Annotated in this window: 199 protein-coding genes, 1 pseudogene and 2 riboswitches (1 of these 202 cut by a window edge); of the genes and pseudogenes, 119 read left to right on the top strand and 81 right to left on the bottom strand. The window is 74.3% G+C overall.

Annotated elements, in window-relative coordinates; translation table 11 throughout:
- Positions 1 to 585: 585 nt before the first annotated feature.
- The 3 genes from ACIP9D_RS02090 (at position 586) to fxsT (ending at position 8,581) form a co-directional block, all read left to right on the top strand.
- Positions 586 to 3,222, top strand: coding sequence for a discoidin domain-containing protein (locus ACIP9D_RS02090; protein ID WP_350870034.1), 2,637 nt, complete (start codon positions 586 to 588; stop codon positions 3,220 to 3,222).
- A 196-nt stretch (positions 3,223 to 3,418) separates the two neighbouring features.
- On the top strand, positions 3,419 to 4,657 hold the full coding sequence (locus ACIP9D_RS02085; protein WP_350870031.1) for a TIR-like protein FxsC: 1,239 nt from the start codon (positions 3,419 to 3,421) through the stop codon (positions 4,655 to 4,657).
- Between the two features lie 12 nt (positions 4,658 to 4,669).
- Positions 4,670 to 8,581: an FxSxx-COOH system tetratricopeptide repeat protein gene (gene fxsT / locus ACIP9D_RS02080; RefSeq protein WP_350870028.1), complete on the top strand. Its 3,912-nt coding sequence runs from the start codon at positions 4,670 to 4,672 to the stop codon at positions 8,579 to 8,581.
- Between the two features lie 28 nt (positions 8,582 to 8,609).
- On the opposite strand, the gene ACIP9D_RS02075 is transcribed toward fxsT, so the two are convergent.
- From ACIP9D_RS02075 to fxsA, 3 genes are read right to left on the bottom strand one after another with little or no spacing between them, the layout of a single operon-like run.
- Positions 8,610 to 10,349 (bottom strand): aKG-HExxH-type peptide beta-hydroxylase, encoded by a 1,740-nt coding sequence (locus tag ACIP9D_RS02075; protein ID WP_350870025.1) that lies wholly within the window; start codon positions 10,347 to 10,349, stop codon positions 8,610 to 8,612.
- Positions 10,350 to 10,352: 3 nt separating this feature from the next.
- Entirely contained in the window at positions 10,353 to 11,741 is a 1,389-nt protein-coding gene (locus ACIP9D_RS02070; RefSeq protein ID WP_350870023.1) for an FxsB family cyclophane-forming radical SAM/SPASM peptide maturase, read from the bottom strand.
- Between the two features lie 2 nt (positions 11,742 to 11,743).
- On the bottom strand, positions 11,744 to 11,950 hold the full coding sequence (gene fxsA, locus ACIP9D_RS02065) for an FxSxx-COOH cyclophane-containing RiPP peptide (protein WP_350870020.1): 207 nt from the start codon (positions 11,948 to 11,950) through the stop codon (positions 11,744 to 11,746).
- A gap of 263 nt (positions 11,951 to 12,213) precedes the next feature.
- On the opposite strand from fxsA, the gene ACIP9D_RS02060 reads away from it, so the two are divergent.
- From ACIP9D_RS02060 to ACIP9D_RS02050, 3 genes are all read left to right on the top strand, one after another.
- A complete protein-coding gene (locus ACIP9D_RS02060; protein WP_350870018.1) occupies positions 12,214 to 12,558 on the top strand; it encodes a YciI family protein in 345 nt (114 codons plus the stop codon).
- Positions 12,559 to 12,561: 3 nt separating this feature from the next.
- A complete protein-coding gene (locus ACIP9D_RS02055) occupies positions 12,562 to 13,779 on the top strand; it encodes a sigma-70 family RNA polymerase sigma factor (RefSeq protein WP_350870015.1) in 1,218 nt (405 codons plus the stop codon).
- 111 nt (positions 13,780 to 13,890) lie between these two features.
- Positions 13,891 to 15,021 carry a glutamate--cysteine ligase gene (locus tag ACIP9D_RS02050; protein ID WP_350870013.1) on the top strand — a complete coding sequence of 377 codons (1,131 nt, stop codon included), beginning with the start codon at positions 13,891 to 13,893 and terminating at the stop codon, positions 15,019 to 15,021.
- A gap of 28 nt (positions 15,022 to 15,049) precedes the next feature.
- On the opposite strand, the gene ACIP9D_RS02045 is transcribed toward ACIP9D_RS02050, so the two are convergent.
- The gene (locus ACIP9D_RS02045) at positions 15,050 to 16,834 is read right to left on the bottom strand and encodes an N-acetylglutaminylglutamine amidotransferase (protein ID WP_350870011.1); all 1,785 of its coding nucleotides are present in this window, start codon (positions 16,832 to 16,834) and stop codon (positions 15,050 to 15,052) included.
- A gap of 152 nt (positions 16,835 to 16,986) precedes the next feature.
- Positions 16,987 to 17,409: a MarR family transcriptional regulator gene (locus tag ACIP9D_RS02040; protein ID WP_350870009.1), complete on the bottom strand. Its 423-nt coding sequence runs from the start codon at positions 17,407 to 17,409 to the stop codon at positions 16,987 to 16,989.
- A gap of 84 nt (positions 17,410 to 17,493) precedes the next feature.
- Here ACIP9D_RS02040 and ACIP9D_RS02035 point away from each other — a divergent pair, with 84 nt between their 5' ends.
- Positions 17,494 to 19,287, top strand: coding sequence for an ABC transporter ATP-binding protein (locus ACIP9D_RS02035; RefSeq protein ID WP_350870008.1), 1,794 nt, complete (start codon positions 17,494 to 17,496; stop codon positions 19,285 to 19,287).
- A 93-nt stretch (positions 19,288 to 19,380) separates the two neighbouring features.
- Here the strand turns inward: ACIP9D_RS02035 and ACIP9D_RS02030 are convergent, their stop codons facing one another.
- Positions 19,381 to 19,941 carry an NAD(P)H-dependent oxidoreductase gene (locus ACIP9D_RS02030; RefSeq protein WP_350870007.1) on the bottom strand — a complete coding sequence of 187 codons (561 nt, stop codon included), beginning with the start codon at positions 19,939 to 19,941 and terminating at the stop codon, positions 19,381 to 19,383.
- Positions 19,942 to 20,071: 130 nt separating this feature from the next.
- Here ACIP9D_RS02030 and ACIP9D_RS02025 point away from each other — a divergent pair, with 130 nt between their 5' ends.
- A complete protein-coding gene (locus tag ACIP9D_RS02025) occupies positions 20,072 to 20,536 on the top strand; it encodes a MarR family winged helix-turn-helix transcriptional regulator (protein WP_350870006.1) in 465 nt (154 codons plus the stop codon).
- 118 nt (positions 20,537 to 20,654) lie between these two features.
- On the opposite strand, the gene ACIP9D_RS02020 is transcribed toward ACIP9D_RS02025, so the two are convergent.
- On the bottom strand, positions 20,655 to 21,410 hold the full coding sequence (locus ACIP9D_RS02020) for a TetR family transcriptional regulator (protein ID WP_350870004.1): 756 nt from the start codon (positions 21,408 to 21,410) through the stop codon (positions 20,655 to 20,657).
- A gap of 112 nt (positions 21,411 to 21,522) precedes the next feature.
- On the opposite strand from ACIP9D_RS02020, the gene ACIP9D_RS02015 reads away from it, so the two are divergent.
- Together ACIP9D_RS02015 and ACIP9D_RS02010 are read left to right on the top strand one after the other, a co-directional pair.
- A complete protein-coding gene (locus ACIP9D_RS02015; RefSeq protein WP_350870002.1) occupies positions 21,523 to 22,476 on the top strand; it encodes an ABC transporter ATP-binding protein in 954 nt (317 codons plus the stop codon).
- On the top strand, positions 22,473 to 24,098 hold the full coding sequence (locus ACIP9D_RS02010; protein ID WP_350870000.1) for an anibiotic ABC transporter: 1,626 nt from the start codon (positions 22,473 to 22,475) through the stop codon (positions 24,096 to 24,098). Before ACIP9D_RS02015 ends, ACIP9D_RS02010 begins: the two co-directional genes overlap by 4 nt.
- Positions 24,099 to 24,211: 113 nt before the next feature.
- On the opposite strand, the gene ACIP9D_RS02005 is transcribed toward ACIP9D_RS02010, so the two are convergent.
- Positions 24,212 to 25,288: a hypothetical protein gene (locus tag ACIP9D_RS02005; RefSeq protein ID WP_350869997.1), complete on the bottom strand. Its 1,077-nt coding sequence runs from the start codon at positions 25,286 to 25,288 to the stop codon at positions 24,212 to 24,214.
- 598 nt (positions 25,289 to 25,886) lie between these two features.
- On the opposite strand from ACIP9D_RS02005, the gene ACIP9D_RS02000 reads away from it, so the two are divergent.
- From ACIP9D_RS02000 to ACIP9D_RS01985, 4 genes are all read left to right on the top strand, one after another.
- Entirely contained in the window at positions 25,887 to 26,153 is a 267-nt protein-coding gene (locus ACIP9D_RS02000) for a hypothetical protein (protein ID WP_350869994.1), read from the top strand.
- 32 nt (positions 26,154 to 26,185) lie between these two features.
- Positions 26,186 to 26,896 (top strand): hypothetical protein, encoded by a 711-nt coding sequence (locus tag ACIP9D_RS01995; protein ID WP_350869992.1) that lies wholly within the window; start codon positions 26,186 to 26,188, stop codon positions 26,894 to 26,896.
- 40 nt (positions 26,897 to 26,936) lie between these two features.
- Positions 26,937 to 29,498 (top strand): hypothetical protein, encoded by a 2,562-nt coding sequence (locus ACIP9D_RS01990; protein ID WP_350869989.1) that lies wholly within the window; start codon positions 26,937 to 26,939, stop codon positions 29,496 to 29,498.
- A gap of 678 nt (positions 29,499 to 30,176) precedes the next feature.
- The gene (locus tag ACIP9D_RS01985) at positions 30,177 to 30,842 is read left to right on the top strand and encodes a C39 family peptidase (protein ID WP_400449163.1); all 666 of its coding nucleotides are present in this window, start codon (positions 30,177 to 30,179) and stop codon (positions 30,840 to 30,842) included.
- A 209-nt stretch (positions 30,843 to 31,051) separates the two neighbouring features.
- Here ACIP9D_RS01985 and ACIP9D_RS01980 read toward each other — a convergent pair whose 3' ends face one another.
- Positions 31,052 to 31,924 (bottom strand): hypothetical protein, encoded by an 873-nt coding sequence (locus ACIP9D_RS01980; protein WP_350876471.1) that lies wholly within the window; start codon positions 31,922 to 31,924, stop codon positions 31,052 to 31,054.
- A 191-nt stretch (positions 31,925 to 32,115) separates the two neighbouring features.
- Here ACIP9D_RS01980 and mptB point away from each other — a divergent pair, with 191 nt between their 5' ends.
- From mptB to ACIP9D_RS01960, 4 genes are read left to right on the top strand one after another with little or no spacing between them, the layout of a single operon-like run.
- Positions 32,116 to 33,546: a polyprenol phosphomannose-dependent alpha 1,6 mannosyltransferase MptB gene (gene mptB, locus ACIP9D_RS01975; RefSeq protein ID WP_350876469.1), complete on the top strand. Its 1,431-nt coding sequence runs from the start codon at positions 32,116 to 32,118 to the stop codon at positions 33,544 to 33,546.
- Positions 33,543 to 34,910, top strand: coding sequence for a glycosyltransferase 87 family protein (locus tag ACIP9D_RS01970; RefSeq protein ID WP_350876467.1), 1,368 nt, complete (start codon positions 33,543 to 33,545; stop codon positions 34,908 to 34,910). Before mptB ends, ACIP9D_RS01970 begins: the two co-directional genes overlap by 4 nt.
- On the top strand, positions 34,871 to 35,320 hold the full coding sequence (locus tag ACIP9D_RS01965; protein WP_350876465.1) for a ribonuclease domain-containing protein: 450 nt from the start codon (positions 34,871 to 34,873) through the stop codon (positions 35,318 to 35,320). The genes ACIP9D_RS01970 and ACIP9D_RS01965 overlap by 40 nt, the downstream gene beginning before the upstream one ends.
- Positions 35,321 to 35,343: 23 nt before the next feature.
- Positions 35,344 to 35,751 (top strand): barstar family protein, encoded by a 408-nt coding sequence (locus tag ACIP9D_RS01960; protein ID WP_350876463.1) that lies wholly within the window; start codon positions 35,344 to 35,346, stop codon positions 35,749 to 35,751.
- Between the two features lie 291 nt (positions 35,752 to 36,042).
- Here ACIP9D_RS01960 and ACIP9D_RS01955 read toward each other — a convergent pair whose 3' ends face one another.
- From ACIP9D_RS01955 to ACIP9D_RS01925, 7 genes are all read right to left on the bottom strand, one after another.
- On the bottom strand, positions 36,043 to 36,768 hold the full coding sequence (locus ACIP9D_RS01955; RefSeq protein ID WP_350876461.1) for an HD domain-containing protein: 726 nt from the start codon (positions 36,766 to 36,768) through the stop codon (positions 36,043 to 36,045).
- 83 nt (positions 36,769 to 36,851) lie between these two features.
- Entirely contained in the window at positions 36,852 to 38,351 is a 1,500-nt protein-coding gene (locus ACIP9D_RS01950; RefSeq protein ID WP_350876459.1) for a pectate lyase, read from the bottom strand.
- A 200-nt stretch (positions 38,352 to 38,551) separates the two neighbouring features.
- Positions 38,552 to 39,727, bottom strand: a complete 1,176-nt coding sequence (locus ACIP9D_RS01945; RefSeq protein ID WP_350876457.1) for a Gfo/Idh/MocA family oxidoreductase — start codon at positions 39,725 to 39,727, stop codon at positions 38,552 to 38,554.
- Entirely contained in the window at positions 39,724 to 41,217 is a 1,494-nt protein-coding gene (locus ACIP9D_RS01940; RefSeq protein ID WP_350876455.1) for a mannitol dehydrogenase family protein, read from the bottom strand. Before ACIP9D_RS01940 ends, ACIP9D_RS01945 begins: the two co-directional genes overlap by 4 nt.
- The gene (locus ACIP9D_RS01935; protein ID WP_350876453.1) at positions 41,208 to 42,512 is read right to left on the bottom strand and encodes an enolase C-terminal domain-like protein; all 1,305 of its coding nucleotides are present in this window, start codon (positions 42,510 to 42,512) and stop codon (positions 41,208 to 41,210) included. The genes ACIP9D_RS01940 and ACIP9D_RS01935 overlap by 10 nt, the downstream gene beginning before the upstream one ends.
- Positions 42,513 to 42,567: 55 nt before the next feature.
- Positions 42,568 to 43,998 (bottom strand): glucuronate isomerase, encoded by a 1,431-nt coding sequence (gene uxaC, locus ACIP9D_RS01930; protein WP_350876451.1) that lies wholly within the window; start codon positions 43,996 to 43,998, stop codon positions 42,568 to 42,570.
- Between the two features lie 18 nt (positions 43,999 to 44,016).
- Positions 44,017 to 45,345, bottom strand: coding sequence for a Gfo/Idh/MocA family oxidoreductase (locus ACIP9D_RS01925; RefSeq protein WP_350876449.1), 1,329 nt, complete (start codon positions 45,343 to 45,345; stop codon positions 44,017 to 44,019).
- Positions 45,346 to 45,586: 241 nt separating this feature from the next.
- Here ACIP9D_RS01925 and ACIP9D_RS01920 point away from each other — a divergent pair, with 241 nt between their 5' ends.
- The 6 genes from ACIP9D_RS01920 to ACIP9D_RS01895 all read left to right on the top strand — a co-directional run bounded on the left by ACIP9D_RS01920 (position 45,587) and on the right by ACIP9D_RS01895 (position 51,448).
- Positions 45,587 to 46,729, top strand: coding sequence for a LacI family DNA-binding transcriptional regulator (locus ACIP9D_RS01920; RefSeq protein WP_350876447.1), 1,143 nt, complete (start codon positions 45,587 to 45,589; stop codon positions 46,727 to 46,729).
- A 6-nt stretch (positions 46,730 to 46,735) separates the two neighbouring features.
- Positions 46,736 to 48,079: an extracellular solute-binding protein gene (locus tag ACIP9D_RS01915; RefSeq protein WP_350876445.1), complete on the top strand. Its 1,344-nt coding sequence runs from the start codon at positions 46,736 to 46,738 to the stop codon at positions 48,077 to 48,079.
- Positions 48,080 to 48,107: 28 nt separating this feature from the next.
- On the top strand, positions 48,108 to 49,091 hold the full coding sequence (locus ACIP9D_RS01910; RefSeq protein ID WP_350876443.1) for a sugar ABC transporter permease: 984 nt from the start codon (positions 48,108 to 48,110) through the stop codon (positions 49,089 to 49,091).
- Between the two features lie 125 nt (positions 49,092 to 49,216).
- Complete coding sequence (locus ACIP9D_RS01905; protein WP_350876496.1) at positions 49,217 to 49,978, top strand: carbohydrate ABC transporter permease; 762 nt, start codon at positions 49,217 to 49,219, stop codon at positions 49,976 to 49,978.
- On the top strand, positions 49,962 to 50,612 hold the full coding sequence (locus ACIP9D_RS01900; RefSeq protein ID WP_350876440.1) for a hypothetical protein: 651 nt from the start codon (positions 49,962 to 49,964) through the stop codon (positions 50,610 to 50,612). The genes ACIP9D_RS01905 and ACIP9D_RS01900 overlap by 17 nt, the downstream gene beginning before the upstream one ends.
- Entirely contained in the window at positions 50,609 to 51,448 is an 840-nt protein-coding gene (locus ACIP9D_RS01895; protein ID WP_350876438.1) for a DUF6807 family protein, read from the top strand. The genes ACIP9D_RS01900 and ACIP9D_RS01895 overlap by 4 nt, the downstream gene beginning before the upstream one ends.
- Positions 51,449 to 51,497: 49 nt before the next feature.
- Here the strand turns inward: ACIP9D_RS01895 and ACIP9D_RS01890 are convergent, their stop codons facing one another.
- The 16 genes from ACIP9D_RS01890 to ACIP9D_RS01815 all read right to left on the bottom strand — a co-directional run bounded on the left by ACIP9D_RS01890 (position 51,498) and on the right by ACIP9D_RS01815 (position 65,937).
- Positions 51,498 to 52,271, bottom strand: a complete 774-nt coding sequence (locus ACIP9D_RS01890) for a hypothetical protein (protein WP_350876436.1) — start codon at positions 52,269 to 52,271, stop codon at positions 51,498 to 51,500.
- Positions 52,272 to 52,289: 18 nt separating this feature from the next.
- Complete coding sequence (locus ACIP9D_RS01885; protein WP_350876434.1) at positions 52,290 to 52,751, bottom strand: hypothetical protein; 462 nt, start codon at positions 52,749 to 52,751, stop codon at positions 52,290 to 52,292.
- Positions 52,748 to 53,674: a hypothetical protein gene (locus ACIP9D_RS01880; protein WP_350876432.1), complete on the bottom strand. Its 927-nt coding sequence runs from the start codon at positions 53,672 to 53,674 to the stop codon at positions 52,748 to 52,750. The genes ACIP9D_RS01885 and ACIP9D_RS01880 overlap by 4 nt, the downstream gene beginning before the upstream one ends.
- Positions 53,671 to 54,186 (bottom strand): phage tail protein, encoded by a 516-nt coding sequence (locus ACIP9D_RS01875; protein ID WP_350876430.1) that lies wholly within the window; start codon positions 54,184 to 54,186, stop codon positions 53,671 to 53,673. The genes ACIP9D_RS01880 and ACIP9D_RS01875 overlap by 4 nt, the downstream gene beginning before the upstream one ends.
- Positions 54,167 to 56,893, bottom strand: coding sequence for a putative baseplate assembly protein (locus ACIP9D_RS01870; protein WP_350876428.1), 2,727 nt, complete (start codon positions 56,891 to 56,893; stop codon positions 54,167 to 54,169). Before ACIP9D_RS01870 ends, ACIP9D_RS01875 begins: the two co-directional genes overlap by 20 nt.
- On the bottom strand, positions 56,893 to 57,336 hold the full coding sequence (locus ACIP9D_RS01865; protein WP_350876426.1) for a GPW/gp25 family protein: 444 nt from the start codon (positions 57,334 to 57,336) through the stop codon (positions 56,893 to 56,895). Before ACIP9D_RS01865 ends, ACIP9D_RS01870 begins: the two co-directional genes overlap by 1 nt.
- Complete coding sequence (locus ACIP9D_RS01860) at positions 57,333 to 57,671, bottom strand: hypothetical protein (protein WP_350876424.1); 339 nt, start codon at positions 57,669 to 57,671, stop codon at positions 57,333 to 57,335. Before ACIP9D_RS01860 ends, ACIP9D_RS01865 begins: the two co-directional genes overlap by 4 nt.
- Positions 57,671 to 59,266 carry a phage baseplate assembly protein V gene (locus tag ACIP9D_RS01855; RefSeq protein ID WP_350876422.1) on the bottom strand — a complete coding sequence of 532 codons (1,596 nt, stop codon included), beginning with the start codon at positions 59,264 to 59,266 and terminating at the stop codon, positions 57,671 to 57,673. Before ACIP9D_RS01855 ends, ACIP9D_RS01860 begins: the two co-directional genes overlap by 1 nt.
- Entirely contained in the window at positions 59,263 to 60,066 is an 804-nt protein-coding gene (locus tag ACIP9D_RS01850; RefSeq protein ID WP_350876420.1) for a hypothetical protein, read from the bottom strand. The genes ACIP9D_RS01855 and ACIP9D_RS01850 overlap by 4 nt, the downstream gene beginning before the upstream one ends.
- Positions 60,066 to 60,332 carry a hypothetical protein gene (locus ACIP9D_RS01845; protein ID WP_350876418.1) on the bottom strand — a complete coding sequence of 89 codons (267 nt, stop codon included), beginning with the start codon at positions 60,330 to 60,332 and terminating at the stop codon, positions 60,066 to 60,068. The genes ACIP9D_RS01850 and ACIP9D_RS01845 overlap by 1 nt, the downstream gene beginning before the upstream one ends.
- A gap of 1,255 nt (positions 60,333 to 61,587) precedes the next feature.
- A complete protein-coding gene (locus ACIP9D_RS01840) occupies positions 61,588 to 62,070 on the bottom strand; it encodes a phage tail protein (protein ID WP_350876417.1) in 483 nt (160 codons plus the stop codon).
- Position 62,071: 1 nt separating this feature from the next.
- Positions 62,072 to 63,295, bottom strand: coding sequence for a phage tail sheath subtilisin-like domain-containing protein (locus tag ACIP9D_RS01835; protein ID WP_350876415.1), 1,224 nt, complete (start codon positions 63,293 to 63,295; stop codon positions 62,072 to 62,074).
- 23 nt (positions 63,296 to 63,318) lie between these two features.
- On the bottom strand, positions 63,319 to 64,017 hold the full coding sequence (locus ACIP9D_RS01830; protein ID WP_350876413.1) for a carboxypeptidase-like regulatory domain-containing protein: 699 nt from the start codon (positions 64,015 to 64,017) through the stop codon (positions 63,319 to 63,321).
- Positions 64,014 to 64,622, bottom strand: coding sequence for a glycine zipper family protein (locus ACIP9D_RS01825; RefSeq protein ID WP_350876412.1), 609 nt, complete (start codon positions 64,620 to 64,622; stop codon positions 64,014 to 64,016). The genes ACIP9D_RS01830 and ACIP9D_RS01825 overlap by 4 nt, the downstream gene beginning before the upstream one ends.
- Before the next feature lie 12 nt (positions 64,623 to 64,634).
- Entirely contained in the window at positions 64,635 to 64,979 is a 345-nt protein-coding gene (locus ACIP9D_RS01820; protein ID WP_350876410.1) for a hypothetical protein, read from the bottom strand.
- 127 nt (positions 64,980 to 65,106) lie between these two features.
- The gene (locus ACIP9D_RS01815; protein ID WP_400449156.1) at positions 65,107 to 65,937 is read right to left on the bottom strand and encodes an LppM family (lipo)protein; all 831 of its coding nucleotides are present in this window, start codon (positions 65,935 to 65,937) and stop codon (positions 65,107 to 65,109) included.
- Between the two features lie 193 nt (positions 65,938 to 66,130).
- On the opposite strand from ACIP9D_RS01815, the gene ACIP9D_RS01810 reads away from it, so the two are divergent.
- Positions 66,131 to 66,559, top strand: a complete 429-nt coding sequence (locus ACIP9D_RS01810) for an NUDIX domain-containing protein (RefSeq protein WP_350876407.1) — start codon at positions 66,131 to 66,133, stop codon at positions 66,557 to 66,559.
- 15 nt (positions 66,560 to 66,574) lie between these two features.
- On the opposite strand, the gene ACIP9D_RS01805 is transcribed toward ACIP9D_RS01810, so the two are convergent.
- Entirely contained in the window at positions 66,575 to 67,747 is a 1,173-nt protein-coding gene (locus tag ACIP9D_RS01805) for an FAD-dependent monooxygenase (protein WP_350876405.1), read from the bottom strand.
- Between the two features lie 66 nt (positions 67,748 to 67,813).
- Here ACIP9D_RS01805 and ACIP9D_RS01800 point away from each other — a divergent pair, with 66 nt between their 5' ends.
- Positions 67,814 to 68,443 carry a TetR/AcrR family transcriptional regulator gene (locus ACIP9D_RS01800; protein WP_350876403.1) on the top strand — a complete coding sequence of 210 codons (630 nt, stop codon included), beginning with the start codon at positions 67,814 to 67,816 and terminating at the stop codon, positions 68,441 to 68,443.
- 42 nt (positions 68,444 to 68,485) lie between these two features.
- Positions 68,486 to 69,610: an FUSC family protein gene (locus ACIP9D_RS01795; RefSeq protein WP_350876401.1), complete on the top strand. Its 1,125-nt coding sequence runs from the start codon at positions 68,486 to 68,488 to the stop codon at positions 69,608 to 69,610.
- Between the two features lie 19 nt (positions 69,611 to 69,629).
- Here the strand turns inward: ACIP9D_RS01795 and ACIP9D_RS01790 are convergent, their stop codons facing one another.
- Together ACIP9D_RS01790 and ACIP9D_RS01785 are read right to left on the bottom strand one after the other, a co-directional pair.
- Entirely contained in the window at positions 69,630 to 70,334 is a 705-nt protein-coding gene (locus tag ACIP9D_RS01790) for a phospholipase (protein ID WP_350876399.1), read from the bottom strand.
- 207 nt (positions 70,335 to 70,541) lie between these two features.
- Positions 70,542 to 71,531: a LacI family DNA-binding transcriptional regulator gene (locus ACIP9D_RS01785; protein ID WP_350876397.1), complete on the bottom strand. Its 990-nt coding sequence runs from the start codon at positions 71,529 to 71,531 to the stop codon at positions 70,542 to 70,544.
- Positions 71,532 to 71,680: 149 nt separating this feature from the next.
- Between ACIP9D_RS01785 and ACIP9D_RS01780 the strand changes: the two genes are divergently transcribed.
- Together ACIP9D_RS01780 and ACIP9D_RS01775 are read left to right on the top strand one after the other, a co-directional pair.
- A complete protein-coding gene (locus ACIP9D_RS01780; protein ID WP_350876394.1) occupies positions 71,681 to 72,913 on the top strand; it encodes an MFS transporter in 1,233 nt (410 codons plus the stop codon).
- A gap of 73 nt (positions 72,914 to 72,986) precedes the next feature.
- The gene (locus ACIP9D_RS01775) at positions 72,987 to 73,883 is read left to right on the top strand and encodes an aldo/keto reductase (protein WP_350876392.1); all 897 of its coding nucleotides are present in this window, start codon (positions 72,987 to 72,989) and stop codon (positions 73,881 to 73,883) included.
- 85 nt (positions 73,884 to 73,968) lie between these two features.
- Here the strand turns inward: ACIP9D_RS01775 and ACIP9D_RS01770 are convergent, their stop codons facing one another.
- On the bottom strand, positions 73,969 to 74,631 hold the full coding sequence (locus ACIP9D_RS01770; protein ID WP_350876390.1) for a hypothetical protein: 663 nt from the start codon (positions 74,629 to 74,631) through the stop codon (positions 73,969 to 73,971).
- 170 nt (positions 74,632 to 74,801) lie between these two features.
- Between ACIP9D_RS01770 and ACIP9D_RS01765 the strand changes: the two genes are divergently transcribed.
- Positions 74,802 to 75,137 (top strand): hypothetical protein, encoded by a 336-nt coding sequence (locus ACIP9D_RS01765; protein WP_350876388.1) that lies wholly within the window; start codon positions 74,802 to 74,804, stop codon positions 75,135 to 75,137.
- A gap of 19 nt (positions 75,138 to 75,156) precedes the next feature.
- Here the strand turns inward: ACIP9D_RS01765 and ACIP9D_RS01760 are convergent, their stop codons facing one another.
- Complete coding sequence (locus ACIP9D_RS01760) at positions 75,157 to 75,882, bottom strand: MBL fold metallo-hydrolase (protein ID WP_350876386.1); 726 nt, start codon at positions 75,880 to 75,882, stop codon at positions 75,157 to 75,159.
- Between the two features lie 321 nt (positions 75,883 to 76,203).
- A riboswitch (cobalamin riboswitch) is annotated at positions 76,204 to 76,333 on the top strand.
- Between the two features lie 47 nt (positions 76,334 to 76,380).
- On the opposite strand from ACIP9D_RS01760, the gene ACIP9D_RS01755 reads away from it, so the two are divergent.
- The 14 genes and pseudogenes from ACIP9D_RS01755 (at position 76,381) to cobA (ending at position 94,055) form a co-directional block, all read left to right on the top strand.
- Positions 76,381 to 76,542, top strand: coding sequence for a hypothetical protein (locus tag ACIP9D_RS01755; protein ID WP_350876384.1), 162 nt, complete (start codon positions 76,381 to 76,383; stop codon positions 76,540 to 76,542).
- A 140-nt stretch (positions 76,543 to 76,682) separates the two neighbouring features.
- Entirely contained in the window at positions 76,683 to 80,360 is a 3,678-nt protein-coding gene (gene cobN, locus ACIP9D_RS01750) for a cobaltochelatase subunit CobN (protein ID WP_350876382.1), read from the top strand.
- Positions 80,357 to 82,567: a putative cobaltochelatase gene (locus ACIP9D_RS01745; protein ID WP_350876379.1), complete on the top strand. Its 2,211-nt coding sequence runs from the start codon at positions 80,357 to 80,359 to the stop codon at positions 82,565 to 82,567. The genes cobN and ACIP9D_RS01745 overlap by 4 nt, the downstream gene beginning before the upstream one ends.
- A complete protein-coding gene (gene cobO, locus ACIP9D_RS01740) occupies positions 82,567 to 83,178 on the top strand; it encodes a cob(I)yrinic acid a,c-diamide adenosyltransferase (protein WP_350876377.1) in 612 nt (203 codons plus the stop codon). Before ACIP9D_RS01745 ends, cobO begins: the two co-directional genes overlap by 1 nt.
- Positions 83,172 to 84,527, top strand: coding sequence for a cobyrinate a,c-diamide synthase (locus ACIP9D_RS01735; RefSeq protein ID WP_350876375.1), 1,356 nt, complete (start codon positions 83,172 to 83,174; stop codon positions 84,525 to 84,527). The genes cobO and ACIP9D_RS01735 overlap by 7 nt, the downstream gene beginning before the upstream one ends.
- A gap of 74 nt (positions 84,528 to 84,601) precedes the next feature.
- Positions 84,602 to 85,351 (top strand): precorrin-2 C(20)-methyltransferase, encoded by a 750-nt coding sequence (cobI, locus tag ACIP9D_RS01730; protein WP_350876494.1) that lies wholly within the window; start codon positions 84,602 to 84,604, stop codon positions 85,349 to 85,351.
- Complete coding sequence (gene cobM, locus ACIP9D_RS01725) at positions 85,348 to 86,205, top strand: precorrin-4 C(11)-methyltransferase (RefSeq protein ID WP_350876373.1); 858 nt, start codon at positions 85,348 to 85,350, stop codon at positions 86,203 to 86,205. The genes cobI and cobM overlap by 4 nt, the downstream gene beginning before the upstream one ends.
- Entirely contained in the window at positions 86,202 to 87,353 is a 1,152-nt protein-coding gene (locus ACIP9D_RS01720) for a cobalt-precorrin-5B (C(1))-methyltransferase (RefSeq protein WP_350876371.1), read from the top strand. Before cobM ends, ACIP9D_RS01720 begins: the two co-directional genes overlap by 4 nt.
- Complete coding sequence (gene cbiE / locus ACIP9D_RS01715; RefSeq protein WP_350876369.1) at positions 87,350 to 88,639, top strand: precorrin-6y C5,15-methyltransferase (decarboxylating) subunit CbiE; 1,290 nt, start codon at positions 87,350 to 87,352, stop codon at positions 88,637 to 88,639. The genes ACIP9D_RS01720 and cbiE overlap by 4 nt, the downstream gene beginning before the upstream one ends.
- A gap of 98 nt (positions 88,640 to 88,737) precedes the next feature.
- A complete protein-coding gene (gene cobJ, locus ACIP9D_RS01710) occupies positions 88,738 to 90,432 on the top strand; it encodes a precorrin-3B C(17)-methyltransferase (protein WP_350876492.1) in 1,695 nt (564 codons plus the stop codon).
- Positions 90,420 to 90,643: pseudogene (locus ACIP9D_RS01705) on the top strand (DUF362 domain-containing protein); the annotation flags it as partial. The gene cobJ and the pseudogene ACIP9D_RS01705, both read left to right, overlap by 13 nt.
- Positions 90,629 to 91,786, top strand: a complete 1,158-nt coding sequence (locus ACIP9D_RS01700; protein WP_400449323.1) for a HoxN/HupN/NixA family nickel/cobalt transporter — start codon at positions 90,629 to 90,631, stop codon at positions 91,784 to 91,786. The pseudogene ACIP9D_RS01705 and the gene ACIP9D_RS01700, both read left to right, overlap by 15 nt.
- A complete protein-coding gene (locus ACIP9D_RS01695; RefSeq protein WP_350876364.1) occupies positions 91,783 to 92,373 on the top strand; it encodes a precorrin-8X methylmutase in 591 nt (196 codons plus the stop codon). Before ACIP9D_RS01700 ends, ACIP9D_RS01695 begins: the two co-directional genes overlap by 4 nt.
- Positions 92,370 to 94,055, top strand: coding sequence for a uroporphyrinogen-III C-methyltransferase (gene cobA / locus ACIP9D_RS01690; RefSeq protein ID WP_350876362.1), 1,686 nt, complete (start codon positions 92,370 to 92,372; stop codon positions 94,053 to 94,055). The genes ACIP9D_RS01695 and cobA overlap by 4 nt, the downstream gene beginning before the upstream one ends.
- Positions 94,056 to 94,083: 28 nt before the next feature.
- On the opposite strand, the gene crcB is transcribed toward cobA, so the two are convergent.
- The 4 genes from crcB to ACIP9D_RS01670 form a co-directional block, all read right to left on the bottom strand.
- The gene (crcB, locus tag ACIP9D_RS01685) at positions 94,084 to 94,446 is read right to left on the bottom strand and encodes a fluoride efflux transporter CrcB (protein ID WP_350876361.1); all 363 of its coding nucleotides are present in this window, start codon (positions 94,444 to 94,446) and stop codon (positions 94,084 to 94,086) included.
- A complete protein-coding gene (locus tag ACIP9D_RS01680; RefSeq protein WP_350876490.1) occupies positions 94,443 to 94,928 on the bottom strand; it encodes a CrcB family protein in 486 nt (161 codons plus the stop codon). The genes crcB and ACIP9D_RS01680 overlap by 4 nt, the downstream gene beginning before the upstream one ends.
- Positions 94,929 to 95,073: 145 nt before the next feature.
- A complete protein-coding gene (locus tag ACIP9D_RS01675) occupies positions 95,074 to 95,832 on the bottom strand; it encodes a class I SAM-dependent methyltransferase (RefSeq protein ID WP_350876359.1) in 759 nt (252 codons plus the stop codon).
- Positions 95,833 to 95,968: 136 nt separating this feature from the next.
- Positions 95,969 to 97,192, bottom strand: a complete 1,224-nt coding sequence (locus tag ACIP9D_RS01670; protein ID WP_350876357.1) for an MFS transporter — start codon at positions 97,190 to 97,192, stop codon at positions 95,969 to 95,971.
- Between the two features lie 135 nt (positions 97,193 to 97,327).
- Between ACIP9D_RS01670 and ACIP9D_RS01665 the strand changes: the two genes are divergently transcribed.
- From ACIP9D_RS01665 to ACIP9D_RS01640, 6 genes are all read left to right on the top strand, one after another.
- Positions 97,328 to 97,777: a MarR family transcriptional regulator gene (locus ACIP9D_RS01665; protein ID WP_350876355.1), complete on the top strand. Its 450-nt coding sequence runs from the start codon at positions 97,328 to 97,330 to the stop codon at positions 97,775 to 97,777.
- Between the two features lie 102 nt (positions 97,778 to 97,879).
- The gene (locus ACIP9D_RS01660) at positions 97,880 to 98,845 is read left to right on the top strand and encodes a zinc-binding dehydrogenase (protein WP_350876353.1); all 966 of its coding nucleotides are present in this window, start codon (positions 97,880 to 97,882) and stop codon (positions 98,843 to 98,845) included.
- 238 nt (positions 98,846 to 99,083) lie between these two features.
- Positions 99,084 to 100,391 carry a phenylacetate--CoA ligase PaaK gene (gene paaK / locus ACIP9D_RS01655; RefSeq protein WP_350876351.1) on the top strand — a complete coding sequence of 436 codons (1,308 nt, stop codon included), beginning with the start codon at positions 99,084 to 99,086 and terminating at the stop codon, positions 100,389 to 100,391.
- 31 nt (positions 100,392 to 100,422) lie between these two features.
- The gene (paaI, locus tag ACIP9D_RS01650) at positions 100,423 to 100,836 is read left to right on the top strand and encodes a hydroxyphenylacetyl-CoA thioesterase PaaI (RefSeq protein WP_350876488.1); all 414 of its coding nucleotides are present in this window, start codon (positions 100,423 to 100,425) and stop codon (positions 100,834 to 100,836) included.
- Between the two features lie 53 nt (positions 100,837 to 100,889).
- Positions 100,890 to 101,999, top strand: a complete 1,110-nt coding sequence (locus ACIP9D_RS01645) for a nucleotide disphospho-sugar-binding domain-containing protein (protein WP_350876349.1) — start codon at positions 100,890 to 100,892, stop codon at positions 101,997 to 101,999.
- Between the two features lie 98 nt (positions 102,000 to 102,097).
- Positions 102,098 to 102,664: a dienelactone hydrolase family protein gene (locus ACIP9D_RS01640; RefSeq protein ID WP_350876348.1), complete on the top strand. Its 567-nt coding sequence runs from the start codon at positions 102,098 to 102,100 to the stop codon at positions 102,662 to 102,664.
- Positions 102,665 to 102,677: 13 nt separating this feature from the next.
- Here the strand turns inward: ACIP9D_RS01640 and ACIP9D_RS01635 are convergent, their stop codons facing one another.
- On the bottom strand, positions 102,678 to 105,161 hold the full coding sequence (locus ACIP9D_RS01635) for an AAA family ATPase (RefSeq protein WP_350876347.1): 2,484 nt from the start codon (positions 105,159 to 105,161) through the stop codon (positions 102,678 to 102,680).
- Positions 105,162 to 105,354: 193 nt separating this feature from the next.
- On the opposite strand from ACIP9D_RS01635, the gene ACIP9D_RS01630 reads away from it, so the two are divergent.
- The 5 genes from ACIP9D_RS01630 (at position 105,355) to ACIP9D_RS01610 (ending at position 113,894) form a co-directional block, all read left to right on the top strand.
- On the top strand, positions 105,355 to 108,258 hold the full coding sequence (locus ACIP9D_RS01630) for a BREX system ATP-binding domain-containing protein (protein ID WP_350876346.1): 2,904 nt from the start codon (positions 105,355 to 105,357) through the stop codon (positions 108,256 to 108,258).
- 113 nt (positions 108,259 to 108,371) lie between these two features.
- Positions 108,372 to 109,142 (top strand): DUF5995 family protein, encoded by a 771-nt coding sequence (locus tag ACIP9D_RS01625; RefSeq protein ID WP_350876345.1) that lies wholly within the window; start codon positions 108,372 to 108,374, stop codon positions 109,140 to 109,142.
- Between the two features lie 364 nt (positions 109,143 to 109,506).
- Positions 109,507 to 109,908 (top strand): hypothetical protein, encoded by a 402-nt coding sequence (locus tag ACIP9D_RS01620; protein ID WP_350876343.1) that lies wholly within the window; start codon positions 109,507 to 109,509, stop codon positions 109,906 to 109,908.
- Positions 109,909 to 109,997: 89 nt separating this feature from the next.
- On the top strand, positions 109,998 to 112,088 hold the full coding sequence (locus tag ACIP9D_RS01615; RefSeq protein WP_350876341.1) for an amino acid transporter: 2,091 nt from the start codon (positions 109,998 to 110,000) through the stop codon (positions 112,086 to 112,088).
- Between the two features lie 216 nt (positions 112,089 to 112,304).
- Positions 112,305 to 113,894: a hypothetical protein gene (locus ACIP9D_RS01610; RefSeq protein WP_350876339.1), complete on the top strand. Its 1,590-nt coding sequence runs from the start codon at positions 112,305 to 112,307 to the stop codon at positions 113,892 to 113,894.
- Positions 113,895 to 113,966: 72 nt separating this feature from the next.
- On the opposite strand, the gene ACIP9D_RS01605 is transcribed toward ACIP9D_RS01610, so the two are convergent.
- Together ACIP9D_RS01605 and ACIP9D_RS01600 are read right to left on the bottom strand one after the other, a co-directional pair.
- The gene (locus tag ACIP9D_RS01605) at positions 113,967 to 114,926 is read right to left on the bottom strand and encodes a TIGR03557 family F420-dependent LLM class oxidoreductase (protein ID WP_350876337.1); all 960 of its coding nucleotides are present in this window, start codon (positions 114,924 to 114,926) and stop codon (positions 113,967 to 113,969) included.
- Between the two features lie 268 nt (positions 114,927 to 115,194).
- Positions 115,195 to 115,401 (bottom strand): hypothetical protein, encoded by a 207-nt coding sequence (locus tag ACIP9D_RS01600; RefSeq protein ID WP_350876335.1) that lies wholly within the window; start codon positions 115,399 to 115,401, stop codon positions 115,195 to 115,197.
- A 251-nt stretch (positions 115,402 to 115,652) separates the two neighbouring features.
- Between ACIP9D_RS01600 and ACIP9D_RS01595 the strand changes: the two genes are divergently transcribed.
- Positions 115,653 to 116,480 (top strand): hypothetical protein, encoded by an 828-nt coding sequence (locus ACIP9D_RS01595; RefSeq protein WP_350876334.1) that lies wholly within the window; start codon positions 115,653 to 115,655, stop codon positions 116,478 to 116,480.
- A complete protein-coding gene (locus ACIP9D_RS01590; protein ID WP_350876332.1) occupies positions 116,477 to 117,229 on the top strand; it encodes an Asp/Glu racemase in 753 nt (250 codons plus the stop codon). Before ACIP9D_RS01595 ends, ACIP9D_RS01590 begins: the two co-directional genes overlap by 4 nt.
- Positions 117,230 to 117,285: 56 nt before the next feature.
- On the opposite strand, the gene ACIP9D_RS01585 is transcribed toward ACIP9D_RS01590, so the two are convergent.
- The 5 genes from ACIP9D_RS01585 to ACIP9D_RS01565 all read right to left on the bottom strand — a co-directional run bounded on the left by ACIP9D_RS01585 (position 117,286) and on the right by ACIP9D_RS01565 (position 122,600).
- On the bottom strand, positions 117,286 to 118,491 hold the full coding sequence (locus tag ACIP9D_RS01585; protein WP_350876330.1) for a low temperature requirement protein A: 1,206 nt from the start codon (positions 118,489 to 118,491) through the stop codon (positions 117,286 to 117,288).
- Positions 118,492 to 118,709: 218 nt separating this feature from the next.
- Positions 118,710 to 119,735: a hypothetical protein gene (locus ACIP9D_RS01580; RefSeq protein ID WP_350876328.1), complete on the bottom strand. Its 1,026-nt coding sequence runs from the start codon at positions 119,733 to 119,735 to the stop codon at positions 118,710 to 118,712.
- A 224-nt stretch (positions 119,736 to 119,959) separates the two neighbouring features.
- Positions 119,960 to 121,309: an NAD(P)/FAD-dependent oxidoreductase gene (locus tag ACIP9D_RS01575; RefSeq protein ID WP_350876325.1), complete on the bottom strand. Its 1,350-nt coding sequence runs from the start codon at positions 121,307 to 121,309 to the stop codon at positions 119,960 to 119,962.
- 9 nt (positions 121,310 to 121,318) lie between these two features.
- Positions 121,319 to 121,666, bottom strand: coding sequence for a TcmI family type II polyketide cyclase (locus ACIP9D_RS01570; protein WP_350876323.1), 348 nt, complete (start codon positions 121,664 to 121,666; stop codon positions 121,319 to 121,321).
- 85 nt (positions 121,667 to 121,751) lie between these two features.
- Positions 121,752 to 122,600, bottom strand: coding sequence for a BTAD domain-containing putative transcriptional regulator (locus ACIP9D_RS01565; protein ID WP_350876321.1), 849 nt, complete (start codon positions 122,598 to 122,600; stop codon positions 121,752 to 121,754).
- 428 nt (positions 122,601 to 123,028) lie between these two features.
- Here ACIP9D_RS01565 and ACIP9D_RS01560 point away from each other — a divergent pair, with 428 nt between their 5' ends.
- Genes ACIP9D_RS01560 through ACIP9D_RS01520 form a run of 9 tightly spaced genes read left to right on the top strand, consistent with a single transcriptional unit; the run spans position 123,029 to position 131,073 of the window.
- Positions 123,029 to 123,370: a TcmI family type II polyketide cyclase gene (locus ACIP9D_RS01560; protein WP_350876319.1), complete on the top strand. Its 342-nt coding sequence runs from the start codon at positions 123,029 to 123,031 to the stop codon at positions 123,368 to 123,370.
- Positions 123,367 to 125,103, top strand: coding sequence for an acetyl-CoA carboxylase carboxyltransferase subunit alpha (locus ACIP9D_RS01555; RefSeq protein ID WP_350876317.1), 1,737 nt, complete (start codon positions 123,367 to 123,369; stop codon positions 125,101 to 125,103). Before ACIP9D_RS01560 ends, ACIP9D_RS01555 begins: the two co-directional genes overlap by 4 nt.
- Entirely contained in the window at positions 125,100 to 125,627 is a 528-nt protein-coding gene (gene accB, locus ACIP9D_RS01550; RefSeq protein WP_400449145.1) for an acetyl-CoA carboxylase biotin carboxyl carrier protein, read from the top strand. Before ACIP9D_RS01555 ends, accB begins: the two co-directional genes overlap by 4 nt.
- Before the next feature lie 11 nt (positions 125,628 to 125,638).
- Positions 125,639 to 127,108, top strand: coding sequence for an acetyl-CoA carboxylase biotin carboxylase subunit (locus ACIP9D_RS01545; RefSeq protein WP_350876315.1), 1,470 nt, complete (start codon positions 125,639 to 125,641; stop codon positions 127,106 to 127,108).
- Positions 127,105 to 127,848, top strand: a complete 744-nt coding sequence (locus tag ACIP9D_RS01540; RefSeq protein ID WP_350876313.1) for an SRPBCC family protein — start codon at positions 127,105 to 127,107, stop codon at positions 127,846 to 127,848. Before ACIP9D_RS01545 ends, ACIP9D_RS01540 begins: the two co-directional genes overlap by 4 nt.
- Positions 127,841 to 128,242 carry a cupin domain-containing protein gene (locus ACIP9D_RS01535; RefSeq protein WP_350876311.1) on the top strand — a complete coding sequence of 134 codons (402 nt, stop codon included), beginning with the start codon at positions 127,841 to 127,843 and terminating at the stop codon, positions 128,240 to 128,242. The genes ACIP9D_RS01540 and ACIP9D_RS01535 overlap by 8 nt, the downstream gene beginning before the upstream one ends.
- Positions 128,239 to 129,513 (top strand): beta-ketoacyl-[acyl-carrier-protein] synthase family protein, encoded by a 1,275-nt coding sequence (locus ACIP9D_RS01530; RefSeq protein ID WP_350876309.1) that lies wholly within the window; start codon positions 128,239 to 128,241, stop codon positions 129,511 to 129,513. The genes ACIP9D_RS01535 and ACIP9D_RS01530 overlap by 4 nt, the downstream gene beginning before the upstream one ends.
- The gene (locus ACIP9D_RS01525) at positions 129,510 to 130,760 is read left to right on the top strand and encodes a beta-ketoacyl synthase N-terminal-like domain-containing protein (protein ID WP_350876307.1); all 1,251 of its coding nucleotides are present in this window, start codon (positions 129,510 to 129,512) and stop codon (positions 130,758 to 130,760) included. Before ACIP9D_RS01530 ends, ACIP9D_RS01525 begins: the two co-directional genes overlap by 4 nt.
- On the top strand, positions 130,753 to 131,073 hold the full coding sequence (locus ACIP9D_RS01520; protein ID WP_350876305.1) for an antibiotic biosynthesis monooxygenase family protein: 321 nt from the start codon (positions 130,753 to 130,755) through the stop codon (positions 131,071 to 131,073). The genes ACIP9D_RS01525 and ACIP9D_RS01520 overlap by 8 nt, the downstream gene beginning before the upstream one ends.
- Positions 131,074 to 131,100: 27 nt before the next feature.
- Here the strand turns inward: ACIP9D_RS01520 and ACIP9D_RS01515 are convergent, their stop codons facing one another.
- From ACIP9D_RS01515 to ACIP9D_RS01505, 3 genes are all read right to left on the bottom strand, one after another.
- A complete protein-coding gene (locus ACIP9D_RS01515; protein WP_350876303.1) occupies positions 131,101 to 132,042 on the bottom strand; it encodes a sialidase family protein in 942 nt (313 codons plus the stop codon).
- 239 nt (positions 132,043 to 132,281) lie between these two features.
- A complete protein-coding gene (locus ACIP9D_RS01510; RefSeq protein WP_350876301.1) occupies positions 132,282 to 132,686 on the bottom strand; it encodes an MmcQ/YjbR family DNA-binding protein in 405 nt (134 codons plus the stop codon).
- A gap of 25 nt (positions 132,687 to 132,711) precedes the next feature.
- Positions 132,712 to 133,629, bottom strand: coding sequence for an aminoglycoside phosphotransferase family protein (locus ACIP9D_RS01505; protein WP_350876299.1), 918 nt, complete (start codon positions 133,627 to 133,629; stop codon positions 132,712 to 132,714).
- Positions 133,630 to 133,773: 144 nt separating this feature from the next.
- Between ACIP9D_RS01505 and ACIP9D_RS01500 the strand changes: the two genes are divergently transcribed.
- The 3 genes from ACIP9D_RS01500 (at position 133,774) to ACIP9D_RS01490 (ending at position 137,060) form a co-directional block, all read left to right on the top strand.
- Positions 133,774 to 134,874, top strand: a complete 1,101-nt coding sequence (locus ACIP9D_RS01500) for an alpha-hydroxy acid oxidase (protein WP_350876484.1) — start codon at positions 133,774 to 133,776, stop codon at positions 134,872 to 134,874.
- Between the two features lie 96 nt (positions 134,875 to 134,970).
- Positions 134,971 to 135,231 carry a hypothetical protein gene (locus ACIP9D_RS01495; protein WP_350876297.1) on the top strand — a complete coding sequence of 87 codons (261 nt, stop codon included), beginning with the start codon at positions 134,971 to 134,973 and terminating at the stop codon, positions 135,229 to 135,231.
- A gap of 161 nt (positions 135,232 to 135,392) precedes the next feature.
- Positions 135,393 to 137,060 carry a ribulokinase gene (locus ACIP9D_RS01490; protein ID WP_350876295.1) on the top strand — a complete coding sequence of 556 codons (1,668 nt, stop codon included), beginning with the start codon at positions 135,393 to 135,395 and terminating at the stop codon, positions 137,058 to 137,060.
- Positions 137,061 to 137,166: 106 nt separating this feature from the next.
- On the opposite strand, the gene ACIP9D_RS01485 is transcribed toward ACIP9D_RS01490, so the two are convergent.
- Positions 137,167 to 138,606 carry a glycine hydroxymethyltransferase gene (locus tag ACIP9D_RS01485; RefSeq protein ID WP_350876293.1) on the bottom strand — a complete coding sequence of 480 codons (1,440 nt, stop codon included), beginning with the start codon at positions 138,604 to 138,606 and terminating at the stop codon, positions 137,167 to 137,169.
- Positions 138,607 to 138,624: 18 nt separating this feature from the next.
- A riboswitch (ZMP/ZTP riboswitch) is annotated at positions 138,625 to 138,714 on the bottom strand.
- Between the two features lie 153 nt (positions 138,715 to 138,867).
- Here ACIP9D_RS01485 and ACIP9D_RS01480 point away from each other — a divergent pair.
- Positions 138,868 to 139,674 carry an SDR family NAD(P)-dependent oxidoreductase gene (locus ACIP9D_RS01480; protein WP_350876291.1) on the top strand — a complete coding sequence of 269 codons (807 nt, stop codon included), beginning with the start codon at positions 138,868 to 138,870 and terminating at the stop codon, positions 139,672 to 139,674.
- 60 nt (positions 139,675 to 139,734) lie between these two features.
- Here ACIP9D_RS01480 and ACIP9D_RS01475 read toward each other — a convergent pair whose 3' ends face one another.
- The 5 genes from ACIP9D_RS01475 to ACIP9D_RS01455 form a co-directional block, all read right to left on the bottom strand.
- Positions 139,735 to 140,235, bottom strand: coding sequence for a hemerythrin domain-containing protein (locus tag ACIP9D_RS01475; RefSeq protein WP_350876289.1), 501 nt, complete (start codon positions 140,233 to 140,235; stop codon positions 139,735 to 139,737).
- Between the two features lie 131 nt (positions 140,236 to 140,366).
- Complete coding sequence (locus tag ACIP9D_RS01470) at positions 140,367 to 141,830, bottom strand: S8 family serine peptidase (RefSeq protein ID WP_350876287.1); 1,464 nt, start codon at positions 141,828 to 141,830, stop codon at positions 140,367 to 140,369.
- Positions 141,831 to 141,976: 146 nt separating this feature from the next.
- Entirely contained in the window at positions 141,977 to 142,846 is an 870-nt protein-coding gene (locus ACIP9D_RS01465; RefSeq protein WP_350876285.1) for an NAD(P)H-hydrate dehydratase, read from the bottom strand.
- Positions 142,830 to 143,561, bottom strand: coding sequence for a histidine phosphatase family protein (locus ACIP9D_RS01460; protein ID WP_350876284.1), 732 nt, complete (start codon positions 143,559 to 143,561; stop codon positions 142,830 to 142,832). The genes ACIP9D_RS01465 and ACIP9D_RS01460 overlap by 17 nt, the downstream gene beginning before the upstream one ends.
- A 31-nt stretch (positions 143,562 to 143,592) precedes the next feature.
- The gene (locus ACIP9D_RS01455; protein ID WP_350876282.1) at positions 143,593 to 143,961 is read right to left on the bottom strand and encodes an alpha/beta hydrolase; all 369 of its coding nucleotides are present in this window, start codon (positions 143,959 to 143,961) and stop codon (positions 143,593 to 143,595) included.
- Between the two features lie 110 nt (positions 143,962 to 144,071).
- Between ACIP9D_RS01455 and ACIP9D_RS01450 the strand changes: the two genes are divergently transcribed.
- Together ACIP9D_RS01450 and ACIP9D_RS01445 are read left to right on the top strand one after the other, a co-directional pair.
- Positions 144,072 to 144,302 carry a hypothetical protein gene (locus ACIP9D_RS01450; protein ID WP_350876280.1) on the top strand — a complete coding sequence of 77 codons (231 nt, stop codon included), beginning with the start codon at positions 144,072 to 144,074 and terminating at the stop codon, positions 144,300 to 144,302.
- A 110-nt stretch (positions 144,303 to 144,412) separates the two neighbouring features.
- Positions 144,413 to 145,384 carry a DNA primase small subunit domain-containing protein gene (locus tag ACIP9D_RS01445; RefSeq protein ID WP_350876278.1) on the top strand — a complete coding sequence of 324 codons (972 nt, stop codon included), beginning with the start codon at positions 144,413 to 144,415 and terminating at the stop codon, positions 145,382 to 145,384.
- A gap of 13 nt (positions 145,385 to 145,397) precedes the next feature.
- On the opposite strand, the gene ACIP9D_RS01440 is transcribed toward ACIP9D_RS01445, so the two are convergent.
- Positions 145,398 to 145,904, bottom strand: a complete 507-nt coding sequence (locus ACIP9D_RS01440; protein ID WP_350876276.1) for an Lrp/AsnC family transcriptional regulator — start codon at positions 145,902 to 145,904, stop codon at positions 145,398 to 145,400.
- A 72-nt stretch (positions 145,905 to 145,976) separates the two neighbouring features.
- Between ACIP9D_RS01440 and pdhA the strand changes: the two genes are divergently transcribed.
- From pdhA to ACIP9D_RS01425, 3 genes are read left to right on the top strand one after another with little or no spacing between them, the layout of a single operon-like run.
- Positions 145,977 to 147,173, top strand: a complete 1,197-nt coding sequence (gene pdhA, locus ACIP9D_RS01435) for a pyruvate dehydrogenase (acetyl-transferring) E1 component subunit alpha (protein ID WP_350876482.1) — start codon at positions 145,977 to 145,979, stop codon at positions 147,171 to 147,173.
- Complete coding sequence (locus tag ACIP9D_RS01430) at positions 147,170 to 148,192, top strand: alpha-ketoacid dehydrogenase subunit beta (protein WP_350876480.1); 1,023 nt, start codon at positions 147,170 to 147,172, stop codon at positions 148,190 to 148,192. Before pdhA ends, ACIP9D_RS01430 begins: the two co-directional genes overlap by 4 nt.
- Positions 148,189 to 149,562, top strand: coding sequence for a dihydrolipoamide acetyltransferase family protein (locus tag ACIP9D_RS01425; protein ID WP_350876274.1), 1,374 nt, complete (start codon positions 148,189 to 148,191; stop codon positions 149,560 to 149,562). Before ACIP9D_RS01430 ends, ACIP9D_RS01425 begins: the two co-directional genes overlap by 4 nt.
- 172 nt (positions 149,563 to 149,734) lie before the next feature.
- Here the strand turns inward: ACIP9D_RS01425 and ACIP9D_RS01420 are convergent, their stop codons facing one another.
- On the bottom strand, positions 149,735 to 151,834 hold the full coding sequence (locus ACIP9D_RS01420; protein WP_350876272.1) for a PQQ-dependent sugar dehydrogenase: 2,100 nt from the start codon (positions 151,832 to 151,834) through the stop codon (positions 149,735 to 149,737).
- Between the two features lie 23 nt (positions 151,835 to 151,857).
- The gene (locus ACIP9D_RS01415) at positions 151,858 to 152,811 is read right to left on the bottom strand and encodes a sugar phosphate isomerase/epimerase (RefSeq protein WP_350876270.1); all 954 of its coding nucleotides are present in this window, start codon (positions 152,809 to 152,811) and stop codon (positions 151,858 to 151,860) included.
- A 697-nt stretch (positions 152,812 to 153,508) separates the two neighbouring features.
- On the opposite strand from ACIP9D_RS01415, the gene ACIP9D_RS01410 reads away from it, so the two are divergent.
- On the top strand, positions 153,509 to 154,774 hold the full coding sequence (locus ACIP9D_RS01410; RefSeq protein ID WP_350876268.1) for an Ig-like domain-containing protein: 1,266 nt from the start codon (positions 153,509 to 153,511) through the stop codon (positions 154,772 to 154,774).
- A 131-nt stretch (positions 154,775 to 154,905) separates the two neighbouring features.
- Here the strand turns inward: ACIP9D_RS01410 and ACIP9D_RS01405 are convergent, their stop codons facing one another.
- Positions 154,906 to 155,928 carry an SMP-30/gluconolactonase/LRE family protein gene (locus tag ACIP9D_RS01405; protein WP_350876266.1) on the bottom strand — a complete coding sequence of 341 codons (1,023 nt, stop codon included), beginning with the start codon at positions 155,926 to 155,928 and terminating at the stop codon, positions 154,906 to 154,908.
- A gap of 242 nt (positions 155,929 to 156,170) precedes the next feature.
- On the opposite strand from ACIP9D_RS01405, the gene ACIP9D_RS01400 reads away from it, so the two are divergent.
- Positions 156,171 to 156,536: an STAS domain-containing protein gene (locus ACIP9D_RS01400; protein WP_350876264.1), complete on the top strand. Its 366-nt coding sequence runs from the start codon at positions 156,171 to 156,173 to the stop codon at positions 156,534 to 156,536.
- Positions 156,537 to 156,578: 42 nt separating this feature from the next.
- On the opposite strand, the gene ACIP9D_RS01395 is transcribed toward ACIP9D_RS01400, so the two are convergent.
- Together ACIP9D_RS01395 and ACIP9D_RS01390 are read right to left on the bottom strand one after the other, a co-directional pair.
- Positions 156,579 to 156,965 carry an FKBP-type peptidyl-prolyl cis-trans isomerase gene (locus ACIP9D_RS01395; protein WP_350876262.1) on the bottom strand — a complete coding sequence of 129 codons (387 nt, stop codon included), beginning with the start codon at positions 156,963 to 156,965 and terminating at the stop codon, positions 156,579 to 156,581.
- A 161-nt stretch (positions 156,966 to 157,126) separates the two neighbouring features.
- Positions 157,127 to 157,684, bottom strand: a complete 558-nt coding sequence (locus ACIP9D_RS01390; protein ID WP_350876260.1) for a hypothetical protein — start codon at positions 157,682 to 157,684, stop codon at positions 157,127 to 157,129.
- Positions 157,685 to 157,899: 215 nt separating this feature from the next.
- Between ACIP9D_RS01390 and ACIP9D_RS01385 the strand changes: the two genes are divergently transcribed.
- Both ACIP9D_RS01385 and ACIP9D_RS01380 read left to right on the top strand, forming a co-directional pair.
- Positions 157,900 to 158,592 carry a CBS domain-containing protein gene (locus ACIP9D_RS01385; protein ID WP_350876258.1) on the top strand — a complete coding sequence of 231 codons (693 nt, stop codon included), beginning with the start codon at positions 157,900 to 157,902 and terminating at the stop codon, positions 158,590 to 158,592.
- 325 nt (positions 158,593 to 158,917) lie between these two features.
- Positions 158,918 to 159,880 carry a TerC family protein gene (locus ACIP9D_RS01380; RefSeq protein ID WP_350876477.1) on the top strand — a complete coding sequence of 321 codons (963 nt, stop codon included), beginning with the start codon at positions 158,918 to 158,920 and terminating at the stop codon, positions 159,878 to 159,880.
- Positions 159,881 to 159,907: 27 nt separating this feature from the next.
- Here ACIP9D_RS01380 and ACIP9D_RS01375 read toward each other — a convergent pair whose 3' ends face one another.
- From ACIP9D_RS01375 to ACIP9D_RS01355, 5 genes are read right to left on the bottom strand one after another with little or no spacing between them, the layout of a single operon-like run.
- Positions 159,908 to 160,648 carry a helical backbone metal receptor gene (locus ACIP9D_RS01375; protein ID WP_350876256.1) on the bottom strand — a complete coding sequence of 247 codons (741 nt, stop codon included), beginning with the start codon at positions 160,646 to 160,648 and terminating at the stop codon, positions 159,908 to 159,910.
- Positions 160,649 to 160,693: 45 nt separating this feature from the next.
- The gene (locus tag ACIP9D_RS01370; protein ID WP_350876255.1) at positions 160,694 to 161,254 is read right to left on the bottom strand and encodes a hypothetical protein; all 561 of its coding nucleotides are present in this window, start codon (positions 161,252 to 161,254) and stop codon (positions 160,694 to 160,696) included.
- Positions 161,251 to 161,769 carry a DUF6286 domain-containing protein gene (locus ACIP9D_RS01365; RefSeq protein ID WP_350876253.1) on the bottom strand — a complete coding sequence of 173 codons (519 nt, stop codon included), beginning with the start codon at positions 161,767 to 161,769 and terminating at the stop codon, positions 161,251 to 161,253. Before ACIP9D_RS01365 ends, ACIP9D_RS01370 begins: the two co-directional genes overlap by 4 nt.
- A 36-nt stretch (positions 161,770 to 161,805) precedes the next feature.
- Complete coding sequence (locus ACIP9D_RS01360; RefSeq protein ID WP_350876251.1) at positions 161,806 to 162,141, bottom strand: Asp23/Gls24 family envelope stress response protein; 336 nt, start codon at positions 162,139 to 162,141, stop codon at positions 161,806 to 161,808.
- A gap of 20 nt (positions 162,142 to 162,161) precedes the next feature.
- Positions 162,162 to 162,350, bottom strand: a complete 189-nt coding sequence (locus ACIP9D_RS01355) for a hypothetical protein (protein WP_350876249.1) — start codon at positions 162,348 to 162,350, stop codon at positions 162,162 to 162,164.
- Positions 162,351 to 162,559: 209 nt separating this feature from the next.
- Between ACIP9D_RS01355 and ACIP9D_RS01350 the strand changes: the two genes are divergently transcribed.
- A complete protein-coding gene (locus ACIP9D_RS01350; protein WP_350876247.1) occupies positions 162,560 to 163,453 on the top strand; it encodes a DUF2726 domain-containing protein in 894 nt (297 codons plus the stop codon).
- Positions 163,454 to 163,722: 269 nt separating this feature from the next.
- A complete protein-coding gene (locus ACIP9D_RS01345) occupies positions 163,723 to 164,997 on the top strand; it encodes a hypothetical protein (protein ID WP_350876245.1) in 1,275 nt (424 codons plus the stop codon).
- A gap of 258 nt (positions 164,998 to 165,255) precedes the next feature.
- Here ACIP9D_RS01345 and ACIP9D_RS01340 read toward each other — a convergent pair whose 3' ends face one another.
- Positions 165,256 to 165,603, bottom strand: a complete 348-nt coding sequence (locus ACIP9D_RS01340) for an Lsr2 family protein (protein ID WP_350876244.1) — start codon at positions 165,601 to 165,603, stop codon at positions 165,256 to 165,258.
- Positions 165,604 to 165,753: 150 nt separating this feature from the next.
- Positions 165,754 to 166,392, bottom strand: coding sequence for a response regulator transcription factor (locus ACIP9D_RS01335; RefSeq protein WP_350876242.1), 639 nt, complete (start codon positions 166,390 to 166,392; stop codon positions 165,754 to 165,756).
- A 67-nt stretch (positions 166,393 to 166,459) separates the two neighbouring features.
- Here ACIP9D_RS01335 and ACIP9D_RS01330 point away from each other — a divergent pair, with 67 nt between their 5' ends.
- From ACIP9D_RS01330 to lon, 5 genes are all read left to right on the top strand, one after another.
- Positions 166,460 to 167,191 (top strand): HAMP domain-containing sensor histidine kinase, encoded by a 732-nt coding sequence (locus ACIP9D_RS01330; RefSeq protein WP_350876240.1) that lies wholly within the window; start codon positions 166,460 to 166,462, stop codon positions 167,189 to 167,191.
- An 89-nt stretch (positions 167,192 to 167,280) separates the two neighbouring features.
- A complete protein-coding gene (locus ACIP9D_RS01325) occupies positions 167,281 to 168,015 on the top strand; it encodes a manganese catalase family protein (RefSeq protein WP_350876238.1) in 735 nt (244 codons plus the stop codon).
- 43 nt (positions 168,016 to 168,058) lie between these two features.
- Positions 168,059 to 169,213 (top strand): putative manganese transporter, encoded by a 1,155-nt coding sequence (locus tag ACIP9D_RS01320; RefSeq protein ID WP_350876236.1) that lies wholly within the window; start codon positions 168,059 to 168,061, stop codon positions 169,211 to 169,213.
- Positions 169,214 to 169,234: 21 nt separating this feature from the next.
- The gene (locus tag ACIP9D_RS01315; RefSeq protein ID WP_350876234.1) at positions 169,235 to 169,498 is read left to right on the top strand and encodes a hypothetical protein; all 264 of its coding nucleotides are present in this window, start codon (positions 169,235 to 169,237) and stop codon (positions 169,496 to 169,498) included.
- Between the two features lie 38 nt (positions 169,499 to 169,536).
- The gene (gene lon, locus ACIP9D_RS01310) at positions 169,537 to 171,873 is read left to right on the top strand and encodes an endopeptidase La (RefSeq protein WP_350876232.1); all 2,337 of its coding nucleotides are present in this window, start codon (positions 169,537 to 169,539) and stop codon (positions 171,871 to 171,873) included.
- A gap of 126 nt (positions 171,874 to 171,999) precedes the next feature.
- Here lon and ACIP9D_RS01305 read toward each other — a convergent pair whose 3' ends face one another.
- Positions 172,000 to 173,790 carry a DEAD/DEAH box helicase gene (locus ACIP9D_RS01305; RefSeq protein WP_350876231.1) on the bottom strand — a complete coding sequence of 597 codons (1,791 nt, stop codon included), beginning with the start codon at positions 173,788 to 173,790 and terminating at the stop codon, positions 172,000 to 172,002.
- A gap of 178 nt (positions 173,791 to 173,968) precedes the next feature.
- Positions 173,969 to 174,829, bottom strand: coding sequence for a hypothetical protein (locus ACIP9D_RS01300; protein ID WP_350876229.1), 861 nt, complete (start codon positions 174,827 to 174,829; stop codon positions 173,969 to 173,971).
- Positions 174,830 to 174,960: 131 nt separating this feature from the next.
- Between ACIP9D_RS01300 and ACIP9D_RS01295 the strand changes: the two genes are divergently transcribed.
- Genes ACIP9D_RS01295 through ACIP9D_RS01285 form a run of 3 tightly spaced genes read left to right on the top strand, consistent with a single transcriptional unit; the run spans position 174,961 to position 177,284 of the window.
- Positions 174,961 to 176,115, top strand: a complete 1,155-nt coding sequence (locus tag ACIP9D_RS01295) for a histidine kinase (RefSeq protein WP_350876227.1) — start codon at positions 174,961 to 174,963, stop codon at positions 176,113 to 176,115.
- Positions 176,112 to 176,717, top strand: coding sequence for a response regulator transcription factor (locus tag ACIP9D_RS01290; RefSeq protein ID WP_350876225.1), 606 nt, complete (start codon positions 176,112 to 176,114; stop codon positions 176,715 to 176,717). Before ACIP9D_RS01295 ends, ACIP9D_RS01290 begins: the two co-directional genes overlap by 4 nt.
- A gap of 36 nt (positions 176,718 to 176,753) precedes the next feature.
- A complete protein-coding gene (locus tag ACIP9D_RS01285) occupies positions 176,754 to 177,284 on the top strand; it encodes a 2'-5' RNA ligase family protein (protein ID WP_350876223.1) in 531 nt (176 codons plus the stop codon).
- Positions 177,285 to 177,308: 24 nt separating this feature from the next.
- On the opposite strand, the gene ACIP9D_RS01280 is transcribed toward ACIP9D_RS01285, so the two are convergent.
- Positions 177,309 to 179,531: a family 43 glycosylhydrolase gene (locus ACIP9D_RS01280; RefSeq protein ID WP_350876221.1), complete on the bottom strand. Its 2,223-nt coding sequence runs from the start codon at positions 179,529 to 179,531 to the stop codon at positions 177,309 to 177,311.
- A 121-nt stretch (positions 179,532 to 179,652) separates the two neighbouring features.
- Between ACIP9D_RS01280 and ACIP9D_RS01275 the strand changes: the two genes are divergently transcribed.
- From ACIP9D_RS01275 to ACIP9D_RS01240, 8 genes are all read left to right on the top strand, one after another.
- Positions 179,653 to 180,399, top strand: a complete 747-nt coding sequence (locus ACIP9D_RS01275; protein ID WP_350876219.1) for a helix-turn-helix domain-containing protein — start codon at positions 179,653 to 179,655, stop codon at positions 180,397 to 180,399.
- Between the two features lie 214 nt (positions 180,400 to 180,613).
- A complete protein-coding gene (locus tag ACIP9D_RS01270; RefSeq protein WP_350876217.1) occupies positions 180,614 to 181,654 on the top strand; it encodes a cytochrome P450 in 1,041 nt (346 codons plus the stop codon).
- Positions 181,651 to 182,460, top strand: a complete 810-nt coding sequence (locus ACIP9D_RS01265) for an isocitrate lyase/phosphoenolpyruvate mutase family protein (RefSeq protein ID WP_350876215.1) — start codon at positions 181,651 to 181,653, stop codon at positions 182,458 to 182,460. The genes ACIP9D_RS01270 and ACIP9D_RS01265 overlap by 4 nt, the downstream gene beginning before the upstream one ends.
- Positions 182,461 to 182,631: 171 nt before the next feature.
- Positions 182,632 to 183,594 (top strand): DUF5715 family protein, encoded by a 963-nt coding sequence (locus ACIP9D_RS01260; RefSeq protein ID WP_350876213.1) that lies wholly within the window; start codon positions 182,632 to 182,634, stop codon positions 183,592 to 183,594.
- 4 nt (positions 183,595 to 183,598) lie between these two features.
- Positions 183,599 to 185,209 carry an asparagine synthase-related protein gene (locus tag ACIP9D_RS01255; protein ID WP_350876211.1) on the top strand — a complete coding sequence of 537 codons (1,611 nt, stop codon included), beginning with the start codon at positions 183,599 to 183,601 and terminating at the stop codon, positions 185,207 to 185,209.
- A gap of 243 nt (positions 185,210 to 185,452) precedes the next feature.
- Positions 185,453 to 185,884, top strand: a complete 432-nt coding sequence (locus tag ACIP9D_RS01250; protein ID WP_350876475.1) for a YciI family protein — start codon at positions 185,453 to 185,455, stop codon at positions 185,882 to 185,884.
- A 27-nt stretch (positions 185,885 to 185,911) separates the two neighbouring features.
- Complete coding sequence (locus ACIP9D_RS01245) at positions 185,912 to 187,159, top strand: sigma-70 family RNA polymerase sigma factor (protein ID WP_350876209.1); 1,248 nt, start codon at positions 185,912 to 185,914, stop codon at positions 187,157 to 187,159.
- Positions 187,160 to 187,270: 111 nt separating this feature from the next.
- The gene (locus ACIP9D_RS01240; protein WP_350876207.1) at positions 187,271 to 187,744 is read left to right on the top strand and encodes a DUF1203 domain-containing protein; all 474 of its coding nucleotides are present in this window, start codon (positions 187,271 to 187,273) and stop codon (positions 187,742 to 187,744) included.
- 18 nt (positions 187,745 to 187,762) lie between these two features.
- Here ACIP9D_RS01240 and ACIP9D_RS01235 read toward each other — a convergent pair whose 3' ends face one another.
- Complete coding sequence (locus ACIP9D_RS01235) at positions 187,763 to 188,992, bottom strand: SLC13 family permease (RefSeq protein WP_350876205.1); 1,230 nt, start codon at positions 188,990 to 188,992, stop codon at positions 187,763 to 187,765.
- Positions 188,993 to 189,143: 151 nt separating this feature from the next.
- On the opposite strand from ACIP9D_RS01235, the gene ACIP9D_RS01230 reads away from it, so the two are divergent.
- Positions 189,144 to 190,148 carry a linear amide C-N hydrolase gene (locus ACIP9D_RS01230; RefSeq protein ID WP_350876203.1) on the top strand — a complete coding sequence of 335 codons (1,005 nt, stop codon included), beginning with the start codon at positions 189,144 to 189,146 and terminating at the stop codon, positions 190,146 to 190,148.
- A 78-nt stretch (positions 190,149 to 190,226) separates the two neighbouring features.
- Here the strand turns inward: ACIP9D_RS01230 and ACIP9D_RS01225 are convergent, their stop codons facing one another.
- Positions 190,227 to 191,678 carry a hypothetical protein gene (locus ACIP9D_RS01225; protein ID WP_350876201.1) on the bottom strand — a complete coding sequence of 484 codons (1,452 nt, stop codon included), beginning with the start codon at positions 191,676 to 191,678 and terminating at the stop codon, positions 190,227 to 190,229.
- Positions 191,679 to 191,817: 139 nt separating this feature from the next.
- Here ACIP9D_RS01225 and ACIP9D_RS01220 point away from each other — a divergent pair, with 139 nt between their 5' ends.
- The 4 genes from ACIP9D_RS01220 to ACIP9D_RS01205 all read left to right on the top strand — a co-directional run bounded on the left by ACIP9D_RS01220 (position 191,818) and on the right by ACIP9D_RS01205 (position 197,139).
- The gene (locus tag ACIP9D_RS01220; RefSeq protein WP_350876199.1) at positions 191,818 to 192,519 is read left to right on the top strand and encodes a DUF305 domain-containing protein; all 702 of its coding nucleotides are present in this window, start codon (positions 191,818 to 191,820) and stop codon (positions 192,517 to 192,519) included.
- Positions 192,520 to 192,570: 51 nt separating this feature from the next.
- Entirely contained in the window at positions 192,571 to 193,815 is a 1,245-nt protein-coding gene (locus ACIP9D_RS01215; RefSeq protein ID WP_350876197.1) for a histidine kinase, read from the top strand.
- Positions 193,812 to 194,477, top strand: coding sequence for a response regulator transcription factor (locus ACIP9D_RS01210; RefSeq protein ID WP_350876195.1), 666 nt, complete (start codon positions 193,812 to 193,814; stop codon positions 194,475 to 194,477). Before ACIP9D_RS01215 ends, ACIP9D_RS01210 begins: the two co-directional genes overlap by 4 nt.
- A 184-nt stretch (positions 194,478 to 194,661) precedes the next feature.
- Positions 194,662 to 197,139: an ABC transporter permease gene (locus ACIP9D_RS01205; protein WP_350876473.1), complete on the top strand. Its 2,478-nt coding sequence runs from the start codon at positions 194,662 to 194,664 to the stop codon at positions 197,137 to 197,139.
- 73 nt (positions 197,140 to 197,212) lie between these two features.
- On the opposite strand, the gene ACIP9D_RS01200 is transcribed toward ACIP9D_RS01205, so the two are convergent.
- Positions 197,213 to 198,475 (bottom strand): nucleotide sugar dehydrogenase, encoded by a 1,263-nt coding sequence (locus ACIP9D_RS01200; protein WP_350876193.1) that lies wholly within the window; start codon positions 198,473 to 198,475, stop codon positions 197,213 to 197,215.
- 196 nt (positions 198,476 to 198,671) lie between these two features.
- Positions 198,672 to 200,036 (bottom strand): protein kinase domain-containing protein, encoded by a 1,365-nt coding sequence (locus ACIP9D_RS01195; protein ID WP_350876191.1) that lies wholly within the window; start codon positions 200,034 to 200,036, stop codon positions 198,672 to 198,674.
- A 536-nt stretch (positions 200,037 to 200,572) separates the two neighbouring features.
- On the opposite strand from ACIP9D_RS01195, the gene ACIP9D_RS01190 reads away from it, so the two are divergent.
- The 10 genes from ACIP9D_RS01190 (at position 200,573) to ACIP9D_RS01145 (ending at position 208,538) form a co-directional block, all read left to right on the top strand.
- On the top strand, positions 200,573 to 201,292 hold the full coding sequence (locus tag ACIP9D_RS01190; RefSeq protein WP_350876189.1) for an RNA polymerase sigma factor: 720 nt from the start codon (positions 200,573 to 200,575) through the stop codon (positions 201,290 to 201,292).
- A 16-nt stretch (positions 201,293 to 201,308) separates the two neighbouring features.
- Complete coding sequence (locus ACIP9D_RS01185; protein ID WP_350876187.1) at positions 201,309 to 202,217, top strand: hypothetical protein; 909 nt, start codon at positions 201,309 to 201,311, stop codon at positions 202,215 to 202,217.
- A gap of 183 nt (positions 202,218 to 202,400) precedes the next feature.
- Entirely contained in the window at positions 202,401 to 203,636 is a 1,236-nt protein-coding gene (gene egtA / locus ACIP9D_RS01180; protein WP_350876185.1) for an ergothioneine biosynthesis glutamate--cysteine ligase EgtA, read from the top strand.
- A complete protein-coding gene (gene egtB / locus ACIP9D_RS01175; protein WP_350876183.1) occupies positions 203,633 to 204,967 on the top strand; it encodes an ergothioneine biosynthesis protein EgtB in 1,335 nt (444 codons plus the stop codon). Before egtA ends, egtB begins: the two co-directional genes overlap by 4 nt.
- Positions 204,968 to 205,013: 46 nt before the next feature.
- The gene (gene egtC / locus ACIP9D_RS01170) at positions 205,014 to 205,760 is read left to right on the top strand and encodes an ergothioneine biosynthesis protein EgtC (RefSeq protein ID WP_350876181.1); all 747 of its coding nucleotides are present in this window, start codon (positions 205,014 to 205,016) and stop codon (positions 205,758 to 205,760) included.
- A gap of 54 nt (positions 205,761 to 205,814) precedes the next feature.
- Positions 205,815 to 206,786: an L-histidine N(alpha)-methyltransferase gene (egtD, locus tag ACIP9D_RS01165; protein WP_350876179.1), complete on the top strand. Its 972-nt coding sequence runs from the start codon at positions 205,815 to 205,817 to the stop codon at positions 206,784 to 206,786.
- Positions 206,787 to 207,025: 239 nt separating this feature from the next.
- On the top strand, positions 207,026 to 207,613 hold the full coding sequence (locus ACIP9D_RS01160) for a TMEM165/GDT1 family protein (protein WP_350876177.1): 588 nt from the start codon (positions 207,026 to 207,028) through the stop codon (positions 207,611 to 207,613).
- Positions 207,614 to 207,652: 39 nt separating this feature from the next.
- Entirely contained in the window at positions 207,653 to 208,015 is a 363-nt protein-coding gene (locus tag ACIP9D_RS01155) for a DUF1622 domain-containing protein (RefSeq protein ID WP_350876175.1), read from the top strand.
- Positions 208,012 to 208,344, top strand: coding sequence for a hypothetical protein (locus tag ACIP9D_RS01150; RefSeq protein WP_350876173.1), 333 nt, complete (start codon positions 208,012 to 208,014; stop codon positions 208,342 to 208,344). Before ACIP9D_RS01155 ends, ACIP9D_RS01150 begins: the two co-directional genes overlap by 4 nt.
- Entirely contained in the window at positions 208,341 to 208,538 is a 198-nt protein-coding gene (locus ACIP9D_RS01145; RefSeq protein WP_350876171.1) for a hypothetical protein, read from the top strand. The genes ACIP9D_RS01150 and ACIP9D_RS01145 overlap by 4 nt, the downstream gene beginning before the upstream one ends.
- 35 nt (positions 208,539 to 208,573) lie before the next feature.
- Here the strand turns inward: ACIP9D_RS01145 and nhaA are convergent, their stop codons facing one another.
- Complete coding sequence (nhaA, locus tag ACIP9D_RS01140) at positions 208,574 to 209,890, bottom strand: Na+/H+ antiporter NhaA (protein ID WP_350876169.1); 1,317 nt, start codon at positions 209,888 to 209,890, stop codon at positions 208,574 to 208,576.
- A 337-nt stretch (positions 209,891 to 210,227) separates the two neighbouring features.
- Here nhaA and ACIP9D_RS01135 point away from each other — a divergent pair, with 337 nt between their 5' ends.
- Positions 210,228 to 211,688: a polysaccharide biosynthesis tyrosine autokinase gene (locus tag ACIP9D_RS01135; protein WP_350876167.1), complete on the top strand. Its 1,461-nt coding sequence runs from the start codon at positions 210,228 to 210,230 to the stop codon at positions 211,686 to 211,688.
- Here ACIP9D_RS01135 and ACIP9D_RS01130 read toward each other — a convergent pair.
- Positions 211,669 to 212,223, bottom strand: a complete 555-nt coding sequence (locus ACIP9D_RS01130) for a low molecular weight phosphatase family protein (protein WP_350876165.1) — start codon at positions 212,221 to 212,223, stop codon at positions 211,669 to 211,671. The two genes, ACIP9D_RS01135 and ACIP9D_RS01130, sit on opposite strands and share 20 nt — an antisense overlap.
- Before the next feature lie 162 nt (positions 212,224 to 212,385).
- Between ACIP9D_RS01130 and ACIP9D_RS01125 the strand changes: the two genes are divergently transcribed.
- The 3 genes from ACIP9D_RS01125 to ACIP9D_RS01115 all read left to right on the top strand — a co-directional run bounded on the left by ACIP9D_RS01125 (position 212,386) and on the right by ACIP9D_RS01115 (position 216,155).
- Positions 212,386 to 213,603 (top strand): glycosyltransferase family 4 protein, encoded by a 1,218-nt coding sequence (locus tag ACIP9D_RS01125; RefSeq protein ID WP_350876163.1) that lies wholly within the window; start codon positions 212,386 to 212,388, stop codon positions 213,601 to 213,603.
- Positions 213,604 to 213,727: 124 nt separating this feature from the next.
- Complete coding sequence (locus ACIP9D_RS01120) at positions 213,728 to 215,515, top strand: DUF4012 domain-containing protein (protein ID WP_350876161.1); 1,788 nt, start codon at positions 213,728 to 213,730, stop codon at positions 215,513 to 215,515.
- A 13-nt stretch (positions 215,516 to 215,528) separates the two neighbouring features.
- On the top strand, positions 215,529 to 216,155 hold the full coding sequence (locus tag ACIP9D_RS01115) for a hypothetical protein (RefSeq protein WP_350876159.1): 627 nt from the start codon (positions 215,529 to 215,531) through the stop codon (positions 216,153 to 216,155).
- A 143-nt stretch (positions 216,156 to 216,298) separates the two neighbouring features.
- Here the strand turns inward: ACIP9D_RS01115 and ACIP9D_RS01110 are convergent, their stop codons facing one another.
- Positions 216,299 to 217,666 carry a DUF6351 family protein gene (locus ACIP9D_RS01110; RefSeq protein WP_350876157.1) on the bottom strand — a complete coding sequence of 456 codons (1,368 nt, stop codon included), beginning with the start codon at positions 217,664 to 217,666 and terminating at the stop codon, positions 216,299 to 216,301.
- A gap of 209 nt (positions 217,667 to 217,875) precedes the next feature.
- Here ACIP9D_RS01110 and ACIP9D_RS01105 point away from each other — a divergent pair, with 209 nt between their 5' ends.
- The 3 genes from ACIP9D_RS01105 to ACIP9D_RS01095 form a co-directional block, all read left to right on the top strand.
- Positions 217,876 to 218,244: a MazG-like family protein gene (locus tag ACIP9D_RS01105; RefSeq protein WP_350876155.1), complete on the top strand. Its 369-nt coding sequence runs from the start codon at positions 217,876 to 217,878 to the stop codon at positions 218,242 to 218,244.
- A gap of 1,294 nt (positions 218,245 to 219,538) precedes the next feature.
- The gene (locus ACIP9D_RS01100; RefSeq protein ID WP_400449089.1) at positions 219,539 to 220,138 is read left to right on the top strand and encodes a hypothetical protein; all 600 of its coding nucleotides are present in this window, start codon (positions 219,539 to 219,541) and stop codon (positions 220,136 to 220,138) included.
- A 594-nt stretch (positions 220,139 to 220,732) separates the two neighbouring features.
- A protein-coding gene (locus ACIP9D_RS01095; RefSeq protein WP_350876717.1) for a pirin family protein crosses the window boundary here: on the top strand, positions 220,733 to 220,745 show its start. Its footprint extends 959 nt past the window's final position; the window shows 13 of its 972 coding nt (coding positions 1–13); its start codon is at positions 220,733 to 220,735; the stop codon falls past the right edge of the window.

The following is a 220,745-nucleotide window of genomic DNA, read 5'->3' as shown; positions in this document are numbered from 1 at the left end:
CGCGGGGGTGGGGCAGGAAGCGGTCAGCGGGGCGAGCAACGGGGGTGGGCCGCGGGGGTGGGGCAGGAAGCGGTCAGCGGGGCGAGCAACGGGGGTGGGCCGCGGGGGTGGGGCAGGAAGCGGTCAGCGGGGCGAGCAACGGGGGGCGGGCCGCGGCGGTGGGGCAGGAAGCGGGCAGGGGCAGTGGGGGTGGGGCAGGAAGCGGGCAGCCGGAGCGGGAGTGGGCGGCGGGAGCGGGGAGGGGAAGCGGCAGCGGGGAGCGGAGCCGTGAGCGGGCAGGGGGAGCGGGTGGTTCATATCTGGAGCAGTTCGACAGCTCCGGTGACCCCGTGGTCCCCCGAGGTCGTCGGGCGGTGGTCGCGCGCGAGCGGACGGGACGGATCGTCCATGACCGACCTTCGGGATAAATAACAGTGTTATAGATCGATGTCTTGACGGCGTCGCAACCGCGCCGTAACACTCCTACGAGAGCGCTCTCCGACCCGCGGCGTCGCCCCCGGCGGCACCACCCGGCGCCCCGTGGTCGTGCTCGAACCCCTTCCCGTCGCGCCCGGCGTCCGCAGCCCCCTATCGACAGGCAAAGTCATGACATCACGCGCAATATCCGTACGCTCGGCAAGGCGCCGGCGACCCGCGGTCCGGCGCCTGCTCATCGGGTTGACCGTGGCCCTGGTCGCGGCGCTCAGCCCGGCCGTCGCGGCGCCGGCACAGGCCGCCCCGACGCTGCTGTCGCAGGGCCGCCCGGCCACCGCGTCGTCCACCGAGAGCGCCGGCACCCCGGCCGCCGCCGCGGTGGACGGCAACACCGGCACCCGCTGGTCCAGTGCGTTCAGTGACCCGCAGTGGCTCCAGGTCGACCTGGGCGCCCGGGCCACCCTCAGCCAGGTGACCCTGGTCTGGGAGGGCGCCTACGCCCGCGCGTTCCAGCTGCAGACCTCCGACGACGGGGCCAGCTGGACCACCATCTGGTCGACCACCACCGGCGTCGGCGGCACCCAGAACATCAACGTCACCGGCGCCGGCCGCTACGTGCGGATGAACGGCACCGCCCGGGGCAGCGCCTACGGCTACTCGCTCTGGGAGTTCCAGGTCTACGGCGAGACCGGCGGCACCACACCGACCTGCGGCAGCACCAACGCCGCCCAGGGCCGGCCGGCCACCGCGTCCTCCACCGAGAGCGCCGCGCTGGCGGCCTCGGCCGCGGTGGACGGCAACACCGGCACCCGCTGGGCCAGCGTGGCCAGCGACCCGCAGTGGATCCGGGTCGATCTGGGCAGCACCCAGTCGATCTGCCGGGTGGTGCTGAACTGGGAGGCCGCCTACGCCCGCGCGTTCCAGGTGCAGACCTCCGCCGACGGCTCCGCCTGGACGACGATCTACAGCACCACCACCGGCACCGGCGGCACACAGACCCTCGACGTCACCGGCAGCGGCCGGTACATCCGGATGAACGGCACGGCGCGGGGCACCGCGTACGGCTACTCGCTCTGGGAGTTCCAGGTGAACACCACCGGCGGCGGGACCGTGGACCCGGTGCCACCGACCGACCCGCGCAACCCGAACCTCGGGCCGAACACCTTCGTCTTCGACCCGAGCACCCCGACGTCGACCATCCAGAGCCGGCTGAACACCCTCTTCGCCCAGCAGGAGCAGAACCAGTTCGGCCCGCAGCGCTACGCGGTGCTCTTCAAGCCGGGCACCTACACCGCCGACGTCAACCTCGGCTTCTTCACCCAGGTCGCGGGGCTCGGCATGAGCCCGGACGACGTGAACCTCAACGGGCACGTCCGGGTCGAGGCGTTCTGGATGGGCGGCAACGCCACCCAGAACTTCTGGCGCTCCGCCGAGAACCTGTCGGTCACCCTGCCCGCCGGGGTGAGCGTGGAGCGGTGGGCGGTGTCGCAGGCCGCGCCGTACCGCCGGATGCACCTGCGCGGTGCGCAGAACCAGATCCAGCTCTGGAACGGCGGCGACGGCTGGTCCAGCGGCGGCCTGATGGCCGACACCCGCATCGACGGCCTGGTCGTCTCCGGCTCGCAGCAGCAGTGGTACTCGCGCAACAGCGAGTTCGGCAACGGCTGGACCGGCTCGGTGTGGAACATGGTCTTCCAGGGCGTGACCGGTGCGCCGCCGCCGAACTTCCCGAACCCGTCGCACACCGTCATCGCGCAGACCCCGCAGGTGCGGGAGAAGCCGTTCCTCTACGTCGACGGCACCGGTGAGTACCGGGTCTTCGTGCCCGCGCTGCGCACCAACTCCACCGGCACCAGCTGGTACGGCAAGACCCCGGCCGGCTCGTCCATCTCGCTGTCACAGTTCTACGTGGTGCAGCAGGGCACCAGCGCGGCCACCATCAACGCCGCACTGGCCCAGGGCAAGCACCTGCTCTTCACCCCCGGCGTGCACCGCGTCACCGAGCCGATCCAGGTCAACCGCCCCGACACGGTGATCCTCGGCCTCGGCCTGGCCACCATCCAGGCCGACAACGGCAGCGTGGGCATGCGGGTGGCCGACGTGGACGGAGTAAAGGTGGCCGGCATCATGTTCGAAGCCGGCACGACGAACTCGCCGGTGCTGATGGAGGTCGGCCCGGCCGGGTCGGCCGCGAGCCACGCCGCGAACCCGACCTCGCTGCACGACGTGTTCTTCCGCATCGGCGGGCCGCACGTCGGCAAGGCCACCAATACGCTGACCGTCAACAGCGACAACGTGATCGGCGACCACATGTGGCTGTGGCGGGCCGACCACGCCGCCGCCGGCGTACCCACCGGGTGGACGCTGAACACCGCCGACACCGGCCTGACCGTCAACGGCGACAACGTGACCATGTACGGCCTCTTCGTCGAGCACTACCAGAAGTACCAGACCGTCTGGAACGGCAACGGCGGCCGGACGTACTTCTACCAGAACGAGATGCCGTACGACCCGCCGAACCAGGCGGCCTGGATGAACGGCGCGACCCGGGGCTACGCCGCGTACAAGGTGGCCGACGGGGTGACCAGTCACCAGGCATGGGGCACCGGTAGCTACTGCTACTTCAACGTCAACCCCGCGGTGGTCGCCGACCGGGCCTTCGAGGTGCCGAACAATCCGAACGTGCGGTTCACCAACATGGTGACCGTGTCGCTCGGCGGTGTCGGCACCATCAACCGGGTGATCAACAACACCGGCGGGACGGCGAACGCCGCCAACCAGCAGGTGTATCTGACCACCTACCCGTAACCAGCGCAGCGAACCGACGGGCCCGGCCGGGCATTGTGGCCGGGCCCGTCGGCCTGCGCCCGCCGCGCCGCACGGCCGGCAACCGTCGGGTACGCGACTGCGCCGGTGCGCCGACGATGATCGCCAGGCAGGTGTGCGGGCATCGACGGTCCTATACTGGGCGTACCGGTCGTGGAACCCGTGAGCGGAGGCGGGCGTGCCACTCTTCTTCCTGAGCTACGCCCAAGACGACAACCGCAACGGTCACGTGCAGGACTTCTTCAACCACCTCCGCGACGCCGTCGCCGGCCTGGCCGGCGTCGGTTGGGACGAGGCCGGGTTCATCGACGGTCAGATGCCGCTCGGCACCACCTGGTCGCAGGAGCTGGCCGACGCGCTCTCCAGCAGCGCCTGCCTGATCGCGCTCACCTCACCGCACTACGTGGTCAGCGACTACTGTGGACGGGAGTTCCGGGTCTTCGCCGACCGCATCGACGAGCACGAGCGGCAGTTCGAGGTACGCCCACCGGCGCTGGTGCCGATCCGCTGGATCCCCTGTGACCGCCTGCCGCGGGTGATCACCGGCTTCCAGTACCGCAACTTCCTGGCCGACTCCGTCTACGCCGAGGACGGCCTGCTCACCCTCAAGCAGCGCCACCGTCACCACGACAAATACCACGACTTCGTCGACGCGCTGGCCAAGCACATCGTGCGTACCGCCAAGGCGCACACCCTGCACCGTCCGGCGCAGCGACCGGTGCTGGCGAAGGTGACCAGCGCCTTCGACGAGCCGGCGCAGCCCCGGGCGGAGGCCGGGCCGCTCCCGGCCAGCCACACCCCGCGGGCGACCAGCGTCCGGCACGTCTACTTCGTGCTCGCCGCCGGCAGCTCGGCGGAGCTGGTCGGCACCCGTCCCGGCGCGGAGGACCGCTACGGCGCGGTGGCCCGGGACTGGCGGCCCTACCAACCGGAGCTGCCGGTGCCGATCGGCAGCTGGGCCGGCGCCATCGCCACCACCAAGCGTTACGGCTGGACGGTCGAGGACGCCACCGACCTGGCCGCGGTGCGGGAGTGGGCCCGCGAGCACAACCAGATCGTGGTGCTGGTGGTCGACGTCTGGTCCGCCGACCTGCCCCGCTACCAGCTCACCCTGATGAGCCACGACCGCGAGGTCGACTCGGTCGCGCCGGTGCTGGTGCCCTGGACGGCGGCCGACGACGCCGCCGCCGGCGGCAACCGGCGGATGTGGGACACCCTGGCCCGGATCCTGCCGCACCACGTGCTGCGCAACGACCGGGAGGTGTGGCGCACGGAGATCCCCAGCTCGGCGCGGTTCCAGGAGGAGCTGGAGGACGTGCTGGTGGTGGCGCAGGGCCGGATCTACCGCACGGGCACGGTCTACCAGGAGCCGCCCTCCGACGGCCCCGGGCAACGCCCGATCCTCGAAGGTCCCTAGGGGAGGCAGGCCATGGCGGGAAACGAGGCGGCACGCGGCCAGATCGTCACGTTCTACTCGTACAAGGGTGGCACCGGGCGGACGATGGCGCTGGCCAACATGGCCTGGATCCTGGCCAGTCAGGGCCTGCAGGTGCTGGTGGTCGACTGGGATCTCGAGTCACCCGGTCTGCACCGCTACTTCCACCCGTTCCTGCGGGACAAGGAGCTGCGGGCCACCCCCGGCGTGATCGAGATGATCTGGGACTACTCGGTCGCCACCATGCAGCGCAACCGGGACGAGGACTCCCAGGAGCTGCTCGCCGGACACGCCAAGATCCAGCGGCGGGCGGTCTCGCTGAACTGGGAGTTCAGCCACGGAGGCGTGATCGACTTCGTGGCCGCCGGCCAGCAGGACTCGGCGTACTCGCGGCTGGTGAGCACCTTCGACTGGGCCAACTTCTACGAGCGGCAGGGCGGCGCGGCCTTCATCGACGCCGTCCGCGCCCAGATGCGCGCCGAGTACGACGTCGTCCTGGTCGACAGCCGCACCGGCCTGAGCGACGTGGCCGGCATCTGCACCGTGCAGCTGCCCGACATCGTGGTCAACTGCTTCACCATGTCCACCCAGAGCATCCGCGGCGCGGCGGCGGTGGCCCGCTCGATCCGGTCGCAACGGCCGGAGGATCCGCCGCTGCTGCTGCCGGTGCCGATGCGGGTGGAGGACGCCGAGCTGCGCAAGCTGGAGACCGGGCGTGACCTGCTCCGGGCCGAGTTCGCGTCGTTCCTCGACCACCTCTCCGACGCCGCCGCCGCACGCTACTGGAACACCATCGAGGTGCCCTACCGGACCTTCTACGCCTACGAGGAGATCCTCGCCGCGTTCGGTGACCGCCCCGAGCAGGGCGGCACCCTGCTCGCCGCGTACGAGCAGCTCACCTCGGTGGTCACCGGCGGGCGGGTGACCCGGCTGGAGCCGATGCCGGAGGAGGACCGGCGCCGCCTGCTGGCCGAGTTCGAGCGCTCCCGGCTCAGCGCCGAGCAGAGCGTGCTGGTCGCCTACGCCGCGGCCGACCGGCTCTGGGCGGAGTGGATCGGTGACCAGTTGGAGGAGGCCGGGCTGCGGGTCGACCGGCGCGCGCTGGACGTGCCGCTGGGCGCCGGTGGGCGGGCCGAGCTGGACCGCGCGGTCGGCGCCGCCAGTCGCGTGCTCGCCGTGCTCACCCGGCACTTCGCCGCCACCCCACTCGCCGCCGACACCTGGAAACTCGCCGCCAGCCGGGATCAGATCACCGGTGGCGGGGTGCTGGTGCCGCTGCGGGTGGACGAGGCGCGGCTGGCCGCCCCGTACAGCGATCGGGCGCCGGTCGACCTGACCGACGTGGACCCCGCGACGGCGCGGGCCCGGCTGCTGGAGGTGGCCGGCGCGCCGGTGGTCGCCGGCGGCGGTCGTCCGGTCGGGCGCTTCCCGGTGGTGTTCCCCCCGGTGTGGAACGTCCGCCAGCACGGCACCCCGTTCGTCGGCCGGTCCGGGCAGCTCGAGGCGCTGCGCGACCGGCTGACCGCGTCGCCCGACGCCGGCATGCAGGTCATCCACGGTCTGGGCGGAGTCGGCAAGACCCAGCTCGCCGCCGAGTACGCGCTGCGCTTCGCCCGCGACTACGACCTGGTCTGGTGGATCCCGGCCGACAGCGAGGAGCGGATCCGTGGCGGCCTGGCCGACCTCGCCGAGGCGATGGGCCTGGGCGTGGGCGGTGGGGGCGAGGCGGTCCGGCGGGTGCTCGACGCGCTGCGTCGCGGCGGCGCCGACCGGCGCTGGCTGATCGTGCTCGACAATGCCGACGAGCCGACCCGGGCCACCCGCGCGCTGATCCCGCAGGGCCCGGGGCACGTGCTGCTCACCACCCGCGACCAGAGTTGGAGCGAGCACGCCACCGCGACCGAGCTGACCGTCTTCGACCGGGCGGAGAGCGTGCAGCTGCTGCGCGACCGGGTACGCGGCCTCACCGACGACGAGGCCACCCAGGTGGCCGAGAAGCTCGGCGACCTGCCGCTCGCGGTCGAGCAGGGCGCGGCGTACCTGCGGGCCACCGCGCTGCCGGTCGAGCAGTACCTCGCCTCGCTGGACACCCCCGGCCTGCTGCGCATCCTGGAGGGGCGGCAGTCCGCCGGTTACTCCAAGGCGCTGGCCGCGACCTGGCTGGTCACCCTCGGGCAGCTGCGACAGGAGAAGCCGGCCGCCGCGCGCCTGCTGGAACTCTGCTCCTTCTACGCGCCGGAGCCGATCCCGGTCGCCATGCTGACCGGCGAACGGTTCGCCGCCTTCATGGCGCCGTTCGACCCGACGCTGACCGACCCGATCCTGCAGGGCCTGGTCACCGGTGAGCTGGGCCGCTACGGGCTGGCCCAGGTCGACGCGGAGAACAACACCGTGCGCATCCACCGGCTGGTCCAGCTGGTCATCCAGGACCAGCTCGACGACCCGGAGGACGCCCGGTTGCAGGCCCAGCTGCTGCTCGCCGCCGCCAGCCCGCGCGACCCGGACAAGCCGGCGAACTGGCAGCGGTACGCCGAGCTGTGGCCGCACGTCCGCCCGTCCGGGCTGCACGCCTCGACCGCCGACGAGGCCCGCCAACTGGTCGCCGACACCGTGCGCTACCTCTACCGCCGCGGCGACTACGAGACCAGCCGGGCGCTCGCCGAGGACGCGCTGGCCCACTGGCGCGACACCGACGAGGACGACCCGACCACCCTGCGGATGCGGTTCCACCTGGCCAACGTGCTGCGCGCGCAGAGTCACTTCGACCTGGCGTACGCCATCGACCAGGACGTCTACGAGCGGCAGCGCCGGATCTTCGGCGAGGACCACCTCTACACCCTGATGACCGCCCGCAGTCTCGGCGCGGACCTGCGCGCCCAGGGCCGCTACCACGACGCGGAGGCGCGGGACCGGCTCACGCTCGAGCTGAGCATCCGCAGCTTCGGCGAGGACAGTGGCCGCACCCTCACCGCGGAGAACAACCTGGCGGTGTCGCTGCGGCTGGTCGGGGACTTCCGCGGCGCCGTACAGCTCGACCAGCACATCCACGAGCGCCGGCGGGACCGGTTCGGCGAGGAGGATCCGTCCACCCTCGCCTCGGCCAGCAACTACGGCCGGGGGCTGCGGGACACCGGCGAGCTGTGGCGCTCGCACTCGGTGCTGCACCGCACCTACGCCACCCAGCAGAAGGTCATCGGCCCCGACCATCCGGAGACCCTGCGTACCGCCAAGGACCTCGCGCTCACCCTGCGCCAGCTCGGCCGGTTCGCCGACGCGCACCGGCTGATCGAGCGGACGGTGGTGCGCTACCAGCGCACCCTCGGCGGCGACCACGCCGACACCCTGTCCGCGGAGATGGCGCTGGCCACCACCTGGTCGGCGGTGGGTGACAACCAGACCGCCGTGCGGATGGCCCGGCGGCTGCGCGACGGCTACAACGAGGTGCTCGGCGAGACGCACGCGATCACCCTCGCCTGCCTGAACAATCTCGCCGTCCTGCTACGCAAGCAGGGCGACCACCTGCAGGCCCGGGAGCTCGCCGAGCGGGTCCGCGACGAACTGCTGGCCAGCCTCGGCGAGCGGCACCCGCACACCCTGCTGGCCACCCTCAACCTGGCCAACGACCTGTTCGCTCTCGGCGACCGGGAGTCCGCCCTGTTGCTCGACACCACCGCCTACGTGGAGCTGACCCGGGCGCTCGGCGCCGACCACCCGGACACCCTCTCCGCCTCGGTCAACCTGGCGCTGAGCCGGCTGGCCAGTGAGAGCGAGGCGGACGCCGGCCGGGCCCTCTACGACGACGCGTACGGGCAGTTGGTGCAGGCCTTCGGCGGGGACAATCCGCGGGTCGTGCAGGCCCGGCAGCGTGAGCGCTCCAACGCCTACATCGAGCCGGCCCTGCTCTGACCACGTAGGGCGCGCCCTGGAGTTGCGGTCAACCGGCGTCGGGCGCGGTGGGTCCGGCCAGCCAGGCGGCCAGCGCGAGCGGGTCGGCGTCGGGCAACGCCCGGCAGAGCGCGCGGACCAGATCGGGCCGGCCGGTCAGGACGCGGGCCGCTGCCGGCTGGCCGCCGCGCCGGGCGGCGAGGGCCAGCCCCACCCAGGCGTCCACGTCGCCGGGGTCGGCGGCCAGCCGTTTGCGGTAGCCGGGCAGCGCGTCCGTCGGGTGGCCGGCGGCGTACGCCCGGTCGGTCGGGTCCAACTCGGACGGATCGCCGGACGGGCCGAGCAGCCGACGCCGGACCGCTGCCTCCGGGCCGCTGCCGGTGGTCAGTGCCGGCCGGGCGGCGGCGGGCGTGACCGTCGCCGTCGATCGGCCCGCCAGCCGGGGGCGGCCCCGCCGCCAGGCCTCGGTCAGCCGGCGCACGTCGTCGGGGTCCGGGGTGAGGTTGGTCAGGCCCCAGCGCAGGGCGCCGCCGTCGGCCACGTCCCGCACGGCCGCCTCGACCCGAGCGTCCACCGGGGAGTCCCCCGGGCCCTGCCACCGGCGCAGGGTGGCGGCCATGCCGGCGACGAAGGCCCGCCCCGCAGCGGTCAGCTCGGCGCAGCCGGTCAACTGCGCGACCGCCCGGGCGGTCTGCTCCCGCCAGTACGCGTACTCGAAGGCGGCGTCGACCCCGTCGTGCCGGCGTCGGCGCCACACCTCGGCGACCCCCAGGTGCGCGTACGCGCCCTGCAGCAGGGCGCCGACCGGGCGCGGGTCGAGCCGCCACGGTGCCCGGTAGCGGGGTGGTCCGCCGGTGTCGTGCAACGGCAGCAGGTCGAGCAGCGCACCGAGCTTGGTGTGCTGGAGTTCGTGCACCAGCAGCAGCGCCAGGGTCTGCGGGTCGGCCGGCACGGAGAGCGCGATGGCGCCCAGCGCGTTCCGGCTGGTGGCGCTGACCGGGTTGCCCGACAGCGGGGGCTCCAGGGGCACCAGCGAGCGCAGCAACACGCCGAGCCCGTCGGCGTGCTCGGGCAGGTGGGCGCTGATCCATTCCCACGCCTGGCCGGTCAGCCGGGTCAGCCGGCCCGCCGCCGCGTCGTCCAGTCGGGACGCCGGCGGCCGGTGGTACTGCTGCCGCCACGGATCCTGGTCGTCGAGGAGCACCTCCCGTGCCCCGCCGAGGGGAATCCGCCGGGCCGGCGACCACTCCCCGTCCACGTCGACCCGGACACTCCGGCCGCCGGCCGCTCCGAACAGCACGACACCGCGGGCCGGGCCGCGCTCGGCGCGGGGCGCGGCGTCGGCACGGATCGACAGGGTGTCCGCCGCGCCGCGGAGGCACACGACGCCGGGGGCGAGGCCGGCCACCGCGCCGAGGGTGGGCAGCAGCAGCGTGCCGTCCGGGCAGGACAGCGCCAGTTCGAAGGTCAGCCCGGCCCGGACGGCCGCCGCGGCGGAGAGCGTGGCCAGGTAGCCGGCGTCGGCGCTGCCGGCGAGCGCCGCGCGTGCCCAGCCGGCGGCCGGCGGGTGGGCCAGCACCTCGGCCACCGCGGCCGGGTCGGTCTCTTCGGCCCGGGTGAGCAGGGCCAGGCTCTGCCGGACCAGCGGCCGGTCGACGGCGGCCCGGGCGGCGGCGACGGTCAGTAGCCGGCGCCGGCCGAGCTGCCCACCGCGCAGCACCTCGAGGGCGGTCGGGTCGCCGTGGCCGGCGGCCAGCCCGGCCAGCTGCCCGGGGGAGAGCACGGCCACCGGCTACCGCCCGGCCGGCACCCGCGCCGGCCACGCGCCGCGCGGCGTGTCGCCGGCCGTTTGCGCGCTGCCCGTGCCGCCGGCCGTCGGCGCGCTGCCCGGCGTGCCGCCGGCCGTCGGCGGGACATCGCCCACGGAGCCGCTCGACGGGGTGAGGACGGGCGGCGCGATCCGCCGGTGCAACGCGTCGACGTCGGCGGCGACCACAGAGCGAACGTGCCGGATCAACCGGTACAGGTCCGGGCAGTAGACCGACGGGTGGGCGAAGCCGGCGCCGGCCCGGAAGCGGTGCGCGTAGAGGCCGCCGCCGCAGGCGCCGACCACCGGGCAGGCCCGGCAGGTCGCGGCGAGCGCGGCCGGACCGGTCGGTCGGCCGGCCAGCGACGGATGCCGCAGCGCCTCGTCGAAGGTGTGCCGGAAGACGTCGTAGCCGGTGCGCATCGACTCCTCGGCGGTGGTCTTCAGCGTGTCGGTGCCCTCGATGGTGCCGTCGGTCTCGATCGTCATGATGTCCGGCTCCGCGCCGCCGAGCGCCTGCGTACCGCTGCGACCGCCGAGCACCAGCGCGATCAGCGACTCGAACAGCCGGATCCCGGTGCGCCGGGGCGTCTCGCGGTACCAGCGGTCGAAGACGGCGATCAGCCAGTCGCCGTACGGGGTGTCCGTGCCGCCCGGGCGGCGCCCCGGTGGGGGCTGCGACCAGTTGCCGTGCGGCAGCAGCAGGTCCAGCCGGGGCGGGGCGAACTCCAGCAGCGCCTCGTAGACCCGGACCGGATCGTTGGCCAGGTCGACCGTGCAGAGCAGCCCCGCGTAGAGGGCGCGATGCTCGGGGCGGGCCAGCAGCCGCAGCGCTGTCGCCACCTCGGCGTGACTGCCCCGCCCGTCGGCGTGCCGGCGGTGCTGGTCGTTGGCGGCCGCATCGCCGTCCAGGCTCACCCCGACGTCGACCCGGTGGGTGCCGAAGAGGTCGAGGAAGGTCTCGTCGAGCAACAGCCCGTTGGTCTGCACCCCGACGTCCAGGCTGGTGCCGGCGGGCATCGCGGCGCGCAGCGTCCGTACCGTCCGGTCGATCACCGTCGGCCCGGCCAGCAGCGGCTCCCCGCCGTGCAGTACGACCCGGACCCGCTCGGTGCCGTGCCGCGCGACGTGCGCGGCCAGCCGGTCGGCGACCCGGTCGACGGTGCCCGGCCCGATCACCCGGGGGCGCTCCCGCCACCCCTGGTCGGCGTGCCGGTAGACGTAGCAGTGGTCGCACGCGAGGTTGCAGCGGCTGTGCAGCTTGAGCACGAGCTGGCGGACCCGGGGCGCCGGGCCCACGTCGGAGCCGGCCGGAGCGTCGGCGGCACGGTCAGGGCCGGGCCGGATGGCCGACGGCAGCGCGTCGGCGGGCATGCTCAGAAGCTCGACTCGAACGCCGACACGTCGCCGGGTCGGCCCGGGTCGTCACCGGTGACGAGGGTGCCCAGCACGTGGGCGAGCACGCCGTCACCGGCGCCGGCCAGCAGATCGGCGAGAGGCACGTCGCCGAGCTGCACCAGCGCGGCGCCGGGGCTCACCGGCGCGGGCGGCTGGTCGTGGTCAGCCACCGTGGACCGTTCCACGGTCGGTGCTCCGCACCTGGGTCAGCGCTGCGCTCACTCCGCCTTTCTACACCATCGGAGCCGGCCCGGACGGCTCGACACCGCAGCCCCACCGGACCCGCGCCCGCACCGTCATCCGCTGTGCCGGCGCGGCCGGTCCGGCGCGGTGTCGATCTCACAAACGGCCCGGAAATTCCCGGGTCGGGCCTGTCGATTCCGGCCGGCGGCGTTCGTGTGGAGGATGAGAGGTCGGCGAGGGCCGGCCGCCGTGCGAGGAGGAAGACATGGCGCAGTACCTGCTCAGCATCTACCAGCCCGCGGGCGACGGGCTGCCGGACCCGGAGTTCCTGGACGGGGTGATGCGCGAGCTCGGGGTGATCCGCGAGGAGTTGGCGGCCACCGGGTCGTGGGTCTTCGGTCAGGGGCTGCACGCGCCGGAGACGGCCACCGTGCTGCGCCCGCGCGACGGCGAGGTGCTCGTCACCGACGGACCGTTCGTCGAGGGCAAGGAGTACCTCGGCGGGTTCACCATCATCGACGTGCCGGATCTCGACGCGGCGCTGGAGTGGGGCCGGCGGTACGCGCTGGCCACCACCCTGCCCATCGAGGTGCGCCCGTTCCAGGGCTGAGCCGTGGGTGACCGCGAGCCGGCCGACGTGGCGGCGGTGTTCCGCGCCGAGTACGGCCGGGCGGTCGCCGTACTGGCCCGCCTCCTCGGCGACCTCGACCTCGCCGAGGAGGCGGTCCAGGAGGCGTTCACCGTGGCGGTGCGGCGGTGGCCGCAGACCGGGCCGCCGCCCAGCCCGGCGGGCTGGATCATCACCACGGCCCGGAACCGGGCCATCGACCGGCTGCGCCGGGAGGCATCCCGTGCCGACAAGCACACCCAGGCGGCCCTGCTGAACGGCCCGACCACGCCCGCCGAGGAGGGACCGGTGCGCGACGACCGGCTACGTCTGATCTTCACCTGCTGCCACCCGGCGCTCGCCCCGGCGGCCCGGGTGGCGTTGACCCTGCGGCTGCTCGGCGGCTTGAGCACCGCCGAGATCGCCCGCGCCTTCCTGGTGCCCGAGCCCACCATGGCGCAGCGCCTGGTCCGGGCCAAGGCCAAGATCAGGGCGGCCCGGATCCCGTACCGGGTGCCGCGCGACGCCGACCTGCCGGAGCGGCTGCACGCCGTGCTCGCGGTGCTCTACCTGATCTTCACGGCGGGGCACACCGCCGGCTCGGGGCGGCGGCTGGTCCGCGACGAGCTGTGCGCGGAGGCGATCCGGCTGGCCCGGCTGCTGGTCGAGCTGATGCCGGACGAGCCCGAGGCGCTCGGGCTGCTCGCCCTGATGCTGCTGACCGAGGCCCGGCGTGGCGCGCGTACCACTGACGAGGGCGACCTGGTGCCGCTGCCGGAACAGGACCGCGGTCGCTGGGACCGCGAGCTGGTCGTCGAGGGGCAGGCACTGGTGCGCCGCTGCCTGCGGCGCGACCGGCCCGGCCCCTACCAGATCCAGGCCGCGATCGCCGCGGTGCACAGCGACGCGGCGCGGGTCGCGGAGACCGACTGGGGTCAGATCCTCCAGCTGTACGACCAGTTGACGGCGCTCGACCCCGGGCCGGTGGTGGCGCTGAACCGGGCGGTGGCGCTGGCCGAGGTGGCCGGCCCGGCGGCGGCGCTGGCCGCCGTGGAGCCGCTGGACCTGGCCGGCTATCACGTGTTCCACGCGGTCCGCGCCGACCTGCTGGTCCGGCTCGGTCGGTTCGCGGAGGCCGCCGCCGCGTACCGGACGGCCGCCGACGCGACGCGCAACGCGGCCGAGCGGGCCTTCCTGACGGCCCGGGCGCAGCGGCTGGCCTGATCCGGCCCAGGCCCGCTCGCGGCGGCGTTTGCCGGTCGGGGCGGCGGGAACGCGGGTGGCGCCGGAGTGCGGCGCCCGGGGCGCCGCCCGACGAAACGGACGCCGACGCACATGAGCTACCGGCCGACAGTCGCCACCGCGGTGCCCGACCTGACCACGCTGACCCTCGGCGTGGAGGAGGAATTCCTGCTGCTCGACCCCGGGACGGGCGAGAACCTGCCGGTCGCGGACCGGGTGCTGAGCGCACTGCCCGGCCCGGCCCGGGACCAGAGCCGGCAGGAGTTCCGGCACAGCATGGTCGAGATGGTCACCCCGGTCACCGCCGACCTGGCCGAGCTGCGCGCTCAGCTGGTGTCCCTGCGCCGCTCCGCCGCCGACGCGGCCGAGGCGGCCGGGGCCCGGCTGGTCGCGGTCGGCGCGACGCCGCTGCGCGAGCCGCACCGGACGGTGCCGGACAAACCGCGGTACCACGCCATGTCCCGCCGATACGGGCCGGTGGCGCATGACCCGGCGGTCTGCGGCTGTCATGTGCATGTCGGGGTGCCCGACCGCGAACTGGCCGTGCAGGTCTGCAACCACCTGCGGCCCTGGCTGCCGGTGGTGCAGGCGATCACCACCAACTCGCCGCTGCACGACGGTGCCGACACCGGGCACGCCAGCTGGCGGGGGATGCAGCTCGAGCGTTGGCCGAGCATCGGCCCCACCCCGTACTTCGCCTCCGCGACCGACTACGACCGCACGGTGGACGAGCTGATCGCCGCCGGCATCATGCTCGACGCCGCGATGGTCTACTGGTACGCCCGGCCGTCCGCCGCCTATCCGACGGTGGAGATCCGGGTCGGTGACGTCTGCCCGACCGTCGACGACACCGTGCTCGTCGCCGCGCTGGTGCGCGCGCTGGTCGCCACGGTGCTCGACGACGTGCGGGCCGGGATTCTCGCTCCGCCGGTACGCGACTGCCTGGTCTCCGCCGCGCACTGGCGGGCCGCCCACGACGGTCTGGACGGTGACCTGATCGACCTGCGCGCCGGCGGCGCCCGGCCGGCCTGGGCGCTGGTCGACGAGCTCTTCGCCACCATCACCCCCGCGCTGGTCCGCCACGGCGACCTGGCGTACGTGGTCGCCCAACTGGCCCGGCTGCGGGACGAGGGCACCGGCGCGACCCGGCAACGCCGCATCCTCGAGCGCACCGGCGACCTGCGCGCCGTCCTCGCCGACCTCGCCGCCCAGACCCGCGGCTGACGCACGCGCCGGCGCGGTGGCCCGTCGGTCAGCGGATGCCGTGTGCCTGGAGCCAGATCTCCAGCAGGCCGAGCTGCCAGAGTTTGTTGCTGCCGGCCGCCGCCGCGGCCCGGTCCGGCTCGGCGAGCAGGTGCGCGACGTACTCCTGGCGGAAGAGGCCACGCTCGCGGGCCGCCGGCGCCTGCAACGCCTCGGCGACCAGCTCGCGCACCGGACCGTCCACGTTGCGCAGCGCCGGCACCGGGAAGTACCCCTTGCGCCGGTCGATCACCTCGGCCGGCAGCACCTCCCGGGCCACCTCCTTGAGCACCCCCTTTCCGCCCTGGCTCACCTTGTGCTCCGGCGGGCACTGCGCGGCCAGAGCCACCAGGTCCTGGTCCAGGAAGGGGGTGCGCACCTCCAACCCCCACGCCATGCTCATGCTGTCCACCCGCTTGACCGGGTCGTCGGGGAGCATCAGGTGGGTGTCGAGCCGCAGCACCGCGTCGAGCGCGGTCTGCGCTCCCGGGGCGGCCAGGTGCGCGTCGAGCAGCTCCCGGCTGGCGTCGCGCTCCAGCGCGTACGCCGGGCCGACGACCCGGTTCAGCTCGGCGTGGTCCCGGTCGAAGAAGGCGTCGGCGAACTCCGCCGCGGCGGCCTCGCGGGCCACCCGGGCCAGCGGCTGGTGGTAGCCGTAGCCGGCGAAGACCTCGTCGGCGCCCTGCCCGGACTGGGCCACCTTAACGTGCTGGGCCACCTGCTCGGAGAGCAGGTGGAAGGCGACCACGTCGTGGCTGCCCATCGGCTCGGTCATGGCCAGCACGGTCCGGCGTACCGCCGGCACCAGGTCGTCGTCGGCCAGCCGGATGCGCTGGTGGTCGGTGTCGAAGGCCCGCGCGACGAGGTCCGAGTAGTGGAACTCGTCGCCGGACTCGTCGCCGCGGCTGTCGAAGCCGATGCTGAACGTGCGCAGGTGCCGCTGCCCGGCCTCGGCGAGCAGCGCCACGATCAGGCTGGAGTCCAGCCCGCCGGAGAGCAGCACGCCCACCGGCACGTCGGCGACCAGCCGCCGGCGTACGGCGGTGCGCAGCGCGTCCCCGACGGCCGCCTGCCATTCGCGGGCGTCCCGGCCGGCGTGGGCCGGCTCCCGGACGTACTCCGGCTGCCAGTACACCTCGTCGCGGCTGCGCCCGTCGGCCTCGACGATCCGCATCGTGGCGGGCGGCAGCTTGCGTATCCCGCGAAGGATGGTCCGGGGCGCCGGCACGATCGAGTGCCAGGAGAGGTAGTGGTGCAGGGCCACCGGGTCGATGCCGGTGTCCACGTCCCCGGCGCGCAGCAGCGCCGGCAGGCTGGAGGCGAACCGGAGCCGGCCGGGGGACTCGGCGAGGTAGAGCGGCTTGATGCCGAGCCGGTCCCGGGCCAGCACCAGCCGCCGCCGGGCCTGGTCGACCAGCGCGAACGCGAACATGCCGACCAGGTGGTCGACGAAGCGTTCACCCCACTCGGCGTAGGCCACCAGGATCACCTCGGTGTCGCTGGTGGAGTGGAAGGTGTAGCCGGCCTCCCGTAGCTCCTCGCGCAGTTGCGGGTAGTTGTAGATGCAGCCGTTGAAGACCAGCGCGAGCCCCAGGTCCGCGCGGACCATCGGCTGGGCGCCGGCCTCGGAGAGGTCGATGATGGTCAGCCGGCGGTGCCCGAGGGTGATCCAGCCGTCGTTCCACAGCCCTTCGCCGTCCGGGCCCCGCGATCGCATCGCCTCGGTCATCCGGGTCACCGCCGCGGCGTCCGGGGTCGACCCGTCGAACCGGGCCTCGCCGGTGACGCCGCACATCAGCGCCGCCGGTGGGTCACAGGGGTCAGCACAGGCACCGCGGTTCCCTCCCGTCACGCACCGGTCCCGTCCATCGGACGGGCGGCTCGGCTACCCGCAGCGGGGTTGCGCAAACCCGACGCCGCGGGCGTGCGGGTCGGTGCCGCGGCGGTTCAGCCGCGCAGGGTACGCAGGATCCGGGCGAGCTGTTCCCGGTCGACCGGGTCGAGGTCGGCGAAGAACCGGTCCGCCTCGGCATGCCGGGCGTCCCGGATGGCCGACGCCGTCCGGGCGCCCTCTGCGGTGAGCGCGACCAGGGTGGCGCGCCGGTCGTTCGGATCGGGCCGGCGCTCCACCAGACCCCGGGCCTGCAGGTCGTCGACCACCTCGGTGGCCGAGCGGGCAGCGATGCGCAGGTGCTCGGCGAGCGAGCTGGGCCGCAGCACGCCGTGCCGGGCCAGGACGCCGAGCGCGCGGGCCTGGCTGGGGGTGACGTCCCACGGCTCCAGCGACTCCCGGGTGCGGTGGCGCAGTCGGCGGGCCACCCCCCAGAAGGCCTCGGCCAGGGTCTCGTCGTCGCCGTCCGCCTCGATCACGGGGAATACGGTAGCAGCAGATACGGTTGTTCCCTCATGATGAGGTAACCTCAGCAATGCCCCCGACGAAGGCAGGTACCCCTCTTGGAGCCCACCCCCCACGGCCGCGACCGCGGCCCCCGCACCGTCAGCGCCGACGAGAAGGCGCAGGCCCGGCAGGTCTCGCTGCGTCGCGTGGCCGGGCTGTTCTCCCCGCACCGAGGCGCGCTGGGCGCGGTCACCGCGATCATCGTGGCCTCCTCGATCGTCGCGATGGCCTCGCCGTTCCTGCTCCGGCACGTGATCGACCAGGCCCTGCCGGCGCGTGACGTGACCCTGCTGGTCTGGCTGGTCCTCGGCATGGTCGCGGTGGCCGCGGTGACCGCCGTGCTCGGCGTGGTGCAGACCTGGATCTCGACCCGGGTCGGCCAAGAGGTCATGCACCGGCTGCGCACCGACGTCTTCACCCACCTCCAGCGCCAGTCGCTGGGCTTCTTCACCCGCACCCGCACCGGCGAGGTGCAGTCCCGCATCACCAACGACATCGGCGGCATGCAGTCGGTGGTCACCTCCACCGCCACCGCCGTCGCGGCCAACCTGACCACGGTGGTCGCCACCGCCGCCGCCATGGTGGCGCTGTCCTGGCGGCTCTCCCTGGTCTCCCTGGTCATCCTGCCGCCGGCGATCTGGCTGACCCGCCGGGTGGCCCGCCTGCGCCGGGACATCACCGCCCGACGCCAGCGCGAACTGGCCGACCTCAACGTCACCGTGGAGGAGGGACTGTCGATCAGCGGCGTACGGCTGGCCAAGACGTTGGGCACCGGTCCGGCCCTGATCGAGCGGTTCACCAGCTCCTCCGCCCGCCTGGTCGACCTGGAGCTGCGCAGCGAGCTGGCCGGGCGCTGGCGGATGGCCTCGATGAGCATCCTCTTCGCCGCCATCCCGGCGGTCATCTACCTCAGCGCCGGCCTGCCCGGCACCGCCGGCACGCTCAGCATCGGCACCCTGGTCGCCTTCACCGCCCTGCAGAACGGGCTGTTCCGTCCGCTGATGGGCCTGCTCAACGTGGGCGTTTCGCTGACCGCCTCGCTCGCGCTCTTCGCCCGGATCTTCGAGTACCTGGACCTGCCGATCGAGGTGGCCGACCCGAGCGACCCGGTCCGGCTCGACCCCCGTCGCGTGCGCGGCCGCCTGCGCCTGGAGGAGGTCACCTTCAGCTACCCGGGCAGCGACACCGCCGCGGTCGCCGGGGTGAGCCTGGACGTGCCCGCCGGCAGCGGCCTGGCCCTGGTCGGCGAGACCGGCTCCGGCAAGAGCACCCTCGCCGCGCTGGTCAGCCGGCTGCACGATCCGGACAGTGGCCGGATCACCGTCGACGGTGTCGACCTGCGTGACCTGTCCCTGGCCGACCTGGCCGCGATCGTCGGCGTGGTCAGCCAGGAGACCTACCTGCTGCACACCACCGTGCGGGAGAATCTGCGCTACGCCCGGCCGGACGCCACCGACGCCGAGATCGAGGCTGCCGCGCGCGCCGCGCAGATCCACGACCTGATCGCCGGCCTGCCCGACGGCTACGACACGATGGTCGGCTCGCGCGGGCACCGGTTCTCCGGCGGCGAGCAGCAGCGGTTGGCCATCGCCCGTACGCTGCTGCGCGACCCGCGGGTGCTGATCCTCGACGAGGCGACCAGTGCGTTGGACACCGAGACCGAACGGGCGGTGCAGCGGGCGTTCGACGCGCTCGCCGAGGGGCGGACTACCGTCACCATCGCGCACCGGCTCTCCACCGTGCGCGGCGCCGACCAGATCGCGGTGCTCGACCACGGCCGGATCGTCGAGTGCGGCACCCACGACAACCTGATCGACCGCAACGGTCGCTACGCCACCCTGGCCGCCTGAGCTTCGTGGCGCCGCCCGGCGCCGGGCTCGGATGCGGAGAAGATGGCCGCGGGGAAGCCCCGCGGCCATCTTTACGGTCAGCTCGGCGTGCGTTCAGCGGTTGCGCAGCGGGGCGAGCGCGGTGCTCCAGGCCACGACCTGGTCGAGCGTGGTGTTGAGCGCGTCCTTCTGGAACGGGCCCGGCTTGAAGACGCTGAAGTTCTCGAAGTCGGTGAAGAGCGACAGCGCGACCTGGGACCGCACGTCGGCCATCTGGAGCTCGCCGGAGATCAGGCGCAGGTGCTCGACCGCCCGGGCGCCACCGACCGAGCCGTAGCTGACGAAGCCGACGGCCTTGTTGTTCCACTCGGCGTAGAGGAAGTCGATGGCGTTCTTCAGGGCGCCCGAGGTCGAGTGGTTGTACTCGGGAGTGACCATCACGAAACCGTCGAACGACGCGATGGTGTTGGCCCAGCGCAGCGTGTGCGGCTGGGTGTACTGGCCCATCGAGGGCGGGTACGCCTCGTCGAGGTGCGGCAGCTGGTAGTCGAGCAGGTCGATCAGCTCGAACTCGGCGTCCGAGCGCTGCTTGGCGATCTCGAGAACCCAGCGGGCGACGGCCTCGCCGTTACGCCCCGGACGGGTGCTGCCGAGGATGATCCCGATCCTGGTCATGTGTGTGGTGCCCTTCCAGAGAAGTCCTTGCCTGGCTCGTAGACGCTAGCCACACCTTGCTTGGTCAAACAAATGTCGGAGCTATGTTTGGGGTCACACCGTTGATCGCTCAAGCAACTAGGATGGATGCATGGCCAGCCCCACCGCGGAACCGCTGCGGCCCCTCAACCCCGACGAGGAGAAGCTCGTCCGCGCCCTGGGCCAGGTGATGTACGCCCTGCCCCGGCTGATCGACGCCGACATGGTGGGCGACCGCCAGCTGCCCCTCACCGAGTACACCGCCCTGCGGGTGCTCTCCGAGGCTCCCGATCGTCAGCTGCGGATGAGCGAGCTGGCGGCGGCCTGCCAGCTCTCGCTCAGCGGCATGACCCGCACCGTCATCCGGCTGGAGACGCAGGGCCTGGTCGAGCGGGTCCGCAGCGAACAGGACGCCCGCGGCTGGAACGCCGTGCTCACCGACGCCGGCTTCGCCCGGGTGGAGGAGTCCTGGCCGAGTCACCTGGCCGCGGTGCGGCGGCGGTTCCTCGACCACTTCGAGGGCATCGACCTCGTCCAACTGGCCCGCGCGTTCGAGCGGGTCGGCAAGGCCGACTGAGCCGACGGCGCGGCACCTGCCTGCGCCTCACCGGGCGCCCACCCGGTGTCGAGCGACCGCCGGGGCCGCGGCGGTCACATAAACCGTCTCGAAACTGTCGCTAAAACCGTCTCATTATTCATTGCTCGAGGTGCCGGTAGACGGTCGCCCGCGAGACGCCCAGCGTCGCGGCGATGGCGTCCACCGAATGGGTGCCGGCGGTGTGCATCCGCCGGGCCGCCTCGACCTGCTCGCGCCCCAGCGCCCGCGGCCGGCCGGGCCGCCGCCGGGCCGCCGGCCCGGCATCCGCGCCGACCCCGGCGTCCACGGCCCCGACGCCCGCGGTCGCCCCCGGCTCCGTCAGCAGCCGGCGTACGCCGTCGAGCATGTCGGCGCGGAGCACCTCGTCGGGAACGTCGTTGAAGAAGACCACCGGGTCGCTGCACGTGGCGACCGCCTGCACCGCCCGGACCCGCTCCCGCCGCCCGGCGTTCGGCCCGGCGATCAGGTTGTTCGCCCGCATCGCGATACCCATCAGCCGGTGGTACGTGTCGCCGCGGGTGATCAGGGCGATGTCGTGGAAGAGCATGCCGAGCGGGCGACGGTGGGCCAGCATGGTGTCCACCCAGCCCTCCAGCACCGTCCAGCGGGCCTGCTCGGTCGGCTGCTCTCCCGCGACGTCCAGCAGCGCTTCCAGGTCGGCCAGCAGCGGCTCGACCAGCGCCGAGAGCAGGTGCTCCTTGGCCGGGAAGTGGTAGAGAACCGCCGCCTTGGTCAGCCGCAGCCGCTCGCCGATCTGGCGCAGCGAGGTGCGCTGGTAGCCGTGCTCGGCGAAGAGGTCGAGCGCGGCGCGCAGGATCCGGGTGCGGGTGTCGTCCGCGGGCTCGGCGGTCATGCCGGCCAGCCTAACCGGCGTCCTGACCGGTGGGCGGAAGCACCGTCGAGACGACTTTCCATCGGTCAGTACAGTGGGGACGGTCGAAGCGTCCACACGGCAGGAGGGGCACATGCCCGTCATCTCGATCGACAACCTGGTCAAGACCTTCGGCACCATCCGGGCACTCGACGGGCTCGACCTACGGGTCGAGGCGGGGGAGGTGCACGGCTTCCTCGGGCCCAACGGGGCCGGGAAGTCCACCACCATCCGCGTCCTGCTCGGGCTGCTGCGCCGCGACTCCGGCACGGCGCAGGTGCTCGGCGCCGACCCGTGGCGCGACGCGGTGCGCCTGCACCGCCGGCTGGCGTACGTGCCGGGCGACGTCAACCTCTGGCCGAACCTCACCGGCGGCGAGGCGATCGACCTGCTCGGCGAGCTGCGCGGCGGGCTCGACCGGCGCCGCCGCGACGAACTGCTCGAACGCTTCGACCTCGATCCCACCCGCAAGTGCCGCACCTACTCCAAGGGCAACCGGCAGAAAGTCGCCATCGTCGCCGCCTTCTCCTCCGGCGTCGAGCTGTACGTGCTCGACGAGCCGACCTCCGGCCTCGACCCGCTGATGGAGGCGGTGTTCCAGGACGAGGTCCGGCGGATCAAGCAGGCCGGCGCCACCGTGCTGCTCTCCAGCCACGTGCTCGCCGAGGTCGAGGCGCTCTGCGACCGGGTCAGCATCATCCGCGAGGGCCGCACCGTCGAGTCCGGCAGCCTCGCCGAGCTGCGCCACCTCACCCGCACCGCGGTGACCGTCGAGACGGCCCGCCCGGTCACCGGTCTGGAGACGCTGCCCGGCGTGCACGACGTACGCGAGGTCGACGGGCGCACCCACCTGGAGGTCGAGCCGGCGCACCTCGACGAGCTGCTCGGCCAGCTCATCCGTTTCGGCGTCCGCGCGCTGACCAGCACACCGCCCACCCTGGAGCAGCTGTTCCTGCGCCACTACGGCGACCAGCACGCCGCCGGCAGCGACCAGCACGGCGCCGACGGCGGTCGGCCGGCCGAAGCGTCGCGGGCCGGCGTCCGATGACCGCGCTCACCGGCACCCGCCGGCTGGCCCGGCTCGTGCTGCGCCGCGACCGGGTCCGCCTCGCGATCTGGATCCTCGGCACCCCGCTGCTCGGCTACGCCCTCGCCGGCAGCGTGGCCGGCGTCTACCCCGACGAGGCGGCCCGGCAGGGTTACGCCACCACGTCCGCGTCCAGCCTGGTCGCCCGCGCCTTCAACGGCCCGATCGCCGGCACCGACCTCGGCGCGGTGGTGGTCGCCGAGACGTACGTGACGCTGGCCCTGATCATCGCGCTGCTGAGCACCTTCGCGGTGGCCCGGCACACCCGCCAGGACGAGGAGACCGGCCGGGCGGAGCTGCTCGGCGCGTCGGTGGTCGGCCGGTACGCGCCGCTGACCGCCGCGCTGCTGGTCGTCGTCGCCGCGAACGTGCTGGCGGCGGCGCTGCTGGCGCTCGCCTTCGCCGGCGCCGGCCTGCCGCTGGCCGGCTCCGTCGCGGCGGCCGCCGCCGTCGGTGGCGTCGGGGTGGCCTTCACGGCGATCGCCGCGGTCACCGCGCAGCTCTCGGTCACCTCCCGGGGCGCCAACGCGCTCGCCGCCGCCGCCGTCGGCCTCGCCTTCGTGCTGCGCGCCGCCGGCGACGTGCTCGGCGAGCAGAGCGCCGACGGCACCCGGGTGGCGAGCGCCTGGCCTTCCTGGCTCTCCCCGCTCGGCTGGGGCAACCAGGTACGCGCCTTCGAAGGGGAACGGTGGTGGGTCCTCGCCCTGCCCGTCGCGCTGCTGGTCGCCGGGGTGACGGCGGCGTACGCCCTCGCGGAGCGGCGGGACCAGGGCGCCGGGCTGGTCGCCCCCCGGCGCGGCCCGGCGAGCGCCACCGCGCGGCTGCTCAGCCCCGCCGGGCTGGCCTGGCGCATGCAGCGCGGCACGCTGCTCGGCTGGGCCGTCGGGGTGGCCGTGCTCGGCCTCTCCATGGGCGTCGCCGGCGACGAGGTCAACGCCATGATCGAGCAGAACCCGGCCGCCGCCGAGGCGATCAACGCGATGGGCGGCGGCGCCAACCTGATCGACGCGTACCTGACCGCGATGCTCGGGCTCTTCGCGCTGACCATCGGGGCGTACGTGGTGCAGGCCCTGCTGCGGGTGCGCGGCGACGAGTCCGACGGGGTGCTGGAGGCCGCCCTGGCCACCGCGGTGAGCCGGAGCCGCTGGCTCGGCACCCAGGTGCTCGCCGCGACGGTCGGCGCGCTCGCCCTGCTGCTGCTCGCCGGGCTGAGCACCGGGCTCGGCTACGGCCTGGTCACCGGCGACCCGCTCGGCGAGGCCGCCGCGCTGGCCGGCGCCGCCCTGCTGCGCCTGCCGGCCCTGCTCGTGGTGGCCGGGGTGGTCACCGCCCTCTTCGGCCTGCTGCCCCGCTGGTCGGTGGTGCTCTCCTGGACGGCGCTGCTGGTCTTCCTGCTGCTCGGGCAGCTCGGCGCGGTGCTGGAGCTGCCGCAGGCCGCGCTGAACCTCTCCCCGTACACGCACGTCCCGGCCGTGCCCGCGGTCGACCCGGCGGTGTTGCCGCTGGTGCTGCTCGCCGGGGTCGCGGCGGTGTTCCTCGCCGCCGGCGTCGCCGCCTTCCGCCACCGCGACGTCCCGAGCTGACCGGGCGCTGTCGTTGCCGCAACTTCAGGGAAGTAGGTCCTTCCCGGTCCGCCGAGGCCACTACTTCCCTGAAGTTGCGCGAGCGGCGAGGTAAGCAGAGGTGCAGTGAGCGGCTACGGTGCCGCGCCGAGCCGGTCGCTGAACGCCCTGCACCGGGTTTTCCAGTCGGACTCGTTGGTGTCGCCCAGGCAGCGAGCGAGCAACGTGCGTACCCCGGCCGTCAGGTCGAGGCTGCGGATGGCCGCCTCGTGATGTTCCAGCATCGCGGCGAGGCGCCGCCGTGCGCCGACCTCGGAGAGATCCAGTCCGGCCATCGCCTGGACGGCGCCGCCGAGATCCAAATCGAGCAGCGACGGGATGAGCCGACGGGCAAGACCGACGTCGTCCGACTGGTTGGCGATCATGACGCACTGGTCCAGGAAGTCCAGCTCGGCTGGGCGCTGGGTGTACAGGTCGGGGAGCAGTTGCAGGGCGAGACGCTGCACTCCCTGTTCCGCGCTGCACAGCAATGCCAGCGCGGTGTCCTGGTCCGCTGCTCTGCGCGCGGCGAGCACCCGTACGGCCTGCTTACGCAGGCTCTTCTCCTCCAGTTCGTCCACCGCGATCGCTGCCGCCAGGGCCAGGTCCGAGGGCGTCAACCGGAGCGAGTCATCGAACATCCCCGCCGCGGCGGCCCGCCGATTCTTCTCCTCGAGATGGTTGAGTGACAGCCCGAAGAGCGTCGCGAGCTGTCGCCTCAGCTCCTCGCCGAACAGGTCGTAGGAGAATGGGATGACGGTGAACTGCCGGTCGGTCTCCAGCTCCCGGATGGTCTCCACGAGGCGTTGCTCGCCCGGGTCCGTCAGAGCGGACAGGTTCGAGACGCTCTTCCTGATGGCCAGGTATGCCTTGTAGGTGTCGTCGAGGCAGAACACCAGGAACGGCTTGCCGGCGAGCAGCGCCGCGTGCAGCTCGGTTTCCCAGGTGATCGAGCCGTACTTCTCCACGATGACGAAAACGCAGAGGTCGGCGTTGCGGACGGTGGAACGGGAATTGCTCTGCCAGGTGGCGCCGGCGGCGTTCAGGTGCAGGACGCGCCCGGACAGATAATGCCAGGGCTCGGCGCCGTAATCGCTGACGACCTTGACGAACTGGCCCCGGATCCGATCGGTGTCGGATGCACCGCAGAGCATTATTTGCAGCACGTGCAATCCTCTGCATCGCGTTCGGCCGGTGTCAATGACAACAACCAGACACACTATTCGGACGACGTGGCGGTGCTCATCTGTCGGACGCCGGATGGCGGACGTCACCGTGCGGCGGTGGCCTCATCGGCCGGGTCGGTGCCGGCGATCGGGCGGGTGGGGCCTCGCACCCGCTGATCGGTCAGGTCCTCCTGCCCGACTCCGTTCGGCCTCCTCCGATCCGGTCCTGCCCACGGGACCGGATCGTCCATTTCAGACGGTAACTCATCCGAAACCCTTGATGTCTCTTCCGGATCCTCCGTACGGTGAGTCTCCGCTCGCCCCAATGAGCGTGGCTCTCCATTTCGTCGCCGATCTGAAACGGCAGTCGATTCGCTGTGGTTCTCGCGAGAGGAGATCAGTATGAGCCGACCTACCTGCCACTGCGGGGTTCCGATGTACGAGCGTTCCAGGGAGCGCCAGGAGCAGTACGGCTACTGGGCGGTGTTCGAGTGTAAGACGATTCGCTGCCCCAAGTGCGGCAACGGCCGCTGCCGCAACCTCGAGAAGGCTTTCGTCCAGACCCGATGAGTCGCCGACCTGCCTGAGATCAAGGAGCGCGTCAATGGAGTTCGCGATGGCCGCCATCTACTTCGTCGGATTTTTCATCGGCATGATCATCCTCCGGGCCCGGGCGGGAGTCGGCCAGGGCCGTATCAAGGTGTTCGGCAGCGACGGCTTCGGCCCGGTGTGGTTCACCAGCCAGCTGGTGACCTTGATGTTCTGGCCGATCAGCCTCGCCATCTGGCTCGCCCGGGGCCGTCCGGAGCCGCGCGTCGTCTTCAACCACAAGGCCGAGGAGCGGCGTCGCCGGCGGGTGGCCGGAGCGTGACCGCGTCCACCGATCACGAGAGGCGGTGAACCATGACTGGTGGTCGCCCTGTCGCGCTCCCACCGGGCACCCCGGCGATGCTGGCGGACTTCGCGCGCTACGAGTGGTACCGCGAGAGCAGCGGCATCCGGGCCGAACAGGCGTGGGGCCTGCTGTCGACGCTGCTGCCGCTGAGCCAGTCCGACCCGGCCGGCCTGACCGCCGCGCTGGCCCGCGAGGTGACTCCGCTGGAGGGCTGGCCGGCGTACGGGGCCAGCCGGGCGGTGGCCGAGCTGCTCGGCCTGGGCTTCGAGGGCGACGACGCCAAGGCCGTGCTGGCCGGCGGTCTCCGCTTTCTCCGTCAACACGGCGTCCCGCCGCTGCGGGTGCGTGGTTACGAGTGGAACCACTGGGTCGACACCGGCGGGACCATCGACACCTGGCTGCCGACGGTCCCGCCACCGCCACCCGAGCGGTCCGGGCTCCGGCCCCTGGCGCCGGGCGAGGTCCGGCACGTCGCGACGATGACCACGGAGCGCGACTCGAACACCATCCACGTTCGCCGGGACCCCTCGGGTGCGTACCTGGCCCTGATCGACGCCCGCTACAGCGACGACGACCCGACCCGCTCCCGTGCCGAGTGGAAGCGGGGCAGCTCGCTCTACGAGATCTTCCGCAACGTCGGCTTGGCGTTGCAGTCGCCGCCGCACTGGGTGAGCGCTGAGCTGGAGCCCTACATCCCGCTGCCCCGACCGACGATCTGACGCGACGCCAACTCCTACCGAGCGGACCGGGACGCTGACCATGGACGACTTCGACACCCTGTTCGACACCGACGGGGTGGGCCCCGCCGCCGACCTGTTCACCGACCGGGTTGCCGAGAACATCGCATTCGAAGGCGCGGTGCTGCGCCACCTCGAACGGTTGGTGGACGGGAAGGCGGTGCTCGGCAATCCCGCCCGGGACAACGTCCTCGTCTATTACGGAGTCGGCGGGATCGGCAAGACGACACTTTCCCGCCGACTCGAGCGGTGGATCCGGGGCGATTTGCCGTCCGACGAGCACTGGGGGCCGCCCCCGAGCTTCGACCAGCACCTCCGGACGGTGCGGGTCGACTTCCACGGCTCGTCGCTGGTCAGCCCCGTCGACATCCTGCTGTCGCTGCGCACGGCGGCGTCCGGGGCGCGCAAGCGATTCCCGGCGTTCGACCTGGGTCTGGCGGCGTGGTGGGCCATGGCTCGCCCCGGCACGCCGCTTCCGGACCTGACCAGCGGCACCTTCGACGTGCGCGCGCAGATCACCGACACGCTCAACGAGCTGCTCACCGAGGCCGGGATGCGACTCGGCGCCGGTCCGCTGACCGTGCGGATGGGTACGCAACTCATCGAGGCGGTGCGCACCCGACGGATCCAGGGGACGGCGTTACGGGACTGCCGGCCGCTGGCCCGGATCATCGACGAGGTCCAGGTGAACCCCTCGCCGTACGTCGCCGCGACGCTGGCGGGACTGCTCTCCTGGGATCTCGAACGGCTCGTGGTGGGTGAACTGCCGCTGCTCGTCGCATTCGTCGACGCCTGCGAGTACGTCCAGGGCGGTAGCCGGATACAGGAGCGCCTGCTCAACCGGATCGTCCACCTGACCCCGGGGGTTCTGTGGGTCGCCACCAGCCGGAACAGCCTCGACTGGGCCGCGCTGCGGCCGGGCGGGCTGCTGCCCGCCGCCGGGCCCGAGGTGTGGCCCGGTCTGCGCCTGGAAGCCGAGGCCGAGCCGCGGCAGCACCTCGTCGGCGACCTGTCCGATGTCGATGTGGACCGGTATCTGGCCGCGGCCTCCGGTGTGTCGGGCAATCCCGTGCTCGACGAGGGGATCCGGCGCCGGATCCGCGAAGGCGCCCACGGGTTGCCGCTCTACCTCGACCTCTCGCTCGCCATCGCCAAGGTGGGCGCCACCCACGGAGTGCTCGACCCCGCCGGCTTCGGCGGTTCCCTGCCCGAGTTGGTGACCACCGTCTTCGCTGATCTCCCAGCGAACGAACGCGACATCGCCCGGACGGCCAGCCTGCTGCCCCGCTTCGATCCGGAACTCGTCGCGGAGGCGGCCGGCCACCGGCTCGCCGACGCGCAGCGGCTCTGCGCCCGCGCGTTGATCACGCGAGACGACCACCAGGTCCTGCCGTACCGGATGCACGACGCGGTGCGGGCCGCCGCCTCCGGGGAGACCGCGGACGACGCCGACGGATGGGTGGCGCAGGACCGGCGAGCCTGCGCGGAGCGGTTGCTCACCGTGTTGCAGGCCCGGCACGACGCCCTCAGCGATGTCGGCCATCGGCTAGACGTGCTGGAGATCGCAGCCGGTCTCTCCGCCTCCTTCGACCTGCGGCAGTCGTGGCTACGCGGTGCCCTGCTGGCACTTCCCGGCCTGGCCCAGACGGCCGCACGCCTGCCGCAGCCGACCCTCGACACGTGGATGGGCCAGCTGGCGATGTTCTTCGAAGGCTGGCGCGGAAAGGACGCCAGGGCCCGGATCCGATACTTCCGGTCCCTGTTGGAGCAGTCGCTCGACGCGGAGATCCGCGAGCTGACCGAGCAGTTTCTCGCGTACGGCTATCGCGGCATCTATGACTTCGAACCGGCGCTGAGCCTCTTCGAGTCCCTGCTGGCCAGCTCTCCCGATTCCGACCTCTACCGCTATCAGCTGGCCCGTACCCTGCGGGAGGTGCGCCGCTACCAGGCGCTGGAGGCGCACCTTCGCCAGTATCCGTTGGCCCCGTCGACCCGGATCCGGATGGACAGCGACATCCGCTACGACCAGGGATATCTGGAGGAGTCGATCGCCGGGGTACGCGAGCGGGTCACGTTCCTCCGGTCGCAGGGAAAGGACCGGCTCGCCCTGGAGAACCAGTGTGCCGCGCAGTGGCGGGCCGCGTTGACCGGACGAGCGGCTGTGGCTTCCTGCGAAGACCTCGTCCGTACCACCGACCGGTACGGCATGGTCGGCCTGGTGCGCAGTGCCATGGCGGCCAAGGCGGTCTGCCTGGCCGGCGCGCCGGGCTTCGTGTCCGCCGTCGCCGAGCTGCACTCGGTGACCGAGGCGGTCGGTGGCAAGGTGGGACACCGCGAGGTCGTTCCCGTCCTGCTGGACGCGCTGCGTCGCGGTGACGACGCCAAACTCCTGGCGGAGCGGGACCGCTGGGTCGCGGAGGAGCGGCACTGGTCGACCAATCTGGGCGTGGTCAACCTGATGTTCGAGTACGCCGGGCTGGGCAGGATCAGGTTCGCCTCCGAGCCGACTCCCGACATCGACACGACCGCCCACCGGGAGCGCTGGCTGGCGGCCATCGACCGGCTCGTGGCAGGACAAGGATGAACCCGGCGGCGACTCGGGTTCGGCGAGGTCACGCGACCTCCCCGGCCCCACCCGTTACCGCTACGAGCCCCCGCGCGCGGCGGGCGGGGTGGGTGATCGACTCCAGTTCGCTGACATGGGGGTATCGCCGCGAGCCGGATACCCCCGTTTCGGCGACCTGGAGTCGATCACCCTGACGCCCGCCGGGTCGCCCGGTCGTCGCCCGGATCCCGATTACGGCGGTTGTCCGGTTCGTAGGCTGCCGGTTGCGTGCGGTGTCCGGATTCGGCGCTCCGTGTCCCGTGGTCAGGGCCACCCGCGTGGCGGAATCATGGCCGGGCCCGGGTCGTTGAACATGGTGTGCCGCGCGGCCTCGCCGCCGGCCCGGGACTCGACCCCCGCCCGCCGGGAATGACCGGCCGCTCGGGTCGGTTGACCACCCGGTACCGCGGGCCTGAGCGCCGCCGGGAATGACCGGCCGCTGGGATCGGTTGACTACCCGGTACCCGCAAGACCCGGGCCCCGCCGGAATGGTTGGCCGGCCCGCACGGTTACATCCCCCCGGGACATCCCCCGAGCAGGTCACCACGACCGCCGGGCGTGCGTCCCACCCCCCTTTTTCTTGCTTACGGGCACACCGCGCCCCCTTATGCGCGTGGCCCGTGCACCTGACACCCCCGAGCAGAGGAGCACGCCATCATGCGTACCGATCTGATCCGCAAGACCGCACTGACCGCTGCTGGGCTCGCCTTCACCGGCGGCGCCATCGCCGGGCCGGTGACCACCGCCTTCGCCGCCCCCGCCACCGACAAGCCGAACACCTCGGCGTCGCAGCAGGGCGACCGCAAGCATGGTGAGCGGGAGCTGGGTGTGCGCTACGAGGCGCAGCCGAACTTCTACTACTGCGGCCCCGCCGCGACCCGTAACGCCCTGAGCGTGCAGGGCAAGAACATCAACGTTGATGACATGGCCAAGGAGATGGGCACCACCGAGGCCGGCACCAACTCCATCAACGACATCACCCCGGTGCTGAACAAGGAAACCGGCAAGGCCGACGCCTACCACAGCGTCGAAATCCGCAACAGCAACGCCGATGACAAGCAGACCGACACGCTGCGCGCCGACATCGTGCGCACCGTCGACGACGGCCGCGCCGTGGTCGCCAACATCGCCGGCACCAGCACCGACACCGACGGCACCACCCACTCCTTCGAGGGCGGGCACTACATCAGCGTCGTCGGCTATCGCGACGGCGGCCAGACGGTGAAGATCGCCGACTCCGCCGACCCCAACATGGCCTCCTACTGGATCAGCACCGAGCACCTCGCGGACTGGATCGCCACCCGCGGCTACTCCACCAGCTGACCCGAACAACAAACGAACACCGCAAACACCGGAAGGGCCGGACCCCACCAAGGGGGCCGGCCCTTGCGGCATCTCCGCGCGAAAGGCCGGCCCCGCAACGGGCCGGTCTTTGTCATCCGTAGACACGAAGGCCGACCCCGGCGGGTCGGCCTTCGTCGTCTCGGCGGGCCGGTCTGCTCGCGCTACGGCGCCGCGTGCGTCCGGACCCGTCAACTCTCGGGCGCGGGCTTGGCCGGCTTGGCGGGCTTCGTCTGCTTCGCGGGCTTGCTGGGCTGGGGAGGGATCGGGCGGGCAGTGGGCGGGGGCGGGGGCGGCGTGGGAGCCTCGTTGGCGAGCAGGTCGTCGATCCAGCGGGCGGCGGATCGCTGCCGGGTCAGCATCTGTTGGCGGGCCTCGGCCAGGGCCGCGTCCGGCTGGGACGTTCCCTCGACGTGTTCGCCGAGGATGCTCGCCCAGCGCCGGCTCAGCTGCTCGGCGTACCGGGCCTTGCGGAGCTGCTCGTCGTACTGGCATTCGAGGGTGACCTGGCGTTCCACGTGCGGCTGGAGCGCCGGCCAGATCTTGTCGTCGAGCCGTACGGTGGCGTCGGGCTGACAGGTGAGGAGGACGTCCCCCCGCTCGTAGGGCCACGGGGTGCCCTCGGCGAGCGCCTGCTGCAACGCGAGCTCCAGGTCGCCCGCGCGGTGCGCCGGCAGGTCACGGGCGGCGTCCGCGGCGAGCCGGGTCAGCCGCTGGATGGCGTGCGGCATGAAGTACTGGGCGTACCAGCTCAACACCTCGGCGCGCAGGCCCGCCGGCGACGACCAGGCGAACGTCGCGCGGATGTAGAAGCAGTACACGTAGCCACGGGCGGGCACCGCGATCAGCCCCGGCGCGTCGCGTTGCTCGACGAGTGGGCCGGGCGGCGGAGGTGCGGAGCGCGCCGGCTCCTGGTCCCGCAGCGAGGCCGCCAGCCGCTGCCAGTTGTGCCGCAGCCAGCGCCCGCTGTGGACGCTCGCGTCCCGGGTGTTGCTCAGCCCGCGGCTGCCCCACTGCCGCCACCGGTTCGCGGGCCTCGGCGCCGGGTCCGGGGCGTCCGTCATCCACCCTCCCTGGTCACGGATCAGCGTTCTCACGCTAACAACGGGTGACCGATCTGCCCGCCGCCACGCCGACGGGACGACCGGCGCGGCGCCGGGGCCGCGCCGGCGACGCGCTGGGGCGACACCGTGGCGTCGCTTGATGATCGTCGGACGGCCGCGTGCCGGTCAGCTCCGGACGACATCCTGCCCGGATGCGGAAACTGCCGACCGTCGTCGGGTACCGGCTGCTCGGCGGCGTGGGTGCCGCCCTGCTGGCCGGCGCCGGCCTCGCCGCCGGCGCGCTCCCGGTCGGCGGCCACGCCGCCTGGTGGAGCGCGCTGCGGCACCTCGCCGGGCCGGGCCTGCTCTGCGGGTACGCCGGGCTGACCCTGCTCGCCGCCGCCTGGTGGTGGGCGGGCCGGCAGTTGCGCGCCGCCGGCCCACCGGGTGTGCCGGCGGTACGGCTCGACCGGCGCTCCGCTGCGCTCACCCTGGCCTGCTGGGCCGGGCCGCTGCTGCTCTGCCCACCGCTGTTCAGCCGGGACGCCTACAGCTACCTCGCGCAGGGCGCGATGGTGCTCGCCGACATCGACGTGTACCGGCACGGCGTGACAGCGCTCGGCGGTCAGATTGCCGCCGAGGTGCCGCAGATGTGGCAGCAGACGCCCGCGCCGTACGGGCCGGTTTTCCTCGCCATCGCCGCTGTCGTCTCCGGGCTGACCGGCGGCAAGCTGGTGCTCGGCGTGCTCGGGCTGCGGCTGGTGGCGTTGGCCGGGGTCGCGCTGCTGCTGCGCTACCTGCCCCGGCTGGCCCGGCACTGCGGCGTCGACCCCGCCGCCGCGCTGTGGCTCGGCGTGCTCAACCCCCTGGTGCCGCTGCATCTGGTCGCCGGCGCGCACAACGAGGCGGTGATGCTGGGGTTGCTGGTGGCCGGGCTCTGCCTCGCCTTCGAACGCCGCTTCGCCACCGCCGCCGTGCTGATCACCCTCGCCGCGCTGGTCAAGGCGCCGGCCGTGGTGGGCCTGCTGGTGGTGGTGTCGCTCGCCGCCCGGCACGGCGGGCGCCGCGCGGCGCTGACCCGCACCGCCGGCTTCGCGGTCGGCACCGCGGCCGCGGTCACCTGGGCCACCGGCATCGGGTACGGCTGGATCGGCGCGCTCGGCACCCCGGTGTACCGGCACAGCTGGTCGATCTCCAGCGCCCTCGGTCGCGGCGCGACGCGGTTGGCCGGCGCGCTCGGCCTGGAGTGGGGGGACGCCCCGATGCGACTCTTCCTCGGCCTCGGGCTGATCGCCGCGCTGGCCGTCGCCGGCATCGCCTGGTGGCAGCGGCGGCGGCTCGGCCCGGCGTACGCCGTGGGGCTGGCCCTGGCGGCGGTGGCGCTGCTCGGCCCGGCGACCCGGCCCTGGTACGCGCTCTGGGGTCTGGTCCTCATCGCGGCGGCCGCGCCGGACGGGTGGGCCCGGTTGGCCGCGGCGTCGGGGGCCGTGGTGCTGGCGTTCGTGGCGCTGCCGAGCGGGTTCGGACCGGACCCGACGCAGGCGGCGCTCGCCGCGGCCGGGGTGCTGCTCGGGTTGCTCGCGGTCGGCTGGCTGCGGCTGCTCACCACCACCGCGCAGCCGGCGCCGGCGGTGGCCCGATGAGCGCCGAACGGCCCGCGTCGGGCGGGGTGCTGACCCGGCCGGTGTCGCCGCGTACCGGCCGGCGGGTGCTGCTGGTGGCCGGGATCGCGACCCTGCTCGGGGTGCTCATCGCGGTGCTGCCCGGGCACCGGGGCTGGTTCGACGTCGGTGTCTACCACGGCGCGGTCGGGCACTGGACGCGCGGCGGTGACCTCTACGACTGGACCACCTGGAACGGGTACGGCTTCACCTACCCGCCCTTCGCGGCGGTGAGCATGCTGCCGATGGCGGCGCTGGCCTGGTATCCGACGATCGTGGTGAACCTGCTGCTCACCGCGGTGGCGACCGGTTTCCTGCTGGTGCTGCTGGTCGACCCGGTGGCCCGTCGGGCGGGCTGGAGCCGGTGGTACGCCCTCGCGCTGGCCGGCTGCCTGCTCGCCGGGCTCAACCCGGTCCGGGACACGGTCAGCTTCGGGCAGGTAAACCTGCTGCTGGTGGCCCTGGTCTATGTGGACCTGTGGCTGCTGGAGCGGGGCCATCGGGCCGCCGGCGTCGGTATCGGGCTGGCCGCGGCGATCAAGCTCACCCCGGCGATCTTCATCGGCTATCTGCTGATCGCCCGACGCTGGCGGGCGGCCGCCACGGCCACCGGCACGACGCTCGCCGCCACCGCGCTCGCCGCCGCGCTGGCCCCGGGCGCGTCGCGCACCTTCTTCACCGAGGCGCTCTGGGACACCGGCCGGATCGGCGAGCTGGCGTACGTTTCGAACCAGTCGCTGCTCGGGCTGGTGGCCCGGCTCAACCCGGAGCACCCGGACCGGCGGCTGTGGCTCGTTCTGGTCGCCGCCGTGCTGGCGGTCTGGCTGGTCCGCTCCCGGCGGGCCGCCCTGGCCGGCGACGAGCGGGCCGGGTTCGCGCTGACCGGGATCGCCGCCTGCCTGGTCAGCCCGATCACCTGGGTCCACCACCTGGTGTGGCTGGTGCCGGGGCTGGCACTGCTCGCCGCGGCCACGCTGCCCTGGCCGCCGCGCGAGCGCGCCGCGCGTCGTCGGCTGCGGGCCGGCGTGGTCGGATATCTGCTGCTCTCCAGCGGTCTGGTCTGGGTCTTCGCCAACAACTCCACCGGGCCGCTCGGCTTCCTCGGTGGCAACGCCTACCTGTGGGTCGCCCTCGGAATGCTGCTGGCGCTGCCCACCGGTGGGGGACGGCTCCCTGATCATCCGCGGTTCACCGGCCATTGTGGATCAGTTCGGACGCGGGGACTGTTCCGGACCGCCGTCGGCGGTGAGACTGGGACCGGTCCGCCAACGACGCGGATCGATGTATCCGACGGTCTGGAGGCAGCATGTCCACCCTTGCATCCCCGCGCCCGACGCTCGGCGTGACCCGCCGGCTCACCGCCACCCTCGTCCTGCTCGTCGCGATGGTCGCCGCCGCGCTGGTCGGCCCGTCCGTGGTCGCCCCGCGGCTTACCGACTCGGCGTCCGCCGCGGTCTACAGCTCCTGCACGATGAGCCGCTGCGCCGACGCCCGGACGGCCCGTTCCGGCTGGGCGGCCAAGGGCTTCCCGACCAGCCGCGGTTGGTACAGCTGGAGCGGGGGCCAGGCCAACTTCGCCGGCGGGCGGTTCTACAACTACGAGGGGCAGCTGCCGACCAACGCCACCTACTACGAGTACGACGTGTACCCGCGCCAGCAGGGCGCCGCCCGCGACGCCTACCGCATCGTGGTGAACAAGAGCACCGGGGTGACCTGGTTCTCGCCGAACCACTACACCGACTTCTACCGGCTCTGACCGGTAACCTCCCGGGGTCGGCCGTGCCTGACGACGGCCGGCCCCGGCCCGGCGAGGAGGTCTTCATGCCCGACCAGGACGGTGACCGGACAGCCGGTTGGCTGACCGTCGCCCGCGACGACGCGCCGGACGAACCCGACGCGGTGCCGCTGCCCGGCCCGGCGACGCGCACCCGCACCGGGCTCTTCGTCACGCTCGCCACCGCCCTCGCCCTGCCCGAGCACTTCGGCCACAACTGGGACGCCCTCGCCGACGTGCTGCGCGACCGGCTGGCCACCGCGCCGCTCACCCTGCGCGTCGACGACGCCGGCCAACTGCTCGCCGACGAGCCCGCCGGCCAGTACGCCCAGCTGCTGACCGTGCTCGGCGAGGTCGCGGCCGACGCCCCGCACCCGCTGCGGGTCGTGCTGCGCGAACCCCCACCCGGCTGAGCCGGTCAGCCGGGTCCGCGCAGCCGCTGCCGAGCCGGGGCATGGCTCGCGGTCGCTGTCGAACTGCCCCAGATTTGGGCCGCCCGCCCGTCGGCGCTGCCGTGCTGAGGGCTCGCGCCGGCTCGTCTGGTCCCGCCTCTCCCGTCACTCTCGTGGTGCCGGGGGTAGGCCCCGGCGAGCGATACCTCAGCGTCATCAAGATGACGCTGAGGTATCTCCGTGGTGAGTGACATCGCCGCCCGCGTCGTGTCGCCCCCGCGTCGCGGCGGCGCCGACGGGGCGATCAACCGATCAGTGGGGGTGGGCGGGCTGGTCGAGGATGGCGCTGAAGCGCTCCTCGGCCAGGTCGAGTTGGGCCAGGATGTGCCGCTTCACCGGCGGGGAGAGCGGTGTGTCCGGCCGGGTGACCAGCTCCCGGTAGACCGGGACCAGCGGGCGGTACTTCCGGGCCGAGGACTCCACCTTCGGTCCGACGGTGTGGATGACGCCCACCCCGTTGTCGGTGAAGTCGGACACCTTGATCACCCGGGCCCAGGGCTCCCGGTCCAGGCTGGCGGCGACGTGTTCCCGGTACTGCTCGTTGCGGTCGCGGGTCGGGTCGTACCGCGGGTTGGTGACCGCGGCGACCAGGCGGGCGACCCGCGGGCCGAACCGCGCGGCGAGGGTGGCCAGGGCCGCGCCGGTCGCGTCGTCGTGGTCCGCGCCGGCCAGCTCGGTCGGGTGGTCCTCGACCGCGTCGTGCAGCAACCCGGCCACGATCACATCCACGTCGCGTACCTGGTAGTGGTGCATCATCCGGATCGCCACCCGCAGCAGGTGGTTGAGGTACGGCTCGCGCACCCGACGGTCGTCGCGGTGCAGGTCGGCGGCGAGGTCGAGCGCGGCGGTCAACCGCTCCCGGGCAGCCTCGTCGAAAGACTGGATCTCCAGCCGGAAGCGCTCCAGCAGGCCCGGCTCGCCGTGGATCTCGGTGATCGCGTGCATCGGCATCGTGCCCAGGTACGGCGGGAAGTCCATGCGTCACTTATAGCCGATCTTCACCATGGTGGCGGTCCCGCCCGTCGTTGATGCGACTCGACCCGCCGGGTCGGCGTCGCCGGTCAGAGCGGTAACCGGCCCGCGCCGGCCAGCGCGTCGACGACCGGCGGCACCAGCGGCGCCGGCAGCACCGGGCCGTGCCGCAGCGTGGGCGTCCAGCCGGCGTCCGGGGCGAGATCCGGCTCGTGCGCGGCGTTGTAGGCGGCCAGCAGTTCCACCGGACGGGCCGGGCCGGCGCCCTGGCGCAGCCAACTGCCCCGCTCGGTGATCGCCGTGCCGCCCCAGTCGTGGATCAGGTCCGCCGGGTCGACGTCGGCGTCGAGGGTGAAGAAGTTGTTCTGCGCGTAGAGGGCGGACTGGACGCCGACGCCGAGCGCGTACTCGAACGCGCTGCCGCCGAGTCGGTAGTGGTTGTTCCAGACGTCGACCTGCCCGAACCGGACCCGGGGCAGCCGCTGGAGCACGCGGTCGAAGAGATTGTGGTGCAGGGTCACCCGTAGCCGCCCGACGTCCGGGCCGACGGTGTTGGACGAGCCGATCAGCAGCACCTTGTCCCGGCCGACGAACCGGTTCCACGACGCGGTCACCAGGCTCGCGGTGTGCGTGACGTCGAGCGAGCCGTCGTGCACCTGATAGGGCCGGCCGAAGTGGTGGGGCTGGGCGCTGTCCGGGTTGTCGCCGTCGGTGAAGGTGTTCTGCGTGACCCAGACGTGCTCGCTGCGGCGGACCGAGATCTGGTCGTACTGGGAGTTCCAGTTGCCCGCGTCGCCGTCGGTCGGCGACCAGGCGGGGAAGCAGTCCCGCGCGTCGACGAGGGTCAGGTTGCGCACGATGACGTTCGGCGCGCGGTCGATCATCAGCGTCAGCCCGCTGAGTCGGGCACCGCGCAGACCCAGGAGCGTCGTGTTCGGCCCGACGTTGATCTGGGTCTGTCGGGTCTGGTTGGCCACCGACCGCGCCCGAGCCTCCTCCAGCGGCCCCGCCGGCGGCACCCGTCCCCACACCGCCGGGTCGTACGCGGCCAGGTAGGCGTCGAGGGAGTACTCCGGGTCGGCGAGGTCGGCGCACTCCAGCGGGCGGCCGTCCGGGCCCTCGAAGCCGTCGATGTCGCCGTCCACGTAGATGATTTTCGGGGTGGCGTTGCCGGCGTTGGTGGCGTTGTCGCCGCCCAGCGCGGCGATCAGCTCGGCCCGGGTGCCGACCACGCTGACCTGGTCGGCCGTCGCCGCCGCGCCACCGGTGGTGCCGGGGCCGTCGGCGGCCCAGCCGTCGCCCGGCGGCAGGGTCTGCAGGCCGAGCAGCCGGACCGTCCAGGGCAGCCGGTCTGCCCGCTGTCGCCCCGACAGCCGAGTGCTCGCGGCGCGCGCCGCATCCGTCGGTCCCGCCGTCTCGACCGTGGCCACCACCGTCCGGTGGTCCGCCGTCGGCGCCGCCGGGGCCGTGGCCGTCACCGTCCGGTGGTCCGCCGTCGGCGCCGTCGGGGCCGTGGCGGCCGCGGGCGTCGGTGGGGTCGCGATCAGCGCGAGGGTGGCGAGCGCCGCACCGGTTCCGAAGCTCCGCATCGTCGCCGTCCATTCGTTCGGGCGTGATTACCTATTCACAACGAACGATAGGAATGGCGCTTATCAGGGTCAATATTAATGATGTGCAGGAATGTTGCAGTTGTCCGGGTCGTCCGGCACCGTCCGGCCGCTATCGGTCGGGGAATGTCGGTAGTTGTCCGATCCGGCGGACGGCCTTGTTTGCGGAGAGTTGCGGCCTCCTATCCCGACAGACCGGTGCGGTGGGGCGGCACCGCCCAGGGCACGCCCAGCTCCGAGGGGAGGGCGTGCCGTTCGGCGGCCCGGCGCAGCACCTCGTTGACGCCGTGGATGCGCAGCACCCGCTCCGGTCCGGCGCCGATGGGCTCGACCAGCTCGCCCGCCAGCAGCCGGGGCAGCGGCGCGTCGCGCAGCGCGTCCAGCACCGCCGTGAACGGCGCGGTACGGGCCAGCGGGGCGATCAACGCGACCGCGTCCGGGTCGGCCCGGTGCGCGAGCAGGTTCTCCAGCAACCCCCGCCGCCCCGGCACGGCGCGCGGCGCGGCGTCGCCGGGCAGCCGCAGCCGGTCGGTCGGATACTCCAGCACCGCCCGCCCGGCGGTCCCGGTGACCACCACCTCGCCGGGCACGACCTCCTCGCCGGCCAGGGTGACCGCGGCCACGATCGGTGGACCGTGCCGGGGCCGGATCCGTAGTACCGCCGTGTCGTCCACCTCGATCGGGCGGACCCGGTAGCGCTCGACCTCGACGTCGGCCGGCTGGACCGGCGCTCCGACCACCGCCTCGGCGACGGCCAGACACTGCATCACCGCGTGCGCGAGGGGATTGGCCAGCGCGCCGTCCAGCGCCGGCCGGCCGTCCAGCGTCCGTCGTCCGGCCCAGGGCGAGCGGGCGTAGTAGGCGTCCGGGCGGTGCCAGGCGGCGACCGTGGCGATGCCGGTGACCCGGCCGAGCCGGCCGGTGGTGACCGCGGCGGTCAGCTCGCTCAGCGCGGCCGAGCCGAGCGCCTGGAAGCCCACCTGGCAGGCGCGCCCGGTGGCGGCCAGGACGGCGGCCAACTCGTCGTGCTCGGCGGTGCAGAGCACCGGCGGCTTCTCCAGCAGCAGGTCGGCGCCGGTGGCGAGGGCGTCCAGCGCCACCGGCAGGTGGGTGTGCGGCGGGGAGCAGACGATCACCACGTCCGGCCGTACGGCGGCGAGCATCTCCCGGTGGTCGGTGAAGACGGCGGTCTCCGGCGGCACCGGCGCTTCCGGGTCCTCCTCGACCGGCCGTGGGTCCGCCAGCGCGGCCAGCCGCAGCCGCCCGGCCGCGTGCAGCGGGGCGAGTATCCGCCGGTGCCACCGCCCGTGCCCGTTCACCCCGACCAGTGCCACCCGGGGGGCCTCGGGCGGGCTCACGCCGCACCGGCCAGGGTGGCCGCTACGCCGTGCCGCTCCAGCGCGGTCAGCCAGGCGGTCACGTCCGCCCGGACCTCGTCGTCCTCCGCCACGTCGGCCGGCACGATCTCGCGGAGCGCGAAGACCGCGTCCACCGCCCCGGCCGGGGTCTGCCGGCCGGCCGCGAGCGCGGCGCGGATCCGGTCGCCGAGGGGATCCTCCAGCGGCAGCGGCCGGCCGTCGTCGGCGTGGCCGAGCAGGAACCGCAGCCAGCCGGCGACCACCAGCGCGGCCCAGCGCGCCGGGCGGCCGGCGGCCCGCAGGTCGGCGACGGTGTGCAGGACGCGTTGCGGCAGCTTCTGCGAGCCGTCCGACGCCACCTGCAGCGTGCGGTACCGGATCGCCGGGTTGCCGAACCGGGCCAGCACCTCCTCGCCGTAGTCGACCACCCGCACCCCGTCCGGCGGGGTGAAGCTGGCCGCGACGTCCTCGGTGATCAGCCGGCGCAGCACCCCGGCCAGGTGCGGGATCTCCAGCGCCTCGGCGATGGTCTCCCGGCCGGCCAGCGCGCCGAGGTAGGCGGCGGCCGAGTGCACGCCGTTGAGGGTGCGCAGCTTGAGCCGCTCCCACGCGCCGGCGTCGGCTGTCAGCACCGCCCCGGCGCGGTCCCAGGCCGGCCGGCCGGCGGGGAAGTCGTCCTCGATCACCCAGTGGGCGTACGGCTCGGCGGCCACCGCCGCGAGGTCGCTCACCCCGAGCGCCCGGCGGGCCTGCGCCAGCGTCTCGGCCGTGCTGGCCGGCACGATCCGGTCGACCATGGTGCCGGGGAAGGTGACGTTGCCGGCGATCCACTCCGGCAGGGCGCCCGGCACCCCGGTGGCCTGCCGCACCGCTTGCTCGACCAGGCCGCGCAGCCGTACGCCGTTGGCCGGCAGGTTGTCGCAGCTGACCAGCGCCACCGGTCCGGCGTCGGCGGCGGCCCGGGCGGCCAGCCCGCGCAGCAGCAGCCCCGGCACGGTCGTCGGCGGGCGCTCGCCGGCCAGGTCCGCGGCGAGCGCCAGGTCCGGGCGCAGCCGCCCGGTGGCCGGGTCGAGCTGGTACGCCTTCTCCGTCACGGTCAGCGTGACCACCCGGATCGCCGGGTCGGCCAGCAGCGCCAGCACCGCGTCCGGGGCGCTGGGCGCGTGCCGCACCCCGGCGAGCGCGCCGATGACCCGGGTGTCGGTGCCGCCGCCGGAGAGGGTGGTGACGCTGAAGAGGTGGTCCTGCGCGGTGAGCGCCTCGACCAGCGCCGGGTTGCGGGGCGCGACGGCCACGATCGCCCAGTCGCCGCCCGCCGCGCCGATCGCGGCCTCGGTGTAGACCGCCTGGTGGGCCCGGTGGAACGCGCCGAGTCCGAGGTGGACGATGCCGGCCGGCACCGAGCCGGGGCGTACCAGCGGTCGTGCCTCGGCCGGCAGCCGGCGCAGCGCGGCCAGCCCGAGTCGGGCGCCACCGATGCTCACCGCCATGCCGGCCCGTCCGGGAAGCGGAAGCGGGCGACCGAATCCGGCCGCATGGTGGCGCTGTAGCCGGGGCGGTCGGGGAGCAGGTAGCGACCGTGGCGGGTGCGCACCGGGTCGACGAAGTGCTCGTGCAGGTGATCCACGTACTCGATCATCCGGCCGTCCAGGCTGGCGCCGACCCGGAGGAAGTCGAAGATCGCCAGGTGCTGGACGTACTCGCAGAGGCCGACGCCGCCGGCGTGCGGGCAGACCGGCACCCCGAACTTCGCCGCCAGCAGCAGCTCCGCGAGCACCTCGTTGACCCCGCCGACCCGGCACGCGTCGACCTGCATCACGCCGATCGCCTCGGCCTGCAGCAGCTGCTTGAAGATGACCCGGTTCGCGGCCACCTCGCCGGTGGCCACCCGGCACCGACCGCCGGTCAACTCGGCGACGGCCCGGGCGATCCGGGCGTGGCCCAGGATGTCGTCGGCGTGCGTCGGCTCCTCGATCCAGTACGGGTCGACCTCCGCCAGCGCGGCCATCGCGGTGATCGCCTCGTCGACGTCCCAGACCTGGTTGGCGTCCATCATCAGCAGCGCGTCCGGGCCGATCTCGGCCCGGATGATCCGGGCCCGGCGCAGGTCGTCGGCGAGCGGTCCGCCGACCTTCATCTTCATCGCCCGCCAACCCGCCGTGTACGCCGCTCGGGTCAGCGAGCGGACCTTGTCGTCCGGGTAGCCGAGCCAGCCGACCGACGTGGTGTAGGAGGGGAAGCCGTCCTGCTCCAGCTCGGCGAGCCGGTCGGCCCGGCCGACGAGTCCCTTGTCGAGGATGGCCGCCGCGTCGTCGGGGGTGAGCGCGTCGCGGATGTGCGTGAAGTCGACGCTGGCCACCAGCTCGTCGGTGGGCAGCTCGGCGAGGAAGCGCCACATCGGCTTGCCGGCGAGCCGGGCGCGCAGGTCCCACACCGCGTTGACCAGCGCGCCGGTGGCCATGTGGATGACGCCCTTCTCCGGCCCGAGCCAGCGCAGCTGCGAATCGGCGACGAGCGAGCGCCAGAACGCTACCGGCTCGGCGGCGATCTCCTCGACCGTGCGCCCCACCACGTGGTGCGCCAGCGCGCGGACGGCGGCGCAGGTCAGCTCGTTGCCGCGCCCGTTGGTGAAGGTGAAGCCGGCCCCGGCCGCGCCGGTGTCGGTGCTCAGCTCGACGTAGCTGGCCGAGTAGTCGCCGCGGTTGATCGCGTCCGAGCCGTCTCCGCTGGCGGCGGTGGGGAACCGCACGTCGTGCACGTCGACGGCGGTGATGGTGACGCTCATGCTGTCGCCCTTTCGTTCGCGACTGCGGGGCTCCGCGTCGCCGCACTCGTCACTCTCATCGCGCCTCCCCGAACCGGTAGACCCGCTTCGGCAGCCGGTAGGCCAGGTCGACGATGGTCTCGGCCGCCTCGTCCTCGGGCAGCCGGTGCTCGGCGACCAGCCGGGCCAGGAAGCCGGCGTCCACCCGCCGGGCCACGTCGTGCCGGACCGGGATGGAGCAGAACGCCCGGGTGTCGTCGACGAACCCTGCGGTGTTGTAGAAGCCGGCGGACTCGGTGACCGCCTCCCGGAACCGGCGCAGCACCTCGGGGGAGTCCAGGAACCACCAGGGCGCGCCGAGGTAGAGCGCCGCGTAGCCGCCGGCGAGCGGGGCCAGCTCGCGGGTGAAGGTGTACTCGTCCAGCGTGTAGAGCACGACCCGCAGCCGCGGGTCGTTGCCGTGCCGCTGCAGCAGCGGGGCCAACGCGTGCACGTACTCGGTGGCCTGCGGCACGTCGCCACCGACGTCACGTCCGTGCCGGGTGTGCAGCCACCGGTTGTGGTTGCGCACCGCGCCGGGGTGCAGCTGCAGGACCAGCCCGTCGTCGATCGACATTCCGGCGAACTCCAGCAGCATGTGCGCCCGGAACGCCTCCGCGTCGCCCGCGTCGGCGAGGCCGCGCCGGCCCCGGTCGTAGAGCGCCGCCGCCTCGGCGGGATCCAGAGCCAGAGTGCGGGCGGTGGGATGGCCGTGGTCGGAGCAGGTCGCGCCGGCCGCGACGAACGCCGCCCGGCGGGACCGCAACGCGGCCAGGTAACCGTCGTACGTGCCGGTGTCCTCGCCGGTCAGCTCGCCGAGCCGGTCCACGTTGCCCGACCAGCCGTCGAACTCCATGTCCACCACGTCGTCCGGGCGGAAGGTGGTGACCACCCGCCCGCCCGGCCCGCCCCAGCCGTCCGCGGCGAGCTTGGCGTGCTGGCCGAGGTCGTCCAGCGGCGACTCGGTGGTGGCCAGCACCTCGATGCCGAACCGCTCGAACAGCGCCCGGGGTCGGAACCCCGGCTCGGCCAGCCGAGTGGCCAGCTCGTCGTAGACGGCGTCGGCGGTGCCCGGCGAGAGCGGTGTGCGCACCCCGAACACGGTGCGGAAGGTCTGTTCCAGCCAGAGCCGGGACGGGGTGCCCCGGAACAGGTGCCAGTGCGCGGCGAAGCGGCGCCAGATCCGCCGCCCGTCGGTCTCCACCGGACTGCCGTCGCGGCTCGGCACGCCCAGCTCGCCCGGCGGGACGCCCTGGCTGAGCAGCATCCGGGTCAGGTAGTGGTCGGGCACGATGAGCAGCTGCGCGGGATCGGGAAAGGGCCGGTCCTCGGCGAGCAGCGCCGGGTCGACGTGTCCGTGCGGCGAGATGATCGGTTGCTCCGCGGCCAGCGCGTAGAGCTCCCGGGCCAGCGCGCGTTGGCCCGGCTCCGCGGGCAGGAGCAGGTCGGAACGGGGCGGGGTCGGCACGGGTGGCTCCTGTCGCGGTCAGGGGAGGGTGAGCAGGTCGGCGACCCGGACCGGCTGGCCGGTCTCCAGGGACCGGTTGGCCGCCAGGCCGGTGAGCAGGGCCAGGGCGCCGTCCTCGGCGTCGGCCGCCCGGTCCAACGGGTCGGGCCCGCCGCCGAAGAGCACCCGGGTCATCCGGGCGTCGGCGCCGCCGTGCCCCTCCCGGGTCTGCCCGTCGACCGGGATCCGCCGCGGCGGCGCCCAGAACGGCCGCAGGGTCAGGGTGGTGCCGCCGACCTCGGCGGCGGCCTCGGCGCCGTGCAGCGCGGCGCCCTTGAGCGCGCCGGCAGCCGACGGGCTGACGTACGCGCTCTCGGCGACCTCCAGCTCCAGCCGGCCCCGACTGCCGTTGACCATCACCCGGTAACCCTCCCAGGGGGCGTACGCGGTGAGGTGGTAGGTCATCGTGGCGCCGGTGGAGTAGCGGGCCAGCACCGCCAGGTCGTCCTCGATGGTCACTCCGGGAGCGAAGACGTTGCGGTCGCGCTGGTAGCCGTCCTCGGCTTCGGCGTCGAGGTAGAGCTCCCGCAGCCGGGGATGCGCCGCCAGGTGCAGCGCGAACGGGTCGTCGGCGGCGGCGGGGGAGCGGTGCGCCCGGTCGTAGTCGCGGGCGTAGCCGTGCCGGCGGCCGCCCTCGCCGTAGAAGAAGAGCCGGCCGGCCGCGTACACCTGCACCGGCCGGGCCGCCAGCCACCAGTTGACCAGGTCGAAGTGGTGCCCGGCCTTGTGCACCAGCAGCCCGCCGGAGGTGGCCTTGTCCCGGTGCCAGCGGCGGAAGTAGTCGGCGCCGTGCCGCACGTCGAGCAGCCACTCGAAGTGCACCGAGCCGATCTCACCGACCGCTCCCTCGGCGAGCAGCCGGCGGACCTGTTCGTGCAGCGGGCTGTACCGGTAGTTGAAGGCGACCGTGACGCGCCGGCCGGTCTGCGCCACCGCGTCGAGGATCCGCCGGCAGCGGGCCGCGTCGACGGTCATCGGCTTCTCGGTGATCACGTCCCGCCCGGCCCGCAGCGCCGCCACCACATACTCGTCGTGGGTGACGTCCACGCTGGTCACCAGGACCGTGTCGACGCGCTCCTTGGTGAGCATGGCGGTGAAGTCCGCGGCGCGGTAGGTCGGCACCGGCGGATGATCGAGCCCCGCCAGCCAACGGTTGTGCGCGTCCATCCGGGCCTGGTTGACGTCGGCGAAGGCCACCAGCTTGGCGCGATCGGCATGCTCGACGACCAGGGACCGGACGAACATCTCGGCCCGCGCCCCGGTGCCGACGATCGCGTACCGGGTCCGTCCGTCGGGGTCCGTCGCCATCGGTCGCCCTCCCGCGTCGACTGCAAACCTTTGCAGTGAAATAACCACGATCGATGCGATGTCGTCAACGGCTCCCCGGCAATCGGTGAATTGTGACCCGATTGAGGGGGATTGAAGATCACGGTGAGCGCACGGCTGTCACGGGACCGCAACAACGGGCCGTTGACAGTGGAGCAACCGTTTGCATTAATTGGCGGCACCCATGTGACCAGAGCCACACCGGACGGAGGGGGTCGCCGCCGTGCCAGTCACCATCCGGGACGTCGCCCGGGCCTCCGGGGTGCACATCTCCACGGTGTCCCGCACGTTCTCGGCGCCGCACCTGGTCAACCCGGAGACCCGGGTCCGCGTGCTGGCCTGTGCCGAGGATCTCGGCTACCGGCCGAACCGGGCGGCCCGGGCGTTGATCACCGGGCGTACGCACAACATCGGCCTGATCATCGCGGACATCGCCAACCCGTTCTTCCCGCCGCTGATCAAGGCGGCGGAGAGCCAGGCGCGCCACCGCGACTACCACGTGTTCGTGGCCGACACCAACGAGGACCCGAGCGTCGAGGAGGAGCTGGTCCACGCCCTGGCCAAGCAGGTCGACGGGGTGCTGCTGTGCAGCCCGCGGATGAGCAACAGCCTGATCGAACAGCTCAGCCGCGAGGTGCCGTTGGTCGTGGTGAACCGCCAGGTGGCCGGCCTGCCCTGCGTGCTGATGGACGTGGGCCAGGGCGCCCGGGCGGCGATCGAGCACCTGATCGGGCTCGGCCACACCCGGATCGCGCTGCTCGGCGGGCCGCGCGGCTCGTGGACCAACCGGGAGATGCGCCGGGCTGCCGGGGTGGCCGCCCGCTCCGGCGGCGCGGAGCTGACCGTGCTCGGCCCCAACCCGCCCACCGAGACCGGTGGCCTCGCCCTCGCCGAGCAGGTCCGGCGCAGCGGTGTGTCGGGGGTGCTCGCCTACAACGACCTGATGGCGATCGGCCTCATCGAGGGACTGGACACGCTCGGGGTCGGGGTGCCGCAGGAGATGAGCGTCGTCGGGGTCGACGACATCGCGCTGAGTCGGCTGACCCGACCGAAGTTGACGACGGTGGCCACGCCCACCGCGGCCGCCGGCCGGACGGCCGTCGACATGCTGTTGCAACAGGACGCCGACCCGCCGCGCGGCGCGCGGGGCGTCGGCGTGGCCACGGCAGCCGGCGTCCGTCGCACCACCGCACAGGTAATGCTGCAGACCGACCTGGTCATCCGCGACTCGACCGGACCGGGACCCCGCTCCGGTCGACACCGTGCCGGCGCCGCGGCGCAAGGCCCGGGCCCGCAACGCCTTGCGGGCCCGGGCGACCCGACCACGGCCACCGGTGACGTCGTCGCCTCCTACGCCAAGGAGTGAGCGCACATGCACCCCGCCACGCCCACCACCGCCGACGCGCCCGTCGGGCGCACTCACCGTACCCCCCTCTCCCGCCGCCGGCTCGTGCGCGGCGTGCTCGCCGTGGCCCTGGCCGCGCCCCTGATGTTCGGGGCCGCGGCCTGCGGCGACGACGAAGCGGCCGACCCCAACGCCCCGGTCAAGCTCGCCGTCTTCTGGTGGGGTGGCGACGCCCGCGCCAAGCTGACCGAGGACGTGCTGGCCCTCTACACCCGTAAGCACCCGAACGTGACGTTCGAAAAGACCTGGCAGGCCAACCAGGGCTACTTCGACAAGCTGGCCACGCTGACCGCCGGCGGGAACCCGCCGGACCTGTTCCAGATCGACGACAACTTCCTCGCCGAGTACGCGGCCCGCAACACCACCCTGGACCTGACCTCCTACCAGAGCTCCGGCAAGCTCGACACGGCCAAGTTCCCCAAGAGCCTCTGGCAGTACGGCGTGGTCGACGGCAAGCTGGCCGGTCTCGCCGCCGGGGAGAACACCCAGGGCCTGGTCTACAACAAGACGCTGCTGACCAGGCACGGGCTGCCGGAGCCGACCACGGGCATGAGCTGGGAGGAGCACATCGCCTGGGCCGAGCAGGTGGCCAGGACGACGAAGGTCCCCGGCACCCAGGACCCCAGCGCCGACTACAAGGCGTTCTGGGTCTGGCTGCGCCAGCAGGGCAAGGACCTCTACAACGGCAAGGAGCTGGGCTTCACCGCCGAGGACGTGACCCGCTGGTTCGAGCTGTGGAAGGGCGCCCGGGACCGCAAGGCCACCCCGACGGCCGACGTCATCCACGAGGGCAACTCCACCGACATCACCAAGCAGCTCGTGGCGACCGGCAAGGCGGCGACCTCGTGGGTCTGGGCCAACCAGATGCCGGAGATCAAGAAGAACACCAAGGACGAGCTGGGCGTGGTGGCCTACCCCGGCGACCCGAGCGCGCAGTGGGCGCGGGCCTCGATGTACTGGTCGGTGTTCCGGGGCAGCAGGCACAAGGACGTCGCGGTCGACGTCATCAACTTCATGGTCAACGACCCGGAGGCGGTGAAGCTGCTCGGCACCGACCGCGGCCTACCGTCCAACCTCGACCTGCGCACCGTCGTCAGCGAGGGCGCCACCGACCCGGCCATGAAGCAGTCGATCGCGGTCGAGACCGAGCTGGCGCAGAAGTTCGGCGAGTCCCCGCAGGTGCCGATCAAGGGGCACAGCAAGGTCCGCGCCGAGCTGATCAAGGCCGCGGAGAACGCCCAGTACGGCCGGGCCACCCCGGCGCAGGCGGCCAGCCAGTTCGTGGACGCCTGCAAGTCCGCCATCGTCTGACCGCCGCCCGCGGAGAGGAGCCCGGCTCGTGGCCCTGACCACGGCGCCCGACCCGACCCGAGGCGGCACCGGATCCGTCCGGCCCCGCGCCACCCGGCGCAGGACCGGGCGGATCCGGTACGGCGACGGTCTGGCCGGCTACGTCTTCCTGTCGCCCTGGCTGGCCGGCCTGCTGGCCGTCACGGCGATCCCGATGCTGGTGTCGCTCTATCTGAGCTTCACCAACTACGACATCCTCACCCCCTTCTCCGAGGTGCGGTGGGTGGGGCTGGCCAACTACGAGCGGATGTTCACCGCCGACCCGTCCTACTGGCACGCGGTCCGGGTGACGCTGACCTTCGCGCTCATCGCCGTACCGCTGAAGCTGGCTGCGGCGCTCGGGGTGGCGCTGCTGCTCAACCGCGCCTGGCGCGGCGTCGGGCTCTTCCGCGGGCTGTTCTACCTGCCGTCGCTGCTCGGCGGCAGCGTCGCGTTGGCCATCGTCTGGGTGAACATGTTCAACCGCGACGGCGCGGTCAACAGCCTCCTCAGCCTCTTCGGGATCGAAGGGCGGCCGTGGGTCAACGACCCGGACTGGGCCCTGGAGACCCTCATGGTGCTGGCCATCTGGCAGTTCGGCGCACCCATGGTGATCTTCCTGGCCGGGCTCAAGCAGGTCCCCACCGAGCTCTACGAGGCCGCCGCGGTCGACGGCGCGGGCCGGTGGCGCAAGTTCCGCAACGTCACCCTGCCGATGCTCTCCCCGGTGATCTTCTTCAACCTGGTGCTGGAGACCATCAACGGCTTCCAGGGCTTCACCGCCGCCTTCGTGCTCAGCAACGGCACCGGCGGCCCGGTCGACTCCACCCTGATGTACACGCTCAACCTCTACATCACCGGCTTCACCGACCTGGAGATGGGCTACGCCTCGGCGATGGCCTGGGTGTTCCTGATCGCCATCGCGCTGATCACGGTGATCTTCTTCAGCACCGGGCGGTTCTGGGTGCACTACGCCGACGGGGAGGGCCGGTGATGGTGTCGGTGACCACGACCGCGCGCGCGGCGGGCCCCGGCCGCCGGCGTCCACGCAGCCGCTCGGCGCTGCGCCTGCTGGTGCTGCTCGCCATTCTGGCGGTGGTGCTCTATCCGCTGATCTGGATGCTCGGCACCGCGCTGAAGTCGCAGGAGGAGATCGTCAGCAACGTCGGGCTGCTGCCCGAGCGGTTCACTCCGGGCAACTTCACCGCCGGATGGTCCCACTTCGACGTCAGCTTCGGCCGGTTCTTCCTCAACAGCGCCCTGGTCAGCCTGCTCACCGTCGTCGGCAACGCGGTCTCCTGCCTGCTCGCCGCGTACGCCTTCGCCCGGCTGCGGTTCCCGTTGCGCGGCGCCTGGTTCGCCGTGATGATCGGCACGCTGCTGCTACCGGGACACGTGCTGATCGTGCCGCAGTACATCCTGTTCCGCAGCGTCGGACTGGTCGGCGCGGAGTGGCCCTACCTGCCGCTGCTGGTGCCGCAGTTCCTGGCCACCGAGGCGTTCTTCGTCTTCCTGATGGTGCAGTTCATGCGGGGCATCCCCCGCGAGCTGGACGAGGCGGCCAAGATCGACGGTGCCAGCGCGTACGGCATCTTCCGGTACGTCATCCTGCCGCTGAGCCGTCCCGCGCTGGTCACCACCGCGATCTTCTCGTTCATCTGGACCTGGAACGACTTCTTCCGGCAACTGGTCTTCCTCTCCGACCTTCAGGACTACACGGTGCCGGTGGCGCTGACCCTGTTCATCGACTCGACCAGCCAGAGCGCGGTGGGACCGATGTTCGCCATGTCGGTGCTCTCGCTGCTGCCGGTCTTCGGGTTCTTCGTCGCCTTCCAACGGATGCTCGTCGAGGGGATCAACACCAGTGGACTCAAGGGCTGAACCGCCGCCGGACGAGGCGGTCACCCGCCGGGACTGGCGCGACGTGCTGCGCGACGCCGCCGACCTGGCGCTGCTCGGCATCCTGCTGACCCTGGCCGCGGCGCCGGTGCTCACCGCCGCCGCGGCGGTCGGCACGGCCAGCGCCGCCGTGCACGACTGGATCGACACCGGCAGCTGGCCGCCGGCCCGCCGGACGCTCTCCCGGTTCGGCCGGGCGTTGCTGCCCGGAACGCCGGTCACCCTGCTGGCGCTCGCCGTGGTCGGGCTGCTCGCCGTCGACCTGGCCGCGCTGGCCGACGGTCGGGTGCCCGGCGGGGCGCCGGCGCTGGCGCTCACCGCGCTGGTCGCCGTCGCGTTGGCCGGGTACGCCGGCGCGATCGTGGTCGAGGTGGGCCGGACCGGGGGCGGGCGGTGGCGGGCCGCGGCCCGGCAAGCCGTCCGGGCCTGCCTCGACCACCCGGCGCGGTGGGCCGCCCTGGCCGGGACGAGCGCGGTCGCCGCGCTGCTCGCCGTGCTGGTGATCCCGGTGGCGGTGCCGATCCTGATCGGCTACACCGTGGCCGCCCTGCACGCCGTCGCCCGCCGCCGAGCGGCGCCGACCCGACCGGCGCTGACCCGGCCGGAGCTGCCGTGACCACCGAACGCCTGCTGGTCGGCGGCACCGAGGTGGCCCGCTACGAGGTGGACCCCCCGCTGGACCCCCGGCACGGTCCCCGCCCCTACCTGCACCCGGTGCGCACCCGGACCGGCACGGTGGTCACCGACGCGCTCCCCGCCGACCACGTCTGGCACCTCGGCGCGTCGCTGGCCGTGCCGGACGTCGACGGCACCAACCTCTGGGGCGGACGCAGCTACCTGCGGGACGTCGGCTACACCTGGCGCGACGACCACGGCCGGATCGCGCACACCGACTGGGAGACCCGCGCGCCCGACCGGCTGGCGCACCGCCTCCAGTGGCGCGACCCGGCCGGCCGGGTGCTGCTGAGCGAGCACCGCCGGCTCGGCGCCGTCGCGCTGCCCGGCGGCGCCTGGCGACTGGAGATCGACTACACCCTCACCGCGCCACCCGACCGCGACGTGGCGTTGGGCAGCCCGGCCACCAACGGCCGGCCCGGCGGGGCCGGCTACGGCGGGTTCTTCTGGCGGGCGGTCTCCGCCGACCCGGCCCGGACGTGGACCGCCGGCGCGGTGGGCGAGGAGGCGGTCAACGGCTGCGCCGAACCGTGGCTGGCGCTCACCGGCACCGGCCTGGGCGGTGGGGCGTACACCCTGGTCTTCACCGGCCTCGGCGACGGCGACCGCTGGTTCGTGCGGACCGCGATGTATCCCGGGGTCTGTGTGGCCTTCGCCTTCGACCGGCCCTGCCGGATCCCGGCCGGCACCCGGCGGCGGGGGCGGCACCGGGTGGTGGTCGCCGACGGCCACCTCGGCGCCGACGCCGCGGCGGCGCTCGCCGGGTCACCGGACTGACCCGCCGCCTTCGTCGCTCGCCGGGCCGTGGGGCTGGCCCGCCGCCGCGTCAGCGCCGCGATCCGCCGGTGCGGGCCGGCAACGCGGCGGTCACCCGGACCGCCTTGACGATCGCCGGGATCGAGCCGATCAGCAGCACCAGGCCCCAGACGACGGCCACCACCGCGAAGAGCAGCGCGCCCAGGTCGTCGAGGATGCTGACCAGGATCACCGGCACCAGGCCGTGCAGGAACTGCAGCAGCACCGTGCAGAGCAGGCTGGTGAGGATCAGCAGGACGAGGCCCTTGTTCTGCAGGAAACGGGGCTGGGCCAGCACCAGCAGCGCCGCCCAGGCGAGCTTCAGCAGCAGCGCCAGACCGAGCAGCAGCGCGGCGTCACCGACCGGGAAGAACCCCCACACCGCCAGGTACGCCAGGGTGCCGAACGGCGCAGCCAGGAAGAGCGAGACCATGATGGACAGCTCGACGAACGCCACGATCAGCGCGACCACCGAGGCGATCAGCAGCAGGATCGAGAAGATCAGCGTCGCCAGCCCCTGCACCCGGCCCTGGATCCGCTCGGGCAGCACCAGGCTCAGGCAGAACAGCCCGGTGCTCCAGACCGCGACCGCGTCGATGAGCGCCAGGTAGCCGGTGCCGCGGCCGGACGGTTCGCTGACCCCGGCCACGTCACCCAGCTCGACGTCGAGCGCGTCGGCGCTGTCCCGCAACGCCCCGGCGGCGTCCCCACCGCCGGTGAGCAGCCCGGCGCCGAGCTCCACGCCGATCGCCAGGCCGATGGCGAGCATCGCCAGCAGCAGGAACGGTTTGCGCAACTCACCCATGGCGGCCTCCTCGCCGGCTCAGGACGGGGCGACGGTGACCGCGCAGCCGCCGACACCGGGACAGCTCAACACCACGTCGACGGCCCGGTCGACGGCGATCGTGGCGACCGCGCCGGTGCCGTCCGCATCCGGCTCGACCTCGTCGCGGACGGTGAACTCGGCCTCCCCGGGCGCCGGCGCGGCGACCGCGAAGGCCGCGTTGCTGCGGAGCACCAGCGTCCGCAACCCGCCCGGGTCGGCGACGTGCAGCACACAGCCGCCGGTGAAGAGCAGCCGGCCGTCCCCGCTCGCGCACGCCCCGGTCACCGCCGCCGGGTCCACCGCGGACCGCTCTCCGCCCACCCCGGACAACCGGTCGACCAGGCCGGACGGCGCGGCGGGATTTCCCCGGTCGTCGCGGCCGGTGCCGACCGCGACCACGAAGAGCGCCACCAGCAGGACGCCGAACGCCGCCAGCAGCGCCTTCTGCCGGCCGCTCATCGCCGCTGGGCCAGCGGGACGACCTCGGTGAACCGGATGGCGTCCACCCCGGCGAAGTACCGGTCGGTGCCCTGCGTCTTGCCGACCACCACCAGGCTGACCCGGTGCGGGCCCTGGGTGAGCCGGACCGTTCCGACGTCGATCCAGTCGGTGCGCACGACCGTCGGGGTGAAGCCGAGGAACGCCCCACCCACCTGGGTGCCGTCGATGGCGAAGACCGTGTTGGCGTAGTCGAACGAGGTGGTGCGTACGGTGGCGAAGCGCCACGTGCCCTCCGCCGGGATCTGCACCGTCACGCTCACCTGGTCGCCGATCGCCCGCCCCTGGAAGAAGAGCTGCTTGTCGCCGGACCAGGTCACCCCGCAGCAGTTGCCCTGCTCCACCACGGCGGCCGCGCTGCCCCGTGGCGACTCCACCACCGCCGCCGACACCAGGCTCTCCGCCTCGACGGTGACCACGCGGGCCTCCGCCGGCGGCGCGCCGTCCCGGGTCAGCAGCACCGTCACCACCACGCCGACCAGCAGCACCAGCGCCGCCGCGGCGGCGATCCACGGCCACGGCGTCCGCCTCGGCGCGGCGAGCGCCCGTACCTCGTAGGTGACCCGGCCGCTGGAGCGGGAACTCTCCTCCGGCGCGGTGTTCGCCGAGTACGCGAACCCGGTCATGTCGTAGCGGCGCGGCGGGGTGCCGGCCGGCACGGTGAGCCGGACCAGGAACGAGACCGAGCCCTGCCCCGGCACCACCCGCTGTGGCTCGGTCACGGTGAACCAGGCGCGCTGCGAGCCCTCGCCGGGTGCCACGTCGAACACGACCGTGTCCGGCGCCGCACCCGGATTGGAGACGGTGAAGGTCAGCTCACCGGTGTTGCGGGGGTCCAGGGTGAACTGCTCGGCGGCGGCGACGACCGCCCACTCGGTGGTCATGGCGACTCCTCTGCGACGACGATCTCGACGGTGGTCGACGCGGGCTTCTCCGCCTCGACGATGCGGGTGATCACGGCGAGTTGCCCGGCCGCGAGCGCCGGCACCCTGACCACGACGTGGAACGGCCGGTTGGCCGGTTCGTCCAAGGCGAAACCACTCAACCCGGTAGCTACCTCGAGAGCTCTTCGCATGCCGTACGGGGTGCCCCGCCAGCGGGCCAGCAGCGCGCCGTGCGCCACCAGGTCGCGCAGCCGGCCCACCGGCAGCGGCAGCGGGGCGTCCGGCCGGGGCGAGGCCACCACGTGGTCCATCGCCACCCAGCGGGTGAGGTGGGCGACCAAGCCGTCCGGCGCCCGGTACGGGTCGAAGAGCGCGTCCACCTCGGCCAGGATCGCCTCGTCCGGGGCGTGCAGCGCCTCCATGACCTCCAGCAGCGCCCAGAGCACGCTGCCGGGCACGCAGGCCCGCTGGTAGGCCGCGGGCAGCAGCCGCTCAATCGCCGCTCGACGCATCCTGCCGCACCACCTCGATGTCGTGCTCGCCGGAGCAGAGCAGCCAGGTGTCCGGAACGGTGACCACGTCGGCGGTGGCCTGGTTGGCGCTGGCCGTCCAGTTGACGGCGTCCGCGCTGCGGTGCACGCCACGTTCGCCGCCGGCCAGGATCAGGCGCTCGGTCCCGCCGGCCGTGCCCGGGCCACCGGCCGGCCCGCCGGCGGCGCTCGCGCCGGTGGCCGCCGCGACCGCGTCGACCGGCACGAACCGGGTGCGGTCCCGCAGCGGCAGGCCGCAGTTCACCGACACGGAGATCCACTGCGGCTGGGCGGCCAGGGTGTCCAGCCGCAGCACGCCGCCGCTCTGCGTGGCGGCCAACGCCAGCGGGCCGGCGAAGGCCAGGTCGCGGCAGGTGCCGCCGATCCAGCCGGCCTGCACGGACTGCCACTGCACGTCCGACTCGAAGAGCCGGGTGCGGTGGCAGCCCTGCCCGGGCTTCTTCGGGTCCGGCTCGCCCGCCCCGCTCCACAGCAGGGTGGCCGGCCCGTCGTACTGCACGGCGAGCACCCGGTTGTCCACATTGGCCAGCCCGACGTGGGCGAAGCTGCCCGGCCGGCCCCCGGCGGTGGAGAGGTAGACCCCGAAGCCGGCCTGCGCCGCCACCGCCACCCCCGGCACGCCGCGCTCGGAGACGAAGGCGCGCACCGCGTAGAAGCCCCGGTCGGCGTCGGCCGGGTCGACCAGGATCTGCAACGGCACCGAGCCGGGCAGCAGGGAGACCTCATAGAGCCCGGCGTCGGTGGCGACCAGCAGTGCGCCCGCGCCGTCCCGGTCGATCCAGGCCAGGTCGGAGATCCGGGCGTCCAGGTCGGTCAGCAGCGACCAGGTCTCGCCGAGGTCGGTGCTCAGGTGCACCCGCGAACCGCCGGACGCCCGCAGCGTCACCACGGCCACCGAGCCGGGGCGGGGCACCACACCGGGCCGTACCGGGGCCGGGGCGGGCGCCACCCGCAGCACCGTCTCACCCTCGAAGCGGCCGGCCGGCTCCCAACCGGCCCCGGCGTTGGTGGAGCGGAACACCACCGCACCCCGCCCGGCGTACCAGGTCCGGGGCTGGTACTGGTCCACGGCCAGGGCGCGCACCTCGGCGTCGGGCGCCTCGTCCACCACGAACCGGACCGACTCGACGTAGCGCACTCCCGGCTCGGCGTGCTCCAGCAACCGGTACACGTTGGACGCCCGCAGCGGCTCGCCGAACGCCCACCCGGTCGGGTTGAGCCCGGTCGGCAGCGGGCTCAGCGTCTGGTGCAGCCGGTCGTGGATGCGTCGGCGGACCGCGTCGGCGTCCTCCTCCCGGCGGACCACCACCCGGGCCTGGATGGAGACCGGCTTGTAGCGGGCCCAGCTCGCCCGGCAACTGGTGCCCAGCGCCCGGCGTCGCTCCAGGTCCGCCGCCACCCGGTCGCGCGCCTCGGTGACCTCGTGCTCGCGCAGCACCGCCACCGGCAGCCGCCCGCCCGGCCGGGCCGCGGCCGGCACGTACGGCACCAGCACCACCTCCACCTCACCCGGGCGGGCGAAGCTGTAGACCGCGGAGCGGGTGAAGGCGCGCGACCGGGCCACCGCGCCGGAGCCGGTGGCGAGCACCTCGAAGTCCCGGGCGGTGACCGCCCGCTGCTGGGCGAAGAACTCGTACGGCCCGCGCAGCAGCGCCGACTCCAACGTCTCCATCTCCCGCCCGCCGGCGGCCGGGGCCGGGTTCGCCACCCGTACCCCCGGCAGCGGGTCGCGCAGGCTGGTCAGCGTCCCGGCCGCCACGTTGCCGGCCGGCCCGCCACCAGCCCGGTACCAGAGCCGGACCTGCCGCCCGGCCGGCGGCACCGCCGCCACCGTGACCGGCCCGTCCGGCGCCGGCCGCCCGGATCCCGGTCCGACGTCGGGCGGGTCGGGCTGGGCGTCGGCAGGGCTGGGCTCGGCGGTGGTCGGGCCGGCCGGCTCGTCGGTCGGGGCGCGCAGGTCCAGCGCGGGGGCGAAGGTGACCGTGCCGGAGCAGCGGTCCACCCGGTACACCTTGGCCTGCGGACCGACGCCGGCGAAGCTGTCCACCGCACGCCAGATCTCGAAGGTCCGCCCGTCGTGCTCCCGGGCCGCCGCGCCCAGCTCCACCGAGCCGGCCGGCACCTCCACCCCGAGCAGCAGGTCCAGCGGCTCGGCGGTACGCGCCAGCGGCGCGCGGGCGGCGCGCAGCACCTGGCCGGGCTGGCCGGTGCCGGTGCCGAGCAACTCCGCCTCGACCGGCTCGCAGTGGTGCATCCGGACCGTCACCGCGGACTCCCCGGCCGGCAGCAACGCCGGTTCGGTGCTGACGAAGACGACTGGCCGCGGGTCGGCGCCCCGGGCGGCGGCGACCCGGGTGCCGGCCGGGATCCGCACCGGGCCACGCTCCGAGCCGGTCCGGGTGAACTCCACGTCGGCCCAGGCCACCGAGGGCGCGTGCCGGGCCACCCCGAGCAGGTTCAGAAACGAGACGTACGCCTTCTCCGGCAGCTGGTTCAGCCGATAGATCATCACCTCGGTGAGGTGCGCGAACGCCTCGACCAGCGCCATACCCGGGTCGTGCGCGGAGAGGTCCGTCCAGCCCGGGCAGGACTGCTGGATCCGCTCCCGGGCCTCGGTGACCAGGTCGAGGAAGCCGCGGTCGTCCAGGTGGGGTACGGGCAGCGTCATCACTGGCCTCCCTGCGCGGGCTCGGGGTCCGGCTCGTCGGCCGGCAGCAGGTCGACGGAGAAGACCAGCTGTCCGGGCGCCAGGCTGGCCCGGACCCGGTAGTCGAGGCGGATCACCAACCGCCACGGGTCGTCGAGGTCCGGGCCGGCGTCCACGTCGATCACCTCGACCCGCGGCTCCCACCGGGCGATGGCCTGGCGTACGTAGTGGATGGCCAGCCCCGCGGTGGTGTCGTCGTTCGGGGCGAAGACCAACCGGTGCAGCCGGGAGCCGTACCCGGGTCGCATCAACCGCTCGCCGGGGGTGGTCGACAGCAGCAGGAAGAGCGCCTGGCGGACCGTTTCGTCGCCCTCGGTCATGGCCAGCCCGCCGGCCGCGGTGAGCGCCAGCCCGCCGGTGCGACCCGCGTCGAACCCGGCGCCGACGAACCGGAAGGCCCTCACCGGTCCGCCGCCAGGAACGCCTGGCGCGGATCGCGCACCCTGTGGTGGACCAGGCCGGGTGGGGTGCCGTCGGTCAGCCCGTCCAGGTTCGACAGCACCACCCGCCGGCCGCCGACGCGCAGCCAGTCGCTGTAGCCGACCCGCACCCGTAGCGTCTTCGCGCACGGCTTCACCGTCGGTCCGTAGTTCGGGCAGGCGGTGATCTCCCGCCCCTCCGGGTCGTCGTCGACCAGCACGGGCACGCCGGTGACCGTGACCCAGTGCTGGGAGGGCCGGTTGCCGACCCGGCCGTCGTGATCGCAGGTGATGACCGAGTCGCGATGGATCCAGCGCATCAGCCGCCTCCGTCCTGGTGGGCGCGGGCGAGGGCGCGGGCCTGCCGGGCGGCGGTCGCCGCGTCCTCGGCCGCCTCGGCGTGCAGGAAGTCCACGCTGCGGGCGCGGACCACCATGGCCCGGCCCGGCGCGGAGAGCACCAGGTCGGCCGCGGCGTGCAGGGTGACCAGGTCGGGGGTGAGCTCCAGCCAGCTGCCGCCGTCGGTGGCCAGGCGCAGGCTCCGGCCGGCGTCGTCGACCACGATCGACTGCCCCGAACCGGTCCGCACCGACCAGCGGCGAGACCGCCCGTCGTCGATGCCCGCGTCGTACGGCGCGACGGCGCCGAAGAGGGAGCCGAGCACGATGCCGGCCGTCGGCTCCCCACCGGGCAGCGCGACCAGCACGGTGTCCTGCGGGTCGGGCAGCGCCACGATGCCCTTGCCCCGCCCGGCGCCCGGGCAGAGCACGGCGAGCCAGCCGACGTCCAGCTCCCCGTACGCCGGCAGGGTCACCCGGACCCGGCCGAGCCCGTCGGGATCGGCCACGTCGGTGACCGTGCCGAGGGTGACCGCGGCGGTGCCGCCCGCCCCGGCCGGCCGGGCCGGCGGCGGGGCGGTGCCGAACCGGGTCAGGTGACCGTCGCCGTCGACCGTGTGCACCACCTCGGTGAGCACGTACGCCCCGGCGACCGGCTCGGCCACACCGCCCAGGGTGATCCGCCGGCCGGGCCGCAGCGCCGGATCGCCTTCGGCCACCCCCTCGGCGGTGACCAGGGCGGCGGTCCGGGCGTCCAGCCGGGCCTGGGCGATCGCGGCCAGCTCGTCGTCGCTGCGGCCGGGCTGGTCGACCGCGGTCCGTACCCCGTCCGCGCCCACGTCCGCCGGATCCGGCCGCCGGTCGGCCGGGCGCCCGCAGCGCGCCTCGTCCGCCCGCTGGCTGATCGGCTCGGCGCGTTGCGGGTGCCAGCCCAGCGCCGTGCTCCCGCCAGCGGCGGCGTCCAGGTTGACGGCGACCCGCAGGCCGTGCACCTCCCGGCCCAGCTGCAAGCCGACCGGCTCGCCGTAGCCGGCGAGGGTGACCAGGCGGACCCGGTCGCCGTCGGCGGCCAGGTGCAGCCCGGCCCGGACGGCCACCTCGGTGAGCAGTTCCAGGTCGCTGTGCCGGTGCTGCAGCAGTCGCTCCAGCACCGGACCGTCGGCATCCGCGTCGACGCTCAGCCCGACCGCACCGCACAGCTCACGGGCCAGGTCGGCGGTGCTGACCGACTCGAACACCCGCAGCTGCTGCCGCTTGCGCAGCCGGTGCAGTGCGTCGTACCCCCGGATCCGCAGCAACGCCGAGCCGTCCGCGGCGTACTCGACCTCGACGCAGGTCACTTCGCCGGTGAAGAGCGCCTCCGGCCGGTCGACCAGCCGCACGTCCAGTCCCGCCCCGGTACGCGCCCATCCGGCGAGCGCACCGGTGCCCGGGTCGGTGGCCACCGCCACCTCGCACTGGGTGGGCTGGTCCAGCCGGGCGGAGACCCGTACCGACCGGAGCCGGCTCAGGACCGGCTCGGGCAGCGGTACGCCGTCGAGGCGTACCGCCAGCGCCCGTGGCGCGACGGCGGTCACCGGGCACCGCCCGGTGCGACCGGAGCGCTCCCGGTCGCCGCGCCGGTCGCCGGGTCCGTCGGCGACAGGCCGGCCAGTTCGGTCAGGCCGGCCAGCGGCGGTACGGCCAGCGCGGCGCCGGCCGGCACGCTCATCGGATCGGTGATCCGGTTGTGCTCGGCGAGCAGCCGCCAGCGCAGCGGCGAACCGAGCGCGTCGTTGGCCAGCAGGTCGAACCGGACCCCCGAGTAGCCGGGCGCCGCGCCGCCGTCCCCGGCGGCCACCACCGCACCGCCCGGCGGGGCGGTCGGGGTGCTCGCCGCGGCCAGCTCCTCCGCGAAGCCGGCCTGCGCCTGGTCGGCGCTCTCGGCCACCCGGATCAGCTTCAGCCGCAGCCAGGACCGGCGCGGCGAACCGGTGCCGGTGAACGCGTCGAACCGTTCCGCCACCGCGACGATCACACCGGGCACGTTCCAGGTCTTGCCCCAGACCAGCCGGACCAGCGGAGGTCGCAGCCAACCGTGTTCGGCGGCCGAGTTCTCCGCGAGCATCCACAGTGGCCGGGTGAGCGTCCGGACGTCCTCGGGACGGACCTGCGCCTCGACGAAGTCGACGTCGAAGAGCAGGTCCAGCACCAGTTCGGTGCGGCCGCCGCCGGTGAAGACCAGCGGGTCGTCGGCCAGGCCCGCGCCGGTGAGCTGGCCGCCGGCGGCGGCCCGGTGCCGTACCCCGGCGAGCCGGGTGACCTGCACCGTCTCCGGGTTGAGCAGACAGTCCACCCGGGCGCCGGTGGCGTCGATGAGGAACGCGACCCGCTCCATCAGCCACCCGCCTGTTCCCGCTCCAGCCAGCGCAGGTGCGCCGCGTCCGGCACGTCGCCGGGGGTGGTCCAGAGCGGCCGGTCGTCCGGCAAGGCCGGCCACGGGCCGCCCGGCGCGGCGCCGCGTCGGCCGGCACCCGCAGCCGTCTGGCCCGCCTCGCCGGCGCCGCCCGGGTCGGGCAGCGCGGGCCAGCGCCGGTCCGCCGCCACGTCCGGTGCCGGCCGGCCGTACTCCGGGGCACCGCCACCGTGCCGTCTGGGTGGCACGGCACCCGGCCACGAGGGCACGCCGGCGCCGGGCCAGGCCGTCGGCACGGCGCCGGGCGTGGACTGCGGTACGGCGTGCTGGCGGGGATCGCCGTGCGTGCCGGACGTAGCTGCGGAGCGGGTCGGCGGCCTATCGCTGCGCGCCGGCCAGCCGGCCGTCGGCCCTCCCGCACCGAACGGCAGCGGGCCGACGGTGGGAGATGGCGTGGCGACGGCGAAAGGGGGAGCCGCGACGGTGGGCGGGGGCCCGGCGACGACGGGCGGAGGCGCCGCGACGGCGAGCGGCCGGGTGGCCGGAGCGCCGGCCCGGGTACCCCGCCGGCTCCTTTGCTCTGCTTCACTCCCGGCAACACCGGACGTCCGGTTATCGGACGCCGGGCGTTGCCTCCGCTGAAGCAGAGCGAAGGACGCGGAACGGGGGTGGTCGCCGGCCGGTGCCGGGTCGGTGGTGGTGGGGGAGACGCCAGTCGTCACCGGGGTGGCGCCGGGTCGCGGCAGCGCTTCCGCTCCGCTGTCGACACCGTCCGCGTCGCGGGAGCCGACGCGTCCGCCGACGGTGCTCGCGGCCTCGCCGCACCAACCGCGCGAGTCGGCGGTGTGCGTTTCCACCGCGCCCCGCACGCTGCCCGGCCCGGATGATGGGCGGGCCTGGGCACCGCCCGGGTGCGGCGTCGGCCCGGCGGCGTCGTGACCTGGATCGGCGCGCCACGCGGCGTCGGCGTCGGGTCCGAGCCAATCCGCGCCAGGACCGCCTGGGCCGGAGCGAAGAGCGCCCGCCGAGCCGTCGCCACGGCTGCCGTCACCAGCGCCACCGCCGGCACCGCTGCCGTCACGAGCGCCAGCGCCGACACCGGTGCCCCGAGTGCCGGCACGGGCGGTCGATGTCCAGTTCGGAGCGCCATCGGATGGCACCGCCGGGCGGACGGCAGGCTCACCGCGCCGTCGGTCAGCCGGGAACCCCGTCGCGGTGTTCGTGCCGGCGGCCGTCAGCCCGCCCTCGTGGCGGTGACTCGGGTCGGTGCCGGGATCGATCGGCAGACCGTCGAGCAGGCCGGGGGCGTGCGCGGCGACCAGCCGCAGCCAGTGCTCGGGCGGCTGGCCCGGCCGGCGCAGGGGTTCCGCCGACGGCTCCGGCACCCCCACCGCCGACGGGTCCACCACCGACGGAGCGGGCCGGCCCGCGTCAGCGGGCTCGACCAGCCCGGCCAGGCGCTGGGCCGTTCCCGCGACGGACCGTAGCCGGCTGGCCAGCCAACTACGCGGGCGTCGGCGCGGCGGCACCGCCGGTCTCCAGGTCCAGACCCTCGTACCGCAGGGTCAGCGTGGCGATGGCGATCTCCTGGCCGAGCGTGTTCAGCGCGGCACCGCGCCACCCGGTCGGCCAGGCGTTGATCAGGTTCCAGCGCAGCACCTCGGCGGTGCCGGCCGCGTCGAGCAGGACGATCGAGACGTTGCGCCGGCTCACCACGCCCTTCGCCACCGCGTGCACCCAGTCCCAGAGCTCCCGGGACGGGGTCAGCCCGAAGTGCAGGGTCACCGGCTCGTACTCCACCTGGCCCGGCACCATCCGGATCCGGTCCGTGCCGTGTTCCCGGTACGGCACGCCCGGGATGTTCATCTCCAGGCCGCTGATCTCGGTGAAGTGTCCATTGGTCACACCGTTGACCAGCAGCCGGAAGTTGTACGCCCGGTACGGGTCGACCGGGGCGCCCGGTTGCGGGGTGGCCGTGGTCGGCATGTCAGCCTCCGATCGTCTCGGTCTCGGTGCCGCCGGCCCACTGGCTCAGCTTGAACACCACGAACTCCGCGGGCTTCACCACCGCGACGCCGATGTGCGCCACCACCATCCCGGCGTCGCGCACCTCCGGCGGGTTGGTCTCCTCGTCGCACTTGACGAAGAACGCCTCCTCGGCGGTACGGCCCAGCAGCGCGCCGTCGCGCCACACCCGGGTCAGGAAGGCGCCGATGTCGCGGCGGATCGAGCGCCAGAGCGAGAAGTCGTTCGGCTCGAACACCATCCACCGGGTGCCGTTGGCAATGGCCTGCTCGATGGCGATGGAGAGCCGCCGCACGTTCAGGTAGCGCCACTCGCTGGCCTCCGCGGCGAGGGTACGGGCGCCCCAGACCCGGATCCCCTCGCCGGCGAAGTAGCGGATCACGTTGACGCCCTTGGGGTTCAGCACGTCGTGCTCCGGCCGGGTGACCAGGTACGCCAGGTCGACCGCGCCGCGTACCGGCTCGTTGGCCGGCGCCTTGTGCACACCGCGCAGCGCGTCGGTGCGGGCCCAGATGCCGGCCATGTGCCCGCTCGGCGGGGTGAGCACCAGCTCCCCGTCGAGCGGATCGCGGACCCGCAGCCACGGGTAGTAGAAGGCGCCGAACTCGGACTGCCGCGGCCGGTACGCCGCCGGGCCCGCCTCAACGGAGCCGCCGCCACCCGATCCCTCCGCCGGCTTCGGTGGCTTGCCCGGCGGCGGGGTGGCGACCCGGGTCAGCGCCGAGACGTCCTCGACGTCCGGGGCCGGGTCGCAGATGGCGACCATCGTGCGCAGCCGCTCGGCCATGCTGAGCAGCGCGTCGTGGGAGACCGGGTCGTGGAAACCGGGGGCGGCGACGATGGAGATCTCGTCGACCGCCTCCAACAGTTGCAGGCCGCCGCGGCGCTGCCCGGTGCCGGTGACCGCGCCACCGTCGCCGACGTTGACCACCCAGCACCGGGTGCCGCCGTTGTCCAGGAAGCCGAAGACCGCCCGGGCCAGCGGGGTGCTCTCCAACTGCTCCCCGTCGGCGTAGAGCCGCAGGAAGTCCGACCAGTTGTTGACCGGCAACGCCTTGCCCAGGTGCGCGCCCCGGTCGGGGGCGACGCCGACGAAGGCGGCGGTGCTGGTGCCGGCCGGTCCGATCGGGCGGGCGCCGCTGGGCACCTCCTCGACGTAGATGCCGGGGGAGAAGTAGCTGGGCATCGGTCCTCCTGGTGCGGGTCGGGTCAGCGGGGCGGTGGCGCGCAGACGATGACGATGTCGGGCTCGGCGGGGTCGACCTCGGCGGTGAGCACCTGCCCCCGGCCGGTCAGCCGCAGCAGCACCGGGCCGGGGCGCCGCGGGTCGTGCGGGACGCCGACGACCCGGAACCGGCCGCCGGCGTCGGTGGACGTGACGTACGCCGTGCCCGGCACCTCGACCCGCATCGCGGCCAACGGTTGGTCCTCCTTGCCGACCACCCGACCGGTGAAGCTGAGCTGCCCCAGCTGCCGCAGCCGCAGTGTGCGCAGCACCGGCGGCGCGGCCGGCGTCGGGTCTGTGATCTGCGCTGGCACGTCGATCAGCAGCGCCGGGCGGGGGCCCGCGCCGAACGCCGTCCAGAGCCGGGGGTCGCCTGCTTCCAGCAGCACCGCGTACTCGCCGCCGTTGGTCGCCGCGGTGAGCACCCGGTCCAGCGCCGGCAGGCCGGCCGGGCCGCCGGCCCAGAGCAGGTGGCGGACCGTGAACCGGTACGGCTCGCGGACCGCGCCGCTGCTGCGGGTCTGCCGGGACGCCCGCAGCTCCAGCGGCCAGAGGGTCAGTACGCCGGCGTCGTCGGCCGGCCGGGGCGGGCCGATCGGGACGGGTTGCCCCGCCGCCGTGGCCAGCCAGGCGGCCAGTTCGGCGGTGGCCGCCTCGATCGGTCCGCGCCCGTCGGTGCTCATCGCGGCGGGGTTCCCTGGATCCGGTAGGCGATGGCCTCGTTCCACACGTGCGGGTAGACGCCGATCTCGAAGTAGCGGGTGAACCGGTTGATCGGCGCGTTGCTGTGGTCGTGGTAGAGCAGCCACACCGGCGCGATGGTGAAGAGCACGTAGTTCGCCAGCACCAGCGGGATGTAGAGCGGACCGAGCAGCCGGGCCTGGAAGATGTGCACGTCCTCGTGGCGCTGGATGCCGGGCCCCGAGCCGGCGCAGACCGTGCCGATCGTGGTGGCGTAACGCGGTGAGACGCCCTGCACCACGTTGACCCGGCAGCTGTGCTGCGAGGTGGCCCGGTCCAGCGAGTGCCCGAAGACCAGGTGCGCGGCCAGGTAGACGGCCCCGACCGCCGTGTTGAGCAGGCTCCAGGTGTGGTCGACCACGAAGAGGAAGACACCCCGGGCGTCCGGGCCGTACACCCGGGCGGCGGCCACCGCCCAACCGAAGGGCGCGCCGACCAGCAGGCCCACGACGGCGCCGATCAGCAGCCCGATCGGTCCGCCGGCCCACACGCCGAACGCCGCACCGAGCAGTACGTGCACCGCCGCGCTGACGATTCCGAAGACCATGACCGCGCCCCCTCAGACCCAGGACCGGATGATGCGCGGCTCGCGGCCCTGCGCCACCTGCGTCGGCGACGCCTGCGTCGGCTGCCGGTTGCCGGGCGGGAGCTGGTTGATGCCGAGGGCGGCGGAGAAGATGACCAGCCCGTTGAAGAACGCGATGATCCACTTCTCGGCCCCGGCGTCGGTGGCGAACGCCGCCGTGAGGTAGGACAGGACGAGCGCGATGCCGATCGCTATCCACTTGCGTGCCTTGTCGCCGCTCGGGCCGATCAACCCGCCGATGACGTTGGTGGCCAGCAGCGTCGCGGCGCTCGCGCCGGTCAGGCTGCCGAGTGCGGCCCAGGTGAAGAGATCGTTCACGGCGATCCCCCCTTCGGTTGTGCGGTGGTGCCGGGGTGTGGTGATGCGTACCGACGGCCCGCACGGGTCGTCGGTGCCGGCCCGGCCACCGGGCGGGGGCCGGATCGGCGGGGGCGCCGCGGGCCGCTCAGCCGGAGCCCGGCGGGTTGGCCGGCGTGGCGCCCGGTGCGGCCGGGCTGCCGGGTGGTGGTGGCGCGGGGCCGGACGGTTGCCCGGGCACCGTCGGCCCAGCGGAGGCGGGTGTCGCCGGACGCGAGCGCCGCAGCAGCAGGACGACCACGACGGCGAGCAGGAGCAGGATCACCGCACCGCCGACGACCAGCAGCCAGGGGAAGCCGCTCCCGTCGTCGGTGCCGCCCGTCGGCGAGGCCGGCGGGCGGGGCGGCGCTTCGGCGAGCGCACGCAGTTCGGCCGGCTTCTCCTGGTTGGCGTCGACCTTCCAGCTGACCGAGCGCCCGTTGACCGTGCCGTTGGTGTCGAGCACCCGGCCGGGAAAGGTCACCGAAATCTCGAACGACATCAACCGCAGAAAAGCCTGCTGGTTCTGCGGGTTTTGTTCGGCCACTTTGCCGCCGTATTTCTGCGGATCGAGCGGCAGGGTGAAGCGATAAAGATCGTCCTCGCGGACCAGCTTCACGCTCTCGCTGTTGAAAACGCTCAGCGCGGTCTTCCGATAGGTGATCTGGGATCCGTAGAGCTTCGCGTCCTCGTAGCGGCTCTCCTCGCCCGGCGGTAGCGCCGGGATGTTCTGGCGCAGCTCGGCGAAGCCGGCCTCGACGGTCATCTTCCGCGCGGTGAGCAGGGACTTCTGCGCGGTCAGCAGGAGTTGGCCGTCGACGGTGTCGTCGGCGTTCACCGTGAGCCCCATATTGAGCTGCATGCAGCCACTCAGTGCGGCCACCAGGGCGAGACACACCGCGACGCGGAGTGTCCTGCCGCGGCTGAATCTCGTATTCATGGAACGAGTGTGTGTGATCGCTATCACGTCAGCAGTCAGTGATCGGTCACAACCCGGTCGCCGATCTTACCCAGGAGTTGTCACGTTCGGCTGAAGCCGGGAATCGGCGTAATGGATATCCTGAGGGGTTGCTCATTCTCGCCCCGCTCCAAAGGGATCGAGGTCGGCGGCCGACCGTGACTAGGCTGCGCCCATGATGGTGATCTCGTGTGTCCTGTTGGTCGACCCCGACGGGCAGCTGCTGCTGCAACTGCGCGACGGGCACGCGGCCTACCACCCCAACGTGTGGGGCCTGCCGGGCGGGCACGCCGAGGCGGGGGAGACCGCGGAACAGGCCGCGGAGCGTGAGCTGTGGGAGGAGACCGGCCTGCGGCCCGAGCAGGGGCTGCGGCTCTTCGCCCGGCAGGAACTGCCGGAGCAGGGCCGGGTCAAGCACTACTTCTGCGCGCCCACCCGTGCCCGGCAGCGGGACGTGGTGCTCGGCGAGGGGGCGGCCATCGTCTTCGTACCGGCCGCCGAGCTGCTCGACGGGCGGCCGTACACCCCGGGCACCGCCGAGGTGCTGGCCCGCTTCCTCGACTCGCCCGAGTATCCCCGGCTGGTCACGGCGGCCGCCGGCTGACCCGACGCCCGCCGGTCACCCCTGGCCGGCGGTCGGCGGCTGCCAGTCGGCGTAGCGGGCCATGCCGCGCAGCGCGGCGCGGGCCGGGGTGAGCCGCAGCAGGGTGTCGCGCGCCGCGACGGCCAGCGGGTTGCGCAGCTGCTGACCGTAGCGGCCGGTCCGGTGGGCGGCCCGGGCGATCGCCTGGCTGCGCGGCCGGCGCTGCCGGTCGTACGCGGCCAGCGCCGCCGGCACCCCGTCGGCCCCGCCGGCGCACACCGCGCCGAGCACCACCGCGTCCTCGATCGCCTGGCAGGCCCCCTGGCCCAGGTTGGGCGTCATCGCGTGCGCGGCGTCGCCGAGCAGCGCCACCCGCCCCCGCACGTACGACGGCAGCGGGGTGGCCAGGTGCAGGATGTCGTTGCGCAGCACCGCGCCGGGCGGGGTGGCGGCCAGTAGCGCCGGGATCGGCTCGTGCCAGCCGCCGAAGTGCTCCCGGACGGCCACCAGCTCGTCGGCGGCGTGTCCGCCGGGCGGCGCGTTGACCGCGCCGTACCAGTAGACCTGGCCGTCGCCGAGCGGCACCATGCCGAACTCGGCGCCCGGTCCCCAGCTGATCGCCGCCGGCAGCGGCGCCGGCCACTCGATCGCGGCCCGCCAGGCGGTCGAGCCGGCGTACGCCGGTGGCGGTGACTGCGGCCACAGCCGGGCGCGCACCGCGCTGTTCAGGCCGTCAGCGCCCACCACCAGGTCGGCGCGGAGCGTCTGCGGGGCGCCGTCGCGGCGGTAGCGGACCTCGGCGTCGGCGGGGCCGGTGACGACGTCGAGCACCTCGGTGCTGGTGCGCAGGGCGTCGGGCGGCAACGCCTCGCGCAGCAGGCGGTGCAGGGTGGTCCGGTGGATGCCGAGCGCGGTGGTGCCGAGCAGGCGGGCCATCTGCGCGCCGTCGACGCGGGAGAGCCAGCGCCCGGTCGAGGTGCGGATCCCGCCCGGCGTCTCGGCGTGGCCGTCCCGGCGCACCGCCGGGCCGAGCCCGAGCGCGTCCAGCCCGCGCAGCGCGTTCGCCATCAGGGTCAGCCCGGCGCCGACCTCGCGCGGTTCGGCTGCGCGTTCGCAGACCGTGACCCGCCAGCCACCTCGATGCAGGGCCAGGGCGGCGGCGAGGCCACCGATCCCGCCACCGACCACCACCGCGTGCGGGTCACCCATGTCGACCACCCTTCTACGTCTGTAGAAAGGCATACTACATCCGTAGAAGGTGGCGGAGGAGGGCGTGTGACGGGGCGGACGAACCGGGTGGCGGTGCTGGCCGACGCGGCCATCGAGCTGCTCGCCGAGGGAGGCATGCGGGCCCTCACCCACCGCGCCGTCGACGCCCGGGCCGGCCTGCCGCTCGGCACCACGTCGGCCTACCTGCGCACCCGGCAGGCGTTGATCGAGGCCGTGGTCCGACGCCTGGTCGACCTCGACCAGGCCGACCTGGCTGCCGGTGACCTACCCACCGACCCGCCGCCGGCGGTGCCCGGGCCGCCGCTGCGCCCGGCCGACCTCGACCAGCTCGCCGTCGGTATCGCCGAGGTGCTGGACCGCTGGCTCACCACCGGGCGCACCCGCACCCTTGCCCGGTACGCCTGCCTGATCGAGGCGGTGCACCGCCCGGAGCTGCGGTCGATCCTGGCCCCCGGCACCCTGCTCCGCGAGCAGGCCCGCGACCTGCTCGCCCGAGCCGGCGCGGCGGACCCGCGCCGACAGGGCGACCAGTTCGTCGCGTTCGTCGACGGGCTGCTCTTCGACCGGCTGGTCGGCGCGGGCGCGCTGAGCGCCCCGGCACCGGGCAGCCCGGAGAGCCGGGCCGACCTGACCGCCGCCGTACGCACCCTGCTGCACGCCTTCGCCCGCGGATAGCAGACGATCACCTGTGGCGACGCAGTGGCGAGGAGGACGGCGATGAACCGGTGGGGCTGGCCGCGGGTCGCCGCCGGCCGGCTGCGGCACGGCTGGCGACCGGTGCTGGAGGCGACCCTGGCCGCGACCGTCGCCTGGGTGCTCGCCACCCGGCTGGTCGGGCACCCGGAGCCCTTCTTCGCTCCGGCCGCCGCGTTGATCGTCCTCGGCCAGGCGCGGGGGCAGCGGCTGCGCCGCGCGGTCGAGGTGGTGCTCGGGGTGGCCGGCGGCGTGCTCGTGGCCGACCTGGTGATCCAGGCGCTCGGTCCCGGCAGCACCTGGACGGTCTTCACCGTCATCCTGCTCACCGTCACCCTCGCCGCGGCGGTCGGCGCGACCGGTGTCAGCCTGGTGCAGGCGGCGGTCTCCGCGCTCTACCTGGTGGTGATCGCGCCGCCCACCGAGTCGCTGGTGCCGTTCCGGTTCGTCGACGCCCTGATCGGCGGCACGGTCGCCCTCGCCGCCAGCCAACTGGTCGACGCCCGGCGACCGCTGGCCCCGCTGGTCGCCGAGGTCCGCAGCACCTTCGACGAGCTGGCCGGGGTGCTCGCCGGCATCGCCGACGCGCTGGACCGGCACGACGAGCCGGCCGCCGTGGCCGCGCTGGAGCAGGCCCGGTTGATGGACGCCCGGGTGAACCGGCTGCGCGACGGGGTGCTCGCCGCCGGGGAGGCGCTGTGGCTGAACCTGCGGCGGCGACGGCACATCGGCCGGCTCCGCTCGGTGGACAGCTCGATCCGCCAGATCGACTACGCGGTACGCAACGTCCGGGTGCTCGCCCGGGCCGGGGTGACCCTGAGCCGGCTGCCGGCGCCGGCGCCCGCCGACCTCGGGGTGGCGCTGCGCTCGCTGGCCGAGGCGGTCCGCTCCGCCGGGGAGGCGCTCGCCGCCGACCTGGAGGGCCGCGACGAGATCGCCGACGGGCACGCCGCGCGGGCCGACGAGGCGGCGCTGGCCGCGGTGCGTACCGCGGGAGGGCTCTTCACCCCGGGCCGGACGCTGCCGCTCGTCATGATCATCGGGCAGGTCCGGGCGACCGCCATCGACCTGCTGCGGGGCGTCGCCGTCGACGACGACGCCGCCGTGCTGGGCCGGGTCGACCAGTCCCTGGGCCTCCCGCCGGTCTGACCCCGCACCGCCCTGGCGCTCAGGGCAGGGTGTCGAGCCAGGCGGCGGCGGCCCCGCGGATCTCCGCGGGGACCTCGTGGCCGCCGGTGAACTCCTGGTAGGCCACGTCGTAACCCAGTTCGTGCAAGCGGGGTACCAGCCGGCGGCTGCACACGTCCACCGGCAGCACCCGGTCGTCCACCCCGTGCGAGACGAAGACCCGCGGCTGGCCGTGGGTGACCAGCGGCGCGGCGAAGCCGGGGGAGAAGGCCACCACCCCGGCCACCAGGTCACCGTTGGTCAGCCCAAGCGAGAGGGCGTACGACGCGCCGTCGGAGAAACCGCCGAGCACCACGTCCCGGACGGGGTAGCCGGCGTAGACCGACGTCAGCAGGGAGTCGATGCGCCGCACGTCCGTCCCGAACCCCTCCACGATCATGTCCCAGCTGCTCGCGGCGGCCTGCGGTGCGACCAGCAGCAGGTGGTGCGCGTCGGCGAGCGGGAGCAGCAGGTCCAGCCCCTGCCGCGCCGACCCGCCGGCCCCGTGCAGCAACACCACCACCCGGTACGGCTGGTCGCCGGCCGGCGCCGGGGCGTACAGCAGGGCGAACGGCTCACCCTCGGGACCGGTCATCGGCACCAGGCCGGCGGTGGCCGGGCCGACCGGTGGCGCGGGTCGGGCGGTGAGTCGGCCGTGCCGGGACTGCTCCTCCGGCTCCCGGTGCGGCGGCGCGGGTTCGGACACGGGTCACCGCTCCTCGCTGTCGGCGGGGTGTGCGCGGCGGTTACCCGGCCGACCGCGGCTTAACCGCCGTCACCCCGGCCTGCGGACAACCGGTCAACCACCGTCACCCCGGCCCGCCGACAGCCGGTCAACCACCGTCACGCGGGCCCGCCGCTCGCGCCGGTGCGAGCGCCGGCGGCTCGGCGGTGGCCCGAGTGGCCGGCCCGATCAGGCGCTGTCGCGGGGTATCAGGGCGGAAGGGAAGAGAGTGACCGGCGGGGCCGGCCGCGGCTCGAGCACCGCCTCCGTGGCGGCGGCGGCGATCACCCCGACCGGGTGGCTCGCGGTGGTCAGCGCGGGGGTGCTCAGCTCGGCGAGCGGGATGTCGTCGAAGCCGGCCACCGCGATGTCGCCGGGCACCTGACGCCCGCGCTGCCGCAGGCCGGCGATCACCCCGAGCGCCGTCGTGTCGCTGGCCGCGTAGATCGCGTCGGTGTCCGGCCAGCGCTCCAGGATCTCGCGGGCGGCCTCCCGGCCGCGGGCCGCGGTGAAGTCGCCGGGCACCAGGCGCACCGGCAGCCCGGCCTCGCGGGCCAGCCCGCGGTAGGCGCGCACCGAGCGCCCGGCGCACATCAGCCACCGGGGGCCGGTGACCATGGCGATCCGCCGCCGGCCGGTGGCGTAGAGGTGGCGCAGCACCTGCGTCGCGCCGGCGCCGTTGTCGATGTCGTAGGCGGGCACCGTGGGCGAGCCGATGCCGATGGACACGACCCGCCCGCGTAGCGACCGGGGCACCGCGTCGAGCACCGGCTTGGTGGTGTTGACCAGCACCATGCCGCGGATCCCCCGGTCGGCGGCCAGCCGGCGCAGCGTCTGCGGGGCGTGCCGGGGCAGCCAGTGCAGCGTCACCCCGAGCCCGTGCGGGGTGCAGACCCGGGCGGCGGCGGCCACCACCCGGTCCAGGTAGGGATCGTCGAGGACGGCGGCGGTGGTGCCGACGACGGCCACGGCCAGCCGGACCCCGGAGCCACGCACCAGTGCCCGGGCGGCCGGGTCGGGCACGTAGCCGAGCTGGTCGGCCGCGGCGGCGACCCGGTCGCGCGCGGCCGGCGAGGCGGAGCCGGTGCGGGCGATCACCCGGGACGCCGTCGAGCGCGAGACGCCGGCGGCCCGGGCGACGTCCTCCAGGGTGGCCGGTCGCGTTGCCGGTGCGGTCATGACGTCCTCCCCAACTCCCACCACGGGTGCTGGTGGGCATCATCTCCCGTCGGTGTGACGAAAGGTAAGGGGCGGAGCCGGGTTGCCGTGAGAGCGCTCTCAGGTGTGCGATCGTGCGGAGAGTCGTAACGAGGAGAGGAACCACCCGCGTGAGCGCCGCCACCACATCGTCCGTCGACCCGGCGAGCCCGCCGGCCGTACCCCGGGCGGTGCGCACCGCCCGGACGGCCGTCGCTGTCGTGTTCGCCCTCAACGGGCTGGCCGTGGCCACCTGGTTCTCCCGGGTGCCGGCGGCCCGCGAGGCGCTGGGGCTCAGCGCCGGGCAGCTCGGCCTGCTGCTGCTGGCCCTGTCGGCCGGCGCGCTGCTCGCGATGCCCACGGCCGGGCTGCTCAGCCAGTGGCTCGGCGCGGCCCGCACGGTCATGCTCGCCACCGGCCTGGTCGCGCTCGGACTGGTCATCGCCGGGCTGGCCGCCGGGCTCGCCGGCTCGACCGTCGGCGTCGCGGTGGGCCTCTTCGCCTTCGGCTATGGCTCCGGCAGCTGCGACGTCGCGATGAACGTCGAGGGCGCGACCGTCGAGCGACGCCTGGGTCGTACGATCATGCCCCGCTTCCACGCCGCCTGGAGCCTCGGCTCGGTGGCCGGGGCAGGCCTCGGCGCCGGGGCGGCCCGGCTCGGCGTGCCGGTCGACGCCCACCTGGCCGCCATCGCGGCGCTGGTGCTGCTCGGCACGCTGGCCGGCGCCCGGCATTTCCTGCCGCCGGCCGCGACCGGGCCGGCGGCGACGCCGGCCGGCGGACGGCGGGACCTGCTCGCCGCCTGGCGGGAGCCGCGCACCCTGCTGGTCGGCCTGCTGGTCCTGGTGATGGCGTTCACCGAGGGCAGCGCGAACGACTGGCTGGCGGTCGCCTTCATCGACGGTCGCGACCTCAGCGAGGCGGCCGGCGCGGCCGTGTTCGGCGTCTTCGTGCTGGGCATGACCATCGGCCGCACCGCCGGCACCGTCGCGCTCGACCGGTGGGGACGGGTGCCCGTGCTGATCGGCACGATCCTGCTGGCCACCCTCGGCGCGCTGCTGGCCATCCTGGCCGGCTCGGGGCCGGTGGCCGTCGCCGGGGTCGCCCTCTGGGGGCTCGGCGCGTCGCTCGGCTTCCCGGTCGGGATGAGCGCGGCGGCCGACGAGGAGGAGAAGGCGGCGGCCCGGGTCAGCGTGGTGGCGGTGATCGGTTACACCGCGTTCCTCGGCGGCCCGCCGCTGCTCGGGATGCTGGGCGACCGGGTGGGCACCCTGCACGCACTGCTCGTGGTGCCGCTGCTGCTGGTGCCGACCCTGGCGCTGGTGCCCGCGCTGCGCCCGGTGCGTCCAGTGAAACAAAGCTAACCCGGATCGGCGTCCGGCGGTATCGGGTGCGCGGCCGACTGCGCCGCGCACCGCCGCTGGCTAGGGTCGCCGGATGCCAATCGACGAGATCACCGCGGCCTCCGCGGGCGCCTGGACGCTGGGCGACCGCACCGTCAACCGGATGGGCTTCGGCTCGATGCGGATCACCGCCGACCCGGACCGCGAACGCGCCGTGTCGGTGCTACGACGGGCGGTCGAGCTGGGCGTGAACCACATCGACACCGCCGCGTTCTACGTCTCGCCCGGCGGCACGCTGCGGGTCGGCAGCGGGCCGGCCCGGTACGCCACCGAGCTGATCCGCGCCGCGCTCGCTCCGTACCCCGAGGAGTTGGTGATCGCCACGAAGGTCGGACCCGGGTACGACCCGGCGACCGGCTTCCAGGAGGCGCGCACCCCCGCCCAGCTGCGCGCCCAGGTCGAGGAGAACCTGCGCCGGCTCGGCCGGGACCATCTCGACCTGGTGAATCTGCGGATGTACCGCGGCCCCGCCGCGGCGCCGCTGGCCGAGCGGTTCGGGGTCCTGGCCGAGCTGCGCGACGCCGGGCTGATCCGGCACCTGGGGCTGTCCAACGTCCGCCCCGAACACCTCGAGGAGGTACGCGACATCGCCCCGGTGGTCTGCGTGCAGAACGCGTACGGGGTGGACTCCTACCGGGAGGACGACGCATTCGTGCGGCTCTGCGGCGAGCGCGGGATCGCGTACGTGCCGTTCTTCGCGCTGGCCGGTACGCACCGGGAGGCGGGCGCGACGGCCGAGTCGAACGAGGCGGTGCTCGCCGTGGCCCGCGCCCACGGCGTCACCGCGCACCAGGTGCGGCTGGCCTGGACCCTGCACCAGGGGCCGCACGTGCTGGCCATTCCCGGCACCGGAGACCCGGCCCACCTGACGTCCAACATCGCCGCTGCCGCGCTCCGGCTCACCAGCGACGACCTGGCCCGCCTCGGCTGACCGGTCCGCCGCACGCATGCCCCGGCCGGCCCTGGCTCGCCCGGTCGGGGCGGTGCGGGCGCTGTCCACGCCCGCCGGCGGGCAGCTAGTCGCGCAGCCAGATCCGCAGCGGCCCGGTGCGGGTGAAGCCGATCCGCAGGGCCGGGTCGAGGTCGGGCCCGGACTCGTAGCCGACCAGCGGGACCCCGGGACGGGCCGCGCAGACGCCGGTCCAGATCTCGGCCAGGTCGACGCCGGTGGCGAAGACGTTGGAGACGCCGGTCTCGGCGCCGCTGCGGTTGAGCACCGCGCCGCCGGCCACCGAGCCGTCGGCCGCGTACCGGGCGAGGACGGTCACCCGTGGGTCGGCCAGCAGCTGCGGCCGGAACAGCTCGCCCCCGCCGTGCGCGGCGGCCCAGGTGGTCAGCGCCGGCGCCGAGGTGACCGGGGTCAGCGGCGCGACGGCAGGAGCGGCGCCCGGCGGCCGGTGGATCCATTCGGCGGCGAAGAGCACCCGGAAGCCGTACGGCCCGAGGTCGAGGTCGGCGAAGCTGTCCTTCACGGACGCGCCGGGGCCGGCGTCGATGCGGTCCAGCAGGGCGTCGGCGGCCACGCCGGGGCGCAGGGTCACCGCGTCCGGGTAAAAGGGTGGGGAGCGTCGCGGCACCGACCAGGCGTCCGGGTCGACGCGGCCCGGCAGGCCGTGGCTGGCGCAGACGATGTCGCACCACTCGGCGTTGTTTCGCGCCCCCATCCGCGCCCCCGACACGGCCTGACCCTAGCCCGGCCGGCCGGGGTCGTCCTCCGCGACCCGTCCGGGTGGTCCCGGCTCGCTCGGCCGGTGCGGCGCGCGGGCGGTCAGCGCGCTCCCATGCCGCTCGCAGGGGATTTCCAGCAAACGGTGCTGCACTGGGGGAAGGCCGAGGAGAGGAGTCGGGCATGGGCTGGTTCAACCGGCGGTCCCGCGGCACCGAAGGGACCCCGACGAAGCTGGACCGGGAGGCGACCCGGGACGATCTCGCCGCGCTGGAGGAGTTCGTCGCCAGCCGGCAGGGAGTGGAGTTCTACCTGGAGCCGGAGACCACCGCCACCGACACCACCGTGGTGGCGATCGCCCACGACGGTGAGTGGATCCGCCGCCGCACCGGCTCGCCGCGGGCGGCGGCTGCCATCGCCCGCCGGCGCGCGGTCCCGCTCTACGAGGCTGCCCGCACCGGCTACCCGGAGCGGATGCGCGTCTGGAACCGGGCGCATCCGGAGCGGCGAGCCCGCTGACCGCGCCCCCGGCCGTGGATCAGCCGGCGGCGACGGCCGCCCGGGTCTGCTCCAGGGTCATCGGTTCGCCGTGGCTGGAGACGTACCAGTGGTAGTCGTCGTCGAGCAGCCGGCTCACCAGCGCGAGGTCGAGACCGTCGTCTGGCTGGCGCAGGTGTGCCGGTGGTGGGTAGTAGGAGTCGCCGAGCAGCATGACGCCGGAGTCGGGCACCAGCACCACGGTCGAGTCCGGCGCGTGCCCACCGCCGACGTGCTGTAGCCGTACCCCGACCGGTAGGTCGCAGGTGTCGGCGAAGGTGCGGGTCGGCGGCAGCACCGTGAAGTCTTCCCACGAGTCGACGGCGAACGCGCGGGCCCGGAAGCTCGGCGCGAGTCGCGGATTGTCCCGGACCTGCTCGCGCAGGTAGCGGTGGCTCCACGGTCGGGCAGCCTCCGCGCGGAGCAGCTCGGCGCCGGCGACGTGGCCGACGATCTCCACCTCCGGCCAGGCGCAGGCGCCCCAGACGTGGTCCCAGTGATGGTGGGTGTAGACCAGCCAGCGCGGCGGCGGCAACTCGGCCGCCGTCAGCGCGGCGCGGATCTCACGGGCATGTGCCGGGCTCTGGCCCGCGTCGATCATCACACTGCCGCGTTCGTCGGCCACCACGGCGACGCCGGCCTGGACGGCGTGCGGGTCCGGATCGCCCGGGCAGATCCAGACCCGGCCGGCGAGATGGTGGAACTGCATGGCGATGATGACGATCATTCCCCGTTCTACCCTGGGCGGTCGCCCGGCGGCCGGCCCGATGGTAGCCGGACGGGCGGGGACCCGCGCTCCGGCCAGCCATTCCGTCCGGCCGCCCCGCCTGCCTGCCGCCTTTGCTCTGCTTCAGCGCAGGCAACGAAAAGGCGCCGCCACTGTCGCCTCCGCTGAAGCAGAGCAAAGGGCGCGCGGCATTGATCCCGGGCATCGTCCGAACTGGTCCGCACCCTCAGTCGATCGCCATCCATCGATGGCCGGCGTGGTCGCGGACGGCGTTGACCGGCGGTGGACGGGTGTGGCAGCATTCGCGGCCTGACGGCAGTGAAGGAAGCCGGTGCGATTCCGGCGCGGTCCCGCCACTGTCACCGGGGAGCGATCCCCCCTCGTGAGTCACGGCCGTGCGTGCACGGTTGGAAGGCCGGGGGTGAGCGTCGATCTGGGAGCCAGGATACTTCGGCCGTCGGGATGTGCCCCAGGGCGTGGACACCCGAGGAGGACCCGATGACGCACCGCGTCTGCATCGCCGATGAGATCCGCCGCGACCGGCCCGGACGCGCCAACGCGCCCACGATGAGCCGCGCCGGCGCACCCACGATCAGCCGCGTTGGCACGCTGCCGCCCGGCCGGGCCACCGAGCCCGCGGCCGGCCGCACCGCCCGCTGAGTTCCGCGCCGCGCCGCCCGGCGACACCGGCCCGTCGCCGGTGAACCGGGCGCCCGCTCGCCGCATCCGCTGAACCCGCGCCCACCCGCCCCGCCCGACCGCCGCCGCGACCGGACGGGCGTTACTCTCCGGAGCTTTCCGTGCGCACCCTGCTGCTCTCCACCGCCGACACCGACCTGCTGGCGGCCCGCGCCAGCGGCGCCGACTACCGGTTGGCCAACCCCGCCCGGCTCGACGCCGACGCCGTGCCGGCGCTGCTCGACGGCGTCGACCTCGCCGTCGTACGGCTGCTCGGCGGCCGCCCGGCGTGGCCGGGCGGGCTCGCCGCGGTGCTCGACTCCGGCGTGCCGACGGTCGTGCTCGGCGGCGAGGCGGTGCCCGACGCGGAGCTGATGGCGGCCTCCACCGTGCCGTCCGGGGTGGTCACCCAGGCGCTGGCGTACCTCGTCGAGGGCGGCCCGGAGAATCTGGCCCAGCTCGCCCACTTCCTCTCCGACACGGTGCTGCTCACCGGCGAGGGCTTCGCGCCGCCCGCGCCCACCCCGGCCTACGGCGTGCACGGCGACCGGTCCGCCGCCGGCGGAACCGGCGATCGGCCGACGATCGGCATCGTCTTCTACCGGGCGCACGCGCTGGCCGGGAACACCGCCTTCGTCGACACCCTCGCCGACGCGGTCGTGGCGGCCGGCGGTGAACCCCTGCCCGTCTACTGTGGTTCGCTGCGCGGGCTGACCGCCGACGCCGGTCCGATCGGGCTGCTCGCCCGCTGCGAGGCGCTGCTGGTCACCGTCCTCGCCGCCGGCGGCACGGTCGCCGCGGACGCCTCCGGCGGCGGCGACCCCGACGCCTGGGACGTCGGCGCGCTCGCCGCCCTCGACGTGCCGGTGATCCAGGCGCTCTGCCTGACCAGTACCCGCGAGCAGTGGGCCGGTTCGGACGCCGGACTGTCCCCGCTGGACGCGGCCATGCAGGTGGCCGTCCCCGAGTTCGACGGTCGGATCATCACCGTGCCGTTCTCGTTCAAGCAGATCGACGCCGACGGCCTCTCGGTCTACGCCGCCGACCCGGAGCGCGCCGCCCGGGTCGCCGGCATCGCGGTCCGGCAGGCCCGGCTGCGCCGGCTGCCGAACGCCGAGAAACGGCTCGCGGTCGTGCTCAGCTCCTATCCGACCAAGCACTCCCGGGTCGGCAACGCGGTCGGCCTGGACACCCCGGCCTCCGCGGTGCGGCTGCTCGCCGCGCTCGCCGAAACCGGCTACCACCTGGGCGACGGGCCGGCCCCCGACGACGGGGACGCGCTGATCCACGCCCTGATCGCCGCCGGCGGCCACGACGTCGAATGGCTCACCCCGGAGCAGCTCGCCGCCGCGGAGGCGCGGGTCCCCGGCGCGGTGTACCGGCGCTGGTTCGAACAGCTACCGACCGCGCTGCGGGAGCGGATGCGGGCGCACTGGGGCGAGCCGCCCGGCGAGCTGTACACCGACGGCGGCGACCTGGTGCTCGCCGGGCTGCGCTTCGGCAACGTGGTGCTGCTCATCCAGCCGCCCCGGGGCTTCGGTGAGAATCCGATCGCCATCTACCACGATCCGGACCTGCCGCCCAGCCACCACTACCTGGCCGCGTACCGCTGGCTCGCCGCACCCCCGGCCGACGGCGGCTTCGGCGCCGACGCGGTGGTGCACCTCGGCAAGCACGGCACCCTGGAATGGCTGCCCGGCAAGGGCCTCGGGCTGGCCGCCGACTGCGCCCCGGACGCCGTCCTCGACGACCTCCCCCTGGTCTACCCGTTCATCGTCAACGACCCCGGCGAGGGCACCCAGGCCAAGCGGCGGGCCCACGCCGTGGTGGTCGACCACCTGGTGCCGCCGATGGCCCGCGCCGAGACGTACGGCGAACTGGCGAAACTGGAACAGCTGCTCGACGAGTACGCCACCGTCCAGGCGCTCGACCCCGCCAAGGTGCCGACCGTGCGGGCGCAGATCTGGGACCTGGTGCGCGCCGCAGAGCTGCACCACGACCTGCACGCCGAGCAGATGCCCGCCGCCGAGGAGTTCGACGACTTCGTGCTGCACCTCGACGGCTACCTCTGCGAGGTCAAGGACGTGCAGATCCGCGACGGCCTGCACATCCTCGCCGCCGCGCCCACCGGTGAGCCCCGGATCAACCTGGTCCTCGCCGTGCTGCGCGCGCCGCAGGTCTGGGGCGGCAGCCGGGTCCTGCCCGGCCTGCGCCAGGCCCTGGCCGCCAGCTACGACCTCGACGAGACGGCGCTGCTCGCCGCGCCCGGCGAGCGGCTGAGGGTGCCCGCCGCGTTGACCGACACCGTGGACGGCCCGGCCGCGACCGCCGCCGACGCGGTCGACCTGATCGAGGCCCTGGCACGCCGGCTGGTCGTCGGCATGGAGACCCTCGACTGGGACCCCGCGCAGGTCGACCCGGTGATCACCGAGGTGACCGGCCGGGCGATCCCGGACGCCGCCGCGGTGCTCCGGTTCGCCGCGACCGAGCTGGTGCCCCGGCTGGCGCGGACCACCGACGAACTGACAAACACCCTGGCCGCGCTGGACGGCCGGTTCGTCCCGCCCGGACCCTCCGGCTCGCCCACCCGGGGGCTGGTCAACGTCCTGCCGACCGGCCGCAACTTCTACTCCGTCGACCCGAAGGCGATCCCCAGCCGCAACGCCTGGGACGTCGGGGTGGCCCTCGCCGACTCGCTGCTGGCCCGGCACCTGGCCGACACCGGGGCGTACCCCCGGTCGGTCGGGCTGACCGTCTGGGGCACCAGCGCGATGCGGACCCAGGGCGACGACATCGCCGAGGTGCTGGCCCTGCTCGGCTGCCGCCCCACCTGGGACGACCGCTCCCGCCGGGTCACCGGCGTCGAGGTGGTGCCGCTGCCCGAGCTGGGCCGCCCGCGCATCGACGTCACCGTCAGGATCTCCGGCTTCTTCCGGGACGCCTTCCCGCACGTGGTGGCGCTGCTCGACGACGCCGTCCGGCAGGTCGCCGCCCTGGACGAGCCGGCCGAGCAGAACTTCGTCCGCGCCCACGTGGCCGCCGACGTGGCCGAGCACGGCGACGAGCGGCGGGCCACCGCCCGGATCTTCGGCTCCAAGCCCGGGGCGTACGGGGCGGGGCTGCTGCCGCTGATCGACGCCCGCAACTGGCGCAGCGACGCCGACCTGGCCGAGGTGTACGCCGTCTGGGGCGGCTACGCCTACGGCCGGGGGTTGGACGGGCGGGAGGCGCGGGCCGACATGGAACGCTCCTTCGCCCGGATCGCGGTGGCGGTGAAGAACCAGGACACCCGGGAGCACGACATCGTCGACTCCGACGACTACTTCCAGTACCACGGCGGCATGGTGGCGATGGTCCGGCACCTCACCGGCGCCGCGCCGGCCGCGTACGTGGGTGACTCGGCGATGCCGCACGACGTGCGGACCCGGACGCTGGGCGAGGAGACCCGTCGGGTGTTCCGCGCCCGGGTGGTCAATCCCAAGTGGATCGCCGCGATGCGCCGGCACGGCTACAAGGGCGCCTTCGAGCTGGCAGCCACGGTGGACTACCTGTTCGGCTACGACGCCACCGCCGGCGTGGTGGACGACTGGATGTACGAGCACCTGGCCGCCGCGTACGTCTTCGACCCGGCCACCCGGGAGTTCCTCGAGGAGTCCAACCCGTGGGCGCTGCGGGGCATCACCGAGCGGCTGCTCGAGGCCGCCGACCGCCGGCTCTGGGCGGAGCCCGACCCGGCCACCCTGGAGCGGCTGCGCGAGACGTACCTGGCCACCGAGGGCGACCTGGAGGACCGGGCATGACCAGCTACCCGTTCAGCGCGGTGCTCGGCATGGACGACATGCGCCTCGCCCTGCTGCTCAACGCGGTCAGCCCGGCCATCGGCGGGGTGCTGGTCCGGGGCGAGAAGGGCACCGCGAAGTCCACCGCGGTGCGGGCCCTGGCGGCCCTGTTGCCCCCGGTCGAGCAGGTTGCCGGCTGCCGGTTCGCCTGCGACCCGGCCGCGCCCGACCCGGGCTGCCCGGACGGCCCGCACCCGGCCGGGCCCGCCGCCGAGCGCCGCCCCGCCCGACTGGTCGAGCTGCCGGTCGGCGCCGCCGAGGACCGGGTGGTCGGCTCGCTGGACCTGGAGAAGGCCCTCGGCGCGGGGGTACGCGCCTTCGAGCCGGGCCTGCTCGCCGCCGCGCACCGCGGGGTGCTCTACGTCGACGAGGTCAACCTGCTCCACGACCACCTGGTCGACCTGCTGCTCGACGCGGCCGCGATGGGGCGCAGCCACGTCGAGCGAGAGGGCGTCTCGGTCAGCCACGCGTCCCGCTTCCTGCTGGTCGGCACCATGAACCCGGAGGAGGGGGAGCTGCGCCCGCAGCTGCTCGACCGGTTCGGGCTCACCGTCGAGGTGGGTGCCAGCCGGGACCCGGCGGTCCGGGTCGAGGTGGTCCGCCGCCGGCTCGCCGCCGACGCCGACCCGGCCGGCTTCGCCGCCCGCTGGGCCGACGCCGACGCCGAGGTCGCCCGGCGGGTCGCGGCGGCCCGCGACCGGCTCGACCGGGTGCTGCTGCCGGACGCCGCGCTGCGCCAGATCGCGGAGGTCTGCGCGGCGTTCGACGTGGACGGGATGCGCGCCGACATCGTCACCGCCCGCACGGCGCTCGCGCACGCCGCCTGGCACGGCCGGGACCGGGTCACCGTCGACGACGTCCGGGTGGCCGCCCGGCTGGCGCTGCCGCACCGCCGCCGGCGGGACCCGTTCGACACGCCTGGACTGGACGAGAAGCGACTCGACGAGGCCCTGGACCGGGCCCGCGACGACGACCCGGACGACGACCCGCCGGGTGGCGGCGGCTCCGGCGGTCCCGACAACCCGTCCGGCGGCCCGGGCGGCGGCCCGGACGGCGGCGGCCCCGGAGCCGGCGACCCGGACGGTCGTGGTGGCGGCGGCGACGACCCGAGCGAGGCCGGCGCGGACGGCGCCGACGGGCAGCAACGCGACGGCGGCGCCGACCCGGGCCGCCCCGACGGCTCGGCCGCCGACGGCCAACGCGACGACGGGCAGCACCCGGGCGTCAACGGCACCGGTTCCGACGGCGCCGGCTCCGACGAGACCAGCCCGGCGGCCGGCGAACCGGGCCGCCCCGGCTCCGGTGACGGCCAGCCGGTGGCCGTACCCCAGGGCGGACTGAAGGCCCGGCTGCTCACCGCCCCCGGGGTCGGCGACGGGGTGCCGGGCCGGCGGTCCCGCGCCCGCACCGGACGGGGCCGGACCACCGGAGCGCGGATCCCGGCCGGCGGCAGGGCCGGCGCGCTGCACCTGCCCGCCACCGTCCGCGCCGCCGCCCCGCACCAGGCGGCCCGCGGCCGCAACGCCGGCGGCCCGCTGCGGCTGCACCCGGCCGACCTGCGGGAGGCGGTCCGCGAGGGGCGCGAGGGCAACCTGGTGCTCTTCCTGGTCGACGCCAGCGGGTCGATGGGCGCCCGGCACCGGATGACCGCCGTCAAGGGCGCGGTGCTCGCCCTGCTCACCGACGCCTACCAGCGGCGGGACAAGGTCGCCGTGGTCTCCTTCCGGGGCGCCGGCGCGCAGACCCTGCTGCCGGCCACCTCGTCGGTGCTCGCCGCCTCGGCCCGCCTCGCCGAGCTGCCCACCGGCGGGCGTACCCCGCTCGCCGAGGGCCTGCTCGCCGCCACCGAGCTGCTGCGGGTGGAGCGGCTGCGCGACCCGCGCCGACGGCCGCTGGTGCTGGTGCTCACCGACGGCCGGGCCACCGCCGGCGACCGGCCGCTGCCCCGGGCCGCCCGGGCCGCGGCCGTGCTCGCCGCCACCGGCGCCCCGTGCGTCGTCGTCGACTGCGAGACCGGCCCGGTCCGCCTCGGCCTGGCCGGCCGGCTCGCCGCCCAACTCGGCGCCGAGCACCACCCGCTCGACCAGATCACCACCGCGCCGCTCACCGACCTCGCCACCCGCCGCGCCACCGTCACCGACCACGACCGCCGAAGGAGCGCCGCCTGATGCCGCAGGGGAAGCCGTCCCACGTACCCGCCGACGGGCTGACCACCCGGCAGCGGCGCAAACGACCCCTGCTGGTCGTCCACACCGGACAGATGAAGGGAAAGTCGACGGCGGCGTTCGGTCTGGCGCTGCGCGCCTGGACCGCCGGGCTGCCGGTCGGGGTGTTCCAGTTCGTCAAGAGCGCCAAGTGGCGGGTGGGGGAGGAGAACGCCTTCCGCGCGTTGGGTGAGGTGCACGAGCGCACCGGCCAGGGCGCCCCGGTGGCCTGGCACAAGATGGGTGAGGGCTGGTCCTGGATCCAGCGCGGCGACGAGGCCGACCACGCCGCCGACGCCCTGGAGGGGTGGCGGCAGATCCAGCGCGACCTGGCCGCGCAGCGCTACGGGCTCTACGTGCTCGACGAGTTCACCTACCCGATGAAGTGGGGCTGGGTGGACGTCGACGAGGTGGTCGCGACCCTCGCCGCCCGGCCCGGCTTCCAGCACGTGGTGATCACCGGACGCGACGCCGACCCCCGGTTGGTCGAGGCGGCCGACCTGGTCGCCGAGCTGACCAAGGTCAAGCACCCGATGGACGTCGGCCAGAAGGGCCAGAAGGGCATCGAGTGGTGACCCCGCAGGAGCTGCCGCGGGTGGTGGTCGCCGCCCCGGCCAGCGGGCACGGCAAGACCACGGTGGCCACCGGGCTGCTCGGCGCGCTGCGCCGCCGTGGCCTGACGGTGAGCCCGCACAAGGTCGGGCCGGACTACATCGATCCCGGCTACCACGCGCTCGCCGCCGGCCGGCCCGGCCGCAACCTCGATCCCTGGCTGGTCGGCGCGGAGCGCATCGCGCCGCTGCTGCGCCACGGCGCGAGCACGCCGACGCCGGCCGACATCGCGGTGATCGAGGGCGTGATGGGGCTGCACGACGGCGCGGTCGGCCGGCGCGGGTACGCGTCCACCGCGCACGTCGCCCGGCTGGTCGAGGCCCCGGTGCTGCTGGTGCTGGACACGACCGCCCAGGGCCGCTCGGCGGCGGCGCTGACGCTCGGTATGGCCGCCTTCGACCGCCGGGTACGCATCGGCGGGGTGATCCTCAACCGGGTCGGCTCGCCCCGGCACGAGAAGCTGCTGCGCGACGCCCTCGCCGAGGTCGACGTGCCGGTGCTCGGAGCGGTCGCCCGCGCCGGCGAGGTCGCCGCGCCGTCGCGACACCTCGGGCTGGTGCCGGTCGCCGAGCGGACGCCCGAGTCGGTCGCGGTGGTGACCGCGCTGGCCGACCTCGTCGAGTCCACCGTGGACCTCGACGCGGTGCTCGACCTGGCCCGTACCGCGCCGCCGCTGACCGCGCCGGCCTGGGATGCGCTCGCCGAGGTCGGCGGCCCGGTCGGCGCCGGCCGTCCGGTGGTCGCGGTCGCCGGTGGCGCCGCCTTCACCTTCTCCTACGCCGAGACCGCCGAGCTGCTCGCCGCGGCCGGCGCCACCGTCGCCACCGTGGACCCGCTGCGCGATTCCGTGCTGCCTGCCGGCACCCGCGCGGTGGTCATCGGTGGCGGCTTTCCCGAGGCGTACGCGGACCAGTTGGCCGCCAACACCGCGCTCCGCGCCGAACTGGCCGAGTTCGCCGGCCCGGTGGTCGCCGAGTGCGCCGGGCTGCTCTACCTCGGCCGCGCCCTGGACGGCGTGCCGATGTGCGGCCGGCTCGACCTCACCGCCCGGATGACCGGCACGCTCACCCTCGGCTACCGCGAGGCGGTGGCCGCCGCCGACTCCCCGGTCACCCGCTGCGGCGAGCCGGTACGCGGTCACGAGTTCCACCGCACGGTCACCGACCCGGCGCACGGCGAACGGCCGGCGTGGCGCTGGGACGGCGCCGCGCACGGCTTCGTCACCGGCCAGGTGCACGCCTCGTACCTGCACACCCACTGGGCGGGCCAGCCGGCGGCCGCCCGTCGGCTGGTCGAGGCGGCGACCCGGTGAGCGCGCCGGAACAGGCCGGGCCGGGCGTGGCCGACACCGATGCCGAGCGCGACGCCGGGCGGGTCCGGCCGGGCGTGGTGGCCACGCTGACCGGGGTGGGCGTCGGGCCGGGCGACCCCGAGCTGCTCACCGTCAAGGCGGTCCGGGTGCTGCGCGAGGCCGACGTGGTGTTCGTACCCGTGCTGGACCGGCACGCCGCGGACGCCGACGCGGCCCCCGGCCGGGCCGAGACCACCGTGCGCGCGCACCTGGCCGCGGCCCGGCTGCGCCGGCTGCCGTTCGCCCTCGACGACCGGGGCGGGGTGACCGCCCGCCGGCGACGGGCCTGGGACGAGGCCGCCCGCACGGTGGCCGCCGCGGTGGACGGCGGCGCCCGCGCGATCGCCTTCGCCACCATCGGCGACCCGAACGTCTACTCCACCTTCGGCTACCTGGCCGAAGGGGTCCGGGCGCTACGCCCGACGGTCGAGGTGCGCACGGTGCCCGGCGTCACCGCGATGCAGGACCTCGCCGCGCGCAGCGGCGTGCCGCTCTGCGCGGGGCGCGAGCCGCTGACCCTGCTGCCGGCCACCGCCGGCCTGGCGCTCTTCGAGGACGCCCTGGCCGGGCCGGGCACGGTGGTCGCCTACAAGGGCTGGCGCCGGCACCCGGAGCTGGTCGCCGCGCTGCGCCGGCACGACCGCCTCGCCGACGCCGTGCTGGGCCGGGGCCTCGGCCTGCCCGACGAACGGATCGGCCCGGTCACCGCCGACGAGGACGACCTGCCGTACCTGTCGACGCTGCTCGTCCCGGCCCGCCGGGACGGTCGGGGAGGAAAGCTGTGACCAGCCAGCACGCCAGCGCCCCGACGGGAACCGTCTGGTTCGTCGGCGCCGGCCCGGGCGCCGCGGACCTGCTGACCCTGCGGGCCGCCCGGGTCATCGGCGCCGCCGACATCGTGATCTGGGCGGCCAGCCTGGTGCACGCCGACGTGCTCGAGCACGCCCGGCCCGGCGCCGAGATCGTCGACTCCGCGCAGCTGCCGATCGAGGGGGTGTTGCCGCTGTACCGGCGGGCCGCCGCCGAGGGGCTGACCGTGGCCCGGATCCACTCCGGCGACCCGGCGCTCTGGGGCGCGGTGCAGGAGCAGCTCGACCTGTGCCGGGCGCTCGGCCTGGCGGTGGAGATCGTGCCCGGGGTGTCGTCGTTCACCGCGGTCGCCGCGATCGTCGGCCGGGAACTCACCATCCCCGAGGTGGCCCAGTCGGTCATCCTCACCCGCCTCGAAGGCGGCAAGACCCCCATGCCGGCGGGGGAGCGGGTCCGCGACTTCGCCCGCCACGGCACCACCATGGCGCTCTTCCTCTCCGCCGCCCGCTCCGGGCAGGTGCAGGCCGAGCTGCTGGCGGGCGGCTACCCGGCGGACACCCCGGCGGTCGTCGCCTACCAGGCGACCTGGCCGGACGAGCTGGTGGTGCGCTGCACGGTCGGCACCCTGGCGGCGACGGTCAAGGCGCACAAGCTCTGGAAGCACACGCTCTTCCTGGTCGGACCGGCGCTCGCCGCGAGCGGCACCCGCTCGCACCTCTACCACCCCGGGCACTTCCACACCTTCCGCCGGGCCGAGCCCGCCGCCCGCGCCGAGCTGCGCCGGGCCCGCGCTGGGGACGGCGACGACCCGGCCGGCGGGCCGGAATGACGTACGCCGAGCCGCCGCTGCGCGAGCCGGATCTGCCGCGTACCGCCAAGGTCCGGCCCACCGCGCTGCGCACCGGCTGGACCACCGGGGCCTGCGCCACCGCGGCGGCGAAGGCGGCGTTGACCGCGCTGGTCTCCGGCGAGCGGCAGCGGGAGGTGGAGATCGGGCTGCCCGCCGGGCGCCGGGTCAGCTTCCCGGTCGCCCGCTGCGAGCTGACCCCCGGCCCGCCCGCCCGAGCCGAGGCGGTGGTCGTCAAGGACGCCGGTGACGACCCGGACGTCACCCACGGCGCCGAGCTGACCGCGACCGTGCACTGGGGCGCGGGCCCCGGACTGCGCCTGGCCGGCGGCCCCGGCGTCGGCACCGTCACCAAGCCCGGCCTGGGCCTGGCGGTCGGCGGGCCGGCGATCAACGATACCCCACGGCAGATGATCAGCGCGGCGGTGGCCGAGGTGGTCGACCTGACCAAGGTCGGCGTGCGGGTGGTGATCAGCGTGCCGGGCGGCGAGATCATGGCGCGCAAGACCACCAACCGGCGACTCGGCATCGTCGGCGGCATCTCGATCCTCGGCACCACCGGGATCGTCCGGCCGTTCTCCACCGCCTCCTGGCGGGCCAGCGTCGTGCAGGCGGTGCACGTGATGGCCGCCCAGGGGGAGCGGACCGTGGTGCTCTGCACCGGCGGGCGTACCGAGCGGGCCGCGCGGGCGCTGCTGCCCGAGCTGCCCGAGGTCTGCTTCGTCGAGGTCGGCGACTTCACCGGCGCGGCGGTCACCGCCGCCGTCGCCGACGGGCTGACCGGGGTGGTCTTCGTCGGGATGGCCGGCAAGCTGGCCAAGCTCGCCGCTGGCGTGCTGATGACCCACTACACCCGCTCCAAGGTGGACCTCTCCCTGCTCGGGGCGGTCACCGCCGAGGCCGGCGGTGGGCCCGAGCTGGTCGCCGCGGTCACCGAGGCGAACACCGGCCGGCACGCGTACGAGCTGTGGGACGCCGCCGGGCTGCTCACCCCCGCCGGGGACCTGCTCTGCCGACGGGTCCGCGCGGTGCTGCGCCGCTTCGCCGAGAGCGAGGTGGCCGTCGACGTGGCGATGGTCGACTTCGCCGGCTCCCGGGTGGTCGCCTCCTCGGGCCGGTGGGCGGCATGACCGATCCGTCGCGCCCGCTCGCCGACCCGACCGCCGGATCCCCCGGCGGGCCGGCCCGGGGCGGGGTGACCGTCGTCGGGATCGACGCCGGTGGGCGCCCGGCGATCCCGGGGTTGGTCGAGGCCCTGGCCGGGGCGGGACTGGTGCTCGGTGCTGCCCGGCACCTCGCCGTGGCGCCGCTGCCGCACGGCTGCGCCACCGTCGTCCTGGGGCCGCTCGCCCCCGCGCTCGACCGGCTCCTCGCCGCCGTCGCCGCCGGAACCCCCGCCGTGGTGCTGGCCAGCGGCGACCCCGGCTTCTTCGGCATCGTCCGCCGGTTGCGCGCCGCCGGACTGCGTCCGCGGGTGCTGCCGGCGGTCTCCAGCGTCGCCGCGGCGTTCGCCCGGGCCGGCCGGCCATGGGACGACGCGGTCGTGGTCAGCGCGCACGGCCGCGACCCCCGGCCGGCGCTGAACGCTTGTCGGGCGCTGCCGGCGGTCGCGGTGCTCACCGCGCCCGGCGCCGGCGCGGCCGAGATCGGCGCCGGACTGGCCGGTTGGTCCCGCCGGCTGGTGGTGGCCGAGCACCTGGGCACCGACGCCGAGCGGGTTACCGAGACCACCCCGGCCGCGGCCGCCGCGCGCAGCTGGGCCGACCCGCACGTCCTGCTCTGCCTCGCCGACGCGGCCGGGCCGTCCGCCCCCGACGGCGGCGCGAGCGGGATGCGGTGGGACAACCAACCGGCCGCGCCCCCGTCCGGCGGCTGGGCGTTGCCGGAGAGCGCCTACGCGCATCGCGACTCGATGATCACCAAGTCGGAGGTACGCGCCCTGGCGGTGGCCCGGCTGCGGCCCCGGCTCGGCCGGCTGGTCTGGGACGTCGGCGCGGGCAGCGGGTCGGTCGGCATCGAGTGTGCGCTGCTCGGCGCCGCCGTGATCGCCGTCGAGCACGATTCCCGGGCGGTCGCGCAGATCCGGGCCAACGCCGCGGCGCACGCCGTGGAGCTTCGGGTGGTCGCCGGCCACGCCCCCGCGGCCCTCGACGACCTGCCCGACCCGGACGCGGTCTTCCTCGGCGGGGGCGGAGCGGAGGCGCTCGCCGCCGTGGCGCGCCGCGGCCCGCGACGGGTGGTGCTCACGCTCGCCGCCGTCGACCGGGTCGGCCCGGCCGTCGGGCTGCTCCGCGACGCCGGCTACACCGTCGAGGGCAGCCAGCTCTCCGCCGCCCGGCTGGCCGATCTGCCGGGCGGCTCGATCCGACTCGCGGCCACCAACCCGGTGGTCGTCCTCACCGGGGAGCGCCCGTGACCGACACCAGCACCGACCCGTCCGCCGGGTCCGCGACGCCGCTCGCCGGGCCCGGCCCGGCGGACCGGCTCGACGCGGCGCCCCCTCCGCCGGCCCGGATCGGGCTGGTCGCCGCCACCGCGGCCGGTCGCCGGCACGCCGCGGTGCTCGCCGGCGCCTGGCCCGAGGCCCGCCTCGTGCCCGGCGAGACCGTCGCCCACGCGCTGCGGACCGCCTGGACCGACTGCGACGCCGTGGTGGCGTTCCTGGCCACCGGGGCGGTGGTGCGGATCCTCGCCCCGCTGCTCCGCGAGAAGCACACCGACCCGGCCGTGGTGGTGGTCGACGAGACGGCCCGGCACGCGATCGCGCTGCTCGGCGGGCACGCCGGCGGCGGCAACGCCCTCGCCGCCCGGGTCGGCGCGCTGCTCGACGCCGACCCGGTCGTCACCACCGCCACCGACTCGGCCGGCCTGCCCGGGCTGGACACCCTCGGCTGGCCGGTCGAGGGCGCGGTCGCGGCCGTCTCCCGGGCCATCCTCGATGGCGAATCCGTCCGGCTGGTCGCCGACGCGACCTGGCCGCTGCCCGCCCTGCCGGACAACGTCCACCCGGGCCCCGGTCCGGACGCCGGATACCGGCTGCTGGTCACCGACCGGATCGTGCCGCTCGACGGGCGGACCGTGGTGCTGCGTCCGCCGTCGCTGGTGGCCGGCGTCGGGGCCAGCCGGGGAGTGCCCGCCGGCGAGGTGCGCGAGCTGCTGCACCGGACGCTCGCCGACGCCGGGCTCAGCCCGGCCAGCCTGCGCTGCCTGGCCAGCGCCGACGTCAAGGCCAACGAGGCGGGCATCGTGGCGACCGCGCAGGCGCTCGGCGTACCACTGGTGACCCGGCCGGCGGCGGAGCTGGCGGCGGTCGACGTGCCGCACCCCAGCGAGGTGGTCCGCGCGGCGGTCGGCACGCCCAGCGTCGCGGAGGCCGCCGCGCTGCTCGGGGTGACCGGTCGGTCCGCCGACGCGCGGCTGCTGGTACCGAAGACCGCCTCGGCGATGGCCACGGTGGCGGTCGCCCGGCACGCCCCGCGCGGCCGGCTGGCCCTCGTCGGGCTCGGCCCCGGCGCGCCCGACCTGCGTACCCCGCGCGCGGTCGCCGAGCTGCGCCGCGCGGCCGTGGTGGTCGGCCTGAACCAGTACGTCGACCAGGTGCGCGACGTGCTCCGCCCGGGCACCCGGATCCTGGCCACCGGGCTCGGCGCGGAGCAGGCCCGAGCCCGGGCCGCGGTGGCCGAGGCCGCCGCCGGGCGGGCGGTGGCGCTGGTCGGCTCCGGCGACGCCGGGGTGTACGCGATGGCCAGCCCCGCCCTGGAGTACGCCGACGAGCGGATCGACGTCATCGGCGTGCCCGGGGTGACCGCCGCGCTGGCCGCCGGCGCGCTGCTCGGCGCGCCGCTCGGGCACGACCACGTCTACCTGAGCCTCTCCGACCTGCACACCCCGTGGGAGGTCATCGCGCGTCGGCTGACCGCCGCCGCCGAGGGCGATCTCGTGGTGCTGCTCTACAACCCGCGCAGCCGGGCCCGGGACTGGCAACTCGACGCCGCGCTGGCCATCCTCGGCGGGCACCGTCCACCGTCGACGCCGGTCGGCGTGGTGCGCAACGCCAGCCGCCCCGGCGAGCGCGTGCACCTGGCCACGCTGGCCGACTTCGATCCGACGGTGGTCGACATGTACAGCGTCGTGGTGGTGGGCAACAGCGACACCCGGCTGGTCGCCGGCCGGATGGTCACCCCGAGGGGGTACCGGTGGCGCTCGTGACCATCGGGCCCTGCCAGGGCTGCGGCGCCTGCCTGCTCACCTGCCCGACCCACGCGATCCGGCCGGTCCCCGGCGGCCTGGAGGTACGCCCCGACCGGTGCACCGGCTGCCTGGAATGCCTGGAGATCTGCCCGGTGGACGCCATCCGCGTCACCGAACCCACCACCTGTGGAGGAGTCCGATGAGTACCGCCCCCGTGAGCACCGCACCACCGGTCGGCCGGTGGAGCCGCGCCGAGCGGGCCCGCCTCGGCGGGATCGTCCTCGCCGTCGCCGTGCTGCACGTCGCCGGCTGGAGCCTCTACCTGTACTGGAACAACCAGCCGGTGGCCGCCGGCGGCCTGGCCGGCGCGGGCGCCCTGGCGTACGTGCTGGGCGTGCGGCACGCCTTCGACGCCGACCACATCGCCGCGATCGACGACACCACCCGGCTGATGCTGCTGCGCGGCCGGCGCCCGGTCGGGGTGGGCTTCTTCTTCGCCCTCGGGCACAGCGCGGTGGTGCTGCTGCTGGCCCTGATCGTCGGGCTGGCCTCGGCCAACCTCACCGGCCCGCGCCTGGCCGGGGTACGCGAGCTCGGCGCCACCGTCGCGATCGTCACCGCCACCGCGTTCCTGGCCCTGGTCGCGCTGCTCAACGCCGCGGTGCTGGCCGGGCTGGCCCGGCTCTGGCGCCGACTGCGCCACGGCGAGCTGGACGAGCGGGAACTCGACCTGCACCTGCTCAACCGCGGCCTGGTGCAGCGGGTGCTGGGCTCGCGGGCCCGTTCGCTGGTCCGCTCCTCCTGGCACATGGCGCCGGTCGGGTTCCTCTTCGGCCTGGGCCTGGAGACGGCCAGCGAGGTGACCCTGCTCGCGCTGTCGGCGAGCACCGCCGCGGCCGGCGGTCTGCCGGTGCTGGCCCTGCTCACGCTGCCGCTGCTCTTCGCCGCCGGGATGTCCGCCATGGACACCGCGGACAGCCTGCTGATGAGCCGGGCGTACTCGTGGGCGTACCGGCACCCGGCGCGGCGGCTCTACTACAACCTCGCCACCACGACGATGACGGTGCTGGTCGGTGCCGTGGTGGCCAGCGTGTACGCCGCCGGCCTGCTGGTCGACCACCTCGGCGTGCGGTTCCTCGCCGGCTACGCCGGGGTCGCCGACCACTTCGAGCAGCTCGGTTACGTGGTGGTCGTGCTTTTCCTGGCCTCCTGGGCGGGCGCGGTGGCGCTGTGGAAGCTGCGCGGCTACGACCGCCGCTACGGCGCGGCTGCGCCGACGGCCGAGACCGGGGCGGCCGGCGCGCCCACCGGTCAGCTGGCCGGCTCCGGGGATGCGGCGGAGCGGACGCCGGCGCCGGGGGAGGGCCGGTGAGCCGCGCGGTGCATCCGATCGAGCAGCTGTCGTATGAGATCCTGCGTTCCCGGGTGGACCTGGGCCACCTGCCGCCGTTGACCCGTGCGGTCACCGAGCGGGTGGTGCACGCGAGCGCCGACCTCGACTACGTCACCGACCTGGCCTGCGACGAGGCGGCGCTGGCCGCCGGACTGGCCGCGCTGCGCGCCGGCGCGCCGCTGGTCACCGACGTGGCGATGGTCGCCGCGGGGATCACCGGCCGGGCGGCGGTCTGCCCGGTCGCCGAGCCGGCCGCCGCCGAACTGGCCCGCACGGCCGGCATCACCCGATCGGCCGCGGCGATGCGCATCGCCCGGGACCGGGTCGGCCAGGGCGCGGTCTGGGTGGTGGGCTGCGCCCCGACCGCGCTGACCGAACTGATCACATTGGACGCCCGGCCGGCCCTGGTCGTCGGCCTCCCGGTCGGTTTCGTGGGCGCTGCCGAGTCCAAGGAGGCGCTGCGCGACAGTGGCCTGCCGGCGGTCTCCAACCGGGGCGAGAAGGGCGGCTCGGCGGTCGCCGCCGCCGCGCTCAACGCCCTGCTCTACCGCGAGGAGCAGCAGTGACCGCACTGGTGGTCGTGGGGCACGGTACCCGCAGCGCGGCGGGCGTCGAGCAGTTCGCCACGCTCATCGAGCGGGTCCGACGGCGTTGCGCCGGCAGCGTGGCCCAGGTCGAGGGCGGCTTCATCGAACTGTCCCGCCCGCCGCTGACCGACGCGGTGGGCGCCCTGGTCGAGCACGGGCACCGCAGGTTGGTGGCGCTGCCGCTGGTGCTCACCGCGGCCGGGCACGGCAAGGGGGACATTCCCGCCGCGCTGGCCCGGGAGCAGGCCCGGCACCCCGGGCTCAGCTACGCCTACGGGCGGCCGCTCGGCCCGCACCCGCTGCTGCACGAGGTGCTCGAGCAGCGGATCGACGCGGCCCTCGCCGGCGGCGACCGGGCCGACACCTGGGTCGCGCTGATCGGCCGAGGCTCCACCGACCCGGATGCCAACGCCGAGGTGGCCAAGGTCGCCCGGCTGCTCTGGGAGGGGCGCGGCTACGCCGGCGTCGAGCCGGGCTTCGTCTCGCTCGCCGAACCGTCGGTGCCGGCGGTGCTGGAGCGGCTGCGTCGGCTCGGCGCGCGGCGGGTCGTGGTGGCGCCGTACTTCCTCTTCGCCGGCGTGCTGCCGGACCGGATCGCCGCGCAGGCGGCCGCCTACGCCGCCGCGCACCCGGAGGTCGACGTGCGGATGGCCGAGCTGATCGGCGACTGCGACCCGCTCGCGGACCTGGTGCTCGAGCGGTACGCCGAGGCGCTGCGCGGGGACATCCGGATGAACTGCGACACCTGCGCCTACCGGGTGCTGATGCCCGGCTTCGCCGACAAGGTCGGGCGACCGCAGACCCCGCATGACCACCCGGACGACCCGGTCGACGGTCACCACCATCACCACGGCCCGCAACACCACCACGACGGCACGCAGCACCACGACCACGGGCACCGGCACGGTGGCGGTCCGAGCCGGGGTGCGGTCGCGATCGTCGGGGGAGGGCCCGGCCCGGACGACCTGATCACCGTGCGGGGGCGAGCGCTGCTGGACGCCGCCGACGTGGTGGTGGTCGACCGGCTCGCCCCGCAGGGGCTGCTCACCGGGCTGCGCCCGGACGTGCTGGTGGTCGACGCGGCGAAGGTTCCGCGGGGACCGTCGATGGCGCAGGACGCCATCAACGACATCCTGGTCCGGCACGCCCGCGCCGGACGGCGGGTGGTCCGGCTCAAGGGCGGTGACCCGTACGTCTTCGGCCGCGGTCACGAGGAGGTGCAGGCCTGCGCCAAGGCCGGGGTGCCGGTGAGCGTGGTGCCCGGGGTCAGCAGCGCCCTCGCCGCGCCGGCGCTCGCCGGGGTGCCGGTGACCCACCGGGGGGTGGCGCACGAGTTCACCGTGGTCTCCGGGCACCTGCCGCCGGGGCACCCGGAGTCACTCGTGGACTGGGCGGCGCTGGGTCGGTCCCGGGGGACGGTGGTGCTGCTGATGGCGGTGGAGACCATCGACAAGATCGCCGTCGCGCTGATGGAGCACGGGCGGGCGCCGGACACCCCGGTGCTGGCGGTCCAGGACGCCGGGCAGGCCGACCAGCGGGCCGTAACGGGCCGGCTCGACGAGATCGGCGCGGTCGCCGGCCGGGCGGGTCTGCGACCGCCGAGCGTCTTCGTGGTCGGTCCGGTGGTCGCGCTGCGACCCCCGACGACGCCTCGGTGTTGATGGTGGGGAAGCGGACCAACCGGGTCGGTCAGCCGGTGACCGCCTGGGCCAGCGCGTAACCGGCGCTGGCCGCGGCCAGCCCGGCGGCCAGGCTGCCCAGCACGTTGACCAGGGCGGGCAGCCGGTCGCCGGCCCGGGCCAGCCGCAGCGTCTCGTAGCTGAGGGTGGACCAGGTGGTCAGCGCGCCGCAGAAGCCGGTGCCCACCAGCGCGCCGACCGCCGGGCTGGTCGGCAGCCCGGTGATCAGGCCGAGCACCAGTGACCCGAGCACGTTGACGGTCAGCGTGCCCCACGGGAAGGCCGAGCCGAACCGGGCCTGCACCGCCCGGTCGGTGAGGTAGCGCAGTGGTGCCCCGACGGCCGCGCCCAGCGCGACCAGCAGCGCGGTCACCGGGCCCGCCGATCCAGCAGCCGGCCGGTGAGGGCGTCGCCGCACCAGACGGCGCCCAGCGCCCCGAGCACCGTGGCCACCAGGTACGCCAGCGCCGTCGCCGGGGCACCGGCGGCGAGCGCCTGGTGCACGTCCACGGCGTAGGTGGAGAAGGTGGTGAAGCCGCCGAGCACGCCGACGCCGAGGAAGGGCCGGGCCAGCGGCGGCCCGCCGCCGCGCCGGCGCAGCCCCGCCATCAGCACGCCGATCAGCAGGCAGCCGACCAGGTTGATGCCGAAGGTCGCCCAGGGAAAGCCGGTCGGGCCGTGCGGGAAGGCCGCCTGGAGACCGGCGCGGGCCAGCGCGCCGAGCACCCCACCGGCGGCGATCGCGCCGAGCACCGCCGCCGGGTGCGCGGTCAGCTCCGATCGGTCGGCGGGCACCCGCAGGTCGACATCCGGGTCGACGCGCCGCCCCGCTGCTCCGCTCACCCGCCCCACCAGTCTCCGTCGCCGGCGGAGCCGGTCCCCGTCGTCTCTGTGAATCGTGCAGTGTCGTGCCCCGGACCTGCGTCGAATCGCCGGTCTGCCGGGGCACGACCGGCAAGATCGCGGGAGGCTCAGGATACGCCCGCGGGACGGGCCCGGATCAGCGGACCGCGACCACGGCGGCGTCCGCGCCGCCGCGCCAGAGGGTGCCGACCTCGGCGTACCCGGCGTCGGCCAGCGCCGCCAGGTGCCAGGAGACCGGCGGGTTCCACTCCGGACTGTGCCCGGTCGGGTAGATGGCCTGCCGGCGTTCGACCAGCGGGGCCAGGTCCGGGTCCGCCCCGGCCCGGTCCCACCAGTCCGACCAGGAGAGGACAGCGCCGGCGGCGTAGCGGGCGGCGCGGCGGGCCTGGGCCCGGGCGGTGAGCCGCTTGGTCAGCTCGGGCAGCGCATCGTCGGGCATGTGGTCGGCGTTGGCCAGGATGCCGCCCGGGCGCAGCACGTCGCGGATCTCGGCGTAGAGCCCGGCGAGGCGGTCGGCCGGCAGCCAGTGCAGGGCGGTGGCGGTCAGCACCGCGTCGTACTCCCGGTGGGGGAGCGTGGCCGACCAGTCGGTGTGGCTGAGGTCGGCGGTGACCACGGTGGCCCGGCCGGCGAGCGACGTGGCCGCGATGGCGAGCAGCGCCGGGTCGAGGTCGAGCAGGGTCACCTGCGCGTCGGGGAAGCGCGCGAGGGTGCGCAGCGAGATGGTGCCGGTGCCGCCGGCCAGGTCGAGCAGCCGTGGCGGTGCGCCGTCAGTGACCGTGTCGACCGCGTCGAGCAGGGTGGCGAAGCGTTGCTCCCGGTCCGGCAGGTAGGCCGCCTGCTGCCGGTCCCAGCTCTCCTGCCAAGCGTCGGCATCCGTGATGTAAGGAGTCATGAGGGTCAGGCTAGTTACGCAGCGAGCCGGCTGTCCAGCCTTGTTGCCAAGACTTTGCAATTAGGAGAGGATGGCAACGCGATGATCCCCAGTGGGGCCGGGGCGGCTGTCCCGGCCCCACTGGCATGCGCGGCGCTCAGGCCACCGTCGCCGGCTCCCGTCCCCGCTCCACCGGTCGGGCGGGCTCGCGGCGAGCCAGTCGCAGCGCCCCGAGCAGCACGACCAGGCCGACCAGGGTGAGCGCGGCACCCGCCCAGATCGGCGCGGTGTAGCCGAGCCCGGCGGCGATGGTCACCCCGCCGACCCACGCGCCGAGCGCGTTGCCGACGTTGAACGCGGCGATGTTCGCGCCCGAGGCCATGGTCGGCGCCTGGTGGGCGTACCGCATGATCCGCATCTGCAGCGGCGGGACGGTCGCGAAGCCGAAGCCGCCCATCAGCACCAGCGCGGCGACGGTCAGCGGCTTGCTGCCCGCGGTCAGCGCGAACGCCGCCAGCACCACGGTGAGCGCCGACAGCACGACGACCAGGGTGCGGGACAACTCCACGTCCGCCGCCCGACCGCCGAGCAGGTTGCCGGCGAAGAGTCCCACCCCGAAGAGCACCAGAAGCCAGGGCACCGTGCTCGAGGCGAACCCGCTGACCTCGGTGAGGGTGAAGGCGATGTAGGTGAAGGCGCCGAACATGCCACCGAAGCCGAGGATGGTGATCAGCAGCGAGAGCCAGACCTGGGGGTGGGCGAAGGCGCGCAGCTCGCCACGGAGCCCGCCGGCCGGCGCTCCGGCGGCGCCCGTCGCCCGGCCGGGGACGAGCAGGGCCAGGCCCGCCAGCGCCACCACGCCGATGCCGGTGATCGCCCAGAAGGTCGAACGCCAGCCGAAGTGCTGGCCGAGGAAGGTGCCGAACGGCACGCCGAGCACGTTGGCGATGGTCAGCCCGGCGAACATCATGGCGATCGCGCCGGCCCGCCGGGCCGGCGCTACCAACCCGGCGGCGACGACCGCGCCGATGCCGAAGAAGGCGCCGTGGCAGAGCGCGGCGACGATCCGCCCGGTCATCATCACCGCGTAGCTGTCGGCGACGGCGGAGAGCAGGTTGCCCACGATGAAGAGCACCATCAGGCCGAGCAGGACCTGCTTGCGCGGCAGCCGGGTGACGGCGGCGGTCAGGCCCACCCCGCCGATCGCCACGCTGAGCGCGTAGCCGGAGATCAGCCAGCCGGCCACCGGCTCGGAGACCGCGAAGTCGGCCGCCACCTCGGGCAGCAGACCCATGATCACGAACTCGGTGAGCCCGATGCCGAAGGCGCCGATGGCCAGCGCGAGCAGGCCGGCGGGCAGGGACTGGTTACGTACGGACATGGTCTTCCCGTCGGGGAGGGGGCAGATGGCAAGCGTGTGCAACTACACGCGTCGGCAACGAGATAGTTGCACGCGCTCTATACCGGCGCAAGCGTGGTAGCCTGGGCGGCGATCCGGATCACTGGAGGAGGCGGCATGGGCATCGCGGACGACGCGGTGGAGGTCCGCGCGCAGGGCTGGCGCACCCTCGCCGCACTGCACGGGCTCATCGAGACCGCCCTGGAGCGCGCGCTGCAGGCCGACCACGACCTCTCCGTGGTCGAGTACACCGTGCTGGACGCGCTGTCCCGGCAGGACGGCTGGCACATGCGGATGCGCCAGCTCGCCCGGGCCGCCGCGCTCTCCGGCAGCGCCACCACCCGGCTGGTGACCCGCCTCGAGGAGCGCGGACTGCTCACCCGGATCCTCTGCGCCGACGACCGCCGCGGCATCTACACCGAGCTGACCCCGGCCGGCTCCGAGCTGCTGACCCGGGCCCGGCCGACTCACGACCGGGTGCTGGCCGGGGCGCTGGCCGAGGCCGAGGCCACCCCGGAGCTCGCGCCCCTGGTCGACGCGCTGCACCGGCTGCCCGCCGCCCGCTGACCGGCGCCCGCGCCGTGCGACGCGTCACCGCGCCCGCGGGTTGACCTCAACCCCGCTTCACCGTCGAGGCTGGTCGGGTCGACGAGCGAGGCGGAGGGCGACATGCGGAGAATCGAGGTGGCCGCGTTCGGCGGCCCGGAGGTGCTGGCGCTGACCGAGGCGCCGGAGCCGACCCCCGGCCCCGGCGAGGTCCTGGTCGAGGTGGCCGCGGCGGACGTGCTCTGGATCGAGACGGCCATCCGGCGCGGCGCGGCCGGCGACCACTTCCCGGTCGTCCCGCCGTACCGGCCGGGAGTCGGAGTGGCCGGCATCGTCGGCGCGGTCGGCGCCGGCGTCGACCCCGACTGGATCGGGCGCCGGGTGGTCACCCGCACCGACGAGCGCGGTGGCTACCTGGAACGCGCGGTGGCGCCGGTCGACGGCGTCGTCGTGGTACCCGACGGAGTCACCCTTGCCGACGCGGCCGCCCTGCTGCACGACGGCGTGACCGCGTTCGGGCTGCTCGACCTGGTGCCGGTACGCCCCGGCGACCAGGTCCTGGTCACCGCCGCGGCCGGTGGGCTGGGCGCCCTGTTGGTGCAGGAGGTGCGTGCGGCCGGCGGGTTCGTCGTCGCGGCGGCCCGGGGCGCGGCCAAGCGCGAGGCGCTGTACCGGCTCGGCGCGGACCTCGCGGTGGACTACGCCGAGCCGCGCTGGATCGAATCCGTCCGGGCAGCCACCGGCGGGGTGCACGTGGTCCTGGACGGCGCCGGCGGCGAGTACGGACGCGCGGTGTTCCCACTGGTCCGCCCGGGCGGCTGGTTCTCGGCGCACGGCGCACCCGCGGGCGGATTCGCCGTGCCCGACGGCGATGCGGCCCGGGACCGGGGCATCACCGTGCTCGGCATCGCCGACGTGCAGTTCAGCCCCGAGCGACGTCGCCGCTACCTGCGGGCCGCGCTCGACGCCGCCGCGGCCGGCCGGGTCCGGCCGCTGATCGGGCAGACGTATCCGCTGCACCGGGCCGCCGCCGCGCACGAGGCGATCGAGGACCGCTCGGCGATCGGCAAGACCCTGCTCACCGTCTGACCCGCTGTCCGTCGCCGCGGCCAACCCCGGGTGAGCGAGATACCTCAGCGGCATCAATATGACTCAGAGGTATACCGCTCGCGGCGGCACCCAGCTGCCCGGCGATACCAGGCCCGGCGACCCGGTGATAGCAGGCCCGGCCACCCGGCGGTGCCGGCCGGCCCGAGCCGGCGTACGGTACCCGGATCGGCGGGCGCGGAGCCGAGCGGCGCCCACCGTCGCCGTGCAGGAGGAACCGATGCAGGACCGCACCCCCCGTCCCGAAGAGCTGGATCCGATCGAGCGGGCCAGTGTCGACGAGCTGCGGGCGGTGCAGCGCGAGCGGCTGCGATGGTCGCTGCGGCACGCGTACGACAACGTTCCGCACTACCGCCGGGCGTTCGACGCCGCCGGGGTGCATCCGGACGACTGCCGCGACCTCGACGACCTGGCCCGGTTTCCGTTCACCAGCAAGGCAGAGCTGCGGGAGAACTACCCGTTCGGCATGTTCGCCGTGCCCCGGGAGCGGGTCGCCCGGCTGCACGCCTCCTCCGGCACCACCGGCCGCCCGACCGTGGTCGGCTACACCCGCGCCGATCTGGACACCTGGGCCCGCCTGATGGCCCGGTCGATCCGCGCGTCCGGTGGTCGCCCAGGCGACCGGGTGCACGTCGCGTACGGCTACGGCCTGTTCACCGGAGGGCTGGGCGCGCACTACGGCGCCGAGGAGCTGGGCTGCACCGTCATCCCCGTCTCCGGTGGCATGACCGAGCGGCAGGTGCTGCTGATCCGCGACTTCGAACCCGAGGTCATCATGGTCACCCCCAGCTACCTGCTCGCCATCCTCGACGAGATGGAGCGCCAGGGCATCGACCCGCGCACCACCTCGTTGCAGGTCGGCATCTTCGGCGCGGAACCGTGGACCGAGGACATGCGCCGGGAGATGGAGCAGCGCCTCGACATGCACGCGGTGGACATCTACGGACTCTCCGAGGTGATGGGCCCCGGGGTGGCCAACGAGTGCGTCGAGACCAAGGACGGGCTGCACCTGTGGGAGGACCACTTCTACCCGGAGATCATCGACCCGGCCACCGGCGCGGTGCTGCCCGACGGCGAGCGCGGTGAGCTGGTGCTCACCTCGCTGACCAAGGAGGCGATGCCGGTCGTCCGGTATCGCACCCGCGACCTGACCCGGCTGCTGCCGGGCACCGCCCGGCCGATGCGCCGGATCGAGAAGATCACCGGACGCTCCGACGACATGATGATCGTCCGTGGAGTGAACATCTTCCCGACCCAGATCGAGGAGCTGATCCTGCGTACCCCCGAGCTGTCCCCGCATTTCCAGTGCGTCCTCGACCGGCAGGGACGGATGGACACCCTGACGGTCCGGGTCGAGCGGCGGGCCGAGGTGACGCCCGAGGCCGCCGAGCGGGCCGGCGCCGCGCTGGTCGACCTGGTCAAGAACACCATCGGGGTGAGCGTCGCGGTCGAGGTGACCGCCCCTGCCGGGGTGGAGCGGTCGATGGGCAAGATGCGCCGGATCGTCGACCAGCGGCAGGCGAGCTGACGTGGGGCAGCAGCGCAACGCGGCGTACGACATGTTCGACGCCGACCTGGCCTCCCGCGGCCTCGGCATCGAGCTCGTCGAGGCGGCCGACGGGGCCGCGGTGGCCCGGATGCGGGTGACCGGGGCGATGCTCAACGGCCACGCCATCGCCCACGGCGGCTTCGTCTTCCTGCTCGCCGACACCGCCTTCGCCCTGGCCTGCAACAGCCGGGGGCCGGTCACCGTCGCGGCGGGTGGTGAGATCAGCTTCATCCGGCCGGTCCGGGCCGACGACGTGCTGACCGCCCGGGCCACCGAACGCACCCGGTACGGCCGCAGTGGCATCTACGACGTCACCGTCACCCGGGACGACGGCGAGGTGGTGGCCGAGTTCCGGGGGCGCAGCCGTACCCTCGGCGACGCCGACCGCACCCGGCCCGGCGGCGGACCGACGTCCGTGGGCTGATCCCGCCGGCCGCCGGGGCCGTCGGGGCGCAACCGTCCGGATAGGATCGACGGATGCGCGTCCTGGTGGTCTCCGCACCACTGATCGGTCACGCCTTCCCGCTGGTGCCGCTCGCCGTCGCGCTGCGCGACGCCGGGCACGACGTGCTCGTCGCCACCGGCGCCGACGGGCTTGCCGTCGGGAAGTCCGGGCTGCCGGTGCACGACGTCGCGCCGGGGTTCGACTTCGGTCGGATCGCCCGTGGCGTCTTCCTCCGCCACCCGCTGATCGCCCGGGCCGAGCTGGCCGGAACGGCCGGCACCCGGGGCGCCGGCCTGCTCTTCGGCGCGCTCAACGACCAGCTGGCCGACCCGGTGCTCACGCTCGCCACCGGGTGGAAGCCCGACCTGGTGCTGTACGAGCCGTTCGCGCCGGCCGGCGCCCTCGCCGCCGCCCGGCTCGGCGTGCCGGCGGTACGCCAGGAAAACGCGCTCTTCGACGGTCGGGAACCGCTTCGGGCCACCACCGCCCGGCTGGCCGGCACGCTGCGCCAGCACGGCCTGACCGAGCTGCCCGCACCGGCGGCCGCCATCGCCGTCGCACCGCCCAGCGTGCTGCGTCAGGACGGTTGGCCGATGCGGTACGCCTCCTACCTCGGTGGTGGCGAGTTGCCCGAATGGCTTCGGGAGCCCGGCGACCGACCCCGGGTGCTGGTCACCCGCAGCACCCTGACCGGCCCGGGCGACGCCGGGCCGATGCCCGCCGTGGCGGCCGCGGCGGCCCGGGTCGACGCCGAGTTCGTGCTGGTCCGGCCGGACCGGCGAACCGCTCGGCGGGCACTGCCCGGCAACGTGCGGACGGTCGACTGGATCCCGCTGCACGCCGCCCTGCCGGCAAGCGCGGCGCTGGTCCACCACGGCGGGGCGGGCAGTGTCTACGCCGCCCTGATCGCCGGTGTGCCGCAGCTCGCCACGCACGGGCCGGGCGACCGACGGCAGAACGCCGAGCTGGTGGCCCGCCGGGGTGCCGGCCTCGCCGTCGCACCCCGGGAGATCACCGCCGACACGCTCACCCGGCTGGTCACCGACCCCGCCCTGCGGGCTGCGGCGGCGGAGGTCAGCCAGGAGATCGCCGCGATGCCGGGGCCGGCGGAGCTGGTCGCCCGGCTCGAAGCGCTGCGCTGACCGGCCTGCGCCGGCGCCGGGCCCGTCCACCGCGACCCGCCTGCCGGGCTCCGGCCCGGCGAACCGGGAGCGCGGGTCAGGTAGGGCAGGATGGTCCGATGGCACACATCGCGCTGTTCCATTCCGTGTACGGGTTGCGGCCGGCCGTGCTGACCGCCGCCGACCGGTTGCGCGCCGCCGGGCACGAGGTGGCCACCCCCGACCTCTACGGCGTGCCGCCCGTCGACACTGTCGACGACGGGTTCGCGTTGCTGCAGAAGGTGGGCCGGGACGTGGTGCTGGAGCGGGCCCGGGTGGCGGTCGGGCAGCTGCCACCGGAGGCGGTGCTGGCCGGTTTCTCGATGGGCGCCGGGGTCGCCGGCGCGCTGCTCGCGGACCGCCCGAAGTCTGCCGGCCTGCTGCTCCTGCACGGCTCCGGTGGCTCGCCGGACGCGGTCCGGCCGGGTCTGCCCGTGCAGCTGCACCTCGCCGACCCCGACGTCTACGAGCCGCAGGACGAGCTCGACGAGTGGCGGCAGGCGATGACCGAGGCCGGCGCCGAGCTGGCGGTGCTGCGCTACCCGGGCGTCGGGCACCTCTTCACCGACCCGGACGTGCCCGACTACGACGCGGCGGCCGCCGACGCGACCTGGGCCCGCGCTCTGGCCTTCCTCGGCGAGCGCTGACACCGGGTCACGCTCAGGCAGCCGCCTCGGCCCGATGTCGCCATCGCCGCGGGGCCGTCCTGGCCGGGGCCGGTCGGCCGGGCGGATCCGGCCGAGGGCCGGCCGCGACGGAGACCACGGCGAGCCGGCGAGGCGCGGCCGGATGGCCGTCCCGCGCCGCGTTGGGCCGCCCCGGTGACGCCGCACCGGCGTGCCGCGACACCGTGCTCCCCGGTGCGTCGGGTGCGGGCGGCCCGGTCGCCGCTACCGACAGCGTCCGACCCGGCACCAGCGACAGGGACCTCGTCGGTGCCGACAGCGACCTGGCCGGCGGCGCCGACAGCGACCTCTTCGGCGGAACCGACGTCAGCTCGGGCGCTGGCCCGACCAGCGCCGGTGGGCTGTGCCCGGCGGCCGCGCCGACGCCCGCGGGCGGTGTCAGCCCCGGATCCGACCCGGCCCGGGTCAGTGGGGTCACCGCGGGCACCGGCCTGCTTCGGGTGATCGAGATCAACTCCGCTGCCGGCATGCTTCCGGTGGGCTGCTTCGACGCCGCCGACGGGATCTTCCGGACACGGTCCGGCTGCGGCGACCCGACGGGTGCCCTCCGGGCCGGCTGCGCCGACCCGACGGTTGCGTTCCGGTCCGGCTGCGCCGACCGGACGGCTGTGCTCCGGGTGCGCTCGGCCGGCGTCGCATCGGTCCGGTCCTCGCCGGAGGCCCGCCGGGGCGCGGGGCGGGTGACGACCGTCCGGTGCGCCGCTGGCACGCCGGCGCCCACCGGCGTGGCGTCGGCGACGCGGCGGGCGAAGACGCCCCGGACCCGCCGGGTCAGCCGGTCGGCGGCGAGTCGGCGCAGCGCCGGCGTGGCGATCGCGTACCCGCCGGCGGGGTGGGCGAGCAGGTGGCCGGCGTCGAGCAGCAGGGACAGCACCGGCCGCGCCCGGCCGGGCGCCCAGCCGAGCAGCCGCTCGACGGCCGCTTCGCTGAACCGGACGTCGAGGGTCGCGGCGGCCATCAGCGCGGCCCGCCGCTCACCGTCGAGCCGGTCCAGCTCCGTACCCACCGCCCGCCGGATCGCCTCGGGCACCGGCGGCGCCACCGGGTCCGCGCCGTCCACGAGGGACCGGACGTACGCCTGGGCGTGGCCGGGGTGGCCGCCGACCAGGGGGAGCAGCCGGTCGACCAGGCTCACCTGCTGACCGGCCCCGGTCAGCAGGTGGCGCAGCAACCGACCGGTCTGCACCGGGGCGAGCGGGCGTACCGGCACCCGGCAGCGCGGGTGCGCCGCCGGCAGCTCGTCGGCCCGGTCCTGGCCGTGCAGCGCGACGACCACCAGCGGCAGTTCCCGCGCCGCCGCCGCGGTGAAGAGCGCGTGCAGGAACCGGCCGACCGTCGGGGCGGCGCGGTCCAGGTCGTCCACCGCCACCACCACCGGCGTACGGGCGGCGAGGCGCAGCAGGACCTCCTGACACCAGGCCGCTCCCGCAGCGGTGTCGGCGGTGCCGTCCGGCGCGGCGAGCAACCGCTCCAGCGCGGGCAGCGCCACCGCCAGGCGGGACGGCGCCAACAGGCCCGCCAGCGTCGCGGCCAACCGTTCACGCAGCACCGCGGGTGGATCGTCGACGCCCGCGCCGGCCAGCCCGCGCAGCAGCTCCGCCACCGGGGCCATCGGCTGCTCCGGATACGGCGGGCAGGACGCCACGCACCAGCGCACCGGCGCCCCGTCGACCGCGCCGACCGCCCGGGTCAGCTCGTGCAGCAGCCGGCTGCGGCCACTGCCGGACGGTCCCACCACCGCCACCCAGCGCGGGCTGCGCTCACGTACCGCCCGGACGATCTGGTCCCGGACGGTGGCCAGCTCGCGGCGGCGGCCGACCAGCGGGCCGTCATGGCGCGGGGCGGGCGGCGTGGCCGGCCCGACCGCGTGCCAGACCGTCATCGGCGGCACCCGTCCGGGCACCGTCACCGGGGCGAGCCGGCGCTGGGTCACCAGCCCGGCGGTGGCCCGGTGGGTGACCGCGCAGAGGGCGACCGCCCCCGGCGGCGCGTACTCCTGCAACCGGGCGGCGGTGGTGATCACCGCGCCGCTGGCCGCGCCGTGGCCGCCACCGCGGGCGGCGGCCAGGTCGACCACCGCCTCCCCGGTGGCCACACCGACCCGGACCCGGATCGTGGTGCCGTCCAGCAACGGTCGCCCGTCCAGCGCCCGCTGGATATCCAGGCCGGCCCGGACCGCCCGGTAGGCGTCGAACCCGTCGGACTCCCGCGCGCCGAAGAGCGCCATGACCGCGTCGCCGATGTACTTCTCCACCACGCCGTGCCATCGGCGCAGCACCCGCGCCACGGTGTCGAAGTACGCCCGCTGCAGCGCCCGCACGTCCTCCGGGTCGAGCCGGTCCACCAGTGCGGTGGAGCCGACGATGTCGACGAACAGGACGGTGACCGTTCGTCTCTCCTCCGGCACCGGCCAGCGCACCGGCGGGACGCGCGGCGTGGTGGCGACGATGGTGGTCATGGGCATCGCACCTGCCCTTCCCCCCGTTGATAACTACGACCTCCGGAGATTGGCACCCCTGGGCCGACGGGGGATCGGTAGGACGACGTATGTCGGCCGCGCGCAACCTTTGGTCGCAATGTCGACGCGAGGAGTACCACATGCGGGATGTGGCCGTAGAACGGTGCGGGGGCATGTGATTAGGCTGCGTGCCATGGCCAGCGATGTGGACACTGCACCGCTCGTCGGCAGGGCCGACCTGGTGCAGGCGATCCGGGCCGCGCTGTTCGACGACGTCGCGCAGGGGCAAACGGCCGCCGTCTTCCTCAGCGGCGAGAGCGGCGTGGGCAAGACCCGGCTGCTGCGCGAGGTGGGTGCCCGGCTGCGGGACGCGGGCGCGGTGGTGCTCAACGGCTCCTGCCTGGACATCGGCGACGCCTCGCCGCTGCATCCGCTGCTGCAGGCGCTGCGGCGCTTCGACGCGGAGTTGTCCACCTCGCACGCCCGCACCTCCTCGGCGGTGCGTGGGCTGCTGCAGATGTTCGCCGACGAGACCGCCGGGCCGGACGGCGCGGGCGCGCTGCTGGAGCGGGTCTCCCGCGGGCTGCACCTGGTCGCCGAGGGCCGGCCGCTGGTGCTGATCCTCGACGACCTGCAGTGGGTCGACCGGAGCACCCGCCAGCTTCTGCTCTACCTGCTCGCCGGTCTCGGCGACCTCCAGCTCTCGGTGCTCGCCGCCGTCCGGGCCGAGTCGCTGCAGGGCGCGCACCCGCTGCGCCGGGTGCTCACCGAACTGCGCCGGCTGCGTTCGGTACGGGTGCTCGACCTCGCCCCGCTGGATCGTTCCGGCACCGAGCAGCTCGCCGCCGCGGTGGTCGGCCACCCGCTGCCCACCGAGGCCGCCGAGCAGGTCTGGCAGCGCAGCGGCGGCAACCCGTTCGTCATCGAGGAGCTGGCCCGCGACCTGCGCGACGGCCGGGACGGGCTCTCCGAGACCCTGCGGGAGATCTTCCTGGCCCGGGTCGACGCGCTGCCCCAGCACGCGCACGCGGTGGTGCACGCGGTCGCCGCCGGGGTGGAGCCGGTGGAGCACTGGTTGCTCGCCCGGGTGGTCCCGCTGCCCGAGCAGGAGCTCATCGAGGCGGTCCGGGCGGCCGTCGCGCACCGGCTGCTGGTCGGCGCCGACGACGGCTACCGGCTGCGGCACCGGCTCGTCGCCGAGGTGCTCGAACACGAGCTGCTGCCGGCCGAGCGTTCGGCGCTGCACCGCCGCTACGCCGAGGCGCTCACCTCAGCGGAGGCCGAGCTGCACCAGGCCCGGTTGGCCTACCACTGGCGGCGGGCCGGTGAGCCGGCCCGGGCGCTGCCGGCGGCGATGGCCGCGGCCCAGGAGGCGGAGCGGCTGCACGGCTTCGCCGAGGCCCACCGGCACTGGTCGGCGGCGCTGCAGCTGGCCGACAACCTGGCCGGTGGACCGCTCGCGGTGGACCGGGCCGAGCTGCTGGGACACGCCGCCGAGGCGGCCCACCACTGCGGCGAGCACGCCCGGGCGCTGGCCCTGCTGGAGGAGCTGGCCCGCATCGACGGAATGTCGACCTGCGCGCTGCACATCCGCCGGGCCCGCTACCTCGCCGCCGCCGGCCGCTCCGCGCTGGCCGAGGCGGAGTACCGGCTGGCCCTGGAGGCTGCCGACTGCTCACCCCGTGAACGGGCCACCGCCGCCGCCCACCTGGCCGAGCTGCTGCTGCACCTCGGCCGGTACGCCGACGCGGGCCTGCGGGCCCGGGAGGCGCTGGAGCTGGCCGACGCGGTGGACGGCTCCACCTCCGAGGTGGTGCTGGCCAGCGCGGCGCTGGGCTTCAGCGAGGCCTACCTGGAGGACCCGGACGCCGGCCTGGCGGTGATGCGGCAGGCGTTGGCGACCGCCGAGCGGGCCGGCCGTCCCGACGACGTGGCCTGCGCGTACCTGCACCTGGCGGAGCTGCTGACCGGCCCGCTGAACATCCTCGAGGAGGGGGTGGTGGTGGCCCGCCGGGGCGCCGAGCGGGTCGCCGAGTTGGGGCTGGGTCGCACCTACGAGACCCGGCTGCTGGCGATCGCCACCAACGGACTGTTCCGGGTGGGGCAGTGGGCCGAGGCGGAGAAGGTGGTCGCCGCGGCGCTGCGGCACCGCCCGTCCGGCGCCGACGCCGTCGAGCTGCTGCTGGCCCGCTGCCGGCTCTCGGTCGGCTACGGCGACATCGAGGCGGCCAACCGGGATCTCGACTCGGTGGCCACCGTGCTCGCCGGTGGCGGCGCCCGCCACGTGATCCCGCTGCTGACCCTGCGCGCCGGGCTGGCCATGTGGCAGGGGCGGCACGACCTCGCCCGGCAGGCCGTGCAGCGCGGCCTGACCGAGAGCCGCTCCGACGACGTGGCGATCCTCGCCGCGTTGGTCTGGCACGGGCTGCGGGCCGAGGCCGAGGCGCACGCCAGCCGGACGGTGGCGGTCGACGAGACGTCGGTGCGGCGGCTGCGTGACGTGGCCGAGCGGGTGGCCGGCAAGAGCGAGAAGGCCGCGGGTCCGGTCCGCAACGTCGTCGACGGCTTCCTGGCGCTCTGTGACGCCGAGGTGAGCCGGCTCGACGGCAGCGACCCGGAGCTGTGGGCCCGTTCGGTCACCGAGTGGGACCGGCGCAACCACCCCTACCCGGCGGCGTACTCCCGGCTGCGCCAGGCTGAGGCGCTGCTGGCCCGGCGCAGCCGGGTGGCGACCGCCGGCAAGCTGCTGCGCGAGGCGTACCAGGTGGCGCAGGGGCTCGGCGCGGTGCCGCTGACCTCGGAGATCAAGACGCTGGCCACCCGGGCCCGGGTGTCGTTGGAGCAGCCGGAGCAGCAGCGCGGCGGGCGGGACGCGGTGCAGGCCGCGCCGGCCGACGACGAGCTGGCGGTGCTCACCGCCCGGGAGCGGGAGGTGCTCGCCGCGGTGGCGGAGGGGCTGACCAACAAGGAGATCGGTCAGCGGCTCTTCATCAGCGAGCGGACCATCGGGGTGCACGTGTCGCACATCTTCGACAAGCTCCAGGTCCGCACCCGGGTACAGGCCAGCGCCATCCAGCTACGTAGCCGGCGCGGTTGAGGCCGCGCGCGCCCGTATACGTCGTTCTACTGATCCGGCGCACAGGTGTCGGCTGAAAGGCTGTGCCCTGTCGCCGGCGGTGCCGAGGTGCCGTGGACCTTTGTGGAGGAGAGATGACCGAACCGGTCTGGGGGCCCGTGCATCGGGACATCGTCGATCTGCTCGCCGATCACCCCGCCGACGTGCCGGCGGTGGTCGACCACCTCACCAAGCTGCAGGACCTCCTGGTGCGGCTGCCACCGCTGGAGGAGAGCTGCCCGCTGGCCGACTTCAACAAGCTCTACCTGACCATCACCTCCAGCGTGCTGGACGGTCTGTACGACGACCGCTTCGTCGACCCGGTCTTCCTCTCCCGGCTCGACGTGGAGTTCGCCGCCCGCTACTTCGACGCGATGCGGCTCTGGACCGATTCGAGCCCCGGCACCCCGAAGGCCTGGTCCTGCCTCTTCGAGCGGATGCGCGGCCCGGACGCGCGTCCGCTGCCCTCGGCCGCCGCCGGGGTCAACGCACACATCAACTTCGACCTGCCGTTCGCGCTGGTCACCACGTTCGACCACCTGGAGTCCGAGCCGGTCGACGGCAGCGACCAGCACCACGACTACCTCGAGATCAACAACATCTTCGCGGACAAGATCCCCGGGCTGCGCCGGGGCTACCTGGAGCGGTGGCAGCTGCTCATCGACATGCTCAACGGCGACATCGACGACTGGTACCAGGGGGAGCTGGTCGAATACACCCGCGATGTCGCCTGGCGTAACGCGCAGAAGATCTGGCGGTGCCGGCACGACCCGGCCGCCCATGAGTGCGAGCGCACCCGGCTGGACGACAACGCCGCGGCGCTCGGCCGGTTGCTGCTGTCGCCCCTCGGGGCGTTCCTGCAGTAGCTGGGACGGGGGGTCCCCGCGTTCCGTCCGGGGGGCGGAACGCGGGGACGCGTCCATCGCGGGGCCCGATCGCTGGTCGACGGCTAGGGCACCGGGGCAGCCCAGCGGGCGTCGCTGGGCTGCGCGCCGGCCCTGGCGGGCGGGAGCCCGGGGCGGGTCACGGGCCGGCGGTGCAGGTCGGCCGGCTCCGGGGGGTGTCGGCCGACCCGTACCGGGTACGTGCGCGCCATGACCGTCCTGGCCCGCCGGCGGCCCGCCGCCCGTCCTCGTCCCGCCCACCCCGGCCCGGCCCGGCCGCGTGGCGCGGCTCCCCGGCCCACCTGCCCCGGCGGTACGCGGTGAACCCGGCCCGAGCGGTACGCCGGTGACCGACTCCGGCCGGCGCTTCCCGTTCCGCTTCGACCAGCGGTTGCGTCCCGCGCTGGCGCTGATCGGCGTGCACCCGGGGTCGGCCTGGGTCGAGCTGGACGACGAGTGGCTGCTCGTCCGCTTCGGGCCGTGGCGGCTGCGGACCGCCCGGGGCAACGTGGCCGGGGCGGAGCGCGGTGGCCCGTACCGCTGGTGGCGGGTGATCGGGCCGCACCTGTCGCTCGCCGACCGCGGCGCGACCTTCGGCACCAGCACGGCCGGCGGGGTCTGTGTCCGGTTCGGTGCTCCGGTGCCCGCGCTGGCGCCCGGGCCGTGGCTACGCCACCCGGCGGTGACGGTGACCGTCGTCGACCCGGAGGCGCTGGTCCGGGCGCTGAGCAGCCCGGTCACGCACTGACCGGTTGTCCCGGCTTCGTCGGTTCCGTCGGGCGGCACCGGGACGACCGCCTACCGTCGGGTCAGGAACGGTGAAGCGGGAACGGGGACATGGCTGACGAGCACGGGGGACAACCGGGTCGTGCGCGCCGGCGGCGGCAGCGCCCGTCCGGGCCGGATCCCGCCCTGCGCGCCGCCCGCGACCCCAGCCACCCCGAACCCACCGGCCGCCGGGTCACCATCCCCGAGCGGGTGCCGAGCCCGGTGACGCCGGCGCCGCCGCCCGGACCGCTGCGCCGGTGGCTCTTCCAGCACCAGGTGTCGGCGGTCGGGCCGGAGGCCGCGGAGGGCCAGACCCCGTCGCACCCCTGGTGGCAGGTGATGTGCCTGACCGGCGTCGACTACTTCTCGACCCTCTCCTACCTGCCCGCCATCGCGGCCGTGGCAGCCGGCGCGCTCTCCCCGGTGGCGACCCTGCTGATCGTCGCGCTGACCCTCGGCGGGATGCTGCCGATGTACCGGCGGGTGGCCCGGGAGAGCCCGCACGGGCAGGGCTCGGTGGCGATGCTTGAACGGCTGCTGCCGTTCTGGCGGGGCAAGCTCTTCGTGCTGATCCTGCTCGGCTTCGTGGCCACCTCGTGGATCATCACGATCACGCTCTCCTCGGCGGACGCCACCGTGCACCTGCTGGAGAACCCGTACCTGCCGGAGGGGCTGAACAACCAGGGGAGCGCGGTCGCGGTCACCGTGGTGTTGCTGCTGATCCTCGGCGGCGTGTTCCTGCTCGGGTTCCGTGAGGCGGTCGCGGTGGCCATTCCGCTGGTCGCCGTCTTCCTGGTGTTGAACGCGGTGATCGTCGCGGTGGCGATGGGCCGGCTCGCGGACGATCCGGCGCTGCTGTCGAACTGGACCGAGGCGCTCACCAGGTTCAGCGGCCCGGTCGACCTCACCGTCACGGCGGTGCTGGCCTTCCCGCTGCTGGTGCTGGGGCTCTCCGGGTTCGAGACCGGGGTGAGCATGATGCCGCTGGTCTCCGCGAACGGCCCCGACAAGGCGGCCAGGCTCGCCGCACGGATCGGCAACACGCGCAAGCTGCTCACCACCGCCGCGGTGATCATGTCGGTGTACCTGCTGCTGAGCACCTTCGTCACGACCGTGCTCATTCCCGCCGAGGAGTTCCAGCCCGGCGGCGCGGCCAACGGGCGCGCGCTGGCCTTCCTCGCGCACACCGAACTCGGCGAGGGCTTCGGCACCGTCTACGACCTCAGCAGCGTGCTGATCCTCTGGTTCGCCGGCGCCTCCGCGATGGCCGGCCTGATCAACATCGTCCCCCGTTACCTCCCGTCGTACGGCATGGCGCCGGAGTGGGGGCGGGCGGTGCGCCCGGTCGTGCTGGTCTACACCCTGGTCAGCGTCGTGATCACGCTCGCGTTCCGGGCCGACGTCAACGCGCAGGCCGGCGCGTACGCCACCGGGATCCTGGCGATGATGGTCTCCGGCGCGGTCGCGGTGACCATCTCGGCGGCCCGCCACCAGCACCGGGCCGCCGCCACCGGGTTCACCGTGCTCACCCTGGTGCTGCTGTACGCGCTGGGCGACAACATCATCGAGCACCCGGACGGCATCACCATCTCCGGCCTGTTCATCCTCGGCATCATCGTCGTGTCGCTGGTCTCCCGGGTTTCCCGGACCACCGAGCTGCGGGCGGAGCGGATCGAGTTCGACGAGCCCGCCCGCCGGTTCATCGCCGAGTCGCTGGCGCACGACGGCCGGCTGCACCTGATCGCCAACAAGCGCGACAGCGGCGCGGTCAAGGAGTACACCGTCAAGGAGCGGGCCCAGCGCGGGATGAACCCGGTCCCCGGCGCGGCGGACGTGCTCTTCCTGGAGGTCGACGTGATCGACCCGTCGGGGTTCAGCCAGGTGCTGCGGGTGCACGGGGTGGAGGTCGGCGGCTTCCGGGTGCTGCGCGCCAGCAGCCCGGCGGTTCCGAACGCCATCGCGGCGATCCTGCTGGCGCTGCGCAACGTCACCGGCGTGCGCCCGCACTGTCACTTCGAGTGGTCCGAGGGCAGTCCCATCGCGCATCTGCTGCGCTACCTGATCCTCGGCCGGGGCGACACCCCACCGGTGGTCCGGGAGATCATCCGGCGCAGCGAGCCCGACCCGACCCGCCGCCCCGGCATCCACGTCGGCGGCTGACCGCCGCACCCGTCGCACGCCCACATCTTCGTCCGTGCAGCGGGCCACCTTCGTTGGGGCAGGCGCGCTTGAAGGTGAATGGCACGACTATTCACGTTCACGACTTACTGTCCGTATTGCGCCCCTATCGTGACCTTTGGTGGCCGGCGACCCGTCGCCCACCCCGCGCCCGGATCGGCGCGGTCCTGGCACACGGGGTAGGAGAGGCAGGAGACGATGTCGACGTACCGAGGAGGCCGACGGGCAGGACCCAGGCGACGATCCCGGTGGTTCCTGGCTGGTGGACTGTTGGCGGGCAGCCTGGTCGTCGGCGCGGCGGGCGCGACCGGCGTGGCCGCGACCGCCGCCGACCGCCAGTTGCCCTTCCTGGACCTCAGCCGTCCGGCCAGCGTGCAGCAGGGTGACGACGCGGCCCACGAGCAGCGCGACGGCGCCGAGGCGGCGGGCCGCGAGCCGGCCGGCGACGGCGCCGGCCGCCCGGACGGCCGCAACGGGGACGGCCGCATGGGCGACGGCCGGGACGGGGACGGCCGGCAGCCGAGCGCCGACGGCCCGGGGACCGGACGCCACGAGGTGGTCTCGGTGCCCTGCGACTCGGCCAAGCTGGTGGCGGCGCTGGTGCGGGCCAACGCCGAGGGCGGCGGCGCCCTGCGGCTCGCGCCGAAGTGCCGGTACACGCTGACCCAGGCGTTCCACCAGCCCGACGAGTACGACGGCGGGATCCGCGACGCCCGGGAGGCGGCCGACGCCGCCGAGACCCCGGGCGACGCCGAGGCGCCGCCGCACAAGCCGGAGGACGACAAGGCGGGCCTGCCGGTGATCTACCACGCGATCACCATCGACGGTGCGGGTGCCACCATCGCCCGGCACGTGCACGCCGAGGACTTCCGCTTCTTCACCGTCCGTGACGGCGGCGAACTGACCCTGCGCGACGTCACGCTGCACAACGGCCGCTCGGCCATCGAGGGTGGCGCGGTCCACGTCGTGCACGGCGCGACGGCCGTCGTCGAGCACACCACCGTCACCCAGAGCACCTCGCTGTCCAAGGAGGGCGGCGGAGGCGGCATCTTCAACGACGGCAACATGGTGGTCAGCGACAGCACCTTCGTCGGCAACAGCGCGGCCGGCGCCGCGGGCAAGGGCGGGGGCCTGCTCAACGGCGGCGTGCTGACGCTGCGCAACTCGCAGTTCCACCACAACAGCGCCAACGCGTACGGCGGTGGGCTCGGCAACTACCGTGGTGCGGCCGAGGTCGAGACCAGCACCTTCGCGCAGAACAGCGCGACCCAGGGCGGCGGCCTGGCCAGCTTCTCGGCCCGGACCAAGGTCTACGACACGAAGGTGCTCGGCAACACCGCCCAGATCGGCGGCGGGCTCGCCAACTCCGATGCGGTGCTCGTGCTGCGCAAGATGACGGTCCGGGACAACACCTCGACGGTCAACGGCGGCGGCATCTCCACCGTGAAGGGTCTGCTCCCGCTCGACGACAGCGTGGTGGCCGGGAACACCACGCACGGCGCCGGCGGCGGCATCTACGCCGACAAGTCCAACCTGCTCGTGCGAGGCAGCGACGTGACCGGCAACGACGCGACCGGCGCCGCGTCGAAGGGCGGCGGCATCCACGCCAGCGCCGGCCAGGTCTCCGTCTACACCAGCAAGATCGTGCACAACAGCGCCACGCTGGCGCCGGGCGGCATCTTCGCCCAGCACGCCCGGGTCCGGATCGACGACGAGAGCGTCATCATCGAGAACGAGCCCACCAACTGCGCGGGCAACACACCCCCGATCGCGCACTGCTTCCGCTGACGCGGTACGCGTCCCGGCCGACCCGCCGGCGGTGATCTCCCAGATCGCCGCCGGCGGGTCGGTCACGTCGGGTCAGCCGAGGGCGCGCAGCCGCCCGGCGAGGTCGCTGGCGAAGAAGTCGAGGAAGCCGTCCGGGTCGGGACCGGCGTTCTGCAGCACGATGTGGTCGAAGCCGGCCGCGACGTAGCTGCGGACCTTCGCCACGTGCGGCTCCGGATCCGGGCCGACCGAGAAGAGCTGCCGGATGTGCTTCTCCTCCACGTAGGAGCTGGCCGCGTCGAAGTTCACCGGGTTGGGCAGTTCGCTCATCACCTTCCAGCCGGTGACCAGCCAGCGGCTGGTCTGCAGGACCGCCTGGACCGCCTGCCGCTCGTCGGTGGCCCACGCGATCGGCGCCTCGGCGTAGCGTGGACCCTGCCCGCCGGCGGCCCGGTACCGCTCGACGATCGCGGGCTCCGGCTCGGTGGCGAACAGCCCGTCGCCGAGTTGCGCCGCCAGGGTCGCCGACTCGTGCCCGCTGGCCGCGACCGCGATCACCGGCAGGGTCTCCGGCAGGTCGAAGACCCGGGCGTCCTCCAGTTGCAGGTGCCGGCCCTCGTACGACTGGTAGCCGCCCTGCCAGAGCAGTCGGATGATCTCCAGCGCCTCGCGCAGCCGTTCGTGCCGGCCCCGAACACTCGGAAAACCCTGTCCCACCACGTGCTCGTTGAGGCGTTCACCCGCGCCGATGCCGAGGGTGAACCGCCCGTCGGAGATCAGCGCCACGGTCGCCGCGGCCTGCGCGATGATCGCCGGGTGGTAGCGGACGGTGGGGCAGGTGACCCCGGTGGCCAGGCCGATCGTGCTGGTCTGCGCCGCGATCGAGCCGAGCAGGCTCCAGGTGAACGCGGAGTGCCCCTGTGTGTCGAGCCAGGGATGGTAGTGGTCGCTCATCTCCACGAAGTCGAAGCCGACCTGCTCCGCGCGGACGGCCTGCCGGATGATCTCCTTCGGCCCGAAGCCCTCCGTGGCCAGCTTGTAGCCGATCTGCATGCGCTGACTCCCTCTCCCGTACCGACACCGGCGCAGCAGCCCTTCCCGGCACCCACCCCGACAAACGCCACCCACCCGACGAGCCCAGCCTCCTAGGACGCCTACGGGCTGTGACCCGTCACTGGCCGAACTGCGGCCCGCCACCAGGCGGTCCGGGCCGACGGTGGCGGGCCGGCGGCCCGAGCCGGGGGTCCAGGCAGGGCGATCGATCGGGGACACGGGTCGGCCCGCGCCCCGGGGGTCGGGCGCGGGCCGAAGCGGGATGGTCCTACTTGGAGGGTTGGGGGAGCTCGCAGTCGATCTTCGGGTTGGCGCCGATGTAGTTCAGCGGGCCGGCGACGATGGTGACCAGGATGGTGCCGGCCTCCGCGCAGTTGGTGTCGTCGCCGCTGTAGTAGCCGCGCTGACCGGCGGCGATGGCACCGATGATCAGCCAGATGACGACGATGACTCCGAGTATCGAGGTGCCGCGCATGGGTTGCCTCCTGAGGTGTGGTGGGTTCGAGGTGCAGGCGATGTACCCAATCGCGTCGAACGGCTAACGGCGACCACGATCGACTACCCCGGATCGGCCGTCCGGATGGCCACCTTCGATCCGGTGGTACGGCGAGGATCGTCCGGGCGTACCGGGTCGCGCCCGCCGACTATCGGATCGAGGACCGACCTGGCCACCGGCCGCCGTTGCGGACGTAGAACTGGCCTCACGGCACCCGCCGAGGAGGATTCATGGACGTCCGGACACCGCAGCTCTACATCGACAGTCCCGCGGACCTGGCCGCGGCGGCCCGCGCGCTGGCCGGTGGCGCGGTCGTCGCGGCGGCCTTCGCGAACTTCTACGTCATCGTCACCCGCCCCGACGCGGACACCGTGCGGAAGGTCAACCTGGCCAAGGGCCGGCCGGTGGACCAGGTAGGCAGCATCACCGCCCCGGCGTACCGGATCCCGGACATGTTCGACTGGTCCCGGATCTCTCCCCGACTGCCCGAGCGGCGGGTACGGCAGCTGATGGACGCCCTCTACGGCGCCGGTCCGTTCGGCTTCCGGGGCCCGGCCGCCGACCGACTGCCCGACCACCTCACCCAGCACGACCGGGGCATCCGCACCACCCAGGTGATCGCCCCTGGAGCGGCCTGCCCGTCGAACGCGTTCTTCGAGCGGGCGGTGGCCGAGACGGGGGTGGACCACCTCTACATCACCTCGGCGAACCGCTCCCGGCACCTGACCGGGGCCGCCGAGGAGCCGGCGCACTGGAAGGTGGGCCCGCTCGCCGCGGACTTCACCCACCTGCCCGACCTGGTCGTGCTCGCCCACCGCGACGAGGCGGCCGCGCGCGCCGCGTACCCGGCCTACCTGCCGACCTCGGTGACGCTGCTGTCGTTCCACCTGCCGGAGGGGGAGTGGGAGGAGCCGCCGGTGCTCATCGTGGACCGGCACGGCTCGCTGCACGTCGACGAGGTGCGCCGGGCCGCCGCGCCGCTCGGGCTCCAGGTGCGTCTGGGCGCCGGCGCCCGCGAGCGGCTGCGCGTGCGGGGGTACGCCGGGGCCCTGGTGTGAGCGGTTACCGGATCGGCCTGGTGGTACCCAGCTCGAACACCACCATGGAGACCGAGATCCCGGCCATGCTGCGCCGGCGCGAGGCGGTCGATCCCGGCGTCACCTTCACCACCCACGCCAGCCGGGTGCGGCTGCACCAGGTGACCGCGACGGAGCTGGCCCGGATGAACCGGACCAGCGGCCGCTGCGCCGAGGAGCTGGCCGACGCCCGGTGCGACGTGCTCGCGTACGCCTGCCTGGTGGCGGTGATGGCAGACGGCGCCGGAGCGCACGACCGGGCCGAGCGGCGGCTGGCCCGGGCGGCCGGTCGGGCCGGGCACCCGATGCCCGTGGTGACCAGCGCCGGCGCGCTGGTGGCCGGGCTGCGGGCGTTGGGCGCGCGGCGGATCGCCATGATCGCGCCGTACCTGCCGCCGCTGACCGCCACCGTCGTCGGCTACCTCGCCGGGTACGGGATCGAGGTGACCCGGGCGGTGAGCCTCGCCGAGCCGGACAACGTGGCGGTGGGCCGGATCCCGGCGCAGCGGCTGGTGGCCCTGGCCGACGGGCTCGACCTGACCGACGTGGACGCGATCGTGCTCTCCGCCTGCGTCCAGATGCCGTCGCTGGCGGCGGTGCCACAGGTGGAGGCGCGCCTCGGCCGGCCGGTGCTGACCGCGGCGACCGCTACGGTGCACCAGCTGCTCACCGGCCTCGGCCTCGCGCCGTACGTGCCGGACGCCGGACGGTTGCTGGCCGGCCCGCGCTGAGCATGCGGGTCTCCCGCAGTCGCGGCGCGCGTGCGCGTGCCGCTCGCGGCGGGTGGTCAGTGCGGCGGGGCGGGCGCCTCGGGAGGGCGGCCCCAGCTGCGCCGGGCGTCGGCGACCGCCACTCCGGCCAGCACCAGCATGGCGCCGAGCGCGGTGAACACCGGTCGCAGGAACATCACCGCCGGGGAGATGGTGAGCAGGGCCAGCAGCCCGCCGGGGCGGGAGACCGAGACCCGGCTGAACACCTCGTACTCGAACGCGGCCCGGCCGATCAGAAAGAGCGCCGGGCCACCGAGGATGACCGCCACCCAGGCCGGCGGCGTACGCCCGGTCGACTCGTGCAGGATCAGGTCGAAGCCGGCGGCCGTGGTGACCACCCCGGCGACCATCACCAGGTGGGTGAAGGGCGCGGTGTTCAGGAACGCGCTCGGCGCCCGGGAGGTGGCGATGGCCTTCGGCAGCAGCTCGCCGGACTTGTGTACGTAGATCCGCCAGAGCAGCAGGGTGGTGGCGAAGGCGACCGCGAACGAGGCGATGTTCTCCAGCTCGGAGTGCGCCAGGCTGAACATGGTGCCGATGGTCAGGATGGCGTCGCCCAGCGCGATGATGAAGAACTGCTGGTAGCGCTCGGAGAGGTGTTCGGCGGTGACGTTGCGCTGCGCGGTGGGCACCACGCCGAGCCCGGGCACCGGGTAGGCGAGCCGGAAGCCGATGTAGTCGATGGCGAGCGCGAACGCCCACCAGGCCACCCTGGCGTTGTCGGAGACGTAGGCGCCGATGATCCAGGGCACCGCCGAGACGGCGAACCAGATGAAAATCCGGGCGGCCCGGCGTTGGGTCTGCGGCTCGTGCCGCACCGTGGGCATCAGGAAGAGCCCCCGGCCGAGGTGGATCGCCACGTAGGTGCCGGCGAAGACCAGGCCGCGCGCGCCGAAGGCCTCCGGGATCGCGGTGGTCATCAGCAGCGCCCCGACCATCACCGCCATGATCAGCAGCTTGATCTCGGTGCGTTCCGGGTTGTACATGTCGGTGACCAGGGTGGTGATGGCCCAGGTCCACCAGAGGGCGGCGAGCAGGATGAGCGCCTGCGCGGCCTTGTACCAGTCGAGTCCGTCGACCAGGCCGCGGGAGATGAGCGCGAGCGCGACCACGTAGACCAGGTCGAAGAAGAGTTCGAGCAGGGTCACCCGGCGGGGGGCGTCCGGGTCGCGGATCGGCGCGCGGTGCCGCTGCGGGGCCGGTTCCGGCGTGGCGGTCGGCACGGGCTGCTCCCGGGTACCAGGTCGGCTCGGCGGGCCTTGGGCCTCTTTACCGACCGACGGTAGCGAGAGCGGCAGCGAACCGTGCCGGATATGCCGGTTTGCCGATGACGCGGCACGGTGCCGGAGAAATGGGCGGCGCCCGGTGGTCCGGGTCGTCGCGGTCGACTCCGTGCCGCCGTCGCGGGCGCCCCGCGGTGGCGGCACGGAGTCGTGCCGGGTCAGGCCCGGTCCGGGCCGCCCGCCGTCGGCAGCGCCGCGGCCGCCTCGTCCGGGGCGCCGGCGAGCACCTTGGCCTGCTGCGGCCAGGTGGCCAGACCGGGTGCGGCCCGCAGACCGGCACCGCGGATGAGTTCGCGCAGGCCGGCCTCGTCCAGCTCGGCCAGCTGCCGGTAGGTCCGCACCCCGGCTTCCTGCAACGCCGCGGCCATCTTCGGCCCGACGCCCTGGATCCGGCGGAAGTCGTCGACCTCCACGGCGGCCGCCGCCACCGGGCGTACCGGCGGGGTGGCGACCGCCGGCCGCGGTGCCGGTGCGACCGGCTCCGGGTCGCCGACGGCCTCGTCCGTGCCAGCGGCGGGCTCCGCCGCGGCCGCGACCGGCTCGTCCGCCGAGCTGGCCGGCGCCGGAGTCTCGGCGGCGACCGGCTCGGACACCGGGCTGGCCGGCGCCGGAGTCTCGGCCGCGACTGGCTCGTCCGCTGAGCTGGCCGGCGCCGGAGCGTCGGCCGCGACCGGCTCGTCCACCTCGGTGTTCGCGGTAACCCGCTCGACCGGCTGCGCCACGGCGGGCGCGGGCTGCGTCGCGCCGGTGGGCTCGGCCGCCGGCTCGTCGGAGGCGTTCGGCTCGTCCGGGATGGTGCGCTCGGCCACCGGGACCGGTCGCGGCGCGATCACCGGGGCCGGCTCCGGGTCGCCGGTGAGGGCCATGTCGGCCGGGTCGACGTCGGACGCCGGGCCGTCGTGCGCCGGGCTCGCCACGGCGGACTCGGTGATCGTGTCCACCGGGGCCGGCGGGTCGGCGACCGCGGTCGGCGCCGGGTCGGTCGTCGCCGGCGCCTGCCCCGGGTCGCTGACGGCCGCCGGCGCCGGCGTCGCCAGCACCGCGGTCCCGGCGACCGGGTCACCGTCCGTGATGGACGAACCGCGCGTCCGTGCGTCCTGCCGGCCGCGCAGCAGCCAACCGGCCGCCAGGCCCAGCAGCAGGGCCAGTACCACTATCAAGAAGTGCCCGAAGGACCACGCCACGGCAGACCTCCCTCTCACCTCGTCGGAAAAGTCATGAGAAAAACCCGCCGCAGCTTCGCATATGCGCGACCGGTTCGACAGGCAGGATCCACCTTGTGCCACCCAGGTGGGACGGGAGGCACCGGCGGTGCGCGACAAGCGACGGAGGGTGGCGGCGGCACGCCGACGAGCGGACACGCCGACGACCCCGGCGCCCGTCGGGCGCCGGGGTCGGACGGCTGCGGTCAGTCCTCCTCACCCCGGTAGGTGTAGAAGTCATCGACGAATTTGCGCCGCAGCGGCGGCACCCGGCTGGTGACGCCGAAGTAGCCGCGTGCGCCGAGCAGCGCGAGCCGGCCGACAACCGGCTTGTACATCCGGTCGTCGCCGTTCGTGCCGCTGCGGTTCAGCGAGTCCGCGACCCGGGCGAAGCCGTAGGGCACCATCACCGCCTCGTAGTCGGCGACGGCCTGGAGCAGGGTCTTGTCGCCGGCCGCGGCGAGCCGAACCTGCCGGCAGAGCAGAGCGGCGTCGCGCAGCGCCGTGTTCGCGCCCACCCCGCGACCCGGCGTCATGGTGTGGATGGCGTCGCCGAGCAGGGTGACCGTGCTGCTCTTCCAGGGCGGCACCGGCTCGGAGGTGCTGACCCGGATCGGCAGCGCGCTGGCCGGGTCGCTGCGGGCCAGCAGCTCGCGCAGGTGCGGATGCCAGTTGGTGGTGAGTTCCAGTGCGAGCTGCACCAGTTCCTCGCCCCGGCGCTGCATCACGTCGGGTGGAAACCGGCGGGCGGTGCTCCAGATGATCAGGTTGATGTTGTCGCGGGTCGGGTCGTGGGCGAGCCCGGGCCACCGGCTGAGCAGCGCGGCATCGGCCTCGCCGACCCCGGGCTTGAGCCGACCGTCGCCGTCCCACTTGAACTCCATCACGTGCAGCACGCCCATCATCCCGCCGACACCGAAGATCAGCGAGATGCCGCGTTGGAGCCGCTCGGGCAGGAGCGCGCGGGTCTGCGCGGTGAGCGGGATCCGGGTGGCGATGTTGATCGTGCCCGCGTCCCGGGTGACCGCGTGCGGCAGGTACTGACGGCGGACCGCCGAGTGCGTGCCGTCGGCGGCGACCAGCAGGTCGCCGGTGGTGCTGCTGCCGTCGGCGAAGTACGCGGTGACCGTCCCGTCGTCGTGCTGCTCGTAGCGGGTGAAGGTCTTGCCGAAGTGGACCACGTCCTCCATGCCGGTGAGCAGGACCTGGCGCAGGGTCATCCGGGCCACCGAGCGCTCGGTGTCGACCGGGTGGGTGTCCGGGCGCAGCTCGAATGACGCGGTCTGCCGCATCCGCTGGGTGATGACGTTGAACCAGCGGGGCGAGCGGGCGCAGGTGGCGAGATAGACGTCGAAGAGCTCCGGCGGCAGGCACTCGCGCAACGCCCGGCTGCCGGTCGGGCCGATGCCGACCCGGTAACCGAGCAACCCGTCGGCGCGGGTGTCGTACCGCTCGTAGACGGCGACGCTGATCCCGGCCCGGCGCAGTCCGTGCGCCAGGCACATCCCGCCGGTGCCGGCGCCGATGACGATGACGTGCGGGGGTCTGGCGGACATGGCGTTCCCTCAGCCCGCCGCGCGGGGCGTGGGCAGGGGCACGGCGTCCCAGCGGTAGAAGCAGCCGGCGATCGCGTCGCGCGGCGAGCGCCAGGTCGGCAGGTAGGGCGAGGTGTGCGCGGAGAGTCGCTCGTTGACCTGCTGGTAGAGCGGATGGTTGCGCGCCTCGGCCAGCGCCTCCGGGTCGATCTCGGCGGTCTCCATCAGATGGATGCACACGTCGTGCAGGCAGTACAGCGACCGGTGGGTCACCCCGGTCAGGCCGGGCAGTTCGGTCGAGTCGGACTCGGCGAAGATCTGGGCCACTCGGCCCTCCGCGCCAGGGACGATCCTGCTGACGATCAGTAGACGGCTCATCGGACCCCTTCCGCCGGTGGCACCCCTGAAAGGACCACGGGACTGCTGTGCCGCCCACCGTGCCGGCCCGCCTGTCACCTCCCCGTCACGCGTTGCGTCGCGACGGTGACGCCGGTCGAGCCGGGCCGGTCGGGGCGCGGCCGGGATACCCGGGGGAGCGGCGCGGGGTGCCGGCGCTGTCGCGGCTGGCCCGTCGGATCGGGGCGAGCGTCTCGTCGAGCAGCGCGCACATCGCCGGGGAGGGCTCCAGCCGCAGCTCGCGCAGGAGCAGGTCGCGGTAGACGTAGAAGGCGTGCACCGCCTCGAAGGCGTTGCCCTCGGCCAGATGGATGCGGACCACCAACCGGTGCGGTGTCTCGCGCAGCGGCTCGGCGGCCATCGCCTCCAGCGCGGCCTCCAGTGCCTCGCCGTGCCGGCCCGCCGCCAGGTGCTGGCCGGCCACCTGTTCCAGCATGTGCAGACGCAGTTGGCGCAGCCGCTCCCGGTCCAGCAGGACCCAGTCGTCGTACCAGCCGGGGAGCAGGTCGTGGCGGCCGGCCGCGAGCGCGCCGGCCGCGGTCCGCGGGTCGTCGCCGTCGCGTACCCGGGCGGCCGTGCCGACCAGTTCGTCCACGTCGAGCCAGACCGCCGGGTCGAGGCGGACGGTGTCGGTGCTGACCGCGAGGGGGCAGCACGGGTCCTGCCGCAGCCGCCAGAGGGCGGTACGCAGTGACGACAGCGCCCGCTCCTCCGGCGCCTCGGGCCAGAGCAACCCGGCCAGTTGGCTGCGGGTGGCACCGGGGCGCAGCCCGATCAGCGCGATCACCCGTTGCAGCCCGCGGGGCACCTCGACCGGGGCTTCGCCGTGCAGCAGCTGGAAGCCGCCGAGCAGGCGCAGTGACACCCCGGTGCCGGGTCGACGCCCGGACGTCGGCATGGACGGATCAGCGGCCACGCAGCACCCCCTGTGGAACGCTTGTCCCGACTGTCTGCTGTGTCCCCGGCGCGGCTGTTCGCGACGTCGACGTCGCCGTCGCCGCTACGCCGAAGGCGCGGCGCCGCGCCCGGGCCGCCGGGCTGACCGTGATGAAGATTATCAATAACGGTCACTCTGGGTCAACGCAGTTGCGTCGTCGATGGCGTCCGGGTGGCATCCGTGAGAACGGCTCTGAACTGCTTATATTTGCGAATGGGACGATCCGCCGGTCAGCTGATACATAGCCCGCGCACAGCTTGCGTCAACGCAGCGTCACCATTGAACGTCGTCGGTGGACCGTCCGTGGTGACGCCGCTGTGACGAGCAGCGCCGCATGGTGACGGGCAGTCGTCCGGCTCGTGCGGCACCGTCTCTCGGCGCCGCACGCCGTGGGGGGAGGCCCGTCCATGGACCGATCGCTCATCGTCGCGAAGGTGGTCCCGAGCGCCGAGGCTCGGGTCGCCGAGATCTTCGCCGACTCCGACGCCACCGAGCTGCCGCGGCTGGCCGGGGTACGGCACCGGTCGCTGTACCGGCTGCACGACCTGTACGTGCACCTGCTGGAGACCGAGCTGCCCGGGGAGGGGGCGGTGGAGGCCGCGCGCAGTCACCCGGAGTTCGAGCGGATCAGCGCCCGACTGCGGCCGTACATCTCGCCGTACTCGCCGGACTGGCGTTCGCCGCGCGACGCCATGGCACGCTGCTTCTACCGCTTCGACGCCTCCGCGCCGGTCGGGCGGCGGTCGTGACCGCCACCGCGCCGCGCGAGGAGCAGCTCTGGTCCCGGTGCGCCGGTTGCGCCACCCTGCTGTACCGCAAGCGACTGCGGCGCAATCTGGACGTCTGCCCCGAGTGCGGGGTGCACGCCCGGCTCGGGGCGCCCGACCGGGTACGGCAGCTGGTCGACCCGGGGTCGTTCCAGCCGCTGCCCGACCGGCTCGCCGACCTGGACCCGATCGACTTCGTCGACGTGCTGCCGTACCCGCACCGGCTCACCGCGGCCCGGGCCGGCACCGGCCTGACCGAGGCGGTGCTCTGCGGCACCGCGGCCATGGGCGGGCACCCGGCGGTGCTCGCGGTGATGGACTTCCGCTTCCTCGGTGGCAGCCTGGGCTGCGCGGTCGGCGAGCTGATCACCCGGGCCGCCGAGCGCGCCCTGGACGACCGGGTGCCGCTGGTCCTGGTCACCGCCTCCGGTGGCGCGCGGATGCAGGAGGGCGCGCTGTCGCTGATGCAGATGGCCACGGTCAGTCAGGCCATCGCCGCGCTGCGCGAGGCGGGACTGCTCACCGTCAGCGTCCTCACCGATCCCACGTACGGCGGGGTCGCCGCCTCGTTCGCCACCAACACCGACGTGGTGGTGGCCGAGAGCGGCGCCCGGATGGGCTTCGCCGGCCCCCGGGTGATCCGCCAGGTCACCGGCCGGGCCCTGCCGGAGGGCTTTCAGACCGCGGACTTCCTGCTCCGGCACGGCCAGGTCGACATGGTGGTGCCCCGGCGCTCCCTGCGCGGGCGGCTGGTCGCCCTGCTGGCGGCGGCCCAGGGCGGGCGGCGACCGGTGGCCCGCCCCGCGGTGCCCCGCCAGCAGCCGGCGCCGCCGGCCGCCGTCCGCACCGCCGCGCAGAACCCGGTCGAAGGCCCGACCAGCGAGCCCGGCTCGACCGACGCCGATCCGTGGGCGACGGTACGCCTGGCCCGACAACCCGGCCGACCGACCACCCTGGACTACCTGGAGAACGCCTTCGACGGCTTCGTCGAGCTGCACGGCGACCGGCTCGGCGGCGACTGCCCGGCCGTGGTCGGCGGCGTGGCTCGCCTCGACGGCCGGTCGGTCATGGTGATCGGCCACCAGAAGGGGCACACCACCGCCGAGCTGGTCGCCCGCAACTTCGGCATGGCCAGCCCGGCCGGGCACCGCAAGGCGCTGCGGTTGGCGCGGCTGGCCGCCCGCCTCGGCCTGCCGGTGATCACCCTGGTGGACACCCCGGGCGCCGACCCCGGCGTCGGCGCCGAGGAGCAGGGGCAGGCGGCGGCCATCGCGGAGAACATCCTCGCCCTCACCGTCCTCCCCACCCCGGTCCTCGCGGTGATCACCGGCGAGGGGGGCAGTGGCGGGGCGCTGGCCCTGGCGGTGGCCGACCGGGTGCTGATGCTCGAGCACGCGGTCTACTCGGTGATCAGCCCGGAGGGCTGCGCGGCGATCCTCTGGCCGGACCGCTCGGCGGCGCCCCAGGCGGCCCGCGCGCTGCGGCTGACCGCGCCGGACCTGCACCGCCTTCGAGTGGTGGACGACATCGTGCCGGAGCCGCCGGGTGCGGCCCACGCCGACCCGGAGGCGATGGCACGGATGCTGCGTGACGCGGTGCTCGGTGCGTTGCTGCCGCTGCTCGACGTGCCCGCGGCGACCCTGGTGCGCCGCCGTCGTCAGCGTTTCCGGCGCTTCGGCGCGGCCCGCGCCGGCAGCCGGGCGGGTGCCCGGTGAGCGCCGGAGCGGCCCGGCCCCCCACGGCGCCGGCGGCAATCGAGAGCGCCGGCGACGCGGCCGACGGGACGGACGCGGTGCTGGCCGGACTGCGCCGGCACGCCCAGCACCTGGTGGCCGAGCTGGCCGGCCCGGTCCGGCGGGTGCGGCTGCGCAGCGGCGAGACCGTGCTGGAGGTGGAGTGGCACGGCAGTGCCGCCCCGAGCGGTGCCACCGCCGACGAAGCGCCGCCGGAGTCCCGGCCCGCTCCCGCCGCCGGCGCCGAACCTCCGGAGCCGCAGACCCGCCCGGTGGTCCGGTCACCGATCGTCGGCACGTTCTACCGCGCGCCGGAGCCGGGGGCCGCGCCGTTCGTGGCCGTCGGCGACGTGCTCCGGCCGGGCCAGGTGGTCGGGATCGTCGAGGCGATGAAGCTGATGAACGAGGTCACCACCGACCGGGGCGGCCGGGTGGCCGCGGTGCTGGCCGACGACGGTCAGCCCGTGGAGTACGACCAGCCGCTGGTCGCGCTGGAACCGGCCTGAGGTGGTGCGGGATGTTCGAGAAGGTGCTGATCGCCAACCGGGGTGAGATCGCGTTGCGGGTGCTGCGCGCCTGCCGCGAGCTCGGAGTCCGTACCGCGGTGGTCTACTCCGCGGCGGACGCCGACTCGGCCGCGGTCCGCCTCGCCGACCAGGCCGTCCGGATCGGACCGGCGGCCAGCCGTCGCAGCTACCTCAACGCCGCCGCGATCGTCGAGGCGGCCCGGCAGGTCGGCGCCCAGGCGGTGCACCCGGGCTACGGGTTCCTCTCCGAGGACGCCGACTTCGCCGAGATCTGCGCCGAGAACGGGTTGACCTTCATCGGCCCGTCGCCGTCGGTGATGGCCGCGCTGGCCGACAAGTCCTCCGCCCGGGCCCTGATGCGCCGGGCCGGCCTGCCGCTGCCGGCGGGCAGCGTGGAGCCGGTCCCCACGGCGGCCGAGGCGGCCGAGGTGGCCGCGGAGATCGGCTACCCGGTGATCGTGAAGGCGGCGGCCGGAGGTGGTGGCCGGGGCATGACCGTGGTCTGGTCCGCGGCGGAGCTGCCCCGGGCGTACGCGAAGACCCGGGCGGCCGCGCAGGCCGTGTTCGGTGACGACCGGGTCTACGTCGAGCGCTACCTGACCGAGGCCCGGCACGTCGAGGTGCAGGTGCTCTGCGACGGGCACGGCAACGGGGTGCACCTGGGCACCCGCGACTGCTCGGTGCAGCGGCGGCACCAGAAGCTGGTCGAGGAGGCGCCCGCCCCGGCGCTACCCGCCGGCGTCCTCGACTCGATCGCGGAGACCGCGCTGCGCGGCGCGCTCGAGGTCGGCTTCACCGGCGCCGGCACGCTGGAGTTCCTGGTCGACGCCGAGGAGCGGTTCCACTTCCTGGAGATCAACTGCCGGATCCAGGTGGAGCATCCGGTCACCGAGATGATCACCGGGATCGACCTGGTGCACGAGCAGCTGCACATCGCCGCCGGGGTCCCGCTGCGCTGGCGGCAGGACGAGATCCGGCTGCACGGGGTGGCGGTCGAGTGCCGGGTCAACGTGGAGGATCCGGAGCGCGACTTCGCGCCCACCCCGGGTCGGTTGGAGCGGTTCCTGCCGCCCGGTGGCCCGTTCACCCGGGTGGACACCCACGGCCGGCCCGGGTACGTGGTGGGCCCGCACTACGACTCGCTGCTGGCCAAGGTGGCCGTCTGGGCGCCGGACCGCGAGCTGGCGCTGAACCGGCTGGAACGCGCGCTCGACGAGTTCGACGTGGCCGGGCCGGGCGTGCGGACCACCATCCCGTTCGTCCGGCGGGTCCTCGACGACGCCGGGTTCCGCAAGGGCCGCTACACCACCGGGCTGGTCGACCGGCTGCTCGCCGCCGGCGAGCACCCCGCGGCCACGAGCCCGGCCGGCGCGCATGAACCACCGCCGGCCCCGCCGGTGACCGCCACCCGTCCGCCGGCCACGGCCGGATCGTCCGCACGACCCAGGAGGACCCGATGACCGTCACCCAAGGCCAACCGCTGACCGCCGAGATCACCGACATCCTGGTGGCGCACTGCGGGTTGGACGCCGAGGCCGCCGCCCGCGCGCCGGCCGCGTCCCTGGAGGAGCTCGGCCTGGACTCCCTCGCGCTGCTCGAACTCTCCGCGGTCGTCGCCGACCGGTGGCGGGTGCAGATCCCCGAGCAGGCCGCGCAGCTGAGCATCCCGGCCGTGGCCAACCTGGTCGCCCGGCGCTCGGCGCAACCGGGGCACACCGAGAACAGCATCGTGATCGCCGCGCCGCTGCCGCTGGTCTGGGAGATCACCAACGACGTGCCGAACTGGACCGAGCTGTTCACGGAGTACGCCGTGGTGGAGATCCTGCACCGGGCCGGGAACACGGTGCGGTTCCGGCTCACCATGCACCCGGACGAGAACGGGGTGTCGTGGAGCTGGGTGAGCGAACGCGTCGCCGACCCGATCGCCCGGCAGGTGCACGCACACCGGGTGGAGACCGGGCCGTTCGAGTACATGCGGATCCACTGGCGCTACGCCGAGGAGCTCGAGGGCACCCGAATGACCTGGGTGCAGGACTTCGCGATGAAGCCGACCGCGCCGGTGGACAACGTCGGGATGACCGAGCGGATCAACGCCAACAGCGCGGTGCAGCTCGCGGTGATCAAGGAGCGGATCGAACGCCGGGTGCAGACCGGCGAGGCCGTGCCGGTCGGCGGGGCGACGGGGGCCGGTGATGAGTGAGCAGACCCTGCCCCTGATCGCCGCCCGGGACGTGCCGGCGGACCGGCGGCGCGGCGGCGAGCTGCGGGTGCTGCTCGGCCCGCGCACCGTCGGCAGCACCTCCGGCTTCATGGGGGTGGCCGCGTTGCAGCCGGGCGAGCGGATCGCCGAGCACTACCACCCGTACAGCGAGGAGTTCCTCTACGTGGCCCGGGGTGAGATCACCGTGGACCTGGACGACCGGCCGGTGCCGCTGGCCGCCGGTGAGGCGCTCTTCGTGCCGATCAACGTGCGGCACCGGCTGCGCAACACCGGTGACGAGCCGGCCGAGGTGGTCTTCCACCTCGGACCTCTCGCGCCCCGGCCGGACCTGGGCCACGTCGACACCGAGCTGGTCGAGCGGGGCGCGTCGTGACCGGGCGCCGCACGGTGGTGACCGGGATCGGCGTGGTCGCCCCGGGCGGCGCCACCCGGGACCGGTTCTGGAAGTCGATCACCGAGGGGCGGACGGCGACGCGGCGGATCACCTTCTTCGACCCGTCGCCGTTCCGGTCCCGGATCGCCGCGGAGTGCGACTTCGACCCGGTCGCCGCCGGGATCACCGAGGCCGAGCTGCGGCGCTCCGACCGCTACGTGCAGTTCGCGCTGGCCTGCGCCGACGAGGCGATCGCCGACGCCGGCCTGGCGCTCACCGACGCCGAGCGGGACCGCGCCGGGGTGGTGCTCGGCACCGCGGTCGGCGGCACCATGGCGCTGGAGCAGCAGTACGTCGCGGTCAGCGACGCCGGCCGTCGGTGGCTCGTCGACCCGGCCCGTGGCGGGCCCTACCTCTACCAGGCGTTGGTGCCCAGCAGCCTCGCCGCCGACGTGGCCTGCCGGCACGGCCTGCACGGCCCGGCCCAGGTGGTCTCCACCGGCTGCACCTCCGGGATCGACGCGATCGGGTACGCCCACCAGCTGATCGCCGACGGTGAGGCGGACGTGGTGCTCGCCGGCGCGGCGGACTCGCCGATCTCGCCGGTCACCGTCGCCTCGTTCGACGCGATCAAGGCGACCAGCCCGGACAACGACGACCCCGCGCACGCCTCTCGCCCGTTCGACGCCGACCGGCACGGCTTCGTGCTCGCCGAGGGCGCGGCGGTGCTGGTGCTGGAGGAGGCCGAGCGCGCCCGGCGGCGCGGCGCGCACATCTACTGCGAGGTCGCCGGGTACGCCAGCCACAGCAACGGCTACCACATGACCGGGCTGCGACCGGACGGGGTGGAGATGGCGCTGGCCATCTCCGCGACACTGCGGCAGGCCCGGCTGGCCCCGGAGCAGGTCTCCTACATCAGCGCGCACGGCTCCGGCACCCGCCAGAACGACCGGCACGAGACCGCCGCGTTCAAACGGGCGCTCGGCGACGCGGCGTACCGGGTGCCGGTCAGCTCGATCAAGTCGATGGTCGGGCACTCGCTCGGCGCGATCGGCTCGATCGAGATGGCCGCCTGCGCGCTGGCCATCGAGTTCGGGGTGGTGCCGCCGACCGCCAACTGGAGCACCCGGGATCCGGAGTGCGACCTGGACTACGTGCCGAACGAGGCGCGGGAGCTGCCGGTCGACGTCGCCCTCTCGGTGGGCAGCGGGTTCGGCGGCTTCCAGTCCGCGATGATCTTCCGCCGGCTGCCCGGGGCGGTGGCCGCGTGACCGCCCGGGCGGTGGTCACCGGGATCGGGGTGGTCGCCCCGAGCGGCGTCGGCGCGGCGGCGCACTGGCGTACGGTGCTGGCCGGCACCCGGCGCACCGGGCCGATCACGCTGTTCGACCCGGCCGGGTACCCGACCCGGTTCGCCGGCGAGGTGACCGGTTTCGAGGCCACCGGATACGCGGCGAGCCGACAGCTGGTGCAGACCGACCGGTGGACGCACCTCGGGTTCGCCGCCACCCGGCTGGCGCTGGCCGACGCCGGGCTGCCCGAGCAGGCCCCCGACCCGTACGGCTACGCGGTCACCCTGGCCAGTTCCTCCGGCGGCAACCTGTTCGGCCAGCGGGAGCTGCAACGGCTCTGGGGTGGCCCGTCGCGCACCGTCGGGGCGTACCAGTCGATCGCCTGGTTCTACGCGGCCAGCGTCGGCCAGCTCTCCATCCACCACCAGTTCAAGGGGCCGTGTGGGGTGCTGGTCAGCGAGACGGCCGGCGGACTGGACAGCCTGGCGCACGCGGTCCGCTCGGTGCGCCGGGGCACGCCGGTGGTGATCGCCGGGGCGACCGAGTGCCCGCTGAGCCCGTACGCCCTGGCCTGTCAGCTGAGCTCCGGCCTGCTCAGCGACGTCGCGGACCCGGAGCGGGCGTACCGGCCGTTCGACGCCGGGGCGAGCGGCTACCTGCCGGCCGAGGGCGGGGCGGTCTTCGTGGTGGAGGAGCTGGGGCACGCGCTGGCCCGTGGCGCGCGGGTCTACGGCGAGCTGACCGGTTGGGGCGCGACCCACGACGCGGCGCACACCGGCCCGCAGAGCGCCGGCGACCCGACCCAGTACGCCCGGGCGATGCGGCTGGCCCTGGACCGGGCCGGCGTCGGCGCGGACGCGGTGGACCTGGTGCTGCCCGACGCGCTGGGCGTGCCCCGCTACGACCGCACCGAGGCCACCGCGCTGCGGTCGGTCTTCGGCGACCGGCCGCCCCCGGTGAGCACCGCGAAGCCACTCACCGGCCGGGCCCACCAGGGCGGCGCCGCGCTGGACGTGGCCACCGCGCTGCTCGCCTTCCGGCACGACACGCTGCCCGCCTCGGCGGGCCCGGACGAGGTGGCCGACGGCTGCGAGCTGGACTTCCTGCGCGAGCACCGACGGCCGCGCAGCCGGGTCGCGCTGGTCTGCGCCCGGGGTTTCGACGGCTTCAACAGCGCGCTGGTGCTGCGCGGGGCGGCACCGTCGAGAGAGGACGAAGATGGCTGACGAACAGCGGGCCCGGGTGGTGTTCCTGGTACGGGTGCCGGCGGAGCGCACCGCGGCGTTCCTGGCGGCGTACGAGGCGATCCGGCATCAGGTGGCCGGCGGGGTGCCGGGGCACCTGGTGGACCAGGTGTGCCGCTCCTCGGCCGACCGGGAGCAGTGGTTGATCACCAGCGAGTGGGCGCGACTGGCCGACTTCGAGGCGTGGGAGCGCAGCCCGGAGCACCGCGAGCTGGTCCGGCCGATGCGGGAGTGCTTCACCGACGCCCGGTCGTTGCGCTTTTACATCCACGCGCAGACCCCGGCGCTGGCCTGAGCGGGCGAGCTCGGGGGTGGGCGCGACTCAGCGGCTCAGGACGACCTCGGCCAGGTAGACGCAGGTGCGTCCCTCGTGTGAGGAGTAGTAGCTGACCCACAGCAGGTCGTCGTGCCAGACCAGGCCGGGGTAGCTGGTGTCGCCGCCGGAGGGCAGGGCGACCAGCTCGGTCAGCTCGCCCCGCTCGGTGTCGACGGCACAGATCGCGGTGCGTACCGGGTCGTCGAGCAGCCGTACCCCGGCGAGCAGCCGGCCGTCCGGCAGCCGGAGCAGGGCCGGCCCACCCACCTGGACGCCCAGGTCGGTCCACTCCCAGTCGCGGTACGGGGGTCGAGCCCGGCCGAGCTGCGCGGTGGCCGTCTCCCGGTCCCGGCGCAGCAGGCAGGTGGCGGTGCCGTCCGGGTCGAAGACCAGCCCCGACTCGTTCGGGTAGCCGCCGGCGAACAGGGTCGGCGCCACCGGGTGCAGGTCGAGGCCGTCACCGCTGCGGTAGAGCCGGACGAAGCGCGGCTCCCGGGTGGCGTAGCCGACGCCGTACATGGCGCCGTCGTGCCAGGCCGCCCGCCACACCCAGACGTCCGGCTCACCGACCGGCGTCGGATCGCCCCAGCGACGCCCGTCCCGGGAGAGCCAGGCGACGGTCCGGAACTTCTTGGTGGCCTCGCCGGTCACGGCGGCGGCGAGCAGTTGCAGTCGACCGTCGGGGCGCGACACGAACCGCGGGTCGCGCAGATCGGTGTCCTCGCGGCGCAGCACCGCCGCGGAGCTCCAGGACCGGCCGTCCGGGGAGCTGAGCACCCGGATCACCCCGTCGCCGGAGACGTGCGTGCTGCCTTCGCGGAACGCGCAGAACCACCCGCCGTCGTGCCGGACCAGGTCGGTGAAGGCGCTGTGCGGCGCGCTGTCGCCGATCCGGCGCACCGCCGTGACCTGGACGTCAGTGCTGCGGCCGATCGGTGACAAGGTCATGCGCGGCGGCCTCCTGGGCGTCCGGTCCGGCCGACCACGCTACGGCGCGGGACCGTACGCCCGGGCGGCCCTGCGGCGAACGGCCGGCGAACATCCGGGAACCGCCCGCCGGGAAGGCCACGGCGGATCCGCTGTCCCTGCTGCCGGCTGGAGGGCGAGCTGCCGGCTCCCGATCCCCGGAGGTCGATCCCGCCGTCCCGGTTGACCGACGTGCGGTCGGCCGTCGGGCTGAATCCTCGTCAGTTCGCCTGCGCCGTGCCCTGCGCCCGGTACGCGGCGGCGAGCCGTTTCGGGGCGCGGTCGTACCAGGCCTCGACCATCAGCTCGGTCAGCTCGGCCAGCTCGATGCGCTCCAACCGGACCAGCACCGCGGGATAGCCGTCGAAGTGCGGGGTGGTGAAGTAGACCTCGGGGTCGTCGGCGAGCAGCGCCTCCTTGGCGCCCACGTCGGGCACGCGGGCGCCGAGGATCGGCCCGTCCGGGGCGGCGTCACCGAGGGCGGCCAGGTCGGCCTTGCGCAGCGGGCGCTCCCAGACGAACGGCTTGCCCCGCACCCGCCAGGCCGGCAGCCCGTCGTACGACCCGTGCTCGGTCGTCTCCGGCAGGGTCGCGGCGATTCGTCGCACGTCCTCCCAGCTGGCCATCGCCTCAGGGTACGGCCTCGCGGCGTCAGCGGGACGCCGTCCACTCGGCGAGCACCTGGCCCAGGGCGTGCCGCGCCTCGGCCGTCCGCGCCGGGTCGGCGTTGTCCAGGTTGATCAGCGCCTTCCACAGCGCCCAACCCCGACCGCGCGCCCAGGTCGCCGCGTCGACGGCGAGCGCGTCGCGGAACACCGCCCGGCTGCCGTCGTCGAGCAGCGTCCAGGCGATGACCACGTCGCAGGCGGGGTCGCCGACCCCGCAGCAGCCGAAGTCGATCACCGAGGCGAGCCGCCCGTCGCGCACCAGCAGGTTGCCGTACGCGACGTCGCCGTGGAACCAGACCGGCGGCCCGGCCCAGGTCGCGTCGAGGGCCTCGGCCCAGATCGCGTTGACCGTCTCGACCGGAATCCGCCCACCCAGCCGGTCGATCGCCCGCCGGGTGTCCTCGTCGTACGTGCTCAGCGGGGCGCCGCGCCAGGCGCTGTGCGCGCCGGCCGCCGGCCCGCCACCGGGCTCGACCCGCTGGAGCGCGGCGAGAAAGCCGGCCAGGGTGGTGGCGAACTCGGTGAGGTCGGCGATCCGGTCCCGCCGGGCGGTGCGCCCGTCGATCCACCGGTAGACCGACCACGGGTAGGGGTAGTCCGCAGCCGGCTCGCCCTGAGCCAGCGGGGTGGGCACGTCGAGCGGCAGTCGCGGCCCGAGCACCGGCAGCCACCGCTGCTCCTTGGCCACCTGGAGCGCGTACCCCTCGTCGCTGGGCAGCCGCACGGTCATCGCGTCACCCAGGTGGAAGGTGCGGTTGTCCCAGCCGCCCTCCTCGACCGGGCGCACCGGCAGGCCGGCCCAGCGGGGGAACTGCGCGGCGACGAGCCGGCGTACCAGCGACACGTCGATGCGGTCGCGCAGCGCGACACGAGTGGGCGGTGCCGTCCGGTCCTGGTCCATCCGTCCGAGGCTGGTTGGCCGGCGCCATCCACGCAACCCGTTTCCGCACCGGGCCGCGGCCCCGACACCGCGGGACGTTGCCCGTGGTGGGGCGGCGTGGGAAGGATGGCGGGTGTGGACGTCGAGCAACGGGCTGAGCCGAACGTGACCGACCTGCCGGCCGACGCGCCGCCGGCCTGCCTGGCCGACTACGCCGAGCGGGCCCGGGCGGTGCTCCCGCCGGACGTCTGGGACTACATCGAGGGTGGCAGCGGCGCCGAGGTCACCCTGGGCGCCAACCGCGCCGCCCTGGACCGGGTCGCGGTGCTGCCCCGGGTGCTGCGCGGGGTGGAGGTTCCGGACCTGACCGCCCGGCTGCTCGGGCACCGGTACGCGATGCCGGTCGGGGTGGCGCCGATGGCCTACCAGCGGCTGGTGCATCCCGACGGGGAACTGGCGCTGGCCGCGGCGGCCGGCGCGGCGGGCGTGCCGTACCTGGCCAGCACGCTGGGCAGCACCCCGATCGAGGAGGTGGCGGCGACCGGCGCCCCGGTCTGGTTCCAGCTCTACTGGCTGCGCGACAAGGGGCTCGTGCTGGACCTGCTGGCCCGGGTGCGGGACGCCGGCTGCCAGGCGTTGGTGGTGACCGTGGACGTGCCGGTGCTGGGCCGGCGCCTGCGGGACCTGCGCAACGCGTTCCGGCTCCCGGCGCAGGTGGCCGCCGCGAACCTGCCCAACGGGCGGGACGACCTGGCGCACGGCGGCACCCCCGGGGTGTCCCAGCTGCGAGCGCGCCCCGGTGCGGCCTTCGCCCCGGCGCTGAGCTGGGCCGACCTGGCCTGGCTGCGGGAGCGGATCGACCTGCCGCTGGTGGTCAAGGGCGTGCTCGACCCGCGGGACGCGCAAGACGCCGTACGGGTCGGCGCGGACGCGGTGGTGGTCTCCAACCACGGCGGCCGTCAGCTCGACGGCGCGCCGGCCAGCGTCACCATGCTGCCCGAGGTCGTCGACGCGGTCGGCGACCGGTGCGAGGTGCTGCTGGACAGCGGCGTGCGTGGCGGCACCGACGTGCTGCGGGCGCTGGCGCTCGGCGCCGCCGGTGTGCTGGTCGGCCGGCCGCTGCTCTGGGCGCTGGCCGCCGGTGGGCGGCCCGCCGCCGAGGCGGCGCTGGACCTGCTCGCCACCGAGCTGCGCGACGCGCTGGCCCTGGCCGGGTGCCCCGACTCGGCGGCCGCCGGACAGCTACGCACCGTCGCGTCGGGCTGACCGAGCCGGTCACCGTCACGACGGGTTGACACAGCGCGTTCACCGGGTGGCAAAGCGCGACCGCCGCCGTTTCGGCGTCCTGGATGGACGGTCATAATGGGCCCCATGGTTGCCTGGGAGTACGCCTTGCTGGTCCGCCGCTATCAGGGGCAGGGCCGCAATTTCCACGTCTCGTTCGTCTGGTACGCCCCCGACGGGTCCCGTAAGGACATCACCGCGTACGGCGACACCGCGATCGCGCACCTCAACCGGGTCGGCCGGGACGGCTGGGAACTGGTCTCCGCCGCCGAGGACGTCAACAACGTGCAGGGCAGCACCGAGGTGCACCGCTACCACCTGAAGCGCCCGATCGCCTGAGCCGGCCGCTCAACCGTCCGCCTCCGGTGGCCCAGCCGGTCGCCCGGGGCGCGTAGCGGTAACCCCCCGGCTCACCACCGGCCGGCTGCCGTTCACCCCGCAGTGTTGCTAGCGTTTCCTCCCGCCGCGCGCGTCCAGCGGCGGCGGGAGGAGGAGCAGCGGTGGGTGAGCCCGCAGCCGGGCGCCGGTACGTGGTCGGGGTGGACTTCGGCACGCTCTCCGGCCGAGCCGTGGTGGTCGACGTGGCCGACGGCGCCGAACTGGGCGCGGCGGTGCACCCCTACCGGCACGGGGTGATCACCGGCCGGCTGCCCGACGGGACGCCGCTGCCCCCGGAGTGGGCCCTGCAGGACCCGGCGGATCATCGCGAGGTGCTGCGGGTGGCGGTTCCCGCGGCGCTGCGGGCCGCCGGCGTACGCCCGCGGGACGCGTTGGGCATCGGCGTCGACGCCACCTCCTGCACCGTGCTGCCCACCCTGGCCGACGGCACCCCGCTCTGTGAGCTGCCCGGGCTGCGCGGGCGGCCGCACGCGTACCCGAAGCTGTGGAAGCATCACGCGGCGCAGCGGCAGGCGGACCGGATCAACGCCCTCGCCGCCGAACGCGGCGAGAGCTGGCTGGCCCGCTACGGCGGGCGGGTCTCCGCCGAGTGGCAGCTGGCCAAGGCGTTGGAGCTGCTGGAGGAGGACCCGGAGCTCTTCGACCGGGCGCAGCGCTGGATCGAGACGACCGACTGGATCGTCTGGCAGCTCTGCGGCCGGGAGACCCGCAACGTCTCCGCCGCCGGCTACAAGGGACTGCGCCAGGACGGCAGCTACCCGTCCGCGGACTTCCTCCGCGCGCTGCACCCACGGCTGGACGGGCTGCTGGACCGGGTCGACGGGCCGCTCGCGCCGCTGGGCGCCCGGGCCGGTGGGCTCACCGCCGAGGCGGCCCGGTGGACCGGCCTGCCGCCGGGCATCCCGGTCGCGGTCGGCGCGATCGACGCGCACGTCACCGCGGCGGCGGCCCGCTCGGTCGCGCCGGGCCGGATGCTCGCGGTGCTCGGCACGTCCACCTGTCTGATCATGAACGCGGAGCGGTACCACGAGGTACCCGGGGTCTGCGGCGCCGTCGAGGGCGGGGTCACCGCGGGCAGTTGGGGCTACGAGGCCGGGCAGAGCGGGGTGGGGGACATCTTCGCCTGGTACGTGACGCACGCGCTGCCCGCCGGGTACGCCGCCGAGGCGCAGCGCCGTGGCGAGAGTCCCTACCAGTTGCTCGACCGGCTCGCCGCCGACCAGCCGGTGGGCGGGCACGGATTGCTCGCCCTGGACTGGCAGAGCGGCAACCGCTCGGTGCTGATGGACCACGAGCTGAGCGGGGTGCTGCTCGGGCTGACCCTGGCCACCCGCCCGGAGGAAATCTGGCGGGCGCTGCTGGAGGCCACCGCCTTCGGCGCGCGGACCGTGGTCGAGGCGTTCACCGCGGCCGGGGTCGAGGTCGACGAGCTGACCGCCGCCGGTGGCCTCACCGGTAACCGGCTGCTGCTGCGGATCTACGCCGACGTGCTGAACCGCCCGCTGCACGTGCTCGACTCGGCGCACCCGGCGGCGCTGGGCGCGGCGATCCACGCGGCGGCGGCCGCCGGGGCGTACCCGGACGTGCCGGCCGCCTCGGCCGCGATGGGCGCCCACCGGCGCGAGACCTGGCACCCCGACCCGGCCCGGGCCGCCGCCTACGACGAGCTGTACGCCGAGTACCGCCGCCTGCACGACCACTTCGGCCGCGGCGGCAGCGACGTCCTGCACCGCCTGCGCGCCCTCCGCAACCGCGCCCTAACCCCCTGACCAGCGGTGGCTCCCGCCGATCAAGCAGTTGTGGTGGGGGACGCACTCCGCGAAGCGGGACCATCCGGGCACCACAACTGCATGATCGACAAGCGGGGGTCGGGCGTCAGGTGAGGTCGACGGCGGGGTAGAGGGGGAAGCCGGTCAGCAGCTCGCTGGCCTGGCGGCTGACCTTGTCGGCGATGGCCGGGTCGAGCACGTACTTGGCCTTCGACGCGGTGCCGTCGGCGTTGGCGCCGGGCTTCGTCTGGCTGAGCACGGTGTGGATCAGCTCGGCGGTCTGGTCCATCTCGGCCGCGCCGAGCCCCCGGGTGGTCAGCGCCGGGGTGCCGATCCGGATGCCGGAGGTGTACCAGGCGCCGTTCGGGTCCTGCGGCACCGAGTTGCGGTTGGTGACGATGCCCGCGTCGAGCAGCGCCTGCTCCGCCTGCCGGCCGGTCAGCTCGTACGAGGTGACGTCGATGATCGCCAGGTGGTTGTCGGTGCCGCCGGTGACCAGGTTGGCGCCGCGGCTCAGCAGCCCCTCGGCGAGCGCCTGGGCGTTCGCCACGATCCGCTGGGCGTAGTCGGCGAAGTCCGGGCGGCGGGCCTCGGCGAGCGCGACGGCCTTCGCGGCCATCACGTGCGGCAGCGGGCCGCCGAGCACCATCGGGCAGCCCCGGTCGACCTGGTCGGCCAGCTCCGGCTGGCAGAGCACCATGCCACCGCGCGGGCCGCGCAGCGACTTGTGCGTGGTGGTGGTGACGATGTGCGCGTGGGGCACCGGGTCGAAGTCGCCGGTGAAGACCTTGCCGGCGACCAGCCCGGCGAAGTGCGCCATGTCCACCATGAAGGTGGCGCCCACCGAGTCGGCGATCTCCCGCAGGATCCGGAAGTTGACCTTCCGCGGGTAGGCCGAGTAGCCACCGACCAGGATCAGCGGCTTGAACTCCCGGGCGATCTCCGCGACCTTGTCGTAGTCGATCAAACCGGTCGCCGGGTCGGTGCCGTAGCTGCGCTGGTCGAACATCTTGCCGGAGATGTTCGGCCGGAAACCGTGGGTGAGGTGCCCGCCGGCGTCGAGCGACATGCCGAGCATCCGCTGGTTGCCCAGCTCCCGGCGCAGCGCGAACCAGTCCGCCTCGGTGAGGTCGTTGACCTGGCGGACCTGGGCCTTCTTCAGCGCCGGGGATTCCACCCGGTCGGCCAGCACGGCCCAGAACGCGACCAGGTTGGCGTCGATGCCGGAGTGCGGCTGCACGTACGCGTGCGCCGCGCCGAACAGCTCCCGGGCGTGTTCGGCGGCGAGCGCCTCGACCGTGTCGACGTTCTGGCAGCCGGCGTAGAAGCGGCGGCCCACCGTGCCCTCGGCGTACTTGTCGCTGAACCAGTTGCCCATGGCGAGCAGGGTGGCCGGGGAGGCGTAGTTCTCGCTGGCGATCAGCTTCAGCGACTCGCGCTGGTCACCCAGCTCGGCGGTGATCGCGTCGGCCACCCGGGGCTCGACGGCACGGATCACCTCGAGCGCGCTGCGGAAGGCGGTGGATTCGGCGTTCGGCGACGGCATGCGACCTCCAACTGGCGTACGGAAGGCCCAGGCGCTCGGCATGCGTCCTCATGACGGGGCCGCTCCCCGATGGTTCCCCATCCCCACGCGCCAGTCACGGCCCGCGCCGATCCTACCGGGTCGGCCGGGGCCGGCCAGGCCGACCTCGGCCGCGAGTCGGCCACGGCCCGGGTGGTTGGGCGCGCCGTGGCGGGGCACACGTATCCGGACGGCCGTGATCCGGTGCGGACGCGGCCGGTACTCGCGGGAAGGAGCACGACCATGACCACACCGAGCAGCGACCGGCCGCTCGCCGTGGTGACCGGGGCGTCCAGCGGCATCGGGTACGAACTGGCAGTCCAGTTCGCCGAGCACGGATTCGACCTGGTCATCGCCGCCGAGGACGACGGCATCGAGTCGGCCGCGGCGCGGCTGCGGCGCGACGGCGGCCCTCGGGTCCAGCCGGTCCGCGTCGACCTCGCGCGGCACGAGGGGGTGGAGGAGTTGGCCGCGGCGGTGGCGGCGACCGGGCGCCCGGTCGCCGCGCTGGCGCTCAACGCCGGCCGGGGCGCCGGGGGCGCGTTCGTCGGCGGCACCGACCTGGCCGACGAGTTGAACATCGTCGACCTGAACGTGCGCTCGACGGTGCACCTCGCCAAGCGGATCCTGCCCGGCATGGTGCAGCGGGGGGCCGGCCGGGTGCTGCTCACCTCCTCGATCGCCTCGACGATGCCGGGGCCGTTCCAGGCGGTCTACAACGCCTCGAAGTCGTTCGTGCAGTCCTTCGCCGAGGCGCTGCGCAACGAGCTGAAGGAGACCGGTGTCACGGTGACCTCCCTGATGCCCGGCCCGACCGACACCGAGTTCTTCGAACGGGCCCAGATGCAGGACACCCGGGTGGGCGCCGGCCGTAAGGACGACCCGCGGACGGTGGCCGAGCAGGGCTTCGCGGCGTTGATGAAGGGCGATCAGACGGTGACGGCCGGCTCGCTGATGAACAAGGTGCAGACCGCGGTCGGCAAGATCGTTCCGGACAAGCTCAAGTCCGAGCAGCACCGGAAGATGGCCGAGCCCGGCTCGGCCGACTGAACCTGCGGCACACGCAAGACGGGCCCGGCGATGCCGGGCCCGTCCACGTCTTCGGGGCTGTCAGGCGGTGACCGCGTCCACCGACTTCTTGATCGCCTTCGGGTCGGTCGGCTTGCGCGGCGCGTCGGCCCGCAGCGCGATCATCCGCTCGCCGATCTCCTGGAGCTGCTTGCGGCCGAGCGCCTCACGCACCTTGGGGAACCACTCCTGCTCCTCCTCCTCGACGTGGTGCAGGACGTTCTCGATCAGCACCGTGGTCTTGGCGTTGAAGTGCTCGTCCTCCGCCGTCATGGCGTGCAGCTCGGCGCAGAGCACGTCCGCCACGTGGTGCTCCTCGTACGACTCGAGGATGTCGTCCTCCAGGTCGGGCAGGAGCTTGCGGACCTCCGGGTACATCACCTCGTTCTCCAGGTAGGTGTGCACCGTGAGCGCCTCCACGATCTGCCCCACCAGCTTGCCCCGCTGGCTCGCGGGGCCCTCCTCGGCATCCTGGAAGGCCTTGAACAGGCGGCGCATCTCCTTGTGGTCCTCTTTCAGCAGGACGATGGCATCAGTGGACACCGGCGGACCTCCTCGACTGTGTCAGGTGATCGTCCGGTACCCCGGGACTGAACTGCGGAAACAACTGTCCCTCGAACGGGGTGGGGCCCGGCGCCTGCGCGCCGGGCCCCACCGTCATCCGTGCGATGTGGTCACTTCACCACGTTGTACGCGCTGACCATGCCCGCCCCGTAGAACGAGTTGCGCTTGCCCCCGCTGCAGGTGGCCGGGAAGCCGGGCCGCGGCTCCCAGACGCCCTCCTCGCACGGCAGCGCCTCCGCCGTCCGCTCGAGGAAGGAGGCCAGCTGCCCCGGCGTCATGCCCGGGTGGGCCGACAGCGCCAGGGCCGCGACGCCGGTGGCGTGCGGGCTGGCCATCGAGGTGCCCTGCTTCCAACCCCAGCCGTTGGTCCGCGTCGCCGTGTTGAAGGTGGTCGACAGGATCTGGTCGGTCGTGGTCGGGCTGACGCCTCCGGTACGGAAGCGGCTGTCACCACCGGGAGCGGTGACGTCCACGACGCCGAGGCCGTAGGAGGAGTAGTAGCTCTTCTTTCCGGTCGGTGCGACCGCCGAGACGGTCAGCACACCCGGCGACTCGGCCGGCAGGTCGACGCAGGCGTTGTTGATCTCCCGGACCTCGGGGGTGCCGTTGTTCGGGCTGCCCGCGTCGACGAACTTGTGAGCCAGGTCGACGTTGGAGTTACCGGCGGACGCGATGTTCAGCACGCCCTTGCTCTGCGAGTAGCGGATGGCCCGCTGCACGGCCTGCCACACCGGGCGCTGACGCGCGTCGTTGCGGCAGTTGAACTCCCACGGGTCGATGAAGTAGCTGTTGTTCGTCACCTGCATGCCGTGCTCGGCGGCCCAGACGAAGCCGCAGACTGCCGCCTCCGGGAAGATGTAGCCGTCGTCGTTGACCACCTTGACGGCGGCCACCTTGACGCCCGGAGCGACGCCGGTCACGCCGACGCCGTTGACGGCGGCGGCGATGGTGCCGGCCACGTGGGTGCCGTGGTCGGAGGTGGTCGGGTTCCAGGCCGCCTCGGTGGTGTCGGTGACCCCGCCGACGCAGGACGTGCTCTTGTCCTTGGCGATCTGGCTCGCCAGGTCGGGGTGGCTGCTGGAGATGCCGCTGTCCAGCACGCCCACCAGCACGTCGGGGCTGCCGGCGTTGATGGCGTGCGCCTGCGGGACACCGATCATCGGCATGTCCCACTGCTGGCCGAAGAGGGGTTCCCCGGTCGGGTCCGCGGTGACGTTCGTGGCGTCGGCCGCGGCGACCTGCACGGTCTCGCCCTCGTCGAGCGCGGTGCCCAGGCCGGTGGTGGCGGCGACCGACTCGACTCCGGCGCCGGCCACCGCGGTGGCGAAGGCGGGGTTCGTGGAGCGGACGACGAGCACGCCGATCTGGTCGTAGCTGGCCACCACGCTGCCCTCGGCGGCGGCCACCCGAGCCGCCGCCCGCTCCGTCCCGGCGCCCTGCGGCGCGAGGACCAGGAAGGTGTTCTCCGCGCCGGCGGCCGACGCCGACGGCGCCACCCCCGCGGTCACGGCGAGACCGATGCCGAGCGTCAGTGTGGACGCGGCGGCGAGTGTCTTGCGACGGATCAACTTCACACAGACTCCCAGGGGCCGTTCGCCGCCGGTGCCGCGCCCCAGCGGTGCGGCACCGGCGGGAGGCGGACGGGATGCCGCCTCCGGTGCAACAGCGTCGCAGGGTCGATGTGGCGTTACACACACCTGCGCCCGCAGGACAAATGGCGTCAGACGGTGGCGATGGTGTGCGGGATCTCGTCGAGCAGTTCCCGGGCCAGGAACCCGATCCGGCCGTACTGCGGGACGAGACGCTGACCGCTGACCGCGTGGGCGAACGCCGCCCAGCAGGCGGCCTGCGCCGGATCGGCGCCGCGCGAGAGCAGCCCGGCGAGCAGCCCGGAACGCACATCGCCGCTGCCGGAGGTGCCCAGCCCGGCGTCGCCGCTCTCCTCCCGCCAGCTCCGCCCGTCCGGCGTCGCGATGTGCCCGTAGAGGGAGACCACCGCGTCGTACCGTGCGGCCAGCTCGGCCGCCTCGGCGTCCAGGTCGTCACCCGGCTCCCGGTCGAGCAGGTGCTGGGCCTCGGTGATGTTGGGGGTGAGCACCACCGGCCGGCCGGAGCCGACCAGCAGCTCCGGTGAGTGGCTCAGCGCGCCCAGGGCGTACGCGTCGAGCACCAGCGGAGTCCGCGGTCCGGCCGCGTCGAGCACGACGTGCAGCAGTTGGCGGGTCTCCTCGATGCCCCGCAGCCCCGGGCCGACGGCCACCACGTCCGCCGCCGCCACCAGCTCGCTGAGCTGGTCGTCCGGCCGTCCGGCCAGCGCGCCGTCGCTGGTCTCGGGCAGGCCCACCACCAGCGCCTCGGGCACCTGGATGCTGAGCGCGGCGGCGGTCGACTCGGCGGCGGCCAGTTGCAGCACGCCGGCGCCGGCCCGCAGCGCGGCGACGCCGGCCAGCAGGACCGCGCCGGGAGTGAACCGGGACCCACCGACCACCAGCACCGTGCCCCGGGCCTCCTTGCCCCCGGACGGTACCGGCAACGCCCAGTCGCGCAGCAGCGCCGGCGTGATCACCAGCGGGTCAGACCGGTTCGGCATGGACCTCGTCCTCCCTGGTCGGCCGGGCCCCCTGGCGTCGCAGGTGGCCGACGTCGTTGAAATCGCGCAACGTCAACCGACCGGACTCGTCTGCGGACCAGCCGGTGACCGAACAGTTGGCGATCACGTACTGCCGGGTCAGCGCCATCAGCTCCTCCTCGGTCAGCCCCTCCACCAGGTAACGGACCAGGAAGACCAGCGCGTCGTGGCCGAAGAGCAACACCCGCTGGCCCTCGTGGTCGCGGCGCAGGTCACCGAGGAGCGCGCGCAGGCGCAGCGCGACGTCCGTCCAGGACTCCCCACCGGGCGGCCGGTAGTAGAACTTGCCCAGCCGGTTGCGCCGCTTCGCCTCGTCCGGAAAGCGGGCGACCACACCGTGCGGGGTGAGGCCGTCGAGGATGCCCAGCTCCCGGTCGCGCAGCCGCTCGTCGCGGCTGCACGGGACCCGGGTGCCGGCCAGCGCCAGCTCGGCGGTGCGCAGCGCCCGCAGGTACGGCGAGACCACCGCCACGTCCGGGCGTCGCTCCGGCGGCAGCCCGGCGAGCCACCGCCCGGTGGCCCGGGCCTGCTCCTCCCCGGTCTCCGAGAGCGGCACGTCGGCGTCCCGGTGGGTCACACCGATCAGTTCCGCGCCGCTGGACTCGGCCCGCGTCGCGGCGACGTTCGCCGTGCTCTCCCCGTGCCGGACGATCCAGAGCGCTGCCAGTTCCGCCATGCGGCACCCGGTACCCGACGGTCGCCCCGGGCTAACCCAGCGCGGCGCGGACGGCGGCGGCGAAGCGCTCCGGCGCCTCCACCGGCGTGAAATGCCCGACGTCGGGCAGCGACTCGACGTGGGCGTCGACGAAGAACTCCGCCAGCCGGTCGGACCACTCCCCGGGAAAGAGCGGGTCGTGCCCGGGCCAGAGCACGGTGGTGGGCGCCTCGATCCGCTCGGCCGGATCGGGGGCCCGCTCGGCGGGCACGACCACGTCGGCGACGGACGACAGCAGCGGCGTCACCGCCCGGTAGTCGGTGCGGTCGCCGGGCCAGCCGTGCAGCAGCAGCACGGCCGGACCTTGACCGGAACGGTCGTAGCCGAGTTGGAAGCCGTCCACCGGTGCGGAGCGGGGCATGCGCCGAGCCTAACCGCGCCGGCCGGCCGCGCGCGGCGAGCGTGAACCCGGGCGGCTCGGGTAAGCGCCGGGTCCACGAGAACCGACAGGGGAGGTACGCCGTGGCGACCATGACCAAGGAACAGAAGAGCCCACTGAAGGACAAGAACTACGACCTCATCCGGATGTTGCAGATGTCGTTGGAGCAGGTCTACCGGATGGATTCGTACATCGCCGACGCCGAGCAGCGCGGCGACAGCGAACTCGCCAGCTGGTTCCGCAAGATCCAGGAGAACAGTCGGAAGGCGGGCGACCAGGGCAAGCAGATGCTGATGGCCCGCATGCAGCAGGAACAGCGCTGAGGCGGTAAGGGCGGCCATGGTCGGTCGATCGGTCGGGAATGCCCGGTGGCCGTCTCGGCCGGCCGTGGCGGTACCCACGCCGCGGCTCGCCGGCCGCTACGGTGTGAAACGTGGCGACGGCGGCCGAGGAGATCCAGGTCGGGGAGCGGGTCGTCCGGGTCTCCAGCCCGGACAAGCCCTACTTTCCCGAGCGCGGGCTGACCAAGCTCGACGTCGTCCGCTATTTCCTGGCCGTGGGTGACGGCATCCTGCGCGCGTTGCGGGACCGGCCGACCATGCTGGAGCGCTGGCCGCGCGGGGTGTTCGAGGGCGCGAAGATCGGCACCCGGCAGGACAACCGCGGCGACGCCTTCTACCAGAAGCGGCTGCCCGCGGGCGCGCCCGAGTGGGTGCGCACCGCGCACATCACCTTCCCCAGCGGCCGCACCGCCGACGAGGTGGCACCGAGCGAGCTGGCCGTGGTGATCTGGGCGGCCAACCTCGGCACACTGCGCTTTCACCCGTGGCCGGTCTCCGCGAGCGACGTGGAGCGCCCCGACCAGCTCCGGATCGACCTGGACCCGATGCCGGGCGTCGGCTTCGACCAGGTGGTGCCGGTGGCCCGGGAGGTGCGCGCGTTCCTCGCCGAGCTGGGCCTGACCGGCTACCCGAAGACCACCGGTGGGCGAGGACTGCACATCTACCTCTCCATCGAGCCGAGGTGGGGCTTCGGCGACTGCCGGCGGGCGGTGCTCGCGCTGGGCCGCGAGATGCAGCGGCGGCTGCCCGAGCTGGTCACCACCACCTGGTGGCGGGAGCAGCGGGACCGGCCGGTCTTCGTGGACTACAACCAGATGTCCCGCGACCACACCATGGCCTCGGCCTACTCCATCCGGCCGACGCCCCGGGCGCTGGTCTCCGCGCCGCTGGACTGGGCCGAGCTGGACGACGTCCGGCCGGAGGATTTCGACGTGGTCTCGCTGCCGGCCCGGTTCGCCGAGCGCGGCGACCCGCACGCCGGCCTGGACGAGCGGCGCTTCTCGCTGGAGCCGTTGCTGGAGCTGGCCGACCGGGAGGGGCTGGAGGCGCCACCCGAGCGGTGAGCGCCCGGCGACGTCACGGCCAGGGGCTGCGGGCCCCGTCGAACTCCTCGAAGACCAGCCAGGTGCGGGTGGAGAGCACGCCCGGGATGCTCTGGACCCGGCCGAGCACCACGTCGCGCAGGGCCGCGTTGTCCGGCGCCCGGACCAGCGCCAGCACGTCGTGGTCGCCGCCGAGCAGCGCGGCGTGCTCGATGTAGCGCACCTGGGCCAGCTGCGCGGAGACCTCCCGCCAGGTGTTCTGCTCGATGGTCAGCGCGATGTACGCCGAGGTGCCCAGCCCGGCCGGTTCCGGCGCGACCTGGGCCCGGAAGCCGGTGATCACCCCGTCACGCAGCAGCCGCTCCAAGCGGGCGTACGCGTTCGTGCGCGAGATGTGGATGCGCTCGGCCAGGGTGCGCACCGAGGTGCGGCCGTCCCGGACCAGCTCGTCGAGGATCCGCCGGTCCACCTCGTCCAGCGCCCGGGCCGATCGTCCCGGCGCTGCCGCCGGCGTCGCCTCCGGCCCGGTCTCCTGGCTCACTGAAGCGCCTCCTGCCTGCCATCCGTCCCGCGTTTGCGGTGGATCTTGAGTCAATCATCCGACAGCAGGAGCATAGGCCCACCACACGTCCAGGAGGTCCCCGCCGTGACGACCACACCCCAGGCGGTCCGCAGGGCATCCCCGCGCACCCGACGGCCGGCCACCCCGGCCGATCCGGCGCGCTCGCTGCTGCCGGAAGCGGAACCGGTGCGCCTGCTCGACCCGGCCGGCACCCCGCTGCCCGCCCGTACCGACTATCCGCAGCCGCCGGCCGACGTGCTGCGCGAGCTGTACCGCCGAATGGTTGTCGGCCGCCGCTTCGACGCCCAGTCGACGGCGCTGACCAAGCAGGGCCGGCTCGCGGTCTACCCGTCCTCCCGGGGGCAGGAGGCCTGCCAGGTCGGTGCCGTGCTCGCCGTGCGCGACAGCGACTGGGTCTTCCCGACCTACCGCGAGTCGATGGCGCTGGTCGCCCGGGGCATCGATTCGGTCGAGGTGCTGACCCTGCTGCGCGGCGACTGGCACTGCGGGTACGACCCGGCGGCCCGGCACACCGCGCCGCAGTGCACGCCGCTGGCCACCCAGTGCGTGCACGCCGCCGGCCTGGCCTACGGCGAGGCCCACCAGGGGCGGGACACCGTCGCGCTGGCCTTCATCGGCGACGGCGCGACCAGCGAGGGTGACTTCCACGAGGGAATCAACTTCGCCGCCGTGTTCAAGGCGCCGGTGGTCTTCTTCGTCCAGAACAACCGGTACGCGATCAGCGTCCCGCTGTCCCGCCAGACCGCCGCGCCGTCGCTGGCGTACAAGGGCGTCGGCTACGGGGTGCCCAGCGAGCAGGTCGACGGAAACGACCCGGTGGCGGTGCTCGCGGTGCTCACCCGCGCGGTGGCGCACGCCCGGGCCGGCAACGGGCCGTTCCTGGTCGAGGCGCACACCTACCGGATGGAACCGCACACCAACGCCGACGACCAGACCCGCTACCGCGACGGCGCCGAGGTCGAGGCCTGGCGCGACCGGGATCCGATCGCCCGGCTGGAGACGTACCTGCGCGATCAGGGGGTGATCGACGACGACGCCGTCGCCGCGATCGCCGAGGAGGCCGAGGCGAACGCCGCCGACCTGCGGGTCCGGATGAACGCCCAGCCCACCGTCGACCCGCTCAGCCTCTTCGACCACGTCTACGCCGAGCCGACCCCACAGCTGGTCGAGCAGCGCGAGCAGGTCCGCGCCGAGCTGGCCGCGGCCGAGCAGGAGGGGAACGCCTGATGGCCACCACCATGGCGAAGGCGCTCAACGCGGCGCTGGCCGACGCGATGGCCGACGACGAGCGGGTGGTCGTCTTCGGCGAGGACGTCGGGGCGCTCGGCGGCGTCTTCCGGATCACCGACGGGCTGCAGGCCCGGTTCGGCGACAAGCGCTGCTTCGACACCCCCCTCGCGGAGGCGGGCATCGTCGGCTTCGCCGTCGGGCTGGCCATGTCCGGGCTGCGGCCGGTGGTCGAGATGCAGTTCGACGCGTTCGCGTACCCGGCGTTCGAGCAGATCGCCTCGCACGTGGCGAAGCTGCGCAACCGGACCCGCGGCGCGCTCAGCGTGCCGATCGTGATCCGGGTGCCGTACGCCGGTGGCATCGGCGGCGTCGAGCACCACTGCGACTCCAGCGAGGCCTACTACGCGCACACCCCGGGGCTGAAGGTGGTCACCCCGGCCACCGTCGCCGACGCGTACTCGCTGCTGCGCGAGGCGATCGCGGACCCCGACCCGGTGGTCTTCATGGAGCCGAAGAAGCTCTACTTCTCCGGCGCAGACACCGAGCTGCCCGCGCGCACCGAGCCGTTCGGCCGGGCGGTCGTCCGCCGGCCCGGCCGGGACGCCACCCTGGTCGCGTACGGGCCGGCGGTGCCGGTGGCGATGGAGGCCGCCGAGGCCGCCCGGGACGAGGGCTGGGACCTCGAGGTGGTGGACGTGCGCACCATCGTGCCGTTCGACGACGCCACCGTCACCGCTTCGGTGCGCCGCACCGGCCGCTGCGTGGTCATCCAGGAGGCGCCGGGCTTCGCCGGCGTCGGCGCCGAGATCGCCGCGCGGGTGCAGGAACGCTGCTTCCACGCCCTGCACGCCCCGGTGCTGCGAGTCGCCGGTCTGGACATCCCGTACCCGGCGCCGATGCTGGAGCACACCCACCTGCCCGGCGTGGACCGGGTGCTGGACGCGGTCGCCCGGCTCCAGTGGGACGACCGGCCCGACCCGCGCTGGCTCCCCGCGACCCAGGGCAGCGCGGCATGACCGAGCACGTTTTCCTCCTGCCCGACCTCGGTGAAGGGCTGACCGAGGCGGAGATCGTCGAATGGCGGGTGGCGGTCGGCGACATCGTGACCGTCGACCAGAGCGTGGTCGAGGTGGAGACCGCCAAGGCCGTCGTCGACGTGCCCTGCCCGTACGCCGGCCGGGTGGTGGCGTTGCACGGCGCGGCCGGTGAGGCCCGTCCGGTCGGCCAGCCGCTGATCACCGTCGCGGCGCTGGACGCCGACGCCGCGCCGGCGGGCGGCGGCGCGCCGGAGCCCGCCGGGCACGCCACCTACCGCGAGGAGGAGCGGGCCGGCTCGGGCAACGTGCTGATCGGGTACGGCACCGGACACGGCCCGGGACGGCGGCGACGCCGCGCCCGGCTGGCGGTCGCCCCCGACCCGGCCGACGCGCCGACGCCCGCCGTTCCCGCGGTGGCCGCCGTCGCGCCCGTGGCCGGCACCGCCGTCAAGGGCCCGGCGCCGCTGGTCATCTCGCCGATCGTCCGACGACTGGCCCGCGAGCACGGCCTGGACCTGGCCACCGTGGCCGGCAGCGGCCCCGGCGGGGTGGTGCGCCGGGCCGACGTGGAGGCTGCCGTCGCCGCCGGCGCACCGGGCCGGTTGGCCGCGGTGCCGGACCGGCCGGAGCCTCCGGCGTCCGCCCCGACCGGCGCCGACGACCTGGTCATCCCGCTGACCGGTATCCGCAAGGCGATCGCCGACAAGCTCTCCCGCAGTCGGCGGGAGATCCCCGAGGTGACCATCTGGGTCGACGTGGACGCCACCGGTCTGCTGGAGACCCGGGCCGCGATCAACGCGGCCCGGCCGGAGCAGCCGGTGAGCATCCTGGCCCTGCTCGCCCGGATCTGCCTCTCCGGGTTGCGCCGCTATCCCCAGCTCAACGCCCGGGTGGACACCGAGGGGCAGCGGATCATCCAGTCCGCCGGCGTGCACCTGGGCATCGCCGCGCAGACCGACCGCGGCCTGGTCGTGCCGGTGCTGCGCGACGCGCAGCGGCTCACCACCGCCGAGCTCGCCGCCGAGCTGGCCGAGACCACGGCGGCGGCGCGGGCCGGCACCCTGGCGCCGGCGCGGCTCACCGGGGGCACGTTCACCCTGAACAACTACGGCGTGTTCGGCGTCGACGGCTCCACCCCGATCATCAACCACCCGGAGGCGGCGCTGCTCGGGGTGGGGCGGATCGTGGAGAAGCCGTGGGTGGTCGACGGGCAGCTCGCGGTCCGCAAGGTTGCCCAACTCAGCCTCACCTTCGACCACCGGGTCTGTGACGGTGGCGTGGCGGGCGGCTTCCTGCGGCACGTCGCCGACTGCGTCGAGCAGCCGGCACTGCTGATCGCGGCGGTCTGACACCCGCGCACGTCGCAGTCGCGGCCGGCAGGACGAGCCGGTCCGCTACCCCGTGAGAGCGTGATACCTCAGCGGCATCAATATGCCGCTGAGGTATCACGCTCTCAGGTATCACGCGCCGGGCCGTGCCCCGGTGGCGGACCAGACGTGCCGGGCCGCCACCGGAGACGGATCAGCTGGCGCTGCCGCCCGTGGGCTCCAGCACCACCGTGGCGCTGGCGGTCTGCGGCGGCACGCCCGGCTCGGTCGGGGCGTCGGTGTACTCCGCCACGAAGACGCCGGTCAGGTTGTCGGCGCCACCGTGGCCGCCGTCGACGAAGGTGGTGATGGTGCCGCTGCACCCGGAGGCCGTCGAGAGCGGGTGCCCGTGCTCGTCGTGGCCGAGGATGTAGGTCACCTTCACCCGCGTGCAGTCCACCGGCAGGTCGTCGGTGACCCGCACCTCGAACGCCACGGTCTGGCCGAACTCGAACGGCTGCCCCTCCACCGGGGTGACGAACTCCACGATCGGCGCCCGCGGCCCGATCAGCAGCGGCAGGGTGGCCGCGGCCGAGCGCCCGGTGCTGTCGGTGACCTTCACGGTCGGGGAGTAGGAACCGTTGGCCTGGTAGGTCCAGGTCGGGTTCGCCTCGGTCGAGTCGACCGAGCCGTCGGCGTTGAAGTCCCAGGCGTAGCGCAGCCGGTCACCGTCCGGGTCGACGGTCCCCGCGCTGGAGAAGTGCACGGTCAGCGGCGCCTGCCCGGCGGTCGGGTCGGCGCTGATCTGCGGGATCGGCGTCCGGTTGCCCCGGACGAAGTCGATCCGGGACAGCTGCGCGTCCGGGTTCTCGGCGAAGTAGCCGTCGCCGTACTCGAGCACGTAGAGCGCGCCGTCCGGGCCGAACTCCAGGTCCATCGGGTTGTCCACCACCAGCGACGGCGCCACCGGCCGGATGTCCCGGACCTCGTTGCGGTCGTCGAGGCGGAACTCCTTGATGTAGTCCCGGGTCCACTCGTAGAACAGCGGCACCCCGTCGTAGTAGGCGGGCCACTTGGTCCGGGAGGTGTTGCGCCCGTCGTAGTCGTACGCCGGACCGCCCATCGGGCCGATGCCGCCCGTGCCGAGCTGCGGGAACTCCCCGGACGCGGCGGACGGGTACCACACCTGCGGCGCCTCGACCGGCGGCAGCTTGCGCAGGCCGGTGTTGTGCGGCGACTCGTTGACCGGCTGGCGGCAGTTGAAGCGCTTGCCCGACGTGCCGGTGGCGAAGTCGTAGTCGATGTACGGCAGGCTCGGCGTCGCGCAGTACGGCCAGCCGTAGTTGGCCGGCTTGTCGACCACCATCCAGCGACCGTGCCCCGCCGGCCCACGGGCCGGGTTCGACGCCCCGGCGTCGGGGGAGTAGTCGGCCAGGTAGACGTCGTCGGTGCGGCGGTCGACGGCGAACCGGAACGGGTTGCGCAGCCCCATCGCGTAGATCTCCGGACGGGTCTTCGCGGTGCCCGGCTTGAACAGGTTGCCCGCCGGCACCGTGTAGCCACCGCCCGGCTTCGCCTTGATCCGCAGCAGCTTGCCCCGCAGGTCGTTGGTGTTGGCCGAGGTGCGCTGCGCGTCGAACGCGGGGTTGCGGTCGGCCCGCTCGTCGATCGGCGTGTAGCCGTCGGAGAAGAACGGGTTGGTGTCGTCACCGGTGGAGAGGTAGAGGTTGCCCTTGCTGTCGAACTCGATCTGGCCGCCGACGTGGCAGCAGATGCCCCGGTCGACCGGCACATCGATGATCTGCTGCTCGGTGGCGAGGTTGAGCTTCATCCCCTCCAGCTTGAACCGGGACAGCCGCAGCGCGCCGCGGAACCGTTCCCAGTCGGCCGCCGTGCCGACCAGCGGCGCGTCACCCTCGTTGACGTCCGGGGTGGCCGGGTCGTCGACCGGCGTGTCCATCGGCGGAGAGTAGTAGAGGTAGACCCACTTGTTGCGGGCGAAGTCGGGATCGATCGCGATGCCCTGCAGGCCCTCCTCGTCGTGCTCGTAGACCGGCACGTCGGCGGCGAGGGTGTTCAGGCCGGTGCGCGGGTCGTGGATGCGGACCTCGCCGGTGCGCGCGGTGTGCAGCACCCGCAGGTCGGGCAGGACGGCGAGACTCACCGGCTCGCCGGGAAAATCGTTGAGTGTCACCTTCTGGAAGCTGGAGTCCGGTGGCGCGGCGGCCGGCGCCGCCGCGACCGGCGAGGCCGGCGCGACGAGGCCGGCGCTGACCAGCGCCAGCGCGGACAGGAGTGCGGTCCTCTTTCTCAAGGTGTCCCCCCGGGGGTTGTGGGTCAGTAGCGGAGCGACGCGAGGTAGTCGAAGCCGACGCGGGCGGTGTCCAGGGCGTCGGCGGGCGTGCGCGGCGGGGTGCCGGCGTCGTCGCGCTCCACGATGTACTCCTCGATGCCGGCCTCCCGCTCGTGCGCGAAGATCCGGCCGAAGTCGATCAGGCCGTCGCCGAGGTCGGCGAAGCTGGCGTTGGTGTCCATGTCCTTGACGTGCACCTGGCGGATCCGGCCCCGGTGGGCGCGGATGATGTCGACCGGGTCGGCGGCGCCGCGCCAGGTCCAGAACAGATCGAGCTCGAAGTGGACCAGCCGCGGGTCGGTCTCACCGGTGAGGATGTCGAAGCCGGTCTGCCCGTCGGTCAGCGGCACGAACTCGAGCTGGTGGTTGTGGTAGCCGAAGTCCACCCCGGCCCGCTCGGCCATCCGGCCTGCCCGGTTCAGGTCGCGGGCGAGCGCCCGGTAGACCTGCGGGTCGCGGATCGGCTGCCCGGCCGAGTCCAGGCCGAACCAGGGGTGCACGATCTTCCGGCAGCCCACGGTGTTGGCATCGGCGAGGGCGCGCTCCCAGGTGTCGGCGTCGAAGGGCTGCGGGATACCGGTGTGGCCGGAGGTGGCCCGCAGGCCCGCGTCGTCGAGCGCGGCCCGGAACTGCGCCGCGGTCCGGCCGACGAAGCCGGCGTGCTCGACCCGGCGGTAGCCGATCCGCCGCAGCGCGTCGAGCGTGCCGGGCAGGTCGGCGGCGAGTTGGTCGCGAAGGGTGTAGAGCTGGATGCTGATCCGGTCCACCGGCACCCGCCGCCGGCCGCCGCCGTGGCCGCCGCCGGACGAGGCGGAAGCGGCCTCGGCGCCGAACAGGCCGGCAGCCCCGACGGCCGCCGCGGAGACGGTCGCGGCCCGGAGCAGCCCGCGCCGGCTGACCGACTCGGGCGCCTCGGGCTGCCCTGTGCTCTGGTCCATGGTGGTGTTCCCTCCCTGCCGGATGTTGCGGTCCGGCGGTTTCCGGGTCGACCGGCTGCCGCGCCCAGGCACGCCGGACCGGCCGGAGTGGGGCTCCGGCGCAACGGTCATGGTCGGCGTACGGGTGCGGGACGGGCCCAGGCGGGGCGCGCCACTGGCGGTGGGGCGGACAGCGAATCGACCGATGGGCAACTCTCTATCTGGTTCGTCACCGTACCCTTGTGGCCGGTCGATGGCAAAGGTTCGCTGTGGCGAGCAGAACTTTCGCTGCTGTGGACAAAAGTCGGCCGAGGGGTGCTCGCCGCACCGGTCGGCGCGGGACGCTCGTTGCCTCGTCGGACGGCCGGTGAGGCCCGCGCGGGGCGTGCTGCCCCAGCTGTGGCCGGCTGCGGAGAGAGCGGCGCTGGCGCCGATGCGCCGCACCGGCGGCCCGGCACACCGGTCGGTACGGGCGAAACCCGTCCGGCGGGGTGCGGGCGGGTGCGGACCGGATGGCGGTGTCGCGCCGGGTCGAGGTTGGCGCTACCGGTCGCCGAGCCCCAATGTCGGCCGGCCCTCACTTTTGCCGACCATTCGGCGCAGCTCGGCGAAATAGCACCGCTAATTGCTTCGCCCTTTATTCGTGAATTGCGTGGGGATGCGTGCAGGGCTTGGAGAGAATGTGGCGGAGGGGAAGCAGGAAACGGGGGGACGCATCATGAAGTTGAGACGGCGTTTGACGCTGTTGGGGGTAACCGTCGCGGCCGCTCCACTGATCCTGGCCGGCTGCACCGCCGACCACGAGGCGGGCCACCGGCCGGGTGGTGGCCGGGCCGCACCGCCGGAACTCACGGTGACTCCCGGCGACCAGGCGAAGGACGTGCCGATCAGCGCCGAGGTCGGCACCCGGGTCGCCGGCGGCCGGGTTACCGCCGTCCGGATCACCGACGACAAGGGCAAGGAGGTCAAGGCGGAGCCCCGCGAGGACGGTTCCGGCTGGGTGCCGAGCACGCCGTTGCAGCCGAAGCGGACCTACACCGCCGAGGTCACCGCGACCGGCGACTCCGGTAAGAGCACCACCCGGAAGACCACCTTCACCACCATGCCGAAATCAACCAAGCCGGCGATCACCAGTACGCTCTATTTCGCCGGCAACCGGACGTACGGCACCGCCATGCCGGTAACGGTGGCGTTCGACCCGCCCATTCCGAAAGAGGCCAGGGCGGATGTGCAGCGTCGGTTGTTCGTAAAGACGAACCCGCCGCAGCCGGGCGTCTGGTCGTGGGTCGCGGACGGCAGTCAGGTCTATTACCGGGCACCCGATTTCTGGCGACCGGGGACCACCATCAGTGTCCGCGCCGGTCTGGCCGGGCTGCCGATCGGCAAGGACCGGGTCGGCGACGAGGAGCGGACCGCGACCTCCAAGATCGGCCGTCAGGTGGCCCTGGAGATCGACAACGCCACCAAGCAGATGTCGGTGCTGCGCGACGGCAAGCTGGTCAAGAAGATCCCGGTCAGCATGGGTAAGCCGAGCACGCCGACCTCCAGCGGCAAGATGGTGATCATGGAGAAGCACCAGTTCACGACGTTCGACACCACGGGTTCGGCCGACCCCTACGTGGTCGACGTCGAGGACGCCCAGCGGCTCACCTGGGGCGGCGAGTTCATCCACGCGGCGCCGTGGTCGGTGGGGGACCAGGGCAGCACCAACGTCTCACACGGCTGCACCAACGTCTCCAACGAGGCGGCGGACTGGCTGATGAACACCACGCAGGTCGGTGATCTCGTCACCATCAAGGGCACCGAGGTGCCGCTCAACGAGGGCAACGGCTGGACCGCGTGGAACGTCAGCTGGGCGGAGTACGTGAAGGGCAGCGCCCTGCCGGTGCCGGCCGGGTTGGGCCCGGCGCCGAGCAGCCCGGCGCACCCGGGCGCGGTCGCCGGCGGCTCGCCGGCCCCGCACCCGTCGGTCAGCGGCGGCTGACCATCGCGTCATCAACCGGGCCGGCCCGCACCCCGCGGCCGGCCCGGGGCCCTTTACCCGGGCCGAGGCGTGGGCCGCCGACCGGAGCGTGGGCCGCCGACCGGGGCGGGGCCGGCGTACCCGGGGGCGGGTCAGGTCAGCGAGACGCGGGCCACTCCCGGCCCGATCAGGCTGCCCAGCCAGAGCTGGTCACCGTGCTGCCGTACGCCGGTGATCATCCAGTAGTCGCCGGCCGGGCCGTGCAGCGTCCGGTGGACCGTGCCGGCGCCGTCGACCAGCGCGACCAGCCCGTAGCGGCGCGGCTGCGGCTGCATCGCGTCCGGCAGCAGCGCGGCGAGCTGCCGCAGCCGGGGGTGCGGCAGCAGCCGCTCGGCGACCGGCACCCGCGGGCTGGGCAGCGCGATCCAGTAGGTGCCGTCGCCCACCGCGGAGAGATTGTCCGGGTAGGCCGGCAGGTCGGCCAGGACCCGTACCGCGCCGCCGGGCAGCTCGACCCGGAGCAGCCGGTGGGTGGTCGTCTCGACCAGGATCAGCGCGGACTCGTCCGGGGTCAGTGCAACGCCGTTGGGAAAGTAGAGCCCCTCCGCGACCACCTCGGTCCGCCCAGCACCGCCGGGCCGGTAGGCGAGCACCCGCCCGTTCGGGCGGTGCTCCAGCAGGTCCCGCTTCCAGTGCGAGACCGGAAACCGGTCGGAGCTGTCGGTGAAGAAGATGGTGCCGTCCCGGGCCACCGCCGCGTTGTTGGCCAGGTGCACCGGGGGCGCCGTCCCGGTCAGCTCGTGCACCGTCCCGTCCGGGGTGACCCGCAGCAGCCCCCGGTACGCGTCACAGACCACCAGCCCGCCGCCGGCCGGGTCGACCTCGATGCCGAGCGGACGACCGCCGGTCTCCGCCAGCAGGCGCGGCCGGGCGCCCGGGGGCGCGTCGGCGGGCCACCACCAGAGCCGCCCTTCCTCGTCCCCGCTCACCACCCGCCCGGCCGGGTCGACGACCACGTCCTCGGGGCCCACCGCGCCGTCGGGCAGCGGGAGCAGCTCGACGGCGTCGAGCCGCTGGTCGGTCGGGGCCCACGGGCCGGTCAGCGGGGGCGGCACGGTGGCCGGTTCACGTACCGGCCGGATCAGCCGCGGTGGCCGGGGGCGGGGGATGACCATGCGGCCATTCTCCACCGCCGATGCCCGCCGGGCCGCCCGACCGGCCGGGGCCGGCCGGCGCGGTGTCGTCACGGGCCAGCCGGCGTCGCCCTCGCCGGCGGCCGGGCCGCGTGTCGGGCACCCCGCCCCGGACCTGCGCCGCCGGGCGGTGTCGGGGGTCCCTCGGGGTCCGACCCTGGGTGTACCCGGATTCACTCTCGGGAGGGACGGAAATGTCAGGGGTCGGCGCTAGATTCAACGGCATGGGAGAGCGCAGCGACCGGTTCCACGTGCAGGTCAGCGTGGCTGAGCACGGCGTGGACGTGCGGGCGATCGGCGAGGTCGACGTCGCCACCGTCGGTGTGCTCCGCTCGGCGCTCTGGTCCGCGCCCGCCCGGCCGGTGCTGCGGCTCGATCTCTCCGGTGTGCGGCTGCTCTCCGCCGCCGGGGTGCGCGCGATCTTCGCCGCGCACCTGCGGATCCGGGCCCAAGGCGGGGAGCTGGTGCTGGTCGACCCCGATCCTGTGGTCACCCGGGTGCTGCGGGTCACCGGTCTGCATCGGGTCATCCCGATGGTCGAGTCGGCAGGGCGGCCGACGCCGTCGCAGCCGCTGGTGCTGGCGGCCTGAGCGCGGGGCCCCCGACACCGGTCGGCAGCCCCGCACCTCAGGTCAGCGCACGTCGAGCAGGTCCACCACGAAGATCAGCGTCTCGTTCGGCTGGATGACGCCCGCCGCGCCGCGCTCGCCGTAGCCGAGGTGTGGCGGGATGACCAGCCGACGCCGGCCGCCGACGCGCATCCCGACGACGCCCCGGTCCCAGCCGGCGATGACCTGCCCACCACCGAGCGGGAACTCGAACGGCTCGCCCCGGTTCCAGGACGCGTCGAACTCGCGCCCGCTGGAGTGCCCGACGCCCACGTAGTGCACGGTCGCGAGCTGTCCCGGCTGGGCCTCCGGGCCCTCGCCGACGGTGAGGTCCTCGATCGCGAGGTCCGCGGGCGGCGCACCCTCGATCGGGGCGACCTCGGGCTTGCCCGAGCCTGCTGCCTGGTTCATCCGGAGTCTCCTGCCGTACTGGGTGATGTGTCCGGTCAGGGACGATCCTGCCGGATAGCGACCGGCCGATGCGCGGCAACCCAGGTCGCGCCCGCCGGTGTCGGACGTACGGCACCGGCGGGCGTCACCTGAGGTGACGCCCGCCGGCGGGATTGGGTCGGTCAGCGCAGCCAGCGGTACCGCCGCACCACCGGGAGCTTCGCCCAGGCCCGGCCGAGGCCCAGGGTGTCGCCGGCGCCGGCCAGGGCGAGGACGGCCAGCACCGCGGCGTAGATCAGGTGGTCGTCCATGAACGGGTTGTTCTCCGGAGGCAGCACGGCGGTCCACATCATCACCAGCAGCAGCCCACCGGCCACCGCGGCGACCCGGAGGCCGATGCCCAGCAGCAGGGCGGTACCGACAGCCGCCAAACCGATCATGAACAGCCAGTCGGCCCAGGCCGCGCCGGCGATGCCGTGGTAGAAGCCCTCGAACGGGCCGGCCACCCCGAAGGCGAGGAAGCCCTTGGTGGGGCTGCCCCCGTTGATCCAGGCGGCCTTCTCCTCGGTCGCCAGACCCAGCCCGAACAGCTTGTCCAGGAAGGCCCAGAGGAACACCCAACCGAGCGCCAGGCGCAGCCCGGCGAGGAGGTATCGGACCGCCCGTTCCCGGGTCGGCTCGGCCGCCGCAGCGGTGGTCCTGGCGGCGGTCCGCTCAGTCGTCGCGGTCATGGTCTCCACGTCCCTTCTGGTCCCTCGCACCGCGCTTCCCGGTGGCATCTCCAGTGGACGCCCTGCACGGGGTGCGTCGGCAGGGCCGACCGGGCCCTGCCGGACCGGGACCTTGGACCCGTTTCCGGCCGGGTCCGACGGACCGGTCAGGCCGGCCGCGTGGCCCTGACCCGCGCCGCGAGCGCGTCATAGCGTCGCAGGTGGACAGCGATGAGGAGGCTGTGATGAGGACCTGGCAGGTGGGCGACGTGATGAGCCGGGAGGTCGTGACGGCGCAGGAGGGCACCCCGTACCGGGAGATCGTCGACCTGCTGATCCGGCGCGGCATCAGCGGGCTGCCGGTGACCGACGGGTTCCGGCGGGTGCTGGGCGTGGTGTCCGAGGCGGATCTTCTGCACAAGATCGAGCACAGCGGGGAGCCGGAGCAGCGGCGGATCTTCGAGGGCCGGCGGCGGCGCGGCGCGCGCGGCAAGGCTGACGCGCTGCTCGCCCGGGACCTGATGACCGCGCCACCGGTCACCACGTACGCCGAAGCGCCGCTGCCGGCCGCGGCCCGGCTGCTCGACCGGGAGCAGGTGAAGCGCTTGCCGGTCCTCGACGACCTCGGCCGGCTGGTCGGCATCGTGACCCGCGGCGACCTGCTCCGGGTGCACCTGCGCACGGACGCCGAGATCCGCGAGGACGTGGTGCGGGAGGTGCTGCACCGCATCCTCGCCGTCCGGGACGGACTGGTCACCGTCCAGGTCCGCGCCGGCGAGGTCACCCTGGCCGGTCGCCTGGACCGGCGGTCGGTCGCCGGGCTCGCCGGCCGATTGGCCGCCCGGGTGAGCGGCGTGGTGCGGGTGTCGAACACGATCGCCTTCGACGTGGACGACACCGCCCTGGTCGAGGAGGGTCGGATCACCCCGGTGGCCTGACTCCGGCCGCCCCCTGCGTCGGCCGGGCTGACCCCCGCCGCCCGGCCGACACCCCCGCCCGGCACACCCCCGCCCGCCGGGCGCGCCCTGCCGTGCCGGTGGCCGCCGCCGGTCGCGCCGCGCCCCGCCGTGCCGGTGGCCACCGCCGGTCGCGCCGCGCCTGGCCGTGCCGGTGGCCGTCGACTTCGCCGGAGCGGGCTCGCCGCTCCCGCTGCTCGCCTAGGCTCGGAACCGACCCTGCCTCGGATCCGTCGTCATGCGGCGAGCGTCGGGCGCAGAGCCCCGGTGAAGCGGTCGATGCGGAGGGCGCCGGGTGAGTGACGCGATGTTCTCGGCGCCGCTGTGGGCCTGGGCGGCGGTCACCGTCGTCATCGCCGTCATGCTCGCGGTGGACGTGCTCCTGCACCGCGACAACCACGTCATCGAGCTGCGCGAGGCGCTGGTCTGGAGCGGCGTGTGGATCGGCGCCGGGATCCTCTTCGGCCTGGTCATCTGGCTGTGGCGCGGCGGCGAGCCGGCGGCCGCGTACTTCTCCGGCTATCTGCTGGAGAAGGCGCTGTCGGTGGACAACGTCTTCGTCTTCGCGCTGCTCTTCGGGTACTTCCGGGTACCCGCCGGGCTCCAGCACAAGGTGTTGTTCTGGGGCGTGATCGGGGCGCTGGCGTTCCGGCTGGTCTTCATCTTCGCCGGCGCCCAGTTGCTGGAGCGGCTGTCCTGGGCCGGCGTGGTGCTCGGCGGCTTCCTGATCTGGACCGGCTGGCGGCTGGCCGTACGCGGCGAGCCGGACGTGGATCCGGAACGCAACGTGGTGGTGCGACTTTTCCGCCGGTTGGTGCCGACCGACCCCCGGTACCACGGCGACCGGTTCACCGTCCGCCCGGACGGGCGCCGGGCGGCCACCCTGCTGCTCGTCGCGCTGGTGGCGATCGAGGCCACCGATGTGGTCTTCGCGATCGACTCGGTGGCCGCGATTCTGGCCATCACCACCAACACCTTCCTGGTCTGGACCGCGACCGCCTTCGCCGTGCTGGGGCTGCGCAGTCTCTACTTCTGCCTGGCCGGGCTGCTGAGGCACTTCGGCTACCTCCGGTACGGGTTGGCCGCGCTGCTGGCGTTCGCCGGGGTGAAGTTGATCCTGGCCGAGACTCCGGTGGGGAAGCTGCCGCTCTGGCTCACCCTGGCGGTCGTGCTGGTGACGCTGACGGTGTCGATCGGCTGGAGTATCCTGGCCGCCCGGCGGGCGCGAGCCGGGTCGGCGCGCCACCGCCCGGGCGACGGGAGAGGCTGACCGCCCCGGTTTCCCGTCGAAGGGTGCTCACCGAGCGGGCCGCCCGGGCCCGGTCACCGGCCGGGCCAGCTGCCCGGCGAGCACCGCCGGCGCCGCTGCGAGCGAGGGGCCGTACCAGGTCAGGTGCCGGCCGGAGAGCAGGGCGCAGGGCGTGCCGGCAAAGGCCTCCGGGCCGTCGGCGGCGGTGAACCGGTACGGCTCGTCGGGCAGCACCACCAGGTCCGCGTCATGCCCGCGCAGCTCGGCCAGGTCCGCCCGGGGATAGCGCTCGGGATGTTCGGCGTAGACGTTCACCACCCCCAGCCGACGCAGCACGTCCCCGGCGAAGGTGTCGGAGCCGAGCACCACCCACGGGCGGCGCCAGACCGGCACCACCGCCCGGCGTACCGGGGCCAGCCGGGGCGGGTCGGCCCAGGCCCGGCGCGCGGCCCGCAGCCAGGCCGGCTCCTGCGCCGCGCCGAGCGCGCCGAGCAGGTCGGCCAGCTCGGTGAGCGCCTCCGGAACCGTACGCGGATAGGTCACCCGGACCGGCACCCCGGCGGCGGCCAGCGCGTCGGCGTCCGCGCGGCGGTTCTCCTCGACGTTGAGCAGCACCAGGTCCGGTCGGAGCGCGAGCACCCGCTCCAGGTCGGGGTACTTGCTGCCGCCGACGCGTGCCACGTCCAGGTCGGTGGGGTGGGTGCACCAGTCGGTCGCGCCCACCAGCACGCCCGGCAGCGTCACCGCCACCGCCTCGGTCAGCGACGGCACCAGCGACACCACCCGCATGTCCCACCTCCACGTGTCCCGGTCCCGGCATCCGGGCCGCCTCGATCATGCCCGGCCGTTGTCGATCCGGGCGGTGACGTCGAGGTGGGCGGGGCGGCAGCCGGCGGTGTCGACATAGCGGCGGATCGCGGTGCTCACGTGCTCACGCAGGCCGGCGGTCCGGGTGCCGGCCTCGATGTCCACCCGGATCCACAGGTCGGGCCGGGGTGGGTCGCCGGTCAGCACCACCCGGGCCCGGCGGATCCGCGGATCGCCGGTCAGGTCCCGTTCCAGCGCCCGGGCCAGCGCCGGCGCGGCCACCCGGGTCCGCCCGTGTCGGCCGGCGGGATGGACCAGCGTGCGCCGCGCGGGGGCGCGGGCGGCGCGCAGCTCCCGGTGCAGCAGCCGCTGCCCGGCCAGCGCGAGGAGCAGGCCGGCGACCGCCGCCGCCAGGGTGCCCCAGGGCGCCGCGAGGCGCCAGGCCCGGCGCACCCCCGGGCCGAGGAGCATCCCGCCCGGATCCGCGCCGGGCCACCGGCCGAGGTTCACCGCCAGCACCGCGCCCCCGGCCGCGACCAGCAGCAGCGCCACGACAGTCCAGAGCACCCGGTGCCCGGCGTTGGTCATACCGCCCGCCGGTGGCCGAGCAGCCGCACGTCGATCCGGCCGGGCCGGGGCGCGGCCAGCCGGTGCAGCTCCTGGTGCACGGCGAACTCGACCTCGTCGCGCGCCGCCGGATCGCCGGTGGCCGTCACCCGCGGTCGCCACTCGGCGCCGCGCCGATGGATCCGCACCCGGGCGCGCCGGATGCCGGGCACCGATCTGACGGCGACGGTCAGCCGGCGCTCCACCGAGCGGCGGTGCAGGTGCCAGCCGTCCCCGGCGTCCAGCCGGGTGGGCGACCAGCGCCGCAGTTCGGCGGCGAGGACGGCCAGGCCGAGCAGGATGACCGCCACGGCGAGGCCGCGCACCGCCGGGTCGTCCCACCGGGTGCTGCGCAGCGTCGCGGACCAGCCGGCCGGGTCGACCAGCAGCGCGGGGCGCCCCGCCGCGGCCAGCAGCGCCTCCACCGCGGCCAGCGCGCCGCCGACCAGCAGGGCGGCGGCCAGCAGCAGGGTGGCCAGCCGGTTGGCGGTACGCACCTCAGCCCCCGGCCGGCCCGCCGGCGTACCGGGGGATCACGTCGGCACCGTGGTGTCCGCGCCCGGCACGACCACGTCGTCCACGGTGACGGTCACCTCCCGTACGGCCAGCCCGGTCGCCGCCTCCACCCCGTCGATCACCGCCGCCCGCACCGCGTCGGCGACCGCCAGCACGCTGCGGCCGTACCAGGTGACCAGTTCGACGTCGACGCTCGTCGAGTGGTCGTCCAGGCGGACCGCGACTCCGTACGGTCGGGCCGGCACCGGGACCAGCGCGTACACCCCGGGCACCAGCAGCGCGGCGTGGGCGCTGATCCGAGCGACCGCCTCGGGGGTGACCCGGGTACGGCCGCGCCCGGTGCGGTCGGTCATCGCTGCCGCCGTCCGGGTGGTCACCGTCGGCGGGGCGCGCGGGTCCGGTCGCCGAGCCCGGTCACCGCGAGATCCCCGTCCAGCACCCGGACCACGAGCCAGCCGAAGAGGCCGGCCAGCACGGCGACGGCGGCCACCCAGACCCCGGCCGTGGCCCAGACCGCCACCACCAGGAAGCCGGCGAGAAAGCCGAACTGCTGTCGCGACATGGCACCTCCCGGCCGGCCCGCTACCGGCGCGGATGTGGATACACGCTGCCGACCGTGCCGGAACGTGAGCACGGCTGTGATCCGCGTCACATCCTCATCGTGCTGGCGCCGAACCGAGTTGCCGGGAGGCGGACGGCCCGGCGCGGCCAGGGCCATGATCCACCCCCTAGACTCGCCCCCGGCGACCGATCGGCGGATGGATCAGGCGGATGACGAGCACCGGCAGTGGCGACGGGTCCTTGCTGCGGGCGCTGCCCACGGCGGGCGGACGGGCGGCGGTGCTCAGCCGCGCCGGGCACCGGGTCCACGCCGGGCACCGGGTCAGCGAACTGGTGCAGGGACGACCGCCGGGCATCACCGGACACCAGTGGAGCGCGGCCGGTCGGGAGGGGTTCGACTTCGTGGTCTGCGCCGCGGACACCGGACTTCCCGTGGTCGCGGTGGAGATCGGCCCCGCCGCGCCGGCGGGCTCGGCCGCGCAGCGCGCCGAGCGGATGAAGAACGCCGTCACTGCAGCCGCCGGCCTGCCGGTGCTGCGGATCGAGTCACCGACACTGCGCGCCGCCGACCACGGCCGCCGCCTGGTGGAGTACGTGCTCGACGCTCGCGGCTACGCCGAGGCGACCGGCGGGCCGGCCGCGACCGGAGACCCGGACGAGCCCGCCCCGGTGGGGTTCCGCGAGATCCTCGGCCGGCTCCCCGACGGGCGCACCGGGCACGTGAACGACCTCGGGGCGCTGGCCCGTGCGGCCGCGGTGGAGGCGTACGTGGCCCGCCGGCTGTTCGACCCGATCGTCCGCGGGCTGCACGTGCGCTGGGCCGACGGGCCGGCGGAGGGCTGGAGCTGGGTGGAGGCCCGGCCCGGCGTGTGCCTGGTCGAGCGGGTGTCGGTGTGGGAGCACCGTTTCTCCTGCGGGATCGACCCCGCACGGCTCGCCGAGGATCTGGCCGCCGTCGCCGTGGGGGAGCGGCTGCGCGATCTGGCCACCGACGAGGCGACGCTCACCCCCCGAGAGGCGCTGGACGCCGATATTCGCGGGCTGAGCGCGCGGCGCGACGAACTGGTGGACGGCTTCGCGTTCGACCACCTCTGCGCCGACTGACCCGCCCTTTCCGGCCGTCCGCGAACCGGGCGGCAATTTTCTCCGACCGCGGTTGAACCGTCGGCGCGGCCGTTCCGTACTCCAGCGGGAATGGACAGGACCTCCCCCGTCCGCGGCACCGGACGCGGGAGGCGGTGTGGATAGAGGCATCGTCGGTCATCGACGTGCCACGGTGCGTGACGGTCACTGCGGCCGGGGCGCGCCCCTTCAATTCCGCCGGTCCGCCGAAGGCACGGATCCACTACCGGATCGCGAAGGAGAACAATTCGATGCGCAGGTCCACTCGGGCGCGCCGGTCATCCGGTAACGCGCGGAGCAAGCGTCTGCTGGCCGTGGTCGGCACGCTCGTGGTCTTCGGCGGAATCGTCGCCGTGACCCAGATCTCGTCGGCCGAGGACCGGCGGTCCGGCAACACCCGGCCGGCAGCGGGTGCCTGCGTACAACCGAGTCCCGGGGCCACCGCTCCGGGCGGGCGCGGCTCCACCAGCCGCACCTGGCAGGACGGCCGCTGGGTACGCAACCACTGGGGCGACGGGCAGCAGTCGGTCGCCGAGTGCGAGCAGGGCACCGGTGGTGGCGCAGGTACGCCGAGCTCGGCGATCGCCTGCCCGGACGTGGCGGGCGAGCTGCCGGAGGTGCCAAACCGGGCCCGGGCCGAGGTCGACCGTAACCTCGCTCAGCTGCAGGCCCAGATCGCCGAGGCCGACCGCCGGCTCGCGGCCGACGGCAGCCGGGGCGAGGCATTCGTCCGCAGCGCGATCCTGCAGCCGCTGGCCAGCAAGCGCCGCGCCACCCTGGCCCGGATCACCACCGCGATCGACCGTTTCGGCCCCCGCCCCCAGGGGCTGGCGCAGCTCGCCGAGTGCCAGGTCCAGCCGGTGGAGAACGGTGGCGGTGGCACCCCCGGCGGCGGCAGCAGCCCCAGCACCAGCAGCAGCCCCGGTGGCGGCAACAACGGCGGCGGCAACAACGGTGGTGGCAACGGTGAGCCGGGCGCGGGTCTCGGCGTGCTGGCGAACGACTGTGACGACAGCCAGCTGCAGCCGCACGACGGGTTCCAGAACGGCAACCGGTGCGTCAGCACCGAGTTCGGCGAGGTCGGCGCGGCGGCGAACAACCCGTCGTTGCTGATCACCGACTTCCCGAACGAGGTCGGCCGCAACCAGGCCTTCACGCTGCGGGTGAGCACCCGCAACCTGGTCCGGGACCGCTTCCTCGCCGCCGGTCAGGGTGGCTACTACGTGGAGAGCTCCCTGCTCAACGAGCAGGGCCTGGTGCGCGGCCACTTCCACACCGCCTGCCGGATGCTGGACAGCCTGGACGCTCCGCCGCAGCCGCAGGAGGTGCCCGCGTTCTTCGTGGCCACCGAGGACGGCCGGGGTGGCGCGGAGCCGGACGAGGTGACCATCCAGATCCCCGGCCTGCCGGAATCCGGTGTCGCGCAGTGCGCGGTCTGGGCCGGTGACGGGTCGCACCGCCTGCCGATGATGGAGCGGGCCAACCAGACGCCGGCCTTCGACGCGGTGCGCATCGAGGTCAACTGAGGGTCGTACCGCAACGGCCGGGCCGCGCCGGGGATCTCTCTCCGGCACGGCCCGGCCGTCGTTCTGTCCGGCCGGCTACCGGGCAGGCCCGCGAGCATGAGTACGGCCGGCCCTCGGCGCGGCCCGGCCGTCGTCGTGTCCGGTGGGCGACGCGGGCGGCCCCGCGAGCATGAGTACGGCCGGCCCCGGTGGGGCCGGCCGATGTCTGCCGGTGGCGACGGAGTTGCCGGGCCCGGCGTCGGGCCCGGGTCGCCTGGATCAGCGGTTCTTGTAGGCCTCGACGACCTCGACCGGAATCCGGCCCCGCTCGGAAATCTTGTAGCCGTTCGTCACGGCCCATTCCCGGATCGCGCGGTTCTGCTCCCGGTCCATTCCCGCACCGCCGGTCCGGGTCGTCCGCCGCGCGCCCCGGGGGCTCTCCACCGGCCCGCGCCCGATCCGCCGCCCGGCGCTGATGTAAGGGTCGAGCGCCTTACGCAGCACGCCGGCGTTCTCGTCGGAGACGTCGATGGTGTAGCCGACGCCGTCGAGGCTGAACTCGACCGTCCGGTCGGCCTTTCCGCCATCGAGGTCGTCGGTCAGCACCGTGATTACTTTTCTCGCCATCGCCGATTACTCCCTGTCTACGGCCGGGGTGTCGTCAAAGTTTGACCCACCATGCCGGTAAACCGCAAGAATATGGCAGTTTTCATTTCGGCGAGTCGCGCTTTTCCGGCCGGGCTAAAACGTGCCGGATCCAGGAATCGGCCGATGCGTTCATTCACCGAGCAGGCCGGCGTGACCTGCGAGGGCGGCGGCCTCGGCCCGGCTCGAGACCCGCAGTTTTCGCAGTAGCGCGGCGGTCATCCGTTTCACCGTTCGCTCGGAGACGTGCAGTTGGTCGGCAATCTCGAACGTGTTCCGGCCGGCCGCGATCAGGCGGAGCAACTGCCGTTCCTCGCCGTCCAGATCGACCCGGGCCCCCCGGGCCGGCCCGAGCAGCCCGCGCAGCAACTGCGCCGGGAGCACCGCCCAGCCCGCCAGGATGGCCAGCAGCGGCGGCAGCAGCTCCTCCGGCTCACTGCTCTTCGGCAGGAACCCCTCGGCGCCGGCCCGCAGCGCCTCCAGCGCCGGCGCCGGGTCGTCTCCGCCGGACATGGCCACCACCCGTACCCGGGGCGTGGTCCGCCGGATGGCGGCCACCGCGCGGATGCCGCCCGGCGGTGGCATGTGCAGGTCCACCAGGGCCAGGTCCGGCATGCAGCGGCTGACCAGGGCGGCGGCCGCGGCGGCGTCCCCGGTCGAGCCCACCACTTCGGCCCGCCCGTCGGTGCTCGCCGGGAGCAGCAGCTCGATGCCCCGGACGAAGAGGGGGTGATCGTCCACGACGACGAGCCGGATGGTCGGCAGTCGCATGTCTGCTCCCTTCCCGAGTGGGTACCGATCATGCGGGTATGCACCGGTACGAGGGGAGTCGGGGCGGATGCGTGAACGGCACGGGTTGCAGGGGTTGCTACGCGGTTTCCGGCGGGTCGGCCCGGACCGGGGTGATGGTGGCCTCCGGGCGGGCGGCGACCCGGAACTGCTGCTCCGGGTGCTCTGTCACGAGTTCCGCACTCCGGTCAGCACGCTCACCTCGCTGACCCGGGCGCTCGCCGACGACGGGCGGGTGCTCACCGGCGCCGACCGGCTGGCGATCACCCGGCTCGCCCGAGACCAGGCCGTGCACCTACAGGAGCTGCTGCGCGACGCCACCGCGAGCACGGGCGCGCTGGCCCTGACGGCGCAGCCGGAGCCGGCGGTGCCGCTGGCCGGGATCCTGCGGGAGGTCGCCACCCTGGTGCCGGTCCACCGGCGGCGGGCCCGGGCGACCCGACTGGCCGCCGACTGCCCGGTGCCCGCCCGCCGGACCCGGCAGGTGCTGGTCAACCTGGTGGAGAACGCGCTGCGGCATGGGCCGGCCGACGGCCAGGTCGGGCTCTACGCGGCCGTGCGCCGACCGGGCCTGCGCCTGCTGGTGACCGACGAGGGGCGGGTGGACGACGCGCTGCTCGACGCGCTGCGCCAGCCGGTGCCCGCCGCCGGGATGTCCGGCCTGGGGCTCTGGATCGTCCGCCAGCTCGTCACCGCGGACGGTGGCGCGGTGCACGTGCACCGGCTGCGCCCGCGCGGCGTGGCGCTGGAGGTGCTGCTGCCGTACGCCGGGCACGGCTGACCCGGGCGGGTCGCCGGTTGGCCCGCCCGGGCCACCGGGGTGGGAAGTCCCCGGTGCCAGCGGTCGGCGGCGCCGAGGAGGCCGGGTAGATGTTGAGCCACCTGAAGGACCTGCAGTTCGAGGCGAAGCCGGACGGCCCGGACGCCGCGTTCGCCCGCCGTCTGCAGGAGATCCTGGGTGGCAAGTGGGGCGAGATGACCGTCGCGCACCAGTACCTCCACCAGGGGTGGAGCTGCCGGCTGCCGGGCCGGTATCGGGACCTGCTGCTGGGCGTCGGCACCGAGGAACTGGGCCACGTCGAGATGATCGCCACAATGATCACCCGGTTGCTGGAGAACGCCCCGCTGATGCTGGAGCAGGCCGCCGAGGACAACCCGATGGTGGCGGCCGGCTACGCGGGCGCCAACCCGGCGCACCTCGTCCACGGCGGCGGTGCCGCGCTCCCGGCGGACAGCGCCGGTGTGCCGTGGACCGGCGCGTACCTCACCGCCGGCGGCAACCTGCTGGCCGACTTCCAGCTCAACGTCACGGCCGAGGCGCAGGGCCGGCTCCAGGTCGCCCGGCTGTTCCAGATGACCGACGACCCCGGGGTCAAGCAGCTGCTCCGCTTCCTGCTGGCCCGCGACACCATGCACCAGAACCTCTGGCTCGCCGCCATCGAGCAGCTCCGGGAGGACGGCCTGGCGCAGATGCCGGTGCCGGAGGCCTTCCCGGACGGCAGCCCGCGGGCGCACGCCCCGGAGCCGCTCCTGTCGCCCGGTGACCCCCGCCTGTACGGCACCCCGGCGCTGGACGTCGACCCGGTCCAGAGCCCGCTCAGCTGATCCCGTCGCGCCGGGTGGCGCCCGCATCTTCAGGAGGTGTGCCGTGACCGAACTCGTGCTCCGTCCGCTCGCCGACGCGTTCATGCAGGTGGGCGTCTACGTCGCCGTCATGGTGGCACTCTTCGGCTGGCTGCGCTGGCGCTACGGCGACCGGGTCACCGACGGGCTGACCAGCCGCCCCCGCCTCGGCCCGCTGGTCGGGGCGCTGCTCGGAGTCAGCCCCGGCTGCGGCGGGGCGATCATCCTGATGCCGCTCTACGCACGCGGCAAGGTCTCCTTCGGCACCGTCGTCGCCGCGTTGGCCGCGACCATGGGCGACTCCTCGTGGGTGGTGCTGGCCTGGAACCCGGCCTTCGCGCTCAAGATCCACCTGCTGCTCTTCGCGGTCGGGTTGGTCACCGGGTACGTCGTGGACGCGCTCGGCATCGACCCGGCGAAGACCCCGCGCCGGAATCGCGCCGCCCGGGCCGCCCGCGAGGCCCACCCGGAGCCGGCCCTGGTCGGGGCGTCCGGCGCCGGCCCGGCCGGCCTGGCGGCCGTGGGCGGGCCCGACCTCGCGTCGTCCCGCCGGCTGCTCGGCGGGTTGCTGCCCCGGGTGCCGGCCTCGACCGCGTTCTGGGGGCTCACCACGCCGGCCTTCGCGGTCTCGGTGCCGGTCGTCTTCCAACTGGTCGACCCGACCGTGCTCACCCGCGCGTTCGGCGGGATCGACCCGTACCTGGCGCTCGGCGTGCTCGGCACGGCCATCGCGGCGCTGATCTTCGCGACCGGGCGGGGGCGGCTGGCCGACGACACCCTGGAGACCGCGCAGCCCCGGTCGCTGCGGGCCACCCTGCGCCACAGCGCGCACGAGGCGTCGTTCGTCACGGTCTGGGTCGGGGTGGCCTATCTCGGCTGGCAGGTGCTGACCATGACCACCGGCTTCGACGGCTCGCAGCTGGCGGTGACCGGGCTGATCGGGGTGCTGGTCGGTGCCGCGATCGGGCTGATCCCCGGCTGCGCGGTGCAGATCGTCTTCACCGGGCTCTACGTCAGCGGCGGGCTCCCGCTGCCCACCCTGGTGGCCAACGCGATCAGCCAGGACGGCGACGCGCTGATCCCGCTCGCCGCGATGCGCCGGCACTCCGCGGCGCTGGCCACCGTGATCACCACCATTCCGGCCGCGGCCGTCGGCGCCGCGCTGCTGGTCCTGCTCTGAGCAACCGTGAGGGAGGCGCTCATGTCGTCGCATCCGTTGGTCCCGGTCGCCCGTACCCGGGTCAAGCTGGTCGTCTTCGCCGCGCTGACCGCCGTCGCGCTGGCCGCCGGGCTGCCCGGCTGGACGGTGGCCGCCCTGGCCCTGACCAGCCTGGCCATCCCGGTCGCGGTCGCGCTGGCCGGTGGTCGCCCGCTGCTGCGTGACCTGCTGTTGCCGCCCCGCCGGGCGGCCCGCGTCAGTGGTCTGGCTCACACCCCGGAAGAAAGGGAACGCTTTGTTACTTGAGCCTGACACGCTCAACTCAACGCGATAGCAGGTGTTCGATGGCAACTCTTCCGGTACTTCCTCTGACCGACGCCGTGCTGCTGCCCGGCATGGTCATCCCGGTGACCCTCGACCCGACCACCCAGGCCGCGGTCGACGCGGCCCGCGCGACCGGCGACCAGACGCTGCTGGCCGTGCCCCGCATCGACGGCGAGTACGGCCCGATCGGCGCGGTGGCCACCATCGAGAAGGTCGGCCGGCTGCCCAGTGGGGAGCCCGCCGCCGTGATCCGCGGCCTGTCCCGCGCCCGCATCGGCTCCGGCGTGCCCGGACCGGGCGCCGCCCTCTGGGTCGAGGCGACCGAACTGCACGAGCCCGCCCCCGCCGGCCGGGCCCGGGAACTCGCCCGCGAGTACCGCGCCCTGGTGACCGCCGTGCTCCAGCAGCGCGGCGCCTGGCAGGTCATCGACGCCGTGGAGCGGATGACCGATCTCTCCGAACTCGCCGACTCGGCCGGCTACGCGCCCTGGCTGAGCCTGGACCAGAAGACCGAGCTGCTCGCCGCGCCGGACGTCACCGCCCGGCTGGAGCTGCTGGTCGGCTGGGTGAAGGACCACCTGGCCGAGCAGGAGGTCACCGAGCAGATCAACAGCGACGTGCGCGAGGGGCTGGAGAAGTCCCAGCGGGAGTTCCTGCTACGCCAGCAGCTCGCCGCGATCCGCAAGGAGCTCGGTGAGGACGAGCCGGACGGCTCGGCCGACTACCGCAGCCGGGTGGAGAGCGCCGAGCTGCCGGAGAAGGTCCGCGAGGCCGCGCTGCGCGAGGTCGGCAAGCTCGAGCGGGCCAGCGACGCCTCGCCCGAGGCGGGCTGGATCCGGACCTGGCTGGACACGGTGCTGGAGATGCCGTGGGGCACGCGTACCCAGGACAACACCGACCTGAACGCGGCCCGCGAGGTGCTCGACGCCGACCACGCCGGTCTGGCCGACGTGAAGGACCGCATCCTGGAGTACCTGGCGGTGCGCAACCGCCGCGCCGAGCGCAACCTCGGCGTGGTCGGCGGGCGCGGCTCCGGTGCCGTGCTCGCCCTGGCCGGCCCGCCCGGAGTCGGCAAGACCAGCCTCGGCGAGTCCGTCGCCCGGGCGCTCGGGCGCAACTTCGTCCGGGTCTCCCTCGGCGGGGTCCGCGACGAGGCGGAGATCCGCGGTCACCGGCGCACCTACGTCGGGGCGCTGCCCGGCCGGATCGTCCGCGCGCTGCGCGAGGCCGGTTCGATGAACCCGGTCGTGCTCCTCGACGAGGTGGACAAGCTGGCCGCCGGCTACGCCGGCGACCCGGCCGCCGCCCTGCTGGAGGTGCTCGACCCGGCGCAGAACCACACCTTCCGGGACCACTACCTGGAGGTCGACCTCGACCTGTCCGACGTGCTCTTCCTGGCCACCGCGAACGTGGTGGAGTCCATCCCCGGCCCGCTGCTGGACCGGATGGAGCTGGTCACCCTGGACGGTTACACCGAGGACGAGAAGGTGGCCATCGCCCGGGACCACCTGCTGCCCCGGCAGCGGGAGCGGGCCGGGCTGACCGCCGACGAGGTGACGGTGGCCGACGAGGCCCTGGCCCGGATCGCGGGGGAGTACACCCGGGAGGCCGGTGTCCGGCAGCTCGAGCGTGGCCTCGCCAAGATCCTGCGCAAGGTGGCGGTGGCCCTGGCCGACGACCCGACCCCGGTCCAGGTCGACACCGGGAACCTGGCCCGCTACCTGGGGCGGCCGAAGTTCACGCCGGAGTCGGCGGAGCGGACGGCCGTGCCCGGCGTGGCGACCGGCCTGGCGGTCACCGGCGCCGGCGGCGACGTGCTCTTCATCGAGGCCACCAGCATGGAGGGCGAGCCGGGGCTGACCCTGACCGGCCAGCTCGGCGACGTGATGAAGGAGTCCGCGCACATCGCGCTGTCGTACCTGCGGTCGAACGGGCGACGCCTCGGCATCGACCCGAACGCCCTGGCGGCGCGCCGGATCCACGTGCACTTCCCGGCGGGCGCGGTGCCCAAGGACGGCCCCAGCGCCGGCATCACCATGGTGACCGCACTGGCCTCGCTGGTAACCGGCCGACCGGTCCGGCCCGAGTTCGGAATGACCGGCGAGGTGACCCTCTCCGGTCGGGTGCTGCCCATCGGCGGGGTGAAGCAGAAGCTGCTCGCCGCGCACCGGGCCGGCCTGACCGAGGTGATCATCCCGGCCCGCAACGAGCCGGACCTGGACGACCTGCCCACCGAGGTGCGGGAGGCACTGACCATCCACACCCTCGCCGACGTGTCCGACGTGCTCGCCCTGGCACTGCGCCCGGCCGAGATCGACACCGAGTCGCGGGACGGTTCGGCGCTCGCCGCCGCCTGACGGCTACCAAATCGGGGAGCCCCCGATCACCGCACCCGCGGTGGCCGGGGGCTTCCGTCGTCCGCGCCTCGGCGGTCCGGCGGGCCCGTCCGGCGGGTCCGCCGGGCGCGCCCTCGGCCGGTCGGCTCAGCGGCGCTCGCGCCGGTCCCGCCGGTCCGGGCCGCCGGCGAGGCGCCGGTCGTCGTCGTACCCGCGGCCACGCCGCTCGCCGCCGTCGGTGTCGCGGTCGCGGCGCACCGTCGCCTTGCGCCCCTTGATGGTGCTGCCGCGCAGCCCGGCGATCACCTCGTCGGCCACCGCGATGGGGACCTCGATCAGCGAGAACCGGTCGGCGATCTCGATCGAGCCGACGTCCCGGCCACTGACCCGGGTCTCCCCGGTGATCGCCCCGACCAGGTCCTGCGGGCGTACCCCGGCCCGCCGGCCCAGCCCGACGAAGACCTGGGTGGTGCCTCCGGTGCGGGGTCGGCCCGCGCCGCGCCGCTCCGGCCGGCCGCCCTCCGGGCGCCCCTCACGCGGGCCGCGCACCGGGATCTGCGGGATCTCCTCCTCGTCCTCGTCCGCGCCGGGGGAGGCCGCCTCGTGCGCCAGCTTCACCGCGGCGAGCGCGACCTCCATCAGGTCGAACTCGTCGGTCAGCGACTCCACGATCACCCGGAACGAGTCCAGGTCGTCCTCGAGCAGGCTCTCCCGCAGCGCCGCCTGGGTCAGCTCCAGCCGCCGGGTACGCAGGTCCGCGACGGTGGGGATCTTGTCGATCGCGATCCGCTGCCCGGTCACCCGCTCGATGGTCTTGAGCATCCGGTGCTCGCGCGGCTCGGCGAGGGTGATCGCCACCCCCTCCCGCCCGGCCCGCCCGACCCGACCGATCCGGTGCACGTACGACTCGGGCGCCGACGGCACGTCGTAGTTGACCACGTGGGTGAGCTGCTCGACGTCGAGGCCGCGGGCGGCCACGTCGGTGGCGACCAGCAGGTCGGCGGTACCCGCGCGCAGCCGCCCCATCACCCGGTCGCGCTGCTCCTGGCTCATCCCGCCGTGCAGCGCCTCGGCCCGGTAGCCCCGGCCGTTCATCGTCTCGGTGAGGCGGTCCACCTCCTCGCGGCTACGGCAGAACACGATCGCCGCGGTGGGCGACTCCACGTCCAGCACCCGGCCCAGCGCGGCCGGCTTGTGCGCCCGGTTGACGATGTACGCGCTCTGCCGCACCCGGGGCGCCTCCCCGGCGACCGGCTGCTCCCGCTCGATCTGGATCCGCACCGGGTCGGTGAGGTGCTGCCGGGCCATCCCGTCGATCCTCGACGGCATGGTGGCCGAGAAGAGCACCGTCTGCCGCTCCTGCGGCGCGTGTTCCAGGATCGCCTCGATGTCCTCGGCGAAGCCCATGTCGAGCATCTCGTCGGCCTCGTCCAGCACCACGGTGGCGAGCCCGCCCAGCCGCAGCGTGCCCCGGGCGATGTGGTCCAGCGCCCGGCCCGGGGTGGCCACCACCACGTCGACCCCGGCGTCGAGGGCGCGCAGCTGCCGGCCGATCGGCTGACCGCCGTAGATCGGCAGCACCCGGGTGCCGAGGTCCTTGCCGTACCGGTGGAACGCCTCGGACACCTGCACGGCGAGTTCCCGGGTCGGCACCAGCACCAGCGCCGCCGGGTCGCCCGCCGACCGGTCCGCCGGCATCCGCTGCAACAGGGGCAGCGCGAAGGCGGCGGTCTTGCCGGTGCCGGTGGCCGCCTGGCCGAGCAGGTCCTGCCCGCCCAGCAGCGGAGGGATGGCCTCCCGCTGGATCGGGGTGGGCTCCTCGTAGCCGAGGGCGGAGAGCGCGCCCAGCAGCTCGGCGCGCAGGCCGAGGTCCGCGAAGCCGGTCGCCTCATCGGTGCCGGGGTCGGTCGGGTGGGTGTCTTCGGGTGCCGAACTCATGTGGCAAGCCTTTCATCACCGCCTCCGGCCCGTTGCGCCGACCGGCAACCCACCCGCCGCGGAGGCCGCCGGCGCCCTGGCGGAGGGGCGCCGAGGCACCCGCCCCCCCGTGCCGGCGGGTACCCGGCCGCCCTCGCCCCGCGTGCCGCGCGGCGGTCCGCGGCTCGTGTCCCACCGCTCAGGCGGCCAGGATGGCCAGCACGACCGTGACGCCGAGGATCGCGTCGAGTGCCGCGCACCACTCGGCGTAGCCGCGCGGCACGACCTCGCCGCGCCGGTGGTGCCAGAGGTCCCAGCCGGCGTGGGCGAGCCAACCGAACGCCACCAGCCAGGCGGCGGCCCGGCCGCCCACCCCGACCGCGACGAGCGCCAGCGCCGACCAGCCGACCAGCCCGGCCAGCTGGCGGGCCAGCACCCCCGGCCCGTTCAGCCGGCGCCGGTAGGCGCCGATGACCAGGTAGCCGGCGGGCAGCACCAGCATCGTCCACGGGCTGAGCACGCTCGGCGCGGCCAGGCGGTCCACGGTCATCAGCAGGGCGAGCCCGCTCGGCCAGCGGCGGGCCAGCGCGGTGACCACCGGGTGCCGGCGGGGCGCCGGTGCGGCGGACGCGTGGCGGTGCCGCAGCGCCACCAGCACCATCGCCGGCACCATCAGCAGGTGCCCGCCGAGCATCAGCGCGTCGCCGGCGAGCAGGCCCACCCAGTACGGCACGAGCAGCAGCAGGAACGGGACGTACATGGCGGCGGCCATCTCGGCGCAGGCGGCCCGGGAGTGTCGTCGGTGCCGCATCCACACGGTCATGCCGACGGTCATGTTGGTCGCCATCACCAGCGCGGCCACGTCGGGCCGGGCGAGGACGGCGGTGAGCCCGAGCCCGGTGCCGGCGAGCCGCCACAGCGGATCGAGCAGCAGCATCCCGGCGACCATGGCGACCGCCATCTCGGCGAGGTGTCGCAGCAGGTGACGTACGCCGCCGGCCGGGTGCGGGGCCGACGGGGGAGCGGGGTGTACCCGGTGGTGCGTCCGCGTGTCTGTCATGCCTCGACCCTCGGCCAGCCGGCCGCCCGCCGATAAGGCATGCGTGTCACCGGTTTTCGGGGCGGATCGCACGGTCCACTCGTGACATTCGTCCGGGTCGACCGTGCGCCGACGGCCCTAGGATCGGGGCCGTGGCGCAGGAAGCGGCGGGAACCAGGGCGGACGGGCGGCTGCGCCGCGCCCGGATGGCCACCCTGCTCTCGCTGGCGACCGGCATCTGGGCGAGCCTGCTGCTGCCGCTGGTCGGCATCACCCGGGAGTCCGACCCCACCCGCGCCACCCTCGGCGCGGTGGGCGTCGCCGTCTTCGCCGCCAGCCAGGCCGCCGTGCTGTACGCGGCGGTGACGCCGTGGCTGGCCGACCGGTGGCGCCGGCTGTCCCAGGTGGGCCTAGCCGTGGTGGCGGTGCTGAGCATCCCGCTGGTCGGTGCGGTGGCCGCGGGCGGCTGGCCGACCTGGGCGTGGCTCGGCGCCTCGCTGATCGGTATGGCGCCGCTGGTGGTCCGGCTTCCGGGCGCGCTGGTGGTGGCGACGGTGACCCTCGTGGCCGCGGTCGGGGTGGCCGTCTGGACCGGCGGGTCGATCTGGCGCTTCCTGGTGGTGGCCGGCGGTGTCGGCACCGGCGTCGCCGCGGTGAACTGGCTCCAGGTCTGGTTCTGGGACCTGCTGGTCGAGGCGCGGGCCGGCCAGGCCGCCCAGGCCCGGCTGGCGGCCGCGGAGGAACGGTTGCGCTTCGCCCGGGACGTGCACGACGTGCTGGGACACAGCCTCACCGTGATCGCGTTGAAGGCGGAGCTGGCCGCCCGCCTGGCACCGGTCGATGCCGAGCGGGCCGGCCGGGAGGCCGCCGAGGTGCAGCGGCTGGCCGCCGCGGCGCTGAGCGAGGTGCGGGAGACCGTGCACGGCTACCGGGCCGTCGACCTGGGTGACCAGTTGGCCGCCGTGGCGGGGGTGCTGCGCTCCTGCGGCGTACGGTGCACCGTGCTGCCGCCGCCGGCCGAGCTGCCGGCGGCCGCGGCGAGTGACCTGGCCGCCGTGCTGCGCGAGGCCGGCACGAACGTGCTGCGGCACAGCCGGGCCGGCTGGTGCCGGATCGAGATCGTCCGGGAGGGTGACCTGGCCAGGATGACCGTGACCAACGACGGCGCCGGCGACCACGGGCCCGACGGGCACAGCAACGGCCTGCGTGGCCTGACCGACCGGCTCGGCGCGGCCGGCGGGCGGCTGCGGGTCCGGCGCGCCGAGGACGTGTTCACCCTCGAAGCCACCGTGCCGGTCGCCCCGTGATCCGCCTGCTGCTCGCCGATGACGAGGAACTGGTCCGGGTGGCGGTGGCCGCCCTGCTGGGGCTGGAGCCGGACCTGGAGGTGGTGGCCCAAGCGGCCGACGGGCCGTCGGCCGTCACCGCCGCGCTCGCCCACCGGCCGGACGTGGCCGTGGTCGACCTGGAGATGCCCGGCCTGAGCGGCATCGGGGTCGCCGCCGAGCTGACCCGGTCGCTGCCCGGTTGCGCGGTGGTGCTGCTCACCGGGCACGGTCGCCCGGGGCACCTGCGCCAGGCGTTGACGGCGGGCGCCCGCGGGTTCCTGCCCAAGGGCGCACCGGGCGGGGCGCTGGCCGACGTGATCCGCCGGGTGCACGCCGGCGGCCGCTACGTCGACCCGTCGCTGGCCGCCGACGCGCTCACCCTGCCGGCGTGCCCGCTGACCCCCCGGGAGCTGGAGACGTTGCGCCTGGCCGAGTTCGGCGCTCCGGTCGCCGTGATCGCCCGCCGGGTGCACCTCTCCACCGGCACCGTACGCAACCACCTCGCCGCCGCGGTGCAGAAGCTCGGCGCGGCCGACCGGGCCGAGGCGGTGCGCACCGCCCGGGAGAGTGGCTGGCTCTGACCGGCGCCGGAATGCCGTGGTCGCTAGCGTGGGCCGGTGCGAACGGTCGAACTGCTCTGCTCGGCGGAGTTGGACGCCGCGGTCCGGGCCGCCTGGCACCGGCTCACCGCGGCGGGTCTGCCCAGCCTGGCTCGGAACACCCACCCCAGCAACCGTCCGCACCTGACCCTCGCCGCGGTCGACGAGTTCCCACCGGGGGCGGTCGCCCGACTCGCCGCGCTGCTCGACGACGCGCTGCCGCTGCCGGTGCGGCTCGGCGAGGTCGCCGTCCTGGACGGCAGCGCCCCGCTGGTGTGGTTGGTCCGTCCCGACCCGGAGCTGGTGGCGCTGCACCGGGCGGTGTGGGCCGCGCTCGCCGACGCCGACGGGCGTTCCCCGTGGCACGCGCCGGGTCGCTGGCAGCCGCACCTGAGCCTCGCGCTGCGCTTTCGTGACGCGGACGCGGGTCTGGCTCACGCGGTGCTGCGCGCCGAGCCGCGGGCCGGGGCGTTCGTGGCCGCCCGCAGCTACGACGGCGCCACCCGCACGGTCACACCGCTCGGCAGGGCCGGGCCCCCGATGTGCTGAGCCGGGGGCCCGGCCGCGCCGGGCTCAGCGGTGGAAGCGCAGGTAGTCGAACTCGGCGGTGACCGGCGGCTCGGCGCCGCCGTGCGCGACCAGGCCGATCCGGGGGGCGGTGTCGGCCGGGAAGGTCCACACCCCGCCCCAGGTCCAGTGCACGCCGTCCCGGCTGGAGCCGGCCCGGAACTCGTGCTCGCCGGTCGCCCGGTCGATGTGGTGCGCCAGCCGCAGCCAGGTGGTGGTGGCGGGCGTACCGACGATGGTGCCGCCGTACACCGGCTGGCCGGCGAAGGGCAGCTCATAGCCGTACTCCACCTGCCGGGTGTTCCAGATGGCCACCTGCGCCAGCCGGGCGAACCGGTCGTCGTCGACGTAGGCGACCAGGCCGGCCTGCTGGTAGTTGCGCACCGACTCCTCGCCGAGGTCGAGGGTCACCTTCGTCTCGGCCACGTAGTCACCGGCCGGCGCGTCGCGCAGCAGCACGCCGGCCGTGTTGCCGGTGCCGGTCAGGTCGGCGGCCTGCACCGGCCAGCGCAGCGCGCCGCCGGTAACGCTCGCCGCCGGGTCCTGGCGGACCCACCGCCAGGCCCGGTCGAGGCCGTCGTCGAACTCGTCGGAGTACGCCCGGAGCAGCGGACCCACCCGGGGCTGCGGCACCGTGGCCGACGCCGGCCGATGCAGCCGGACCGCGCTGACGTTGTCGAACTCGGCGGGGCCGCCTGTCGCACGCAGGGTGACCCGGCCGGCCGCCGGGCGGTCGAGCCGCAGCGAGACGACGGCCAGTTGGTCGCCGAGCCGGGCCGGGCTCAGCTCGGCGACGAGCTGCCGGCCGCGTACCTCGACGGCCAGGTTGTGCCGGTCGGCGGGGTTGAACCCGGCGGGCAGCGCGGCGGCGGCCGTACGGTCGCCGTCGCGGGCGACGAGCCGCCCGCCGGCCGCGTCGAGGCGCACCTCGACCCGGTCGGCGAGGCTGATCCCGGCGCTGCGGGCTCCGGTCAGTCGCAGGTCGGCCTCCGCCCGCAGGTCCCCGCCCACCGTGCCACGGCTGGTCAGTGCGCCACTGCCGGTGAGTCGGCCGTCGGCGACCCGCCAGTCGCCGCTGATCCGTCGCCAGCCGGCCAGGCCGGCGGTGAAGCGCTCGTCGAGGGCTCCGGTGGTGACCGGCGCCGGCCGGTTGCCCTCGGACGGGCCGGCCCCGGCGTTGACCGTCGGCCAGCCGTCGATCCAGTCGAGCCGGTCCAGCAGCATGGGCCGCTCGTTGATGCCGAACGGCTCGTCCAGGTACGGATCGGCCCGGTCGATGGCGTGGTAGACGATCCAGTCCTGCCCGGACAGGTCGGTGAGGAAACCGTTGTGCCCGGTGCCGATCCACCGGTTGCCGTTCTGGGTGAGCACCGGCGTGCCGCCGGCGCGGGACGCGGTCAGCGCGATGCCGTCGCGGTCGACGAACGGCCCGCGCGGGTCGCGCGAGCGTCCGACCTGGACGGAGTAGCCGGTGGCCGGGCCGGCGCAGCAGTTCGCGGTGGACGCGAAGAGGTAGTACCAGCCGTCGTGGCGCAGCACGTAGCTGCCCTCGAACTTGTTGTCCACGGCGACCAGGGTCGGCGTGCCGACCGCGCGCAGCCCGTCGGGGGAGAGCTCGGTGACCGAGATGCCGCCGTAGTAGCTGCCGTAGTAGAGGTAGCTGGTCCCGTCCACGTCGGTGAACTGGGTCGGGTCGATGGTCCACAGGAAGCCGCCGCCCCCGCCGGGGCGCGGGGCGACGACCGGCTGCGCGGCGAAGGTCCACGGGCCGGTCGGGGTCGGCGCGGTGGCCGCGCCGATGGCGTAGTCGCTGCCCTCCGGTGAGACGGTGGTGTCGGTGACCGTCACGTACATGACGTACCGGTCGCCGATCCGGCGCACGTCCGGGGCCCAGAACGCGGCACCGGGGGCCGCGTAGGGCGGGCGCTGGTCGGGGCCGAAGGCGTCCCCGACGTACGTCCAGTCGACCAGGTCGGCCGAGCGGGCGGTCGGTACCCGGTGGAACTGCCGCTCGCCCTCGCGCAGCGGGTCGGTGGTGCCGTACGCGTACCAGTAGCCGTCGTCGCCGCGCACGATGACCGGGTCGGCGAAGGTGTCGCCCACCCCGACGGAGATCGGGTTGCGGTAGTGGGTGGATCCGGGTCCGGCGGCGGCCGGGGCTGCGGCGGAGGCCGTCAGCAGCAGACCGAGCACGGCGGCGAGCGCGCCGTTTCGGCGTAGGTGTCCCATCAGACCTGCCTCTGGGTGGCGGTGGAGTGGTGTGGCCCTGGCGTCCGTTTCTACATCGATGCATACAACGTTGTAAAGAGCGTCGGTCGGGACCGAACGATCGCCGTGTCAGCATGGGCGGATGCATCCGACGACCGCCGACGCGCCGGCGCTGGCCCAGCTCGCCGCCCTGCTGGCCGACACCACCCGGGCCCGGTTCTGCCTCGCGCTGCTCGACGGGCGGGCCTGGACGGCGGGGGAACTGGCCCGGGCTGCCGGGGTGGCCGCGTCCACCGCGAGCGAGCACCTCGACCAGCTGGTCCGGGGCGGAATGCTGGTGCAGGAGCGGCAGGGGCGCCATCGCTACCTCCGGCTGGCCGACCCGTCGGTGGCGCAGCTGGTCGAGGACCTGGCCGGCCGGGTCGCCGGCCCCCCGGAACCGACCCGGTCGCTGCGCGCCGCCCGCGCCAACGCCGCGCTCGCGTACGCCCGGACCTGCTACGACCACCTCGCCGGCCGGCTCGGTGTGCTGGTCCACGACGCGCTGCTGGACCGCGGACTGGTGGACCGGACCGGCGGGCTCACCCTGACCCGGGCCGGTCTCGACTGGTGCGTCGACCTCGGACTGCCGGTCCCGGCGCCGCAGACCACCCGCCGGCCGTTGCTGCGCGACTGTCTCGACTGGACCGAGCGCCGCCCACACCTCTCCGGCGCGTTCGGCGCGGCGCTCTGCGGGCGTCTGCTCGATCTCGGTTGGCTGGCCCGCGGCGACGGCCGGGTCGTCCGGCTGACCCCGGACGGCACCCCGGCGCTGGCCGCAGCGCTCGGCCTCTCCGCGGCGGCCCTGACCCCGCCCGCCCCGGCGGCCACCGGCGGCGGTCGCGCCTGACCCGGCCGGCGTGAACTCGCCGGCCCGGAGTCTCCGCGACAACGGGTCGCCGCCGGCCCGGACCGGCCGCGCTCCGGCCCGTCGACCGCTGGCCCGTCGCCCGCTGGGCGCGCCCCGGCGGGCGGGGCGCTGCCCGGCGTCACACCGCTCGGCGGGGCGGGGGTCGGGGCACGCTTCGGCGGGGAGCGAACGGTCCCGCGCCTAGCGTCGGTGCGTGACCGCGACCGTGAGCTGGCCCGCCATCGCCCCCGTCCCCGACACCCCGCCGTGCGCACCACCCGCCCGCCACCCGGACGGCGGCTGGACGCTGACCCGCTACGCCGACGTGCGCACCGCCCTCACCGACGCGTCCTGCCGGGTGCCGGTCGCCGACCCCGGCGCGCCGGGCACGCTGAGCTGGCTGCGCGGCACGGTGAGCCGGTTCAGCCCGCCGGAGCGCCATCCGGCGCGGCGGGCGGCCGGGGCCGCCGCGCTGGCCGCCGTCGACCCGGAGGAGCTACGGGCCGAGGCCGCCCGGTTGACCGTCGCGGCCCTCGACGCGGCCGCCGGCCGGCTGGACGTGGCCGGCGCGCTCGCCCGACGGGTACCCGTGCGGGCGCTGGCGTCCCGGCTCGGCCTCGCCGACCCGGACGCCGCCGTGCCGGCGGTGACCGTGGTCGCCGCCGCCTACCAGCCCGGCGCCGACGCGGTGGCGGTCCGCCGGGCCGACCGGGCAGTGGCGGAGCTGGTGTCCCTGGCCCCGCCCGGCCCGCCGGAGGTGCTGGCCAACCGGATCGGCCTGCTGGTCCAGGCGTGCGACGCGACCGCGGGGTTGATCGGCGCCGGCGCCCGCCACCTGCTGCACCCACCCGACCGGGACCGCGCCGCGGTGCCCGGCGACCCGACCCGGCTGCTCGCCGAGGTGCTCCGGCTCGACCCGCCGGTGCGGGGAACCCGCCGGATCACCGCCGCCCCCGTGCGACTCGGCGGCGTCGAGCTGCCGGCGGGCGCCGGACTGCTGCTGCGCTTCGACGCGGCCAACCGGGATCCGGCGGTCTTCGCCGAGCCGGACACGGTCCGCCCCGACCGGGCCGTGCCGGCGCTGACCTTCGGCGCGGGCCACCGGGGCTGCCCCGGCCAGCGGCACGCCCTGGCGCTGGCCACCGGCGTGCTGGACGTGCTGCGCGAGCGGTGCCGCCGCGCACCGACCCCGGTCCGGTACGAACCGCACCCGCTGCTGCGGGTGCCGGCCCGGCTCGAGGTGGTGGCGAGATGACCGACCGGTTCGCCGCGTTCCGCGCCCTGCACCACAACGACCGGCCGCTGCTGCTGCCCAACGCCTGGGACCACGCCTCGGCCGCCGCGCTCGCCGCCCGTGGTCATCCGGCGATCGGCACCACCAGCCTCGGCGTGGCCGCCGCGGCCGGCCTGCCCGACGGCGCCGCCGCCACCCGGGCCGAGACGCTGCACCTGGCCCGTCGGCTGCGTGGGCTGCCCGCGCTGCTGACCGTGGACGTCGAGGCGGGGTTCAGCGAGGAACCGGCGGAGGTCGCCGCCCTCGCCGCGGAGCTGGCCGGTCTCGGCGTGGTCGGGATCAACATCGAGGACGGCCGGCCGGATGGCTCGCTCGCCCCGGCGGTGCTGACCGCCGCAGCGGTGGCCGCGGTCAAGGACACGACGCCGGAGATCTTCGTCAACGCCCGCACCGACGCGTGGTGGCTGGGCGTCGCGGACCCGTTGGGTCAGGCGCTGGAGCGGGCCCGGCTCTACCGGGCGGCCGGCGCGGACGGCATCTTCGCCCCCGGCGTCCCGGACTCCGACACGGTCGGCGTCCTCGTCGCCGGCCTCGACGCCCCGCTGAACGTGCTCTACCGACCCGGCGGTCCCACCGTCGCCGAGTTGGGCCGGCTCGGCGTGGCCCGGATCAGCACCGGCTCGCTGCTGTTCCGCGCCGCGCTCGGCGCCGCGGTCGCCGCCGCCGACGCCCTGCGCGCCGCCGACCCGGCTCCCAACGCGGCGTATCCGGAGCCGCCCTCGTACGTCGAGGTGCAGCGGTTGAGCGCGCCGCCCGGGGCCGGCTGACCGGTTCGTTCCCCCTCGGTCGCCCTGCCGCGTCCCCGCCGGGCCGGCGGGCCTCTGCCGGGCCGTCGCCATTCGGGGCTGTTAGGAGGATTGTTCGGGCTCATCCCCATCCGGCCGATTACCGTGAGTGCAGGGCGTGCAACCCTGTGTCGTGACCGGAGAGGACCGATCATGCGAGTGCCCAGCCGAAGCCCCGGATCGCAGCCCGGCCCCCGCGTCCCGCCGGCCACGCCCGCTCGCCGACTTCCCACGCCGCCCGGCCGGCCCCTCGCCGACGCGCCGGACCTCGCCGCCTACCGGGCCGCGGTCGCCGACCTGCTGGTCGAGGTCGGTGCGCTGGCCGACGCGCCCAGCACCGCGGCCCGGCAGGTGCTGATCGACGACCGGTTGCGCGAGCCCGCCCTCGCCGCGGTGCTCGACGCGACCCCGCAGGGCTTCCTCGGCGCCCGCGAGACGCTCCTGCTCGAGATGGCCCGCTACCAGCCCAACGAGCGCAGCTCGGCACGCGACCTCGGCGCCCTGGTCCGGATCTACCTGCTCTCCCGCATCGACGTGATGTGGTGGCGGGACGCCCCGTCGTTCCTCACCGACACCCAGGTCGAGGCGAGCGCCGACCTGGTCGACCTGGAGTGGCTGCGCCGCCGCGACCTGCTGAGCTTCCGCTACCGGCAGCAGCCGGCCAGCGTGCTGGGCCGCGGGGTACAGGCGGTCCGGCGCCGGCTGCGACCCGACGCCAGCCCGCGTACCGCGGGGCTGCTCGCCCGGCGCGCCCGCCGGGAGGTGGTGGCGCTGCTCAACGACCTCGGCCGGGAGTTCGCCCGGTCCACCCCGCCCGGCACGCCGCCACTCTGGGTGACCAGCCTGACCCGCAGCGCCGAGCACCAGTACCGGCTGCGCCGCCTCGGCTACTCCGCCATGCTGCCCAGCGGGCACTGCAGCGGCTACGCCGTCGACGTGGAGATGGACTGGTTCGACCGCTTCGGCGTCCGGGAGGCCCTGGCCGAGATGCTGCTCGCCCGCCAGGAGGCCGGTGAGATCAACGTCATCGACGAGGGACAGGCCTGGCATCTCTGCCTCGCGCCGGCCGCCCGCCGCCGGCTGCGCCGGGCGTACGAAGCCGAGATGGGGGTGTGAGGCGATGTGCGGTATCGCGCTGAGCATCGGCCCGGAGGCGGACCCGGCCCTCTTCCGCCGGATGCTCGCCGTCCTCGCCCCGCGCGGTGAGGTCACCGAGGCCCGGTACGAGGCCGGCCTGCTCGCCGGCACCCGCCGGCTGCGGGTGGTCGACCGGGACCGGGCGGTGCAGCCGTGGACCTCGACCGACGAACGGTGGCTGCTCTGCTTCAACGGTGAGATCTTCAACCACCGCGAGCTGCGCGCGAAGCTGACCGGACTCGGCCACCGCTTCCGCACCGGCAGCGACACCGAGGTGCTGCTCGCCGCCTTCGAGCGCTGGGGCGAGGACGCGGTCACCCGGCTACGCGGTGAGTACGCGTTCACGGTGGTCGAGCGGGCCACCGGCCGCGCCTACCTGGCCCGCGACCCGCTCGGGGTGAAGCCGCTGTACTGGGCCCGCAAGCCGGGCTGCCTGCACCTCGCCTCCGAGGTCAAGGCGCTGGTCGGGCACGGCGCGCCGATCGGCGAGGTGCCGCCCGGGCACCACGGCTGGGCCGACGCCAACGGCCACGTCCGGCTGCGCCCCTATCTGGACCTGCTCACCCTCGGCGAGGGGCTGCCCGAGATCGACGACCCGGACGAGGCCGCCCTGCTCGTCCGTGCCGCGCTGCGGGACAGCATCCGAATGCGGGTGGACACCGACCTCACCGTCGGGGTGGTGCTCTCCGGCGGGTTGGACAGCTCGCTGGCCCTGCTGCACGTGCGGGAGCTGCACCCGGACTGCGTGGCGGTGACGGTCGGTGTGCCGGACAGTCCGGACGTCGCGTACGCCCGCCGGCTCGCGGCCGACCTCGGCGTGCCGCACGAGGTGGTCGAGCTGCGCCCGCGCGACATCCGGCTGGCCGACATCCGGGAGGCGATCCGGATCTCCGAGCTGACCGAGTACGGCGACATCATCAACGCGGTGGTCTCCGTACCGCTGTTCCGGCGGCTGCGGCAGCTCGGCGTGAAGGTGGCGCTCACCGGCGACGGCTCGGACGAGCTGTTCGGCGGGTACCCCATGTACCACGAGGTCGGCCCGGCCGCGTCCCGCCGGCTCTTCCTGCACAAGATCCGCAACCTGGGCCGGACCGAGTTGCAGCGGGTGGACCGGACCAGCATGGACCTCGGGGTCGAGGCCCGGGTTCCGTTTCTCGACCTGAGCGTGGTCGAGCTGGCCATGCGGCTGCCGCTGGCGCTGAAGATGCGCGACGGGCAGGAGAAGTGGATCGTCCGGCGGGCGTTCGCCGACGTCCTGCCCGACTACATCAGCCAACGGCCGAAGAACCCGATGTCCTACTCCTCCGGGCTGCACGAGCGGGTCCGGCTCTACAAGCCGCTCTTCGCCCGGTTGCACCGCTCGTTCGGCTATCACCTGCTGGAGCCGGTCCGGCGCGACTTCGACAACGTGCTGACCCGGTGCGGCAACGACCTGGATCGGGCGATCGCCCACGGGATCGCCCGGCCGGACTACACGGTGCTCGAACACGCCCGGGACCTGGTCGGCGCGGCCAGGTGGAACGCCGCGCCCATGGTCCGCCGGCTGGTCGGCCCCCGGCGTACCCGCGGCGACGAGGCCCCGCTGCCGGGCTGAGCGGCGGCGATCCGAGGTACTGGCCGCACCGACGGCCTCGCCCGTGAGGTCCGCCTCGACTACTGTCCCGATGAGCCGGAGCAGGGCGTCACCGAACTCCAACTCGCGGTGCGTCGCGGCTGACCGGCCGCCCTCGCAATTTCTTCGGCTGCCATGTCGAAACCGGCCAGCGCCCGTTCGACCTCCTGGTGACGGCGCCGGCCGGACGGCCGGCCCCAGAGCGAGGAGGACATCGTGAAGGTGATGGTGCTGGTGAAGGCCGCCGCGGCGGACGAGGACCGGCTCGCCCCGAGTCAGGAGCTGCTCGAGGCGATGGGCGAGTACAACGAGCGGCTGGTCAAGGCCGGGATCATGCTGGACGGTGGCGGCCTCCGGCCGACCGCCGAGGCGGTGGAGGTGGTGTTCGAGGGCGGCACCACCTCGGTGGTGGACGGGCCGTTCACCGAGGCCAAGGAGATCATCGCCGGGTACTGGGTCTGGCAGGTCGGCTCGGTCGAGGAGGCCGTGGAGTGGGCCCGGCAGTGCCCCGACGACCCGAACAGCGGGATCCGGTCGAGCCTTGAGATCCGCCCGTTCTACGAGGCGGAGGACTTCGGCGAGGAGTACACCCCGCAGCGGCGCGAGCGCGACGAACGACTCGCCGCCGAGGTCGCGGCGCAGCACGGGCAGAGCTGAGCCCAAGCGACGGGTGGGGAGGCCACGATGGACGCGCGGCGCACGGTCGAGGCGGTCTGGCGGATGCACTCCGCGCGTCTGGTCGCCTCCCTCACCCGGCTCGTGCACGACGTCGGGCTCGCCGAGGACGTCGCCCAGGAGGCGTTCCTGTCCGCGCTGGCGCAGTGGCCGCGCGACGGCGTACCGGACGAGCCGGCCGCGTGGTTGGCGACCGTCGCCCGGCGCCGGGCGATCGACCTGATCCGGCGGGAGCGGCTGCGCGACGACCGGTACGCGCTGCTCGCCGCGGCTCCGCGCGACGAGCCGGACGACGCGGGCCCGGGCACGGCGACCGATGACGACCTGCTCGCGCTGGTCTTCGTCGCCTGCCACCCGGTCCTGTCCCAGCAGTCCCGGGCCGCGCTGACGCTGCGCATGGTCGGCGGGCTCACCACCGACGAGATCGCCCGGGCGTTCCTGGTCCCCGACGCCACCATCGGGCAACGGATCTCCCGGGCCAAACGCACCCTCGCCGAGGCCGAGGTGCCGTTCGCGGTGCCCGACGCGGACGCCCTGCCGGCCCGGCTCTCCGCCGTCCTGGAGGTCGTCTACCTGATCTTCAACGAGGGGTACGCGGCGACCTCCGGCGACCGGTGGATCCGCCGCGACCTCGCCGAGCAGGCCGTCCGGCTGGGTCGGATCCTCGCCGGACTGATGCCCCGCGAGCCCGAGGTGCACGGCCTGGTCGCCCTGATGGAGCTCCAGGCCTCCCGCTTCGCGGCCCGGACCGGGCCGGACGGCCAACCGGTCCTGCTGCCGGAGCAGGATCGCACCCGCTGGGACCGGACCCTCGTCGCGCACGGGCTGCGCGCCCTGGCCCGCGCCCGAACGCTGGGCAAACCACTGGGCCCCTACACCGTGCAGGCGGCCATCGCCGCCTGTCACGCCCGCGCCGCCCGGTACGAGGAGACCGACTGGGAGGCGATCCTCGCGCTCTACGAGGCGCTGACCCAGCTCGTCCCGTCACCGGTGACCCACCTCAACCGCGCGGTCGCCGTGCTCCACGTCGACGGACCACGGGTGGCCCTGGACGCCGTGGACGCCCTGCGCGGCGACCCCCGGATGGCCCGCTACCACCTGCTCGGCGCGGTGCGTGCCGACTTCCTGCTGCGCCTCGGCCGGCACGCCGAGGCGGCCGAGGAGCTGGAACGGGCCGCCGGGCTGGCGCCCACCAGGCACGAGCGCATGATGCTGATGACCCGCGCCGCCGCCGCCAACCAGTCCGCCCCGCGGTGACCCCCGGCGGGCGCCGCAGCTCGAACGGCATCGACGGGAACGGCGCGGCCCGGCAACGCGACGTCCGATCGCCGCCAGCAACCCCACCGCCGCCCGGCCAGGCTTGGGGACATGACAACCGGGACCACCTTCCGCGTCAGCGCGCTGCCGACCGCGCTGATCGACACCATCCGCGCCAGCGGGCGGGATGCCGCCGGCCGGCCCGCCGAGACGGTCGTGGCCGGGGGCGGCGAGCCGCTACGGTGCTGCCTGCGCGACGCCGACGCGGGGGAGGCGCTGCTGCTCTTCGGGTACGCCCCGCCGGTCGCCGCCGGCCCGTACCGGGAGATCGGGCCGATCTTCGCGCACGTGACCGGCTGCCCGGGGCCGGACCAGGCCGGTGGCTACCCGGCCGCCTGGCGCGGCCGGCCCCAGGTGCTGCGGGCGTACGACCGGCGGGGCCGGATCCACGGGGGCCGGCGGCACGACGGCACCGACCCGGAGTCGGTGATCGCCGAGCTGTTCGCCGGCCCGGAGGTGCGGCAGCTGCACAGCCGCAACGTGGTGTACGGCTGCTTCATGTTCACCGTCGACCGCGCGGAGTGACCCGGCGGGCCGCGGCGCTCAGCCGGTGATCAGCAGCGCGCCGACCGCGGCGGCGGTGGCGGTCACCGCGAGCAGGGCACCGGTGAGCAGGAACCGGGTCAGCGGCACGGACACCCCGGCCGTGCGGCAGCGCTCGAACCAGAGCAGGGTGGCCAGCGACGCCCACGGTACGGCGAGCGGACCGATGTTGGTGCCGATCAGCAGGGCGAGCAGCCGGGACCCGGCCTCCGGCGGCAGCACCGACTCGCCCGCCAGGTAGGCGGGCAGGTTGTTCACCGCGTTGGCCAGCAGGGCGCCCGTGCCGCCGGCGCGCAGCAGCCCGGCCGAGCCGCGGTCCTCGCCGAGCAGGTCGGCGACCAGATGGTCCAGCCCCCACCGGCCCAGGGTCTGGATCACCAGGAAGAGGCCGGTGACGAAGAGCAGCAGCCGCAACGGCACGAGGCGGGCGCGCAGCGTCCCCGGCGAGCGGACGGCGAAGCCGACCAGCACCAGCGCGGCCGCGACGGTCGACACGATGCCGAGCTCCACCTCGGCGAGCACCCCGACGACGAAGAGCAGGCAACCGGCGAGGGCTGTGCGGTACAGCACCGGGTCGGGCGGGGTGGGTCGGGCCGGCGGGGTGAAGCGCCCGTCCGGCGGGCGGTAGCGCCGCCACCAGCAGCACCACAGCAGCAGCCCGGTCACCGCCAGGGCGGCCAGTTGCGGCAGCCACATCCGGGCGGCGAAGCCGACCGGGTCCAGCCCGATCCGGTCGGCGGCCAGCAGGTTCGTCAGGTTGGACACCGGCAGCAGCAGGCTTGCCGTGTTGGCCAGCCAGACGGTGGTCACGGCGAGCGGGGCGGGCGCGACCCGCAGGTTGCGCGCCAGGGCCAGCATGACCGGGGTGAGCAGCACCGCGGTGGTGTCCAGGTTGAGTACGACGGTGGTCGCCGTCGCGAAGCCCACGCAGAGCAGGAAGAGCCGCGCCCAGCTGCCCCGGGCGGCGATCGCCAGCCGGGTGCCGAGCACGTCGAAGACCCCGGCGACCGCGGTCAGCTCGGCCAGCACCACCACCGTGCCGAGGAAGAGCAGCAGCGGCCCGATCCGGTGCAGGGTGGCGGTGGTCTCCGCCCGGGGGAGCAGCCCGGTCACCGCGCAACCCACCCCGAGCAGGGCGAGCACGAGCGCGACCACGTCCAGCGGGTGCGGCCGGCGTCGCCGCCGGACCGGGCCGGTCGGGGCTGGTGGCGCGGGGGCGGCGACGGTCACGGCCGAGGATCCTCGCACAGCCAACCGCAGGTCAGCCCGGGCCCCGGGGCCGACGTGACGTGGCTGACCGCCCCGCCGCCGGTTGCCGGCCGGAGTCGAGCGGTCGCTCGCGGTGGACAACCGGACGGCCGGCGCATAGCGTCCAATGGATATGCGTAGGACTCTGCCGGCCGCCTCCCTGGCCCTGCTGCTCACCCTCACCTCCTGCTCGGCGACCGGGTCGGACATATCCACTCCGCCGGGTGCCACCCCCGCCGGCACGCCCAGCGCGTCGCGGCAGGACGCGGCCCAGGTCGACCAGACCCTGGGCAGCCTGCGCCGGGTCGACGACCTGCCGCTCTACGAGATGACCTACGTGGGGCGCTACGACCCGACGGACGGCACGGACGCCAAGCCGGCGACCCCGTTCGGGTGCTCGCTCTTCGTCGCCGCCGGCGACCGGAGCCGGCCGCTCTTCGCCCGCAACTTCGACTGGGACGCCAACCCGGCGATGGTGCTGCGCACCGATCCGCCGGACGGCTACGCCGCCATCTCGCTGGTGGACATGTCCTACCTCGGCGTCGACGCCGACCCGGCCGGCGACCGGCGGCTGCTCAACGCGCCGCTGCTGCCCTTCGACGGGATGAACGAGCGTGGCCTCGCGGTGGGCCTGGCCGCCGACGACGGCGCACGCGCAGCTCGTGACCCGGGCAAGCCGACCGTCGGGTCGGTACGCATCCTGCGCCTGGTGCTCGACCGGGCCGCGACCGTGGACGAGGCGGTCGGCGTCTTCACCGCGCACAACCTGGACTTCGACGGTGGGCCGCCGCTGCACTACCTGCTGGCCGACGCGTCCGGCGCGTCCGCGGTGGTCGAGTTCGTCGACGGCGAGATGCGGGTGGAGCGGGGCCGGGGCGACTGGCAGGCGCTCACCAACGTGCCGGTCGCCGGGATCCCGGAGCAGCAGCGCCGCGAGGACCGCCGCTACGGGCTGATCGCCCAGGCGATGACCGACTCCGGCGGGGTGGCCGACGCCGCCGCGGCGCACCGGGTGCTCGGCCTCGTCCAGCAGGCGCACACCCGCTGGTCGGTGACGTACGGCCTGCGCACCGGCGAGGTGCGGCTGACCACGGCCACCGGTGGGGCCGAGCGGCGTTACCAGCTGCCGATGAGCTGATCCCCGGACGTGGCCGGGCCCGGCCCCCCGTTCGGGGGGCCGGGCCCGGTTGCTGCTGTTACCGCGATGCCTCGGTGCTCACCAGCTCAGGTAGCTGGGCTGGGTCTGCACGTTCAGCTCCTTGTACCGGACCAGGTTGGCCGTCCAGGTCCGCCAGTCGTTGAGCTCGAGCACGTCGAGACCCTTGACCATGTCGTTGGAGTAGATGTGTCCGTTGTAGTAGTACGCGGACCACGTGCCACCGCCGACGAACTGGTCGTTCGAGAGCGGACCGCGCTCCCAGAACGCGATCTCCTTCGGGTTGGCCGAGTCGGTGAAGTCCCAGACCGAGATGCCGCCCTGGTACCACGCCTGGACCATGATGTCCCGCCCGAGCACCGGGATCAGCGAGCCGTTGTGCGCCACGCAGTTCTCGGTGTCCGCGTTGTTGCGCGGGATCTTGTAGTAGCTCTTGAAGACCATCTTCCGAGCGTCACCACGGCCGGTGATGTCGTAGATGGCGTCCGCGCCCCGGTCCGGCCCGACCTCCTCGTTGCAGGTGGCCGCGCCGCCGCCGCCCAGCTCGTCGGTGAAGATCACCTTCGTGCCGCGGTTGTTGAAGGTGGCCGAGTGCCAGAAGGCGAAGTTGACCGTGTCCCGCACCCGGTTGATCACCCGGGGGGCTTCCCGGTTGCGGATGTCGAGCAGGATGCCGTCACCCATGCAGGCGCCGGCGGCCAGGTCCTTCTCCGGGTAGGCGGTGATGTCGTGGCAACCGGTCGTCGCCGAGCCGGTCTCGCTGCCCTCGAAACCACCGTCCGGGAAGAGGTTCGGCGTGGAGACCACCGACGCGTCGGTGGGCTTCTTCAGCGGAACCTTGATGATGGAGATCGAGTCGTGCGGCGGCTGGCAGTCCGGGAACTCGGCCCGCGGGCTGTACGACGAGACGTACAGGTAGATGTTCTTGCGGTCCTTGCCCGGCACCAGGGTGTGGGTGTGCGAGCCGCAGGCGGTCTCCACCGACTTGATGTAGCGCGGGTTGGCCTTGTTCTTGATGTCGAAGACCTTGATGCCCTCCCACGACTGCTTCTCCGTCGCCGGCAGCCCCGTGCTGTTGCAGGAGTCGTCGCTGCGCGGCGAGTCGGTGGAGAGGAAGAGCAGGTCACCGTGGATGGAGATGTCGTTCTGCGACCCCGGGCAGAGCACCCGGGACACGACCCGCGGAGCGCTGGGTCGGGAGATGTCGTAGATGACGAACCCGTTGTAGTTGCCGGCGAAGGCGTACTTGCCCTGGAAGGCGATGTCGCTGTTGGTGGCGTCCAGCGGCGCCACCTTCGGCACGTTGGCGATCTGCCGCAGGTTGGGGCTGCTGACGATCTCGTCAACGCCCGGGATGGTGTTGGCGACGTCCACTGTGGCGGACGGCGCCGACTGGGGCGCGACCTGGGCGTTACTGGGTGAGGCCACCAGGACGCTGGCGACGAGGAGGCCGGCCGCGGCGAGGCTCACGATCCGGAGCTGTCGTGGCCGGGGTAGGGAGGTTTTGATCATCGGCGAGGCCCTTCGCAAGGGGAGGTCGATTGTCGACACCTTACCGGGCAAGGAAGGCCATCGATGTGATCCGGGTCACATCCACCCTGGTTCTTCAATGGATAGCATCGCGGTGACCTCGACCTCAGGGAGTGGCCCCATGACCAGCAGGCGTGCGCGGACCCTGGCGATCGTCACACTGGCGGTCGTCGTTCCACTGGGGATCGTGGCCGTGGTCCGCGCCGGTGGCGACTCCGAAGCGGGCACCGCGCGTCCGGTCTCCGCGCCCGTTGCCACCTCGACCGAGGCCAGCCCGGTCCCGACCGACATCACGGTCATCGTGCCGGGCCGGCCCGGCGAGTCGGGAGCCGCCCGTCCCGCCGAGGAGGTCCGCGGCCCCGCCGCGACGACGCAGAACTCGATGGACGTCTGGTTCGTGCGGATGATGATCCCGCACCACGCGCAGGCGCTGGAGATGGCGAAGCTCGCCCCGGAGCGCGCCGCCGACCCGGACGTGCGCGCCATCGCCGACCGGATCCGGGCCAGCCAGGGCCCGGAGATGGGCATGATGCGCGGCTGGCTGCAGAACCGAGGCCTCGCCGCCGAGGTCGAGGGGCACGATCACGGCACCATGCGGGGCATGCAGTCACCGGAGGCGATGCGGCAGCTCGCGGCGGCCCGCGGCGCGGACTTCGACCAGCTCTTCGTGCGGATGATGACCGCGCACCACCGGGGCGCCATCGAGATGGCGACCAACCTGCTCAAGGTCGGCGCCGACCAGACGCTCAGCGAGTTCGCCAACTCGGTCGCCACCGAGCAGACCGTGGAGATCGACCGGATGCGTGAGCTCCTCGCCTCCTGACCGGCCGGCCAGAACGGCGCCGCCGCCCGCGCAGCCCGGCAAGTACGCTGGGTGACCGTGAACCGTACGTTCCTCGGCCGCCCGCTGCGCAGCGTCGCCTTCGACGCCTTCGTCTCCGGCATCGTCGCGCTCGCCGGCCTGGTCGGCGCGGTCGCCCAGCCGGGCGGCTGGCTGGCCACCCTGGTCGGGATGGCGATGGCGGTCGCCCTGCTGTTCCGCCGGACCCACCCCACCGCCACGGCGGTGGCGGTCGGGGCGCTCGGGCTGTCCCAGGTGATCGCCGGCTGGGGACCGCTCGCCTTCGACGTCGGCGTGCTCATCGCGATCTACAGCGTGGTCAAGTACGCCGACCGGCTCCGCGACGGTGTGCTCGCGGGCGTCGCCGCCGCCATCGGGGTGGTGCTCGCCTCGCTCCAGGTCCGCGGGCCCGGCCCGTGGTGGGGCAGCGCGATCTACTTCGGGCTGGTCACCGGCGCGATCTGGCTGGTCGGGCTGAACGTGCGGACCCGGCGGCTCTACGTGGTCAGCCTCGAGGAGCGGGCCGCGACGCTGGAGCGGGAACGTGAGGCCGAGTCGCGCGCCGCGGTCGCCAGCGAACGCACCCGGATCGCCCGCGAGCTGCACGACGTGGTGGCGCACAGCATGGCCGTCATGATCGTCCAGGCCGACGGCGCCCGGTTCATGCTGGACCGGGACCCGGAGACCGCCCGCCAGGCGGTGAAGGTGGTGGCGGACACCGGCCGGCAGGCGCTGGAGGAGATGCGCCGGCTGGTCGGCGTACTGCGGGAGCCGAGCCCGTCGCAGCCGCCGGCCGCTCCCGACGCGTCGGCCCGGCCGGACGGCGCCGGGGTGAGCGCCGACCCGGAGCACCGGCGGCTGGCCCTGGCCGAGCTGCCCACCCTGCTCGACCGGTTCCGCGCCGCCGGCCTGCGGATCCGTCACACGGTCACCGGCACGCCGCCGGCGCTGCCGCCCGGCGTGGAGCTGACCGTCTACCGGGTGGCCCAAGAGGCGTTGACCAACGCGCTCAAGCACGGCGGGGTCGGCGCGAGCGTCGAGCTGACGCTCGAACACGCCGCCGACGCCGTGGTGGTCCGGGTGGTCGACGACGGGCGCGGCCGGCCGGTGGTCAACCCGGCGCCGTCCGGCGGGCACGGCCTGGTCGGGATGCGCGAGCGGGTCGGGGTGTACGAGGGCAGCCTCACCGCGGGCGCCCGGCCCGGCGGGGGCTGGCAGGTCGAGGCGCGGCTGCCGCTACCGTCGACCTCCGCTACGACGGAGGTGATCGCGGCATGACGGTTCGGGTGGTGATCGTCGACGACCAGGCGTTGGTCCGCGCCGGGTTCCGGATGGTGCTGGGCTCCCAGCCGGACCTTGAGGTCGTCGGCGAGGCGATCGACGGCGCGGACGCGCTGCGGGTGCTCGCCAAGGTCGAGGCGGACGTGGTGGTGATGGACATCCAGATGCCGACCATGGACGGTGTGGAGGCGACCCGGCGGCTCTGCGCCGACCGGCCCGCCGGCCCGCCCCGGGTGCTGGTGCTCACCACCTTCGACACCGAGGCGGACGCGTTCGCCGCGCTCCAGGCCGGGGCTAGCGGCTTCCTGCTCAAGAACGTGCCCCCGGAGGAGCTGCTCGCCGCGATCCGGGTGGTGGCCCAGGGCGACTCGGTGGTGGCCCCGTCCATCACCCGGCGGCTGCTCGACCGCTTCGCCGGGCAGCTCGGCTCGGGCCCCACCGAGGACCCGCGACTCGACCAGCTCACCGACCGGGAGCGCGAGATCCTGCTGCTGGTGGCGCAGGGGCTCTCCAACGCGGAGATCGCCGCCCGGGTGCACGTCGCCGAGGCGACGGTGAAGACCCACGTCGGTCGGATCCTGGCCAAGCTCCAGCTCCGCGACCGGGTCCAGGCGGTGGTGCTGGCCTACGAGAGCGGCCTGGTCGTCCCCGGCGGCTGACCGCCGGTACGACCTGGGTCGTACGGGTCCGGCCGGTCGGGGGCGACCCGGGGCGTACCGCGGCCGAGCGCGCAGGTGGAGATCGACGGAGCGGTACCGCGCATAGCGTCGGAGAGGTCAGATCGTCCGTCCTCACCGGGAGCACCGCGTGCCCGTTCCACCTTCCGCGCCCGCCGCCGGCGGCATGCTGCGGCTCACCCTGCGCTCGCTGCGCGCCGAGGCGCTCCGGCTGCTGCTCTCCGCGCTGGCCGTCGTGCTCGGCGTCGCGTTCATCGCCGGCACACTGATCTTCGTCGACGGCATGCGCTCCGGCGCCTACGAGCGGGCCGGGGCCTTCGACCGGCACACCGACCTCGGCGTGTACGCCGAGCGGCAGCCGATCCCCGCGGCGCTGGTCGACCGGGTACGTGCCGTCGACGGCGTGGCCGCCGCCGAGGGGGAGCTGACCGGCACCGGCGGGGTGCTCGGCGCGGACGGCCGGCCGGTGCTCGGCTACGGCTTCCTCGCCGCCGTTCCCACCGACCCGGCGCTGCGCTCGTACCAGGTGGTCACCGGCCGGCTGCCGGACCGCGCCGGGGAGGTGGTGCTCGACGCGCCCACGGCGGCGCAGGAGGGCTTCATCCTCGGCGCGCCGGTACGGGTCGGCGGCACCGGTGCGCCCGCCCGCCCGTACACCCTGGTCGGCACGGTCGACGTGGCCGGCACCGTCCGGGACGTCGGCGGCCCGTTCATCGGGCTGACCGGGCCGGACGCCCTCGCCGTCACCGGGATGGCGGGGTACGGCCGGATCATGGTGGCCGCCGGGCCCGGCGTCGACGAGGCGGCGCTGGCGACCCGGCTCGCCGCAATGACGGACGCCGGGACGGTGGTGAAGGACCGCCGGCAGATCCTCGACGAGGCGGTCGAGGACGCGGTCCGGGACCTGCGACAGTTCACCATGGTGCTGCTCATCTTCGCCGGCGTGGCCGTCGTGGTGGCCGGGTTCGTCATCGCGAACACCTTCGCGATCGTGCTGGCCCAGCGCACCCGCCAGACCGCGCTGCTACGGCTGGTCGGCGCCACCCGGGGGCAGGTGTTCCGGGCCGCCCTGCTGGAGTCGGCGCTGATCGGGCTGGTCGCCTCGGCGCTGGGCGTGCTGCTCGGCGCGGCCCTGGCCGCCGGGATGGGCGCGCTGCTGCCCCGCCTCGACGTCCCGGTCAGCGGCGGGCTCACCGTCACCGCGTCGACCGTGCTGCTGAGTCTGACCCTGGGCACGGTGCTCACCGTCGCCGCGGCCCTGCTGCCGGCGTGGCGGGGCAGCCGGGTCGCGCCGGTCGCCGCGCTGACCGACGCCGCCGTGCAGCCGGGCCGTCCGGCCGGCCGGCTCCGGCTGGCCGCCGGCGGGCTGGTTCTCGCCGCGGGGATCGCCGCGCTGCTCGCTGCGGCCGCCGCGGCCCAGATCGTGCTGGTGGCGCTCGGCGGGGTGCTCGCCTTCCTCGGCATCGTGCTCTTCGGCCCGGTGCTCGTCCCGGCGATGATCCGCGTCCTCGGCTGGCCGGTCCGACCGCTGGTCGGGGCGACCGCCGGTCTCGCCGTGGCCAACGCGGTGCGCAATCCGCGCCGCGCGGCCGCCACCACCACGGCCCTGGTGATCGGCATCAGTCTGGTGTCCGCGTTCCTGGTCGGCGGGCGCAGCACCAAGGACGGCATCGAGCGCAGCGTGGACGCCCAGATCGGGGTCGACTTCGTGGTCACCGGCATCGGCGGGGACCTGCCCGCGCCGCTCGCCGGCGAGCTGCGGGCCCGACCGGAACTCGGCGTGGTGCACGAGGAGCGCACCGCGGTGACCGACCGCATCGAGGTGCGCGCGGCCCACCCGGCGCTGATCGGCCGGACGCTGACAGCGGTGGCGGCCGGTGACCTCGCCCGGTTCGGCCCGGGCACGGTCCTCGTGCACGAGGAGCTGGCCGCGGCGCGGGGTTGGCGCGTCGGGTCCACCGTCACGCTGCGCGGCCGGCCGTTCCGGGTCGCCGCGGTGGTCGCCGACGACACTCCGGTGGCGGGCGGCACGGTCGCCGAGGGGCACGTGCTCGACGTGGTGGACGACGACTTCAGTGCGCTCTTCCCCCGGGAACGGGGCTACCTGGCCGAGATCGACCCCGCGGCGGGGGTCGGCGCCGCGCAGGCCCGCGCGGCCATCGAGGCGGTCCTCGGCCGGTACCCGACGGTGAACCTGATGGACCAGGCCGCGTACAAGAAGATGCTCACCGGCACGGTGGACATGCTGCTCGGCTTCGTCACCGCGCTGCTCGGCCTCGCCGTGGTGATCGCGCTGGTCGGGGTGGCGAACACGCTCAGCCTGTCGGTGGTGGAGCGCACCCGGGAGAACGCCGTGCTGCGCGCCGTCGGGCTCAGCCGGCGCCGGATGCGGGCCATGCTCGCCATCGAAGCGGTGCTCATGGCGTTGGTCGGCGCGCTGCTCGGGATCGGCCTCGGTGCCGGGGTGAGTGCCTCGGCCATGGCGCTGCTGAATCGCATCGGCGGGGACTTCCACGTGGTGCTGCCGGTCGGTCAGCTCGCCCTGATCCTCGCGGTGGGGGTGGTGGCCGCCCTGCTCGCCTCGGTGCTGCCGGCCCGCCGGGCGTTGGCCCGCCCGGTGGTGGCGGCGCTCGCCGACCAGTGACGGCCGGCGGGTGAACGGCCACCGGCCCGGAACCGTCGGCAGGCGCGACGGGACCGGGCCGGCGGTGCCGGGTTCAGAGCCGCTCGACCACCGGGCCGGAGCAGCGGTTGCGGGCATCGAAGATGTAGCGGGCGTGCCGGGTCACCAGCTCGTAGTCGAAGACGTCGTGGTCGGTCACCACGACCACCGCGTCCGCGGCCTGGATCTCCCGGTCGGTCAGGTTCACCACGGTCACGCCGGCGGGCACGTGGTGCGGCTCGGCGTACGGCTCCACCGCGCGTACCTCCGCGCCGAGCCGCTGCAGCCGCTGGGCCACGTCGACGGCGGGGGAGTCGCGCATGTCGCCGGTGTTCTTCTTGTACGCGAGCCCGAGCAGCAGCAGCCGGGCGCCGGTGACCGCCCGGCCGGTCCGGTTCAGCCCGGCCATCACCCGCTGCGTGACGTGCTCGGGCATCTCGTGGTTGATGTCGTTGGCCAGCTCGATGAACCGGAACTGCCGGCCCAGCCGCCGCTTGACCTGCCAGGACAGGTAGCACGGGTCGATCGGCAGGCAGTGCCCGCCGACGCCCGGGCCGGGCCGGAACGGCATGAACCCGAACGGCTTGGACTCGGCCGCGTCGATCGCCTGCCAGACGTCGATGTCCAGGTGGTGGGAGAGCATCGTCAGCTCGTTGATCAACGCGATGTTGACCTGGCGGAAGGTGTTCTCGATCAGCTTGGTCAGCTCGGCCACCCGGGTCGAGTCCACCGGCACCGTCCGCTGGACGAGGCGCTGGTAGAACTCGTCGACCCGGGCCAGCGAGGCGGCGTCCACCCCGGAGACCACCTTCGGGGTGTTCTCCAGCCGCCAGGTCGGGTTGCCCGGGTCGATCCGTTCCGGGCTGTAGCCCAGGTGGAAGTCACCGGGGCTGTGCAGCCCGCTCGCCGACTCCAGCAGCGGCAGCAGCAGCTCCTCGGTGGTGCCCGGGTAGGTGGTGGACTCCAGGATGACCGCGCAGCCGGGCCGGACGTACGGACCGATCCCGATGCCGGCCTGCTCGACGAAGCTGAGGTCCGGGGTGCCGTCACGCAGCGGGGTGGGCACCGTGATCACGCAGATGTCGAAGCCCTCGGCGTCGGTGTACTCCGTGCTCGGCAGGTACCGGCCGCTGCTCAGCGCCCGGCCCAGCCGGTCGGTCGGGATGTCCTCCACGAACGACTCGCCCGAGGCGAGCCGCTTGACCCGGTCGGCGTCGACGTCCAGGCCGACCACGTCCAGGCCGGCTTCCACGGCCCGCATGGCCAGTGGCAGTCCGACGTACCCCTGGCCGATGACGACCAACTTCTCAGTGCTCACCCGAGCTCCCGCGGCAGATGGAAACGACCAGGTTGGAGCCTAGGGGGGTCTCTGCGGCCGTACGTCCGTTTTGGGGATATCGGGACGGGTGTGCTCTGTCGGGCATCCGGCAACCGTCCGCCCGTCACCTTCTGCCGGTGCGCCGACGGCCGTCCCGCCCCCGACCAGGGACCGGCCGACGTCCGGTGGCGGCGGCTCAGCCCGCCGGGGGGCCGTTCGGGTCGGTCTGGCTGCTCTCCGTCGCGGTCGGCTCCGGGTTCGCGCTCGTGGGCGGTGCGGAGCTCGTCGGCGTCTCGGTCGGCGGCGGGGCCGTGGTCGTAGGGGCCGGCGACTCCGGGCTGGCCGACTCGCTCGGCTGCGCGCTCGCGCTCGGGCTGGCCGACACCGACTCGCTCGCGCCCGGCGCGGCCGGCCGGTCCGGCCGGGCCGGGTCGGAGGTGATCTCCTCGTTGGCCGCCGGCAGGTCGGCGCGGCCGGTCGGGGCCACCGCCGGCGCGGTGGTGGGAAGCTCGACCGCCGGGGCGTTGGCGTACTTGGCCGCGCCGAGCGCCGCTGCCAGGCCGGTCAGTGCCACCAGCACCGCCGCGGCGGCACCGACGAGCGCGCGACGTCCGCGCCGGCGACCCGGCTGCCCGGCGGCGGCGAGCACCGCCTCGGAGGAGAGCTCCGCCTGGGTGTCCGGACCGGCTCCGCGCAGCGGGGTCGCCGTCACCATGGCGGTCGGCGGCGCGCCGTCGGTCACCGCGGTACGCGCCGCCTCGGCCATCGCCGCGCCGCTGCTGAACCGGTCGGCCGGATCCTTGGCCAGGGCCCGGGACACCAGGGCGCGAACGGCCTCGGGGATGTCGTGTGACAACTCCGGCGGTTCGTCGTCGAGGTGCCGGACGGCGACCTGCAGCGGGTTGTCCCCGGTGAACGGCGGCCCGCCGGTCAGGCAGCAGAAGGCGACCGCGCCGAGGGCGTAGATGTCGGTGGCACCGCTGACCGGCCGGCCCGCGGCCTGCTCGGGCGCCATGTAGAGCGCGGTGCCGGGCACCGCGTTGGTGCTGGTGATGCTGGTCACGTTGGTCGACCGGGCCACTCCGAAGTCGACCAGGACGACCGTGCCGTCCTCCTGGACCAGGAGGTTGCTCGGCTTCACGTCGCGGTGCACGATGCCACCGCGGTGCGCCGCGTTCAGCGCCTGAGCGGCCTGGGCGACGATCGACATGGTCTCGGCGACGTCGAGCCGGCCGGCGGCTTCGATCCGCTTGGACAGCGGTTCGCCGTGGACGAACTCCATGACCAGGTAGTCGGCCCGGCCGCCGTCGGGCAGGTCGTCCTCGCCGCAGTCGAAGACCTGCACGATGCCCGGGTGTCGCAGCGCGGCCATGATTCGCGCCTCGGCCCGGAACCGGGCGATGAAGTCCGGGTCGGAGACCAGCGCCGGCAGCAGGACCTTGACCGCGACCTGCCGGCCGAGGACCAGGTCCGTGCCCCGCCAGACGTCGCCCATGCCGCCGGTGGCGACGCGTTCGTCCAGGCGGTACCGACCGCTGAGTACGACCTCCGATGACAACACGGGATTACCGTACCCAGAGCGGTCGCGGACCACGCGGCGCGCTGGGCCGCGTCTGTCGGTGCCGCCACCACGGAGGCGACCGACCCGATCCGGTTCCGCCGGTCACATATGTGACGCTGCGGCACCGATCCGTGACAGGATGCGACACGCCGCCGCGCAGGACGCCCCTGGGGCCGGACGGAGCAACCGCCGAGGTCACGTAGCGTCCGCGGAGGCTGTTTCGTTACGGCGACACACCGTAGTCCGAGCTTGATAATTGTCACTCTTCCGTGACGTCCTGCTGACTTGTCGGTGCCATGGTCCGCTCCTACCGTTAGCCCGACTCGGGGCCGCTTCACGGCGCCGGTACGGCGCCCCGCCGACCGTCATCCACCGTGGCGAGCGTCCAGACGCGCCGCGGGGCCGCGGCGGTCGCGGGGGCGATCAGGCCAGCGGGGGGCTGAGAGAGTGCGGGAAAAGGTCCGGTCGACGGACCGGGCGGGGCATCGCGTGCGCCGGCACCGGCGTTCGCCGCTCCGGCGTGACCCGGGGACGGCATGACTGGTGAGCTGAACGAGGCGGTCGCGGCGGCCCAGGCCGGGGACGAGGCCGCCTTCCGCTTCCTCTACCGAAGCCTCCAGCCGGGCCTGCTGCGATATCTGACCGCCCTGGTCGGCTCGGACGCCGAGGACGTGGCGTCGGAGACCTGGTTGCAGATCTCCCGGGACCTGCCCAGCTTCACCGGCGGCGAGTTCCGCGCCTGGACGGTCACCATCGCCCGCAACCGCGCCATGGACCACCTGCGGCGGCAGCGGCGTCGCCCGTCCGTGCCGGTGCCGGTGCAGGCGCTCAGCGAGTTGGCCGGCGACGCCGACACCGCCGAGCGGGCCGGGGAGACCATCGGCACCGAGGCCGCGCTCGCGCTGATCGCCACCCTGCCGCCGCGCGAGGCGGAGGCGGTCCTGCTCCGCGCGGTCATCGGCCTGGACGCCGAGACCGCCGGGCGGGTGCTCGGCCGCCGGGCGGGCGCGGTGCGCACCGCCGCCCACCGAGGGCTGCGCCGGCTCGCCGCGCTGATGGAGCGCCGCGACCTCCGGTCACCCGCCGCACCCGAGGGCGCGGCTTCGCCCGACGACGCGGCTTCGCCCGAGGGTGCGGCTTCGCCTGACAGCGCGTCGCCGCCCGGCGGCGCGGCTTCGCCCGACAGCGCATCGCCGCCCCGGCCCCGGGGCGGCCGGCGCCCGCAGGCGCCGCACGCCGAACCGGCGGATGGCTGACGTGAGGGGATTCAGGATGAGCAGGCGTCGGCCGCACCGGCCCGTCGACCGCGCCGAGTCGGATCGGCTCCTCGACACGCCCCGCGCCGGCGAGCCCGCCGCCTCGACCGATCCACTGGCCGCACTGCTGGCCGCCGCGGCGGCTCCGGCGCGCCCGGACGAGCTGGCCGGGGAGGAGGCCGCGCTGGCGGGGTTCCGGGCGGCCCGGGCCGCCCCGGCACCGGTACGCGCCCCGCGCCGCCGCCGATTCACCGCGCGCGCCCTGGCCTGGGCCGCCGGAGTGCTGGCCACCGCCACCGCCGGCGCGGCGTTCGCCGCGGTCAGCCTGGACGGGCCACCGGATCCGACCCCGCCGCCCGGCCCGGCCACCCCGGCCCCGAGCACCGGCCGGCCGGACGGCTCACCCACCGGTGGCGCGACGCCCACCGGCGACCCGGGAGCCTCCCCGACGCCGGCACCGAGCCCTGGCAGCAGCGGCCCGTCCGCTGTCCCGAAGCGCGACGGGGCGTTGGCCGGGCACTGCCGGGCGTACCTGGCCAAGAACCCGGCCCAACGTCAGAAGGCGTTGGAGACCCCCGGGTTCGCGCCGCTGGTCGCTGCCGCCGGTGGCGCCGGGCAGGTCGAGGCGTACTGCCAGCGGCTGGTCGCGCAGGACGGGCCCGGCCCGACCAACGGTCCCGGTGACGGCTCCGCCAAGGAGAACGGGTCCGGCAACGGCAACGGCAACGGCGACGGGTCCGGCAACGGCAACGGCAACGGGTCCCGCACTGGCAACGGCAACGGCAACGGGTCCGGCAGCGGCAATGGGGCGGACGCGGAGAACGCGGCCGGGACCGCCCGCACCGGCAAGCGGGTGGGCGCGGGCGACGAACCGGCTGAACCCGTCAGTCCCGCCACCGATCGGCCCACCCCGGCGGCCGGCTGAGGATCGCCCGGGCCGGTGCCGGGTCCGGCGTCGGACCGGGACCGGGCCAGCCATTCCCGCCGAGCGTACGAAATTCGTCTGCTAGACAGAGGATGGTGAGGCCCCGGACGCCGGCCGAGAGTGTCGCCGGGTGGCGTTACGGTGGCACGGTGTCCAGGGGCGGGCACGGGAGGGGGCCATCCGATGGTGACGTCACCCGAGCTGGAGCGCGGCGCGATCCTGCACGAATCCGCTGCCGCCGCCCGCCACCTCGCACGGATCTGTTTCAAGACCGGCCCCCCGACCCACACCGGCGTCGAACTGGAATGGACCGTGCACGACGCCGCCGATCCCGCCCGCCCGGTCGATCGCGGCCGGCTCCAAGCGGCGCTGGGGCGGCACAGCCCCGCCACCCTCGACCACACCAGTCCCGCCGAGCCACTGGGCAACGGCAGCGCGGTGACCCTGGAGCCGGGCGGGCAGCTCGAGATCTCCACCCCGCCGCGAGCCTCGATCGCAGCGCTCGTGCGCGCCACCGAGGCCGACATCGCCGAGATCGCCGGCCTGCTGCGGGCGGCGGGGCTGCTCCTCGGCCGCGCCGGCATCGACCCACACCGGCGACCCCGGCCGGTCCTGCACACTCCCCGCTACCGCGCCATGCGCCGCGTCTTCGACCAGCGCGGCTCCGCCGGGCGCACGATGATGTACTCCACCGCCGGGCTGCAGGTCTGCCTCGACGCGGGGCAGCCCGAGCTTCTCCCGCTGCGCTGGGCGGTCGCGCACGCGGTCGGGCCCCCGCTGCTCGCGGCGTTCGCCACCGCCGACCGGCACGCCGGGCGACCCACCGGCTGGGCCTCGGCGCGGATGGCGGCCTGGCTGGCGATCGACCCGGCCCGCACCGGCCCGGTCTGGTCCCCGCGGCGACCCGACGAGGATCCGACGGCCGCCTGGACCCGCTACGTGCTCGCCGCGCCGCTGCTCTGCCTACGCAAGCCGGGGCCGGACTGGACGCCCCCGCCCGGCGTCACGTTCGCCGACTGGTTGGCCGGCGCGCTGCCGAGACCGCCGACCACCGACGACCTCGACTACCACGTGAGCACGCTCTTTCCGCCGGTACGCCCGCGTGGCTACCTGGAACTGCGCTACCTCGACGCCCAGCCGGGCCGGAGCTGGGTGATCCCGCTGGCGATGCTGGCCGCCCTCTTCGCCGACCCGGGCACCCTGCACGCGGCCCACGTCGTCAGCGCGCCGGTGGCCGACCGCTGGCACGCCGCGGCCCGCCACGGGCTCGCCGACCCGGCGCTCGGGGCCGCCGCGGCGCAGCTGTTCGACCTGGCGCTCGCCGCCCTGCCGCGGCTCGACCTGCCACCCGACCTGCACGAGCAGACCGACCGAGGCATGCGGCGGCGGCGCACCGCCGCGGAGAGGGGAGACCGGTGACCGACACGACCGACAGGCTCGGCACGGAGCAGCTACGCGAGCGGATAGCGATCGAGTTGGAACGCACCCGGGCACGGACCGCGCTGCTGACCGACGTCGTCGACGACGGCGACCTGATGCGGCAGCACTCCCCGCTGATGTCCCCGCTGGTCTGGGATCTCGCCCACGTCGGCAACCAGGAGGAGCTCTGGCTGGTCCGCGACGTCGGCGGGCGTCCGGCCGTCCGGCACGACATCGACGAGCTCTACGACGCGTTCAAGCAGCCCCGCAAGGACCGCCCGACGCTGCCGCTGCTGCCGCCGGGCGAGGCCCGCGCCTACGTGCGCACCGTCCGCGACAAGGTTCACGACCTGCTCGACGGGATCCGGTTCACCGACCAGCCGCTCGTCGCGGACGGGTTCGCCTTCGGGATGATCGTCCAGCACGAGCAGCAGCACGACGAGACGATGCTCGCCACCCACCAGCTGCGCTCCGGGCCGGCGGTGCTGCACGCCCCACCACCACCGCCGCCGCGGGCCCGGGTCGGCGGGGAGGTGCTGGTCCCGGCCGGCCCGTTCACCATGGGCACCGACACCGATCCGTGGGCACTGGACAACGAGCGCCCGGCGCACCGGGTCGACCTGCCCGCGTACGCGATCGACGCGGCGCCGGTGACCAACGGGCAGTACCGGCGGTTCATCGCGGCGGGCGGCTACGACGACCCGCGATGGTGGAGCACGGCCGGCTGGGCGCATCGGATGGCGGCGGAACTCGCCGCGCCGATGCACTGGCGACGCGACGGCGACGGCTGGGCCTACCGGCGGTTCGGCCGCTGGGCGCCGGTCCGCGACGACGAGCCGGTCGTGCACGTCTGCTGGTACGAGGCGCAGGCCTACGCGACCTGGGCCGGCAAGCGGCTGCCGACCGAGGCGGAGTGGGAGAAGGCCGCCCGGTGGGACCCGGCCACCGGGCGATCCCGTCGCTATCCGTGGGGCGACGACGACCCGACCGACGCGCACGCCAACCTCGGTCAGCGCCACCTGACACCAGCGCCGGTCGGCGCCTATCCGCAGGGAGCGTCCCCGCTCGGTGTGCACCAACTGATCGGCGACGTCTGGGAGTGGACCGCCAGCACCTTCCGGGGCCACCCCGGCTTCACCGCGTTTCCCTACCGGGAATACTCCGAGGTCTTCTTCGGCGACGACTACCGGGTGCTGCGCGGTGGGTCGTTCGGCACCGACCGGGCCGCCTGCCGGGGGACGTTCCGCAACTGGGACTACCCGATCCGCCGGCAGATCTTCAGCGGGTTCCGCTGCGCCCGCGACGCCCGGCCCGAGGAGTCGCAACCGTGACGTTCGCCAGCCGCGACCGGCCGGTGGCCAGCGGGGGTGCCGGCTGATGTGTCGTCACCTGGCCTACCTCGGGCCCCCGGTCACCCTGGCGGAGCTGCTGTTCGACCCGCCCTACTCGCTGGTCCGGCAGTCCTGGGCGCCGCGCGACATGCGCGGCGGCGGCACGATCAACGCCGACGGCTTCGGTGTCGGCTGGTACCCGGGCGACGGTGAGCCGGTGCGCTACCGGCGTGCCCAGCCGATCTGGAGCGACCCGACGATCGCCCAGTTGGCCGGGGTCACCTCGGCCGGCGCGGTGCTCGCCGCCGTCCGGTCCGCGACCGTGGGCATGGCGGTGCTCGACAACGCGGCCGCTCCGTTCGCCGAGGGGCGCTGGCTGTTCAGCCACAACGGCCTGATCCGCGGCTGGCCCGACGCGGTGCTGCCGCTCGCCGCCGACCTGCCGGTGCGGGATCTGCTGACCCTGGACGCGGCCACCGACTCGGCGTTGCTCTGGGCGCTGACCCGCCACCAGCTGCGAGCCGGCGTCGACCCGGCCGACGCGGTGGCCTCGACGGTGGCCGCGGTGGCCGCGGCGGCACCGGGATCCCGGCTCAACGTGCTGCTCACCGACGGCCGCACCGCGGTCGCCAGCGTGTTCGGGCACGCGCTGTCGGTCCGGGAGACCCCGGACTCGGTGCTGCTCGTCTCCGAACCACACGACGACGACCCCGGTTGGCGCGCGGTGCCGGACGGGCAGCTGGTGACCGCCGTCGCCGGCCGGGTGCGGCTGCGCCCGCTCGGGCGGCAGTGAGCATGGCGGGGCGATGCCGAACAAGGTCCATCTCACGTGAAGGGAAGTGCCTGAATGAGCGCCGAGCCACTGGAGATCCACATCGAGGAACAGGACCTGGCCCGCGGACTGCGTGACGACGTCCGCGTCGGGCTGACGGCGCAGCCGAAGTGGTTGCCTCCCAAGTGGTTCTACGACGCCCGGGGCAGTGAACTCTTCGAGGAGATCACCCGGTTGCCCGAGTACTACCCGACCCGGGCCGAGCGTGCCGTACTGGCCGCCCGGGCGCCGGCCGTGGCCGAGCTGACCGGGGCGAAGACGCTGATCGAGCTGGGCTCGGGCTCCTCCGACAAGACACGGCTCCTGCTGGACGCCTTCACCCGGCGCGGCGGGCTGGGCACCTTCGTCCCGCTGGACGTCTCGGCGAGCGCCCTGCGCGGCTCCACCGCGCAGATCGCCGCCGACTACCCGGGGCTACGGGTACGCGGCATCGTGGGCGACTTCACCCGTCACCTCGATCGGCTGCCCACCGGCGGGCGGCGGCTGGTGCTCTTCCTCGGCGGCACGATCGGCAACCTGCTCCCCGCCGAGCGGGCCGAGTTCCTGGCCGGCACCCGGGCCGCCCTGGAGTCCGGCGACTGGCTGCTGATCGGCACCGACCTGGTCAAGGACCCGTCGGTGATCGTGCCCGCCTACGACGACGCGGCCGGGGTGACCGCCGAGTTCAACCGCAACGTGCTCCGGGTGGTCAACCGTGAGCTGGGGGCGGACTTCGACCCGGGGGCGTTCACCCACGTGGCGCGCTGGGACGCGCAGCACGAGTGGATCGAGATGCGGCTGCGCGCCGACCGGCCGATGTCCGTGCGGGTGGCCGATCTCGACCTGGACGTGTCGTTCGCCGCCGGGGAGGAGCTGCGCACCGAGATCTCCGCCAAGTTCCGCCCGGCGGGCGTCGCGGGCGAGCTGGCCGCCGCCGGCTTCGCCGTCGAGGCGTTCTGGACCGACGCCGACGGGCTCTTCGGCGTCACGCTGGCCCGCGCCGTCTGACGCCCACGCCGGTCGCCGGGTGAGTCTGCGCACCCGGGCCAGCCGCGCCCGGCCGTGATCGGCTAGGCTCAGCCACGCGAAGGGGAGTAGCCCCCAATGTCGTGGTCGACATACTGGCGTGTTCCGCGCCCGGCCACGCGGCCCCGGTCAACGGGGCGGGCGAGACCTTCGACTCAGGCTGTTGCAGCCGGGTCGAGGGCGCCCCCGTACCTCCTCCCGGCCTGATCGGGAAGGGTGTCATGGAAGGATTCCTCGCCGCGCTGGTGATCAGCTTCGGTGTCATCTTCGTCGCCGAGCTGGGTGACAAGAGTCAGCTGATGGCGCTGACCTTCGCCACGCGGTTCAAGCCGGTTCCGGTCCTGATCGGCATCACCGTCGCCACCGCCGTGGTGCACCTGGCGTCGGTGGCCATCGGTACCGGCCTCGGCGCGGTGCTGCCGACCGAATGGATCTCACTGGTCGCCGGGCTGGCCTTCCTCGGCTTCGCCGCCTGGACGCTGCGCGGAGACACCCTCACCGAGGAGGAGCGGCGCAAGGCGGAAAAGACCAGCAAGTCGGCGATCGTCGCCGTCTCGGTGGCGTTCTTCCTCGCCGAGCTGGGTGACAAGACGATGCTCGCCACCATCACGCTGGCCACCCAGTACGGCTGGTTCGGCACCTGGCTCGGCTCGACCGTGGGCATGGTGGCCGCGGACGCGCTGGCGATCCTGGTCGGCCGGATGCTCGGGCGCCGGCTACCGGAGAAGGTCATCAAGTACGGCGCGGCGGTGCTCTTCGCCATCTCCGGGCTCTGGCTGATCCTGGAGGCCGTCTCCGAGTTGACCTGAGGATCGACTACCACCGCGCCGACCGGGTAACGGCCCGGGATGGGCGTCGAGGAGATCCTTCGCCAGGGTGACCAGGTGCTGGTCGTCGTGGTGGAGGTGGCCGGCGCGCTCATCATCTTTCTCGGCGCGGTCTGGGCGGCCGTGCGGTTCGTGGTCGAGGGGCTGCGACACCGCACCGCCGCCGTCTTCACCCCGATCCGGCTCACCCTCGGCCGGTTCCTCACCCTGGGCCTGGAGTTCCAACTCGCGGCGGACATCCTGCGCACCGCGGTGTCCCCGACGTTCGACCAGATCGGCCAACTGGCCGCGATCGCCACCATCCGGACCGCACTGAACTACTTCCTGGGCCGGGAGATCCGGCAGGAGCAACGGCAGGTCAGTGAGCCGGAGCGGTCGGGATGATCGGAGTCCTGATCACCACGGTCACCGCGCTGGCCCTGGTCACCGGGGTGGCCGTGCTGCTCGCCACCCGTCGGGCGCGCACCGCCGTACGGGTGCTGCTGGACCTGCTGACCGCCGCCGGTCTGCTGCGGCTCGCGGCCGCCCGGGGCTGGCCGGATCTCGGCGCGGCGGCGGCGATCGTGGTGCTGCGCCAACTGCTCTGGGCGTCGCTCGCCGCCTGGCGGCCGTGGCCGCGGCGACAATCTCGGCCGCGCTGCGGGCAAGACGATCACCACCTACCGTTGGCGGTAGGTGGTGAAGCGGGAGAAACCGGGAGGATGACCACATGAGCAGGCATGACGAGCCCAACGAGTACGGCTTCGCCGGCGCCGGCACCGCGCCGGAGCCGCCGCCGGGCGGTCGGGTCGACGAGCAGGACCGGGCCGAGGAGGTGGCGGTGCCGGGCGACGATCTCATGGAGCCGGCCAGCGAGGCGGTCGTCGAGGAGACCGGCGAGGAGCCGCCGGAGGATCGCCGGGACTGACCGTCGACGGTTGATCCCTTCCCGGGCCGGGTCGGTCACGTCGGCCGCTGGTACACGTCCGGCACGCCGTCGCCGTCGGCGTCGGCGCGTTCCTTCTCGGCGAGCCGGCGATAGACCGCGTTGCGCCGGGTCAGCACGACGGTGGCCAGCGCGGCGGAGATCAGCGAGCCGGCGAGCACGGCCACCTTCACCCGCTCGTCGGCCGCGGTACCCGCGCCGAACGCCAGCTCGCCGATCAGCAGGGAGACGGTGAACCCGACCCCGGCCAGCAGGGCCAGGCCGAGCAGGTCGGACCAGGTGATGTCCTCGTCCAGCTCGGCCCGGGTGAACCGGGCCAGCAGGAACGTCGAGGAGAAGATCCCGATGCTCTTGCCGAGCACCAGCCCGGCGACCACGCCGATCACCACCGGGTCCGTCAGCACCGCGCCGAGGTCCGCCTCGCGCAGCGCCACGCCGGCGGCGAAGAACGCGAAGATCGGCACCGCCACGCCGGCCGAGACGGGTCGCCACCGGTGTTCCAGCCGTTCGGCCAACCCGGCGCCGCCGCGCCGGCCGCCCAGCACCGGCACGGCGAAGCCGAGCAACACCCCGGCCACGGTGGCGTGCACGCCGGAGGCGTGCACCAGCGCCCAGGTGGCGGCGGCGAGCGGCAGCAGCGCCCACCACCAGGTGCGGCGCCGCTGCACCAGCAGCGCGAAGAGCCCGAGCGGCACGATCGCCGCGAGCAGCGGCAGCAGGCTGAGGTGCGCGGTGTAGAAGACCGCGATGATGATGATCGCGAACAGGTCGTCGACCACCGCGAGGGTGAGCAGGAAGGCCCGCAGCCCGTGCGGCAGGTGGGAGCTGATCAGCGCGAGCACGGCCAGGGCGAACGCGATGTCGGTCGCGGTGGGGATCGCCCACCCCCGCAGTCCCGCGCCGCCGGTGCTCGCGGTGACCGCGACGAAGATGAGCGCCGGCGCCAGCATGCCGCCGAGCGCCGCCACCACGGGTAGCGCCGCCCGGCGTGGGTCCCGCAGTTCACCGGCGACGAATTCGCGCTTGAGCTCCAAACCGACCACGAAGAAGAAGATGGCCAGCAGCCCGTCGCCGGCCCAGCTCGCCAGATCCAGGTCGAGATGCCAGCGGGCGCCGCCCGGCCACGGCACGAATTCGCGCAGCCCGGCGTAGGACTGGGTCCACGGGGAGTTCGCCCAGATCAGCGCGACCACGGCGCCGAGCACGAGCAGGGCTCCACCGGCCGTCTCGGTGCGCAGCATGTCGGCCACGAACCGGGCCTCCGGCCAGGACGTACGCGAGAAGAAGCGGCCGCCGGAGCGGGACGGGTCGGTGCGGGGGGCGCGGTCGGTCATGCGCGGGGTCCACCTCGGGAGTCTCGGGACGGCACGGATCGATCGCCGACCAGACTTCCCGGCACACCGTCACCGACCCTATCTGCCCGGGGTTGGTCGGGCGACCGCGCGGCCGAGCGGGCGAGGGAGTGGACCGGTCGTACTTTTCCCGCCGGTACGCCGATGCCGAATGGCTCTTTGCCGGGTTGGTATTTCGGGCACACCTCTTGTCCCCAAAAACGCATAACTCCGGACATAAGTCGCATGAGCCGCTTTAATAGTTTCACGAGTTAAAGACGACCTTGGGGGTTTTCGTGAAGTTCTTTGGCGTTACCGGCCTGGCACGGAGGCGCGCCTGATGGACCTGCTTCGCCAACTTCGCCACGTACGCCGGCACTGGTGGGTCGTGCTGGTCACCGTCATGGTGGCCCTGGGTGTCAGCGCGTTCCTCACCGTCCGGGCTCAACCCCGGTACGTCGCCTCGGTGACCTTCTTCGTCACCACACCGAACCAGGGTGTCTCGGACGCCTACCAGGGCGGCCTCTTCCTCCAGCAGCGCGTCAAGTCGTACGCCGACCTGCTCACCAGCGACCGGCTGGCGCAGAGCGTGGTGGCCGAGAACCCGGTCGGCCTGACCGCCGACGAGGTACAGCGCCGGGTCAGCACCTCGACCGAGGCGGGCACCGTCCTGCTGCGCGCGTCGGTGACCGACACGGACCAGACCCGGGCGCTGAAGGTCACCGAGACCCTCTCGGCCAAGTTCGTCGAACTCGTACAGCGGGTCGAGACCCCGCCGGAGGGCAAGGCGCCGATCAAGATCGAGGTGGTTAGCGGGCCCCGGGTCAGTTCCAGCCCGGTCTCGCCCCAACCGGTGCGCAACCTGACGCTCGGCGGGCTGATCGGCCTGCTCCTCGGCGTCGCGTTGGCGATCCTGCGCGGCGTGGCCGACGTGCGGCTGCGCGACGCGGCGGGCCTGCAGCGGGCCACCGGTAGCCCACTGCTCGGCGAGATCCCGTTCGAGGGCAGCGCCCGCTCGGCGCCGCTGATCGTCGGCGACGCGGCCACCTCCTCGCGCGCCGAGGCGGTCCGCAAGCTGCGCACCAACCTGCGCTTCGTCGACGTGCACGAGCCGGCCCGGGTCATCGCGGTCACCAGCGCCCTGCAGGGGGAGGGGAAGACCACGCTCTCCTGCAACCTGGCCATCGCGCTCGCCGAGGCGGGCTGGCGGGTGCTGCTGGTCGACGCCGACCTGCGCCGTCCCAAGGTCGACGACTATCTGGGCATCGACGCGGGCGTCGGTCTCACCGACGTGCTGGTGGGCGACGTCCAGGTCGGCGACGTGGTGCAGCGCTGGGGGGACAAGTCCCTGCTCGTGCTGCCAAGCGGCTCGGCCCCGCCGAACCCGAGCGAGCTGCTCGGCTCCAAGGCGATGGCGGACCTGCTGCTGGCCCTGCGCGAGTCCGCGGACATCGTGATCATCGACACCGCGCCGCTGCTCGCGGTGACCGACGGCGTGGTGGTGGCGGTCCAGGCCGACGGCGCGCTGCTGGTCAGCCAGCAGGGGCGGACCTCGCGGACCCAGGTGGCCGCCGCCGCCCGCGCGCTGCACTCGGTCTCGGTGCGGCTGCTCGGCTGCGTGCTCAACATGGCCAAGATGCCCAAGGCCGAGGCGTACCAGTACGAGGCCTACCGGGTGGTCGCGGCGGCGGAGACGCCCTCGGTGCCGACCGACCGGGCCGCCACGCCCCGGCACGCCGAGGGCACCGGGGTGAACGGCGTCAGCGACCGTACGCAGGAACTCACCCGGCTGCCCCGATGAGCGCCGCGAGGGGTCGCATCGACCGTTCGATCTCCTCGGCGCAGCTTCGGAAGTCGGCGGCCGTGCCGCCGATCGGGTCCCGCAGGTCGTCCATGCCGGGGGCGGCGGGTTGCAGCCGCCCCCGGGCCCGGGCGGCGGCCTCGACCGCGGCCCGCAGCGGGTCGCCGGCGATCTCCTCCGGCGGCTCCGCCGCGGCCGCCAGCCGGCCGAACTGGCGCAGGGTGAAGGTCCGGTGCAGCGCGGCCGGCGCCAGCGAGGTGCACACCGATCGCTGGCGCCGGGTCGCGGTCAGCACCAGCGTGGCGCCGGCCAGCAGATCGGCCGCGAGCCGGCGGCTGCGGAAGTCCGTCGGGTCCGCACCGGTCTCCGCCGCGACATCCGCGGCGTACGGGTGCATCGGCAGCCCTTCGAGCGCGTCGGTGCCCGCGCTGGCCACCGTCACCGGCCTTCCCGCCAGCAGCCGCCGGGCCAGGAACTCGGCCATCGGCGAGCGGCACAGGTTGGCGTGGCAGACGAACAGCACCCGGTCGGTCATCGGGACCCCTCTCGTCGGTGCGGTCGCGGGCAGGCTCGCCGCGACGGCGGAGCGCCGGCGGTCGCGGCCGGACGCGGAGGGGTTGCCCGCATCGTACGCGGGCCCGGTCTCCGAACGCCGCGCTGCCGCGCCGGTGCCGGCGATCCGCCCGGCGGTGACCGGATGAGGATCGGAATCCTGTCGTACCACTTTCCGCCGGAGCCGGCCTTCATTCCGGGCAGCCTCGCCGAGGAGCTGGCCGCGCGCGGGCACGAGGTCCGGGTGCTCACCGGCTTCCCGGACTACCCGGGCGGGCAGGTCTACCCGGGTTGGCGGCAGCGGTGGCGGCACGAGACGCGCAGCGAGCGGCTGACCGTCCGGCGGGTACCCCGGTACTCCGGCGGCGACGGGTCCACCGGCACGCGGATGGCCAGCTACCTCTCCTTCGCCGGCAGCGCCACGCTGGTCGCCCGGCGGTTCCTCGCCGGCATCGACGCCCTCTACGTCTTTCAGCTGCCGGCCACGAGCTTCGCCGCCGCCGGCGTACTGCGGCTGCTCGGGCGGGTGCCCACCGTCCTGCACGTGCAGGACGTCTGGCCGCAGGAGGCCGCCGGTGGCGACGCGCGGTGGGCCGCCCGGATCGGTGCCGCGACGGCGCGGGCCTACCGGGCCGCGGACCGGATAGCCGTCGTCGCGCCGTCGATGCGGGAGCTGGTGGTGACCGGGGGAGCCGACCCGGCCCGGGTCTCGGTGGTGCTCAACTGGACCGACGAGCGGATCTTCCAACCGGCACGACCGAGCCCGGCGGCGCGTCAGCTGGTCCGGCGGGACGGCCGCTGCGTGGTGATGCACGCCGGGACGATCGGTGCCCGGCAGGGGCTGGAGACCGCGGTGCGGGCGGCGGCTGCCCTCGACCGCACCCTGGATCTGGTCCTGGTGGGTTCGGGCGCGGACGAGCGGCGGGTGCGGGGGCTCGCCGCCGAACTTCGCGCCGACAACGTCCGGTTCGTCGAGCGGCGCTCGCCGGTGGACATGCCGGATCTCTACGCCGCCGCCGACTACCAGCTGGTGATGCAGCGCGACCTGCCCGAGTTGAACGGGACCGTACCCGGCAAGTTGCAGGCGGCGCTCTCCTGCGCGGCACCGGTGGTCGCCTCCGCCGGCGGCGACACCGCCGAGCTGGTGGAGCGGGCCCGGGCCGGGCTCTCCTGCCCACCCGAGGACTGGGCCAGCCTCGCCGACCGCTTCTGGCTCGCCGCCACCATTCCGCCGCCGGCCCGGACGGACATGGGCCGTCGCGGGCGGGAGGCGTACCTGCGGGAGATGTCGCTGCCGGCGGGCGTGGACCGCATCGAGCGGATGCTCCGCGACGCCGCAGCGGCCCACGTTTCCCGCCACTGAGCGGCGCGAACAAACCTCGCATAACTGGCGAGATCCGCCATAACGTCACGTTATCGCGCCTCAGCTGTTAAGAACATCGAAGGTATGGGGCCTTCTGTCCGGTTCCAGGAACGGGGAGTGTGGAGTGACGGAGAGCGTACGATCCCATCGTCGGCGGAGCCGGTCCCGCCGTCGCAGGCGTGCCCGCCTGCGACGCGTCCTGCTCGCGGGCCTGGTGGTCGGCTCCCTGCTGCTGGTGACCGGCGGTTGGGTGGGGTTCCGTGGCTGGCAGGCCCGGGCCCACCTGTTGAACGCCGCCGGCCTGGCCCGGGAACTCAGCGCGCAGGTGGTGGGTGGGGACACCGAACGGGCCCAGCGCACCCTCGCGGCGTTGCAGGACCAGGCCGGTGCCGCGCGCGGCGCCACCGATGATCCGGGGTGGTGGATCGGCCGCCGTGCGCCGCTGGCGGGGGACAACCTCGGCGCGGTGCGGCAGATCGCGGTGGCCGTCGACGACCTGGCGCGACAGGCCTTTCCGACGCTGCTCCGAGCCGACCTGACCAGCCTGGTGCCGACCGAGGGGCAGCTCGACGTGGGCCGGCTCCGCAGCGTCTCCGCCGAGTTGTCCACCGCGAACGAGGCCGTCCAGCAGACCCGGCGCGACCTGGCCGCGGTCTCCGGCGACGGCCTGGTCAGCCAGGTCCGCCAGGCCCTCACCGACCTGCGCGGGGAGATCGACCGGCTGGCCGGCCTGACCTCGGCGGCCGACCAGGGCGCGCGACTGCTGCCGGCGCTGCTCGGCGCCAACGGGGCCCGCCGATACCTGCTGGTCTCGCAGAACCTCGCCGAGCTGCGCGCCACCGGCGGCATGTTCGGCGCATACGCGGTGATCGAGGCCGAGGGCGGCCGGGTGCGGATGGGGCGCCAGGACAGCACAGCCTCGCTCGGCCAGTTCACCCCACCGCTGCCGCTGACCAAGGAGGTGCGCCGGCTCTGGACCGACCTGCCGGGCATCTACCCGGCCGATGTCAACCTCACCCCGCACTTCCCGACGGCGGCCGCCCTCTACCGGGAGATGTTCCGCCGCAAGACCGGGACGAAGGTCGACGGCGTGCTGGCCGTAGATCCGGTGGTGCTCTCCTACCTGCTCAAGGCCACCGGTCCGGTGCTGGTGCCCGGCGCGGTGCCCCTCGCCAGCGACACCGCGGTGCGGACCCTGCTCAACGAGACCTACCAACGGCTCGGCAACAAGCAGCAGGACGAGTACTTCGCCGCCTCGGCGGCGGCGGTCTTCGACACCTTCTTTAAGAAGAATGTCAACCCAAGGGTGTTGTTGTCCGCATTTGACCGTGCTGTCACCGAACGCCGGATATTGTTCTGGAGTGCCCACCCGGAGGAACAGCGGACGCTCGGCGACAGCCGGATGGCCGGGACGCTTCCGGAACGGGACACCGTGCCGACGGTCGGCGTGTTCCTCAACGACGGCAGCGGCGCGAAGCTCGGCTACTACCTGCGTCCGGCGGCGACGCTGTCGGTCGGCGAATGCCGGTCCGACGGTCGCCGTGAACTCCGGCTGCGGGTCACCCTGCGCTCGACGGCGCCGAAGTCCGGCCTCAGCAAGTCGATCCTCGGCCTCGGCCTGGCGGGTGACCCGTACACGGTCCGCACGCTGGTGTCGGTCTTCAGTCCGGCGGGAGGGGCGGTTGTCGACGCCCGGCTCGACGGGGCCGAGACGGCACTGGGCAGCGGCACCGAACGGGGCCGCCAGGTCGCCACGGCGAACGTCGAGGTCGGCCCCGGTGCCAGCCGGGAGCTGGAGGTAACCGTCCTGACCGGAAAGAAGACCGGCACAGGCAAGGCCGAGCTGTGGCTAACCCCCACGGCCACCCCATGGACCACCCAAGTAGATACCGCACCAAGCTGTGACCAGTAGGAGGGAACCAATCATGCGGCTATCCCGCATCATCATGGCGCTCACGGTCGGTCTGGCCGTGGTGGCCGTGCCGACCGCAGCGGGGGCGGCCCAGCCGCAGCCGGCGCCAACAGTCACGGACACGCCACAGCCACCGCCGTACCCGCCCGCGGCCGCGTCACTCACCGTGAATCGGCCGACCATCAACCTCGGCGAGACCGTCATCCTCACCGGCCGGGGCTTCGGGCCGAACGAGACCGTCGACATCGTGGTCTCGGTGACCCCGCTGGCGGCTCCGGCGGCGAACCAGCCGCGCCGCAGTGACGGCAGCACCGTCGCGATGGCGCCGGTGGCCTACCAGGCGAGCGCGCCGCTGAGCTTCACGGCGCGTACCAACGCGGCCGGCGAGTTCCGCAGGAGCTACAAGCCGCACGTGACAGGTCTGCTGACCTTCACCGCGACCGGTCGGGAGTCCGACCGGACGGCCAGCACCGAACTGCGTGTGCTGGGCCGGCCGCAGCCTCCGCTGCCCGTCACGGGCGACAGCCTGGGCACGCCGATGAAGCTCGGCGGCGGCATGGTCGGCGCGGGCGCGGTACTGCTGCTCCTGACCCTGGCCTGGCGCAGCCGTAGCCGGTTCGGAATGGGTTCCGCGCGCTGACGCGGCACCGTTCCGGGTAGGGCCCGGACAACCATGGCTGGCGCCCGTCGGAGTTCACTCCGGCGGGCGCCAGCCGCTTTGCGTCACCCGCCGCTGGCGAACGTCCATCGCGCTCGCCCGGCGGCACAGTCCACGCTCCGGCGTCAGCAGGCGGGGTAGAGCCGGCGGGTGCCGACGCCCGCCGCGTACGCGGCCCGGTCGCTGAACCGGCAGCCGTAGTCCGCGGCGGCGACCGCCGCCCGATCGCTCACCGTGTCGCCGGCCGGCCGCTTGCCGGTACGGACCCAGGAGACCAGATCGTCCCAGGCGGCGCCGGCTTCGACCGGGGTGAACTCACAGTGCTGCGTCGACCGGATCGCCCGCTGCACGAGCAGCCGGCTCCGGCCGTGCCGCGCCACGTCCGCGGCGTACGTCTGCTCCATCGAGAACGGTACGAACAGGTCGCCGAGGCCGTGCAGGCTGAGCACCGGCGCGGTCGGCCGGCCCGCGATCCGCGGCACCTCGGTGAGCGTCGGCAACAACCGCTGGCGCAGGTTCTCGGGCGCGACCCGCCGCACGGTGGCGTTCACGTCGACCGGGCTGTTCGGCGCGTAGCGGGTGAACAGGTTGGTGGAGAGCTGGCCCGGACGTTCGGCGGGGGAGTCGCCACCGCTGGTGACGCTGATCGAGAAGAGGAAGTCCTTCCAGACCGCGAAGGCCGCCGTCGCGCCCGGACGCGGACCGCCGGAGCGGTTGACGGTGATGTCCCGCAACTGCTTCCCCCGCCCGTTGGTGGTGTCCGGGCCGGTCGGGGTGAGCCCGGCCAGGCCCAGGGCCGCCTGGATCCGCGGCACCGCGTTGGTCAGGTAGTCCGCCGGCGTCGGATAGGCGGGCACCCCGGCGAGCGCCTGGGCGACCAGGTTGTAGTCGAGGAAGAAGTCCAGCAACGTCTGGTCGCCCAGCACGCCGCACATCGGCAACGCCCCGTCGTAGTAGCCGGGGTACTGCTCTAACGAGCGGGCGGTGACGTACCCGCCCATCGACACCCCGGTCAGGTACGTCCGGTGTGGACGCTTGACCGTCCGGGCGAAGTGGTCGGCCAGGTCCTTCGTGCTGAGCACGCCCGAGCGGATGTTGAAGCCGTTGCGGTCGTACGACGACGACGCCCACGCGTACCCCTGCTCCAGCAGGCGCTGCCGCAGGCCGAAGCCGGGCGGCTCGGTGGTGAGGACATTCTCCTGGCCCCGGTAGCCGTGCGCCCACATCACCAGGTCACCGTTCCACCGGGCCGGGACCTCGATGATGTAGCCGGCGTGGCGGTGCACCCCCTGACGTACCACGGTGGGCTTGCCACCCACCACCAGCGGCGCCAGGGGCGGATTCTCGATGGTGTAGCCGGGCAGCGGCTGCGTGTCGCCGGAGCCGCGGTCGGCGGCGGTGGCCGGCGCGGCGCCGGCCAGCCCGACCACGAGGGCCAGGGTCGAGGCGGCGGCGATCAGACGGCGGAGGCTGCGGGCGGACGAGGACAGCATCGTGCTCCCCCTCGGACGGGTGTCGCCCACCGGGGCGACCAGGCGGGACGGATGCCTACCGGCCGGTAGCGCCCTGAACCTAGGGCCGGCGTCGAGCACTGTCAATGGCTGCGCTGACCTCCCGGTCAGCCCATTCGGCTGACCTTCCGCCCACCGGCCGAGCCGTCCCCGAGTGCGGGTCACCGGTGTCGTCCGGTTCACTGGGCGGCGTGAACGACTCCACTTCGCTGTCACCGGGCGATCCGGCCTCCGGCCTCGATCCGGTCTGGGTCGCGGCGCGTACCTCCCGTGCCTGGCTGGACGCGGCCAACGGATCCGGGCAGCAGGAACTCACCTGCCGCATCCTCAAGCTCACCGAGGAAGCGGGGGAGGTCGCGGGCGCCTGGATCGGCCTGCTGGGGCAGAACCCGCGCAAGGGCGTGACGCACACCCGGGAGGACGTGGCCGCCGAACTGGCCGACGTCGCCTTCACCGCCCTCGTCGCCATCGAGAGCCTCGGCCTGGACGCGCGGACCGTCCTCGACCGATGTGCCACCAAGGTCCTCGGCCGGATCGCGGCCACTCCCGATCCGACCTGACCCGAGCGACCCGCTTTTCTCCCGCCCGGGCCACCGAGCCCTCGGATGTGCCGACTGATCTCGCGTGAGCTTGGTCCACTCCGTTCCGCCGACATGGCGGTGTCCCACCCGGGCGGATACCGCCATGTCGGCGACCTGGAGGGGCGACTGGCCGCTTTGATCGACTCCGGTTCTGTGATGTCGGGTTGTCCGGTTTGCTGGTCACCCCGACTTCAGCGATCCCGAGTCGATCCCCCTCGCCTGCGGCTCCCGTCAGGCGCTCACGGCCTTTTTGGGGGCCTCGCACACCGCTAGCCGTCGGCCACCACGCCGCCGGTCGTCGGGTTGCCGGAGTCGGTCGTTGGCTAACGGAGTGGTCGTTGGGGTGGCGGAGTCGGTCGTTGGGCTGGCGGGAGTCGGTCGTTGGGGTGTTGCACGGGCCGTTCCCGCAAGCTTGATCCACACCGTTTCGCCGACATGGCGGTGTCCCTCCCACACGGATACCGCCATGTCGGCGATCTGGGGGTGGATCAGGCGGTTGTCGGGTTGGTCGACTCGGCTTCTGTGAAGTCGGGGTGTCCCTCGGCTCCGACGCCCCAACTTCACGGACCTCGAGTCGATCACTCGGTCGTTGGCGACTTTCCGTCGTCGTGGGCGGCCGGTCGCTGGTGCGCCGGTTGTCCGACTGGCGGGGTGGCAGGCAGTGCCCCGGTCTCCCGGATCGTGCTCGTCACGGGGCGGTGGTGTTGAGGGAGGCGTGGCCGAGCAGGATTGCCGGGCGCGTTTGGGGTGATTGTCCGGTCGGGTCCGTCCGTGTGGGTGCGCGGATGCCGGTCGGCTGGGTGGGTGTGGGTGGTTTGGGGTGTGACCGGGGGCATCCCGGGGCCGGAATGGTGGGCGCCCGGGCGTCGTTGAATACCCCCGACGGCCGAGGTAGCAGCCCGTTCGGCCGGCCGGTTCATCCGGTCGCTGACGGTGGCCCGGCCCCCAGGAATGACGGCGGGCCGCCGGTCGTTACACATGGACCCGGCCGACGAGCCAACCCGGAATGACGGCCGCCCCCTGGCCGTTACACATGGACCCGGCCGACGAGCCGCCCCCGGAATGATGGTGGGCCGCCGGTCGTTACACCTGGACCCGACGCCGTAAGCCCCCCGCGTCGGATCCCCCTGGTCGATGAGCCCCTGAGGTGTGGCCCGGCCGGAAGACTTTCCCCCTTGATTCAAGAGCGCCTTGTCGAGGTGCCGCACACCCGCGCACGTATGCCGACCCCCGTCGGTGGTGTGGGTGTCTACCCCCGAATTGGAGCTTCCCGATGAACACGATCATGCGTAAGAGCGTTCTGAGTGTTGCTGGTCTGGCTTTCGCCGGTGGGATCTTCGCCGGCCCCGTGGCCGCCCACGCCGCCGCGCCGGTCGTGGACGCCAAGCCCACCGCCGTAGCGGTGGTGCAGGTCGACAAGCCGGGTGTGGACACCGCCAAGCTGATCCCGCACGGCACCCAGGGCACCCAGTCGCGTATCGACCTGAACGACGAGCAGACCACCAACGTCAAGGCGATCATCGCGGCGACGAAGAAGTCGGGTCTGGACGAGCGGGCCGCGGTCATCTCGATCGCCACCAGCCTGCAGGAGTCGAAGCTGGAGAACCTCGGCCACCTCGGCGACATGAATGACCACGACTCGCTGGGCCTGTTCCAGCAGCGCCCCTCCAGTGGTTGGGGCACCCCGGAGCAGATCACCGACCCCGTCTACTCGACGATGGCGTTCCAGAAGGGTCTCAAGCAGGTCGACGGGTGGCAGGACATGCCGCTGACCGACGCCGCGCAGACGGTGCAGGTGTCGGCCTACCCGGACGCCTACGCCCAGTGGGAGCAGCAGGCCGCCGACCTCGTCGCCCAGCACTGGAACAGCTGACAAGCACACCGCATCATCTGACCGCTGGCCGGCACCCTGACACGGGTGCCGGCCAGCGGCGTATCTCGACCACTTCGACTGGCACCCCGATGCGGGTGCCGGCGCCAGCGCGCGTTGCGAAGGTCGGCGCACAGCTCCTGGCCAACTGCGCGTCCGCACCGATGCCCGCGGGTGCCGGCCAGTGGCGTATCCGAGGGAGCGACGGGCGCGTCCCACCAGGTACCGGCCGACGCAGCGTCTGCACGGTGCTGGCTGGCGTCCCCGTCGCCCCGGTGTCGGCCTGCGACGTTCCGGGCAGACCAAAGGCTGGCACCCGGTCGGCCAATCACCGCCGGCAGACCGACGCGCGGCCGCCCGAGCATGGTGCCGCCACCGAATCTTGGACAGTTTCCGTTAGCAGCCAACGGAAACTGTCCAAGATCCGCAAAGTGCGTGGGCAGACGGTGCGGGGCCTGGCACCGTGCCGCGCAGAGTTTGCGGCGGGCTGGGGGAGTGGGCGCCATCCGCCCCGCCGCACCGGGGACCGCTACTGACCAGGGGACGGAGGCGGGGAAGGGCCGCCGCCGCCGATCGGGCCCGCAGTACAGTCGGGCGGTGGAACGTACCG

Source organism: Micromonospora sp. NPDC093243 (genome assembly GCF_044753725.1).
Taxonomy (GTDB): Bacteria; Actinomycetota; Actinomycetes; order Mycobacteriales; family Micromonosporaceae; genus Micromonospora.
The sequence above is the reverse complement of the archived record's forward strand: the minus strand, read 5'-3'. Positions and strand labels throughout refer to the sequence as shown.

Bases quoted from the DNA above. Each gene is read 5' to 3' on its own strand.
- ACIP9D_RS01240 (WP_350876207.1), top strand. From the start codon at position 187,271: ATGACAACCGGGACCACCTTCCGCGTCAGCGCGCTGCCGACCGCGCTG.
- ACIP9D_RS01380 (WP_350876477.1), top strand. From the start codon at position 158,918: ATGTTCTCGGCGCCGCTGTGGGCCTGGGCGGCGGTCACCGTCGTCATC.
- ACIP9D_RS01465 (WP_350876285.1), bottom strand. From the start codon at position 142,846: ATGCCGAACCGGTCTGACCCGCTGGTGATCACGCCGGCGCTGCTGCGC.
- ACIP9D_RS01955 (WP_350876461.1), bottom strand. From the start codon at position 36,768: ATGGACTTCCCGCCGTACCTGGGCACGATGCCGATGCACGCGATCACC.
- ACIP9D_RS01325 (WP_350876238.1), top strand. From the start codon at position 167,281: ATGTTGAGCCACCTGAAGGACCTGCAGTTCGAGGCGAAGCCGGACGGC.
- ACIP9D_RS01335 (WP_350876242.1), bottom strand. From the start codon at position 166,392: ATGCGACTGCCGACCATCCGGCTCGTCGTCGTGGACGATCACCCCCTC.
- ACIP9D_RS01905 (WP_350876496.1), top strand. From the start codon at position 49,217: ATGCTCGGCACCGCGCTGAAGTCGCAGGAGGAGATCGTCAGCAACGTC.
- ACIP9D_RS01485 (WP_350876293.1), bottom strand. From the start codon at position 138,606: ATGCCGTCGCCGAACGCCGAATCCACCGCCTTCCGCAGCGCGCTCGAG.
- ACIP9D_RS01160 (WP_350876177.1), top strand. From the start codon at position 207,026: ATGGAAGGATTCCTCGCCGCGCTGGTGATCAGCTTCGGTGTCATCTTC.
- ACIP9D_RS01505 (WP_350876299.1), bottom strand. From the start codon at position 133,629: ATGGACCAGGACCGGACGGCACCGCCCACTCGTGTCGCGCTGCGCGAC.
- ACIP9D_RS01355 (WP_350876249.1), bottom strand. From the start codon at position 162,350: ATGTCGCGACAGCAGTTCGGCTTTCTCGCCGGCTTCCTGGTGGTGGCG.
- ACIP9D_RS01560 (WP_350876319.1), top strand. From the start codon at position 123,029: ATGGACCGATCGCTCATCGTCGCGAAGGTGGTCCCGAGCGCCGAGGCT.
- ACIP9D_RS01635 (WP_350876347.1), bottom strand. From the start codon at position 105,161: ATGACCACCATCGTCGCCACCACGCCGCGCGTCCCGCCGGTGCGCTGG.
- ACIP9D_RS01660 (WP_350876353.1), top strand. From the start codon at position 97,880: ATGCGGAGAATCGAGGTGGCCGCGTTCGGCGGCCCGGAGGTGCTGGCG.
- ACIP9D_RS01810 (WP_350876407.1), top strand. From the start codon at position 66,131: ATGATGGTGATCTCGTGTGTCCTGTTGGTCGACCCCGACGGGCAGCTG.
- ACIP9D_RS01400 (WP_350876264.1), top strand. From the start codon at position 156,171: ATGGGAGAGCGCAGCGACCGGTTCCACGTGCAGGTCAGCGTGGCTGAG.
- ACIP9D_RS02045 (WP_350870011.1), bottom strand. From the start codon at position 16,834: ATGTGCGGCGTCACCGGCGAGGCCCGGTTCGACGGGTCGACCCCGGAC.
- egtA (WP_350876185.1), top strand. From the start codon at position 202,401: ATGGTGACGTCACCCGAGCTGGAGCGCGGCGCGATCCTGCACGAATCC.
- ACIP9D_RS01450 (WP_350876280.1), top strand. From the start codon at position 144,072: ATGACCAAGGAACAGAAGAGCCCACTGAAGGACAAGAACTACGACCTC.
- ACIP9D_RS01370 (WP_350876255.1), bottom strand. From the start codon at position 161,254: ATGACCAACGCCGGGCACCGGGTGCTCTGGACTGTCGTGGCGCTGCTG.
- ACIP9D_RS01610 (WP_350876339.1), top strand. From the start codon at position 112,305: ATGTCGACGTACCGAGGAGGCCGACGGGCAGGACCCAGGCGACGATCC.
- ACIP9D_RS02000 (WP_350869994.1), top strand. From the start codon at position 25,887: ATGGAGTTCGCGATGGCCGCCATCTACTTCGTCGGATTTTTCATCGGC.
- ACIP9D_RS01990 (WP_350869989.1), top strand. From the start codon at position 26,937: ATGGACGACTTCGACACCCTGTTCGACACCGACGGGGTGGGCCCCGCC.
- ACIP9D_RS01830 (WP_350876413.1), bottom strand. From the start codon at position 64,017: ATGAGCACCGACGGGCGCGGACCGATCGAGGCGGCCACCGCCGAACTG.
- ACIP9D_RS01745 (WP_350876379.1), top strand. From the start codon at position 80,357: ATGACCAGCTACCCGTTCAGCGCGGTGCTCGGCATGGACGACATGCGC.
- egtD (WP_350876179.1), top strand. From the start codon at position 205,815: ATGAGCGCCGAGCCACTGGAGATCCACATCGAGGAACAGGACCTGGCC.
- ACIP9D_RS01880 (WP_350876432.1), bottom strand. From the start codon at position 53,674: ATGACCACCGAGTGGGCGGTCGTCGCCGCCGCCGAGCAGTTCACCCTG.
- ACIP9D_RS01150 (WP_350876173.1), top strand. From the start codon at position 208,012: ATGATCGGAGTCCTGATCACCACGGTCACCGCGCTGGCCCTGGTCACC.
- ACIP9D_RS01460 (WP_350876284.1), bottom strand. From the start codon at position 143,561: ATGGCGGAACTGGCAGCGCTCTGGATCGTCCGGCACGGGGAGAGCACG.
- ACIP9D_RS01145 (WP_350876171.1), top strand. From the start codon at position 208,341: ATGAGCAGGCATGACGAGCCCAACGAGTACGGCTTCGCCGGCGCCGGC.
- ACIP9D_RS01495 (WP_350876297.1), top strand. From the start codon at position 134,971: ATGGGCCCCATGGTTGCCTGGGAGTACGCCTTGCTGGTCCGCCGCTAT.
- lon (WP_350876232.1), top strand. From the start codon at position 169,537: ATGGCAACTCTTCCGGTACTTCCTCTGACCGACGCCGTGCTGCTGCCC.
- ACIP9D_RS01775 (WP_350876392.1), top strand. From the start codon at position 72,987: ATGCCAATCGACGAGATCACCGCGGCCTCCGCGGGCGCCTGGACGCTG.
- ACIP9D_RS01940 (WP_350876455.1), bottom strand. From the start codon at position 41,217: ATGGCGGTGAGCATCGGTGGCGCCCGACTCGGGCTGGCCGCGCTGCGC.
- ACIP9D_RS01260 (WP_350876213.1), top strand. From the start codon at position 182,632: ATGCGAGTGCCCAGCCGAAGCCCCGGATCGCAGCCCGGCCCCCGCGTC.
- ACIP9D_RS01110 (WP_350876157.1), bottom strand. From the start codon at position 217,666: ATGCTGTCCTCGTCCGCCCGCAGCCTCCGCCGTCTGATCGCCGCCGCC.
- ACIP9D_RS01570 (WP_350876323.1), bottom strand. From the start codon at position 121,666: ATGAGCCGTCTACTGATCGTCAGCAGGATCGTCCCTGGCGCGGAGGGC.
- ACIP9D_RS01520 (WP_350876305.1), top strand. From the start codon at position 130,753: ATGGCTGACGAACAGCGGGCCCGGGTGGTGTTCCTGGTACGGGTGCCG.
- ACIP9D_RS01995 (WP_350869992.1), top strand. From the start codon at position 26,186: ATGACTGGTGGTCGCCCTGTCGCGCTCCCACCGGGCACCCCGGCGATG.
- ACIP9D_RS01125 (WP_350876163.1), top strand. From the start codon at position 212,386: ATGAGGATCGGAATCCTGTCGTACCACTTTCCGCCGGAGCCGGCCTTC.
- ACIP9D_RS01755 (WP_350876384.1), top strand. From the start codon at position 76,381: ATGACGCACCGCGTCTGCATCGCCGATGAGATCCGCCGCGACCGGCCC.
- ACIP9D_RS01670 (WP_350876357.1), bottom strand. From the start codon at position 97,192: ATGTCCGTACGTAACCAGTCCCTGCCCGCCGGCCTGCTCGCGCTGGCC.
- ACIP9D_RS01410 (WP_350876268.1), top strand. From the start codon at position 153,509: ATGAAGTTGAGACGGCGTTTGACGCTGTTGGGGGTAACCGTCGCGGCC.
- ACIP9D_RS01155 (WP_350876175.1), top strand. From the start codon at position 207,653: ATGGGCGTCGAGGAGATCCTTCGCCAGGGTGACCAGGTGCTGGTCGTC.
- ACIP9D_RS01840 (WP_350876417.1), bottom strand. From the start codon at position 62,070: ATGCCGACCACGGCCACCCCGCAACCGGGCGCCCCGGTCGACCCGTAC.
- ACIP9D_RS01375 (WP_350876256.1), bottom strand. From the start codon at position 160,648: ATGCGGGTGGTGTCGCTGGTGCCGTCGCTGACCGAGGCGGTGGCGGTG.
- ACIP9D_RS01425 (WP_350876274.1), top strand. From the start codon at position 148,189: ATGACCGAGCACGTTTTCCTCCTGCCCGACCTCGGTGAAGGGCTGACC.
- ACIP9D_RS01850 (WP_350876420.1), bottom strand. From the start codon at position 60,066: ATGGAGCGGGTCGCGTTCCTCATCGACGCCACCGGCGCCCGGGTGGAC.
- ACIP9D_RS01765 (WP_350876388.1), top strand. From the start codon at position 74,802: ATGGGCTGGTTCAACCGGCGGTCCCGCGGCACCGAAGGGACCCCGACG.
- nhaA (WP_350876169.1), bottom strand. From the start codon at position 209,890: ATGACCGACCGCGCCCCCCGCACCGACCCGTCCCGCTCCGGCGGCCGC.
- ACIP9D_RS01385 (WP_350876258.1), top strand. From the start codon at position 157,900: ATGAGGACCTGGCAGGTGGGCGACGTGATGAGCCGGGAGGTCGTGACG.
- ACIP9D_RS02070 (WP_350870023.1), bottom strand. From the start codon at position 11,741: ATGCCCGCCGACGCGCTGCCGTCGGCCATCCGGCCCGGCCCTGACCGT.
- ACIP9D_RS01985 (WP_400449163.1), top strand. From the start codon at position 30,177: ATGCGTACCGATCTGATCCGCAAGACCGCACTGACCGCTGCTGGGCTC.
- ACIP9D_RS01230 (WP_350876203.1), top strand. From the start codon at position 189,144: ATGCGTAGGACTCTGCCGGCCGCCTCCCTGGCCCTGCTGCTCACCCTC.
- ACIP9D_RS02010 (WP_350870000.1), top strand. From the start codon at position 22,473: ATGACCGCGCTCACCGGCACCCGCCGGCTGGCCCGGCTCGTGCTGCGC.
- ACIP9D_RS02020 (WP_350870004.1), bottom strand. From the start codon at position 21,410: ATGACCGCCGAGCCCGCGGACGACACCCGCACCCGGATCCTGCGCGCC.
- ACIP9D_RS01265 (WP_350876215.1), top strand. From the start codon at position 181,651: ATGACCGACCGGTTCGCCGCGTTCCGCGCCCTGCACCACAACGACCGG.
- ACIP9D_RS01220 (WP_350876199.1), top strand. From the start codon at position 191,818: ATGACCAGCAGGCGTGCGCGGACCCTGGCGATCGTCACACTGGCGGTC.
- ACIP9D_RS01510 (WP_350876301.1), bottom strand. From the start codon at position 132,686: ATGGCCAGCTGGGAGGACGTGCGACGAATCGCCGCGACCCTGCCGGAG.
- ACIP9D_RS01225 (WP_350876201.1), bottom strand. From the start codon at position 191,678: ATGATCAAAACCTCCCTACCCCGGCCACGACAGCTCCGGATCGTGAGC.
- ACIP9D_RS02015 (WP_350870002.1), top strand. From the start codon at position 21,523: ATGCCCGTCATCTCGATCGACAACCTGGTCAAGACCTTCGGCACCATC.
- ACIP9D_RS01575 (WP_350876325.1), bottom strand. From the start codon at position 121,309: ATGTCCGCCAGACCCCCGCACGTCATCGTCATCGGCGCCGGCACCGGC.
- cbiE (WP_350876369.1), top strand. From the start codon at position 87,350: ATGACCGATCCGTCGCGCCCGCTCGCCGACCCGACCGCCGGATCCCCC.
- ACIP9D_RS01480 (WP_350876291.1), top strand. From the start codon at position 138,868: ATGACCACACCGAGCAGCGACCGGCCGCTCGCCGTGGTGACCGGGGCG.
- ACIP9D_RS01980 (WP_350876471.1), bottom strand. From the start codon at position 31,924: ATGACGGACGCCCCGGACCCGGCGCCGAGGCCCGCGAACCGGTGGCGG.
- ACIP9D_RS01915 (WP_350876445.1), top strand. From the start codon at position 46,736: ATGCACCCCGCCACGCCCACCACCGCCGACGCGCCCGTCGGGCGCACT.
- ACIP9D_RS01640 (WP_350876348.1), top strand. From the start codon at position 102,098: ATGGCACACATCGCGCTGTTCCATTCCGTGTACGGGTTGCGGCCGGCC.
- paaI (WP_350876488.1), top strand. From the start codon at position 100,423: ATGTTCGACGCCGACCTGGCCTCCCGCGGCCTCGGCATCGAGCTCGTC.
- ACIP9D_RS01245 (WP_350876209.1), top strand. From the start codon at position 185,912: ATGGACGCGCGGCGCACGGTCGAGGCGGTCTGGCGGATGCACTCCGCG.
- ACIP9D_RS01675 (WP_350876359.1), bottom strand. From the start codon at position 95,832: ATGACTCCTTACATCACGGATGCCGACGCTTGGCAGGAGAGCTGGGAC.
- paaK (WP_350876351.1), top strand. From the start codon at position 99,084: ATGCAGGACCGCACCCCCCGTCCCGAAGAGCTGGATCCGATCGAGCGG.
- ACIP9D_RS01115 (WP_350876159.1), top strand. From the start codon at position 215,529: ATGCGGCTATCCCGCATCATCATGGCGCTCACGGTCGGTCTGGCCGTG.
- ACIP9D_RS01535 (WP_350876311.1), top strand. From the start codon at position 127,841: ATGAGTGAGCAGACCCTGCCCCTGATCGCCGCCCGGGACGTGCCGGCG.
- ACIP9D_RS01515 (WP_350876303.1), bottom strand. From the start codon at position 132,042: ATGACCTTGTCACCGATCGGCCGCAGCACTGACGTCCAGGTCACGGCG.
- ACIP9D_RS01250 (WP_350876475.1), top strand. From the start codon at position 185,453: ATGGTGCTGGTGAAGGCCGCCGCGGCGGACGAGGACCGGCTCGCCCCG.
- ACIP9D_RS01340 (WP_350876244.1), bottom strand. From the start codon at position 165,603: ATGGCGAGAAAAGTAATCACGGTGCTGACCGACGACCTCGATGGCGGA.
- ACIP9D_RS01835 (WP_350876415.1), bottom strand. From the start codon at position 63,295: ATGCCCAGCTACTTCTCCCCCGGCATCTACGTCGAGGAGGTGCCCAGC.
- ACIP9D_RS01925 (WP_350876449.1), bottom strand. From the start codon at position 45,345: ATGGCGACGGACCCCGACGGACGGACCCGGTACGCGATCGTCGGCACC.
- ACIP9D_RS01100 (WP_400449089.1), top strand. From the start codon at position 219,539: ATGAACACGATCATGCGTAAGAGCGTTCTGAGTGTTGCTGGTCTGGCT.
- ACIP9D_RS01860 (WP_350876424.1), bottom strand. From the start codon at position 57,671: ATGCGCTGGATCCATCGCGACTCGGTCATCACCTGCGATCACGACGGC.
- ACIP9D_RS01875 (WP_350876430.1), bottom strand. From the start codon at position 54,186: ATGCGTCGAGCGGCGATTGAGCGGCTGCTGCCCGCGGCCTACCAGCGG.
- ACIP9D_RS01455 (WP_350876282.1), bottom strand. From the start codon at position 143,961: ATGCCCCGCTCCGCACCGGTGGACGGCTTCCAACTCGGCTACGACCGT.
- ACIP9D_RS01890 (WP_350876436.1), bottom strand. From the start codon at position 52,271: ATGGGTGAGTTGCGCAAACCGTTCCTGCTGCTGGCGATGCTCGCCATC.
- ACIP9D_RS02090 (WP_350870034.1), top strand. From the start codon at position 586: ATGACATCACGCGCAATATCCGTACGCTCGGCAAGGCGCCGGCGACCC.
- ACIP9D_RS01255 (WP_350876211.1), top strand. From the start codon at position 183,599: ATGTGCGGTATCGCGCTGAGCATCGGCCCGGAGGCGGACCCGGCCCTC.
- ACIP9D_RS01600 (WP_350876335.1), bottom strand. From the start codon at position 115,401: ATGCGCGGCACCTCGATACTCGGAGTCATCGTCGTCATCTGGCTGATC.
- ACIP9D_RS01760 (WP_350876386.1), bottom strand. From the start codon at position 75,882: ATGATCGTCATCATCGCCATGCAGTTCCACCATCTCGCCGGCCGGGTC.
- ACIP9D_RS01330 (WP_350876240.1), top strand. From the start codon at position 166,460: ATGCGTGAACGGCACGGGTTGCAGGGGTTGCTACGCGGTTTCCGGCGG.
- ACIP9D_RS01645 (WP_350876349.1), top strand. From the start codon at position 100,890: ATGCGCGTCCTGGTGGTCTCCGCACCACTGATCGGTCACGCCTTCCCG.
- ACIP9D_RS01815 (WP_400449156.1), bottom strand. From the start codon at position 65,937: ATGAATACGAGATTCAGCCGCGGCAGGACACTCCGCGTCGCGGTGTGT.
- ACIP9D_RS01625 (WP_350876345.1), top strand. From the start codon at position 108,372: ATGACCGAACCGGTCTGGGGGCCCGTGCATCGGGACATCGTCGATCTG.
- ACIP9D_RS01950 (WP_350876459.1), bottom strand. From the start codon at position 38,351: ATGCGGAGCTTCGGAACCGGTGCGGCGCTCGCCACCCTCGCGCTGATC.
- egtC (WP_350876181.1), top strand. From the start codon at position 205,014: ATGTGTCGTCACCTGGCCTACCTCGGGCCCCCGGTCACCCTGGCGGAG.
- ACIP9D_RS02025 (WP_350870006.1), top strand. From the start codon at position 20,072: ATGGCCAGCCCCACCGCGGAACCGCTGCGGCCCCTCAACCCCGACGAG.
- ACIP9D_RS01795 (WP_350876401.1), top strand. From the start codon at position 68,486: ATGAACCGGTGGGGCTGGCCGCGGGTCGCCGCCGGCCGGCTGCGGCAC.
- ACIP9D_RS01870 (WP_350876428.1), bottom strand. From the start codon at position 56,893: ATGACGCTGCCCGTACCCCACCTGGACGACCGCGGCTTCCTCGACCTG.
- ACIP9D_RS01665 (WP_350876355.1), top strand. From the start codon at position 97,328: ATGGGCATCGCGGACGACGCGGTGGAGGTCCGCGCGCAGGGCTGGCGC.
- ACIP9D_RS01210 (WP_350876195.1), top strand. From the start codon at position 193,812: ATGACGGTTCGGGTGGTGATCGTCGACGACCAGGCGTTGGTCCGCGCC.
- ACIP9D_RS01825 (WP_350876412.1), bottom strand. From the start codon at position 64,622: ATGGTCTTCGGAATCGTCAGCGCGGCGGTGCACGTACTGCTCGGTGCG.
- ACIP9D_RS01280 (WP_350876221.1), bottom strand. From the start codon at position 179,531: ATGGGACACCTACGCCGAAACGGCGCGCTCGCCGCCGTGCTCGGTCTG.
- ACIP9D_RS01185 (WP_350876187.1), top strand. From the start codon at position 201,309: ATGAGCAGGCGTCGGCCGCACCGGCCCGTCGACCGCGCCGAGTCGGAT.
- ACIP9D_RS01595 (WP_350876334.1), top strand. From the start codon at position 115,653: ATGGACGTCCGGACACCGCAGCTCTACATCGACAGTCCCGCGGACCTG.
- ACIP9D_RS01190 (WP_350876189.1), top strand. From the start codon at position 200,573: ATGACTGGTGAGCTGAACGAGGCGGTCGCGGCGGCCCAGGCCGGGGAC.
- ACIP9D_RS01540 (WP_350876313.1), top strand. From the start codon at position 127,105: ATGACCGTCACCCAAGGCCAACCGCTGACCGCCGAGATCACCGACATC.
- ACIP9D_RS01615 (WP_350876341.1), top strand. From the start codon at position 109,998: ATGGCTGACGAGCACGGGGGACAACCGGGTCGTGCGCGCCGGCGGCGG.
- ACIP9D_RS01805 (WP_350876405.1), bottom strand. From the start codon at position 67,747: ATGGGTGACCCGCACGCGGTGGTGGTCGGTGGCGGGATCGGTGGCCTC.
- ACIP9D_RS02060 (WP_350870018.1), top strand. From the start codon at position 12,214: ATGGCGCAGTACCTGCTCAGCATCTACCAGCCCGCGGGCGACGGGCTG.
- ACIP9D_RS01305 (WP_350876231.1), bottom strand. From the start codon at position 173,790: ATGAGTTCGGCACCCGAAGACACCCACCCGACCGACCCCGGCACCGAT.
- ACIP9D_RS01300 (WP_350876229.1), bottom strand. From the start codon at position 174,829: ATGACAGACACGCGGACGCACCACCGGGTACACCCCGCTCCCCCGTCG.
- ACIP9D_RS01970 (WP_350876467.1), top strand. From the start codon at position 33,543: ATGAGCGCCGAACGGCCCGCGTCGGGCGGGGTGCTGACCCGGCCGGTG.
- ACIP9D_RS01405 (WP_350876266.1), bottom strand. From the start codon at position 155,928: ATGGTCATCCCCCGCCCCCGGCCACCGCGGCTGATCCGGCCGGTACGT.
- mptB (WP_350876469.1), top strand. From the start codon at position 32,116: ATGCGGAAACTGCCGACCGTCGTCGGGTACCGGCTGCTCGGCGGCGTG.
- ACIP9D_RS01935 (WP_350876453.1), bottom strand. From the start codon at position 42,512: ATGAGCGTCACCATCACCGCCGTCGACGTGCACGACGTGCGGTTCCCC.
- fxsT (WP_350870028.1), top strand. From the start codon at position 4,670: ATGGCGGGAAACGAGGCGGCACGCGGCCAGATCGTCACGTTCTACTCG.
- ACIP9D_RS01545 (WP_350876315.1), top strand. From the start codon at position 125,639: ATGTTCGAGAAGGTGCTGATCGCCAACCGGGGTGAGATCGCGTTGCGG.
- ACIP9D_RS01785 (WP_350876397.1), bottom strand. From the start codon at position 71,531: ATGACCGCACCGGCAACGCGACCGGCCACCCTGGAGGACGTCGCCCGG.
- ACIP9D_RS02030 (WP_350870007.1), bottom strand. From the start codon at position 19,941: ATGACCAGGATCGGGATCATCCTCGGCAGCACCCGTCCGGGGCGTAAC.
- ACIP9D_RS01350 (WP_350876247.1), top strand. From the start codon at position 162,560: ATGACGAGCACCGGCAGTGGCGACGGGTCCTTGCTGCGGGCGCTGCCC.
- cobO (WP_350876377.1), top strand. From the start codon at position 82,567: ATGCCGCAGGGGAAGCCGTCCCACGTACCCGCCGACGGGCTGACCACC.
- ACIP9D_RS01205 (WP_350876473.1), top strand. From the start codon at position 194,662: ATGCTGCGGCTCACCCTGCGCTCGCTGCGCGCCGAGGCGCTCCGGCTG.
- ACIP9D_RS01315 (WP_350876234.1), top strand. From the start codon at position 169,235: ATGTCGTCGCATCCGTTGGTCCCGGTCGCCCGTACCCGGGTCAAGCTG.
- ACIP9D_RS01395 (WP_350876262.1), bottom strand. From the start codon at position 156,965: ATGAACCAGGCAGCAGGCTCGGGCAAGCCCGAGGTCGCCCCGATCGAG.
- ACIP9D_RS02050 (WP_350870013.1), top strand. From the start codon at position 13,891: ATGAGCTACCGGCCGACAGTCGCCACCGCGGTGCCCGACCTGACCACG.
- ACIP9D_RS01345 (WP_350876245.1), top strand. From the start codon at position 163,723: ATGCGCAGGTCCACTCGGGCGCGCCGGTCATCCGGTAACGCGCGGAGC.
- ACIP9D_RS01885 (WP_350876434.1), bottom strand. From the start codon at position 52,751: ATGAGCGGCCGGCAGAAGGCGCTGCTGGCGGCGTTCGGCGTCCTGCTG.
- ACIP9D_RS01130 (WP_350876165.1), bottom strand. From the start codon at position 212,223: ATGACCGACCGGGTGCTGTTCGTCTGCCACGCCAACCTGTGCCGCTCG.
- ACIP9D_RS01605 (WP_350876337.1), bottom strand. From the start codon at position 114,926: ATGCAGATCGGCTACAAGCTGGCCACGGAGGGCTTCGGGCCGAAGGAG.
- ACIP9D_RS01415 (WP_350876270.1), bottom strand. From the start codon at position 152,811: ATGGACCAGAGCACAGGGCAGCCCGAGGCGCCCGAGTCGGTCAGCCGG.
- ACIP9D_RS01135 (WP_350876167.1), top strand. From the start codon at position 210,228: ATGGACCTGCTTCGCCAACTTCGCCACGTACGCCGGCACTGGTGGGTC.
- ACIP9D_RS01275 (WP_350876219.1), top strand. From the start codon at position 179,653: ATGCATCCGACGACCGCCGACGCGCCGGCGCTGGCCCAGCTCGCCGCC.
- ACIP9D_RS01965 (WP_350876465.1), top strand. From the start codon at position 34,871: ATGTCCACCCTTGCATCCCCGCGCCCGACGCTCGGCGTGACCCGCCGG.
- ACIP9D_RS01630 (WP_350876346.1), top strand. From the start codon at position 105,355: ATGGCCAGCGATGTGGACACTGCACCGCTCGTCGGCAGGGCCGACCTG.
- ACIP9D_RS01720 (WP_350876371.1), top strand. From the start codon at position 86,202: ATGACGTACGCCGAGCCGCCGCTGCGCGAGCCGGATCTGCCGCGTACC.
- ACIP9D_RS01360 (WP_350876251.1), bottom strand. From the start codon at position 162,141: ATGACCGACCGCACCGGGCGCGGCCGTACCCGGGTCACCCCCGAGGCG.